Raw genomic sequence first — 202390 nt, 5'->3', positions numbered from 1 at the left:
GCAGCAGAACACCAACGTTCTCACCAGCACGGCCTTCGTCCAGCAGTTTGCGGAACATTTCAACGCCAGTACAGGTAGACTTCGCAGTCTCTTTGATACCAACGATTTCAACTTCTTCACCAACTTTGATGATACCGCGCTCTACACGACCGGTAACAACGGTACCACGACCGGAGATGGAGAATACGTCTTCGATTGGCAGCAGGAATGGCTTGTCAATCGCACGCTCTGGTTCTGGGATGTAAGAATCCAGGTAGCCAGCCAGTTCGATGATTTTCTCTTCCCACTCTGCTNTTTGTTCAGGAACACGATGATGTAAGGAACGCCTACCTGACGACCCAGCAGGATGTGCTCACGAGTCTGAGGCATAGGGCCGTCAGTCGCAGCAACAACCAGGATCGCGCCGTCCATCTGCGCAGCACCGGTGATCATGTTTTTAACATAGTCGGCGTGGCCTGGGCAGTCTACGTGTGCGTAGTGGCGAGTCGGGGTGTCATACTCAACGTGAGAGGTGTTGATGGTGATACCACGAGCTTTTTCTTCTGGTGCGTTATCGATCTGGTCGAAAGCACGAGCAGCACCGCCGTAGGTTTTAGCCAGTACGGTGGTGATTGCAGCAGTCAGGGTAGTTTTACCATGGTCAACGTGGCCGATAGTACCAACGTTGACGTGCGGTTTTGTACGTTCAAATTTTTCTTTAGACACGGCTATATTCCTTACTATAGTGCTCTCCCCTTCGGAGAGAGCACGGGACTTAGGTTTTAATCCTGTGGATTACTTACCACGGGCTTCGATAACGGCCTGAGCAACGTTGTTCGGCGCATCATCATACTTCAGGAATTCCATAGTGTATGATGCACGACCTTTGGTCAGAGAACGCAGCTGAGTTGCATATCCGAACATTTCAGACAGCGGAACTTCAGCGTGGATCTTAACGCCAGTTACTTCGGATTCCTGACCACGCAGCATACCGCGACGACGGCTCAAGTCACCGATAACGTCACCGGTGTTCTCTTCAGGAGTTTCTACTTCAACCTTCATGATCGGCTCAAGCAGAACTGGTTTTGCTTTCTTAAAGCCTTCTTTAAAGGCAATAGACGCAGCCAGTTTAAACGCCAGTTCAGAGGAGTCAACGTCGTGGTAAGAACCGAAGTGCAGACGAACACCCATGTCTACAACCGGGTAACCAGCCAGAGGACCAGCTTTCAGCTGCTCCTGGATGCCTTTATCAACGGCAGGGATGTATTCGCCAGGAATTACACCACCTTTGATGTCGTTGATGAACTCGTAACCTTTAGGGTTAGAGCCCGGCTCCAGTGGGTACATGTCGATCACAACGTGACCGTACTGACCGCGACCACCAGACTGCTTAGCGTGTTTACCTTCAACATCGGTAACTTTCGCGCGAATCGCTTCGCGGTAAGCAACCTGAGGTTTACCCACGTTCGCTTCAACGTTGAATTCACGCTTCATACGGTCAACGATGATGTCCAGGTGCAGTTCACCCATACCAGCGATGATGGTCTGGTTAGATTCTTCATCAGTCCATACGCGGAATGATGGGTCTTCTTTCGCCAGACGGCCCAGAGCCAGACCCATTTTTTCCTGGTCAGCTTTGGTTTTTGGTTCAACTGCGATGGAGATTACCGGCTCAGGGAATTCCATACGCTCCAGAATGATCGGGTGATCCGGGTCACACAGGGTGTCACCAGTGGTCACGTCTTTCAGACCGATAGCAGCAGCGATGTCGCCCGCACGAACTTCTTTGATCTCTTCACGTTTGTTAGCGTGCATCTGTACGATACGGCCAAAACGTTCACGCGCCGCTTTCACGGAGTTCAGGATGGTGTCACCGGAGTTAACCACACCAGAGTAAACGCGGAAGAAGGTCAGGTTACCCACGAATGGGTCGGTAGCAATTTTGAACGCCAGTGCAGAGAACGGCTCGTCATCACTTGCGTGACGCTCAGCCGGAGTATCTTTACCGTCGTCCAGGATGCCGTTGATCGCAGGAACGTCAACCGGGGATGGCAGGTAGTCAACTACCGCATCCAGCATCGCCTGAACACCTTTGTTCTTGAACGCAGAACCACAGGTTACCAGGATGATTTCGTTGTTCAGAACGCGCTGACGCAGAGCAGATTTGATCTCTTGCTCAGACAGTTCTTCACCACCCAGGTATTTCTCCATCAGCTCTTCAGAAGCTTCTGCTGCGGATTCGATCAGGTTCTGGTGCCATTCGTCAGCCAGGTCCTGCATCTCTGCCGGGATATCTTCGTATTCGAAGGTAACGCCCGCATCTGCTTCGTTCCAGTTGATGGCTTTCATTTTCACCAGGTCGATAACGCCGGTGAAACCTTCTTCAGCACCAATTGCCAGCTGAAGCGGAACAGGGTTCGCGCCCAGACGGGTTTTGATCTGGCCAACAACTTTCAGGAAGTTAGCACCCATACGGTCCATTTTGTTAACGAACGCGATGCGTGGAACTTTATATTTGTTTGCCTGACGCCATACGGTTTCAGACTGTGGCTGAACACCACCAACTGCGCAATAAACCATTACCGCGCCGTCAAGAACACGCATGGAACGTTCTACTTCGATGGTGAAGTCAACGTGCCCTGGGGTGTCGATGATGTTTACGCGATGCGGTTCGTACTGCTTAGCCATACCTGACCAGAATGCAGTAGTCGCTGCGGAGGTGATAGTAATACCACGCTCCTGCTCCTGTTCCATCCAGTCCATGGTGGCTGCGCCGTCATGAACTTCACCGATTTTATGGTTTACACCGGTGTAGAACAGAATACGTTCGGTAGTAGTGGTTTTACCGGCGTCGATGTGCGCACTGATACCGATGTTACGGTAGCGTGCGATGGGTGTTGTACGAGCCATTTGATTCCTCGTTTATATCTTTAGGCGTTCAGTTAAGTTACCCAGAGCGGGCGGCTTCTCTGAAGCGCCCGCCTGGTGACTACGACTCCGAAGGGATTACCAACGGTAGTGTGCGAACGCCTTGTTGGCTTCTGCCATACGGTGAACGTCTTCACGTTTCTTAACTGCGGTACCTTTGTTTTCCGCAGCATCAGAAAGTTCGTTCGCCAGACGCAGAGCCATGGATTTATCACCGCGTTTACGAGCAGCTTCAACGATCCAACGCATTGCCAGAGCATTACGACGAACCGGACGAACTTCAACTGGAACCTGATAAGTAGAACCACCAACGCGGCGAGACTTAACTTCTACAGTCGGGCGCACGTTGTCGAGAGCGACTTCGAAGGCTTCCAGTTCATTTTTACCAGAACGCTGAGCCAGGGTCTCCAGCGCGCTGTATACGATTGCTTCTGCGGTAGATTTTTTACCATCTACCATCAGGATATTTACAAATTTTGCCAGCAGTTCTGATCCGAATTTCGGATCTGGAAGAATTTTACGCTGACCAATGACGCGACGACGTGGCATGGGATTACTCCGTTGTTAATTCAGGATTGTCCAAAACTCTACGAGTTTAGTTTGACATTAAGATAAATCAGTTTGGCCTTACTTAACGGAGAACCATTAAGCCTTAGGACGCTTCACGCCGTACTTGGAGCGAGCCTGCTTACGGTCTTTAACACCTGAGCAGTCCAGCGCACCACGAACAGTGTGGTAACGAACACCCGGAAGGTCTTTAACACGACCGCCACGGATCAGGATCACGGAGTGCTCCTGAAGGTTGTGACCTTCACCACCGATGTAGGAAGTCACTTCGAAACCGTTAGTCAAACGCACACGGCATACTTTACGCAGTGCGGAGTTTGGTTTTTTAGGAGTGGTGGTATATACACGAGTACATACGCCACGTTTCTGCGGGCAGGCTTCCAGCGCAGGCACGTTGCTTTTTGCAACTTTGCGTGCACGTGGTTTGCGTACCAGCTGGTTAACTGTTGCCATTAAATAGCTCCTGGTTTTAGCTTTTGCTTCGTAAACACGTAATAAAACGACCTCATACAATATGAGGACGCGAAATTTTAGGGCTACGTCGAAAAGGTGTCAAGAAATATACAGCGATCTCAAATCACCAGTTCATTTGACTGGCGTGCGTCACAGTAAGATTGACGAAATCAGTATAGCCAACCACGTCAATTTTGGCTGAAATTTGACCAGAAAGACCCCGCGCATCCAGATCCTCTTTCAGCGCAGAGACTGTTATGGGGGCATTAGCGAGGATTTCAACAAAACGGCTGCCTTCAAGCGCCGCAAGCACGCCATCCTGAATCAGCAGCAGATCATCACCTTCGCGCAGCATGCTCAGTAACGTGTCGATATCGCATTGCCACGGTGAACGGCTCAGGGTATGGAGCATGACAGCCTCAGAAAGTCAGAACGGTATCGTAGTGAGAGAGTTGTTCGCGCAGCGCAGCAGATGTCAGGATCGTCACGTCCAGCACGAACGGTGTTTTCTCGTTTAACCCACGCGCGGCCAGCGAGTCGGCGCACACATAGAAGGTTTCAATGTCATAGAGCGGCAGAACTTTAAAGGTCGCAATGTAGTCGCGCGCAAGAATGGCCTGCGGTTGTTGGCCTGCCAGAAGCTGGAATACGCCATCGCCTAAAAAGAAGACGCCGATATCTTCGGTTAAAGCCGATGTCGCGAGCAATGCATCCAGCCCTTCCCGGCCTGAAGCGCTGCCATGCGGCGCAGAAGTAAAAACAAACGCTACGCGCTTCATCAAAATTGCACCACTCTGTCGCAGGTCAACGCCGCCTGTGCCAGGGCACCCAGTCCGCTGAGCGAAAAGCCCGGTTGCAGGTTAGCCCCCGCCAGACCAAGGCGTTCGGCTTCGGTCACATCCGTCACGCCGCGACGCAGTGCCGCCGCGACGCAGATATGCAGGTCAACGCCCTGCGTTTCGTTTAATTTTTGCCAGGCGCGCACGAGGTCAAACTCATCGCTCGCCGGAGACGTAAACTGGTTCGCGTTATATACGCCTTCGCGATAAAAGAAGACGCTTGCCAGTTCATGACCGGCATCAAGCAGCGCATGGGCAAACTGTAGCGCGCTGCTGGCCTGCTGGGTACCGTACGCCGGGCCCGTCACCATTAACGCAAAACGCATTACTTGTCTTGTCCCAGGAAGTCGCCGCTTTTGAACTGGCGAATATAGAGGTAAACCGTGTGTTTGGAGATATTCAGGCGATCGGCCACCTGGTTGATGGCATCTTTGATATCAAAAATCCCTTTCTCATAGAGGTTCAGGACGATCTGACGATTCTTGGCGTTGTTGGATACGTTGCGATCGGCATTCACCTCTTCAATGGTGAACTCCAGCGTCTGGGTCACGAGATCCTCAACCGAAGAAGCAAAGTTCACCGATGAGCCCACGTCCGGCGTTTCGGGCGGGATGAAGGTGCTCATGATTTGCGAGAATGGCACATCAAGGTTCATGTTGATGCACAGCAAACCGATTACCCGGTGTTCGCGATTTCGAATCGCGATCGTTTCTGATTTCATCAGCACGCCACTTTTGGCGCGGGTGAAATAGCATTTTGAGACGCTGCTGTCCGCGCCGGTCATGTCATGCAACATACGCAATGCAAGGTCGGTGATTGGCGAGCCAATTTTACGGCCAGTGTGCTCGCCATTCGCAATGCGGATAGCGGAACACTTAAGATCTTGCAGGGAATGCAATACGATTTCGCAGTGGGAACCAATGAGCATCGCTAACCCGTCCACTACCGCTTCATAGGATTTCAGAATATCGAAGTCGGTCTGGTCAAATGGACGTTGATCCAGCAAATCAAGTTCACTGGTTTCGTTGGTTAAAAGCGACCTGGACATGAAAAAAACACTCCTTTTCAGGAGCCTGTCGTTAGGTTTTCAGGGCAGGCTCATTATCTACACGGACAACTAAATTAATACAGCGTGTATAACGCTTTCCAGTGTTAATTATATCTGCCCCGCAATAAAAAAACCGCCGCCTGTAAAGGCGGCGGTTTTTTTCAGGATTACTTCTTAGCTGCTGCGGCTTTGTCGTCAGCCGGTGCGTCTGTTTTCGCATCCGCTTTCGGCGCCGGTTTGATGTCCAGCAGTTCTACATCAAATACCAGCGTGGAGTTAGCCGGGATACCCGGAACGCCGGTTTTGCCGTAAGCCAGATCCGGTGGGATGACCAGCTTGATTTTACCGCCTTTCTTGATGTTCTTCAGGCCTTCGGTCCAGCCCGGGATCACACCATCCAGACGGAAGGAGAGAGGCTCACCACGGGTATAAGAGTTATCGAACTCTTTACCGTCGATCAGCGTACCTTTGTAGTTCACCACAACGGTGTCGCTGTCTTTAGGCGCGTCGCCGGTACCTTCTTTCTCAACTTTATAGATCAGGCCAGTAGAAGACGTTTTAACGCCTTTCTCTTTAGCGAACTTGTCGCGGTAGGCTTTGCCTTTCGCTTCGTTATCTTTAGCGTCTGCTTCCATCTTGGTCTGCGCGGCGCCTTTCACGCGCGCTTCAAACGCTTGCAGAGTCTGCTCGATTTCCTGGTCAGACAGTTTGCTCTTGTCTGCGAACGCATCCTGAACCCCTGCGATCAGCTGGTTTTTGTCCAGTTTGACGCCCAGTTTCTCTTGTTCTTTCAGAGAGTTTTCCATGTAACGACCCAGAGACGCGCCAAGTGCGTAGGCGGATTTCTGGTCGTCATTTTTGAATGCCGCTTTGCTGTCTGTAGTCGCAGCAGGCTTCGCAGCAGTATCAGCAGCGAAAGACAGCGGCGCATTGAGCGCTACAGCCATAGTGGTCGCCAGCAGCGTAACTTTAAACAGTGATTTCATCCATATCTCCAGGACCTGAGGTCTCTCACCCCAGTGTTAAACGTAAATGAGTGACGTACTATAAAACGTTGCGGAAGAAATCTACAGACAGACTCCCCCGAATGTCGCTTCTTTTCAGACTATTTTTGTTTAAATAAGTTTCTTGTCAGGGAGATGGATACTGTACTTAAGGAAAAAGTCAGCTAAACTTCGCCGCCGCTGGTCCATTATGGCGAATGAGAGATAAACGAGGTGAATGATGAAGGATACAACGATCGAAGCGAGACTGGCTGAGCTGGAAAGCCGCCTGGCTTTTCAGGACATCACCATCGAAGAACTGAATCAGACCGTGACGGCCCATGAGCTTGAAATGGCAAAACTGCGCGATCACATGCGCCTGCTGACGGAAAAGCTGAAGGCCACGCAGCCGTCAAACATTGCCTCTCAGTCAGAAGAGACGCCACCACCTCATTATTGAGGCGTAAAAAAAGCGGGATTATCCCGCTTTTTTATTTTCCGGAGTACGGAATCAGTGGCAACCGCAGCCGCCGTTACCGCAACCACCTTTACCGTGGCCGTGGTCATGACCATGGTCGTGGCCGTGACCACCACAGCAGCCATCGTGGCCGTGATCGTGGTCATGATCGTGACCGTGCGCACCGTGAACGTGGCCATGAGCCAGCTCTTCTTCGGTCGCTTCACGGATCGCAACAACTTCTACGTTGAACTTCAGGTTCTGACCCGCCAGCATGTGGTTGCCGTCAACCACAACGTGGTCGTCTTCAACTTCAGTGATTTCAACCGGAACCGGACCCTGGTCAGTTTCCGCCAGGAAGCGCATGCCAACCTGCAACTCGTCGACGCCCATGAATACGTCTTTAGGAACGCGCTGAACCAGGTTGTCATCATACTGACCGTAAGCGTCGTTCGCGCCTACAGCAACGTCGAATTTGTCGCCAACTTCATGGCCTTCCAGCGCCGTTTCCAGGCCGGAAATCAGGGAACCGTGACCATGCAGGTAGTCCAGCGGCGCACTCACCGGAGACTCATCAACCAACACACCGTCTTCTGTACGTACCTGATAGGCCAGGCTGACCACCAGGTCTTTTGCTACTTTCATGATATCTCCTGAGCGTGGGAAAATTGCTGGCGCAGATTGTAGCGGAAATCTGCACCCGTGTACCCTTAAGCTTAAAAAAACTCAGAGCATATCGCTAGTCTGGATGAAAAATGCCGATCACTTGCTCTTCTTTGCGAACGTGATCGCGGGCTTCTTTATCGGCCTCACGCATCTGGTGACCGCACTTAACACATTCAACGATATCGATATTATTTTCACGCCACATGGCCAGCGTATCTTGCGCCTGGCAGGATGGGCATTTTGCGCCCGCGATAAAGCGTTTACGTACAGCCATCTTTCGTTACCCTTTATTCAAATTCATCCCAGCCGTCGAGCTGGCGTCGTTCCTGTTGCATCTCACGCTGGAAGATCTCCTCCAGTTCGCGACGCGCTTCCCGAACGCGGGAGATCTGCGCCGTGTCGCTGTGCACGGGCATCAGTTCACGCAGCATTCGCATATCCAGCCGGCGGAAATGCATCTGGGCGCGTTGCGCCTGGTGAGGATGCATACCCAGCGAAACCAGCGCCTTGCGTCCCAGCTCCAGCGCGCTGGAGAAGGTTTCGCGGGAGAAGTGTTTCACACCCGCCTGCAAAAGTTCGTGAGCCTCCACACGTCCACGCGCACGCGCCAGAATATGCAGATGCGGGAAATGCTGCTGGCACAGCTCCACCAGCTTCATCGTGTCTTCCGGATCGTTGCAGGTGATGACGATGGACTCCGCAGCCTCTGCCCCCGCCGAGCGCAACAGCTCAAGCTGCGTCGCATCGCCGTAGTACACCTTATAACCATATTTGCGCATCAGGTTGACGGCGCTGATATCGCGCTCCAGCACCGTAATGCGCATTTTATTCGCCATCAACAGGCGACCAATCACCTGTCCGAAGCGACCAAAGCCCACGACGATCACCTGCGGTTTATCATCTTCCACCCACGGCGCTTCGTCTTCATCGTCTGCGGGATTCAGGCGGCGCGACAGCAGTTTGTCCACCAGCTTCATCAGCAGCGGGGTGGTCATCATCGACAGCGTAACCGTCACCAGCAGCAGCGCCATCTGGTCATCTTTGAACAGCTTCTGAGACGACGCCGTGGAAAACAGCACAAACGCAAATTCTCCACCCTGGCTTAACACGCTGGAAAACTGCATTCTTTCCGAGCTGCGCAGCCCGTAAATCCTCGCGAGGAGATACAGCACCAGCGTTTTGACCGCCACCAGCACGGCGACACTCGCAATAACCCACAGCAGATGGGTATAGAGCACGCCAAGATTAAGCGCCATACCCACCGAGATAAAGAACAGCCCTAACAGCAGCCCCTTAAACGGATCGATGGCGGTCTCCAGCTCGTGGCGGTACTCGCTTTCCGCAAGCAGCACCCCGGCGATAAACGTCCCAAGCGCCATCGACAGCCCCAGCGCATCCATAAACAGCGCTGAGCCAAGCACCAGCAGCAGCGTTGCGGCGGTGAATACCTCGCGCACGCCGGATGCGGCAATAAACCGGAATACCGGACGCAGTAAAAACCGTCCGCCGATCAGCATCCCCGCGAAGGCCAGCACCTTCATGGAGATCTTCATCCAGTCGAAATGATCGTCTCCGGAGCCCGCCAGTAGCGGCACCAGCGCCAGCGCCGGGATCACCGCTAAATCCTGGAACAGCAGCACCGAAAAACCCAACTGCCCCGCCTCGTTGCGGTTCATCCCTTTGTCGCGCATCAGCTGAAGCGCCATCGCCGTCGACGACATCGCAAGACCGATCCCGCCAATCACCGCGGCCTGCCAGGAAAACTGCGTCAACATCAGCAGTCCCGCGAGAATGGCCGCGCTGAGTAACACCTGCGCCGCCCCGACGCCAAAAATAGATTGCCGCAGTTGCCACAGCTTGGCGGGGTTCAGCTCCAGCCCGATGATAAACATCAGGAAGACCACGCCCAGCTCGGAGAAGTGGAGAATTTCATCCACATCGCTGATAAATCCAAGCCCCCAGGGGCCAATGGCGATCCCTGCCAGCAAATAGCCCAGCACCGCGCCAATGCCGAGACGCGCAGCAAGCGGGACCGCGACGACGGCGGCAAACAGAAACAGCACCCCGGCAAGGAGTAAATTCGAACCGTCCATTAGCGTCCTCCCGCCGGAATCGGTGACGCCAGCCATTCGCCATAGGCCCTGGCATGGCTCGCCAGTGCTTTCGGCTCCTGTCGCCGTGCCCAGTAGATAATAATCGGGCTCATCCAGTGCATACGGCACATCGCCGCCGTCAGCTCAAACGGCCGCAGAATGTCGCTCATGGGGTAACGGTTCAGCCCGTCGTGACGGTAAGCGCTTTCCGGCTCACCGGTGGTAATGACACTCCGCCAGTACTTTCCCGCCAGTTGGTTGCCCCCCACCCCGCTGGAGAAGCCCCGGCTCAGCACGCGGTCCAGCCACTCTTTGAGCAGCGCCGGACAGCTGTAGGTATAAAGCGGATGCTGGAACACAATCACGTCGTGCTGACGCAGCAGTTCCTGCTCGTAAGGAATATCGATAAAAAAATCAGGATAGTGCGCGTAGAGATCGTGCACCGTTACGTTACTGAGCTGTGTGGCCGGCTTAAGCAGCACCCGGTTCGCCACCGAGTCCTGTGATTCCGGATGGGCATACAGCAGCAGCACTTTCGCTGTCTGAGACATCACTCCCCTCCCGGTTCTGTTTTTGTGTATTGTTGTCGTTTTGGGCTACCATGGCGGCCCGGTGGGGAAAATGGCCCACACCTTACATTATCATAATGACAAATTAACATAGTCGGAACATACGGCGCTTCTATGATTGTTTTCTCCTCGTTACAAATTCGTCGCGGCGTGCGCGTCCTGCTGGATAACGCGACTGCTACCATCAACCCGGGCCAGAAAGTGGGGCTGGTCGGCAAAAACGGCTGCGGTAAATCCACCCTGCTGGCGCTGCTGAAAAACGAGATAAGCGCGGATGGCGGTAACTTTACCTTCCCGGGCAACTGGCAGCTCGCTTGGGTGAACCAGGAGACGCCCGCGCTGAGCGAACCCGCGCTCGACTATGTTATCGACGGCGATCGTGAATACCGCAAGCTCGAAGCGGAGCTCAACGCCGCCAACGAACGTAACGACGGCCACGCCATCGCCACCGTCCACGGCAAGCTGGACGCCATCGATGCCTGGACCATTCGCTCCCGTGCCTCCAGCCTGCTGCACGGTCTGGGTTTCAGCAACGAACAGCTTGAACGCCCGGTGAGCGATTTCTCGGGCGGCTGGCGCATGCGCCTTAACCTGGCCCAGGCGCTGATCTGCCGCTCCGACCTTTTGCTGCTCGATGAACCAACCAACCACCTCGATCTTGATGCGGTTATTTGGCTGGAGAAGTGGCTCAAGAGCTATCAGGGCACTCTGATTCTGATCTCTCACGACCGCGACTTCCTCGATCCGGTAGTTGATAAAATCATTCATATCGAACAGCAAAGCATGTTCGAATACACCGGCAACTACAGCTCTTTCGAGCGCCAGCGCGCGACGCGCCTTGCCCAGCAGCAGGCGATGTATGAAAGCCAGCAGCAGCGCGTGGCGCACCTGCAAAGCTTTGTGGATCGCTTCAAGGCCAAGGCGTCAAAAGCCAAGCAGGCGCAGAGCCGCATCAAGATGCTGGAACGCATGGAGATGATCGCCCCGGCGCACGTGGATAACCCGTTCCACTTCAGCTTCCGCGAGCCGGAGAGCCTGCCGAACCCGCTGCTGAAAATGGAAAAAGTGAGCGCGGGCTATGGCGATCGCATTATCCTCGACTCTATCAAGCTCAACCTGGTGCCAGGTTCACGCATTGGTCTGCTGGGACGTAACGGCGCCGGTAAATCGACGCTGATCAAGCTGCTGGCGGGCGAGCTTAACCCGGTCAGCGGCGAAATCGGCCTGGCGAAAGGCATCAAGCTTGGCTACTTCGCCCAGCATCAGCTGGAATTTTTACGCGCGGATGAATCGCCGATCCAGCACCTGGCGCGCCTGGCGCCGCAGGAGATGGAGCAGAAGCTGCGCGACTACCTCGGCGGCTTTGGCTTCCAGGGCGATAAGGTGACTGAAAACACCGAGCGCTTCTCCGGCGGCGAAAAGGCCCGTCTGGTGCTGGCGCTGATCGTCTGGCAGCGTCCAAACCTGCTGCTGCTTGATGAACCGACCAACCACCTCGATCTCGACATGCGCCAGGCGCTGACCGAAGCGCTGATAGAGTTCGAAGGGGCGCTGGTTGTCGTATCGCACGACCGCCACCTGATCCGCTCCACCACCGACGATCTCTACCTGGTGCACGGTGGCAAAGTGGAGCCGTTCGACGGCGATCTGGAAGATTACCAGCAGTGGCTGACGGACGTGCAGAAGCAGGAAAACCAGCCGGAAGAGTCAGCGAAAGACAACGCCAACAGCGCCCAGGCGCGTAAAGACCAGAAGCGCCGTGAAGCGGAACTGCGCACCCAGACGCAGCCGCTGCGTAAAGAGATTGCCCGTCTCGAAAAAGAGATGGAGAAGCTCAACGCCACGCTTGCTGCCGTCGAAGAGAAGCTGGGCGACAGCGAACTGTACGATCAGAGCCGCAAAGCGGAGCTGACGGACTGTCTGCAAACTCAGGCGAAAACCAAATCCAGCCTCGAAGAGTGCGAAATGGCATGGCTGGACGCGCAGGAACAGCTGGAAGCGATGCTGCAAGCCGACTAACACGCCGGGAGGGTTATGGGCTTCGATACCACGAGCGAGATTACATTCCGTAAGCTCAGCATCTTCATGACGTTCATGGAGAAGGGCAATATCGCACGTACCGCCGAAACGCTCGGCCTGAGCGGTGTCAGCGTGCACCGCGCGCTGCATACCCTCGAAGAGAACGTCCGCTGCCCGCTCTTTGCTCACAAAGGGCGTAACCTGATTGCCCTCCCCTCCGCGTGGACGCTGCTGGAGTATTGTCAGGAGGTGATGCAGGTGATGGAGCGCGGGCTGGAAGAGTCGCGCAAGATCGCCGGTATCGGCCAGGGACGGTTGCGCGTCGGCACGCTCTACTCGCTGACGCTGGAAACCGTGCCGCGCCTGATAATGGGCATGAAGCTGCGCCGTCCGGATCTGGAGATGGATCTGACGATGGGCTCGAACGAAACCCTGCTCCATATGCTGGATGAGGGATCGCTGGATGCGATTTTAATCTCTATTTCCGAAAGCGATATCGACCGTAACAGCCTCGAAGTGCTTCCTCTGTTCCATGACGATATTTTCCTTGCCGCACCGGCCTCTGCCACGCTGAATACCAGCGGCCCCGCCGATCTGCGTGATTACAAAGATCAGAAGTTTGTCGCCCTCGCGGAAGGGTTCGCCACTTACGCCGGGTTTCAGGAAGCGTTTCATATCGCCGGTTTCGAGCCGGAGATTGTGACGCGCGTGAACGATATCTTCTCGATGCTGAGTCTGGTGCAGGCGGGGGTCGGGTTTACGCTGATGCCGGGCAGGATGAAGAAAGTGTATGAAAATTCGGTGCAGCTACTGAAGCTGGCGCAGCCGTACCAGATGCAGCAGCTGATCGCGATTGTCTTTGCCCGCAACCGCGAGCAGGATCCGAGCCTGCGGGCATTGGCCGCGGAAGGGCGGATGTATGCGAGAAGTTTGCAGGATAGTGCCTGATGTTATTGCCCGGTGGCGGCTGCGCCTTACCGGGCCTACTCCCGAATTGTAGGCCCGGTAAGCGTAGCGCCACCGGGCTAAAAACTCATGCACGAAGCCGACCCGCCAGATGCACCGCCACGTCCACCCCGCTGCGCTCCAGCGAAATGGATTCGCCTTCCCACGCCGCCTGCCGCGTCAGACAGGTCAGGATGCCCCCTGGCGGCATCTCAATCGCCAGCCGCGCTTCACGCTCGTTAGCGGAAATCACCGCCTCCTGCCAGCGCACGGTTCGCGCCATATTCATCGCCAGATCGTCGGCAATTTTCTCCGGCTGCCAGAGCACGCGTCCGGTACTGCCGCTCAGGTACGCACAGCGCGGACGTGAAAGCGTGACCGAATTAAATGCTGCCACCAGCTTCTGCGCCGGTTCCGCCAGCAGTTCACAGTGCGACGGTACGCTCACCGCCAGCCGCTTAGCCTTGCTCGCGCCTTTTGCCAGGGCGCGCTCCGCCACCTGCGCCATGCCGTCATCGGTTCCGGCAATCACGATCTGCGTTTCGGCGTTCAGGTTAGCAATATAGGTTCCTGTCCCCTGAATCAGGTTTTCCACCTGGGGCAGGGTCAACCCCATAATCGCCGTCAGGCCGTAACCGTGCGGGTAAGCCTGCTCCATCAGATCGCCGCGCAACGCCACCAGCTTCAGCGCGTCCGTAAAGTCCAGCGCACCGGCGATAACCGCCGCAGGATAAGCGCCAATGGACAGCCCGCTGACGATATCCGGCGACACGCCGCGACGTTCCAGCTCGCGCGCCCACGCCACGCCGGCAATCAACAGCGAAAGCTGAACCGCACGGGTGTGGGTTAACGAGCATGCGCTGTCCAGGGTATCGACTTCCGCCCCCAGCACAGCACGGGCCTGCTCCAGCTCCGTTCCCGGCAGGTTTTGCAGCATACCTTCATGCTGTGTGCCCTGCCCCGGAAAGGTAAACAGTATTTTCATTACTCCTCCCTGTGCCATGGATCCGCCACCAGGCGCGGTCCACATTGCGTTTTTAGCAGCGTTTTGCCGTCGCGTAACCATTCCGCCAGCGCGAATCCGCCCTCGGGCGTGTCCACCTGCGTATCCGCCCGGCACAACGCACGGCTGAGCTGAGCCTGCCAGCCAGTAAACGCCTCAGGGGAAACGGCACACGGGGCGCGGATGAGCAGATCGAGATCGCTGTCGGCGTGGATCACCGGAATGCCGGTCGCCAGCGCGTAACCCGTACTGCCGGTTATCCCCCACGTCCACGTCCACGACTGCTGCGCAAGCTGAAGCGCCACCTGAACCGGCGGCTGAGTGATAAACGGCGAACGCAGCAGGTCGGCGGCAACGCTCAAATCTTCGGGCGACACCACGCGCAACACGTTCTCAGGCTTCACCCATCCGCCCGCCCGCTGGTCGCGGCGCAATCCGCGCACGCCAACGGGAATACGGCCTTCATTATCAACATCACGCCGCACCACTACCGGTAGTCCGGTATGCCAGGCCGCGTCCACCCAGGATTCGGTAACCCCTTCCAGGGCGTCGCGCGCGGTAAGCCAGATGAGGTCGTGTGGGCGTAATGTTGTGGTCATGATTACATTCCTGAAGTCAGCGAGATAAACAGCGGCAGCGACAGGATACACAGTACGGAGCTCAACAGCAGCACGGCTTCAGCATCCGGCGACTGCACGCCAAAGCGGTTACCGAACACCACGCCAAAGAAGCCCGCGGACAGCGCAATCATCAGGATGGCGGTGATCGCCACGGAGCCGTGCAGACCGAAGATTAAAACGATACCCCAGGCGATCGCTGGCTGGATCAGCAGCTTGGCGATAGTGGAAGTGATCACCATGGTGTTGATCTGAAGTTTACGCGCGGAGAGGATCACCCCGGTCAGGAACAGCGCCGCAGCGGTCGCAGACAGTCCCAGCGGTTTAATCGCCGCCAGTACCAGCTCCGGCATTTTGATGCCGATAGCGGACAGGATCACACCCAGCAGCGGGCCCATCACGATCGGTTTTTTAATGGAACGCCACATCAGCACCGGCAGCATGGAAAGCGTTGAACCCGAGTTATTGCCTTCGGCGCGGGCTTTCTCACGCTCCAGAATCAGCAGGCAGAACGGGGTCATCAACACTGAACCACAGGCGATGGAGACCGCCACGGACAGTGAGGTTGAAGGGCCTTCGCCCAGCACGCTGCCCAGAATCGGCAGGCCAAGCGCCGCGTAGTTTGGCAGGGCGACGGTAAGCGTCAGCACGGCCGCATCCTGCGGGGATTTTTTAAACACTTTCGTCGCGAGGAAGTAGATGACCGCATAGGTGATCCACATCGCCAGGGTGAGCACCAGGATCAGCGGCGACTGCGCCACGATGCCGGTCCACGGGGTTTGCACGGTGGCGCTGAACAGCGCAGCCGGGAGTGCAAAATCCATCACGAAGATATTCAGCAGGGAAACATTTTTGTTATCGACCATCTTTGCCTTACCGGCCCAGAATCCCAGCAGCATGATGACGAAAATCGGTGCAAGAGCATGAACAATTACGTAAGTCATAAATCACCTGTAGTAAAAAAGTTTAAGCACTGGCGCGATGTTTATTATTTTCAGGATGCAGGTTCCCGCGTGGACGCAACGGGCGCGCCCACGGGGTGATGCATCTGGCAGGTCTCTTTTTACTTACCAGCTGGCTCGCATACGTTCACGTACGAGCGCCGAGCTGCGGCGGTTGTCAGCACCCAGACGTTTTTTCAACGTGGTGTCCTGACGAGCGTCGCTGATGGCCTGTTGCAGGGTGGTTTTCACCCGCGTCAGATCGCTTTCGGTAGGGGCATCCGGATTGCTGATATCCAGCAGGTCGGAAAGCAGCCCCAGCGTGGCGTAGTTGCTGATGTCATACGCCATTGGCGGAATGGTTGCAGCCAGTTTTTCCAGCGCCTCAACGGTACGCAGCGTAATGCGCGCCGCAGACTCTTTGCCCATGGCATGGATCAGCACGCCTTTATCGTTGAAGGCAATCAGACGGTTAGCCTGGTAGCCGTGCGCCAGAAACGCGCCGGACATGGCCTTACCGACGATAAGACCAATCACCGGATGACCCGCCAGCCGCGCATTAGCGTAGGCGGCAGCGGCGCCGGCCAGCGCCTGGTGGATACCAAACGCCTCTTCGCGACGGCCATAGGCCTGGCTTGGGACGTCGATTACCGCCACAATCGGGCGCTTCACGGCTTTGTCTGCGTCGGCGGCGACGGTTTCGCTGACTACTTTTGCCAGCGTCCATCCTTCCAGCAGGCCGACTTCACCCTGCGCCGCGCGCGGGAAGTGGTTGTTGGCGTCCGGCACCACGGCGACAAAACGCACCGTTTCACCGTTTAGCTCGCCGTCTGCGGCCTGCACGGACGGGCATAACCCCTCCAGACGTTTCGCGTTCGGGGCCAGAGTTTCCAGCCAGAGTTCGCCACGGCTAATTGCGTTAGTCATCATTTCACCTCCCGGGCAAAAAGCGCTTTAATCTGTTCGGCATCGGCCTGTTTGCGGGTGTCGAAATTCGTCAGACGGTTCAGGTAATCGTCGTAGTTATCGGTGCGATGTTTCGCCGGTACGCCTTTGGCGATGGCGTCGTTCATCGCGGCTTTCACCGCGTTCACGCCGTCGCCCACCAGCGCGTCCACCAGCCCGCTTTCAAAGCGTACTTCGCCGCCGGTCATGCTCCAGATAAACGGACGGTCGCGGGAGTCATACTCTTCAATGCCCGCTTCCTGCTCGATAACCTGCGGACCGTTGAGGCCGAGCCGCGCTTCGCGGGTCACAATCAGGTAGCTGCACAGCGCCGCGGCGATAGACATCCCACCGAAGCAGCCCACGGTCCCGGCGACAATCCCGACGACCGGGGTATAGCGACGCAGGTCAACGATCGCGGCGTGGATATCGGCAATCGCCGCCAGGCCGAGGTTGGCTTCCTGCAAACGTACGCCGCCGGTTTCGAGGCACAGCACCGCCTGAGTCGGAATGCCGTTGCGGTTATCTTCCGCCGCCAGCTCCAGCGCCGCCGCCATTTTGGCGCCGGACACTTCGCCCATGCTGCCGCCCTGGAAGGTGCCTTCAATCGCCACCACCACCGCAGGCTGGCCGTTGATGGTCCCTTTCGCGACCACCATGCCGTCATCGGCCTGAGGAACAATCCCCTGTGGCCCAAGCCACGGAGAGATAATGCCTTCAAACGGATCCAGCAGTTCGCGGTAGCTGCCGTCGTCGAGCAGCGCCTGCGCACGCTGGCGCGCTTTTAATTCGATAAAGCTGCTGTCATCACGCATGGTTCACCCCTTCAAAAACCTGTTCGATACGAATGCGTGCCACGCCCGGCGTCGCGCCGAAGTCGTGGATGGTCAGCTTACCTGCGGGCAGGCTGCTGACGGTTTGCAGGCGGTTGAACAATGCCTCCCAGCGCCCGCGGCTGTTGTCGACGGAGGTGGTGATATCAATGGTTAAGGTCTGGCCCGGTTCGGCGGTGAAAAGCACCTCCATATCCCCGGAACCGACGACCCCTGCCAGCGCCCTGCCGCTTACTTCGCGGCTGGCGGGCACGGTCAATGTGATTTTTTCCATAACATCCTCTTAATGCTTTGAATAGGGCGTTTCGGCGCGGTCAAGAAACAGCGTGGCGGCAAGCAGGTCTGCGGCTCCGCCCGGCGAGGCGTTAAGCGCCAGCATCTGACGGTCTAACCGCGCCAGCGCCTGCTGCCCCGCGAGGGTTGCGCATCCTCCGGCGTTCAGCACCGCACGGGCGCCGTTCTGCATGGCGTCCAGCCCCTCCATGCCGGCGCGCGACAGCACGCAGGTGTCGGTGAGCGAGGTCATGATCGCCATCAGCGCGTCGAGTCTGGCCTGCGTTTCGCTGCTGCCGTTGAGACGGCTGAGGCGAAGCTGCGGCAGCGCGCGTTGCATGATGTGCGGAAACGCCTGCTGAGCCTCTTCACGCGCGCCCGGCACACGGTAGCGGTGCGTGACGCGTAACCCCTTGCTGAACACTTTCGGCGCCGCGTCATCCGGCAGCTTCGCCAGCTGAGCGGCGGTGTTCGCGACGGTTTGCGCCCTGGCATCGCCGCCCAGCATCGCCACCGCGCTCACCAGCAATCCCAGCGCCCAGATCGCGCCACGGTGCGTGTTCACGCCGTCGGTAGCGGCCATCATCTGCCGTTCACCTTCGCGACCCAGGCGGCCAACGGTTTGCCTGAGGGCAATATCCGCCGGACGCTGCCAGCTCTGCTGCGCCAGCGCCTGAAACGTGGGGGTCAGGCTGTGAGCGGAGCGCTCCATCAGCGCAAGCGATAAATCGTGGTGCGCGCCGTTCCCCCGGCTGTCCACCAGACCGGGCTTCGGGCTTAAACGTGCTTCGTCAATCAGACACTGCGTGGCGGTTCGCGCCAGCCATTCGGCACCGCCTTCAACCTGGATCTGGGGCAGAAGTTTCATTACCAGCTCCGGAATTTCGCAGGTGGGTTGTAAAGACCGCCGGACCATTCCACCAGGTCCGCGACGCTACCGGCCGCCAGCAGCGAACGGGTGGCATCGGTGCGGCGAATGCCCATATCTTCCGGATACACAACCTTGCCGCTCTGGCGCAGTTCCGCCACGCGTTTGGCGTCAACGCCCAGACCGATATCGGTGATACCCGCCACGGCGGCGACCATGGCGCGACGCTCTTCCAGATCTTTCGCCCGGTAGAGGTAAGCAATCCCCTCTTCCGTCAGCACGTGGGTGACGTCATCGCCGTAAATCATGACCGGCGCCAGCGGCATACCAGAGGCTTTCGCGACCTCAACGGCGTCGAGTTTTTCCACGAAGGTTGGCTTCACGCCCGCCTGGAAGGTTTCCACCATCTGCACGACCAGCTTTTTACCGCGCTGCATCGGGTCAGGCTCGGTGATCATGTTCAGCCAGGCCGGTGTGGCGTGGCGACGACCGTGCGGATCGTGGCCCATGTTTGGCGCGCCGCCGAAGCCGGAAAGACGGCCGCGGGTCACGGTTGAGGAGTTAGCGTAACCGTCGACCTGTAGCGTGGAGCCGATAAACATATCGACCGCGTACTGACCTGCCAGCTGACAGAAGGCGCGGTTAGAGCGCATGGAGCCGTCGGCACCGGTAAAGAACACGTCAGGACGGGCGCGGATGTACTCTTCCATTCCCAGCTCGCCGCCGAAGCAGTGGACGCTCTCCACCCAGCCGCTTTCGATGGCCGGGATCAGCGTTGGATGCGGGTTCAGGGTCCAGTGTTTACAGATTTTGCCTTTGAGTCCGAGCTGTTCGCCGTAGGTTGGCAGCAGCAGCTCGATCGCTGCGGTGTTAAAGCCAATCCCGTGGTTCAGGGACTGCACCTGGTGTTCAGCGTAGATGCCTTTAATCGCCATCATCGCCATCAGGATATGTTCCTGTTTGATCAGGCGCGGGTCACGGGTGAAGAGCGGTTCGATAAAGAACGGCTTATCGGCAACCACCACAAAATCAATCCACGAGCCCGGAATATCCACACGCGGCAGGTCGCACTCGTCGTCCACCAGCTCGTTCACCTGCGCGATGACGATGCCGTCATGGAACGCGGCGGCTTCCACCAGCGCCGGAGTATCTTCGGTACTCGCCCCGGTATAAAGGTTGCCTTTGCGGTCCGCTTTAAAACCGGCAATCAGCGCCACGTTTGGCGATAGGTCGACGTATAAACGTGAGTAGAGTTCGATGTAGGTGTGAATCGCCCCGATTTCGAGCTGACCATCCTCCAGCAATTGGGAGATTCGCAGGCTTTGCGTACCGGAGAAGGAGAAGTCCAGCTTGCGGGCGATGCCTTTCTCAAAGATGTCCAGATGTTCGCTGCGGCCCACGCTCGGCATGATCATATGCAGATCGTGCACGATTTGCGGGTTCACTTCCGCCAGTGAACGGGAAAGGAAATCCGCCTGCTTCTGGTTGTTGCCTTCCAGAACGACTTTGTCGCCTGGTGCGATCAGTTTTTCCAGCATGGCGACAAGATCGCCGGTTGGCAGTACCTTGCCCTGCACCGGTACGGACGCCAGACGACGCGCTTTCTCACTGCGTCGGGTGTTCCATTGCCGGGTGGGTGTTTGCCCAGATAACATTATTAACCTCCTGATTCAGCACATCATTCTGATTTGCTTAACGTTGAGTAAAGTGTGCGCTCTGGTGAGAAAGGCATCAATTAAGCGTAGAGCCAAATCATTAGCCTGAGAGTAATAATCAAGGTAAATATTTGTGATCGGGATCAGTTCATGTTTCGGAAAAACGGGCTAAACGGGGTACAATTCGGAAGGTATAGTTAATTTCTGACAAGAATCAGCATCGCCCTTATGACCCAAATCATTCCCTCAGACTTCGACATTGCAGCCGAAGAGAGCGCAGAGTTCGTGCCCATGCGCGGTGTGGCTAACCCTCACCTGCAAACCATGCTGCCGCGCCTGATCCGCCGCAAGGTACAGTTCACCCCGCACTGGCAACGGCTGGATTTGCCGGACGGCGATTTTTTGGATCTCGCCTGGAGCGAAGATCCGGATCGGGCCAGACATAAACCCCGTCTGGTGGTGTTTCACGGTCTGGAAGGCAGCCTGCACAGCCCTTACGCACACGGTCTCATTGAGGCGGCGAAAGCCCGCGGCTGGCTTGGGGTAGTGATGCATTTTCGCGGATGCAGCGGCGAGCCTAATCGTCAGAAACGTATTTATCACTCGGGTGAAACCGAGGACGGTACCTGGTTCCTGCGCTGGCTAAGAGACAATTTCGGCGAGGCGCCAACGGCAGCGGTGGGGTATTCGCTGGGCGGCAATATGCTGGCCTGCCTGCTGGCGAAGGAGAGCGACGCCGTACCGCTGGATGCGGCGGTGATCGTCTCTGCGCCCTTTATGCTGGAGCAGTGCAGCTATCATATGGAAAAGGGGTTTTCGCGAGTGTACCAGCGCTACCTGCTCAACCTGCTGAAAGCCAACGCCGCGCGCAAGCTGAAGGCCTATCCGGATACGCTGCCTGTGACGCTGCAACAGCTCAAACGCGTGAAGCGCCTGCGCGAGTTTGATGATTTGATCACCTCGAAAATTCACGGCTTTGCCGATGCGATTGACTATTACCGTCAGTGCAGCGCCATGCCTTTACTGAACCAAATCACGAAACCTACGCTGATTATCCACGCCAAAGATGATCCGTTTATGGATCATCACTCGATTCCGGCGCCCGATCATCTGCCGGCCAACGTGGAGTATCAGCTCACCCAATTCGGGGGACACGTCGGCTTTGTCGGCGGCACGCTGCGTCGGCCAAAAATGTGGCTTGAGACGCGTATTCCCGACTGGTTAACGGCTTATCTGGACGGTAAATAATGATTATTCCCTGGCAGGATCTCTCTCCCGACACGCTCGATAATCTGATTGAAAGCTTTGTCTTGCGCGAAGGCACCGATTATGGTGAACATGAACGTTCGCTTGAACAAAAGGTCAACGATGTTAAGCGCCAGCTTAAAAGCGGCGACGTGGTGCTGGTATGGTCCGAACTGCATGAGACGGTCAATATCATGCCCCGCAACGCGTTTCACGGCTGATCTTTACACTTTTCCAGTCAGGGAGTTGCTATGTCTGCCAGACATCCGGTTATTGCCGTTACGGGTTCGAGTGGGGCGGGAACCACTACCACCAGCCTCGCCTTCCGCAAGATCTTCGCCCAGCTTAACTTACGGGCGGCAGAGGTAGAAGGCGACAGCTTTCACCGCTACACGCGCCCGGAGATGGATATGGCCATCCGCAAGGCGCGCGATCTGGGTAAACACATCAGCTACTTCGGCCCGGAGGCCAATGACTTCGGCCTGCTGGAGCAAACCTTCCGTGAATACGGGCAAAGCGGTACCGGGCAGTCCCGCAAGTATCTCCACACCTACGATGAAGCCGTGCCCTGGAACCAGGTCCCCGGCACGTTCACGCCCTGGCAGCCGCTGCCGGAACCGACTGACGTGCTGTTTTACGAAGGATTGCACGGCGGCGTGGTGACGCCTCAGCACGACGTGGCGCGCCACGTGGATTTGCTGGTGGGGGTGGTGCCGATTGTTAACCTTGAGTGGATCCAGAAGCTGACGCGTGACATGAGCGAGCGCGGCCATTCGCGAGAGGCGGTCATGGACTCGGTGGTGCGCTCCATGGAAGATTACATCAACTTCCTGACGCCGCAGTTCTCCCGAACCCACATTAACTTCCAGCGCGTCCCCACCGTGGACACCTCTAACCCGTTCGCTGCAAAAAGCATCCCGTCGCTGGACGAGAGCTTTGTGGTGATCCACTTCCGCAACCTGGAAGGCATTGATTATCCCTGGCTGCTGGCGATGCTACAGGGTTCGTTTATTTCGCACATGAATACGTTAGTGGTACCGGGCGGAAAAATGGGGCTGGCAATGGAGCTGATCATGACACCGCTGGTGCAGCGGCTGATGGAAGGAAAGCAGATCGCGTGAATTGTTTTGCCCGGTGGCGCTGCGCTTACCGGGCCTACGGGCGTGCTTTTGTAGGGCGGGTCAGCGAAGCGCCACCCGCCAAAAATTAAGCCGCGATCACTTCATACGAATGGGTGATTTTTACCGCTTTCTCCAGCATTAACGCCACAGAGCAGTATTTTTCCGCAGACAGGTCAACCGCACGCGAGACCGCTGCGTCCTTCAGTTCTTTGCCGGTGACGATAAAGTGCAAATTAATATGCGTGAACAGGCGGGGCGCCTCTTCACGACGTTCCGACGTCAGCTTCACTTCACAATCGGTCACGTCATGACGGCCTTTTTGCAGGATCGACACCACGTCGATCGCACTGCATCCGCCTGCCGCCATCAGCACCATTTCCATTGGGCTTGGCGCTTTATCGCCGGAGTTGCCATCCATCAAAACCTGGTGCCCGGAAGCAGACTCGCCCAGGAACGTTAACCCTTCAACCCATTTCACACGCGCTTGCATATTCACTCACTCCAACGTTGCATTTTTTATGACAGATTACGTGTACGTTACATTTCTCGCAACGGAAGGCGACCTGCGTCATGCTGAAGCGAGACACCAGGAGACACGCGGCGAAAGCTATGCTAAAACACTCTGGATGCTACAGTAATACATTGACGTTACACATGTATGCAGAGGACATCAAACTTTACTGGCTGCGAAACGTTACGACAGCCGACTTCCCAGGTATGGGTAAGAATTCGATTGCAACCCCAGAGTCCGGATGCATCTTATGACTCTGGTGACAGCTTATAACAGAGGATAACAGCGCATGGTGCTTGGCAAACCGCAAACAGACCCGACTCTCGAATGGTTCTTGTCTCATTGCCACATTCATAAGTACCCATCAAAGAGCACGCTGATTCACCAGGGTGAAAAAGCGGAAACGTTGTATTACATCGTTAAAGGCTCGGTGGCCGTGCTGATCAAAGATGAAGAAGGGAAAGAGATGATCCTTTCTTATCTGAACCAGGGCGATTTTATCGGTGAACTGGGCCTGTTTGAAGAAGGCCAGGAACGTAGCGCCTGGGTTCGTGCAAAAACAGCATGTGAAGTGGCTGAAATTTCTTACAAGAAATTCCGTCAGCTGATTCAGGTCAACCCTGACATCCTGATGCGTCTTTCTTCCCAGATGGCACGCCGTCTGCAAGTGACCTCTGAGAAGGTGGGTAACCTCGCCTTCCTGGACGTGACCGGTCGTATCGCGCAGACGCTGTTGAACCTGGCGAAACAGCCAGACGCCATGACCCACCCTGACGGTATGCAAATTAAAATTACCCGTCAGGAAATCGGTCAGATCGTCGGCTGCTCCCGTGAAACAGTGGGCCGTATCCTGAAGATGCTGGAAGACCAGAACCTGATCTCTGCCCACGGTAAAACTATCGTGGTCTACGGAACCCGTTAATTTCGGTCAAACGGCGTGCCGCCGCAGGGTGGCACGCCGTTTTTGTCTCTACTCCTCATGTGGCGCAGGCTGATCTATCACCCGGAAGTTAACTACGCACTACGACAAACGCTGGTGTTGTGTCTTCCCGTGGCCGTGGGCCTGATCCTCGGACATCTTCAGCAAGGCCTGCTGTTTTCCCTCGTGCCCGCCTGCTGCAACATTGCCGGTCTGGATACACCGCATAAACGCTTTTTTAAACGTCTGATTATTGGCGGCTGCCTGTTTGCTGGCTGTAGCCTTGCCGTACAACTCTTACTGGCCCGCGACATTCCTCTGCCGTTGATCCTGACCGTGCTGGCGATGACGCTCGGCGTCACCGCCGAAATCAGCTCGCTGCACGCCCGCCTGCTTCCCGCGTCGCTGATTGCCGCCATCTTCACCTTAAGCCTTGCGGGCAATATGCCGGTGTGGGAGCCATTGCTGATCTACGCCCTCGGCACGCTGTGGTACGGGCTGTTTAACTGGTTCTGGTTCTGGCTGTGGCGGGAACAGCCGCTGCGCGAATCCCTGAGCCTGCTCTACGTGCAGCTTGCTGAATACTGCGAAGCAAAATACACCCTGCTCACTCAACATACCGACCCGGAAAAATCCCTGCCGCCGCTGCTGGCGCGCCAGCAAAAAGTGGTGGATCTGATCAGCCAGTGCTATCAGCAGTTGCACATGCTTGCCGCCAACAAAAATCATGAATACAAGCGGCTGCTGCGAACCTTCCAGGTCGGGCTGGATTTGCAGGAGCATATCTCCGTCAGCCTTCATAATCCGGAAGAGGTGCAAAAGCTGGTGGAGCGCAGCCATGCGGAAGCGGTGATCCGCTGGAACGCGCAGACCGTCGCGGCGCGCCTGCGGGTGCTGGCTGACGATATCCTCTATCACCGCTATCCGACGCGCTTTAACATGGACAAACAGCTCGGCGCGCTGGAAAAGATTGCGCGTCAGCACGCGGATAACCCGGTCGGGCAATTTGCTGCCTGGCATTTCAGCCGCATCGCCCGGGTGTTACGCACCCAGCGCCCGCTTTATGCCCGGGACCTGATGGCCGATAAGCAAAAACGGCTGCCGCTGCTGCCCGCGCTCAAAAGCTATCTATCACTGAAATCTTCCGCCCTGCGCAATGCCGCGCGGATCAGTGTGATGCTGAGCATCGCCAGCCTGATGGGAATGGCCCTGCACCTGCCGAAACCCTACTGGATCTTAATGACCGTGCTGTTTGTCACCCAGAACGGCTATGGCGCCACGCGGGTGCGCATTCTGCATCGGGCGGGCGGTACGATGGCGGGGCTGATTATCGCGGGCGTGACGCTGCACTTTCACGTGCCGGAAGGCTATACCCTGGCCGGTATGCTGGCGATCACGCTGGTGAGCTACCTGATCATCCGCAAAAACTACGGCTGGGCGATGGTGGGCTTTACGGTCACGGCGGTGTATACCCTGCAACTGCTCACGCTTAACGGGGAACAGTTTATTATTGCCCGGCTGGTCGATACGCTAATTGGCTGCCTGATCGCCTTTGGCGGCATGGTCTGGTTGTGGCCGCAGTGGCAAAGCGGGTTGCTGAGGCAGAACGCCCACGACGCGCTCGAAGCCGATCAGCAGGCCATTCGTCTTATTCTGAGCGATGACCCGCAGCCCTCTCCGCTGGCCTACGAGCGCATGAAGGTCAACCAGGCGCATAACGCCCTGTTCAACTCCCTTAACCAGGCCATGCAGGAGCCGGGCTTTAACGCGCACTATCTGGCTGACATGAAGCTGTGGGTCACGCACAGCCAGTTTATCGTCGAGCATATTAATGCCATGACCACGCTGGCGCGCGAACACACGATGCTGACGCCAGACCTGGCGCAGCGCTATTTGCAGTCGTGTGAAATTGCGTTGCAGCGCTGTCAGCAGCGTCTGGAGTATGACGCGCCGGGTGAGTCAGGGGATTCGAATATTCTGGAAGCGCCGGAGACGCTGACCCACGGGCCGATGAGCACCCTTGAGCAGCATTTACAGCGCGTTCTCGGGCACCTGAACACCATGCACACCATTTCGTCGGTGGCATGGCGTCAGCGCCCGCATCACGGGATTTGGTTAACGCGCCGGTTAAAACGAACCGCGTATTAGCCGCTGACGATCTTCGCGACCGCCGCGGCAAAACGGGTTAATCCGTCTTCGATGTCTTTGTCTTCCACCACCAGCGATGGCGCAAAGCGCATCACGTCCGGCCCGGCGTTGAGCACCATGACGCCTTCGTGCGCGGCGGCGTGCAGGAAATCGCGCGCGCGGCCTTTGTACTGCGGCTTCAGTTCGGCGCCGATCAGCAGCCCCATCCCGCGGATGTCGCTGAAGACATCAAACTGTTCGTCAATCTGCTGAAGATGTTTCACAAACAGGTCGCGTTTCGCATTCACGCCATTCAGGACGTCCGGCGTATTAATGATGTCGAACGCCGCACCCGCCACGGCGCACGCCAGCGGATTACCGCCGTAGGTGGAGCCGTGTGAGCCCACATGAAATGCGGAAGCGATATCCTGGGTGGTGAGCACCGCACTGACCGGGAAACCGCCGCCGAGCGCTTTCGCGCTGGTCAAAATATCCGGCGTTACGCCGTAGTGCATATAAGCAAACAGGTCTCCGGTACGCCCCATCCCACACTGCACTTCATCAAACACCAGCAGCGCCTGGTGCTCGTCGCACAGCTCGCGCAGCCCTTGCAGAAATTCCGGGGTGGCCGCCGTGACGCCGCCTTCCCCCTGAATGGGCTCGACCACCACGGCACAGGTGTGATCGTCCATCACCGCTTTAACGGCGTGGAGATCGTTAAACGGCACGTGGATGATATCCGCAGGTTTCGGACCAAAGCCGTCGGAATACTTCGGCTGGCCGCCAACGGAAACGGTAAAGAAGGAGCGACCGTGGAAGGCGTTATGGAAGGCGATGATTTTGGTTTTGTACGGGCTATGACGCGTGGTTGCGTAGTAGCGCGCCAGCTTAAAGGCGGTTTCGTTGGCTTCGGTGCCGGAGTTCATAAACAGCACGCGTTCGGCGAAGGTGGCATCGATGATCTTACGCCCCAGACGCAGCGCCGGTTCGTTGGTGAACACGTTGCTCGTGTGCCACAGCGTTTCGCCCTGCGTTTTCAGCGCGTCCACCAGCGCAGGATGGCAATGGCCCAGCGCCGTCACCGCAATACCGCCTGCGAAATCAACATACTCGTTGCCCTGCTGATCCCAGACGCGGCTGCCTCTCCCTTTCACCGGGATAAACTCAGCCGGTGCATAAATCGGCAGGATCACTTCATCGAATGTCGCGCGGGTAATTGCTGGTTGTTCAGTTGCCATGTCATGACCATCCATTTTTATGTCACATTGATTGTGAAAATATAATCACAAAATATGCATAAAAAATCACAACAAGGCAACAGATATTCAGCGATTAAGGAAATTGGCCAGCAGCGCGTGCCCCTGTTCGCTGAGAATGCTTTCCGGGTGGAACTGCACGCCTTCCAGATCGTACTCACGGTGACGAATGCCCATGATCTCCTGCGTCTCGCTCCAGGCGGTGACCTCAAAGCAGGCCGGCAGGGTCGGCGGATCAATGATCAGAGAATGGTAGCGCGTCACGGTTAACGGATTGTTTAGCCCCAGAAATACGCCGGTACCGGTGTGCGTGACCGGAGAGGTTTTGCCGTGCATGACTTTCGCGGCACGGACAATGGTGGCGCCAAAGACCTGCGCAATGGCCTGATGACCCAGGCAGACGCCCAGAATCGGCAGTTTGCCCGCATAATGGCGGATCGCCTCCAGCGAGATACCGGACTCCGAAGGGGTACACGGCCCCGGCGAAATCACGATTTTCTGGGGTGCCAGCGCGTCAATGTCAGCCAGCGCGATCTCATCGTTACGGCGGACAACCACCTCTGCCCCCAGCTCACAAAAATACTGGTAAAGGTTCCAGGTAAAGGAATCGTAGTTATCAATCAGCAGAATCATGGCGGCTCCTGAAAAAATGGCCGCCCTATTTTACGCAGATTCCCGCGCTTCGCTCACAACTTTGGCAAAGATGGCGTTCAGGGCTGTCAAATCCCCCATTGCCCCGCTCTGATTGGCGGCTGCCCAGTCGTTCGGGTCGATCCCCTGCCAGTTCAGCACATAGCCCGCATGAATAGCCAGTTGTTCAAAGAAGATCCGCTGGGCCACGCCATTACCGCTCATAAACGGATGTAGCATGTTGATTTCACAGTAGTAATGACTGATTCTGTCTGTAAACTCTTCTTTCTGAAGGCCCACCAGATATTTATCACTTTCCAGCGAAGCCATCAGCTCATTACCCACTTTCTCGATGTACTCGAAATGGCAAAAAGGAATGTCGCCCTTAGAAATATCGGCGGTGCGCAGCTCGCCCGCGCCTTTCATTTCGTTGCGGAATAAATGGCGGTGAATAAGACACAGATGGGGTAAACCCGGTGCGGAAGGCCCCAGTTCCAGCGTCTCGATATCAGGTTCAGCGGGACCCTTACCTTTTTCAAGGAGGCAGCTGGCCTGAAAATTGACCTTACGTTGTTGCTCCCAGAGACGGGATTTTTGCTTGTCGGTGAGTTTTTTCACTACGCCTCCCTGAATAGTCCGTTTGCCACAAGTATAAGCAGCAAAACGCGCTTTCGCAGGGAGGGCGGAAAGACACGGGCAGGATATGCCCGTGTGGAAGAACGATTATGGCAACACTTTCGCGGAGAGAATGACGACAGGCTTAGTCGGCACATTCTGGTATGGACCGACATCGTGAGTCTGAACCTGAGAGATCTTATCCGCAACGTCCATGCCTTTCACCACTTTGCCAAACACCGCGTAGCCAAAGTCGCGCTGACCGTGGTCCAGGAAGGCGTTATCAGCCACGTTGAGGAAGAACTGGCTGGTGGCGCTGTCTTTGTCCGCCGTACGCGCCATGGAGATGGTGCCGCGCTTGTTCAGCAGGCCGTTGTCTGCTTCATTTTTGATGGGCGGGTTGGGCTGTTTCTGCTGCATCTGCTCGTTAAAACCGCCACCCTGAATCATAAAGCCCGGGATCACGCGGTGGAACGTGGTGTTGTTATAAAAACCACTGTTCACGTAGTCGAGGAAGTTTTTCACCGAAACAGGGGCTTTCTGGCTATCCAGCTCCAGCTCAATATTCCCCGCAGAGGTAGTCAGCAGGACGTGGGGGTCTCCTTTGGCTGCCAGCGCAGCAGGGGAAACGGCAGAAAGAGCAAACACAGCTGCGACAGCCGCCAGTGTTGATTTGAGCATGAGAATTCCTTAACAAAGCGCAGTATAAAAAGCGAATGGCTTGATTCTAAAGAGCAGTATGAACCCAGACCAGTCTTTTACCTAATTTTACCAAATTGAAACAATTATTACCGCGCAAACGATTGCTCACCCCGCAACGTAATGTGATCTGCATCACGTTAAAACCTGCAATTGTGCTCAAAATTTTCTGAAAAGATTTAATTAGATCACTTTCGCGACTAAAATCTGCCCGCTCAAACGCAGTCATTGCGTTTTTCTTTACTTTTAACAGGCCAGACATGACTAACAGCAATCGCATCAAGCTCACATGGATCAGCTTCTTCTCTTACGCCCTGACCGGCGCGTTGGTGATCGTCACCGGGATGGTGATGGGAAATATCGCAGACTACTTCCAGCTGCCCGTTTCCAGCATGAGTAATACCTTCACCTTCCTGAACGCGGGGATCCTGATCTCTATTTTCCTTAATGCCTGGCTGATGGAAATCGTGCCGCTGAAAACGCAGCTGCGTTTCGGCTTCGTGCTGATGGTTGCCGCCGTGGCGGGCCTGATGCTGAGCCACAGCATCGCCCTCTTCTCTGCCGCCATGTTCGTGCTGGGTCTGGTGAGCGGGATCACCATGTCGATCGGTACATTCCTGATTACGCATATGTATGAAGGCCGCCAGCGCGGCGCGCGTCTGCTGTTCACCGACTCCTTCTTCAGCATGGCCGGGATGATTTTCCCGATGGTCGCCGCGTATCTTCTGGCGCGCAGCATTGAGTGGTACTGGGTGTACGCCTGCATTGGTCTGGTTTATGTCGCGATCTTTGTTCTCACCTTCGGCTGCGAGTTCCCGGTGCTGGGCAAAAAAGCGCAGACTACGTCCGAGCCGGTTGCGAAAGAAAAATGGGGTATCGGCGTACTGTTCCTCTCCATCGCCGCGCTGTGTTACATCCTCGGCCAGCTGGGCTTTATCTCCTGGGTTCCTGAATACGCGAAAGGTCTGGGCATGAGCCTGAACGACGCGGGTAAACTGGTGAGCGATTTCTGGATGTCTTACATGTTCGGCATGTGGGCGTTTAGCTTTATCCTGCGCTTCTTCGACCTGCAACGGATCCTGACCGTTCTGGCGGGTCTGGCAACCGTGCTGATGTATCTGTTCATCAACGGTTCCCCGGAGCATATGCCGTGGTTCATCCTGACCCTGGGCTTCTTCTCCAGCGCGATTTATACCTCGATCATCACCCTTGGCTCTCTTCAGACCAAAGTGGCCTCGCCAAAGCTGGTGAACTTCGTGCTGACCTGCGGCACCATCGGCACCATGCTGACCTTCGTGGTCACGGGCCCGATTGTTGCGCACAGCGGCCCGCTGGCGGCGCTGCATACCGCTAACGGTCTGTATGCAGTGGTATTCATCATGTGCTTCGTGCTGGGCTTTGTGACCCGTCACCGTCAACACAACCCGGCAACAGCTACCCACTAATCGCCGTAACCCCTTTGCGTACTGCAAAGGGGTTTTCCCCTGCTCACCCGCCCTTCCCGCCGATGGGTAAAAACCCCACTAAATTTGTGCGAAAAACGAGCAAGCACAAAAATCAAACAATATCCGTCACTTATAAAAATCCTGACAAATCATAGATATACCCACTAAGGGGTAGGTGAAGGCGTATTTGATTTGCATCAATAAGTGCCCCTGCTGAATCGTTAAGGTAGGCAGTAATAGAAAAGAAATCGAGGCAAAAATGAGCAAAGTCAGACTCGCTATCATCGGTAACGGCATGGTCGGCCACCGCTTTATTGAGGATCTTCTCGATAAAGCCGATGCTGAGCAGTTCGATATTACCGTGTTCTGTGAAGAACCCCGCAAGGCGTACGACCGTGTGCACTTGTCTTCCTACTTCTCTCACCATACCGCCGAAGAGCTCTCTCTGGTGCGTGAAGGGTTCTACGAGAAGCATGGCGTAAAAGTGCTGGTGGGCGAACGCGCTATCACCATCAACCGTCAGGAGAAAGTGATCCACTCCAGCGCCGGACGTACGGTTTTTTACGATAAGCTGATCATGGCGACGGGCTCGTATCCGTGGATCCCGCCTATTAAAGGGTCGGAAACCCAGGATTGCTTCGTTTACCGTACTATTGAAGACCTCAACGCCATTGAATCCTGCGCACGTCGAAGCAAACGCGGCGCGGTTGTCGGCGGTGGTCTGCTGGGTCTGGAAGCGGCAGGCGCGCTGAAAAACCTCGGCGTTGAAACCCACGTCATCGAATTTGCCCCGATGCTGATGGCGGAACAGCTGGACCATATGGGTGGCGACCAGCTACGCCGTAAAATCGAAAGCATGGGCGTGAAGGTTCACACCAGCAAGAACACCAAAGAGATCGTGCAGGAAGGCACCGAAGCGCGTAAAACCATGCGCTTTGCCGACGGCAGCGAGCTGGAAGTGGATTTCATCGTCTTCTCCACCGGTATTCGCCCGCGCGACAAGCTGGCCACCCAGTGCGGTCTGGCCGTTGCGCAGCGCGGCGGGATCATGATCAACGATACCTGCCAGACCTCCGATCCGGATATCTACGCCATCGGCGAATGCGCCAGCTGGAATAACCGCGTATACGGCCTGGTTGCACCAGGGTACAAAATGGCGCAGGTCGCCGTTGACCATATCCTCGGCAGCGAAAACGCCTTCACCGGCGCAGACATGAGCGCCAAGCTGAAACTGCTGGGCGTGGACGTGGGCGGTATTGGTGATGCGCATGGCCGCACCCCGAACTCCCGCAGCTATGTTTATCTGGACGAAAGCAAAGAAGTCTACAAACGTCTCATCGTCAGCCAGGACAACAAAACCCTGCTCGGGGCGGTGCTGGTGGGTGATACCAGCGACTTCGGTAACCTGCTCCAGCTGGTGCTGAACGCCATTGAGCTGCCGGAGAACCCGGACGCGCTAATCCTCCCGGCGCACGCCTCCAGCGGTAAGCCGTCCATCGGCGTGGATAAATTGCCGGACAGCGCGCAAATCTGTTCCTGCTTCGACGTGACCAAAGGCATGCTGATCTCCGCCATTAACAAAGGCTGCCACACTGTTGCGGCGCTGAAGGCGGAAACCAAAGCCGGGACCGGCTGCGGCGGCTGTATTCCTCTGGTCACTCAGGTGCTGAACGCCGAGCTGGCAAAACAGGGCATTGAAGTGAACAACAACCTGTGCGAGCACTTCGCTTACTCTCGCCAGGAGCTGTATCACCTAATCCGCGTGGAAGGCATTAAGTCCTTCGACGAACTGCTGGAGAAACACGGCCAGGGCTATGGCTGTGAAGTATGTAAGCCTACCGTCGGTTCCCTGCTGGCGTCCTGCTGGAACGAATATGTGCTCAAACCAGAACACACTCCGCTTCAGGACACCAACGATAACTTCCTGGCCAATATTCAGAAAGACGGGACTTACTCGGTGATCCCGCGTTCTGCCGGAGGGGAGATTACCCCGGAAGGGCTGGTCGCCGTGGGCCGTATCGCCCGTGAGTTTAACCTGTACACCAAAATCACCGGCTCCCAGCGTATCGGCCTGTTCGGTGCGCAGAAAGATGACCTGCCGGAAATCTGGCGTCAGCTGATTGAAGCGGGCTTTGAAACCGGTCACGCGTACGCCAAGGCGCTGCGCATGGCGAAAACCTGCGTCGGCAGCACCTGGTGCCGCTACGGCGTGGGCGACAGCGTGGGCTTCGGCGTAGAGCTGGAAAACCGCTACAAAGGCATCCGTACGCCGCACAAAATGAAGTTCGGCGTGTCAGGATGTACCCGTGAATGTGCGGAAGCCCAGGGGAAAGACGTGGGTATCATCGCCACCGAGAAAGGCTGGAACCTGTACGTGTGCGGTAACGGCGGGATGAAACCTCGCCACGCGGATCTGCTGGCCGCCGATCTCGATCGCGATACGCTGATCAAATACCTCGACCGCTTCATGATGTTCTACATTCGTACCGCCGATAAGCTGACCCGTACCGCGTCCTGGCTGGATAATCTCGAAGGCGGCATCGACTACCTGAAGTCGGTCATTATCGACGACAAGCTGGGTCTGAATGAACAGCTGGAATCCGAGATGACTCGCCTGCGCGAGGCGGTGATCTGCGAGTGGACCGAAACCGTGAACACGCCAGCGGCGCAGACGCGCTTCAAACACTTTATCAACAGCACCCAGCGCGACCCGAACGTGCAGGTGGTGCCGGAGCGCGAACAGCACCGTCCAGCGACCCCGTATGAACGTATTCCGGTGATGCTGGTGGAGGAAAACGCATGAGCCAGTGGGTAAACATCTGCAACATTAACGACATTCTGCCAGCAACCGGCGTCTGTGCCCTGCTGGGCAACGAGCAGGTGGCGATTTTCCGCCCTCGCCACGATGAACAGGTCTATGCCATCAGCAATATCGACCCGTTCTTCGAGGCCAGCGTGCTCTCCCGCGGTCTGATTGCGGAGCACCAGGGCGAGCTGTGGGTTGCCAGCCCGCTGAAAAAGCAGCGCTTCCGCTTAACCGACGGACTCTGCATGGAAGATGAAAGCTTCTCGGTCAAACACTACGACGTCCGCGTAAAGGACGGCGAGGTGCAGCTGAAAGCGTAACCTCTCGCCTTTTCAATAGGAAAGGCTTATGACCCCTTATGGGTAACGGCAGGAAAAACCGTATGTTCTGTACGATTCCTGCTGTTATCCTGACGTCAATTCTTCCCCCGCCATGAATGCTGTGAGGTAACGTCGTGGATCACCTGCCGATTTTTTGTCAATTACGCAACCGCGACTGCCTGCTCGTGGGCGGCGGCGATGTGGCTGAACGCAAGGCGCGCCTGCTGTTAGAGGCGGGCGCCCGACTGACCGTCAACGCCCTCACCTTCGCCCCTCAGTTTGACGTCTGGGCGCAGGAAGGGATGCTCACCCAGGTGCAGGGCGAATTTGATGAATCCCTGCTGGATACCTGCTGGCTGACCATCGCCGCAACGGATAACGATGATGTTAACCAGCGCGTCAGCGACGCCTGCGAAGCGCGCCGCATCTTCTGTAACGTGGTGGATGCGCCGAAAGAGGCGAGCTTTATCATGCCGTCGATTATTGACCGTTCACCGCTGATGATTGCGGTGTCGTCCGGCGGGCGCTCGCCCGTTCTTGCCCGTCTGCTGCGGGAAAAACTGGAAGCCGTGCTGCCGCAGCATCTTGGTCAGATTGCCCAATACGCCGGAGAGCTGCGCTCCCGCGTGAAGCAAACCTTCGCAACCGTGGGCGAACGCCGTCGCTTCTGGGAGAAGTTCTTTGTCAACGACAGGCTGGCGCAGTCCCTTGCCAATCAGGACACCAAAGCCGTTGAAGAGACGACCGAACAGCTCCTGAGCGAGCCGCTGGACCATCGCGGTGAAGTGGTGCTGGTGGGCGCAGGTCCCGGCGATGCGGGCCTGCTGACGCTGAAGGGTCTCCAGCAGATCCAGCAGGCGGACATCGTGGTGTATGACCGTCTGGTCTCTGATGACATCATGAATCTGGTGCGCCGCGATGCTGACCGCGTGTTCGTCGGCAAACGGGCAGGTTATCACTGCGTACCGCAGGAGGAGATCAACCAGACCCTGCTGCGGGAAGCGCAAAAAGGTAAGCGCGTGGTGCGCCTGAAGGGTGGCGATCCGTTTATCTTTGGTCGTGGCGGCGAAGAGCTGGAAACCCTGTGCAACGCGGGTATTCCGTTCTCCGTGGTGCCGGGCATTACGGCGGCGTCCGGCTGTTCTGCCTATTCCGGCATTCCGTTAACCCATCGCGACTATGCCCAGAGCGTGCGCCTGGTGACGGGCCACCTGAAAACCGGCAGCGAACTGGACTGGCATAATCTGGCCGCTGAAAAGCAGACGCTGGTGTTCTATATGGGGCTAAATCAGGCAGCCACGATCCAGGCGAAACTGCTGGAGCACGGCATGGAAGCAGATATGCCGGTCGCACTGGTGGAAAACGGCACCGCCATTACGCAGCGCGTGGTCGATGGCGTGCTGACGCAGCTGGGCGAGCTGGCGCAGCAGGTTGAAAGCCCGGCGCTGATCGTGGTGGGTCGCGTGGTTGCCCTGCGCGAAAAACTGAACTGGTTCTCCAGCCACTAACGCATAATCTCTCCCGGGAGTAGTCTTTAAGCGGACTACTCCCTTCTTACCTCAGTCGATAACATACCGCCCGCATAATGGAACTTTTCCATTTATTCCCTCGTGTTACATCCAATTTTCGATTTATTGACAAGGAATGCGTATGTTCAAACTGGCAAAAGCTGCCGTTCTGGTCGGCCTGTTATCAACTCTGACGGCCTGCACCGGTCACGTTCAAAATACTAAAAATAATTGCAGCTACGATTACCTGCTTCACCCGGCGATCTCCATTTCGAAGATCATCGGCGGTTGCGGCCCGGCGGCACAGCAGTAAGCGTTTTTCAGGCGTAAAAAAACCGGGGATGTCCCGGTTTTTTTGTTTCGTCAGTTTTGTCGGGTGGCGGCTCCGCCTTACCCGACCTGCACGGTCCCGTAGGCCGGGTAAGCGTAAGCGCCACCCGGCAAAGCGGCTTAAGGTTTCGCCACAAACCCAATCGCGTCGTACACCGCTTTCAGGGTTTCGGAGGCGCGCGCGCTGGCTTTTTCCGCGCCCTCTTTCATCACTTTTTGCAGGAAAGCTTCGTCGTTACGGTAACGGTGATAGCGCTCCTGCAACTCGGTCAGCATGCCGGAAACGGCGTCTGCCACTTCGCCTTTCAGGTGGCCGTACATCTTGCCTTCAAAGTGTTTTTCCAGCTCAGGGATGCTCTGTCCGGTCACACCGGAGAGAATGTCCAGCAGGTTAGACACGCCCGCTTTGTTCTGCACGTCGTAGCGCACCACTGGCGGCTCGTCGGAGTCGGTCACCGCACGCTTGAGCTTTTTCACCACCGATTTCGGATCTTCCAGCAGGCCGATAACGTTGTTGCGGTTATCGTCAGACTTGGACATCTTTTTGGTCGGCTCCAGCAGCGACATCACGCGCGCGCCGGATTTCGGAATAAACGGCTCAGGCACTTTGAACACGTCACCGTAAAGCGCATTGAAGCGCTGGGCAATATCGCGGCTCAGCTCCAGGTGCTGCTTCTGGTCTTCACCCACCGGCACCTGGTTGGTCTGGTACAGCAGAATGTCGGCCGCCATCAGCACCGGATAGTCAAACAGACCGGCGTTGATGTTTTCAGAGTAGCGGGCAGACTTATCCTTGAACTGGGTCATGCGGCTCAGCTCGCCGAAATAGGTGTAGCAGTTCAGCGCCCAGCCCAGCTGCGCGTGCTCTGGCACGTGAGACTGAACGAAAATGGTGCTCTTCTCTGGATCGATACCGCACGCCAGGTACAGCGCCAGCGTATCAAGTGTTGCTTTGCGCAGCTTCTCGGGATCCTGACGCGCGGTGATAGCATGCAAATCCACGATGCAGTAAATGCAGTGGTAGTCATCCTGCATGCTCACCCACTGACGTAACGCACCCATGTAGTTACCAATGGTCAGTTCACCTGAAGGCTGTGCGCCACTAAAAACGATGGGCTTAGTCATTATTCAATTCCTGATGTTCACTGTGCGAGAGCCCGAGTGCGGGCAACAAATCTTTGAAGTGGTCGAACACAACGTCCGGCTCACTCAACGTAATGGCTTCACCGTAGTTGTAGCCGTAGGTCAACCCAACCGACGGGCAACCTGCCGCTCTGGCAGCCAGAATATCATTGCGGGAATCCCCGACAAAGAGCAGCTCCGCAGGCGCTAAGGATAATTTTCCTGCCACCAGCAATAGCGGTTCCGGATGCGGCTTTTTATTCTGCACGTCATCGCCGCCCACAATTACGGAGAAGTATTTCGCGATATCCAGCGCTTCCAGCAGAGGCGCAACGAACGGTGTCGGCTTGTTAGTCACCAGTCCCAGCGGGATGCCTTTGGCATGTAGCGCGCTCAGCGTTTCAGCGACATCCGGGAACAGGAAGCTACCCTCTTCGACGGTCTCTTCGTAGAAACGGTCGAACAGTTTGCGCAGAATACGCTGCTGCTCATCCTGGGGAATATCCGCGTGGTCAACACTCGGTTTACCTTGCGCGGAACGCTGAGAGGCACGCTCCTGACGAGCCCAGGTCAGCGCGCGCTCCATCAGCACGTCTGCACCGTTACCAATCCACGTCACGACGCGCTCTTCGCCTGCAACGGGGAGTTCAAGGGCATACAGCGCCTGATCGACGGCGCGGGTTAATCCTGGCGCGCTGTCGACCAGCGTGCCGTCGAGGTCAAATGCTACACCCCGAATAGCCTGCAATTTATCCATGACTTACCTTCGCCAGTTCACGGCGCATTTCATCAATGACTTTTTTGTAATCCGGTTGATCGAAGATGGCGGAGCCTGCGACGAACATATCCGCCCCTGCCGCCGCAATCTCACCAATGTTATTGACCTTCACGCCGCCGTCCACTTCCAGACGAATATCATAGCCAGACTCATCGATACGGCGGCGCACTTCACGCAGTTTGTCGAGGGTCTGAGGGATAAATGACTGACCACCAAAGCCCGGGTTAACGGACATCAGCAGGATCACGTCCAGCTTGTCCATCACGTAGTCGAGATAGCTCAGCGGGGTCGCCGGGTTAAAGACCAGTCCCGCCTTACAGCCGTTCTCTTTGATCAGCTGTAGCGTGCGGTCAACGTGTTCGGAGGCTTCCGGGTGGAAAGTGATGATACTGGCACCCGCCGCGGCGAAATCAGGCACGATGCGGTCAACCGGTTTCACCATCAGATGCACGTCAATGGGCGCGGTGATCCCGTAGTTACGCAGTGCTTTAAGCACCATCGGACCGATGGTCAGGTTGGGAACGTAGTGGTTATCCATAACGTCGAAATGGACGACATCCGCGCCAGCCGCGAGAGCTTTGGCAGTGTCTTCACCCAGGCGGGCAAAATCGGCCGACAGAATTGAGGGGGCAATCAAAAACTGTTTCATCCGCATCTCCTTGAAATGTGTTTACCGGCGGGCAAAGGCTCAGGGTCGATAAAGCGCCAGAAGTTCGTCCACCTTTTTACGTGTGCCGCCGTTGCTGCTAATGCTACGCCGCACTTTTACCTGAAAATGCTTCGCGGCTTTGTACCATTCGCGCGTATCAGGCGTGTCGTGATTCGAAATTAACACCGGAATTCTTTTGCTGACCAGCTTTTCCGCCATCTCAGCCAGACGAGCCTGCTCGGCCGGGCTGAAGCTATTGGTGTGGTAGGCGGTGAAATTTGCCGTGGCAGACAGCGGCGCGTAAGGCGGGTCGCAGTAGACCACCGAGTTTACGCCCGCCAGATCCATGCACTCTTCATAGGAGAGACAGTAGAACTCGGCATTCTGCGCTTTTTCAGCAAAGTGATACAGCTCGTCCTGTGGGAAGTAGGGACGCTTATAGCGGCCAAACGGCACGTTAAACTCGCCACGCAGATTATACCGGCACAGACCGTTGTAACCATGGCGGTTGAGATAAAGAAACAACAGCGCGCGACGGAACGGATCCTGGCTTTGATTAAACTCAGCGCGGAACTGATAGTAGACGTCCGGGTTGTTGTTCTCTGGCGTAAACAGCTTCCGCGCCTCTTCCACATACTCATCGGTACGCAGTTTGACGATGTTATAGAGGCTGATAAGGTCGCTGTTGATATCCGCCAGGATATAACGAGAAAAATCGGTATTCAGGAACACCGATCCAGCACCCACGAAGGGCTCGATAAGACACTCGCCTTTCGGCAGGTGCTTTTTAATATCGTCGAGCAGGGGGTATTTCCCCCCTGCCCATTTCAGAAAAGCGCGATTTTTTTTCATGCTGACTAACTGATTACACCTTCTCCGGCTGTGGAGAAAGCTCCGACAGCATCCTGCGCTTTAAACATTACTTCAGATCGGCCTGCACCTGATGAATCGGCTTCGCCCACGGGTTTTTCGCCTGCACGTCGGCTGGCAGCGTGGAAACGGCACGTTTTGCTTCATCTTTGGAAGCATAAATACCACTCACCAGCACATACCACGGTTGACCGTTACGGGTCGTCTGATAAACCACGTAGTTTTTCAGATTCGATTTCTTCGCCCAGGCGTTGAGGTTGTCATAGTTAGACGAACTGCTCAGCTGAAGGGTGTAGTTGCTGGAAGAGGCCGACTGCAAAGAACCCACGTTGCCCGTCGTTTTACCTGATGCAGCGCCCGTTTTGGCTGCGGGAGCCGCAGGTGTTGTTGCAGAAGGTGTTGTTGCAGCAGGCGCGGTTGTGGTCGCCGTTGCTTTCGGTGCAGGCGTTGGCGCTTTAACCGGCTGGCTCACAGCAGGTTTGGTCTGCGCTGGCGCTTTCGTTTCTGGCGCTTTTGCCACGGTTTGCGGTTTCGTCTCACGCTTCGGCTCAATCACAGCCTGCTTACGCTCCTGGCGTGGCGCAGTCTGCGTCTGGCGCGGTTTGGTTTCCGTTGTCGCCGTTTGCTGCTGGGCATTGCTGCCATGAACTGGCGCAACGGTGGCTGGTTCAGTTGGCAGCGTGGAGTTCACCACGGCAGCGTTAACCTGCTCCTGATTCTGCGGCTGCATCAGCGCGTTATTCAGATCGCCCTGAACTTCAACACGCTGCTGGCCTTCAGGCGTCGCAGGCGCCTGGCCCTGAGTCGGGGTCGCAGAGACAGGCGGCAGAGAGATATCCTGGCCAGCGCTGGTGTTACCTGCGGTCTGCTCTGCGGAAGTGGTGCCCGGCGCAGGCTGAGCGCCATTCGCCTGGTTGCTCGCATCGTTACCAGACAGGTCGATGCTCTTCTCGGCAGACGCCGTCTGCTCGGTAGAATTGGTAGAAGGTGCTTTTAGCGCGGACCCAATGCCGACAATCAGCAAGACCAGCACCAGAACGCCAAGGCCCATCATGATGTACTGACGGGAGGCCGGTTTTGCCGCTACCGCTTTTTTACGTTTGCGCGGACGACGTTCAACAGGCTGTTCATCCATTAACTCTTCTTCGGATTCATACTCCTCGTCTTCACGCTCATTTCGCGCGTTACGGCTACGCGAAGGGCGACGATCGTCTGCATCCAGTTCGACATCGTCAAAGTTGATCTGCGGCTCGTTATCACGTTCTGAAGATTGACGAGAACGACCAGTACGACGATCGCTGGGATCGGGTTTCAGCTCGTCTTCTGGTTTGAATTCATCCATTTAACACCCCACTCAAAGGCTTCTGCCAACGACTCTGCATTTACCTGAAGCTAAAACGACCACCTGTTACAGCGGTCTGACCTTTCTAGTTGTTACGCCTGCTGACAATCAGCAATAGCGCCAAGTACGACTTCGTGCGGCACTCCGCCGCGCACTTCACTTTTCCCTATTGCAAGCGGGAGTACCAGACGCATCTCACCTGCCAATACTTTTTTATCGCGCATCATGTGGGGAAGGTACGCCTGCGCAGACATTTCCTGCGGACCACTCACCGGCAAGCCAGCACGTTTAAGCAACGCGATGATACGTGCTGTCTCTTCCGGCCTGAACTGCCCCAGACGTTCAGAGGCTCGCGCCGCCATAACCATTCCGGCAGCGACAGCTTCACCGTGAAGCCAGTTACCGTAGCCCATTTCGGCTTCGATCGCATGACCAAACGTATGCCCCAGATTCAGTAAAGCACGTAAGCCGGTTTCACGCTCATCTGCGGCAACGACTTCTGCTTTCAGCTCACAACAACGGCGAATACAGTAGGCCATTGCCTGCCCGTCGAGGCGCAGCAGCGCATCCATATTCTCTTCCAGCCAGGTGAAGAATTCCCCGTCAAGAATAATGCCGTATTTGATCACTTCTGCAAGGCCGGACGCCAGTTCGCGCGCTGGCAAGGTTTTCAGACAGTCGAGATCCACCACCACCGAGGCAGGCTGGTAGAACGCGCCAATCATGTTTTTGCCGAGCGGATGGTTAACCGCCGTTTTACCGCCCACAGAAGAATCGACCTGTGAGAGCAACGTGGTTGGAATTTGAATAAAGCGCACGCCGCGCTGATAGCTGGCGGCTGCAAAACCGGTCAGATCGCCCACAACGCCGCCGCCCAGGGCAAGCAGTGTTGTATCACGACCGTGCGGTTTTTGCAGAAGTGCGGTAAAGACGGTATCCAGTACCGTCAGGCTTTTGTACTGCTCGCCATCGGGCAGAATCACACTGTCGACCTTCACGCCCGCCTGCTCAAGCAGGTGACGTACACGGTCGAGATAAAGCGGAGCCAGCGTCTCGTTGGTGACCAGCATCGCCTGATCACCCGCTTTCAGTGGTAAGAAGGAAGCTGGGTCGTTAAACAAACCAGCCGCGATGGTGATAGGGTAACTACGTTCCCCGAGAGTAACTGTAATCCTCTCCATGACGCGACATCCACCTTAAATGCTTTTACCCGCAGGCGAGTGTATATAAAGCCAGAATCAGTTGCTTTCCAGCATATGAATAATCTGGTTTGCAACCACTTTAGCGCTTTGATCGTCAGTACGAATGGTCACATCAGCAATCTCTTCGTACAGAGGATTGCGTTCATCGGCCAAAGCTTCCAGAACTTCACGTGGCGGTGTTTCAACCTGCAACAACGGGCGCTTTTTATCACGCTGCGTGCGTGCCAGCTGTTTTTCGATGGTCGTCTCAAGATAGACCACTACGCCACGGGCGGAGAGACGGTTGCGGGTTTCGCGAGATTTTACAGAGCCGCCGCCAGTTGCCAGCACAATGCCCTGTTTTTCCGTGAGTTCGTTGATCACTTTTTCTTCTCGGTCACGGAAACCTTCTTCGCCTTCTACGTCGAAGACCCAGCCCACATCCGCTCCGGTTCGTTTCTCAATCTCTTGATCAGAATCGTAAAATTCCATATTGAGTTGTTGAGCTAACTGACGCCCAATAGTGCTTTTGCCGGCACCCATAGGCCCAACCAGAAAGATATTGCGTTTCTCTGCCATTTTTTCGGTACTACTAAGACTATTCGTTAATGGTAATCCCCGCTGCGCAGACACCCGGCGTAGCAGGACATGAACTGAAACCTCATTTGCAATAGAGCGAGAGTCAGACGAAAAATTATCTCAATACTCCGGCTTGTTTGGCAACTGATTAAATCACCGTTCCCGGCGCATAAGGAAATAAGACGTAAGTCCAACTCAAATCGGTACTCCTTGTATGCTAATTCATGCCCCACGTCAAACATCTGCAACAAACTGAATGCAAAATCATTGCGGGGATCGTTACCCATTAATGAATACTGACCAGACGTGGCGTGATAAACACCACTAACTCGCGCCGTTCGTTATCTTTTCCGTCATGGCGGAACAGCTGACCCAGCCACGGAATGTTGCCCAGCACGGGCACGCTGTCGCGTCCGGTTTTATTCTTTTGCGAAAAGATCCCGCCCAGCGCGAGCGTTTCCCCACTTTTTACCTCTACCTGCGTTTCGATCTCCTGCTTATCGATCGCCAGCGTTTCGCCGTCTGCCTGTTGCAGCACCTGGCCGGGCATATTTTCACTGATATGCAGTTTCAGGCGCACGCGACCGCCCGGCAGGACCACCGGCGTGACCTCCATGCCTAATACCGCCTCTTTAAATTCAACGGACGTCGCCCCGCTCTCGCCGCTGGAAACCTGATACGGAATTTCGCTGCCCTGCTTGATGCTGGCCGGCTGCATGTGCGATGCCAGCAGCCGCGGGCTGGCGATGATATCCACCTGCTGCTTTTGCTCAAGCGCCGACAACTCAAGATCCAGCATCCTGCCGTTGATGCGCCCGATGTTAAACCCTGCGTGGGTGGTTGCACTGGCCACCGACAGGTCCGCCCCCAGCGTCGTGACCTGACCCACCTTACCGGCCTCCGTTGCGTCAGCGAGGTTCCATTTCACCCCCAGTTCACGCAGGCTTTTTTCACTGATGGTCACAATCTGCGCCGCCAGTTCCACCTGCTCGACGGGCAGATCCATCTGCACAGCCCAGCGCTGGAGCATATCCACCACCGTCTGGTTATCCCTGACCAGGAAACGGTTGGTGCGCTTGTCGACGGAGAGACTGCCTTTCGGGCTTAAGAGCTTTTCTGCCGCTTTTTGCAATTCGGCTGCATCCGCATAAGCAAACGGAATGCTGTGAGAGTGCAGCGGGGCGTCAAGCAGACGCTGGGCCCGCTCCTGCTCTTTACGCGTCTGTTGCTCCCGTTGCCAGGCCGCCGTATGCACATAAAAAATGCCGCCCTCTTCCCGCAATACCAGCCCGGCGCTGTTCACTACTGTCTGAAGCGCCTGTCTCCAGGGCACCCGCGTTAAATTCAGCGAAAGCGAACCGCTGACATCCGGCGACACCACCAGATTGCGATCCTCCTGCGCCACCAGCGCCTGTAATATCTGCACCACCGGGACATCATCCACCAGCAGGGTGACCGGTTTTGGCGTCGCGGCCCACAGGGGCTGGCTGAGTGCCGCCAGTAACAGCCCTATCCTTATCTTCACTTTTTTTCGTTCCTTCTCGTTGCCATGTCCATCGCTTCGGCTCGCACATGTCGCCGACATCAACGGTCAGTTGTTGTTTATCTATCGCGCTCACCCGCCAGCCTGTCGGTAACCGCACCTGCGTTTTTACCCGGTACCAACGCTTCTGCCCGTCCTGCATAAGGCCGATATCCCTGCTGCCGCTGACTATCCCCTGATACCGCCACTGGCTGAGCTGCCCGGCTGCGCAACGCTCTTCCGGCACAGAGAAGGGATCCCGCATCCCGGTCAGGAAAAGCGGAGAAAGCAGGATCAGCAAACGGGCTTTACTGCGCATGACCGATCTCCAGTTGCAGGCTGAGGCGTAACTGTTTGCCCTGTGGGGTGATGGAAAACGCGCTCACCCGCGCGTTCTCAAGCGCCAGCCGGGAAAAGAGCGCCGGGACCGCGCCCCAGGAGGCATCCAGCGCCAGCTCTCCCCCACTCTGCTGCGGCTTCCAGTACACCAGCCTTGCGCCCTCACGCTGAAAAGCCAGGGGAGAAAAGGGCTGCGAGGGCGTCACTTGCGTAACCACTGCTCGCCGTCCGGCCTCTGGCCACAGCGAGGCGTTGATTCGCTTCGCACTGATGGCCTGCGCCTGAATATCGGTGTAGCGCAGAGCTGCGGGCCTGAGCAGCAGTCCCCAAATTGCCCACGCAACAAGCCCCGATGCGATCAACCAGCAAAGGACGCGCCGGGAAGGACGTGCATCAGTCCAGCGTTGATACCAGATACCCACGGGCTACCTCCGGCTATGCAGTTGAAAAGAGAACATCCATCGCCCCTGGCTATCCTGTTGCATTTCGCCTGCCGGTCCGGGGTTAAATCCCGTCACCCTTTTCAGGGCATCGGTCATGGCGGTGAGCGCTGGCAGTGAGGTGGTATAGCCGGTCAGGGTCAGCGAGGGTGGCTGATAACGCAGCGCCGTTAGCCACGCCTGCCGGGGCATTGCGCTGGCAAGGGACTCCAGCGCAGGTTGCCAGGCCGGATCAAACGGCAGCGAAGGGGTTTTCTGCCCCGCTGACTGCGGCTGACGGGCTCTCAATACTTTCTGTACCGCACGTGTCCCCGCCAGTTCGCTCTGCAACGCCTGCAATGCGAGAGTCTGCGTCGCCCGCAGGCTGATACTCCCCGCCAGCATCACCAGCCATGAGCCAGCAAACAGCAGCCCCCAGAAACGCAGGCGCTGATTACGTTGCTGCCGACGCCAGGGTAAAAGATTGGGCATGCTCATTACGGCGCCTCGCTCATGGCCAGCGCCAGGGCGACGGTGTAATCAGCACCGCATTCCGGCAGCGGCGGCTGGCACAGCGTCACCGCTTCCCAGGGATCGCGGGCAGCATCAAACACGGCGATATCAGAAGGAGAAAGCGCAAGCAGCGCCGCCAGTTCATTCACCGTCGCCGCTTCTGTGGTGTAGCGCCGCCCCCACTGGTGACGCATCGCCCATAGCCACTGGTGTTGATCTCTCCAGGCGACGCACCGGGCGGGGGCAACAGCAGAGAGAAGATTAGCCAGCGCGCCGGCATCCGGGGCGATTGCTGCCAGACGCAAACGCAGCGCGTTCGCCAGCGTCAACAGGGTATCGACCTCTCTGTTTTGCGCTGCGGTAACCTGAAAAGTGTTGCTGAACGTATCCTGCGCGTAGTCAAAACAGAGCGTATCGGCGGGCATCTCCAGCTCACGTGCTAATGCGGCGCCTACCCAGGTGAGCTGTTCGCTGTCACGCAAGGTAACGGATGGACGGGGCAACGCGCGTTGCAGAACGCGCGTCGCCGGAAATGAGAGAAATACCCGATGCGAGTGCGGCAATGTTTTCCGCCAGCCACGTAATGCGTTAACCAGCTGTTCTGGCTTAAGTATTTTGCCTTCCCCGATAACGCCGTCCGACAGCGGCACCGCCCACCAGCGCCGTAAACGCCAGCCGGCCCGCTCTCTGGTCAGCGCTACCGCAACCACCTTATCCTGTTGAATATGAACGCCTGTTTGCCACGTTTTAAAAGCCATGCTTCACGATCTCCTTATCGCCCGTCGGAGTGACGGCTATATCAATGAATCAGGCTTGCCTTTATACTACCGCGCGATTGTTTAGAAACTGCCCAGGCTAAACCAAATGGGAAATCTCCGGTGAAGTTCGTAAAGTATTTATTGATCCTTGCAGTCTGTTGCATTCTGCTGGGAGCAGGCTCGATTATTGGTTTGTACAAATATGTCGAGCCGCAACTCCCTGATGTCGCCACGCTTCGTGATGTGCGGCTTCAGATCCCTATGCAGGTCTATAGCGCCGATGGTGAACTGATGGCGCAATACGGCGAGAAACGTCGTATCCCTCTGACCTTAAATCAAATTCCACCCGTGATGGTGAAGGCTTTTATCGCCACCGAGGACAGCCGTTTTTACGAGCACCACGGTGTCGATCCGGTCGGTATTTTCCGTGCGGCAAGCGTGGCGCTGTTCTCCGGTCATGCCTCTCAGGGGGCAAGTACCATTACCCAGCAGCTGGCGCGTAACTTCTTCCTCAGCCCGGAAAAGACGCTGATGCGTAAGATCAAAGAGGTGTTCCTCGCGATCCGCATTGAGCAACTGCTGAGCAAAGACGAGATCCTTGAGCTTTACCTCAACAAGATCTATCTGGGCTACCGCGCCTATGGCGTAGGGGCTGCGGCTCAGGTCTATTTTGGTAAGCCGATCGATCAGCTCACGCTGAGCGAAATGGCGACTATTGCCGGCCTGCCAAAAGCGCCATCCACGTTTAACCCGCTCTACTCGCTGGACCGCGCCACCGCGCGCCGTAACGTGGTGCTGTCGCGTATGTTGAGCGAAGGCTATATCAGCCAGTCTGAGTACGATAAGGCGCGCAGCGACGTTATTGACGCCAATTACCATGCGCCGGAAATTGCTTTCTCTGCACCGTATCTCACTGAAATGGTTCGCCAGGAGATGGTGAGTCGCTACGGTGATAAAGCGTATGAAGATGGTTATCGCGTCTATACCACCGTGACCCGCAAGGTGCAGCAGGCTGCCCAGCAGGCGGTGCGTAATAACGTGATGGATTACGATATGCGTCACGGCTATCGCGGCCCGTCCAACGTGCTGTGGAAAGTGGGTGAAGGCGCATGGGACAGTAAAAAAATCACGGATTCCCTGAAAGCGCTGCCGACCTATGGCCCGCTGCGTCCGGCGGTCGTCACCCAGGCCGATCCACAGGAAGCAGTGGCGATGATGGCCGATGGCACATCCGTTTCGCTGCGCATGGAGGGTGTCCGCTGGGCGCGTCCATACCGTTCTGACACCCTTCAGGGGCCTACGCCACGTAAAGTGACCGATGTCGTACAAACCGGACAACAAATCTGGGTGCGTCAGGTCGGTGATGCCTGGTGGCTGGCGCAGGTGCCGGACGTAAACTCTGCGCTGGTCTCCATCAATCCGCAGAACGGCGCCGTGATGGCGCTGGTTGGCGGGTTCGATTTCAACCAGAGCAAATTTAACCGCGCGACCCAGGCGCTGCGTCAGGTTGGTTCGAACATCAAACCGTTCCTGTATACCGCGGCGATGGATAAGGGGCTGACTCTCGCCAGCATTCTCAACGACGTGCCAATTTCCCGCTGGGATGCCGGTGCGGGCTCTGACTGGCAGCCGAAGAACTCTCCGGCGCAATACGCTGGCCCTATCCGTCTGCGCCAGGGCCTTGGCCAGTCGAAGAACGTGGTCATGGTTCGCGCGATGCGTGCGATGGGCGTGGATTATGCGGCAGAGTATCTGCAACGCTTTGGCTTCCCGGCGCAAAACATCGTTCATACTGAATCTCTGGCGCTCGGCTCCGCGTCCTTTACGCCGCTCCAGGTTGCGCGTGGCTACTCGGTGATGGCGAACGGCGGCTTCCTGGTCGATCCGTATTTCATCAGCAAAATAGAGAACGATCAGGGCGGCGTACTGTTTGAAGCGAAACCGAAAATTGCCTGCCCTGAATGCGATATTCCGGTGATTTACGGCGACACGCCAAAATCCAATGTCCTGGAAAACAAGGATATGGAAGATGTGGCGATCTCTCAGGAACGTCAGAATCTGGCGGTGCCGCAGCCCCAGCTGGAACAGGCCAATCAGGCGCTGGTCGCCCAGAGTGGCGCGCAGGAGTATGCCCCGCACGTGATCAGCACGCCGCTGTCGTTCCTGATTAAGAGCGCACTGAACACCAACATCTTTGGTGAACCGGGCTGGCAAGGCACCGGCTGGCGAGCGGGCCGCGATTTGCAGCGCCACGACATCGGCGGCAAAACCGGGACAACCAACAGTTCAAAAGATGCCTGGTTCTCAGGTTATGGCCCGGGGGTTGTCACCTCCGTCTGGATTGGTTTTGACGATCACCGCCGCGATCTGGGGCGCACGACCGCCTCTGGCGCGATTAAAGATCAGATTTCCGGTTACGAAGGCGGCGCGAAGAGTGCGCAACCTGCCTGGGATGCATACATGAAGGCCGTTCTCGAGGGCGTACCAGAGCAGCCGCTAACGCCTCCACCGGGCGTGGTGACGGTGAATATCGACCGCAGTACCGGACAGCTCGCGAATGGCGGTAACAGCCGTGCCGAGTATTTCATCGAGGGCACTCAGCCAACCACGCAGGCAGTGCATGAGGTGGGTACGGAATTGATTGATAACGGCGAAACGCACGAGCTGTTCTGACGCCAACAAAAAAGCCGGGTGGCGACTACGCCTGACCCGGCCTACAACGTCAATGCAAAACGGCAACCTTCGGTTGCCGTTTTTAATGGTGGCGCTACAAACGTCCCTGTCCCTTCAGCCACTCCCGCACCAGGAACAGTGCGCTCACGTTGCGCGCCTCGTTAAAGTCAGGATCTTCCAGCAAATCCATCAGATGAGCCAGCGGCCAGCGAACCTGCGGTAGCGGTTCCGGCTCGTCTCCTTCCAGCGATTCAGGATAGAGATCTTCCGCGACAACGATGTTCATTTTGCTGGAGAAATAGGACGGTGCCATGCTCAGCTTTTTCAGGAACGTCAGCTCTTTCGCGCCAAAACCGACCTCTTCTTTCAGCTCCCGGTTTGCCGCTTCAAACACCGTTTCGCCCGGATCGATCAGTCCTTTGGAGAAACCCAGCTCGTAGGATTCTGTGCCCACGGCGTATTCACGAATGAGGATCAGGTGCTCGTCGACGATGGGCACAATCATCACCGCTTCACGCGAGGAGGGGCGCATACGCTCATAAACACGACGCACACCGTTGCTGAACTCCAGATCCACGCTTTCGACATTAAACAGACGCGATTTCGCGACGGTTTCAACATTCAGAATGGTGGGCTTTTGTAAGGGTTTGGTCATCTTGACGGGTCTTTGCTGGGTGAACTGGCTTTATTGTGCGATACGCCGCACGGTTTCGGCAATGTCAATTGCTCTTTATTTACATTTATGCAACGTAACTGTAGGCGATTCTCATTTCAAAACAAATGTCAAGAGGTTGAAATGTTTCCAGGAATTTGCTGATATCGCGCCGGAACAGGCTTTGTTATCATTACCGGTCACTGGGATGCGCGTCAACATGCTCAAGTTAGACTCCATACTTGCCGATAGCCGACCACAGAATCTCATTCATTGTACAAAAGGTGCGACTGACAACACCTGTAAGAAGATAAGTAAGATGGGGAAAGCATGAGCACCATTTTGATTTTTCTCGCTGCTGTGCTGGCCTGCGCGTCGATTGCGGTGTGGGTATTCAGGCGCCGCGTACATCGCCGTTATCGGCTGCCCTTTTTGAACGCGTTTGCCGGGGCAAACACGCGCAAGCTTTCGCCAGAGGAACGCAGCACCGTTGAGCAGTATCTCGACACGCTGAATCGATCCCGGCTTTCGCCTGGCCCTACCGGCGCCAGCGCCGCCCCCGTATCGCTCAACCTGAACGCCCAAAGTGACACCGTTCTGTGCGTAACGCGCTCCATTACCCGCTACGGCATTACAACCGACGATCCCAACAAGTGGCGTTACTATCTCGACTCTGTTGAAGTGCACCTGCCTCCCTTCTGGGAGCAGTATATTAACGACGAAAACAGCGTCGAGCTCATCCATACCGATACGCTGCCGCTGGTTATCTCCCTCAATGGTCATACTCTGAGCGAATATGTTCAGGAAGCGCCACGCTTTGCGCTGGAACGCGCAAGCGGAACGCAGGCCTCTATTCGCGGTGAAGAGACTGAGCAGATCGAACTGCTGAACATCCGCCAGGAGACGCATGAAGAGTACGTCCTGAGCCGCCCGGATGGCATTCGCGAAGCGGTGCTGATTGTCGCCTCGTTCCTGCTCTTTTTCATCTGCCTGCTGACGCCGGACGTGTTTGTTCCGTGGCTCGCGGGTGGCGCAGTACTGCTTCTGGCCGCCGGGCTGTGGGGCATATTTGCTCCGCCGGCAAAAACGTCATTACGCGAAATTCACTGCCTGCGCGGAACCCCAAAACGCTGGGGACTGTTCGGTGAGAACGATCAGGAACATATCAACAATATCTCGCTCGGGATCATCGATCTTATCTATCCGCGCCACTGGCAGCCGTGGATTGCGCAGGACCTTGGCCACAAAACGGATATTGATATCTATCTCGACCGCCACGTTGTACGCCAGGGGCGCTACTTATCCCTGCACGACGAAGTGAAAAACTTCCCGCTTCAGCACTGGCTCCGCAGCGCGGTGATTGCCGGTGGTGCCGCGTTAATCTTCGTCATGCTGCTGCTCTTCGTGCCGCTGGATATGCCGATTAAATTTACCCTGTCGTGGATCAAAGGGGCGCAAACTGTGGAAGCCACCAGCGTACAGCAGCTCGAAGAAGCGGGTGTACGCGTGGGAGATACGTTGCGCCTCAAAGGCACCGGGATGTGTAATATCCACACGCCGGGCGCCTGGAACACGCGCCAGAACTCGCCGTTCGCGCCGTTCGACTGCTCTCAGATCATCTGGAATGACGCCTCTCCGCTGCCGCTGCCGGAATCGGATGTGGTCAACAAGGCCACTGCGCTCACCCAGACGATTAATCGCCAGCTCCATCCAAAACCGGATGATGATTCTCGCGTCAGCCCTGCCCTGCGTTCGGCTATTCAGAAGTCGGGCATGGTACTGCTGGATGACTTTGGCGAAATCGTCCTGAAAACAGAGGATCTCTGTTCCGCCCAGGATGACTGTATCCGGCTCAAGAACGCGCTGGTCAACCTCGGCAACAGCAAAGACTGGGACGCGCTGGTGAAACGCGCCGAAGCGGGACGCCTGGACGGTGTGAACGTGCTTCTGCGTCCGGTCAGCGCCGAGTCGCTGGATAACCTGGTGGCGACCTCTACCGCCCCCTTCGTGATGCGTGAAACCACCCGTGCCGCCCAGGCGCTTAACAGCCCGGCGCCCGGCGGTTTTGTGATTGCCAGCGATGAAGGCAGCGACCTGGTGGATCAACCTTATCCACAGGTTTCGCTGTATGACTATCCTGCCCAGGAGCAGTGGAGCGAATTCCAGCGTCTGGCGCAGATGCTGATGCAGACGCCATTCAGCGCGGAAGGGATCGTCACCACCCTCTTTACCGACGCCAACGGCACGCGTCATATTGGCCTGCACCGTATGCCGGATAGCGCTGGCCTGTGGCGCTATATAGGGACATCCCTGCTGCTGATTGCAATGCTGGCGTGCATTGTCTGGAACGGTTATCAGGCCGTACGCCGCTATCAGCGTTCCCGCACGCGGCTGGCAGAAATCCAGGCCTACTACGAAAATTGCCTGAACCCGAAACTGATCTCCTCTTCCGAGAGCCTGATCGGATAACGTCCCTGCGCGACAAGTTGTGCTACCCTGTCGCGCACGTTTCTTCTGGCTGGAGTTCCCCCTTATGCATCTTAATATCGACTGGCAGGCGGTCGATACCGTCCTGCTTGATATGGACGGCACGCTGCTTGATCTCGCCTTTGATAACTATTTCTGGCAAAAGCTGGTCCCGGAAACATACGGTGAACAGCAGGGGATCTCCCCGGCGGAAGCGCAGGAATTCATTCGTTCGCAATATAGCGCGGTGCAGCATACGCTAAACTGGTACTGTCTTGACTACTGGAGCGAGCGACTCGGTTTGGATATTTGTGCCATGACCACCGCCCAGGGCGCACGCGCTGTACTGCGTGACGATACGGTCCCGTTCCTGGATGCGCTGAAAGCCTGCGGTAAGCGCCGCATTTTGCTGACGAATGCGCATCCCCATAATCTGGCCGTGAAGCTGGAACATACCGGTCTTGCTTCACACCTTGATTTATTGCTTTCCACCCACACATTTGGTTATCCGAAAGAGGATCAGCGGTTGTGGCATGCCGTGGTGGAAGAGACCGGTTTACAGCCGGAACGCACGCTGTTTATTGACGACAGCGAGCCGATTCTGGATTCTGCGGCCGCTTTTGGCATTCGCTATTGTCTGGGCGTGACCAATCCGGATTCCGGCCTGGCTGAAAAAAGCTATCTGCGACATCCGGGGCTGAACGACTATCGCCGGATGATCCCCTCACTCACCGTGAAGGAGACGCCATGAAAGAAAAACCCTCTGATGGGGTAAGACTGGATAAATGGCTGTGGGCCGCCCGTTTTTACAAAACGCGCGCCCTTGCCCGTGAAATGGTTGATGGCGGAAAGGTGCATTACAACGGTCAGCGCAGCAAACCGAGTAAGCTGGTTGAACTGAATGCCACGCTAACGCTTCGCCAGGGCAACGATGAGAAAACGGTGGTGGTGAAAGCCATTACCGAGCAGCGGCGGCCCGCAACCGAAGCCGTTTTGCTGTATGAAGAGACGGCCGAAAGCATAGAGAAGCGCGAGAAAACCGCGCTGGCGCGCAAAATGAATGCGCTGACCATGCCTCACCCGGACCGGCGACCGGATAAAAAAGAGCGCCGCGATCTGATGAAATTTAAACACGGTGAGAGCGAGTAACCCTCACCTGCACGAGAGATGAAAATGGCCCAACACGACCAATTACACCGCTATCTGTTTGAACAATTCGCCGTGCGCGGCGAGCTGGTCACCGTATCCGAAACCTGGAAACAGATTCTGGAAAACCACAACTACCCGCTGCCGGTGAAAACCCTGTTGGGCGAACTGCTGGTTGCCACCAGCCTGCTGACCGCCACGCTGAAGTTCGCTGGCGATATTACCGTTCAGTTGCAGGGTGATGGCCCGATGTCGCTGGCGGTGATCAACGGCAATAACCAACAGCAGATGCGCGGCGTGGCGCGCGTTCAGGGCGATATTCCTGAAAATGCGGATCTGAAAACGCTGGTCGGAAATGGCTACCTGGTTATCACGATCTCGCCTGAAGAGGGTGAGCGCTATCAGGGCGTTGTCGGTCTGGAAGGCGACACGCTTGCCGCCTGCCTGGAAGATTACTTCATGCGTTCCGAACAGCTGCCAACCCGCCTGTTCATCCGCACCGGTGAAGTGGATGGTCAGCCTGCTGCCGGTGGTATGCTGCTTCAGGTTCTGCCTGCGCAGGATGCGCAGACCAATGATTTCGAGCATCTGGCAACGCTGACGGAAACCATCAAAGCGGAAGAGCTGTTCACCCTGTCGGCGACCGACGTGCTGTGGCGTCTGTACCACGAAGAAGAAGTGACGGTTTACGATCCGCAGGATGTGGAATTTAAGTGCACCTGCTCTCGCGAGCGTTGTGCTGGCGCCCTGAAAACGCTGCCGGATGAAGAGATCGACAGCATCATGGCGGAAGACGGTGAGATCGATATGCACTGTGATTACTGCGGTACGCACTACGTGTTCAATTCCATGGATATCGCGGAGATCCGCAATAACGCCTCTCCAGCGGACCCGCAGGTTCACTAAACCTCTTTCCCCTCACCCTAACCCTCTCCCCAACGGGGAGAGGGAACTTGAACACCCTCACCCCTTTGGGTGAGAGGTAAAAAACGCCACCCAAGCTGAATCGTTTTCCCAATGTAACCCTTACGTAATTTTCTTACATGTATGCGATTACATTCACATTCTTCTGGATAAATTCACCAGAGATTAACCTTTTAAGAACATTTTCCCCATCCAAAAAGCGATTCCTGCGATAATCTGCCCGCCCTGTGACTGGAGTCGCAGCGTTTTCCGTTAGTAAGGGTTTTGACCAGATACGTAAATCTATGAGCCCCGTCGCGGTTAACATCCCCAGAAAAACCCTACAATTTTAGGCAGTACATATTGGCTAAGGAGCAGTGATATGCGTGTTAATGGTTTAACCCCGCAAGATCTCAAGGCTTATGGTATTCACGACGTCCAGGAAGTGGTCTACAACCCCGATTACGATACGCTGTATCAGGAAGAGCTCAATCCGGCACTGGAAGGATACGAGCGTGGTGTGTTGACGAACCTGGGTGCTATCGCCGTCGATACGGGTATTTTTACCGGTCGTTCGCCTAAAGATAAGTATATCGTCCGAGACGACACCACCCGCGATACGCTGTGGTGGGCTGATAAGGGCAAAGGGAAGAACGATAACAAACCGCTCTCCCCGGAAACCTGGCAGCATCTGAAAGGACTTGTCACCCATCAGCTTTCCGGCAAGCGTCTGTTTATTATTGATGCGTTCTGCGGCGCTAACGCCGACACCCGTCTCTCCGTACGGTTCATTACTGAAGTGGCCTGGCAGGCGCATTTCGTGAAGAACATGTTCATTCGTCCGACCGATGAAGAACTGCAAGACTTCACCCCTGACTTTATCGTGATGAACGGCGCGAAATGCACCAACCCGCAGTGGAAAGAGCAGGGTCTGAACTCCGAAAACTTCATCGCCTTCAACCTGACCGAGCGTATCCAGCTGATCGGCGGTACCTGGTACGGCGGCGAAATGAAGAAAGGGATGTTCTCGGTCATGAACTACCTGCTGCCGCTGCGCGGTATCGCCTCCATGCACTGCTCGGCGAACGTCGGGGAAAAAGGCGATGTAGCAGTGTTCTTCGGCCTTTCCGGCACCGGTAAAACAACGCTGTCCACCGATCCAAAACGTCGTCTGATTGGCGACGATGAACACGGCTGGGATGATGACGGCGTGTTTAACTTTGAAGGCGGCTGCTACGCGAAGACCATTCGCCTGTCGGAAGAGGCAGAGCCGGATATCTACCACGCGATTCGCCGCGATGCGCTGCTGGAAAACGTCACCGTGCGTGCCGATGGTTCTATCGACTTCGACGATGCCTCGAAAACGGAAAACACCCGCGTCTCTTACCCGATCTACCACATCGAGAACATCGTCAAGCCGGTATCGAAGGCGGGTCATGCCACGAAGGTGATTTTCCTGACCGCGGATGCGTTCGGCGTGCTGCCACCGGTTTCCCGCCTGACCGCCAGCCAGACGCAGTACCATTTCCTCTCCGGCTTTACCGCTAAACTGGCGGGTACCGAGCGCGGTGTGACCGAGCCAACCCCAACCTTCTCCGCCTGCTTCGGCGCGGCGTTCCTGTCGCTGCACCCAACGCAGTACGCGGAAGTGCTGGTGAAACGCATGCAGGCATCCGGCGCCCAGGCGTACCTGGTGAACACCGGCTGGAACGGTACGGGCAAACGTATCTCCATCAAAGATACACGCGCCATCATCGACGCGATTCTGGATGGTTCGCTGGATAACGCTGAGACCTTTACGCTGCCGATGTTCGATCTGGCGATCCCAACAGAGCTGCCGGGCGTGGATTCGCGTATCCTGGATCCGCGTAACACCTACGGTTCACCGGAACAGTGGCGTGAGAAGGCTGAATCGCTGGCGAAACTGTTTATCGAAAACTTCGAGAAGTATACCGACACCCCGGCCGGTGCTGCGCTGGTGAGTGCGGGACCAAGGTAAAAGCAAAAAGGCAACGAAAGTTGCCTTTTTTAATGTTTTCTCTCTCTCCCTGTGGGAGAGGGCCGGGGTGAGGGCATCAGGCCCCCCCTTTTTTAACTCTCTTTCACCTGCCCCCGTAAAACCGGCACCGGTAACCACGCACGAATGCTCAAACCGCCCCGCTCGCTGGTGCCAATTTCCAGTAGTCCGTTATGGTTATCAACAATACGCTGCACAATCGCCAGGCCTAAGCCGGTTCCGCTGGTGCTGCGCGCGCTGTCACCGCGCACAAATGGCTGGAACAGGTGCTTACGCTGCTCAGGCTTGATGCCCGGGCCATCGTCTTCCACCTGGAACCAGGCGCGGTTGAGTTCCGTACCGCTGCTGACTTTGATCCAGCCGTTGCCGTAGCGCGCCGCGTTGACCACCATATTCGCCACCGCGCGTTTAATGGAGAGCGGATGCATACGTACCTGAATCTCGCCTGCCTGAAGGTCGGTCGCAATTTCACGTTCGTAGCCGCTTTCGGCGGCAACCACTTCGCCCAGAACCGCATTCAGATCCGCCATCTCCATCGGCATCTCCTGCCCGGTGCGCAGGTAGTCGATAAACTGCTCGATGATGGCGTTACACTCTTCGATATCCTTGTTGATGGACTCTGCAAGATAACCATCCTGCTCGCCCATCATCTCTGTTGCCAGCCGGATACGCGTCAGCGGGGTGCGAAGGTCATGGCTGACCCCGGCCATCAGGAGCGTACGGTCGTCCGCCAGCTGTTTAACGCCTGCCGCCATGTGGTTAAACGCACGCGTTACCGAGCGCACTTCCGATGCGCCATACTCGCGCAGCGGCGGTGGGATAATACCTTTACCGACCTGCAATGCCGCATGCTCCAGATCGACCAGCGGTCGGTTCTGGATACGAATAAACAGCCATGCGCCGCCGATGGCCAGCAGCATGATCGCCAGGGTGTATCGGAACAGCGGCGAGAAGTCGCCCTGATGAATCTCGGTGAGCGGAACGCGCACCCAGATGTTGGGTGACAGCCAGGTTTTCAGCCAGACAACCGGCGAGCTTTTATTGACCTCAACGCGCACTTCCGTCGGGCCGCCAAGCTGCTGCGCCATCTGCTGGCTAAGGAATTCATAGTGCTGCGCCCAGCGCAGGCCGGCATCTTCCGCCGCTTCGTTCGAGTAGAGAGAAATGCCCAGCTCACGGTAGATTTCCCGACGGAACGCCGGGGGAACAACCAACTGCGTGCCGTCCTCCAGTTGCAGTTTGTCGGTCATCAGCATACGCACTTCGTATGCCAGCACCTTATTAAACTGCTGAAGGCTCGGCAGGATTGCAAAGTTCAGCACCACCAGGTAGGTCGTCACCAGACTGACAAACAGCAGGGTGACGATCAATAACAGCGTGCGGGCAAACGAACTTCGCGGCGAGAAGCGCATTCGCCTCATGCTTTAGAGCCGTCCGGGACAAACACGTAGCCCAGACCCCACACGGTCTGAATATAACGAGGATGCGCCGGATCTTCTTCCACCATACGGCGCAGACGAGAGATCTGCACGTCGATAGAACGCTCCATCGCGGAGTATTCACGACCACGCGCCAGGTTCATCAGCTTGTCACGGGAGAGCGGCTCACGCGGGTGACTGACCAGCGCTTTCAGCACCGCGAACTCACCGCTGGTGAGCGGCATTGGCTCATCTTCACGGAACATTTCACGGGTGCCGAGGTTCAGCTTGAACTTACCGAATGCAATGACGGCCTCTTCCTGAGATGGCGCGCCCGGCAGCTCGTTCGCCTGACGACGCAGCACGGCGCGAATACGCGCCAGCAGTTCACGCGGGTTGAACGGCTTTGGAATGTAGTCATCAGCGCCGATCTCAAGGCCGACAATGCGGTCAACTTCTTCACCCTTCGCCGTCACCATGATGATCGGCATCGGGTTGCTCTGGCTGCGCAGACGGCGGCAAATAGAGAGCCCGTCTTCGCCAGGCAGCATCAGGTCCAACACCATCAGGTGGAAAGATTCACGCGTCAGCAGACGATCCATCTGTTCCGCGTTCGCGACGCTACGAACCTGGAAGCCCTGCTCGGTCAGATAACGTTCCAGCAGCGCACGCAGGCGCATGTCGTCATCTACGACCAGAATTTTGTAGTTCTCTTGCATTGTGTGTACTCCCAAAGGTTCGGATAAGCCTGGAACAGCGTATTCTAAAAAAGTGCACGGGTTCGACCAGCAAATTCTGGTATAAATTCTAGACGAAATTGTTACAAAGCATATTTAACAGCAGCTTATCTGTTCATTTCATCACATAAATCATTATTAATCTTGTCTGTTACACTGTGCGCTACGTATTGTGCGCAAAGACAGTTAACCGGCATTAAAGGCTGCACCATGAAAACGCCTCTGATCACCCGTGAAGGGTACGAGAAACTCAAAAAAGAGATGGATTACCTGTGGCGCGAAGAGCGTCCGGAAGTGACCAAAAAAGTCACCTGGGCAGCAAGCCTGGGCGACCGCAGCGAGAATGCGGACTACCAGTACAATAAAAAGCGGCTGCGCGAAATCGATCGCCGGGTACGCTACCTGACGAAGTGCCTCGAGAATCTCAAAATTGTCGATTACTCCCCGCAGCAGGAAGGTAAAGTCTTCTTCGGCGCGTGGGTCGAAATTGAAAACGACAGCGGCGACACCCTGCGTTTTCGTATCGTCGGCTACGATGAAATTTTCGGTCGTAAGGATTACATTTCTATCGACTCACCCATGGCCCGCGCCCTGCTGAAAAAAGAGGTAGGCGATTTAGCCGTTGTCCAGACGCCTGCGGGTGAAGCAAGCTGGTACGTCAATGAAATCGAGTATGTTAAATAGTCCGAGAGCGCCCTCCCCGGCTGGCATTTTTTGGTGTCAGCCCGTATAACTATCCCCCTGATTTTCGATCCACAAGATGAACTGACCATGATGAAAGAGTCGCTCTGCCGCATTATTGCGGGTGAACTTCAGGCCAGAGCCGAACAGGTAGAAGCTGCCGTTCGCCTGCTTGATGAAGGGAACACCGTGCCGTTTATTGCACGTTATCGTAAGGAAGTCACCGGCGGTCTGGATGACACGCAGCTGCGAAACCTGGAGACCCGTCTGGGCTATCTTCGCGAGCTGGAAGACCGACGTCAGGCGATCCTCAAATCTATCGGCGAGCAGGGCAAGCTGACCAGTGACCTGGAAAAAGCCATTAACGGTACCCTGAGTAAAACCGAGCTCGAAGACCTCTATCTGCCGTACAAACCGAAGCGCCGCACGCGCGGGCAGATTGCGATCGAAGCCGGCCTTGAGCCACTGGCCGATCTGCTGTGGAACGAGCCGTCTCACGATCCGGAAACCGAAGCCGCCAAATTTATCGACGCCGATAAAGGCGTAGCGGACACCAAAGCTGCGCTGGACGGCGCGCGCTATATTCTGATGGAGCGCTTCGCCGAAGACGCGGCGCTGCTGGCCAAAGTGCGTGATTACTTGTGGAAGAACGCGCATATCGTCTCCACCGTGGTGTCCGGCAAAGAGGAAGAAGGCGCGAAATTCCGCGACTACTTCGATCACCACGAACCCATTTCTACCGCGCCGTCTCACCGCGCGCTGGCGATGTTCCGCGGCCGTAACGAAGGCGTGCTGCAACTCTCCCTGAATGCCGATCCACAGTTTGACGAGCCGCCAAAAGAGAGCCACTGCGAGCAGATCATTATCGACCATCTGGGCCTGCGCCTGAACAACGCCCCGGCGGACAGCTGGCGCAAAGGCGTGGTGAGCTGGACCTGGCGCATCAAGGTGCTGATGCACCTCGAAACCGAGCTGATGGGCACCGTGCGCGAGCGCGCCGAAGACGAAGCGATCAACGTCTTCGCCCGTAACCTGCACGACCTGCTGATGGCGGCGCCAGCTGGCCTGCGCGCCACCATGGGTCTCGATCCGGGTCTGCGTACCGGCGTGAAGGTGGCCGTGGTTGACGGCACCGGCAAGCTGGTTGCCACCGACACCATTTACCCGCACACCGGTCAGGCAGCGAAAGCGGCTGTCGTCGTCGCCGCGCTGTGCGAGAAGTACAACGTTGAGCTGGTTGCCATCGGTAACGGTACGGCGTCCCGAGAAACTGAACGTTTCTATCTCGACGTGCAGAAGCAGTTCCCGAAAGTGACGGCGCAGAAAGTGATCGTCAGTGAAGCGGGGGCATCTGTCTATTCCGCCTCGGAACTGGCAGCGCAGGAGTTCCCGGATCTGGACGTTTCCCTGCGCGGCGCGGTCTCTATCGCCCGTCGTTTGCAGGATCCGCTGGCGGAGCTGGTGAAGATTGACCCGAAATCCATCGGCGTGGGCCAGTATCAGCACGACGTGAGCCAGACGCAGCTGGCGCGTAAGCTGGATGCGGTAGTGGAAGACTGTGTTAACGCCGTCGGCGTGGACCTGAACACCGCTTCCGTGCCCCTGCTGACCCGCGTGGCGGGCCTGACCCGTATGATGGCGCAGAATATCGTCGCCTGGCGTGATGAAAACGGTCAGTTCCAGAACCGCCAGCAGCTGCTGAAGGTGAGCCGTCTGGGGCCGAAAGCATTTGAGCAGTGCGCGGGCTTCCTGCGCATCAACCACGGCGATAACCCGCTGGATGCCTCTACCGTTCACCCGGAAGCCTATCCAGTTGTCGAGCGTATCCTGGCCGCCACCCGGCAGGCGCTGAAAGACCTGATGGGCGACAGCAGCGCGCTGCGTAACCTGAAAGCGGTGGATTTCACCGACGAACAGTTCGGCGTGCCGACGGTCACCGACATCATCAAAGAGCTGGAAAAACCGGGCCGCGATCCGCGTCCTGAGTTTAAAACCGCGACCTTTGCTGAGGGCGTAGAAACCATGAACGACCTGCTGCCGGGCATGGTGCTGGAGGGGGCGGTAACCAACGTCACCAACTTTGGCGCGTTTGTGGATATCGGCGTACATCAGGATGGTCTGGTGCATATCTCTTCCCTCGCCGACAAGTTCGTTGAAGATCCGCACACCGTGGTCAAAGCGGGCGACATCGTGAAGGTGAAAGTGCTGGAAGTGGATCTCCAGCGCAAGCGTATTGCCCTGACCATGCGTCTGGACGAGCAGCCGGGCGACACTAACGCGCGCCGTGGCGGTAATGGCGGTGGCCGTGAACAGCAGCGTCCGGCAGCGAAAGCCGCGAAGCCACGCGGACGTGACGCACAGCCGGCGGGCAACAGCGCGATGATGGATGCGCTGGCAGCGGCGATGGGTAAGAAACGCTAATGCTGTAAATGCCCGGTGGCGCGACGCTTACCGGGCCTACGGTTTTGTAGGCCGGGCAAACGCAGTGCCGCCCGGCAAGCAGGCCGCAGGGAATTAAAATAAATATGTTGTATCCATATTTAAACCACGAATTATCACCTCATTAACAAATAGCCCTCTTTTTATTTTCACCTCAATTTCGAAAATATTGAGCAAGGTCAAGCAGACCGCAAATTAATACGATTAACAACATCCCGTCACATTTTTATTATTGCTGATAAAAACTATTCTCATTATCATCGCAGTGTAGATTATTTAACCTATCGTGGAATCAGGCGCTATGCAATTCACTCCAGACAGTGCGTGGAAAATTATCGGTTTTACCCGTGAGATAAGCCCGGCCTATCGGCAGAAGCTCCTGTCACTGGGCATGCTACCCGGCTCATCATTCCAGGTTGTGCGCGTTGCACCGTTGGGCGATCCAGTTCATATCGAAACCCGACGCGTTAATCTGGTTCTGCGTAAAAAAGATCTCGCATTAATTGAAATTGAATCTTTATCCCGTTAACAAGCCAGCGGTTTCAGTGAGTCTACTACAATGAAAAAATTAACTATTGGCTTAATTGGCAATCCTAATTCCGGCAAGACAACCTTATTTAATCAGTTAACTGGCGCACGCCAGCGTGTGGGAAATTGGGCAGGCGTGACGGTTGAACGCAAAGAAGGCCAGTTCACCACGACAGATAATCAGGTCACGCTGGTTGATTTACCGGGGACCTATTCCCTCACCACGATTTCATCCCAGACCTCTCTCGATGAGCAAATTGCCTGCCACTATATTCTGAGCGGCGACGCGGATCTGCTTATCAACGTGGTGGATGCCTCTAACCTCGAACGAAATCTGTATCTCACGTTACAGCTGCTGGAGCTGGGTATTCCCTGCATCGTGGCGCTTAACATGCTCGACATCGCGGAGAAGCAAAAGCTGCGCATCGACGTCGATGCCCTCTCCGCCCGTCTGGGCTGCCCGGTGGTTCCGCTGGTTTCCACCCGCGCTCGCGGCATTGACGCCCTGAAGCTGGCGATTGACCGCCACACGGGCAATGCCGACGTCGAACTGGTGCACTACGCCCAGCCGCTGCTGCGCGAAGCCGGGCAGCTGGCGCAGGAGATGGATAACAGCATGCCCGCCAGACAACGTCAGTGGCTTGGCCTGCAAATGCTGGAAGGCGATATCTACAGCCGCGCCTACGCAGGCGATGCGGCGGATAAGCTGGATGTCGCACAGGCTCGCCTTAGCGACGAGCTGGATGACCCGGCCCTGCACATTGCGGATGCGCGCTATCAGGCCATCGCCGCTATCTGTGACGTGGTCAGCAATGCATTAACCGCTGAACCCAGCCGCTTCACCGCCGCCGTGGATAAAATTGTGCTCAACCGCTTCCTCGGTTTACCGATCTTTTTACTGGTGATGTATGTGATGTTCCTGCTCGCCATTAACATCGGCGGTGCATTACAACCTATCTTTGATGGCGGCTCTGTCGCTATCTTCGTGCACGGTATTCAGTGGCTGGGCTACACCCTCCACTTCCCGGAATGGTTGACCATCTTCCTTGCGCAGGGGATCGGCGGCGGGATCAATACCGTCCTGCCGCTGGTGCCGCAGATCGGCATGATGTACCTGTTCCTCTCCTTCCTTGAGGATTCCGGTTACATGGCGCGCGCCGCCTTCGTGATGGACCGCCTGATGCAGGCGCTGGGGCTGCCGGGCAAATCCTTCGTGCCGCTGATTGTCGGCTTTGGCTGTAACGTGCCGTCAGTCATGGGCGCGCGTACGCTGGATGCCCCGCGCGAACGCCTGATGACCATCATGATGGCGCCGTTCATGTCCTGCGGCGCGCGGCTGGCGATCTTCGCGGTCTTTGCCGCGGCGTTCTTTGGTCAGGAAGGAGCGCTGGCCGTCTTCTCCCTGTATGTGCTGGGTATCGTGATGGCTATTCTCACCGGCCTGATGCTGAAGCACACCATCATGCGTGGCGAAGCGTCGCCGTTCGTGATGGAACTGCCGGTTTATCACGTTCCGCATCTGAAAAGCCTGATTATTCAGACATGGCAGCGCCTGAAGGGCTTCGTTCTGCGCGCCGGTAAGGTGATTGTGGTGGTCAGCATTTTCCTGAGCGCCCTGAACAGCTTCACTCTGAGCGGCCAGGCCGCGGACAACATTAATGACTCTGCCCTGGCCTCCGTCAGCCGGATCATTACGCCGGTCTTCAAACCGATTGGCGTTCAGGAAGACAACTGGCAGGCAACCGTGGGCCTGTTCACCGGCGCGATGGCAAAAGAGGTGGTTGTCGGCACCCTGAACACGCTTTACACCGCGGAAAACATCCAGGAAGAGGAGTTTAATCCGGCAGCGTTCAACCTCGGCGATGAACTGCTTGGCGCGGTGGAAGAAACCTGGCAGAGCCTGAAAGACACCTTCAGCCTGAGCGTACTGGCGAACCCGATTGAAGCCAGCAAAGGCGACGGCGAAATGGCGACCGGAGCAATGGGCGTGATGGGTCAGAAATTTGGCAGCGCGTCGGCGGCCTACAGCTACCTGATCTTCGTCCTGCTCTATATTCCGTGCATCTCGGTCATGGGCGCCATTGCCCGTGAGTCCAGCCGCGGCTGGATGGGCTTCTCCATTCTGTGGGGGCTGAACATTGCCTACTCGCTGGCGACCGTGTTTTATCAGGCCGTCAATTACAGCCAGCATCCGCGCTACAGCCTGGTCTGTGTCCTCGCGGTGATCCTGTTTAACGTGATGGTGATTGGCCTGCTGCGCCGGGCGCGTAGCCGCGTTGACGTTAACCTGCTGGCAACGCGCAAAACCCCGACGACCTGCTGTAGCAGCCCTGCGGGCGACTGTCACTAAGGGGAAGAAAGATGGCATCGTTGATTCAGGTTCGTGACTTACTGGCGTTACAGGGGCGAATGGAGGCGAAGCAGCTCAGCCTCAGCCTGCATACGCCGCAGCCGATGATCGATGCCATGCTGGAAAGGCTGGAGGCCATGGGGAAAGCCGTGCGCATTCAGGAAGAGCCGGACGGTTGTCTGTCCGGCAGTTGTAAGAGTTGTCCTGAAGGTAAAGCCTGTCTCAGGGAGTGGTGGACGCTTCGCTGATAAAACCGGACAGCGCCGAACAAAACTCAGCAGGATGAGAGATGAACGGCGCATGTGCCGCTTTGGCAACCACCATTGATTTACTCTCCGGCCACAGCGCATCCAGCAGCGGAACCACCTTGCGCGGAACCAGTCCATCCAGATAGCCATAAATACGCAGATGCGGCACCGTTAACGACGCCAGCGGCTCGCGCAGATCGGCCGTTTTCAGGATCTCCAGCCCTCCGTTCAGCACCTCAACCTCCGGCATCGGCAGAGAAAGCACCGTCTGCTTCAGCGTCCGCGCATCCTGACGGGCGGTTTCTGTTCCCATCGTCTGTAATGCCAGGAAACGCTCCACCGTCCGCTGGAAGTCTTCGCTCAGTTGATGCTGGAACCCGGCCAGCACCTCAGGTTTGATGCCCGGCCACGCCTCGCGAGCGCTGAAACAGGGTGATGAGGCAACGGTGATCAACGCCTGGACCCGTTCAGGATGGCGCAGCGCAATCTGGCTTGCCACCAGCCCGCCCAGGCTCCAGCCGAGCCAGACGGCTTTTTGCGGCGCCGCTTCCAGAACCTGCTCCGCCATGTCGTCGAGCGTCATCGCGCCGTAGCCGCGGCTGCGGCCATAGCCCGGTAGATCCACCAGGTGTACCGTGAATTGCGAGGCCAGTTCCTCACTTATGCAACGCCACACTTCGGCGTTCAGTCCCCATCCGTGCAGCAGCACAAGATGACAATTTCCCGTCCCAACGGTCTGCCACCACAGCGTCTTCATCAGTTAACGTTCTCTTTTTTCACATGGAGGTTGCGTATGCTAACAGTGCCCGGCTTGTGCTGGCTATGCCGAATGCCACTTGCGATGAGCGCGTGGGGCGTCTGTTCCGTTTGCACGCGAGCGCTGGGTTACCTGAAGGGCTGTCCGCAATGCGGCTTGCCTGCCGTAAGCCAGACGCTCCCCTGCGGCCGTTGCCTGAAAAAAGCGCCGCCGTGGAGCGCGCTGGTGGCGGTGGATGATTACGTTTTGCCGCTGAGTCGTCTGGTTCAGACGTTTAAGTTTTCCAGCCAGACTGCACTGGCGCAGCCCCTGGCACGCCTGTTGTTACTGGCGGTATTACAGGCGCGAAGAACGCGCGGGCTGCCGCCGGTCGACACGCTTGTGAACGTGCCACTGTTTCAGCGTCGGCACTGGCGGCGGGGATACAATCAGAGCGACCTGCTGTGCCGTCCGCTCGCCCACTGGCTGGGTTGCCGGTACCCAGCCTCTGCGCTGAAACGTACTCATGCCACTGCCGTTCAGCACCGGCTCAACGCCCGGTCGCGCAAAAGGAACCTGAAAAACGCCTTTCGCCTTGAATTGCCGGTCAACGGCCTCCATATCGCGATTGTGGATGATGTCGTCACCACGGGCAGTACCGTGGCTGAACTTTCCCGACTGCTTTTGCAAAGCGGCGCCGCGTCAGTTCAGGTATGGTGTCTGTGCCGTACCTTGTAGCCCTTCTTCAATGGGCGTATGATTATACCCAGGTAATTTAGTCAACTATTAGGCCAAAGCTATGATCCGTATTTCCGATTCTGCACAAGCGCACTTTGCCAAACTGCTGGCAAATCAGGAAGAAGGGACGCAGATCCGCGTGTTTGTGATCAATCCAGGCACTCCGAATGCAGAATGTGGTGTCTCTTATTGTCCTCCGGATGCTGTGGAAGCAACTGACACTGCCCTTAAATTTGAACAGCTCACCGCGTACGTTGATGAGCTGAGCGCGCCGTATCTTGAAGATGCGGAGATTGATTTCGTCACTGACCAGCTGGGTTCTCAGCTGACGCTGAAGGCGCCAAACGCGAAGATGCGTAAAGTCTCTGACGATGCCCCGCTGATGGAGCGTGTGGAATATCTGCTGCAATCGCAGATCAACCCGCAGCTGGCCGGCCACGGGGGACGTGTTTCCCTGATGGAAATCACCGAAGATGGTCTGGCGATCCTGCAATTCGGCGGCGGCTGTAACGGCTGCTCCATGGTTGATGTAACCCTGAAAGAAGGGATCGAGAAGCAGCTGCTGAACGAATTCCCGGAACTGAAAGGCGTGCGCGATCTGACCGAGCACCAGCGCGGCGAGCACTCTTACTACTGATTCAGTCCCCGTCTGTATTGCCCGGTGGCGCTGCGCTTACCGGGCCTACTTTTTCTTGCCTCCCCCTCTGTATGTTGACCTGCGTCTCATAATTCAAATTTTGCCTCCCTGGGTGATTCTCAATCACCGCATGTTACCCGTATCATTCTCGTGGGCACTCAACACCCTTATAACAGCCGACTAAACTTAACGTTTTCGCAGGCATCAGTATGAGTGCCGTTAACACTCTGTTCCCAGTTGGGACAACCGGAATTTGTCGTTGAAAGAATGACGTTACCCATAACAATTCAAAGGCCAGGTCAATCATGCCATTAGTCATCGTCGCTATCGGTGTTGTGTTATTACTGCTCTTGATGATCCGCTTCAAAATGAACGGATTTATCGCTCTGGTTCTGGTGGCACTTGCAGTCGGTCTGATGCAGGGAATGCCGCTGGTTAAAGTTATCAGCTCCATTAAAGCCGGTGTCGGCGGTACGCTCGGCAGCCTGGCGCTGATCATGGGCTTCGGCGCCATGCTCGGTAAAATGCTCGCGGACTGCGGTGGCGCACAGCGTATTGCCACCACGCTGATCGACAAATTTGGTAAGAAGAACATTCAATGGGCGGTGGTGTTAACCGGTTTTACCGTCGGTTTCGCGCTGTTCTATGAAGTGGGCTTCGTGCTGATGCTGCCGCTGGTGTTCACCATCGCCGCTGCCGCCAACATCCCGCTGCTGTTCGTGGGTGTGCCGATGGCTGCGGCGCTGTCCGTCACCCACGGTTTCCTGCCGCCGCACCCGGGCCCAACGGCTATCGCCACCATCTTCCATGCCGATATGGGTAAAACCCTGCTGTTTGGTACGATTCTGGCGATCCCGACGGTGATTCTGGCAGGCCCGGTGTATGCGCGCTTCCTGAAAGGCATTGATAAGCCTATCCCGGAAGGGCTGTACAGCGCCAAAACCTTTACTGAAGAAGAGATGCCAGGCTTTGGCGTCAGCGTCTGGACCTCACTGGTACCGGTGATCCTGATGGCGATGCGTGCCATAGCAGAGATGGTTCTGCCGAAAGGTCACGCGTTCCTGTCCGTTGCGGAGTTCCTGGGCGACCCGGTGATGGCGACGCTGATTGCGGTCCTGATCGCCATGTTCACCTTCGGTCTTAACCGTGGCCGTTCCATGGATCAGATCAACGACACGCTGACTTCTTCCATCAAAATCATTGCCATGATGCTGCTGATCATCGGCGGTGGCGGCGCGTTCAAGCAGGTGCTGGTCGACAGCGGCGTGGATAAATACATCGCGGCCATGATGCATGAAACCAACGTCTCCCCGCTGCTGATGGCATGGTCTATCGCCGCGGTGTTGCGTATCGCGCTGGGCTCTGCGACCGTTGCGGCGATTACCGCGGGCGGTATCGTTGCGCCGCTGATTGCGACCACGGGCGTAAGCCCTGAGCTGATGGTTATCGCGGTTGGTTCCGGGAGCGTGATTTTCTCCCACGTGAACGATCCGGGCTTCTGGCTGTTCAAGGAGTACTTCAACCTGACCATCGGTGAAACCATCAAGTCCTGGTCCGCGCTGGAAACCATTATTTCGGTGTGCGGTCTGGTCGGGGTGCTGCTGTTGAATATGGTGGTTTGATGTATTAAGTCGGGTGGCGGCTATGCCTTACCCGACCTACTGAATGCACGTAGGCCCGGTAAGCGTTAGCGCCACCGGGCAATAAAAAACCCGCCAGAGGCGGGTTTTTTATCACTTCTTCGCGGCTGCTTTTCGCCGTTTATCCAAATCCTTAATCAACCTGTTCACCCCGTCATCGGCAAACATCGCTTCAAGCGTTGTGGACAGCTTGCGACGCCAGTTTTTGTACTGATAGCTGGTGCCGGGGATGTTTACCGGCTCCGCCATATCAATCCAGTCTTCCGGTTGCAGACCGAGCAACGCGCTGTTGCTGTCGGCAATATAGCGCTGTAAGCCACGGTTAAGCGTTGGCGTCATCGACATCAGCGACGCCTTATGCCCGGCGCGCTTCGGCAGACAGCCATGCTTATGCAGCGCATCCAGCAGCCCCTGCTTCGCCAGCTCGCGATCCTGATACAGCCCACGCAGAACCTCTTCATCCGGGTAGAGACCCAGCGTTTTGCCGAGCGTCAGGTCGCCGCTTTCCCAGTAGCCTCTGAGCGTAGGAAGATCATGCGTCGTCGCGACTGCCATTGACTGTTCAGGGTACGCTTTCGGCGCGCGGAAGGTTTTCTCATGGTCGTTTTCAAAATAGAGCACTTTGTAGGAGTAAACCCCGCTGTCGCGGAGCTTGCTGACAATTTCCACCGGCACGGTACCGAGATCTTCGCCAATCACCATGCACTGATGACGTTTACTCTCCAGCGCGAGGATTGAGAGCAGATCGTCCACCGGATACTGCACGTACGCCCCGTGGTCAGCCGTTTCACCGTACGGGATCCACCACAGGCGCAGCACGGACATCACGTGGTCGATACGCAACGCACCGCAGTTCTTCATGTTAGCGCGCAGCAGGTCGATAAACGGCTCGTAGGCACGCGCCGCCATCACGTGCGGATCCATCGGCGGTAAGCCCCAGTTCTGACCAAGCGGGCCCAGAATATCCGGCGGCGCCCCCACAGAAGCTTTCAGGCAGTAAAGTTCACGGTCACACCAGGTTTCCGCCCCGCCTTCCGCCACGCCGACAGCCAGATCGCGATACAACCCGATCGGCATGTTATAGCCCTGGCTCACCTGCCAGCAGGCGGCAAACTGGCTGTACGCCAGCCACTGCAACCAGAGATAGAAATCCACCTCGTCGGCATGCGTCTCACAGAATGCCTTCACTTCCGGGGTATCAACGGACTGATAGGCTTCCGGCCACACCGGCCAGCCCCAGCGCATCTCGTCCTCCTGAACCTGATACGCATGCAGCGCATCAAACGCTGCCTGCCAGTAAAGGCTCTCACCTTCCTGCATCACAAACTGGCGGAAGGCTGCCATCTGCTCGTCGTCACGCTTCGCAAAGCCCTTCCAGGCCAGACGCAGAGCCGCCATTTTCAGCGCGGTAACGGAGGCGTAATCAACCCAGTCCGCATCGCGGGCCTGTTTCAGCAGCTGTTGCGTGGTCTCAAGCTTCCACCACGCCTGCGCCTCTTTGCTGTTTTTGAAATCGTCTAACGCGTTAACGTCGATGTAAATCACGTTCAGCCAGCGACGGGAAGACGGGCTGTACGGGCTGGCGCTTTCCGGATTCGCCGGATAGAGGGCGTGGATCGGGTTGAGGCCGATGAACGCGCCGCCGCGCTCACCAACAGATGCCAGCATCTTTTTCAGGTCGCCAAAATCGCCAATGCCCCAGTTGCTGTCCGAACGCAGGGTATAGAGCTGCACGCAGGCGCCCCACAGCTTTTTGCCTTCACGCAGCGCCTGCGGCTCATAGCAGCGCTTTGGCGCCACAATCACCCGACAGTGAAAACGCTGGTCGTCCCGGGTCAGCGTAAGCGTGTGGTAGCCCTCCGGCAGCTTCGCCGGAAGGTTGAGGGTTTTGCCGCCGGTGGCATGGCCTTTGTGCTGATGCCCCTCTTCGGTGGTGAGCAGCCAGCTGAACTCGCCGCGCCCTTCCACCGCCAGCGGCATCTTTTTGCCCGCGGTAAAGACCTTGACGTTCGGCACCGGCGCACCCGACGCTTTCGCGTCGGTTTTGTGCATGGCATCCAGCAAACGTCTTTTGGTGTCCGCACCAATAGACTGCGGTTTGCCGTGCGCATTGATGTAACTGAGGCTAATTCCCGCCGCCTGCGCGGCACTGTCCAGACGTTTACTCTCCATCGCGCTTCCTTAGCGTTTTGCCTGCCAGATACGAGCCTGATAATCACGGATTGAGCGGTCAGAGCTGAACATACCGCAGCGCGCGGTGTTCAGGATACACGCGCGGGTCCAGGCATCCTGGTCGCGATACAGCACGTCGACCTGCTTCTGCGCTTCAACGTAAGCCGAGAAGTCAGCCATCACCAGGTACGGGTCGCCGCCCTGTTTGTCCATGCTGTGCAGCATCTGGTCAAACGCGTGCTTGTCGCCGTCGCTGTACTTCCCGCTTTCCAGCTCTTTGAGCACCGCATCCAGCACTTTATCTTTTTTACGCCATTTCACCGGGTCGTACCCTTTGGCTTTGATGGCTTTCACTTCTTCAACAGTATGGCCGAAGATAAAGATGTTCTCTTCGCCGACCTTCTCGGCGATTTCGACGTTCGCACCGTCCAGCGTGCCGACGGTCAGCGCGCCGTTCAGGGCCAGCTTCATGTTGCCGGTACCGGACGCTTCTTTACCGGCGGTAGAGATCTGCTCGGAAATATCCGCCGCCGGGATCAGCATTTCAGCCGCAGAAACGCAGTAGTCCGGCAGGAACACCACCTTCAGCTTGTCGCCCACTTTCGGATCGCTGTTGATCGCCGCCGCCACTTTATTAATGGCAAGGATAATGTTTTTCGCCAGGTAGTAGCCCGGCGCCGCTTTCGCACCGAACAGGAACACGCGCGGGACGCGGTCGGCCTGCGGGTTCTCGCGGATCTCTTTGTACAGCGCCAGAATGTGCAGCAGGTTCAGGTGCTGACGTTTGTACTCGTGCAGTCGTTTGATCTGGATATCGAAAATCGCATTCGGGTTGATCTCAATTCCGGTGCGCATTTTCACAAACTCGGCCAGACGAACCTTGTTCTCCAGCTTAATGGCGCGGTACTGCTCGCGGAACTTCGCGTTGTCGGCCTGTTTTTCCAGGTTGATGAGCTGGTCCAGGTCGTTGGCCCACTCTTTCTTCAGGGTCTTGTCCAGCAGGCCGGCCAGCAGCGGGTTGCACTGCTTAATCCAGCGACGCGGCGTGATGCCGTTGGTCACGTTATGGAACTTAGTCGGCCACAGCTGGTGGTATTCCGGGAAGAGATCTTTCACCACCAGATCCGAGTGCAGCGCGGCAACGCCGTTCACCGCAAAGCCGCTGACCACGCACATGTTCGCCATGCGCACCTGCTTGTCGTGCACAACGGCCAGCTTCGCCCAGACGGCCTTATCGCCCGGCCAGGTTTTCTCCACCAGCGTTTTGAACTGGTCGTTAATCTTGTTGATGATCTGCATATGGCGCGGCAGCAGCGTTTTCACCAGCTTCTCATCCCAGCACTCGAGCGCTTCCGGCATCAGGGTGTGGTTGGTGTAGGCGAAGGTGCGGCTGGTGATGGCCCAGGCGTCGTCCCAGCTCAGCTGATGCTCGTCGATCAGCACGCGCAGCAGCTCCGGGATGGCAATGGTCGGATGCGTGTCGTTAAGCTGAATAACTTCGAAGTCCGGCAGCTGAGCCAGCTTGCGGCCCGCCAGGTGGTGGCGACGCAGAATATCCGCCACGGAGCAGGCGCACTGGAAGTACTGCTGCATCAGACGCAGCTTTTTACCCGCCAGATGATTATCGTTCGGGTAGAGGACTTTGGTCAGCTTCTCGGCGTCGATCCCCTGCTGCTCGGCGCGCAGGAAATCACCGTCGTTGAATTTGGTCAGGTTAAACGGATGCGCGTGCTTCGCCTGCCACAGGCGCAGCGGCTGCGCCACGCCGTTACGGTAGCCGAGTACCGGCAGGTCCCAGGCTTCACCGGTAATGGTGAACGCCGGTTCCCAGAGTCCCTGCTTCGTGACTTTCCCGCCAATCCCGACCTGCACATCCAGCTGCGCGTTGTGGCGGAACCACGGATAGGTATTGCGGTGCCAGTCGTCTGGCGCTTCCATCTGATGGCCGTCGGCAAATGACTGACGAAACAGGCCGTACTGATAGTTCAGGCCATAGCCAATCGCCGACTGGCCCACGGTTGCCATGGAATCCAGGAAGCAGGCTGCCAGACGTCCCAGACCGCCGTTACCCAGCGCCGGATCAATCTCTTCTTCCAGCAGATCGGTCAGGTTGATGTCGTGTTCTTTCAGCACGTCACCGACCTCCTGATACCAGCCAAGATTCAGCAGATTGTTACCCGTCAGACGGCCAATCAGGAACTCCATTGAAATGTAGTTGACGTGACGCTGGCCTTTCACGGGCTTCGTCACAGGCTGAGCGTCCAGCTGCTCTGCGAGCGCCCCGCTCACCGCCTGCCACCACTGGTGAGGCGTCATTTCGTTTGCAGCATGAAGGCCAAAACGCTGCCACTGACGTGTCAGGGCAGCCTGAAATTGAGCTTTGTTGAAAGTAGGCTGTGACATAGGGAATCGGCATCCTGTAGAGAGTAAAAACATTTAACGCTAGTGTGCCTGGCTCATTGCGCCTCTTCCTCCTCCTGTCTGGGATTAGACAGGGAGGAGTAGCGGGGATGAGCATAAAAGTGTGATCGAGGCCACTGTGTGAGTGTGCGCTTCGCGGAAAAAGCGATCCCGGAAGAGCGTCAAAGAAATGAAATGCAGTTTCGGAGGAAATTAATCATCGCTGAAATGATTACTTACGTAGAATAATATTTCCGCGCGTCGGGATTATTCAGCACCCCTATTAAGCCGATGCAACTTTCCCCGAAGTTAATTAACTTCAGCGTCATTATCTCTTTCTGAAACCAGTTTCAGCGCAACCGCGACTTATGCAGACAAGCCAGAAGCAGCGCGGCATCCAGCCATTTACGGAAAGTTCCATCGGTGATGAGAATGTTTTGTGACAGAGTGCAAATTCAGAGCCTCCAAACCCAGACATAACTTGCAATAGTTCCTCTATTGGCCGAACTTATAGATATTAATTACGAAGCGCAAAAAAAATAAATTCTCTCGTTCCCCACAGTGAAGTGAAAACTATGTTGATTCCGTCCAAATTAAGTCGCCCGGTTCGTCTTGACCATACTGTGGTCCGCGAGCGCCTGCTGGCTAAACTTTCCGGTGCGCATAATTTCCGACTGGCGCTGGTTACGAGTCCTGCGGGTTATGGAAAAACAACGCTCATTTCGCAATGGGCGGCAGGTAAATGCGATCTTGGCTGGTACTCCCTGGATGAAGGGGATAACCAGCAGGAGCGTTTTGCCAGCTATTTAATTGCCGCGATTCAGCAGGCAACCAACGGACACTGCGTCACCAGCGAGGTGATGGTGCAAAAGCGCCAGTACGCCAGCCTGTCCTCTCTTTTCTCCCAGCTGTTTATCGAGCTGGCCGAATGGCATCGCCCGCTGTATGTGGTGATTGATGATTATCATCTGATCACCAACCCGGTTATTCACGAGTCCATGCGTTTCTTCCTGCGCCATCAGCCGGAAAACCTGACGCTGGTTGTCCTGTCGCGTAACCTTCCGCAGTTGGGCATTGCCAACCTGCGCGTGCGCGATCAGCTGCTGGAAATCGGCAGTCAGCAGCTGGCCTTTACCCATCAGGAAGCGAAGCAGTTCTTTGACTGCCGCCTGACGTCTCCGATTGAGGCGTCGGAAAGCAGCCGCCTGTGCGATGACGTTGCCGGCTGGGCCACGGCGCTTCAGCTGATTGCCCTCTCCGCGCGGCAAAACAACAGCCCGACGCATCAGTCCGCGCGCCGCCTGGCGGGCATCAACGCCAGCCACCTGTCGGATTATCTGGTGGATGAGGTACTCGACAGCGTTGACCTCTCCACCCGCCATTTCCTGCTGAAAAGCTCCCTGCTGCGTTCCATGAACGATGCGCTGATTGTACGCGTCACCGGCATTGAAAACGGGCAGCTTCAGCTCGAAGAGATTGAACGTCAGGGTCTGTTCCTGACGCGCATGGACGATCCCGGCGAATGGTTTAGCTACCATCCGCTGTTTGGCAGCTTCCTGCGCCAGCGTTGCCAGTGGGAACTGGCCGCAGAGCTGCCTGACATTCACCGCGCCGCCGCCGAAAGCTGGATGGCGCAAGGTTTCCCGAGCGAGGCTATCCACCATGCGCTGGCCGCCGGGGATGCCGGTATGCTGCGCGATATTCTGCTCAACCACGCGTGGGGACTGTTCAACCACAGTGAACTGACGCTGCTGGAAGAGTCGTTAAAAGCGCTGCCGTGGGAAAGCCTGCTGGAAAATCCGCGTCTGGTGCTGCTCCAGGCCTGGCTGATGCAGAGCCAGCATCGCTACAGCGAAGTGAACACCCTGCTGGCGCGCGCCGAGCAGGAGATGGAAAGCGAGATGGATACCACCCTGCATGGCGAATTTAACGCCCTGCGTGCGCAGGTGGCGATTAACGACGGTGACCCTGAGGAAGCCGAACGGCTGGCGATGGTCGCGCTGGATGAGCTGCCGCTGGCGAATTTTTACAGCCGTATTGTGGCCACCTCGGTACACGGCGAAGTGCTGCACTGTAAGGGCGATCTCACGCGTTCGCTTTCACTCATGCAGCAAACCGAACAGATGGCGCGCCGCCACGATGTCTGGCATTACGCCCTCTGGAGCCTGATCCAGCAAAGCGAGATTTTATTTGCTCAGGGATTCCTGCAAGCCGCCTGGGAAAATCAGGAGAAAGCGTTCCAGCTGATCCGTGAACAACATCTGGAACAGCTGCCGATGCACGAGTTCCTGTTGCGTATTCGCGCTCAGCTGCTGTGGGCATGGTCGCGTCTGGATGAAGCAGAAAGCTGTGCCCGCCAGGGTCTGAATGTTCTTTCAAGCTTCCAGCCGCAGCAGCAGCTCCAGTGTCTGGCTCTGCTGGTGCAGTGCTCGCTGGCGCGCGGCGACCTGGATAATGCCCGCAACCATCTTAACCGCCTGGAAAACCTGCTCGGCAACGGGCAGTACCATAGCGACTGGGTATCCAACGCCGATAAGGTCCGGGTGATTTACTGGCAGATGACCGGCGATAAAAAGTCCGCCGCCAACTGGCTGCGTCATACGCCTAAACCGGAATTCGCCAATAACCACTTCCTGCAAAGCCAGTGGCGCAACATCGCTCGCGTGCAGATCCTGCTGGGTGACTTTGAGCCTGCCGAGATTGTGCTGGAAGAGTTAAACGAAAACGCCCGCAGCCTGCGCCTGATGAGCGATTTAAACCGCAACCTGCTGCTGTTAAACCAGCTTTACTGGCAGGCGGGCCGTAAAAACGATGCCCAGCGCGTACTGCTGGAAGCGTTACAGCTGGCGAACCGCACCGGGTTTATCAGCCACTTTGTGATTGAGGGTGAAGTGATGGCCCAGCAGCTGCGCCAGCTGATTCAGCTCAACACGCTGCCGGAACTGGATCAGCATCGCGCCCAGCGCATTCTGCGCGAGATTAACCAGCATTATCGCCACAAGTTTGCGCACTTCGATGAGAACTTTGTTGAACGTCTGCTGAACCATCCAGAAGTGCCGGAGCTTATCCGCACCAGCCCGCTCACCCAGCGTGAATGGCAGGTGCTGGGGCTGATCTACTCAGGCTACAGCAACGAGCAGATTGCCGGTGAGCTGGCGGTGGCGGCGACCACCATCAAAACGCACATTCGCAATCTGTATCAGAAGCTGGGCGTGGCGCACCGACAGGATGCGGTGCAGCATGCGCAGCAGCTGTTGAAGATGATGGGATATGGAGTGTAATTCCTCTGCGGTCTGATGCCCTCACCCCGGCCCTCTCCCACAGGGAGAGGGAGAAAATTTTGTAGGTCGGGTAAGCGCAGCGCCACCCGACACAACCGCTAGCACAATTCCAGCTGCAAATTGTTATCCTTAATTACCTGCATCACGCCCGCCGGTGGCATCACATCAGTATAAACCGCATCCACCATGCTGATGCTGCCCATGTTGACCATCGCGTTACGGCCAAATTTGGAGTGGTCCACCACCAGCATCACGTGACGTGAGTTCTCAATGATCGCGCGCTTGGTGCGCACCTCGTGGTAATCAAACTCCAGCAGCGAGCCGTCGCTGTCGATGCCGCTGATCCCCAGAATGCCGAAGTCGAGACGGAACTGAGAGATAAAATCGAGCGTCGCTTCGCCAATAATTCCGCCGTCGCGGCTGCGCAGTTCGCCGCCCGCGAGGATGATGCGGAAATCGTCTTTCTGCATTAACGTGTTGGCCACGTTCAGGTTGTTGGTCACCACGCGCAGGTTCTCGTGGTTCAGCAGCGCATGGGCGACCGCTTCCGGGGTGGTGCCGATATCAATAAACAGCGTCGCGCCGTTCGGGATCTGGCTCGCCACTTTACGGGCGATACGCTCTTTCTCTGCCGTTTGCGTCGCCTTACGGTCATGCCATGAGGTGTTCACCGAGCTGGACGGCAGTGCGGCGCCGCCGTGGTGACGCAGAATACGGTTCTGATCGGCCAGGTCGTTGAGGTCACGACGGATGGTTTGCGGGCTGACGGCAAACTGCTCCACCAGCTCTTCAGTACTGACGTATCCCTGTTTTTTTACCAGTTCGATAATGGCGTCATGACGTTGTGTTTGTTTCATGAAATATCCCTGGGAATTATGTTCGTTTTCGCGCATGGAGCGTATCGGCCAGCGCCATCGACAGCCCGACCGCCAGGCCGGTAACGTGCGCACCATTGGCGATAGACATACCAAACAGATCAAACCATCCGGCAATAAGCCATATTAACGCAAAGGTTATTAATCCACGTTGTAAATAGATGCCACTATCCGGGTCGCGCTCGCCTCTGAGCCAGGCGTAACCCATCAGGGCGTACACCACGCCGGATAACCCGCCAAACCATGGACCGCTGAATTTGTGCTGCACGTAGCCGCTTAACAGGGCGCTGATAAGGGTGATCACAATCAGCTTGCCGCTGCCGAGCCGCTTCTCCACCGCCCCGCCGAGATACCACCACCACAGCAGGTTAAAGAGGATATGCATCACCGAGAAGTGCATCAGCGCATGCGTGAAGTAGCGCCAGACGTCAAATTGCAGGGAGGGATCGTACGGCCATGCGAGGGCAATCATCACGCTCTGGTCGCCCACCACGCTCATAATAATGAAGACGATGATGCAGGCTGTCATCAAAAGCAGCGTAAACGGCCCTGCGCGCTCGCGCAGGGTGGCGAGAAACGGAAAACGTTGATAGTGCAGGCCACTGCCGGTCTGGCCGGATTGCCAGCTTGCCGCCAGATAACGCGGGTCGCCCGGGTTTTCCAGAAAACGCGCCAGCTCGTCATTCACGCGGCCGGCCTGGCTTTCGTCTGCCAGCCAGACATCCGTCTGTGTATGCTGCTGAATAGTCAGGATAATGCCCTGCGTCGCCATATAGTCGACAAACGCCTGGGCGACGCGCGGGTTGCTAAAAGAGGTGATCATCAACATGGGCAGCGGTCGCTTATTTCCACACAAAAGGGGACAGTATAGCGGGATCAGCGCTCAAACGCGTATTCAACTTCTGCCGGGAAATGACGATGCCAGGCATCGAAGCCGCCATCGACGCTGTACACCGCGTCGTAACCCTGCTGGAGCAGATACTGCGCCGCGCCTTTACTGCTGTTGCCGTGATAGCACATCACCATCACCGGGGTATCGAAGTCGTTATCGCGCATAAACGCGCCCAGCGTGTCGTTGGTGAGATGGAACGCGCCCGGCGTGTGGCCCATCGCAAAGCTCTGCGGATCGCGGATATCCACCAGCACCGCTTGTCCCTGGTGCATCTTCTGATGGGCTTCTTCTACGTTAATACATTCAAACTGATCCATGGTGTTCTCATCTTATATTCAGGTGTGGTGCGGTTTTCCCCTCACCCTACCCTCTCCCGGAGGGAGAGGGAAACGGATCACCCTCTCCCCGTGGGAGAGGGCTGGGGTGAGGGCATCAGACCGCACTATTTTACCCCGTAGTGTACGTCCTGGCGGCGGGTAAACGCCATTATGTTATCCATATCACTCTAAATTGTTTTTTTGATGTTACCAAAAGCGCGTTCCTTTGCTATTATGAGCGATATCGAACATTTTTGAGCTTTAACGAAAGTGCATGAGGGTGTTATGGAAACCAAAGATCTGATTGTGATAGGCGGTGGCATCAACGGTGCCGGTATTGCGGTTGATGCCGCAGGACGCGGTTTATCCGTGCTGATGCTGGAAGCTAACGATCTCGCCTGCGCGACGTCGTCCGCCAGCTCCAAGCTGATCCACGGTGGCCTGCGCTACCTGGAACACTACGAATTCCGCCTGGTCAGCGAAGCGCTGGCTGAACGCGAAGTACTGCTGAAAATGGCTCCGCATCTGGCGATCCCGATGCGTTTCCGTCTGCCTCATCGCCCGCATCTGCGTCCGGCGTGGATGATCCGCATTGGTCTGTTTATGTACGATCATCTGGGTAAACGCACCAGCCTGCCGGGTTCGACAGGTTTGCGTTTTGGCTCAGAGTCGGTTCTTAAACCTGAAATCGTGCGCGGTTTCGAATATTCCGACTGCTGGGTGGACGATGCGCGTCTGGTGCTGGCTAACGCGCAGATGGTCGAGAAGAAAGGCGGCGAGGTGAAAACCCGTACCCGCGCGACCGCCGCACGCCGCGAAAACGGCCTGTGGATTGTGGAAGCGGAAGACGTGGATACCGGTGAGAAGTTTAGCTGGAAAGCGCGCGGCCTGGTGAACGCCACCGGCCCGTGGGTAAAACAGTTCTTCGATGACGGTATGCACCTGCCTTCTCCGTACGGCATCCGCCTGATCAAGGGCAGCCACATTGTGGTGCCGCGCGTGCATACCCAGAAACAGGCTTATATCCTGCAAAATGAAGACAAGCGCATTGTGTTTGTGATCCCGTGGATGGACGAGTTCTCCATCATCGGCACCACCGACGTAGAGTACAAAGGCGATCCGAAAAACGTTGAGATCGACGAGAGTGAAGTCAGCTATCTGTTGAAAGTGTACAACGCGCACTTTAAGAAACAGCTGGCGCGCGATGACGTGGTCTGGACCTACTCCGGCGTGCGTCCGCTGTGTGATGACGAGTCTGACTCACCGCAGGCCATCACCCGTGACTATACGCTTGATATTCATGACGTGAACGGTCAGGCGCCCCTGCTGTCGGTATTTGGCGGTAAGCTCACCACCTACCGTAAACTGGCGGAGCATGCGCTGGAGAAACTGGCGCCGTATTACAAAGGCATCGGCCCGGCGTGGACGAAAGGCGCCGTGCTGCCTGGCGGCGATATCGGCGATAACCGCGACGATTACGCCGCGAAGCTGCGCCGTCGCTTCCCGTTCATTACCGAAGGAATGGCGCGCCACTATGCCCGCACCTACGGCAGCAACACCGAACTGTTCCTCGGCGAGGCGAAAGAGATTGCCGATCTGGGCGAGCATTTTGGCCATGAGCTGTACGAAGCGGAACTGCGCTACCTGGTGGAACACGAGTGGGTGCGCCGTCTGGACGATGCTATCTGGCGTCGTACTAAAGAAGGGATGTGGCTGAATGCCGAGCAGCAGTCTCGCGTGGCGCAATGGTTGCAACAACATGCGGGAAAGCGTGAACTGTCGTTGGCGTCGTAATTGAAAAAAAGCCGGGTGGCGGCTCCGCCTTACCCGGCCTACTCGATCCCGTAGGCCCGGTAAGCGCAGCGCCACCGGGCTTTGTTTTTACAACCGCACCGGATCAATATGCCAGATATTCTCGGCATACTCTTTGATGGTCCTGTCCGACGAGAAGTATCCCATGTTGGCGATGTTATGCATCGCGGCGCTGGTCCACTTCTCCTGCTGACGGTACAGTTCGTCCACCTTATCCTGACAATCCACGTAGCTGCGGTAATCCGCCAGCACCTGATAGTGATCGCCAAAGTTAATCAGCGAGTCCACCAGATCGCGATAGCGTCCGGGCTCCTCAGGGTTAAACACGCCGGTGGCGATTTGCGTCAGCACCTGGCGTAACTCGTCATCCTCTTCATAATACTCACGCGGCGAGTAGCCCTGCTTGCGCAGCGCCTCCACCTCTTCCGCCGTATTCCCGAAAATAAAGATATTCTCCGCGCCCACATGCTCCAGCATTTCGACATTTGCGCCGTCCAGCGTGCCGATAGTCAGCGCGCCGTTCAGGGCAAACTTCATGTTACTGGTGCCGGATGCTTCCGTCCCCGCCGTGGAAATCTGCTCAGAGAGATCCGCCGCCGGAATAATCAGCTGCGCCAGGCTTACGCTGTAGTTCGGGATAAACACGACCTTCAGCTTATCGCCAATGTCCGGATCGTGGTTCACCACCTTCGCCACATCGTTGATGAGATGAATGATGTGCTTCGCCATGTAGTACGCGGACGCCGCCTTACCGGCAAAGATTTTCACGCGCGGCACCCACTCCGCCGTCGGGTCAGCCTTAATGCGGTTGTAGTGGGTAATAACGTGCAGGACATTCATCAGCTGACGCTTGTACTCGTGGATACGTTTGATCTGCACGTCGAACAGCGCTTTCGGGTTCGCCACCACGTTCAGATGCATCGCCAGCCAGACCGCCAGACGCTTCTTGTTCAGCAGCTTGGCTTCCCGTACCGCTTTATTCACCGTCGGGAAATCAATGTGCTGCTCCAGCTCGCTCAACTGGCTCAAATCGGTGCGCCAGGTGCGGCCAATGTTCTCATCCAGAACGTCGGAGAGCGGCTGGTTCGCCAGCGCCAGCCAGCGGCGCGGGGTGACGCCGTTGGTCACGTTGCAGAAACGCGTCGGGAAGATCTTCGCGAAGTCCGCAAACAGCGACTGCACCATCAGGTTCGAGTGCAGCTCTGACACGCCGTTCACCTTGTGGCTGATCACCACCGCCAGCCAGGCCATGCGTACGCGACGCCCGTTGGATTCATCAATGATCGAGGCGCGGCTCAGCAGACCGGTATCGTTCGGGTACTGCTCCTGCAAGGTCTTGAGGAAGTAGTCGTTGATCTCGAAGATGATTTGCAGATGGCGCGGCAGAATTTTGCCGAGCATATCCACCGGCCACGTCTCCAGCGCTTCACTCATCAGCGTATGGTTGGTGTACGAGAACACCTGGCAGGTTACTTCAAACGCGTCATCCCAGCTGAACTTATGCTCGTCAATCAGCAGGCGCATCAGCTCAGGGATCGACAGCACCGGATGGGTATCGTTGAGGTGAATGGCGGTTTTTTCCGCCAGATTCGCATAGGTTTTGTGCAGCTGATAGTGACGGCTAAGGATATCCTGAATCGTTGCCGAGACGAGGAAATACTCCTGACGCAGGCGCAGCTCGCGGCCTGAGTAGGTCGAGTCATCCGGATACAGGACGCGTGACACATTCTCGGAGTGGTTTTTATCTTCCACCGCCGCGAAGTAGTCACCCTGGTTGAATTTACCCAGGTTGATCTCGCTACTGGCCTGCGCGTTCCACAGGCGCAGCGTATTGGTCGCATCGGTGTCGTAGCCGGGGATGATCTGGTCATAGGCCACGGCGAGGATCTCCTCGGTTTCCACCCAGCGGGATTTTTTCCCTTCCTGCTGAATACGCCCGCCAAAACGCACCTTGTAGCGCGTGTTGTGGCGCTTGAACTCCCACGGGTTACCGTACTCCAGCCAGTAGTCTGGAGACTCTTTCTGACGACCATCCACGATGTTCTGCTTGAACATACCGTAGTCGTAGCGAATACCGTAGCCGCGCCCCGGCAGCGCCAGCGTCGCCAGTGAATCGAGGAAACAGGCGGCAAGACGCCCGAGACCACCGTTACCCAGCCCCGGGTCGTTCTCTTCGTCAATCAGCTCTTCTAAATCCAGCCCCATCTCTTCCAGTGCGTTTTTGACGTCGTCATAAATCCCGAGCGATAACAGCGCATTGGAGAGGGTGCGACCAATCAGAAACTCCATCGACAGGTAATACACCTGTCGCGTCTCCTGCGAAAGCTGGGCGCGGTTGGAGCGCAGCCAGCGTTCGACCATACGGTCACGCACCGCAAACAGCGTGGCGTTCAGCCACTCATGTTTGTTGGCAATAACGGGATCTTTCCCAATGGTAAACATCAGCTTATAGGCGATGGAGTGTTTCAACGCCTCAACGCTGAGCGTGGGGGAAGAGTAGCTAAATGGAGCATTCATATCAGTAACTTCGCCTCGTTACATCAAGCGTTGATAAAGGTCGCGGTAGGACTGCGCCGCAACGTGCCAGCCAAAGTCCATGGACATCGCCTGACGTTGTACGTAACGCCACAGGGATGGACGGGACCACAAGACGAAAGCACGCCGGATCGCCCGAAGCAGCGACCAGGCATTACTGTCCTCGAAAACAAACCCGCTGGCGATACCGTCCGCCAGGTTTTCCAGGGAGCTGTCAGACACCGTATCCGCCAGCCCGCCCGTGCGGCGTACCAGCGGCAACGTGCCGTATTTCAGACCATAGAGCTGCGTCAGGCCGCAGGGCTCGAAGCGGCTCGGCACCAGAATCACGTCCGCGCCGCCCATGATGCGGTGCGAGAACGCTTCGTGATAGCCAATCTGCACGCCCACCTGCCCCGGATGTTCCGCCGCGGCCGCAAGGAAACCTTCCTGCAATACCGGGTCGCCCGCGCCGAGCAGCGCCAGCTGGCCGCCCTGCTCCAGTAATCCCGGCAGCGCTTCCAGCACCAGATCCAGCCCTTTCTGGCTGGTCAGGCGGCTGACCACCGCAAACAGCGGCACCTTGTCGTTGACCTTCAGCCCCATCGCAATCTGTAGCTGGCGCTTGTTCTCCGCTTTGTCCTCCACGGAGTCGCGACCATAGCGCGCCGCCAGCAGGAGGTCCGTTTCCGGATTCCAGATCTGTTCATCCACGCCGTTCAGAATGCCCGACAGGCGACCTTCACGGTGGCGCTGTTGCAGCAGCCCTTCCATACCGTAACCGAACTCCGGCTGGGTAATTTCCCGCGCGTAGGTTGGGCTGACCGCCGTGATGTGGTCGGCGTAGTACAGTCCCGCCTTCAGGAACGAAATCTGTCCGTTAAACTCCAGTCCGTGCATGTTAAAGAACGACCATGGCAGATCGATGTCATTCATATGATGCGCGTAATACATGCCCTGATACGCCAGGTTGTGCACCGTAAACACCGATTTGGCCGGGTGCCCCTTCGCCGCCAGATACGCAGGAGCCAGCCCCGCATGCCAGTCATGCGCGTGCACCACGTTCGGACGCCAGAACGGATCCAGTCCGACGGCCATTTCCGCCCCCACCCAGCCGAGCAGGGCAAAGCGCATCACGTTATCGGTATAGGCGTACAGGTTGGTATCGTGATACGGGCTGCCGGGTCGATCGTATAAATGCGGGGCATCAATCAGGTAAATCCCTACGCCATTGTAATGTCCAAACAGCAGGGTGATACGTCCCGCGAAGGTCTCGCGACGGGTAACAACCTTTGCATCGGGAATACCGCGCCGGATATCCGGAAAAGCGGGCAACAACACGCGGGTATCAACCCCTCCGGCGATTTGCGCCGCTGGTAATGCACCAAGAACATCCGCCAGGCCGCCCGTTTTTAACAACGGGAACATCTCAGAACATACGTGTAAAACCTGCATCATCGCTCCTGTTTGATTTGCAGCTTCCGCAACATTTCCCGTGTTACTAACACGATCCCCTCTTCCGAACGGTAGAAACGACGCGTATCTTCTTCCGCGTTTTCCCCAATCACCATCCCTTCGGGAATGATGCAGGCACGATCGATAACGCAGCGACGCAGACGACATGAGCGTCCTACCCAGACATCCGGCAGCAGAACTGCCGAATCGATATTACAGAATGAGTTTATACGCACGCGCGGGAACAGCACGGACTGCACCACCACCGAACCGGAGATAATGCAACCGCCAGAGACCAGCGAGTTGAGCGTCATGCCGTGGCTGCCGGAGCGATCCTGAACGAACTTCGCCGGCGGCAACGATTCCATATGCGTGCGAATCGGCCAGTTCTGGTCGTACATATCCAGCTCAGGCGTGACGGACGCCAGATCGAGGTTGGCTTTCCAGTACGCTTCCAGCGTTCCCACATCGCGCCAGTAAGGCTCCGCATTCGGATCGGACTGCACGCAGGACAGCGGGAAGGGATGTGCATACGCCATGCCAGCTTTGGTAATTTTCGGGATGATGTCTTTACCGAAGTCGTGGCTGGAGTTTTCGTCTTTGTCGTCCTCTTCCAGCAGTTCATAAAGATAATCGGCATCAAAGACATAGATCCCCATGCTGGCGAGCGATTTGGTGTCGTCGCCCGGCATGGTTGGCGGGTTCGCCGGTTTTTCGACAAAGTCGATAATCTTGTCATCGCCATCTACATGCATCACGCCAAACGCGGTTGCTTCCGCAACAGGCACTGGCAGACACGCCACGGTGCAGCGCGCCCCTTTTTCGACGTGGTCGATCAGCATGTGGGAGTAATCTTGCTTGTAGATGTGGTCCCCGGCGAGGATAACGATGTATTCCGCGCTGTAGCGACGAATGATGTCGAGGTTCTGGGTCACGGCATCCGCCGTGCCGCGGTACCAGTTCTCCCCATGAACGCGCTGCTGCGCCGGGAGCAGATCGACAAATTCGTTCATCTCTTCGCTGAAGAATGACCAGCCGCGCTGAATGTGCTGCACCAGCGTGTGCGACTGATACTGGGTAATGACGCCAATACGGCGAATGCCTGAGTTCAGGCAGTTGGAAAGTGCAAAATCGATAATACGGAACTTACCACCAAAGTGAACGGCCGGTTTGGCGCGCTTGATGGTCAAATCTTTCAGACGGGTACCACGCCCGCCCGCGAGTATCAGGGCAACTGTTTTTAATGGTAGCTGGCGCGCCAACATTAACGGATCGTTCTTCTCTAATCTAACCATGACTAACTCCTTTTTTATCATCTTTGGAATACGCACACTCCGTGCGCAGGCCCGTGCCAGACAGCCATAACAACCGGATTATCCGCTCCGGCAAAGGGAGGAATGGCTCGCCATTCCCCGTCAGGTAAAACAATCTCTGCGACGTCATCCGTCGCGTTCAGCGTCACCAGCCACGCATCCGAAAGCAGGATTTGCAGACAGGGTATGCCGTGTTGCCACTCTTGCGCGCTTAACGGTTGCGCGTCTTTATTCAGCCAGCGAACGTTTCCGTCGCCCTCTTCCCACCAGCGGTCGGCGGTGAGCGCGGGGATGCGCTGGCGAAGATGGATCAGCGCCGCGGTGAAATGGGTCAGCCCGCTGTTCGCTTCTCCCCAGTCGAGCCAGGTCAGGGTGTTGTCCTGGCAATAGGCGTTGTTGTTGCCGTGCTGGCTGTGGCCGTGCTCATCGCCCGCCAGCAGCATCGGCGTGCCCTGCGACAACAAAAGCGTCGTCAGCAGCGCATGAACGCTGGCGCGTCGCCGCTCGATCACATCCAGACTTCCGCCTAACCCTTCTATACCATGGTTGAAGCTATGGTTATTGTTAGTCCCATCGCGATTCTCCTCGCCGTTTGCCTCATTGTGTTTCTGATTGAAACAAACGCAGTCGCGCAGCGTAAAACCGTCGTGTGCCGTCAGCAGGTTAATGGTGGCCGACGGACGTTTGCCGTCACGCTTGAAGAGATCGCTGGAGCCGGCAAAGCGACCGGCAAACTCCCCCAGCGACAGATCGCGCGTCAGCCAGAAGCGGCGGATGGCATCGCGGAAGTGGTCGTTCCACTCGGCAAACAGCGGCGGGAAATTCCCCACCTGATAACCGCCCTCTCCGATATCCCAGGGCTCCGCGATCAGCTTAACCTTTGAAAGCACCGGGCAGTTTTTGATGGCCTCAAACAGCGGCGCCTGCTGGCTGAACGCCGGGGTGCGCCCCATCACCGGCGCCAGGTCGAAGCGAAAACCGTCCACGTGGAACGTCTCAACCCAGTATTTCAGGCACTCGTACGCGTAATGCGTAACGGCCGGATGACTGAGGTTGAGGGTGTTACCGCACCCGGTCCAGTTCTCGTAATCGCCGTCGTCCCTGATCCAATAATAGCTACGGTTATCGATTCCGCGCTGTGAGAGCGTCGGGCCGTCAAGATCGCTTTCCGCACTGTGGTTCAGCACCACGTCCAGAATGACCTCGATACCCGCCGCGTGAAGCGCCTTCACCGCATCGCGAAACTCATCCCGTGCCTTCTCCGGCTGCACCGCGTAGCGCGGGTCGAGGGCGAACATCGCCAGCGGGTTGTAGCCCCAGTAGTTGCTTAACCCAAGACGCTGTAGCCGCGGCTCGCTGGCGAAATGCGCCACGGGCAACAGCTCCAGCGCGGTGATCCCTAAGTGCTTCAGGTACGCGACCATCGTCGGATGCCCAAGCGCTTTGTAGGTGCCGCGCATCTCTTTAGGGATTGACGGGTGCAGATATGTCAGCCCTTTAACGTGGGCTTCATAAATAACGGTGTTGCCCCACGGCGTGCGCGGCGGGGCATCCTCTTCCCAGTCGTAGAGATCGTGCACCACCACGCTTTTGGGCGCGACGGGCGCGCTGTCGCGGTGGTCAGGTTCGCCGTAGCCAACGTGGAACAGCGAGTCATCTTTAAACTCACCGTCCACGCGGTGCGCGCACGGGTCAATCAGCAGCTTCGCCGGGTTAAACCAGTGCCCCTGAGAGGGCTCCCAGGGGCCGTGTACGCGAAAACCGTAGTGCATCCCCGGCCGTCCTCCGGCCAGGTAGCCATGCCAGGTATCCCCCGTGCGCGCCGGTAAATCGTAACGGTGCTCGTTACCTTCCCCGTCAAACACACAGAGTTCCACCCGCTCCGCATGGGCGGAAAAGAGCGTGAAGTTCACCCCCTTTCCGTCAAAACTCGCCCCGAGCGGTTCGGGTTTACCTGCCGTAAGCTGCGTCATTCACCCTCCCGCACCAGCCAGATTGTGCCAAGCGGCGGCAGCGTCAGGCTCAGGGAGTTCGGACGGCCGTGGCTTTCAATGGCATCGCTCTGCACCAGGCCACCGTTACCCGCGTTGCTGCCGTGGTAGTGCATGGAGTCGGTATTGAGAATTTCGCGCCATTTACCCGGCTGGTTAATGCCGAAGCGGTAGTGTTCGCGCGGCACCGGCGTGAAGTTGCTGGCGACAATGATCTCGTTACCCGCCTTGTCGCGGCGCACAAAGACAAACACCGAGCGCTCGTGGTCGTCCACCACCAGCCACTCAAAGCCGTACGGATCGAAGTCCAGCTCGTGCAGCGCTTTGTGGTGGCGATAGGTCAGGTTCAGGTCACGGACCAGACGCTGTACGCCGTGGTGCCAGTTGTCCGCGCCTTCCAGCAGATGCCAGTCAAGGCTGGTATCGTGGTTCCATTCGCGCCCCTGCGCAAATTCGTTGCCCATAAACAGCAGTTTTTTGCCCGGGAAAGCAAACAGCCAGCCGTAGTAAGCGCGCAGGTTGGCAAACTTCTGCCACGCGTCCCCCGGCATGCGGTCGAGAATGGATTTCTTGCCGTGCACCACTTCATCGTGCGACAGCGGCAGCATGAAGTTTTCGGTGTAGTTGTAGAGCAGCCCGAAGGTGAGCTTATCGTGGTGATACTGACGATAAACCGGGTCGAGCTTCATGTAGTCGAGCGTGTCGTGCATCCAGCCGAGGTTCCATTTGTACCAGAAGCCCAGACCACCCATTGCCGGTGGACGGGAAACGCCCGGGAAGTCGGTGGACTCTTCTGCCATGGTCACGGCGCCTTCCACCTGCTCGCCGATAATGCGGTTGGTGTTGCGCAGAAACTCAATCGCTTCGAGGTTTTCACGGCCACCATACTCGTTCGGGATCCACTCCCCCTCTTTGCGGCTGTAGTCGCGGTAGATCATCGACGCCACCGCATCCACGCGCAGGGCATCAATGCCGAAGCGCTCGATCCAGTACAGCGCGTTCCCGACCAGGTAGTTCGATACTTCACGGCGACCGTAGTTGTAGATCAGCGTGTTCCAGTCCTGGTGATAGCCTTCGCGCGGGTCGCTGTGCTCGTACAGCTTTGTGCCGTCGAACTCTGCCAGCGCAAAATCATCCGACGGGAAGTGGCCCGGCACCCAGTCGAGGATCACGTTCAGCCCGGCGGCGTGCGCGGCATCGATGAAATAGCGGAAGTCATCGCGCGTGCCGAAGCGGCGCGTGGGCGCATACAGCCCGGTTGGCTGATAGCCCCAGCTGCCGTCAAATGGGTGTTCGTTGATCGGCAGCAGCTCCAGATGGGTAAAGCCCATCCATTTGGCGTACGGCACCAGCTGGTCCGCCAGCTCGCGATAGCTCAGCCAGAAGTTGTTATCGGTGTGGCGACGCCACGAGCCGAGATGCACTTCATAGACGGAGATTGGCGCATCAAAGCGGTTGGCCTGCTTGCGCTCCTCACTCTGGACAACCTTCTCCGGCAGGCCGCAAATCAGCGAGGCGGTATTCGGGCGTAGTTCTGCCTCAAAGGCGTACGGGTCGGATTTAATGCGCAGCTTGCCGTTGGCATCGATCATCTCGAATTTGTAGAGCTGACCGTTGTGCGCGCCGGGGATAAACAGCTCCCAGATGCCGGTTTCCCGGCGCAGGCGCATGGGGTGACGACGACCGTCCCAGTAGTTGAACTGCCCGACGACGGAGACGCGCTGGGCGTTTGGCGCCCATACGGCAAAACGCGTGCCGGTGATACCGTCCATGGTATCCGCATGGGCACCCAGCGTTTCGTAAGGGCGTAAATGGGTCCCTTCGGACAGCAGCCAGGCGTCCATCTCTTTTAAGAGCGGGCCGAAGCTATAGGGATCGTCAATGAGGTTTTGCTGACCGTGCCAGATAACGGCAAGCTGATAACGAAAAGGATTTTTACGGCGGGGCATGACGCCCGAGAAGAAGCCACGCGAGTCGAGGCATTCCAGATTACCCACCTTGCGGCCGGTTTTGGGTTCGATAACCCACACTTCTGTTGCATCCGGTAACAGCGCCCGAACTTCCAGTCCGGCCTCTGTACGGTGCATCCCTAGCACAGAAAAGGGGTCGGCAAAGTGACCCGCAATAAGCGCATTAATCACGTCTCTCGAAATACGATCGGACATGGTGTTCATCCTGTTTTTTTATGTCGCCCTTTTTACGCGCTCCGGGACGACTTTTAATGTGACCTAAACGGTGCAGTTAATCCTCTCTGCTCCGCCCTACCCTCAGGTGAGAAATAAATCTTCCTTAAAGCATAGCCAACGTCGTGGGTCCTCCTGATAAAAAATAAGACATCTGCGTTTTACTCCATGTAGTACGCAAAAAAAGGGGGTGACAATCACCCCCCGTGTTTAACAAATTATTACGCCAGCTGGCGCAGCATACGGCGCAGCGGCTCGGCTGCACCCCACAGCAGCTGATCGCCAACGGTGAACGCGGAGAGGTACTCCGGCCCCATGTTCAACTTGCGCAGACGACCAACCGGGGTGGTCAGCGTGCCGGTAACGGCTGCCGGGGTCAGTTCGCGCATGGTGATATCGCGATCGTTTGGCACCACTTTCGCCCACGGGTTGTGTGCGGCCAGCAGCTCTTCCACGGTCGGAATAGACACATCTTTTTTCAGTTTAATGGTAAAGGCCTGGCTGTGGCAGCGCAGCGCGCCGATACGCACGCACAGACCGTCAACCGGAATGGTGTTCGCGGTGCCGAGGATTTTGTTGGTCTCAGCCTGGCCCTTCCACTCTTCGCGGGTCTGGCCGTTATCCAGCTGTTTGTCGATCCACGGGATCAGGCCACCGGCCAGCGGTACGCCAAAGTTATCCACCGGCAGCTCGCCGCTGCGGGTGAGCTGAGTGACTTTACGCTCGATGTCGAGGATGGCGGACGCCGGGTCTGCCAGCTCGGCAGCGACGCTCTGGTGCAGCTGGCCCATCTGGGTCAGCAGCTCACGCATATGACGCGCGCCGCCGCCGGACGCCGCCTGGTAGGTCGCCACGGAGACCCACTCCACCAGATCCTGTGCGAACAGGCCGCCGAGGGACATCAGCATCAGGCTGACGGTGCAGTTACCGCCAACAAAGGTTTTCACGCCGTTGTTCAGGCCGTCGGTGATGACGCCCTGGTTAACCGGGTCAAGAATAATGATGGCATCGTCTTTCATGCGAAGCGAAGAGGCCGCATCAATCCAGTAGCCCTGCCAGCCGCTTTCACGCAGCTTCGGATAGATTTCGTTGGTATAATCGCCGCCCTGGCAGGTCACAATAATGTCGAGTGCCTTCAGCGCTTCCAGATCGTAAGCATCCTGCAACGTGCCTGTGGTACCCCCAAAGGACGGTGCAGCCTGGCCGAGCTGGGAAGTGGAGAAGAAGACCGGGCGGATGGCGTCGAAATCGCGCTCTTCAACCATGCGTTGCATGAGTACAGAGCCGACCATACCGCGCCAGCCGATAAAACCAACGTTTTTCATAGCATTTTTTTCCTGCAAGGGGTGTGTGCTGATTGTGCAAGCCAGTATTGAACTGGGATATGCTTCACATTACAAAATGCTGCCAAAGTCGCAAGCGAAATTAATCGATGATTGCCCGGCAATCAGAAAAAGTGCTAATCATCGCAATGACCACAATAAGTATCAGGGATAATTTAAGATGAGTGAAATCATTTCCGCAGCGGTTTTATTGATCCTGATTATGGATCCGCTCGGTAATCTGCCGATCTTCATGTCAGTGCTGAAGCATACCGAGCCGAAGCGCCGCCGGGCGATCATGATCCGCGAGCTGCTCATCGCCCTGCTGGTGATGTTTATCTTCCTGTTCGCCGGTGAAAAAATCCTCGCTTTCCTGAACTTACGCGCCGAAACGGTCTCCATTTCCGGCGGGATCATTTTGTTCCTGATTGCTATTAAGATGATTTTCCCGAGCGCGGAGGGCAGCAGCAGCGGCCTGCCTGCGGGTGAAGAGCCGTTTATCGTGCCGCTGGCAATTCCGCTGGTCGCCGGGCCAACGATTCTGGCGACGCTGATGCTGCTGTCGCATCAGTATCCGAATCAGATGAGCCATCTGGTGATTGCCCTGCTGATCGCCTGGGGCGGGACGTTTATTATCCTGTTGCAGTCGTCGCTGTTCCTGCGCCTGCTGGGTGAGAAAGGGGTAAACGCCCTGGAGCGCCTGATGGGGCTAATTCTGGTGATGATGGCAACGCAGATGTTCCTGGACGGGATCCGGGCGTGGATGAAAGGGTGAAGATGTAAAAAAGCCGGGTGGCGCTTGCGCTTACCCGGCCTACGGGACCTGAGTTTTTTGTAGGTCGGGTAAGGCGAAGCCGCCACCCGACAATATACGCCCTCTGCGGCCTAATGCCCTCACCCCAACCCTCTCCCACAGGGAGAGGGAGAAAACAGGGATTAGCTCAGCAGCGTAAACGCAATCATCCCGACAACCGCACCCGTCGTGCCGAGGATGGTTTCCATCAGCGTCCAGGTTTTCAGGGTTTGCGCTTCGGTCGCGCCGGTAAATTTACCGAACAGCCAGAAGCCCGCGTCGTTCACGTGAGAAACCACAATCGAGCCACCCGCGATACAGATAGAGAGCGCCGCCATCTGCGCACCGGAGTAGTTCAGCTGTTCAATCACCGGCATCACCAGACCCACGGCGGTTAAGCACGCTACGGTCGCGGAGCCCTGAATGATACGTACCGCCGCGGCCAGCACGAAACAGGTGACTGCAATCGGCAGCCCCATCCCGGTCAGCGCTTCACCCAGCGCCGGGCCAACGCCGGAATCCACCAGCACCTGCTTAAACACGCCGCCCGCCCCGATCACCAGCAGGATAATCCCCGCCGGTTGCAGCGCGGCACCACAGATCTCCATCACGCGGTCTTTCGGCATGCCCTGACGCATCGCCAGGCCGTAAATTGCTACCAGACACGCCACCAGGATCGCGGTGAACGGATGACCAATAAATTCGAACCATTCGTAAGCGGTTGACCCCACCGGCACAAAGCGCGCAGCGATGGTTTTCAGGCCCACCAGCACCAGCGGGAGCAGGATCAGCGACAGGCTGAAGCCGAAGGACGGCATTTTGCCCTCGCCCAGGTGCGGCTCGGAGATGTCATCCGGAATGTGCAGCTCAACGTAACGGCTGATGAAGTTGCCCCACAGCGGACCGGCGATAATCATCCCCGGAATTGCCGCGCACAGGCCAATCAGGATCATCCAGCCAAAGTCAGCATGCATCTGGGAGGCCAGCAGCATCGGCGCAGGCCCCGGCAGCAGGAACGCCGCCGCAGCCGCCACGCCCGCAAACAGCGGAATGACCAGCTTCACGAGGTTGGTACCAGTATGCCGCGCCATGGAGAACGCCACGCTAATCAGCAGCACCACCGCCACTTCAAAGAACAGCGGCAGCGCGCAAATCAGACCGGCCAGACCAATCGCGTAGTGCGCACGGCTGTGCCCGAAGGATTTCAGCATCTTGACCGCAATCTGATCGACCGCGCCCGTCTCGTGCAAAATCTTGCCAAACATCGCGCCCAGCGCCACCACAATGGCCAGGAAGCCGAGCGTGCCGCCCATCCCTTTTTCCATCGTCGCCGCGATTTTGTCGAGCGGCATGCCGGAAAAGAGACCGGCACCAATAGAAACCACCATCAAAGCCACGAAGGCGTGCATACGAGCCTTCATCACTAAAAACAGCAGCAGCAATACGGAACCCACTGCTGTCAAAACTAGCGTTAATGTACTCAAAACTTACTGCCTTTTATTAATAACCTCGATGGTGCTGGCAACAACACCTTCCAGCGGCTGATCGATATCAACCACTAAGACATCCTGTTCGTCAGCTCCCGGCTCCTGCAACGCTTCGAACTGCGTTACCAGCATCTGGGTTTTGAAGAAGTGGCCTTTACGCGCCTTCAGGCGGCTTTCAATCACCCCGAAATCACCCTTCAGATAGATGAAGGAGAGGTTCGGGTTGCCGTCGCGCAGCAGGTCGCGATAGGTTTTTTTCAGTGCGGAACAGACGATCAGGGAGACTTTATTGGTGCGCTGCATCGCGAACGCGGCGTCATTCAGCGCCTGCAACCATGGTTTGCGGTCGTCGTCGTTCAGCGGCTCGCCGGAAGCCATTTTCATGATGTTGCTGCGCGGATGGAGGAAGTCACCATCAAGAAACGCAGCCTGGAGTTGATGCGCCACTTCGCTCGCCACGGCAGATTTACCGCTACCGGACACGCCCATCAGGACGTAAACGTGGTGATCGTGATTAGTCGTGCTCAAAGGGTGTCCCTCAGTCAATTGTTACGGGTAACAGTTATCGGTAACATTGTCCTGCCGGGGCATAAGAGAAGCAATATCCAAACGTGCGCGAAGTGAATAAGTGTGAGCTACTTCAAATTTGTCGGATTAAATAGATCCACCCGGTGACAAGGTGAAACCTAAATCTAACATTTTCGGGGTAACTGCCTCACCACGAATGCGCGCCAGCAGGCGCTCTGCGCCAATGCGGCCCATGCGTTCACGCGGGGTCAGGACGCTCGCCAGACGCGGCTCCATCACCTGGCCAATGTCGTGGCCGTGGAAGCCGGCAATCGCCATATCATCCGGGATTTTTAAACCCAGACGCTGGCACTCAAACGCGGCGCCGACCGCAAGGTCATCGTTGGTGCAGAAAATACCGTCCAGTTGCGGATACTCGCGTCGCGCCTGACGCATCAGCTCAATACCCGACGTGTAAGAAGAAGATTGCTCCACCATCACGCTGTACGGGGTTAAACCGGCGTCGAGCATCGCCTGCTCGTATCCCTTCTGTTTGATGATAGTACGTTCATCCAGACGCGCACCCAGATAGGCCACATGGCGATGACCGCGGGCGATGATCGCCGCCGTCATCTGACGCGCCGCTTCAAAGTTATCGAACCCCACGGCGATGTCGAGGCACGGCGACTGGCTGTCCATCAGTTCCACCACCGGAATGCCTGCCACTTCAATCATTTTCAGCGTGCGCGGGGTGTGAGTACGTTCCGTTAAAATCAGGCCGTCGATGTTCCAGGAAAGCATCGATTCAAGACGTTCCTCTTCCAGTTCCGGCTTGTATCCGTAGTGGGCGAGCATGGTCTGATAGCCAAACGCATCGGTGACGCTTTCGATGCCACGCAGCACTTCGGCGAATACCTGGTTGGTTAAGGAAGGAAGCAGGACGCCTACCGCACGGCTGGTCGCATTGGAGAGAATATCGGGCGCGCGGTTGGGGATATAACCCAGTTCATCAAGGGCGGCGGCAATCTTGCCACGCAACGCCACGGAAACCTGTTCCGGGTTACGTAAAAAACGGCTGACCGTCATTTTGGTCACACCGACGCGATCGGCGACATCCTGAAGTACGGGGCGTTTCTTTTTCATCGTCCTGAGAAATCTTGAAGTGAGAGATTTGCTCAGTTTATCACGGACAAAGCTCAACCTTCCCCGTTTAAAGGGAAGGTTGAGAAATTATTTAGACTGGCGGCAGGTCAAACAGCAGAATTTCACTTTCGCTGTCGGCATGCACGGAGAGCGCCTGCTCATCCCAGACTGCCAGGCCATCGGCGGTTGTCGCTTTGGTGCCGTTGATGGACACTTCACCTTTCACCACCTGGATCCACACGCGGCGGTTAGCGGCAATCTGGTGTACAGACTGTTCATCTTTCGCCAGCGCCCAGCGGTACAGCTCCATATCCTGATGCACTTTCAGGGAACCTTCACGCGCATCCGGGGACAGCACCAGCTGTTTGCCCTGTTTCGCGTCGAAGCGGCGCTGCTCGTAGCGTGGCGTGATGCCGGTCTCTTCTGGAATGATCCAGATTTGATACAGGTGCAGTTTTTCCGTTTTGCTCGGGTTGTACTCAGAGTGACGCACCCCGGTACCCGCGCTCATAATCTGGAACTCGCCCGCCGGAACCTGCTCTTTGTTGCCCATGCTGTCCTGGTGCTCAACCGCCCCTTCCAGCACATAGGTCAGGATTTCCATGTCTTTGTGCGGGTGGGTACCGAAGCCCTGGCCTGCATCAATCACGTCGTCGTTAATCACGCGCAGTGCGGAGAAGCCCATAAAGTTCGGGTCGTAGTAGTCGGCAAACGAGAATGAATGCCATGAGTCCAGCCAGCCATGATTCGCGTGACCACGTTCGTTTGCTTTGCGTAAGTAGATCATTGTTTTCACCCTCAGTTCGTTTCGATGGAGTAAGTGTGGACGCAAACGCCCTGGGATCATAGAGGGTGAAAATTGACTCCTCTGTTCAAAAATTTAGAACAAGCGCAGAGGAGCCATTTTTGCTTATTTTGCGAGGGTTACCGTGGCAGGAGAAGCCTGCTCAAAGGCCCGTTCAAGGATTTCCAGGTTGGTCAGAACGTCAGATTCCTTGACATAATTCGGCGCGCCGGTGGCGAGGGTGTCATACAGCGCATCGTAGACGCGTCCATAGTCGCCCGTTTCCGGCTTCAGCTCTTCCCTGACCGTCAGGCCCTCGTCGTTCACGTACTCCAGCACGCCCACGGAATCATCTGCCGCAAAGCCCGGTTCACCCGGCATGATATTGGCCTTCAGGCTGGTCTCCTGTTGGTCAATACCGTACTTGATAAAGGAGCCTTTCTTGCCGTGAACGATAAATTTCGGGTAGTCGATTTTCACCAGATGGCTGGTTTTTACGATGGCTTTCAGGTCGCCGTAGAACAGCTGCGCTTCAAAGGTATCGTCCGGGTTGGCCTTATTGCGCAGGCTGCGGATGTCATACGCCACGTGGTCCGGGCGGCCAAACAAGGAGATGATCTGGTCCATGGTGTGCACACCGAGACCGTAGAAAGATCCGTCCTGCGGCAGTCCGGGCTGGGTTTCCGCCACCGGGCGGTAGTAATCGAAGTGGCTTTCGATTTCCACGATCTCGCCGAGTTTGCCGCTTTCAATTGCCTTTTTTGCCGTCAGGAAGCAGCTGTCAAAGCGACGGTTCTGGTACGGCGTGACGGTCAGCCCTTTGCTTTTCGCCAGCGCGAACAGCTCCTTCGCTTCGGCGATGGTCGGGGTGAACGGCTTTTCCACCAGCACGTTTTTACCTGCTTCCAGCGCGCGTTTCGCGTAGTCAAAGTGGCTGTCGGCGTGGGTACAGACCACCACCAGCTTCACCTGCGGGTCGTTAAGCACCTCATCAAGATCGCTGGTGAAATGAATATGGGAATACTGCGGAGACTGCTCTTCTGGCTTCGCGCGGCGGCGATAGATATGGGCCACGTGCCAGGTCTCTTTTCGGTTAAGAACATACGGAAGGTGGTAACGCGTGGTGCTTTTGCCAAATCCAATAAATGCACAATGTAGTGTCATGGCTCAGTCCTTTTGGAAGGTTACTGAGTTTTACCATAGCGCATGTTTTGCCCTCACCCCAGCCCTCTCCCACAGGGAGAGGGAGAAAAAGGGCAAAAAAAAGCCAGCGAGAAGCTGGCTAAAGTAATACTGGAAGCAATGTGAGCAATGTCGTGCTTTCAGGTTCCCGTAGGAGGTCTTCCTGAATGCAGAGCAATAATAATCATTCTCATTCGCACTTGTCCAACACTTTTTGCAAAAAATAGCGATTGACTCAACTTTTAAAGTCACTGATGTTGGAGGGGACTTTTAACTAACTGAGGAACAAGGAATGAGTGAGATAGTGATACGCCACGCTGAACCGAAAGATTACGACGCCATTCGTCAGATCCACGCCCAGCCGGAGGTGTACCACAACACGCTACAGGTTCCTCATCCTTCAATGGAAATGTGGCAAATGCGGCTAGGCGAACAGCCGGGCATTAAACAGCTGGTTGCCTGCATTGATGATATCGTGGTCGGCCACCTCACCATTGATGTCGCCCAGCGACCACGCCGCAGCCACGTTGCAGATTTCGGTATCTGCGTTGGCGCGCAGTGGCATAACCGCGGCGTGGCCAGCGCACTGATTCGCACCATGATCGATATGTGCGACAACTGGCTGCGCGTCGACCGCATCGAGTTAACGGTGTTTGTGGATAACGAACCGGCAATCGCGGTGTACAAAAAGCACGGGTTTGAGATTGAAGGCACCGGCAGGCGCTACGCCCTGCGCAACGGCGAGTATGTGGATGCGTATTATATGGCGCGTATGAAGTAGTTTGTTGCCGGGTGGCGGCTTCGCCTTACCCGGCCTACGTTCGTGCCGTTCCAGGCCCGGTAAGCGCAGCGCCACCGGGCAAAAAAATCAATACCCCGCCGTTAAATCATCCACCGAACGCGGGTCCGATGCGCCAAACAGCGCCCCGTCCGGCCCGACCATAATGCTCTGGGTGCTGCCCATCGCCTCCTTCACCGCCACCTTCTGCCCGCGCAGCTCAAGCAGCTTGAGGGTGTCCGGGCTAAAGCCCTTCTCCACGCGCAGCTCATCCGGTAGCCACTGGTGGTGGAAACGCGGCGCATTGGTCGCTTCGGCGACGTTCATCCCAAAGTCGATGCTGTTCACCACCATTTGCAGCACGGTTGTGATAATCCGGCTCCCGCCAGGGCTGCCGGTCACCAGCCAGGTTTTGCCGTCTTTCACCACGATGGTGGGCGACATGGACGACAGCGGGCGCTTCTTCGGCCCGACCGCATTCGCATCGCCGCCGACCAGGCCGTAGACGTTCGGCACGCCCGGTTTGGCAGAGAAGTCATCCATCTCGTTGTTCAGCAAAATGCCGCTGTTGCCCGCCACAATCCCGGTGCCGAAAGTGGTGTTAAGCGTGTAGGTCACCGCCACCGCGTTACCGTCTTTATCCACCACCGAGAAATGGGTGGTCTGGTTACTTTCATACGGCGCCAGCTTGCCGGGGCGGATCTCGCTCGACGGCTTCGCCTTGTTGATGTCGATCTCGTCGGCAATCGATTTGGCATAGGCTTTGTTGGTCAGCGCCTGCCACGGCACCTTCACGAAGTCCGGATCGCCAAGGTATTCCGAGCGGTCAGCGTAGGCGCGCTTCTCCGCCTCCGCCATCACCTGCAAGGCATCGGCGCTACCGAAGCCGAACTTGTGCATATCGAAGTTTTCCAGAATATTGAGGATCTGCACGATGTGAATGCCCCCGGAGGACGGCGGCGGCATGGAGAAGACCTCGTAGCCGCGATAGCTGCCGCTGATCGGCTCGCGCTCCACCGCCTTATATTCCGCCAGATCCGCTTTGGTGATCAGCCCGCCGTTCTTCTGCATCTCATCGGCAATCTGATCGGCAATCGGCCCCTTATAGAAGGCGTCCGGACCGTTTTCGGCAATCAGTTCGAGACTTTTTGCGAGGTTCTTCTGCACCAGCTTATCGCCCTTTTTCAGCGGCTCGCCGTCTTTCCAGAAGATAGCCTTGCTGTTCTCATGATTGGGAATAACTTCGCTGCCGTAGGTTTTGAGGTCGTCCGCCAGCGCGTCGTTGACGACGAAGCCGTCGCGCGCCAGCTTGATGGCAGGCTGCACCACTTTATTCAGCGGCAGCGTGCCGTATTTTTCCAGCGCCAGCGAGAAGCCCGCAACGGTGCCCGGCGTGCCGGAGGCAAGGTGCGAGGTCAGAGATTTTTTACTGTCCGGATTGCCCTGATCGTCGAGGAACATATCGCGGGAGGCCTGGTTCGGCGCCATCTCACGGAAGTCGATGGCCGTGGTTTTACCGTCTTTGGTGCGCAGCATCATAAACCCGCCGCCGCCCAGGTTCCCCGCCTGTGGATGCGTCACCGCCAGCGCATATCCCACCGCGACCGCCGCATCCACCGCGTTACCGCCCTGCTTAAGAATATCGACGCCCACCTGCGTTGCCAGCGCGTCAACCGAGGCCACCATGCCGTGCGTCGCCCGCACGGGGTGAAAAACATCCTCCTCCACGCCGTAAGAGACCGGTGGAGCGGCGGGCGGGTTGGCCGCTACGGTAAATGTGCCGCCTGCCATCAGCGCAGCGATGGCGACCCAGCGCAAAAAGGTTGGTTTCATCATTATTGTTCTCCAGGTGAAGGGGTCCATATTCCCCGCTTAAGCCTGGTTCACAACTCTTAAAAAATCATCGTTATGCCGGAATCAGGGTAAACTTAAGAGAAGCCTCAAAGGAGGAGATAACCATGAAACGATTACTGATCCTGACCGCGCTGCTTCCGTTCGCCGCGCTCGCACAGCCAATCAACACCCTGAACAACCCGAACCAGCCGGGCTACGTCATTCCGAGCCAGCAGCGTATGCAGACGGAGATGATGAGCCAGCAACAGCAGCAGAAAGGGATGCTCAATCAGCAGTTAAAGACGCAGACCCAGGTGCAGCAGCAGCACCTGCAAAACCAGATGAATACCAACACCCAGCGCGTGCAGCAGGGCCAGATGCGGGAGCAGCCGCTGCCAAACTCAAACGGTGGGATGTTAGGGGGCGGGGTGTCGCAAAGCAGCGGTCAGCAGCACATGCTGCCGACCCAGCAGAACGGCAGTATGCTTAATAAATAAAGTTCGGCCCGATCTGGTCAATCGCATCGGTACAGATGCTGTCCACGCCCCAGCGCAGCAGCTCGGCTGCACGCTGGGGTTTATTGACGGTATACACCAGGATATGCAGACCGGCCTCCTTCAACAGCGTCACGCGCACTTCATCCAGCAGCTTATGGTTGAGGTGGATCGACACGCAGCCTAAGCCAGTCGTCAGCGCGCGCCAGTCTTCTCGCCACTCATCCAGCAGCAGCCCGCGCGGCAACTCCGGTACGGCAGCCTGTGCGGCTTCCAGCGCGTCGATGTCAAACGACGACAACAGCGGCGGGGTCATCCCTTCCCACAGCTCGCGCGCGGCGAGGGCAATCACTTTACCCGTCAGCGGCCCGGTGCCGGTGGTCGGTTTGATTTCGATGTTGGCCATCATGCCGTGTTGACGACAGCGGTCCGCCACTTCCGCCAGCAGCGGCAGCGGTTCGCCTTTAAATTCGCCGCTGTACCAGCTACCGGCATCCACCTTCAGCAGGTCACGCCACGGCAGTTCGCCCGCCACGCCCCAGCCGTTGCTGGTGCGTTCGAGATTGTCGTCGTGCAGCAGGAAAATTTCGCCGTCCTTCGACAGCTTCGCGTCGAACTCGATCATCGTGTGGCCGTAGCGCGCGCCAACGTCAATTGCCGCCAGGGTGTTTTCCGGCGCCAGTTTACCGCCGCCCCGGTGGGCGACGATGTGGGGGTAAGGCCAGTTGCTCATACTCGTTGTCCTGTTTCACCGTCAAATAAGTGCAGGTGATTTTCCGGCATATGCAGCCACAGCGTGCTGCCTGCCTTCGGGCGCTCCTGGTGCGGCAGACGCACCACCAGCTTTTGCTCGCCCCAGCGCCCGTGCGCCAGGTTGTCTGCGCCCAGCATCTCCAGCGTGTCCATCACCAGCGGCACGCCGCCGTCCGCCTGAGACGTCAAACCAATATGCTCCGGGCGGATACCGAGCGTCATCTTACGCCCGGCGTAGCCACGATAGTACCAGTTGATCGGCAACGCCATCCCGCTTTCCAGCTCGAAGTGGGTTCCCGCCGCATTGATCCGCCCGTCCAGCAGGTTCATCGCCGGGCTGCCGATAAAGCTCGCCACAAAACGGCTGGCCGGTTTTTCGTAGACCTCCACCGGGGTGCCAATCTGCTCGGCGATGCCTTTGTTCATCACCATCACGCGCTGGGCGAGGGTCATGGCTTCAACCTGATCGTGAGTCACATAGAGGGACGTGGTTTTCAGGCGGCGATGCAGCTGCTGTAGCTCAAGGCGCATCTGCACGCGCAGTTTGGCGTCGAGGTTTGACAGCGGTTCGTCGAACAGGAATACCGCCGGGTCGCGCACGATGGCGCGCCCCATCGCCACGCGCTGACGCTGGCCACCGGAGAGCTCTCGCGGGCGGCGCTTAAGCAGGCCGTCAAGTTCCAGAATGCGCGCGGCTTCTTTTACGCGCTCGTCGATATGACCTTTGCCCATACCGCGAATTTTCAGCCCCCAGGCCATGTTCTCTTCCACGCTCATGTGCGGATAGAGGGCATAGTTCTGGAACACCATCGCGATGCCGCGATCTTTGGGCTCCATCTCGGTGACGCGCTGGCGGTCAATCCAGATATCTCCGGACGTTACGCGCTCCAGCCCGGCCACCATACGCAGCAGGGTGGATTTTCCGCAGCCGGACGGGCCGACCATCACGATAAATTCCCCGTCCGCCACGTCGAGCGTCAGCGGCTGAATGACCTGGGTTTTACCGTCCCAGCTTTTGGTAACTGCCTGTAATTTTAAACCTGCCATCTTATTTCTCGCTATCGACCAGGCCGCGGACAAACGCGCGCTGCATGGCTAAAACAATGACTACGGGTGGGATAAGGGTGAGCAGCATCGCCGCCATCACCTGGTTCCAGAGGGTGGTGCCTTCGCCGGTGGCGATCATGCCTTTAATGCCTGCCACGGCGGTGCCGAGGTTGACGTCCTGAACGATCAGCAACGGCCACAGGTACTGGTTCCAGCCGTAGATAAAGGTGATCACAAACAGCGCCGCGAGGTTGGTTTTCGACAGCGGCAGCACGATGTCGCGGAAGAAGCGCATCGGCGAGGCCCCGTCGATGCGCGCGGCTTCAATCAACTCATCCGGCAGGGTCATAAAGAACTGGCGGAACAGGAAGGTGGCGGTCGCCGAGGCCATCAGCGGCAGGGTTAAGCCCGCGTAGCTGTCGAGCATCTTCAGGTTGGCGATCACCTCCACCGTCGGGAAGATACGCACCTCTACCGGCAGCATCAGGGTGATGAAAATCATCCAGAAAAACAGGTTACGCAGCGGAAAGCGGAACCAGACGATGGCAAACGCTGAGAGCATCGACACCGTAATTTTGCCGACGGTGATGCCAAACGCCATGATGAAGCTGTTGAGCATCATCAGCCAGAACGGCGCGCTGTTGGCGCCCACGCCCTGGGTCCAGATGGTCTTCATGTTCTCGAAAAGATGCCCGCCTGGGATCAGCGTCATCGGCGTGTCGAACACCGCTTTGGTGTCCAGCGTGGCGGCGACGAAGGCCACGTACAGTGGGAACAGGATGACGATAATCCCTAAAATCAGCATGGTATGGCTGAAAATCGTCAGCCCGCGACGGTTCTCAATCATTGGTAGCGCACCTTACTTTCGACATAGCGGAACTGCACCACCGTGAGGATGATGACGAGGAACATCAGCACCACCGACTGCGCGGCAGAAGCGGAGAGATCCAACCCCGCAAAGCCTTCGCGGTAGATCTTGTAGATCAGCGTCGTTGTCGCCTGCACCGGACCGCCTGCGGTCGCCGCGTCGATCACCGGGAAGGTATCGAAGAAGGCGTACACGAGGTTAACCACCAGCAGGAAGAAACTCACCGGGGCGATCAGCGGCAGCGACAGGCGGAAGAAGCGGCGCACCGGCCCTGCGCCGTCGATGGCGGCGGCCTCCACCAGCGAACGCGGGATAGACTGTAGCGCGGCAAAGAAAAACAGGAAGTTATAGCTGATCTGCTTCCACACCGAGGCGAACACCACCAGGAACATCGCCTGACCGCTATTCTGAGCGTGGTTCCAGTCGTAGCCAAACTCGCCCAGGAAGTGGGTAATCAGCCCGCGCCCTGGGTTAAACAGGAAGATCCACAGCACGGCGGCCACGGCAGGAGCCACGGCGTAGGGCAGCAGCATCAGGGTCTGATACAGACGGCTGCCGCGCACCACGTAATCCACCAGCGCGGCGAAAAACAGCGACGCGACAAGACCGCTCACGGTGACCAGCGCACTGAATTTGATCGTCGTCCAGAAGGAGTCCAGGTAGTAGCTGTCGTGGAACAGCGCGGTAAAGTTGTCCAGCCCGACAAACTGGCTGGAAAGCCCGAACGGATCGACGCTTTGTACCGAGTACCACAGCGCTTCGCCCGCAGGCCAGATAAAGAAGATAACGGTGATGACCAGCTGCGGTGCGACCAACAGGTACGGCAGCCAGCGGGAACGGAACACCGGACGGGATGAGGACATTGAGATTAGGTTCCTGAACAATGCCGGGTGGCGGCTACGCCTTACCCGGCCTACAAATATTTCTCCCTCTCCCCGTGGGAGAGGGTTGGGGTGAGGGCATCAGCCCGCACGATCCCCGTAGGCCTGGATCGCTACGCGTCACCGGGCGAATCACGGATTACGATTTCGTCGACTGCTCAAAGCGGCGCAGCAGCTGATTTCCGCGCTCTACCGCAGCGTCCAGCGCCTGCTGTGGCGTTTTCTTACCGGTCCACACGCTTTCCAGCTCTTCATCCACGATGGTGCGGATCTGCGGCATGTTGCCCAGACGCAGACCCTTGGTGAACGGCAACGGCGGCTTGTTCAGCATCTGGCGCGTCGCGATGTCCGCCCCTGGGTTTTTGCTATAGAAGCCCTGCTCGCGGGTCAGGTCGTACGCGGCTTTGGTGATCGGCAGATAGCCGGTCTTCTGGTGCCACTCGGCGGCGTTTTCCGGCTTCGCCAGGAAGTCGAGGAACTCGGCCACGCCTTTGTAGGTGCCGTTGTCTTTACCCTGCATCACCCACAGGCTCGCCCCGCCGATGATGGCGTTTTGCGGCGCGCCTTTAACGTCAGCGTCGTACGGCATCATGCCCACGCCGTAGTTGAATTTGGCATAGTGACGTATATCCGCCAGCGAGCCGGACGAGGCGGTGGTAATGGCACAGTCGCCGTTGTAGAACTTCTCGGTGGATTCGTCTTTACGCCCGAAGTAGCTGAAGTCGCCCTTCTTGTTGAGTGCTTCCAGCAGCGCGATGTGCTTCACCTGCTCCGGCTTGTTGAACTCCAGCACCGCGTCGGTACCGTCGAAGCCGTTATTTTGGGTGGCAACCGGCAGCCCGTGCCAGGCGCTGAAGTTTTCAATCTGGATCCAGCCCTGCCAGCCGCTGGCGTAGCCGCACTTCATCCCCGCCGCTTTCAGCTTCGCGGTGTACTCCGCCAGATCCTGCCAGGTTTTTGGCGGCTGCTCCGGATCTAAACCGGCTTTTTTGAAGGCGTCTTTGTTGTAGTACAGCACCGGCGTGGAGCTGTTAAACGGCTGGGACAGCAGGTGGCCGGTTCTGGAATCGGTGTAATAACCGGAGACGGTCGGTACGAACTGGGATTCATCGAAGTTAATACCTGCTTCTTTGAACACTTCATACACCGGCTTGATGGCTTTGGAAGCCATCATGGTGGCGGTGCCCACTTCATAAACCTGTAACAGCGCAGGCGCGTTACCGGTACGGAAGGCGGCGATGCCCGCGCTCAGGCTCTGCTCGTAGTTGCCTTTGTACACCGGCACAATTTTGTAATCCGGGTGGGTGTCGTTGAAACGCTGCGCCAGGGAGTCAACCTCTTTACCCAACTCCCCTTCCATGGAATGCCAGAACGGAATGGTGGTCACAGCCATTGCGTTCGTCGCAAAAGCCAGACCCAGTGCCAGACCCAAAGCTGTGTGTCGTAACGATGTCATTGTCATCTCTCTTATTGTGCCGGATGCGCGATATCACGCGTTTTATGCTCGCGAGGTAACATGACATGCTCGAATGACAGAAAAATAACTGTTTGTTTACAGATAAGTGACAGCCAGGCGTCAGGGGGATGATGGTTGTGTGAAGGGGTGTAGTGGTTAAAAAAGCCGGGTGGCGGCTACGCCTTACCCGGCCTGGTCGATCCCTGTAGGCCCGGTAAGCGCAGCGCCACCGGGCAACACAGACGGCTTAGCCTCCGAGGTACGCACTCCGCACCGCCTCGTTCGCCAGCAGCGCGTCACCGGTATCGGAGAGCACCACGCGCCCGTTCTCCAGCACGTAGCCACGGTCGGCGAGCTTCAGCGCCTGGTTGGCGTTCTGCTCGACGAGGAAGATGGTCATCCCCTCTTTACGCAACTGCTCGATGGTGTCGAAGATCTGCTGGATAATGATCGGCGCAAGACCAAGCGACGGCTCGTCCAGCAGCAGCAGGCGCGGCTGGCTCATCAGCGCGCGGCCAATCGCCAGCATCTGCTGCTCGCCGCCGGACATGGTGCCCGCTCGCTGAATACGACGCTCCCACAGGCGCGGGAAGAGTTCGTACACCCACTTGATGCGGGTCTGGAATTCATCCCGATGGGCGAAGAAACCGCCCATCGCCAGGTTCTCTTCCACTGTCATGCGGGAGAATACGCGGCGCCCTTCCGGGACAATCGCCACCGCTTCACGCATGATCTTAGCCGTCTGCCAGTCGGTAATATCTTTGCCGTCAAACACAATCCGCCCGCTGGTGGCGCGCGGGTCGCCGCACAGGGTGCCGAGCAGCGTGGTTTTACCCGCGCCGTTGGCGCCAATCAGGGTGACGATTTCGCCCTGATTGATGTGCAGGCTGACGTCGTGCAGCGCCTGGATCTTGCCGTAGTGCGCGTTGACCTTGTCGAACGTTAACATCGCTTTTTCCATCTTATGCCTCACCAAGGTATGCGCGGATCACGTCCGGGTTGTTGCGGATCTCTTCCGGCGTGCCGTTTGCCAGCGGCGTGCCCTGGTTTACCACGTAGATACGGTCCGAAATGCCCATCACCAGCTTCATGTCATGCTCAATCAGCAGGATGGTGGTGTCGTGATGGTCGCGCAGCTCGGCAATCAGCTCGTCCAGCTCTTTGGTCTCTTTCGGATTGAGACCTGCCGCTGGTTCGTCGAGCATCAGGATCTCCGGCTGGGTCACCATGCAGCGCACGATCTCAAGGCGACGCTGATCCCCGTAAGCGAGGTTGCTCGCCTGACGGTTAGCGTGCTGGAGCAGGCCGATACGGTCGAGCCAGGTCGCGGCGCGGTCGAGCGCCTCCTCCTGCGTGCGGCGAAAGGCCGGGGTTTTCAGCAGGCCGGAGAAGAGGCCGGTTTTCAGCTGCTGATGCTGTGCCACCAGCAGGTTCTCAATCACCGTCATCTCGCGGAACAGACGCACGTGCTGGAAGGTACGCACCACGCCCATGCGGGCAATCTGCTGGCCCGGCAGCCCTTCAAGGTGCTGGTCGCGCAGCATGATGGTGCCGCCCGTCGGCTTGTAGAAGCCGGTCAAACAGTTAAAGACCGTGGTTTTTCCCGCGCCGTTCGGGCCAATCAGGGAGACAATCTCTTTCTTGTGCAGATCCAGATTCACATTGTTGACCGCCAGCAGGCCGCCAAAGCGCATCATCAGGCCGTTAACGGATAATAAAGGCTTCATGCCTGCTCTCCTTTCGCCTGTGTGCGTTTCAGCTTCAGCTGTGGACGGGTCATCGGCAGCAGACCCTGCGGACGCCAGATCATCATCAGCACCATCAAACCACCCAGCATTAACATGCTGTATTCGTTAAAGTCGCGCATCAGCTCGCGGGAGACCACCAGCAGGATAGCCGCGAGGATCACGGCGAACTGCGAGCCCATTCCGCCGAGCACCACAATCGCCAGCACAAAGGCGGATTCGGCAAAGGTGAACGATTCCGGGCTGACGAAGCCCTGACGTGCGGCAAACAGCGTCCCGGCGAAACCGGCAAACGCGGCGCTGATGGTAAATGCGGTCAGCTTGATGCGGGTCGGGTTCAGGCCCAGGGAGCGGCAGGCGATCTCATCTTCGCGCAGCGCTTCCCACGCGCGGCCCAGCGGCATGCGCAGCAGACGGTTGATCACAAACAGGGTAATCACCACCAGCAGCAGCGCCACCAGATAGAGCCAGATCACGCGGTCGGACGGATCGTACTTGATGCCAAAGAAATTGCTGAAGGTATCCCAGCCGCCTTCACGGGCGGTACGGCTGAACTCCAGGCCGAAGAAGGTCGGTTTCGGGATCTGGCTGATGCCGTTCGGACCGCCGGTCACTTCGGTATTGTTGAGCAGCAGAATACGGACGATTTCGCCGAAGCCTAAGGTCACAATCGCCAGATAGTCACCGCGCAGGCGCAGCACCGGGAAGCCGAGCAGGAAGCCCGCCGCGGCAGAGACCAGCCCCGCCAGCGGCAGACAGGTCCAGAAGCCGAGGCCGTAATAGTGGTTCAGCAGCGCGAAGGTGTACGCGCCGATGGCGTAGAACCCGCCGTAGCCCAGCACCAGCAGGCCAGACAGCCCCACCACCACGTTCAGACCGAGCCCCAGAATCACGTAGATCATGGTCAGGGTGGCAATATCCACCGTCCCGCGCGAGACCATAAACGGCCACGCCACGGCAGCCACCAGCAGCGCCACAAGGAACAGCTTCTGTTTCACCGTTGTACCGTCGATCGCCGGCAGGACGAATTTCGGCCCGGAGACGTTTTTCAGCGTCTTCTGGAACAGCGGACGCAACAGCTGGAACAGGAACACCACAGCGGTGCCGATAAACACCCACTGCCAGCGGATGTCGGGAGCGGTATCCACCACCAGCTTCGTGCCGTCCAGTCCTAACTGGACGCCCATAAAGACGCCCGCCAGGACGAAGAACATGGCGGCAGAGAGCAGCGCCATCGCAAAATGCATCGGTTTCATACTTTCTCTACCTCCGGACGGCCCAGAATACCGGTAGGCATTACCAGCAGAACCAGAATCAGCAGGGCAAACGACACCACATCTTTATATTCGGTGCTCAGGTACGCCGAGGAGAGCGCTTCGGCCACGCCCAGGATCAGGCCGCCGATCATCGCGCCGGGAATGCTGCCGATGCCGCCCAGTACCGCCGCGGTGAAGGCTTTCATCCCGGCCATAAAGCCGATGTACGGGTTGATTACGCCGTAGAACTGGCCGAGCAACACGCCAGCCACCGCCGCCATCGCTGCGCCGATCACGAAGGTCAGGGCAATCACGCGGTCGGTGTTAATCCCGAGCAGGCTCGCCATCTTCAGATCTTCCGCGCAGGCGCGGCAGGCGCGTCCCATGCGGGAGTAGCGGATGAACAGGGTCAGGGCCAGCATGGCAATAAAGGTCACAACCCAGATAACCAGCTGCATGGTGGTGATGGTGGCAGAGAAGTTTTCGCTGGCCCCCACAATCCACTGGCCGTTAAACAGGCTTGGCAGCGCCACGTCGCGTGAACCTTCGGTCAGGCTGACGTAGTTTTGCAGGAAAATGGACATACCGATGGCGGAGATCAGCGCGATCAGGCGTTTGGAGCTGCGCACCGGCCGGTAGGCCACCCGTTCAATACTCCAGCCGTAGGCGCTGGCGATCACAATCGCGCCGACAAACCCGGCGGCCACCAGCAGCCAGCTGCTGTCGATGCCCATCATCATCAGCGCGGCGATAATCATAAAGGAGACGTAGCTACCGATCATGTACACCTCGCCGTGGGCGAAGTTGATCATGCCGATAATGCCGTAAACCATCGTGTAGCCGATGGCGATCAGCGCGTAGGTGCTTCCCAGCGTGACGCCGTTAAACATCTGCTGCAAGAAGTAGAGAAACTGCTCGGACATAAGAAAACCTTTTTATACCCGCCCGGTGAGCCGGGCGGTGGGATGATTATTTGGCGACCGAGGAAGACCCGTCGGCGTGCCACTTAAAGACACCAAACTCAAATCCCTTCAGATCGCCTTTCTCATCCCAGTTCAGCGGCCCAATCACGGTGTTCGCCCCGTGTGCTTTTAAATCTTTCACCAGATCCAGCGGCTCTTTACTGCCGGTACGGTCCAGCGCGGTGGCCAGAGACTGCACGGCCGCGTAGGTGATCCAGACGTACGGACCGCTCGGATCTTTCTTCTGCGCCTTGAGCGCATCCACGATAGCCTTATTCGCCGGATCCTGGTCATAGCGTTTTGGCATCGTCACCAGCATGCCTTCGGCAGAATCGCCCGCGATGTTGGACAGGGAGGCATTACCGACGCCCTCTGGCCCCATAAACTGGGTTTTCAGGCCGGTGGCGCGCGCCTGGCGCAGCATCTGCCCCATTTCCGGGTAGTAGCCGCCGTAGTAAACGAAGTCGATATTCTCTTTTTGCAGGCGGGCGATCAGCGCGGAGAAGTCTTTCTCACCAGCGGTAATGCCGTCGAAGAAGACGATGTTTGCGCCGCCTTTTTTCAGGCCATCCTGCACGGAACGCGCCAGGCCTTCGCCGTACTGCTGCTTATCATGGATGATGGCGATACGCTGCGGCTTAACGGTTTCAAGGATGTATTTGGCGGCGGTTGGCCCCTGAGAGGAGTCCAGACCGGCGGTACGCATGATGTGCTGGTAGCCGCGCTGGGTCAGTTCCGGGTTGGTGGCACCCGGGGTGATCATCAGAATGCCTTCGTCTTCGTAGATATCAGACGCTGGCTGCGTGGAGGAGGAACACAGGTGCCCGATGACGTACTGGATACCGTCGTTAACGATTTTGTTGGCGACCGCGACGGCCTGTTTTGGATCGCAGGCGTCGTCATACTCCACGCCTACCAGCTTGTCGCCTTTGATGCCGCCTTTGGCGTTGATATCTTTGATGGCCTGACGCGCGCCGTTGAACTCCATGTCACCCCACTGGGCAACAGGGCCGGACATCGCCCCCACTACCGCAACTTTAATGTCGTCTGCCATAGCGGCATGCGAGATCGACAGTGCGACCATCCCCGCGATTAACGTCTTCGCGTTCCTTTTCATCTCTGAATCCCCATTCGTGATGTCATGTTTATATTTTGTTTTATTATGGTTAAAAAGCATTCTGTACTTTTTATGAACAACGCTATTTTTACCAGTGCCTTTAATGGTTTAGCGCAGTTTTTTGTCAAAAACCAGACTAAAATCTCTATTTTTCAGGCGATTAAGCAAAGATAATATTCTGAAATCAGGCGGAGATAAACAAATAAAAGCGCGGTTTGCAGCATAAAATAACGGTACAAAGCGCCGAATAAATCACTGCCCTTCAGGTTAAAATTCTGCTTATTTTTCGATCCATGTGTTTTCAAACTGCCCATCGCGCTGCCAAAAAACTAATCACCTGGTAAATGGGAAGAAAAAGAGAAAGCGCCTGAGCAAATAAATTGAGTACACTGGCCCTACTCTTTTTGATTTGGACAAGCAGCTAATGAAACTGACTATCGTGCGTCTGGTGACCTTTAGCGACCAGGATCGTATCGACCTGGGCAAGATCTGGCCGGAATATTCCCCTTCATCGCTGGCCGTCGATGAAAACCACCGCATCTATGCCGCGCGTTTTAATGAACGTCTGCTGGCCGCCGTCCGCGTAACGCTGAGCGGCACGGAAGGGGCGCTGGACTCCCTGCGCGTGCGCGACGTGACCCGTCGTCGCGGGGTCGGGCAGTATTTAATTGAAGAGGTGATCCGCGAAAACCCGAGCGTAACCTCCTGGTGGATGGCCGACGTGGGCGTGGAGGATCGCGGCGTGATGGCGGCGTTTATGCAGGCGTTAGGGTTTACGGCGCAGGCGAACGGGTGGGAGAAGCGCTAAAAGAAAGCCGGGTGGCGGCTGCGAGGTGCTCATAGTAGGCCCGGTAAGCGAAGCGCCACCGGGCAAAAGAGGGCTGAGCGGGCTGATGCCCTCACCCCGGCCCTCTCCCACGGGGAGAGGGAGAAAACATTAAAAAAGGCAACTTGCGTTGCCTTTTTGCGTTTATTTTGCGTCAGTCGCCGTGCCGTTGGCATGCCAGTCAAACACGCCGAACTCGAAGCCCTTCAAATCGCCCTTCTCATCCCAGGACAGCGGCCCCATCACGGTTTCCACCGAGTTCGCTTTCAGCCAGGTGGCAATCTCCGCCGGATCGGCTGACTGGTTCAGGCCCGCTTGCAGAGACTGCAACGCTGCGTAGGTGGTCCAGACGAACGCACCACTTGGATCCTGTTTCTTCGCCTTGATGGCATCGACAACAGGTTTGTTCGCAGGCACCTGGTCGTAGTTCTTCGGTTTGGTCACCAGCAGCCCTTCAGCGGATTCACCCGCGATATTAGACAGGGAAACGTTCGCGACACCTTCTGGCCCCATGAACTGCGTCTTCAGACCCGCCGCACGCGCCTGGCGCAGGATCTGCCCCATTTCCGGGTGGTAGCCGCCGTAGTAAACGAAATCGATATTTTCTTTCTTCAGACGCGCGACCAGGGTCGAGAAGTCTTTCTCACCGGCGGTGATACCGTCAAAGAACACCACGTTGGCGTTCGCTTTTTTCAGGTTATCCTGCACCGCACGGGCCAGGCCTTCGCCGTACTGCTGTTTGTCATGAACAATCGCGATGCGCTGCGGCTTCACTTTTTCCACGATATATTTCGCGGCGGTTGGCCCCTGATCGGAGTCCAGACCGGTGGTACGCAGGATCAGCTTATAGCCGCGCGCGGTCAGCTCTGGCGCCGTCGCGGCCGGCGTGATCATCAGAATGCCTTCGTCTTCGTAGATGTCAGACGCGGGCTGGGTGGAAGAGGAGCACAGGTGACCGATAACGTATTTGATCCCGTCGTTTACCACTTTGTTCGCCACCGCGACCGCCTGTTTCGGGTCACAGGCATCGTCATATTTTACGATTTGCAGCTTTTCGCCCTTGATGCCGCCCTTAGCATTAATGTCTGCAACCGCCTGTTCCGCGCCGGTAAATTCCTGGTCGCCGTACTGTGCTACCGGACCGGACATCGCGCCCACCACGGCCACTTTAATATCGGCCTGGGCCATAGTGCTGAATGCCAACGCGATACATCCTGCCAGTAACGCTTTACCCTTCATGTTCATCCTGAGATTCCCCATTATTATGGTTATAACGATTGTTGTGATGTTGTTGTGTAGCGCTTTATTTCAGTTATAGGCGTGCTGTTCGCGCTTTTTCAGCATACTCTGCTAAAACATACCCCATTTTTATGATTTTGGAATAGCTAATTTGAAATGAAAATATGATAAGCCCAACTGTCATTTCAGCCGGGCTTTTGGCTTTATCGTGTCAGCGAGGCGGAAATAATATCCAGCGCTTTACGGAACTGCACTTCGGGGATGGTGAGCGGGTAGAGGAAGCGAATAACGTTGCCGTAAACGCCGCAGCTCAAAAGCAGCAGCCCTTCGTTCAACGCGCGCTCCTGAACCTGACGGGTAAATTCGGGCGACGGCTGTCCGGTTTGCGGATCGGTAAATTCTACCGCCACCATCGAGCCCTGCCCACGGATATCGGCGATATACGGACAGCCATCCTTCGCTTTATTCAGCACCTCGACTAGATGATGCCCGAGATGCGCCGCGCGGGTGCAGAGATCGTCCTCGTCAATCACATCCAGCACCGCATGGGCCGCCGCAATCGCCAGCGGGTTACCCGCGTAGGTTCCGCCCAGCCCGCCCGGGGCGGGCGCATCCATCACCTCCGCCCGGCCAGAGACGGCAGAGAGCGGCATCCCGCCCGCCAGGCTTTTCGCCATGGTGATCAGATCGGGCTTCACGCAGTGGTTTTCCATGGAGAACAGCTTGCCGGTACGGGCGAAGCCGGTTTGCACTTCGTCGGCAATCAGTAAAATCCCGTGGGTATCGCACAGGGCACGCAGCGCCTGCATAAAATCAGCGGGCGCGACGTTGAACCCGCCCTCGCCCTGAACCGGTTCAATAATGATTGCCGCCACCTGATCGGGCGCGATATCGGCTTTGAAGATGCGCTCCAGGCTTTTTAGCGCTTCGGCGGTACTAACCCCGTGCAGGCTGTTGGGGAATTGCGCGTGGTACACCGAGCCGGGGAACGGGCCGAAGCCGAGCTTATAGGGCGCCACTTTGCCGGTCATCGCCATGGTCATAAAGGTACGGCCGTGGAACGCGCCGCCGAAGGTGATAATGCCGGGACGTCTGGTGTACGCGCGGGCGATTTTCACCGCGTTTTCGACCGCTTCCGCCCCCGTTGAGAAGAAGGCGGTTTTGGCTGGCCCCTCTATGGGTACGCGCTGGTTGATGCGCTCGGCAAGCGCCACATAACCTTCATAGGGGACGATTTGATAAGCGGTATGGGTAAAGGCGTGAAGCTGTTTTTCGATGGCGGCGATAACTTTAGGATGGCGATGCCCGGTATTCAGCACGGCGATCCCGGCGGCAAAATCAATATACTCGTTACCTTCCACGTCCCACACCGTGGCGTTTTCGGCTTTATCGGCATAGAAGTTACACATGACGCCGATACCGCGCGGCGTCGCCTGTAAACGCCGGTCGTTCAGTTCGTTATTTTTCACCCTGTCACCCTCTGAAAGTCGCCTGCTTAGCGCATCAGTAAGTGTTTGCCAGGGGGAAGAAATTCGCCAGAGCGGGCGCTAAAAAAACAAAACCCCCGAATTTGCATTCGAGGGTTCTCGGTGTACTTCGCGGAAATTACGCTTCGATAGCGGCGCGAAGTTTTTTCATGGCGTTTTTCTCAAGCTGACGCACACGTTCAGCGGAGACGCCGTAGCGGTCGGCCAGTTCCTGCAACGTGGACTTGTTATCTTCGTCCAGCCAGCGGGCACGAATAATATCCTGGCTACGCTCGTCGAGGCCTTCCATCGCGAAGGTCAGCTTGTTCGCCGCCTGGTCTTCCCAGTTATCCTCTTCAATGCCGTCAGCAAAGTTAGAGGTTTTATCCTGTAGATACAGAACCGGGGCCATCGGCTGGCTGTCGGACGCGTCGTCGTCGGCAGACATATCAAACGTCATGTCCTGCGCGGCCATACGGGATTCCATCTCGCGGACGTCTTTGCTGGAAACGCCCAGCTCGCGCGCCACCATTTCCACTTCATCCTGATTGAACCAGCCCAGACGCTGCTTGGTTTTACGCAGGTTGAAGAACAGTTTGCGCTGCGCTTTCGTCGTGGCGACTTTCACAATACGCCAGTTACGCAGGACGTATTCGTGAATTTCCGCTTTGATCCAGTGCACGGCGAAGGAGACGAGTCGCACACCCACTTCCGGGTTAAAGCGACGTACCGCCTTCATCAGGCCAATGTTACCTTCCTGAATCAGGTCCGCCTGCGGCAGGCCGTAGCCCGCATAATTACGAGCAACGTGAACAACAAAGCGCAGGTGAGACAGGATCAGCGTTTTAGCTGCTTCCAGATCGCCCTGGTAATGCAGCTTTTCAGCAAGCTCCTTTTCTTCCTCAGCCGTTAACATCGGCCAGGTGTTCGCAGCCCGGATGTAAGATTCCAGGTTACCAACAGGGGCTAAAGCTAAAGTTTGCATTTCTTTGGTCATTCATTCCTCTCAATGTTTCTTCTGGTCCAGGTTGTCCCCGTCAGGCAACAACCATGCCAAAGCGTTTGAGCAACGAGATTAGCATTCACTCTTTTATCAGACAGTGATTTTATCCACAAGTTCCAGGTGCAACAGTGAATAAATTACGCACAAAATGTGACATGAAGATGATTACAGGGGAAGAGACAACAGGGACGCTTTCCCTGCAAGCGAACATCTCGGTGCAGGGAAAGATTATATCACGCTTTTATTAGTCGGGAGTAAAGTGGCGTAAATGTTGAACCGTTGCCAGCCATGCCGCCACCCAGCCGATCATGGAGCACACCAGCAGCAACAGCAGGCACTCATCGAACCCTAAGCCACTGATATCAAACTTAGTTCCGAAAACCTGCGCCACTTCAGTCACGGCAGACGACAGCCGCATCACCAAAATTTCTGACAATATCAATGAAAGAAATGCACCAGAAAAACCTAATAACGCGCCGCCGTAAAGGAACGGGCGGAGGATGAAACCATCCGTTGCGCCAATCAGTTTCTGCACGTTGATGGTATCGCGACGGGCGAAGATGCTCAGGCGCACGCTATTACCGATGACGAGGAACACCGCCGCCACCATCAGCACGCCGATCATCGCCGACACGCGTCCTACCAGCCCGGTCAGGGCGGCAAGACGGGCAAACCAGCTGTCGTCCATGCGCACTTCATCAATCCCGTTAATGCGGGTAATGCGGTCGCGCAGGGTGTTGAGCGAATCCGTGCCCTGGAAATCGAGTTTCGGGATCACCACCGCCACGGCGGGCAGCGGGTTCTCTTCAAGCATATCCAGCGCGCCGCCGAATCCGGACCAGTTGCGGAACTCACCCAGCGCTTCATCGCGGGAAAGATAGTTCACCTTCTCCACGCCCTGCTCGGCCTGAATCTGCCCCACCACCTGAGCCGCCGCGTTATCGTCGAGGGCTTTATCCAGATAAACGGTGATCTGCGGCGACGGATAGTACTGGGACGCCGCCTGGTTTACGTTTTTGTAAACCATGTAGCAGACGCTGGGCAGCGTCAGGGAGATGGCAATCACCATCACCGTCAGGAACGTCGCCAGCGGTTTGCTTTTCAGATCCTGCAACGCGCCCTGGAAGGCGTACCGCACCTGCTCGTTAAAGACGTTGGTTTTGCGGGAGTTCGGTTTCGGTGCCGCTTTGGCACGCTTAGGCGCATTGCGATTGCCGTCCCCGCCGCCCTGAGGCTTGCGGAAACGGTCAAACCGGTTGCTGAACTGCCGAATCTGGTTCATTGCATCACGCTTATTCACCGTGGCCTCCGTGCAAATGCCCGTCGCTCAGGGTCAGCATGCGGTACGAACGGCGGGAGATCAGCCCCATGTCGTGCGTCGCCATCAGTACCGTGACCCCCACGCGGTTAAATTCCTCAAACAGACGCAGGATCCCTTCAGAGAGGGCATCGTCCAGGTTACCGGTCGGTTCATCCGCCAGCAAAACGGCAGGCTTGTTCACTACCGCGCGGGCGATACCCACGCGCTGCTGCTCACCGCCGGAGAGCTGGATCGGGAAGTTCTTCGCTTTGTCCAGCAGCCCGACCTTATCCAGCGCCGCCGAAACGCGACGGCGGATATCATCGTAACTGGCGCCGGCAATAATCAGCGGGATCGCGACGTTATCGAAAACCGTGCGATCCATCAGCAGGTGGTGATCCTGGAAAATCATGCCAATCTGACGACGCAGGAACGGCACTTCACGGTTCTTAAGACGGCTAATTTCATGGCCGCTGAACCAGATTTTCCCGGCGCTTGGCCGCTCGATCCCACAGATCAGCTTGAGCAGGGTACTTTTCCCCGCGCCGGAATGGCCGGTCAGGAATGCCATCTCGCCTGGCTGGAGGTGGAATGTCACCCCCTGTAGCGCTTGTCTCCCGCCGAGATAGGCCTTGCTGACGTGTTCAAAGCGAATCATTGTTAGTCCTCTCGGGCAAATAGTGCCTCAATAAAGTCGTCCGCTTTAAACGGACGTAAATCCTCAATACGCTCGCCCACACCGATGTAACGGATAGGAATGCCGAACTGGTCGGCCACGGAGAAGATCACCCCGCCTTTCGCGGTACCGTCCAGCTTGGTCAGCGCGATCCCGGTCAGTCCTACCGCTTCATGGAACAGTTTCGCCTGGCTGATGGCGTTCTGTCCGGTGCTGGCGTCGATAGTCAGCATAATTTCATGCGGTGCATCTTCGTCCAGCTTCTTCATGACGCGAACGATTTTCTTCAGCTCTTCCATCAGGTGCGATTTGTTCTGCAAACGCCCTGCGGTATCCGCAATCAGCACGTCCACGTTACGCGACTTCGCCGCCTGGATGGCATCGAAAATCACGGACGCGGAATCCGCGCCGGTGTGCTGGGCAATGACCGGTATATTGTTGCGCTGGCCCCACACCTGAAGCTGTTCCACCGCTGCCGCACGGAAGGTATCGCCCGCCGCCAGCATCACCGATTTGCCCTGCTGCTCAAACTGGCGCGCCAGCTTGCCGATGGTGGTGGTTTTGCCCACGCCGTTGACGCCAACCATCAGGATAACAAACGGCATTTTGCCTTCAATATTAAGCGGTTCGTCAACTTTTGCGAGAATTTCACCCATCTCGTCTTTCAGCAGGCCGTACAGCGCCTCGGCGTCACGCAGCTGTTTGCGGCTCGCCCCTTCGGTCAGGTTGGCGATGATCTTCCGGGTGGTTTCCACGCCCACGTCCGCAATCAGCAGTTGCTCTTCCAGCTCCTCAAACAGATCGTCGTCGATCTTTTTGCCGCGGAACAGACTGATAAATCCGGAACCTAAGTTTTCTTTGGTTTTGAGCAGGCTGCGCTTCAGGCGCGCGAAGAAACCTTCTTTGGTCGGTTTTTCCTGCTCCTGAACGATCTCTTCTTCGGCCTGCTCTTCCACCGGCACGACGATGATCGCTTCTTCAGCCGCTTCCGCCGCCAGCGCCTGGGCTTCCAGCTCTTCGTCGGTCAACTCTGGCTCAAGGGCCGCTTCTTCTTCCACCGCCTCAACAATTTCAACGGCTTCCGCTTCGGCCTGCCACTCTTCGGCAGAAACCTCTTCAGCTTTCACCTCTTCCGGCAGCGGCAGCTCTTCGTGTTCGATAGTGGCCTGCGGCGCTTCGTTAAGGGTTTCAACGATAACCGGCTCTGGTTTTTCGCTCTCCTGAACCTGTTCAGTAACCTCAACCACCTCTTCGGCAAAGGATTCAATCTCTTCTTTGCTGTGGGCTGGCTCTTCCGCTTCGACAACCGCAGCGGTTTCGACAGGCGTTTCAGGCTGCGACGGCTCTTCTACAACCTGCTGTTCTTCGGTTTTCTGTTCTGTTTCTTGCTCTTTTTCACCGAAACCTAACCAGGAAAAGAAGCCACGTTTTTTTTGTTTTGCCATCTGCGACTACACTCCTCGCGGCGCTATATACAGGGAAGCTAAAAAAATGATGAAATAGTCTAACACTTTACTTAATTGACATCACCGCCCGCAATCGCAGGGCAATGGTTAACAGAGCTTTCCTGAGATGAAGAAACCCACCCGCGCCCCGGCCGGTCAAATTCGCATTATCGGCGGTCAGTGGCGAGGCCGGAAATTACCGGTGCCGGACAGCCCCGGTTTACGCCCCACCACGGACCGCGTTCGCGAGACGCTGTTTAACTGGCTCGCCCCGTCTATGGTAGACGCCAACTGCCTGGACTGCTTCGCCGGAAGCGGTGCATTGGGGCTGGAAGCGCTGTCGCGTTATGCCGCCAGCGCCACGCTGCTGGAGATGGAGCGCGGCGTCGCGCAGACGTTGCAGCAAAATCTGGCTACGCTGAAGGCAACCAACGCGAAAGTGGTGAATACCAACACGCTGAGCTTCCTCGCCCAACAGGGGACGCCGTTCAACGTGGTGTTTGTTGACCCGCCGTTCCGTAAAGGGCTGCTGGAAGAGACATTATCGTTGCTGGAAAAAAATGGCTGGCTGGCAGACGACGCGCTGATTTACGTTGAAAGCGAAGTGGAAAATGGCCTGCCGCCCGTTCCCGTTCACTGGGATCTGCACCGCGAGAAGGTCGCCGGCCAGGTGGCTTATCGTCTATATCACCGTCAGGCACAAGGAGGATCCGATGCCAGTACTGATTAACGTAGGGCGCGTACTGATGCTGGGCGTCTGGGCATTTTTGATTTTGAATCTGGTGCACCCGTTCCCGCGCCCGCTGAATATCTTTATTAACGTGGCGCTGATTTTTACCGCGTTCATGCATGCCTTGCAGATGGTGATGCTGAAAAACGGTCTGCCGAAAGATGGCCCACCGATGACCGGCTGGCAACAGCTGCGGGTGTTTATTTTCGGCGTGTTTGAGCTGCTGGTGTGGATGAAAAAGTTTAAGGCGCAGGTGAAGAAGTAAGGTGCGCTATTGCCCGGTGGCGCGCAGCGAGCCGGGCCTACGAAACACCATCACTGTGACGATACGCCGTCCAGCTGGTCATTCAGTTTTTTGATATCTCTGGCTCTTGTTTTAAGCAAGTATTTTACCTGCGTGCAAATCTCTTCCGTTCTGGTGTAATACGTTCCCGAAAAGGGCCCTGGACGTTCACATAAGACATAGTTGGTTCCCAGGGGATAAAATATGACGATAAACGAGAGAATGTTGCCAATAACAAATCCTGCACCGATAACGTGAAAACCGACGATAATGCCTTTGGCGAAGAAGCTGGGTGGCTCCATGTTTTTCGTAAAAGTCATATAGACAATAACCAAAACGAAACAACAAGCAACCGGGAAAACAAACAACATAATAAAAGAACCCCAAAAAAAATAAATAATGCTTCTGGATTCAATGATATCGGTTATATCTGGTACGCTAGCCCAATAAAAACCCCAAGCAAAAACACCAAAAAAGAAGATACAGAAAAATAAAAAGCACCTTCTTTTAATTTTATTAAGATTAATGTTAACGCTCATATCAGTAATTCTCCCAGTAAAATGAACTACCATTTACTGAGTTTCGAGCGTTCCACTCTGCGATTTTTTGCTGCTCTTTCATACCCTTTTTTATACAATCTATAAGTTTGTTTGATAAATCATACTGTTTGTCCAGCCCATTGAGCGCATTGGCAATAGCTATACCTATTACAACCACACAGACTATTTGCCCCCAAACCGGAACAGCTACACTCGCTATAAATGGTGATATAGCCAACGAGATCCCTTCCCCAACCAATCTCGAAACAAAAACCCCCACAATAACTTTCGCCACATCCATCGTCACATTCCCCAGGAATGCGGCGACGTCATGGTCAGATTTGAAGATCAACTCAACCAACCGCCAGCATGCGGAAAACCAGATGCAGAATCGGGCTCCTGACATAATGCCGTTTTGAAACCCGACGCTACCAATGCCAACCTCAAGCACTTTGGGATGATTAATCCGGTAACGGGTTCCGTTAAGAATGCGTCGCAGAGAAGGGTAGCCCGTAATCTTCACATACATTTTTCCCTGATAAGCATACTGCGTTGCTTTGATCCCAAGACCTTTTAAAGTGAAAACAATCTTTCCGGCCTGCTGATAAGAAAATAGCTTCGACAGATTCTTAGTCGCAGAAACCGTCTCTTTGATGTTACCGGCATAGGTAGTAGAAAAGCCAACAGGCTGACTACCTAACAAATCGTCAATCACACCCTGCGCCTCGTCAGGCGTGAGCAGCATAATGTGGTTGGCATTGTTGCCCAGGCTATTTTTCAGCTGCTTGATTTCATTTTCGAAACGCAAATTACGCTGCCAGTTATTTCCTCTGAGAATATCTTCACGATGATCCCCTATCCAGTCATTATAACCTTCCATCATGGGTCCTTAAAAAATTCGCTCATCCCAGATACTGTAGGCGCTGGTTCCAGCAATACGATGCTCCCAGGCAATAGATTCGTATGACAATTCGATCATTTCTTCTGGCTGACCCGCACTGTCATCAATGGTATGCGGCACCTGTAGATGGAAGCTGGATATTCTGGCATTAATCAGTTTTAGTGAGTAATAGCATTCGTTTAAACCAGTCTGACTGGTGCGATAAAAGCTAAATTCACAGCTTAGCGTTTCATTGTCAGTAATGGCTTTCCCCAACAACGGCGAGGATTTATCCACAGGTTTAATAAACGTCAAACACTGATGATTTACATTTTGCGCCCGACTCATTCCATGATTAATTGCCATGACCATAATCTGATCTCGATGGGCAGGCTGTGATTTATTCCCTATTGAATCTATCGAAGCACATCCAGCAGAAATCATTCCCTGCGATTGTCCCTTCAACGTCAACCACATTGTATTCGCCATCTAAATACCTTATCCATTTGAATTATAAATTTATATATTCATACAATAACAATGATAAGATCATATTAAGAAATGCTGGGTAAGATAGTGATGCAAACGATATTTTAAGTCACTAATGGGAATATAAAACAGAATATTTTTTATAAAACATAAACCACAATTATATTTACTCCACGCTATATATATCTATTGAATTTACGATCGGCACTGGTAAGAAGACTCAGCGCCGATCAACAGATTACTGCTCCGCCATGAACCCTTCAAACCGCGACCCTTTGTAGCTCAGCGTGCCTTTCTCCCCCACCGTCAGCTGGTGGTACTGCTGCGCCTCCAGGCGGAAGGTCATCATCAGCCCGCCGGTTTCCGGCTTAAAGCTCGCTTCATAGCGCATCGTTGTGCCCGCAGGCGTCACCTGCTGCTGGCGGGAGCGGCGGTCGTTAAGCGGCTTCTCACGCTTGTTCGTCACCACCACGCGCTTTTGCATCAGCGGCGCGGCGTCATTGTCGGCCTTCTCACGGCGCTGCTGCACGAAGCGAAACGAGGCGGCAATGATGATAATCGCCACCACGATAATGAAAAACAGCGGCATCTTGCTCATTGAAAAATCCCATCAGATTATGCGGAATTTAGGATACCTCGCCTGCCCCGGCATTGCCAAACGCCCGCTCGCGTCACTACACTGGATCAGGAACTGATCATTCAGCCTCAACAGTTACAGGGAGTTAATATGCTTTGGTCATTTATCGCTGTCTGTTTTTCCGCATGGCTTTACGTCGATGCGTCTTACCGTGGCCCAGCCTGGCAGCGCTGGTTGTTTAAACCCGTCACGCTATTACTCCTGCTGTTGCTTGCCTGGCAGGCCCCGATGTTTAACGCCGTTAGCTATCTTGTCCTCGCGGGGCTGTGTGCTTCCCTGATTGGCGATGCCTTAACCCTGCTGCCGCGCCAGCGCCTGCTGTACGCCGTGGGGGCATTCTTCCTGTCGCATCTGCTCTATACCATCTACTTTGCCAGCCAGATGACGCTCTCCTTCTTCTGGCCGCTGCCGCTGGTGCTGCTGGTGATTGGCGCCCTGCTGATCGCGGTGATCTGGTCGCGTCTGGAAGAGATGCGTCTGCCGGTCTGTACGTTTATCGCCATGACGCTGGTGATGGTGTGGCTGGCGGGCGAGCTGTGGTTCTTCCGTCCGACAGCGCCTGCGATGTCCGCGTTCTTCGGTGCCGCACTGTTGCTGTTGGGTAATATCGTCTGGCTGGGCAGCCACTATCGCCGCCGCTTCCGTGCGGATAATGCGATTTCCGCCGCCTGTTACTTTGCCGGACACTTCCTGATTGTGCGTTCGCTGTATATCTAAATAACGCTTGACTCTGGAGTCGACTCCAGAGTGTATGCTGCGGTTAATGAGAAAATTATCATTACCGGAGACTGCCATGTCGACTCCAGAAATACCTAAAAAAGTTCCCCAATTCTCGGCACTTAAGCTCAGCCCGGTTCCGCCAAAAGAGGACTGCTGCTGCGAGGGCGCGTGCGAAACCCGGACCGAAGCGCTGCCTGAAAACGGCAATCACTACAGCTGGGTGGTCAACGGCATGGACTGCGCGGCCTGCGCCCGCAAAGTGGAAAATGCGGTGAAGCAGGTGCCGGGTGTGAAACACGTTCAGGTGCTGTTCGCTACCGAAAAGCTGCTGGTCAGCGCCGAAAACGACGTCAGCAGACAGGTTGAAGCCGCCGTCAGCAAAGCGGGTTATACCCTGCGCAGCGAAACGGCGCCCGCAGAAAAAACGTCCCCGCTAAAAGAAAATCTGCCGCTCATTACCCTCATCATCATGATGGCCCTGAGCTGGGGGCTGGAGCAAATCAACCACCCGTTCGGCAACCTGGCGTTTATCGCCACCACGCTGGTTGGCCTGTTCCCGATTGCGCGTCAGGCGCTGCGTCTGATGAGAAGCGGCAGCTGGTTTGCCATCGAAACGCTGATGAGCGTGGCGGCTATCGGGGCGCTGTTTATTGGCGCGACGGCCGAAGCGGCGATGGTGCTGCTGCTGTTCTTAATTGGCGAACGCCTTGAGGGCTGGGCGGCGAGCCGGGCGCGTAAAGGGGTGAGCGCGCTGATGGCGCTGAAGCCGGAAACCGCCACGCGGGTTATTCATGGTCAGCGTGAAACGGTCGCCATCAATACCCTGCGCCCGGGCGACGTGATTGAAGTGCCCGCAGGCGGACGTCTGCCAGCCGATGGGGCCCTCATTACCGCCACCGCGAGCTTTGACGAAAGCGCCCTGACCGGGGAATCCATCCCGGTAGCGCGCGCGGCAGGTGAAAAGGTGCCTGCGGGCGCCACCAGCGTCGACCGACTGGTGCAGTTGACGGTCCTTTCCGAACCGGGCTACAGCGCCATCGACCGCATCCTCAGGCTGATAGAAGAAGCCGAGGAGCGCCGCGCGCCGGTAGAACGCTTTATCGATCGCTTCAGCCGGATTTACACCCCCGCCATCATGCTGGTGGCGCTGCTGGTCACCGTCGTCCCGCCGCTGTTCTTCGGCGCGCCGTGGGAGGGCTGGATTTACAAAGGGCTGACGCTGCTGCTGATCGGCTGCCCGTGTGCGCTGGTGATATCCACCCCGGCGGCGATTACCTCAGGGCTGGCGGCGGCGGCGCGGCGCGGGGCGTTGATTAAGGGCGGCGCGGCGCTGGAACAGCTGAGCCAGGTTCAGCACATCGCCTTCGATAAAACCGGCACGCTGACGGTTGGCAAGCCGCAGGTGACCGGCGTGTATCCGCAGGACATCAGTGAAGACGAGTTGCTTATACTGGCCGCCGCCGTTGAACAGGGGTCCACCCACCCTCTGGCGCAGGCGATTGTGCGTGAAGCGAAGGGGCGCGGGCTGACCATCCCTCCGGCAACCGCCCAGCGAGCGCTGGTCGGGTCAGGGATTGAGGCTGTGGTCGAAGGCAAAAAAGTGCTGATCGCCGCGGCAGGCGCGTTCCCGAATCCACAGGTTGAGGCATTAGAGCAGGCCGGGCAGACGGTTGTTGCCGTGATGCAGGACGGTGTGCCGATGGGCATGCTGGCGCTGCGCGACACCCTGCGTGACGATGCGAAAGACGCCGTCGACGCGCTGCACAGGCTGGGGGTACAGGGCGTGATCCTGACCGGTGATAACCCGCGCGCGGCGGCGGCGATTGCTGGCGAGCTGGGGCTGGAGTTTAAGGCCGGATTGTTGCCTGCGGATAAAGTCAGCGCGGTAACCGAGCTGAACGGTCATGCCCCGCTGGCGATGGTCGGGGACGGGATAAACGATGCCCCGGCAATGAAGGCTTCCACCATCGGCATTGCGATGGGCAGCGGCACCGACGTGGCGCTGGAGACCGCCGACGCGGCGCTGACGCACAACCGCCTGACCGGGCTGGCGCAGATGATAGATCTTGCGCGGGCGACGCGGGCCAATATTCGGCAGAACATCGGCATTGCGCTGGGTCTGAAGGGGATTTTCCTGGTCACCACGCTGCTCGGCATGACCGGATTGTGGCTGGCGGTACTGGCGGATACGGGGGCGACGGTGCTGGTTACGGCGAACGCGTTGCGGCTGTTGCGCCGTCGGTAAAAACGCCCGGTGGCGGCTACGCCTTACCGGGCCTACAACATCTCCGAACCGTAACCGTAGGCCGGGTAAGGCGTAGCCGCCACCCGGCATAAAACGGCGTCACTGCATCCCTAGCACCCCCGGCAACCACAATGATATCGCCGGGATGTACGTCACCATCCCCAGCACTACCAGCAACATACCGTAAAACGGCAGCATCGCCCGCACCACGTGCTCGATCTTCTGCTTACTCACCGCGCTCGCCACGAACAGCACCGACCCGACCGGCGGCGTGATCAGCCCAATCCCCAGGTTCACCATCATGATCATTCCGAAATGCACCGGATCGATCCCCAGCGAGTTGGTCACCGGCAGCAGTACCGGGGTCAGGATCAGGATGATCGGCGCCATGTCCATTAGCGTGCCAATCAGCAGCAGCATGACGTTGAGGTACATCAGGATCACGTACTTATTATCGGAGAGCGAGGTGAAGAACTCGGTGATGCGCGTCGGCAGCTGCATATAGGTCATCACTGCGCCAAACGCCGCGGCAAAGCCTATTAAAATCATCACGATAGTGACCGTTTTCACCGTCCGGCACATCAGCTTCGGCAGCTCGCTCCACTTATAATCGCGGTAGATGAACATAGTAACGAAGAACGCCCACAGACAGGCCACGGCGGCGGATTCGGTTGCCGTGAATATCCCGGACAAGATCCCGCCGAGGATAATCACCACCGTCATCAGCCCCCACAGGGCATCGAGTAAAATCTTCACCGCCTGCTTAAACGGAATTTTCTCTCCCTTCGGGTAACCGCGCTTGTGGGCGAATCCGAGACAGAGGATCATCAGGCACAGCCCCAGCAGCAGCCCCGGCAGCACGCCCGCGATAAACAGCGTGGCGATGGAGACCGTTCCCCCTGCCGCCAGGGAATAAATCACCGAGTTGTGGCTGGGCGGGATCAGGATCGCCTGCACCGACCCGCTGGCCGTCACCGCCGCCGCGTATTCGCGCGGATAGCCCTTCTTCTCCATCTCCGGGATCATCACGCTGCCGATAGACGCCGTATCCGCCACCGACGAGCCGGAAATTGCGCCGAAGAACGTTGACGCAACGATATTCACCAGCGACAGCCCGCCGCGAATAAAGCCGACAAACACGTAGGCAAAATTCACCAGCCGTCGGGCGATGCCCCCTTCCGCCATGATCGCCCCGGCGAGGATGAAGAACGGGATCGCCAGCAGGGTAAACTTGTTCACCCCGCTGGTGATCTGGATCATCAGCGCCTCGAGCGGCAAATCAATCCACAGCGCGCCCGCCACGGCGCTTAAGCCCACGGCAAAGGCCACCGGCATACCCAGCGCCAGCAAAATGGCGAGGGTGAATAACAACACGAAAGCATCCATTGTTCACCCCTTAGCTGTGGTTGCCGATGAGCACGACGGGACGGTTTTCCTGCGAGCCAAACAGCAGGCGTTCAATCACAAACAGGATCAGAATGGCCGACCCGACGGGCAGCGGCAGATAGCTTTCGCCGGACGTCAGAAGCGGGAACTCCGCGACGGGCTGTTCCCAGAGGTCGACGCACAGCCAGAGGCTGTACCAGAACATCAGCGCGGAGATCAACAGCATCAGCAGATCGACCACGCGAGCGCAGAGGTTTTTCAGCATGTCGGGAAGACGGTCGGTGAGCATGTTCACCGCGATGTGCGATCCGGCGCGATACCCCACCGCCGCGCCGATAAAGGTAAAGGTCACCATGCAGATAATGGCGATCGGCTCCGGCCAGGATTCCCCGCGGTTAAGCACGTAGCGCGAGAAGATGCCAATCGGGATCGCTATCGTCATGACCAGCAGCGAGACGCCCGCTACGGTCATGGCGAGCAGGTACAGACGGTCCATCCACTTCAGGTAGAGTTCGGACATACGTACTCCGGTTTACTGGACGTCAGCGATGGCTTTCATCAGATCCTGATGCTTGTCGCCATACTGGGCGCGCACCGGCTCCGTAGCCTTGATAAACACCGTTTTGTCGATGTCGTGGAACTGCACCCCGCCCGCTTTCATTTTTGCCAGCGCCTGGTCGTTGTAGGCATTCCACAGCTTACGCTGCTCGAACTGCGCCTCGCGGGCCAGAGTCAGGACCTTTTGCTGCTCGTCGGCGCTGAGCTTGTCCCATTTCACTTTTGAATAGAGGAGCATTTCGGGGGTGATAAAGTGGCCGCTCAGGGTGTAGTTTTTGGCAACCGGCATGTAGTTGTGGGCGATAAAGGTCGGCGGGTTATTCTCCGCGCCGTCAATCACGCCGGTCTGCATGCCGCTGTAAACCTCGCTCACGCCCATCGCCACCGAGTTTGCCCCCATGTCTTTCAGCGTGGCGAGGGCTACCGGGCTACCCTGCACGCGGATTTTCTTCCCTTTCAGATCGTCCGGTTTGACGATTGGCTCTTTGGTGATCAGGTTACGGGTACCGGAATCCATCCAGCCGAGGAAGACCAGACGCGATTTCGGGTTGGCGGTGAGTTTGTCGCCAATCTGCTTGCCGATATCCCCGTCGATCACCTTGTGCATGTGGTCTTCATCGCGGAATACGTAGGGAAGCGTAAACACTTCGATATCCGGCAGGATGGCAGCCACCGGCGCCATAGAGACGCGGATCATGTCGATCGCCCCCATCTGCGCCTGCTCAATCATCTGCTTTTCATCCCCGAGCACGCCGCCGGGGAAGACCTTGATCTCCAGCTTGCCGTCGGTTTGTTGTTTAAGCTTTTCACCCATGTGCTGAACCGCCACCACGTTCGGGTAGCCTTCGGGATGCACATCGGCGGCTTTGATGGTCTGGGCAGTAACGGTGCAGGCAAAAGCAGACAGACACAGCGCGGCCAGTAACGGCTTGAGGGTCGTTTTCATTGAGTCAACTCCAGGGTAGTGAGATAAGCGTTAAAACGATGTTTTAGTTTTTGACGCTTAAAAATTAGACTACGGCTGGAAAAGGGAGGGTGAAGCGCCTCACAAAAAGCGCGAAATTTTGAAACGATGGTTTAGAACGGTTTTCTCCCTCTCCCCGTGGGAGAGGGTTCCCCAGTAATTTGAAAGCAAAAGCGATAACGTTGCCTCAGAATAACTGAGGGCTTTCAGCGATGCCTCGGTCCGGCTGTAAATCGCTGAGGCGTTTCCTGTAGGCCGGGGCGAGGCGCAGGGATGCGCCGAGAGGGCGGGCTTTACAGGGATGTTACCTCCGCCCGTCCCCGATAAGCCGAAGGTACCGCGAAGCGGCGATTTTCCGCCGGGAGCCCGGGTCGCCAGGGTGGTGGCGACTGAGCCACCCTGGCACGTTCACCGGTCATGTCGTGACAGAGTAGCAAGGAACATAACGTGAACGGAATGACCACCAGAGCCGTATGTTCCCCCTCACCCCAGCCCTCTCCCTCAAGGGAGAGGGGGCCGTCTGTGCAGGCATTATTTTGTGGGGAACCCTCAGCCCCGTGGGAGAGGGTCAGGGTGAGGACATCAGGCCGCACTTACCCCTTACGAATCAAATACCGGTACGGCAAGGTCTCGGTTTGCTGCGCCACCAGTTCATGTTCCATAAAGGTACAAAAGCCGGGGATATCACGGGTGGTAGCCGGGTCATCGGCGACGATCAGCAGCGTTTCGCCACTCTGCATGTTACGGACGGTTTTACGCACCATCATTACCGGCTCCGGGCAACGAAGGCCCTGAGCATCAAGCGTGTGGTCTGGGCTGGAAAACAGGTCGGTCATTTTCTTCTCGTTCAGGTAAAAACGGCTGTAGTTTACGCCCCGCTATCGCCAATGCAAACCAGGTTAACGATTGCGTGAAAATTAGCCATTGCAAAGTGTCGTCAAAGCAGTATCATGCGGCGGCTTTATTGGGTTCCCTCACCCCAAATATTAATCAAAAAGGTACAATATGAACTCCTTTACACAATCGCAGCGCGTCAAGGCGTTGTTCTGGCTTTCGCTATTTCATCTGCTGGTGATCATCTCCAGTAACTATCTGGTACAGCTGCCCATCTCCATTTTTGGTTTCCATACCACCTGGGGCGCGTTCAGTTTCCCGTTTATTTTCCTTGCGACGGATTTAACCGTGCGTATTTTTGGCGCACCGCTGGCGCGGCGGATTATTTTTGCGGTGATGATCCCGGCACTGTTTGTCTCCTACGCCATCTCCTCGCTGTTTTACATGGGCAGCTGGCAGGGCTTCGAAGCGCTGACGCACTTCAACCTGTTCGTCGCGCGTATTGCCACCGCCAGCTTTATGGCTTATGCCCTGGGGCAGATCCTCGATGTCCACGTGTTTAACCGCCTGCGTCAAAACCATCGCTGGTGGATGGCACCAACGGCCTCCACGCTGTTCGGTAACGTGAGCGATACGCTGGCCTTCTTCTTCATCGCCTTCTGGCGCAGCCCGGACGCCTTCATGGCAGAACACTGGATGGAAATCGCTCTGGTGGACTACGCCTTTAAGGTGCTTATCAGCCTGGTTTTCTTCCTGCCGATGTACGGCGTGCTGTTGAATATGCTGCTGAAAAGGCTGGCAGATAAATCTGAAATCTCCGCATTGCAGGCAGGTTAAGGGTTCGCTTTATCAGTTGTGATAAGATGAACGAATGAGCCGTTATGGCCGTTTATCGAAAGGAAGAAGTCAATGCGCAATCTGGTTAAATATGTCGGGATTGGCCTGCTGGTTGTTGGCCTTGCAGCCTGTGATAACAGCGACACCAAAACGCCTGCTCAGGGCGCGTCAGCAGAAAGCAACGCCACCGGTCAGCCGGTGAGCCTGATGGATGGCAAACTCAGTTTCTCTCTGCCTGCGGACATGACCGACCAGAGCGGTAAGCTGGGTACCCAGGCGAACAATATGCACGTCTATTCCGATGCCACCGGCCAAAAAGCGGTGATTGTGATCGTCGGTGACGATACCAGCGAAGATCTGGGCGTGCTGGCCAAACGCCTGGAAGATCAGCAGCGCAGCCGCGACCCGCAGCTTCAGGTGGTCACCAACAAGTCTGTTGAACTGAAAGGCCACACGCTGCAACAGCTGGACAGCATCATCTCTGCCAAAGGCCAGACCGCGTACTCCTCCGTGGTGCTCGGTAAGGTGGACAATAAACTGCTGACCATGCAGATCACCCTGCCGGCAGACAATCAGCAGAAAGCGCAGACCGCCGCTGAAAACATCATTAACACCCTTGTGATCCAGTAATCGTTCACCAGGATGCCGTGGCCTCCGTCGCTTGCGCCGGGGGCCATTTTTTTGCCACGACTTTCAGACTAACACGCCAGACGAAGCCCATCCGGCGCACTACAATTAACACGCCCCCCGGAAAAAGGAATTCTTATGACTGCCAGCCCGCCCGACAAAGCCGGACTTCATATTTTATTAAAACTTGCCTGCCTGGTGGTTATCCTTGCGGGTATCCACGCGGCGGCGGATATCATTGTTCAGCTTCTGCTGGCGCTGTTTTTCGCCATTGTGCTCAACCCACTAGTGACATGGTTTTTACGCCGGGGCATCAGCCGCCCGGTCGCGATTACCATCGTGGTGATGGTGATGCTGGTTGTCCTGACGGCGCTGTTCGGCGTGCTCGCCGCCTCGCTGAGCGAATTTTCCACCATGCTGCCGCAGTACAATAAAGAGCTGACGCGCAAGCTGGTCGATCTTCAGCGCACGTTGCCGTTCGTGAATCTGCATATCTCACCGGAACGGATGCTGCGTCGGATGGATTCCGAGAAGGTGATGACCTACGCCACCACGTTGATGACCGGGCTTTCCGGGGCAATGGCCAGCATTCTGCTGCTGGTGATGACGGTGGTGTTTATGCTGTTCGAAGTGCGCCACGTGCCGTATAAACTGCGTTTTGCCCTGAACAATCCTCAGATCCACATTGCCGGCTTGCACCGCGCGCTGAAGGGCGTATCCAAGTATCTGGCGCTGAAAACGCTGTTAAGCCTGTGGACCGGCGTGATCGTCTGGCTGGGGCTGGTACTGCTGGACGTGCAATTCGCGCTGATGTGGGGCGTGCTGGCGTTTTTACTGAACTACGTACCCAATATCGGCGCGGTGCTTTCCGCCGTTCCGCCGATGATCCAGGCGTTCCTGTTTAACGGTTTTTATGAGTGCATGCTGGTAGGAGCGCTGTTCCTTGTCGTGCATATGGTGCTGGGTAACATTCTCGAGCCGCGCATGATGGGCCACCGTCTGGGCATGTCGACGATGGTGGTGTTTTTATCGTTACTGATCTGGGGATGGCTGCTGGGTCCGGTGGGCATGCTGCTCTCCGTGCCGCTCACCAGCGTCTGTAAAATCTGGATGGAAACCACGAAAGGAGGCAGTAAACTCGCCATTCTTCTGGGTCCGGGTCGGCCAAAAAGCCGTTTGCCGGGATAACCGGGTGGAAAGGGTCAAAAGTGACGTTTATTCGCCAGCGCGACGACAACATTGTACGATGTGCGCAGCAAATCGCGCTGGCGAAGAAAAAGTCACAGAAACAGGTTTATCGCGGACGCGCGTAGATGAAATTTACACTTACCCTTATCGACTGGCAGGCAAGAGCGCCAGGACTCAGCGATGCCGACGAATGGCAGGCATGGTCACGCCGGTCTGACGCCATCGATCCCGCTGCACCGCTGGCGAAACTGACCGATCTGCCGATGATGACCGCCCGCCGCCTGAATTCAGGCAGCAGGCTGGCCGTCGATCTTGGCCTGATGATGCTGCGCAAACACCGCATCGATGCCGTCGTCTACAGCAGCCGTCATGGGGAGCTGGAGCGCAATTTCCGTATTCTCCAGGCCCTGGCGGCAGAACAGCCCGTTTCCCCCACCGATTTTGCCATGTCGGTACACAACTCGGCGGTCGGCAATCTCACTATCGCCGCGCGTCAGCCTGTTGTCTCTTCGTCGGTTTCCGCCGGTATGGATACCTTCCAGCAGAGCTTGTGCGACGTGCTGAGCCTGCTGCATGCGGGCTACTCCCGCGTGTTGCTGGTGGATTTCGACGGTCTGCTGCCTGATTTTTATCACGCCGGGCTGCCGCCGCAGATGCCCGTCTGGCCCTACGCGCTGGCGCTGGTGATTGAGGCGGGAAATACGCTCAGCTGTGAAACGCACGTCAACCGCACGCCTGAAGAGCCCGCGCTGCCGCAAAGCCTCCAGTTCCTGCGCCATTACCTGCGGGACGAGCGCCAGTTTACCCTGCCGGGCGAGCGCCTGCTGTGGCAATGGACGCGCCAATGAGAGGGTTACGTTCCCGCCTCGATCGGATATGGCGGATGCTCATGACCGGATTGTGCTTCGTCCTGTTCGGCCTCGGCGGGCTGACGCTGTCGCTGGTGTGGTTTAACCTGCTGCTGATTTTCCAGCGCGACCGCACTCAACGTCGCCGCCTGGCACGCCGCACTATTTCTGCCAGTTTTCGCCTGTTCCTCGCGGTGGTACGCGGTGCAGGGGTACTGGATTACCGTTTCAACAACCTGGACGTTCTGCGCGCCGAGCGGGGCTGTCTGGTGATTGCGAATCATCCCTCGCTGCTGGACTACGTTCTACTGGCGTCGGTGATGAACGAAACCGACTGTCTGGTGAAAAGCGCGTTGCTGCGTAACCCGTTCGTCAGCGGCGTGATCCGCGCGGCTGACTATCTGATTAACAGCGAAGCCGACACGCTGCTTGCCGCAAGCCAGCAGCGTCTGGCCCAGGGCGATACCCTGCTTATCTTCCCTGAAGGCACCCGCACCCGGGTGGGGGAAGCCATGACCCTGCAACGTGGGGCGGCGAATATCGCCGTTCGCTGCAACAGCGCCGTGCGCGTGGTGGTGATCCACTGTAGCGAACGGATGCTTGATAAACAGAGCAGCTGGTATAACGTGCCCCCCAACAAACCTGTTTTCACCGTGGATGTTCGCGAACGCATCAACATTCATGATTTTTATGATGCGAGTCAGCACGAACCCGCGCTGGCAGCAAGGCAGTTAAACCGGTATATGCAGCATCAGTTAACAACCGGTCTTCAATCTTTGTCAGGAACGAAAGATGCAAGCGCTCTATCTTGAAATTAAGAATCTCATTATCTCTACGCTGAATCTGGAAGAACTTACCCCAGAGGATATTGATACAGACGCCGCGCTCTTTGGCGACGGCCTCGGTCTGGACTCAATCGACGCCCTTGAGCTGGGGCTGGCGGTAAAAAATCAGTACGGCGTAGTGCTTTCTGCCGAAAGTGACGAGATGCGTCAGCACTTCTATTCCGTTGCCACGCTCGCGGCTTTTATCCATCAACAACGCGCCTGAGAATGACCGCTATGACAGAACAACAAACGATTTATCAGGAAGTCTCTGCGCTTCTTATTACGCTGTTTGAAATCGCCCCGGAGGATATTACCCCTGAGGCACGTCTTTACGAGGATCTGGACCTCGACAGCATTGATGCCGTCGATATGGTGGTGCACCTGCAAAAGAAAACGGGCCATAAAATCAAGCCCGAAACCTTCAAAGCGGTGCGCACGGTGCAGGACGTCGTGGACGTTGTGGAACAGCTTCAGCGCGACGCGTAACGTGCGTTCGATTCCAGTTCTTCCCGCCCTGACGGGGCTGATGCTGCTGGCATGGCCGTTTTTGATCGGCTTCGGGCTGGCGAATAATAGCCTGCACGGGATACTGCCCGTGATGGCGCTGGTGCTGCTGATGCGCGTCTGCCAGGCCCGTCGGCAGGGCGGCCCCCTGCGTTATCTGTTCGTGAGCGTGGCGCTGGCCGGCATAGCGCTTTGCGCGGCGAGCTACGTCCTGCACGCGCACCAGTGGGTGCTGTTATATCCGGTGGTGGTGAATCTGGTGATGCTGGTGGTGTTTGGCGGTTCGCTGTGGACGTCAATGCCTGTCGTTGAACGGCTGGCGCGCCTGCGTGAACCGGATCTCTCCCCCGTCGGGGTACGTTACACGCGCCGGGTTACCCAGGTCTGGTGCGGCTTTTTTATTATCAGCGGGGCGATCGCGCTGTTTACCGTATTACACGCCGATATCCGTCTGTGGACGCTGTGGAACGGGATGATTGCCTATCTCCTGATGGGCACGCTGATGGCTGGCGAGTGGGTGGTGCGACAACGGGTGATGAAAAACGATGCTTAACCCTCTTCCGCTTAGCCAGTGGCTCAGTGCGCCCCGCCCTGACGACACCCCTGTCGCCTGGCAGGACGACCATCTCTGGACGCTTGGCGATCTGCGCCACGACGTCACTCAGCTGGTCGACACGCTGCGTCGTGAAGATGGCGAGCGCTGGGCGCTGTGCATCGAAAATGGCTATCTGTTTATTGTCGCGCTGCTGGCGACGCTGCATGCGGGTAAAACGCCGGTCCTCCCCGGGCACAGCCGGGCGGCGCAGCTTAACGAACAGCGGGCGCTGTTCAGCGGCGTCCTGAGCGACACCACACTCGATTTTCAGGGGCGACAGCTGCGGGTGGCTTCCGCGCAGCGGGCAGGCCATCCCTTTTCACCGCTGCCTGCCATCGGTGAGATGCGTACGATCGAGCTTTACACCTCCGGCTCGACCGGCACGCCGCAGCGGGTGAGTAAGCCGGTGGTCAGCCTGGATCGTGAGGCTCGTCTGCTGGCGGCGCATTTTGGCGAGCGTCTGGCGGGCTGTCACGTCGTGGCTTCCGTGGTGCTGCACCACCTGTATGGCCTGACGTTTCGTGTCGTCTTACCCATGGCGCTCGGCCTGCCGCTGCATGCCAGCCTGCTCAACTATGCCGAGCAGCTCTCTGCCCTTCCCGACGATAAACGCTACCTTTTCATCAGCAGTCCGGCGTTTCTCAAGCGGCTGGACGCGTCGCTGACGCCGCCCCCCGTCAACCTGCTCGTCTCCGCCGGCGGCGCGCTGCCCTGGCAGGAGGTCGCCGCGGTTCAGGCCTGGCTCAACGTCTGGCCGGATGAAATATACGGCAGCACGGAAACGGGCGTAATGGCCTGGCGCTACCGTCAGGAGGAAAGCACCCGCTGGCAGCCTTTCCCCGGCGTGACGTTTCACGGCGATCGCGTGATCTCGCCGCTGATCCCCGAGGCGGAGGGAATCGTGCTGGATGATATCCTGCACTTCACGGCTGACGGGCAGTTCAGCCTCGTCGGGCGCCGTGGTCGGGTGGTCAAAATTGAAGATAAGCGCATTTCACTCGATGACATTGAGCGCCGCCTGCTGGCGCTGGACGGCATCCGCGAGGCCGCCGCGCTGACGGTGACGCGCGGCGGGCGTCAGGGCATTGGCGCGCTGCTGGTATTAAACGACGCCGCGCGTCAACGGCGGGATGAACAGGGCAAAAAAGCGCAGGAGTTCGCCTGGCGACTCGCCCTTCGCCCCTGGCTTGAACCGGTTGCCGTACCGCGCTACTGGCGGATCGTTGATGAAATCCCGGTCAACAGCATGAACAAGCGCGTGACTACGCAGCTACAGGAGTTGTTTCATGAAGATCCCTGAAATCGGGCGCCTCCAGCCCGATCCACAGCATCTGGAGATAATCCTTTATCTTGATCCTGACCTGCTCTGGTTTAAGGGACATTTCGCCGTACAGCCGCTGCTGCCGGGCGTGGCCCAGCTCGACTGGGTAATGCATTACGCTGCCGCGCTGGCGCCGGGCTACCGTTTTCACAGTATTCAGAACGTGAAGTTCGCCGCCCCGCTGTTGCCGGAGAACACGGTCACGCTGCTCCTTGCCTGGCAGCCTGAACGCCAGTTGCTGACCTTTAGCTACCAGCGCCATGCGGGTAACGAGCGCCACACCGCCAGCAGCGGGAAGATTCGCTTATGTCAGTAACCTTCCGTCCCTGCGTGCTGATCCCCTGCTACAACCACGGGGCGATGATGGCTTCGGTGCTGGCGCGCCTGGCGCCTTTCGAACTGCCCTGTCTGGTGGTGGACGACGGCAGCGATGAAACCACGCGCCGCACGCTTGAAGCGCTGGCGGCGGATCGTCCGCAGGTCACGCTGCTGCGGCTGGCCGAAAACAGCGGCAAAGGCGCGGCGGTGATGCAGGGGCTGAAAGCCTGCGCCGATCGCGGCTTCACCCACGCCGTTCAGGTGGACGCTGACGGCCAGCACGCTATCGAGGACATTCCCAAACTGCTGGCGCTGGCCGGGCGTCATCCCGATGCGCTCATTTCCGGGCAGCCCGTTTACGATGACTCAATCCCCCGTTCGCGCCTGTACGGGCGCTGGATAACGCACGTCTGGGTCTGGATTGAAACCCTCTCCCTGCAACTGAAAGACAGTATGTGCGGGTTTCGCGTTTACCCGATAGCCCCGGTTCTGCGCCTTGCAGCAACCACGCCGCTCGGCAGGCGAATGGATTTTGATACCGAAGTGATGGTGCGCCTCTACTGGCAGGGCAACACCAGCTATTTTCTACCCACCCGCGTGACCTATCCGCCGGACGGGGTATCCCATTTCGATGCCCTGAAAGACAACGTGCGCATCTCGTTGATGCATACCCGTCTGTTTCTTGGCATGCTGCCGCGCATTCCTTCCCTGCTGATGCGTCGCCGCTCGCAGCACTGGGCGCAGCAGCAGGAGGTGAAAGGATTATGGGGCATGCGCCTGATGCTGTGCGTCTGGCAGCTGCTGGGGCGAAAGGCGTTTACCGCCCTGCTGTGGCCAGTTACCGCCGTCTACTGGCTGACCGCCCGCTCTGCGCGTCAGGCGTCGCAGCAGTGGCTGGCGCAGGTTAAAACGGTGATGGCACAGCGGCAAATGCCGCAACCCGCACGGCTTAACAGTTTTTCCCACTTCCTGCGCTTCGGTCATGCCATGCTGAATAAAGTGGCCAGCTGGCGCGGCGAAATGAAACTCCATCGCGATCTGGTCTTTGCGCCAGGCGCGCAGGAGGCGCTGGGGCTCGACGATCCTCAGGGCAAACTGCTGCTCGCGTCGCATCTTGGCGATGTGGAAGCCTGCCGGGCGCTGGCCCAGCGCGAAGGGGCGAAAACCATCAACGCGCTGGTCTTCAGCGACAACGCCAGACGCTTTAAGCAGGTGATGGAGGAGATGGCACCGCAGGCGGGCATTCACCTGATGCCGGTCACCGACATTGGCCCGGAGACTGCGATCCTCATTAAAGAGAAGCTGGATCGCGGCGAATGGGTGGCGATCGTGGGCGATCGCATCGCCGTCACCCCGCAGCGCGGCGGTAGCTGGCGGGTGATATGGAGCGAATTTATGGGCCAGCCCGCGCCGTTCCCGCAGGGGCCGTTTATCCTGGCGTCCATTTTGCGCTGCCCGGTGGTGCTGATTTTTGCCCTCTGTCAGCAGGGAAAGCTGACCCTGCACTGCGAGCCGTTTGCCGACCCGCTGCTGCTGCCGCGCGGCGAACGCCAGCAGGCGCTACAGCAGACCGTCGACCGCTATGCGCAGCGGCTGGAGCATTACGCGCTCTTGTCGCCGCTCGACTGGTTTAATTTTTTCGATTTCTGGCAGCTGCCAGAGGTCAACGAGAAGGAGTAAAGGGTGCTGACCGATCCCCGCTTTACGGCTGAAGTTGAAATCACCGTTCCGTTCCACGACGTCGATATGATGGGCGTGGTGTGGCACGGCAACTACTTCCGCTACTTTGAGATTGCCCGCGAAGCGCTGCTCAACCAGTTTGATTACGGCTATCGCCAGATGAAAGCGTCCGGCTACGTCTGGCCGGTGGTGGATACCCGGGTGAAATACCGCGACGCGGTGACCTTCGAGCAGCGCATTCGCGTCCGCGCCCACATTGAAGAGGTTGAAAACCGTCTGCGCATCGCCTATCAAATCTTCGACGCGCAAACCGGGAAACGCACCACCACCGGCTACACCATTCAGGTGGCGGTGGAAGAAGCAAGCCGGGAGATGTGCTTTGTCAGCCCGGCCATTCTGTTCGAACGCATGGGGATCGCGCCATGAAATGGATAACGCTACTCGCGCTGCTGGTAAGCCCGCTGGTGAACGCGATCACGCTGGATGAACTGCAACAGCGGTTTGCGGAGCAACCGGTGGTGCGCGCGCACTTCGAACAGACCCGCACGATCAAGGATATGCCTCAGCCCCTGCGCTCGCAGGGGGAGATGCTAATCGCCCGTGACAATGGCCTGCTGTGGGATCAAAAAGCGCCGTTCCCGATGACGCTGCTGCTGGATGACAAACGGATGGTGCAGATCGTCAACGGTCAGTCGCCGCAGACCATTACCGCCGACACTAACCCGCAGATGTTCCAGTTCAACCATCTGCTGCGGGCGCTGTTCCAGGCCGACCGCAAGGTGCTGGAAGAGAACTTCCGCATCGATTTCAAAGATCTGGGTGAAGGCCGCTGGTCGCTGGTGCTGACGCCCGTCACCACGCCGCTGGACAAGATTTTCTCCACCCTTGATTTGAAGGGCGCGATCTATCTGGAATCCATTCGCCTGAACGATAAGCAGGGCGACACGACGGATATCGCCCTCTCCCGCCACCAACTGACGCCCGCCCGCCTGACCGATGCAGAACGCCAGCGCTTTGCCGCACCGTAACGCCCTGCGCCCGGCGCTGCTGTGGGCCGCGGTATGCCTGATCCTGCTGGGCGTGCTGCTGTCGCTGCTGCCCGGCGCGCGGCTGAACAGCAGCGTGCTCGCCATGCTGCCGAAACAGACGCTCGGCGCGATCCCTCCCGCTCTCAACGACGGATTTATGCAGCGCCTCGACCGCCAGCTCATCTGGCTGGTCAGCCCCGGCAAACAGCCGGACCCGCGCGTGGCGCAGCAGTGGTTAACCCTGCTGCAACGCAGCCAGGCGCTGAGTGTCGTAAAAGGTCCGCTGGATGCCGCCGGGCAACAGGCCTGGGGAGATTTCTTCTGGCAACACCGCAATGGCCTGGTCGATCCGGCCACCCGCGCCCGCCTGCAAAACGGCGGTGAAGCGCAGGCCCAGTGGGTCCTGTCCCAGCTCTACTCCGCCTTTTCCGGCGTGAGCGGCAAGGAGCTGCAAAACGATCCGCTGATGCTGATGCGCGGCGCGCAGCTCGCACTGGCGAAAAACAGCCAGAAGATGCAGCTGATGGACGGCTGGCTGGTGACAAAAGACGCGGCCGGGAACTACTGGTATCTGCTGCACGGCGAGCTGGCGGGCTCGTCGTTTGATATGCAGCAAACCCACCAGCTGGTGACCACCCTTAACGCGTTGCAGCAGACGCTGAAAAGCCAGTATCCACAGGCGCAGCTGCTCTCGCGCGGGACGGTGTTCTACAGCGATTACGCCAGCCAGCAGGCTAAAAAAGATATTTCCACGCTTGGCGTCGCCACGGTGCTCGGGGTGATCCTGCTGATTGTGTCGGTGTTTCGCTCCGTGCGTCCGCTGCTGCTGAGCCTGCTCTCCATTGCCATCGGCGCGCTGGCGGGGACGGTCGTGACGCTGCTGCTGTTCGGTGAACTGCACCTGATGACGCTGGTGATGAGCATGAGCATCATCGGCATCTCGGCGGACTATACGATTTACTACCTCACGGAGCGGATGGTGCACGGCGCGGAACACTCGCCCTGGCAAAGCCTGGCGAAAGTACGTAACGCGCTGCTGCTGGCGCTGCTGACCACCGTCGTGGCGTATCTCTTCATGATGCTGGCCCCCTTCCCCGGCATTCGTCAGATGGCGGTGTTCGCCGCCGCAGGGCTGAGCGCCTCGTGCCTGACGGTAATGTTCTGGCATCCGTGGCTGTGCCGGGGCATGCCGGTCCGCCCGGTCCCCCTGAGAGGGATGATGCAGCGCTGGCTGAACGCCTGGCGCGACGGTAAAGCCCTCTCTGTCGGGCTGCCGGTAGCGCTGGCGCTGCTCTCCGCCATCGGGATCGCCAGCCTGCGGGTGGATGACGATATCGCCCGGCTTCAGGCGCTGCCGCAGGACATTCTGGCGCAGGAAAAAACCATCACCGCCCTGACCGGGCAAAATGTCGATCAGAAGTGGTTCGTGGTGTACGGCGCGTCGGCTCAGGAAACGCTGGAGCGGCTGGAGGCGTTTACCCCGGCGCTGGCGCAAGCGCAAAAAGCCGGTGAATTAACCCGCTGGCGCACCCTGCCGCTGAACTCGCTGGCGCGGCAGAACAGCGATCTGCATCTTCTGCGTAACGCCGCGCCGACGGTGATGAAAATGCTGCAAAGCACGGGGCTGAACGCCGTCCCACCGAACCTGAACGCCATGCCTGTCAGCGTGGAAGCGTGGCTCGCCAGCCCGGCCAGCGAGGGCTGGCGTTTGCTGTGGCTGACGCTGCCGGACGGCAAAAGCGGTGTGCTGGTCCCGGTCGATGGCGTCAGAAACAGCGCCGCGCTCGGTGAGCTGGCCGCCCGCCATCCCGGGGTCGTCTGGGTTGACCGTAAGGCCAGCTTCGACAGCCTGTTTGCGCTCTACCGCTCGCTGCTGACGGGGCTGCTGGGCGTGGCGCTGGCGGTGATTGCCTGCGGCGCGATGCTACGCCTCGGCTGGCGAAAAGGGCTGGTGGCGCTGGTGCCGTCCGTGCTGTCGCTGGCCGGTGGGCTGGCGGCGCTGGCCGTGACGGGCCATCCGGTGAACCTGTTTTCCCTGCTGGCGCTTGTGCTGGTCCTCGGCATTGGCATCAACTACACGCTGTTTTTCAGCAACCCGCGCGGCACGCCGCTGACCTCCATGCTGGCGATTACCCTCGCCATGATGACTACCCTGCTGACGCTGGGGATGCTGGTGTTCAGCACCACTCAGGCCATCAGCAGCTTTGGCATTGTGCTGGTGAGCGGTATCTTCACCGCGTTCCTGCTCGCCCCGCTGGCGATGCCGTCTAACAAAGAGAACTTACCATGACCCGTTTCATTCGCCTGGCGGCAGTGATGATGGCCCTGTTGCTGGCGGGGTGTAGCCATACGACGAACCGCGATGACGCGCGCCCTCAGGCCTGGCTCCAGCCCGGCACCCGCGTCACGCTGCCCCCGCCGGGCATCACGCCTGCCATCCGCGCGCAGCAGTTGCTTACCGGCAGTTTTAAAGGCCAGACCCAGTCGCTGCTGGTGATGCTGAACGCCGACGGAGATAAAGTGACGCTTGCCGGCCTCTCCTCCGTCGGGATCCGCCTGTTCCTCGCCACCTACGACGACACCGGGATCCACACCGAGCAGTCGGTTGTGATGCCGCAGCTGCCGCCCGCCAGCCAGGTGCTGGCCGACGTGATGCTGAGCCACTGGCCGCTCAGCGCCTGGCAGCCGCAGTTGCCGAAAGGCTGGACGCTGAACGATACTGACACCAGACGCGAACTGCGCAACCCCGAGGGCAAACTGGTCACGGAAATTGTCTACCTGAACCGTAACGGCAGGCGCGAACCGATTAGCATTGTGCAGCACGCTTTTCACTACCACATCACCATTCAATATCTGGGTGACTGAGATGATTTACCTTTCTGCCGTTGGCATGGTCAACGCGCTCGGCAACTCGGCTGATGAAGTAGCGGCGAACCTGATCGCTGGTGTGGCACCCGGGATGCGCCAGCGTGCGGGCTGGCTACAGGGCTTACCCGAGGCCGTGCTGGGGGGCGTGGAGGGTGAACTTCCCCCTGTCCCCGAGTCTTTTTCTGCGCATCGCAGCCGCAACAACCAGCTGCTGCTGGCGGCGCTGGCGCAAATCCGGCCCGCCGTCGATGCGGCCATTGCGCGCGTAGGGCGCGACCGCGTGGCGGTTGTGCTGGGCACCAGCACCTCCGGGCTGGACGAGGGTGATGAGTACGTGCGCCGCGCGCAGAACGGCGAGAGCAGCCCGCAGTGGCAATATCCGCAGCAGGAGCTGGGCGATCCGTCGCGCTTTCTCGCCCGCTGGCTTGCGCTGGACGGCCCGGCGTATACCATCTCAACCGCCTGCTCCTCCAGCGCGCGGGCGATCGTCAGCGGTCGTCGTCTGATTGACGCCGGGCTGGTGGACGTCGCCATCGTCGGCGGGGCCGACAGCCTGAGCCGCATGCCGGTCAACGGCTTCAACAGCCTGGAGTCCTTCTCCCCGACCCTGTGCGAACCGTTTGGCCGCCACCGTCGGGGGATCACCATTGGCGAAGCGGCGGCACTGATGGTGCTGACCCGCGAGCCGGGCGAGGTTGCGCTCCTGGGCGCGGGGGAATCCAGCGATGCGTACCATATTTCCGCCCCGCATCCGCAGGGCGAAGGGGCGATCCGTGCCATCAACCAGGCGCTGAACGAGGCGGGCATGACGGCGGCGGACGTCGGTTATATCAACCTGCACGGCACCGCCACGCCGCTGAACGATCGCATTGAGGCGCAGGTGATCCATGATCTCTTTGGCGACCGCGTGCCGTGCAGCTCCACGAAACATCTTACCGGCCACACGCTGGGCGCAGCGGGGATCACCGAGGCCGCCCTGAGCTGGCTGATCCTGACCCGAGACCTGCCGCTGCCGCCGCAGGATTTTTCCCGCTACGCGCCAGACGACACCCTGCCCGCCTTCGGCCTGCTGCACCAGAGCGCACCGCTGAATAAACCGGCGATCCTGTCAAACTCCTTCGCGTTTGGCGGCAACAACGCCAGCCTTCTGCTGGGGAGGGTATGATGCGCTACTTACCTCCCGGGGATTATCTTCCTCACGACACGCCGATGCTGCTGCTTGAGAGCGTGGAAAACGTCACCGATGACCGCGCCGTTTGCAGCGTGACGGTGAACGATCGGGGCGTTCTGGCTCCGTTCCTGGACGCGGACGGCAACCTGCCTGGCTGGTTTGCGCTGGAGCTGATGGCCCAGACCGTGGGCGTCTGGTCTGAATGGCACCGGATGCAAAAAGGGCTGCCGCACTGTGCGCTGGGCATGGTGCTGGGCGCGCGCGAGCTGGTGTGCGACGCAGGGCATTTTGCCGCAGGCTGCACGCTGACCATCACCATCGAACGTCTGATGCAGGATGAACGCTTTGGCAGCTTCGAGTGCGCCATTCATGCGGATAATGTCTCCCTCGCCACGGGCCGCGTGAACACCTTCCAGCCGAGCGAGGATGAATTAACCACACTTTTCAACCAGGGAACACCATCATGAGATCCGTACTGGTCACCGGCGCCAGCAAAGGCATTGGCCGCGCTATCGCCCTTCAGCTTGCGGCGGACGGTTTCACCGTCGGCGTGCATTACCATCGTGATGAAGCGGGCGCGCAGGAGACGCTGGAAGCGATTGTCCAGGCAGGCGGCGCGGGCCGTTTACTCACCTTCGACGTGGGCAACCGCGAGCAGTGCCGCACGGTGCTGGAACAGGAGATCGCTGACCACGGCGCGTGGTATGGCGTGGTCAGTAACGCCGGTATTACCCGCGACGGTGCTTTTCCGGCGCTCAGCGACGATGACTGGGACAGCGTGATCCACACCAATCTCGACAGTTTTTATAACGTCATTCATCCCTGCATTATGCCGATGATCGGCACCCGCAAGGGCGGGCGGATCATCACCCTGTCGTCGGTGTCAGGCATTATGGGCAACCGTGGGCAGGTGAACTACAGCGCGGCGAAAGCCGGGATCATCGGCGCCACCAAAGCGCTCGCCACCGAGCTGGCAAAACGCAAAATCACCGTCAACTGCATCGCGCCGGGGCTGATCGATACCGGCATGATCGAGATGGACGAAGCCGCGCTGCACGCGGCGATGTCGATGATCCCGATGCAGCGTATGGGCCAGGCCGAGGAGGTCGCCGGGCTGGCGAGTTACCTGATGTCGGATAAAGCAGGCTATGTGACGCGTCAGGTGATTTCGATTAACGGAGGCATGCTATGACCCGCCGGGTAGTGATTACGGGCATGGGCGGCGTCACCGCGTTCGGCGAGGACTGGCCGACCATCTCGCGCCGTCTGTGCGAGTATGAAAATGCGGTGCGTACCATGACGGAGTGGCAGGCGTATGACGGCCTGCAAACCCTGCTCGCCGCGCCGATTGAAGACTTCACTCTCCCCGCTCACTATACCCGTAAGCGCATTCGCGCCATGGGCCGGGTGTCGCTGCTCTCTACCCGCGCCACCGAGCTGGCGCTGGAGCAGGCGGGACTGATCGACGACGCGGTGCTGACCAACGGTCAGACCGGCATCGCCTACGGCTCGTCGACCGGCAGCACCGGGCCGGTCAGCGAGTTTGCCTCTATGCTCACCGAAAAGCACACCCACAACATCACCGGCACCACCTACGTGCAGATGATGCCGCACACCACGGCGGTGAATACCGGGCTGTTCTTTGGCCTGCGCGGACGGGTGATCCCCACCTCGAGCGCCTGTACCTCTGGCAGCCAGGCGATTGGCTACGCCTGGGAAGCGATTCGTCACGGCTACCAGACGGTGATGGTGGCAGGCGGCGCGGAAGAGCTGTGCCCGTCGGAAGCGGCGGTTTTCGATACCCTGTTTGCCACCAGCCAGCGTAACGACGCGCCAAAAACCACGCCGTCGCCGTTTGACGTTCAGCGCGATGGTCTGGTGATTGGCGAAGGGGCGGGCACGCTGGTGCTGGAAGCGCTGGATCACGCCAGAGCGCGCGGGGCGACAATCTATGGCGAGATCGTGGGCTTTGCCACCAACTGCGATGCGGCGCACATCACCCAGCCCCAGCGTGAAACCATGCAGGTGTGTATGGCGCAGTCGCTGGCGATGGCGGGCCTTGGCCCTCAGGAGATTGGCTACATTTCTGCCCACGGCACGGCAACCGATCGCGGGGACATCGCCGAAAGTCAGGCGACCGCCGCCATTTTCGGCGACAGCGTGCCCATCTCATCCTTAAAGAGTTATTTCGGTCATACCCTGGGCGCCTGCGGCGCGCTGGAAGCCTTGCTGAGTCTGCACATGATGCGGGAGGGCTGGTTCACACCGACGCTCAATTTAAGACAACCGGATGAGCAATGCGGCGCTTTAGATTATATTATGGGGGAAACCCGCCCGATTGATTGCGAATTTATTCAGAGCAATAACTTTGCCTTTGGCGGCATCAATACCTCGATAATCATTAAACGCTGGGCGTAACTATGTACCAGTTTGTACTGGGAAAGATCTCCACCCTTAGCGCGGACCCGCTGGCGTCAACGCTCGCAGACATGGCACCTCAGGGTGCACGACACGCTTCCTGGCTTGCAGGCCGGACGCTGCTCGCCAGAACCTTATCCCCCTCACCGCTTCCCGAGATAATTTACGGCGAGCAGGGAAAACCGGCCTTCGCTAACGGCCATCCTCTGTGGTTTAACCTGAGCCACAGCGGGGACGACATTGCCCTGCTGATGAGCGATGAAGGTGAAGTGGGCTGCGATATCGAAGTGATCCGCCCGCGGGAGAACTGGCAGGCGCTGGCGAATGCCGTTTTCAGCCTCACCGAACATGACGAGCTGGAGCGTGAAGCGCCGGAAGAGCAGCTTTCCGCATTCTGGCGCATCTGGACGCGCAAAGAGGCGATCGTCAAACAGCGTGGCGGCAGCGCGTGGCAGATTGTCAGCATTGACAGCACCGCCCAGTCCCTCCCGGTCAGTCAGCTACGCTTCGGCTCGCTGAGCCTGGCGGTCTGTACCCCTACGCCTTTCACCTTAACGGCGGAAGCGGTTACTTACTCCGGTATCTCTGCGGCATAAAAATGACCAGCACGCCGAGTATAATCAAGCCGATGCCCGCCAGCCCGCGCCAGGAAAAGTGTTCTCCCCAGCCGGGCAGTAAAATTGCAGCACTCCACACCAGGATGTAACTGAGGCTCAGCAAGGCATACGCTTTGCTGAGCGCCATACGATGCAATGCCAGATACCAGCAGCCCATTGAGGCGCAATAGCCTGTCAGCCCCAGCATCAGCGCGCCTGTACCGGGGGCTATATGCCAGAGGGCAGCCCAGAAAGCGTCGCTCATCGGGGGCAGCGTCACCATCGCATGACGCAGCAGCAGCTGCGCCACGCTGACTAACACTACGCTGCATAACGCCCAACACGCACCGTTCACAGGCTTCCTCCCAGCAAAATAACCCCGACGATAATCAACCCGACGCCCAGCCAGTGACGTAGCGGGACAGGCTCATGCCAGACGATTTTTGCCGCCAGCGTTACCCAGACAAAGTTAAGGCTCAGCATGGGGTACGCCACCCCGACGGGCAGATGCTGCAATACCACCAGCCAGGCAACCATCCCGCCCCCCAGCATCAGCAGGGCCAGCCCAAGCCACAGGGCGACCTGCTGACCGCCGCCTGCCCGGGTCGCCTGTTTCTGGCACAGTTGACCTGCGCAGCTCAACAGGCTTGCCAGCACCAGCCAGATCCAGGCCATCACTGCGGCAGATATTGCAGGTAAGCCAGACGCCCCTGAATCGTCAGGTTGTCCGGTTTTGGCAGCCCGGCGCGGGCCAGGTCGTCGTTTTTCGACAGCAGGATCACCAGCGACACCGGTCCCTGCTGACGATGCGCTTCAAGCCAGTGCGCGATATCATCTTTGCTCACAAAACGCCCCTTAGCGTCCGGATAATCCAGGCCGTATTTCAGCTCGCCGCTCTGCCCATACAAAATGATGTCATTACGCTGAAGCTCCCACGCCAGCCCGGAGGCTATACCAACGTTGTTCGCCAGGACGAATTTACTCATCTGTAATGGCTCGCGAACGGAATCCACCAGCGACTGCGGCTGTTTGGAATCCACTACCCGGTCCGGGATCGCAAAACCCACCAGCAGCGCCAGCCCGGCAGGGCAAAGCGCCGCCAGCCACCAGCGCTGCGGATTTTTAAGGGTAAACCAGCCCACCGAGGCCCAGATAAGAAAAGCCACTACCGCACAGAAGAGTTTGTACATCTCGACCGATGTCCACGGCGAGGCCACCAGCGCCGCCAGCGTGCCAAGCACGCCAAACGCGATATTGATCCCACCGTTAATACGTAACGCTTTTTCGGCGACGGTGCAGGCGTAGCGCGCCATCAGGATCGCCAGCGGCGCAAAGCACGGCAGGATATAGGTCGGCAGCTTGCCTTTGGCGATGCTGAAGAACAGCAGCGGCATCACGATCCAGCCCAGCAGATAAAGCCCCGCCCTCTCGTTTTCTCTGTCTCGCCATCCCAGGCGTAGCGCGCCCGGCAGCATCGCCAGCCACGGCAGACTTCCCGCGATGAGGAACGGCAGATAGTACCAGAACGGCGCTTTATGCTGGGCATCGCTCCGGGCAAAGCGCTGGATATGCTCCACCCAGAAGAAGTAACGCCAGAAATCCGGTTCACGCTGAGCGATTGCCAGCCCCCAGGGCAGGACGATAAGTACGCAGCTGAGGATCGCCAGCCAGCCGAAAACCAGCACCTCCTTCCAGCGTTGTTGCGCAATCACCCACGGCAGCACGCCAATCACCGGTACCGCCAGCGCCAGGAAGCCTTTGGTCATGACGCCCATGCCGCAGGCCAGCCCCAGCAGAATGTAGCCCCCCGCTTTTCCGGCTATCGTTTTCGCCTGCGAAGCCAGCCAGAAGCTGCACATAGCCGCCACCAGCCAGAGGGTGATAATGGGATCCAGCACGGCGTAGGTGCCGATGCCATAGACCAGGAACAGGGTTAAGAAGATCAGGCCGGAGAAGATCGCCACCCGCTTATCCTGCCAGAGACGCCAGGCCAGCCAGATCACCAGCAGCGCCGTCAGCCCGGTGCAGAATATCGCCCCCGCGCGAACGGCAAAATTGGTGTGTCCAAATAGCCATTGCCCGATGCTGTTCACCCAGTAACCGGCAATGGGTTTTTCAAAGTAACGCAGCCCGAGGAAATGCGGGACCACCCAATCGCCGGAGGCCAGCATTTCGCGGCTGATTTCCGCATAGCGCGTTTCATCAGGCTGCCATAACAGGCGAAGGTTGACCGGAAGGAGGTAGTAAACGACAAACAGGGCGAGAAGCGTCAGGCCATAGCGGGCTGTTTTCATAGTGCCGGGCTCACGGTTTGTTGATAGCCAAGCCAGCCTTCCCGGCCAGCCATTTCACGACGGACGATTTTTCCCAGGGGCAGCGTGCCAGGATCGTCCGGCAACAGCTGGCTTAACGGGCAGAACTGAATGCCCTCCTGCGCCGCCAGCGCAAGCAACGCGTCAAAATCCTGCTGATACGCAATGCCTTCCACTTCGGCATGGATGGTATAAACCGGCGTACCGGCATCGCGGTGCATCGCATCCAGAATGTAACGGTTAAACCTGTCGGCACTCACCTCGCGCCCGACCACTTCATCCCACGTCGGAAGGGTGACCGGAATCTGCACCGTGCCGGTTCGGTTTTCCCCCAGCAGCGGTAAAAACGGTCCGGTGCCCCGGCAATCGCTGTTGTAGCGAAAGGCAAAGTGTTCTTTGGCCTTCACCACGCGCTGGTCGGCCCGCCATCCCGCCACGGCGGAACAGCGCACAGGCTGGCCGGTAATGGCTTCCAGCTCCAGCACGCCGCGCTCAACCTCACGCGCCAGGCGGGGGATATCCCACACGCCCGCCCAGGCCTGCCAGGCATGGTGATCCCAGGCGTGCAGCCCCACTTCATGATGCTGCGCGGCCTTGCAGATGATCGCTTCATTTTCCGCGCCGATGCGCCTGCCGGGCCATGCGGTTCCGGCCAGCAGGATATCCCAGCCGTAGAGCGATGCCGCGCGCGAGCGCAGCATTTTGTACAGAAAGGCCGGTTTAACCAGGCGCCACAGGTGACGCCCCATATTGTCTGGCCCGACGCTGAAGAAAAGCGTCGCGCGCACGTTGTGTTTGCTCAGCAGTTCCAGCAGCCGCGGCACACCCTCGCGCGTGCCGCGAAAGGTGTCGACGTCAATGCGTAAACCGACCTTTTTCATGATGCCTGTTCCGACAGCTCCACGGTGCGCAGGAAGAAGTCGAGCGTTTCATCAATGGTCTGCTCCATCTTCACCGTCGGCGTCCAGTTCAGGCAGCGCTTCGCATTGCGGATGCTCGGCTTGCGGTGCTCAACGTCCTGATAACCCTTGCCGTAGTAGCTGCTGCTCTCCACTTCGCGGAAACCGGCAAACGGCGGGAACTGGCTGCGCAGCGGGTGACGTTCAAAGCTTGCCAGCAGCATTTCCGCCAGCTCGCGGATGCTCGCTTCGTTGTCCGGGTTACCGATGTTGATGATCTCTCCGTTACAGCGGCCGTCTTTGTTTTCGATGATGCGGAACAGCGCTTCAATACCGTCGCTGATATCGGTGAAGCAACGTTTCTGTTTGCCACCTTCAATCAGCTTAATGGGCGAACCTTCCACCAGGTTGAGGATCAGCTGGGTGATAGCGCGGGAGCTGCCGATACGCGCGGCGTTCAGGTTGTCCAGGCGCGGCCCCATCCAGTTAAACGGGCGGAACAGGGTAAAGCGTAGCCCCTCTTTCTCACCGTATGCCCAGATCACGCGGTCCAGCAGCTGTTTGGAGACGGAGTAGATCCAGCGCTGCTTGTTAATCGGCCCGACCACCAGACTGGAGGTGTCTTCATCGAAGTTATTGTCGGTACACATGCCGTACACTTCCGACGTCGACGGGAAGATGATGCGCTTATCGTATTTCACGCAGTCGCGGATAATCTTCAGGTTCTCTTCGAAATCGAGTTCGAACACGCGCAGCGGGTTACGGGTGTATTCAATCGGGGTGGCAATCGCTACCAGCGGCAGCACCACGTCACATTTTTTGATGTGGTACTCGATCCATTCGGAATGGATGCTGATGTCCCCTTCAACGAAGTGGAAACGGGGATTAGTGAGGAATCGACCGATCGCATCGGATCCGATATCGAGACCGTAGATCTCGTAATTGTCGTCTTCCAGCAGCCGTTCGGTCAGATGGTTACCGATAAACCCGTTCACGCCGAGGATTAAGACGCGCGTGCGGCGTTTGATCGCCACCACCGGCGCGCTGGTGATCAGCGCCCCCGCCACCAGCCCAAGAGACTGCGCCAGCTGCGCCCCCTGCACGTACAGCCCGTTATCCGTTTGTCCGGTGACGATCTCCAGCGCCTGCTCGCCGCAGCTCACAATCAGCGGAGAGACGGAGATGACGGTGCCCGGTTTTGCCGCCGGAATGTCCTCACGCACGCGGGATTTCCAGACGATAAATTTACTGACCCCGGCGAAGCTGTACGCGCCCGGCCACGGGTCGGTCACGGCGCGCACCAGGTTATGCAGCTGACGCGCCGGTTTCGCCCAGTCCAGTCGCCCGTCCTCCGGCGTGCGGCGACCAAAACTGCTTGCCTTGCTTTCGTCCTGCGCGGTTTCGGTAAAAGTCCCCTGACGGATCGTCGGCAGCGCGTCGCGAAGCAGGCTTTGCGCGGCGATGCAGAGCTTGTGGTGCAGCTCCAGCGCCGTTTCATCAGCGCCAATGCCCACTTTCAGCTGTGCCACGATACCGCCCGCATCGGCACGGCGTACCATTTTGTGCAGCGTTACGCCGGTTTCCATTTCACCGTTAACCAGCGCCCAGTTCAGCGGCGCACGGCCACGGTAGGCAGGCAGCAGCGAGCCGTGCAGGTTAAATGCGCCTTTTGTCGCCACGCTCAGGATGTCGTCGCAAAGCAGATTGCGGTAGTAGAAAGAGAAAATCACGTCCGGCGCAAGCTTCTGAATACGATCCACCCACAGCGGATGGTTCACATCGTCCGGGGCGTAAACCGGAATACCGTGTTCAGCCGCAATACGCGCCACCGAGCCGAAGAAGTGGTTTTCCCCGGCAACATCCGGATGGGTGAAGATGGCGGTAATGTCGAAGCCTGCGTCCAGCAAGGCTTGCGTGCCCGTGCAACCCATATCGTGATAGGCAAAGACGACGGTTTTCATGGGTGGTTTTCCTCTTGAGATGCCAGGTGCTCCTGACGGACAACACGTTGAATAAAATAGCGCGGACGCGCGCGAACATCGTTGTAAATACGGCCAATGTACTCACCCAGCAGACCCATACCGATGAACTGGGCGCCAATGAACGTGAACAGCACGGCAAACAGCATAAAGACCCCTTCCGCCGCCCACTGGGGACCAAAGACCAGCCGCAGAACGACCAGCAGAACGGAAAGCGCAAACCCTGCCAGCGCGATAACGCTGCCGAACACGCTCAGCAGGCGCAGCGGCGTGGTGGTCAGGCAGGTGATCAGGTCGTACATCAGGTTGATCAGACGCATAAAGCTGTACTTTGACTCCCCGTGCTCGCGCTCGGCGTGCAGCACCGGGATCTCAGTCGCTTTGCGGGCAAAGGTGTTCGCCAGAATCGGAATGAAGGTGCTGCGTTCGTGGCAGTGCAGCATGGCGTCGACGATGTGGCGGCGATAGGCGCGCAGCATGCAGCCGTAGTCGCCCATCGCTTTACCGGTGGTGCGCTGGATCAGACGGTTGATGGTGCGAGACGCCAGCTTACGGAACAGGCTGTCCTGGCGGTTTTGCCGCACGGTGCCGACCACGTCGTAGCCTTCGTCGGCTTTGGCGACCAGACGCGGGATCTCTTCCGGCGGGTTTTGCAGATCAGCATCCAGGGTAATCACCAGATCGCCCGTCACGTGGCTGAACCCGGCCATGATTGCCGAGTGCTGGCCGTAGTTACGGTTGAGCAGTACGGCAACAATGTGGCTTCCCTCCGCCTGCGCGGCGTCGGTCAGCATCCGCGCGGAGTCGTCGTTGCTGCCGTCGTCCACCAGCAGAATTTCATAAGCTTTGCCGAGCGTCTCGCAGGCGGCAGTCGTGCGGCGGATCAGTTCCGGCAGGCTCTCCTGCTCGTTATAGACCGGGATCACCACGGAAACTTTTTGCACGGGCGGCACGCTGAACATATCAATGCCCTGCAAGCTGATGGAGCGCGGTAATGACGCGGGTTGTGTCGTCATGGGTCATGTCCGGGAAAAGAGGGAGAGAACAAATACGCGCGCTGTTCCATTCCGAGTTCGGAAGCGATACATCAGGGAAACGCTCGCGGTAGTATTTTTGCGTATGTGCCGCACGGAAATGCAGGCCGGTGCCGATGCCCTGCTCTTTCAGCGCGGCCATCAGGGCATCACGCGAGAGGCCGCACCGGGCCTCATCCACGCGAATGATAAACAGGTGCCAGGCGTGCAGATGCGGCCAGGACGGAATGCGCAGCGGCTGGAAAGGGGTATCCGAGAGTTCAAGCAGGTAGCGGTCGGCAATGTCGCGACGGCGCTTATTGGCTTCGCCCAGCTTGCCGAGCTGCACCAGCGCCAGCGCGGCGTTGATATCCGCGAGGTTGTATTTAAAACCCGGGGTGATGACCTCGGCCTGCGGCGCGCGGCCATGGGTCTGGCGGTCATAGGCATCAACGCCCAGACCGTGGAACTTCAGGCTACGGATGTTTTGCGCCAGCTGCTCGTCATCCGTCACCACCAGCCCACCTTCGGCGCAGGTCATGTTTTTGATGGCGTGGAAGGAGAATATTGCGGTGCCCCGCCAGCCTACATGACGGCTGTGGTAGTACGTTCCGGCGGCATGGGCCGCGTCTTCAATGACAGGAATACCGTGACGTTCACCGACGGCGCGGATGGCGTCAATATCGCACGGCGCGCCCGCATAATGCACCGGCACAATGGCTTTGGTGCGAGGCGTAACGGCGGCGTCGACCGCTTCAGGCGTCACCATCAGCGTGTCTCTGTCGACGTCGATCATCACCGGTATGGCACCCAGCAGCACGATCATATTCAGCGTCGATACCCAGGTCAGGGAGGGCGTAATCACCTCATCGCCGGGACCAATCCCCATCGCCATCAGGGTGACGTGCATCCCCGCCGTGGCAGAGGAGACGGCAATCGCATGACGATTTCCCGTCAGCGTACAGAACGCCTCTTCAAGCATCTGATTTTTCGGCCCGGTGGTGATCCAGCCGGAGGTTACTACCTCCTGTACCGCGGCGATTTCCTCCGCGCCCATTGAGGGCCGGGAAAAAGGCAAAAAATCACGCATTATTAATTTCCTTGAGTTATGCATGGCAACTTTTTGATATTAACCAAATGCCGATGCGTTTATTTCAACGAACCATAAACTCATCTCAAGGTAACGTTCATTTCTTAGGGAAAAATTAAGATGGTGATAAAAAGGAGGAATGAATTGATATAAATTTATTATTAAACAATAGGTTAAGTGATTATGAATTATTTATTATGTGATTCCGCTCACCGTATTAAAGTCAATTATCTAAACCAAACATCAACAAATAAAAAAATCCCCGACCATTTCCAATAAATATGAAATGAGTCGGGAACTTTTCTTTTTAGTTAATTGTCGCGCTTATTTTAAATTATCAGGAAAGTTTTTTGGCAACTCGCTGGCCGCGCACGCAATAACGCTGTCGTCATTCGCACCGCAGTCGCGCACGAAGGTGATGGTGGCAAATTCATCAATCACTTCGGTTGGATAAGCTGGCCCGGCATCACGGTAGCTATTCATCAGTGGAATGTGATCGTTCTGGAAGCAGACGGTTTTTTCCGGATTATTCATGACCCAGCGCGGGAAGAAGATGGTGCCGTGGAACAGGCTGTCGCCCAGGTTCACGATCAGGCTCACGTCGGTACCGGTTGGCTCCGTCCAGGAAATTTTATAGATGCTCTCCCCAACACGAACAATGTAGGCCTGCTGATCTTTCACCCAACGGTTGCCCACCAGACCGCTGTGAATACGGTAGTCCAGGGTGTTTTCGTTTTTAACGTAAATTTCGTAGTTCCAGCCATTATCGTAGGTATATACCAGATGTTTGCCGACGAAGCCGCTTAAATCATGTTTATCGAAGGTGCTCATACGATGTCTCCTTTGTTTTGATGAGACGATCGTACCCCTTCAAAAAATGAATGAATAACGCTATGTTTGAATCAAATTCATCCAAAATTTAGATTAATTATGCACAAGACGACGCTCGAACAGTGGGCCTTGCTGGAGAGAGTCATCGAGGCTGGCAGCTTCGCTAAGGCGGCGGAAGAGACCCACCGCAGCCAGTCCTCGGTCAGCTATAACCTGTCGCTGTTGCAGGAGCGGCTGGGCGTGGCGCTCCTGATGACAGAGGGACGGCGTGCCGTGCTGACCCCGGCGGGTGAGCTGTTGCTGAATCAGGTTAAACCGCTGCTGAAAGCCTTCGCCTATGTTGAAACGCGCGCTGCGACCCTGCGCAGCGGGATGCGAACCCGTATCGATTTGATGGTAGACAGTATTTTTCCGCGCAGCCGGCTGTTCGCGATTTTGCGCCAGTTTCAGCAGCTGTACCCGCAAACGCAGGTGCGGCTTACCGAGGTGCTGGAAAACAGCCGCGCAGATGCGCTTAATGATGAAGCCGACGTGATGGTCTTAACCCGCCGCCAGGACATTACCGGCCTGGGCGAATGGCTGATGAATATCGATTTTGTTGCCGTCGCGCATCACGCTCACCCGCTGTTTGCGCTGGATACACCGCTTAACGACGAGATGCTACGACCGTGGCCGCGCATTCAGATCGCAGACAGCCAGCCCACCGCTCACCCCACCGGGGAGTCGTGGACCTTCTCAACCATCGATGCCGCGATCGAAGCGGTGATGTATCAGGTTGGATACGGCTGGTTACCGGAAGAACGCATTCAGACCCCGCTCCAGCAGGGCATCCTTAAAACGCTGCCGCTCAGCCACGGCGTACGTCGCGCCACGCCGCTGCACCTCATCGTCAAACGCTCCCTCAGCCCGCTGGACGAGCAGGTTGAGACGCTGTTGCGCCTTTTTAAACAGGAGCCGTCATCGTCAAGTGCTACGCTTTAAGTTTTGAACCATAAGATGACAAGGAGCGAATGATGAAAATTGATTTAACGGGGAAAGTAGCGCTGGTGACCGCGTCCACCGGCGGTATTGGGTTTGCCATCGCCCGCGGGCTGGCGGAGAGCGGTGCGGAAGTGATCGTGAACGGGCGCAGCGTCGACTCGGTGAACAAAGGCATTCAGGCGCTACAGCAGGTGGTGCCTGGCGTACAGGTCCGTGCCGCCATCGCCGATCTGAGCTCGCAGGAGGGCGTTGACGAACTGCTCAGGGTCGCCTCGCACGTCGATATTCTGGTGAATAACGCCGGGATTTATGGCCAGCAGGATTTTTATTCCACCGACGACGAGACCTGGGAACGCTACTGGCAAACCAACGTGATGTCCGGCGTGCGCCTCTCTCGTGCCCTGCTGCCCGGCATGGTACAAAAGGGCTGGGGTCGGGTAGTGTTTATCTCGTCAGAATCGGCCTGCAATATTCCTGCGGATATGATCCACTATGGCGTGACAAAAACCGCCCAGCTCTCGCTGGCGCGCGGTCTGGCGAAGTTCGTGGCAGGCAGCGGCGTGACGGTGAACAGCGTGCTGCCGGGCCCGACAATGTCGGACGGTTTTGCCGCGATGATGAAAGACGAGATCGAAAGAACCGGTAAATCGCTGGAACAGCTGGCGAAAGAGTTCGTGATGGCGAATCGCCCCAGCTCGGTGATCCAGCGCGCCGCCACGGTGGAAGAAGTGGCGAATATGGTGGTGTATGTCTGTTCCATGCAGGCCTCCGCGACTTCCGGCGCGGCGCTGCGCGTTGACGGCGGCGTGGTGGATGACATTGTTTGACCCGTCAGGCCACAGGTTCAGGAAAAAATGCGACCTGATATAAGGACTGTGAAGGTAAAGCAGGTAAACTAGTGAACAGAATGTGTATTTCAGCTAAGACGTATTTATGACCAATATGATTGCCGACGAAGCCGTGGCGAAGTCCAGCGTGCTCTCTGTCTTTGACTTTGATGGTACGTTGACGCACCACGACAGTTTTATCCCGTTCCTGCGCTTTGCCTTTGGCAAGCGCTACTTTGCTGGCCGACTGGTGCGCATGGCCCTGCCTACGCTGCACTGTGTGCGCCGCAAGCTGACGCGAGATGAGCTGAAAGAGGTGTTGATCAAAACCTTCCTGACGGGGGTGGATGAGCACTGGTTACGTCAGCAGGCGGAAGCCTTCTGTGAAAAATACTGGAACAAGCTGATGCGCCCGGAAGGTGTGCTGGCCGTCGCCAACGAGGTCAATTCCGGTGCGGAAGTGACGATTTGCTCTGCTTCCCCGGCGCTGGTATTGCAGCCGTGGGCCGATAAGCTCGGCATTAAGCTGATTGGCACGCAGCTGGAAGTGAAAGACGGCAAGCTGACCGGGCGGATCACCGGCCACAACTGCCGTTGTGCCCAGAAGGTGGCGAGGCTGGAGAAGGTGTATGGGGATTTGAACGCGTATCACCTGCGCGCCTGGGGCGACACGCGTGGCGACCACGAGTTGCTGGCGGCGGCGCAGGATCCGCACTGGCGGCATTTTCATCATCCGAGCAAGCGCCGAAATTCACCAATTAAGGGTTAGGTGCGGCCCGGTGCCCTCACCCCGGCCCTCTCCCACAGGGAGAGGGAGAAAAGCGGTACATCAGGCCTCACGTTTTCCCGGGAACATCACGCTCGCAATAATCCCCAGCGCCAGTACCCCCAGCACCACAAACAGGCTTGCCGTGGCGCCGATGTTATAACCGTGATGCCAGAAGTGGTCGGTCGCATTCAGCCCCAGCTTGAACGCCACGAAGAACAGCAGTAACACCACCGCTTTCTCCAGATGCACCAGATACTGCTTCAGCGCTTCCAGCACGAAGTAGAGGGTACGCAGGCCGAGGATCGCGAACATCATTGCGCTGTAGATGATCAGCGGCTCACGGCTGACGGCAATGATTGCGGGTACGGAATCGAAGGCGAACATCACGTCGGACAGCTCCACCACCGCGACGCAGAGCAGCAGCGGCGTCGCGTAGCGCTTCGCCTTCTTCACGCGGCCTACCATCACATCCTTGTTTTCAGGTTTCTCCAGTTCGGCATCCACCTCTTTCTGGGTCAGGATAAACGCATGGCTGCTGATTTTTGGCCACACCGGGTAGAAGCGTTTCACCAGGCGGTACGCCAGATGGTTGGAGTAATCTTCTACTTCATCGCTCTCTTCATTGCGTTTCAGCATCATCACCGCCGTCCAGCCGACGACCAGCGCAAAAATGACCTCAACATACGGTCCCAGGCTCAGCAGGCTGGTGCCAATGGCAACAAAAATACCACGGAACACAATCGCCCCGAGCACGCCCCAGTAGAGCACGCGGTGACGATATCTATCCGGCACGCCGAACCAGGCGAAGATCGCCATCATCACAAACAGGTTGTCGACGGAGAGCACCTCTTCCAGCGCATAGCCGGTCAGGAACAGACTGGCCATCTCCGCGCCGTGGTGCACGTATAAGAATCCGGCGAAGGCCATCGCCATCATGACCCAGAAGATGGACCACATGACCGCGCTTTTCAGCGAGATCGGTTTATCGTGACGGTGCATGAAGAGGTCGATAAACATCGCCCCAACGGCCATCACCACGAAGACAACAACGGTTTCCGTCGGGAAACCGAGATGAGCAGCAGACATAGACAACCCTTTTAAGAAGACAAAACACCATGCACACAATAAAAAGCGTGGACCCGATAAGGACGCAGCACGCTAAAAAAATAAATATTAACCGTTCTTTTCAGCGAGTGCCTGCGCGCATGCCCAGGCACTGGCCCACGCCCACTGGAAGTTATACCCGCCGAGCCAGCCGGTCACGTCCATCACTTCACCAATGAAATAAAGACCCGGCACGTTGCGGGCTTCCATCGTGCGGGATGATAGTTCGTTTGTATCCACGCCGCCCAGCGTCACTTCCGCCGTGCGGTAACCTTCGGTGCCGTTTGGCTGTACGCGCCAGTTCGTCAGCGTCTCCACCAGCGTTTCCTGCTCGCGGCTGTTGAGCTGCTTGAGCGCGACATCCGGAATTTGCCCTAACACCTGCAAGCACTCCACGAGACGCTTCGGCAGCTGCATCGCCAGGGTATTTTTCAGGCTTTGATTCGGGTGCGCGGCGCGTTGCTCGTTGAGGAAGGCGTCCAGATCGCAGTCCGGCACCAGGTTTACGGAGACAAACTCCCCCGGCTGCCAGTAGCTGGAGATCTGCAATACCGCCGGGCCCGAGAGTCCGCGATGGGTAAAGAGCAGATTTTCGCGGAACACCGTGCCGTCTTCGGCCGTAATGACCGACGGCACAGACACGCCGGAGAGCGTCTGAAGCTGTTCCAGCAGGGGCTTATGCAGCGTGAACGGTACCAGCCCGGCGCGGGTGGGCAGTACCTTCAGGCCAAACTGCTCGGCGATTTTATAGCCGAACGGTGAGGCGCCCAGACCCGGCATCGAGAGGCCGCCGCTGGCGATCACCAGGTTATCGGCGCTGACGGTTTCACCGTTGAGTTGCAGCGTGTAGCCCTCCTCGTCACGGGCGACGTCCAGCACTTCGGTGCGCAGGCGCATAACTACGCCGCCTTTTTCGCACTCGGCCACCAGCATATCGACAATTTGCTGCGCGGAGTCGTCGCAGAACAGCTGCCCCAGCGTCTTCTCATGCCACGCGATACCGTGTTTACCCACCAGCTCGATAAAATCCCACTGGGTGTAGCGCGCCAGCGCAGATTTGCAAAAATGACGGTTCTGGCTCAAATAGGCCGCAGGCTCGACATAAAGATTAGTAAAGTTGCATCGCCCGCCGCCAGACATCAGGATCTTGCGGCCAGGCTTTTTTCCGTTATCCAGCAGCAGCACGCGACGACCCGCTTGTCCGGCCATCGCCGCACAAAACATACCCGCCGCACCGGCGCCAATTACTACGGCATCAAACCTTTCCACGTCAAAATCCTCTTCGTTAACTGCCGCGGATTGTAAAGTTTCCTCAGTGGTCGCACCAGCGTAAAAAGATATTACAAAGCCATTTCATTGATATTTAAAGATTATCCTTTCAGGCACATTTCTCAAATCAGGTGGTATGTCAAAAAAAGTCTATATTTCACTTTGCCCGTTGCGCATTTGTCCTGGATAATGCGCCGCGTTCATGTCCTCAAAATGGCGTAACGTCCTATGCTACATTTGTTTGCCGGCCTGGATTTACATACCGGGCTTTTATTATTGCTTGCTCTGGTTTTTGTGCTGTTTTACGAAGCGATCAACGGCTTCCACGACACTGCAAACGCAGTAGCAACGGTTATCTACACTCGCGCAATGCGATCGCAGCTTGCGGTCGTTATGGCGGCGGTATTTAACTTTTTTGGTGTCCTCCTGGGCGGACTGAGCGTTGCGTATGCCATTGTGCATATGCTGCCAACGGATCTGCTGCTTAACGTGAGTTCCGGTCATGGCCTGGCCATGGTGTTCTCAATGCTGCTTGCTGCGATTATCTGGAACCTCGGTACCTGGTATTTCGGCCTGCCGGCATCCAGCTCTCACACCCTCATCGGCGCGATTATCGGTATCGGGTTAACCAATGCCCTGATGACCGGGACCTCCGTCGTTGATGCGCTGAACATCCCGAAAGTTATCGGCATTTTCGGCTCTCTGATCATCTCCCCTATCGTCGGTCTGGTGGTGGCGGGTGGCTTGATTTTCATCCTGCGTCGCTACTGGAGCAACACGAAAAAACGTGCGCGTATCCATCTGACGCCAGCAGAGCGTGAGAAGAAAGACGGCAAGAAAAAGCCGCCGTTCTGGACGCGTATCGCGCTGATCATTTCCGCTATCGGCGTCGCCTTCTCTCATGGCGCGAACGATGGTCAGAAAGGTATCGGCCTGGTGATGCTGGTTCTGATTGGCGTCGCACCGGCGGGCTTCGTGGTTAACATGAACGCCTCCGGTTACGAAATCACCCGTACCCGTGATGCGGTGAACAACGTTGAGACTTACTTCCAGCAGCATCCTGATTTGCTGAAGAAAGCGACCGGCGTGGACCAGCTGATTCCTTCTCCGGAGTCAGGCGCAACGACGGCACCGGGCGAGTTCCATTGCCATCCGGCAAACGCGATTAACGCGCTGGAACGTGCGAAAGGCATGCTGGCCGATATCGAAAGCTATGACAAACTGGCTGTTGAACAGCGTGGTCAACTGCGTCGCATCATGCTCTGTATCTCCGACGTGACGGATAAAGTCGCGAAGCTGCCAGAGGTTAATGCTGACGACCAACGTCTGCTGAAGAAACTGAAAGGCGATATGCTCAACACCATTGAGTACGCGCCAATCTGGATCATCATGGCGGTCGCGCTGGCGCTGGGTATCGGTACGATGATTGGCTGGCGTCGTGTGGCGACCACCATCGGTGAGAAGATCGGTAAGAAAGGCATGACCTATGCGCAGGGTATGTCCGCGCAGATGACGGCAGCGGTATCTATCGGTCTGGCGAGCTACACCGGTATGCCAGTCTCCACCACCCACGTACTCTCTTCGTCCGTGGCAGGTACCATGATTGTTGACGGCGGCGGTTTGCAGCGTAAAACCGTGACCAACATTCTGATGGCCTGGGTGTTCACCCTCCCGGCGTCCATCCTGCTGTCTGGCGGTCTGTACTGGATTTCGCTGAAGCTGATTTAATCGGCTGAAGGCGACAAAAAAGCGGGTCAGGAAACTGGCCCGCTTTTTTTATGCTCAGTGCCAAATCATCAGCGCAATCATACTCACCACAACCAGACCACACAGGGCGCTGGTCAAAATGAACTGACGACGCAGGCGCTCGCAGCGACGGATAAACTCTTCATCGTGGTGATCGCGGTAGCGTTGGTAGTAGATATACCCCACCAGACGCATCTGCTTGCTGGGCTGTCCGTGCGAGGTGAAGAACCCTCCACCGTCCACATACTGATAAAGCAACGGATCGCAACCACGAAGTACCACTAACAGCGCACGTAACGATGAGAAGTAGCGCGCCATATTCACTATGCAAACCACGCATAACGCCCAAAACAATGCGACGGTGCTAATCATACATCCTCCCCGGCGTCCGCCCACGAAGCAAGGCTCCTGAGCTACCGCACCCCAATGCCCTGACAGACAGTTCAGTGAAAGAATGACCAAAAGTCGATCCGGTTCGCGTTTTAATATCCGAACGGCTCATTAAATAGTGTAGGAGATCCGTTAATTTTTTTGCCACAAGGTTAATCGTTATCAACACCAAAGCTTGAAAAATATGTTTAACTGGGCCGTAATGAAAGCATCAGACGACGGCTTTCCCATTTAGTCATCGATAACTTAAGGAAGGAGTAACACTATGGCTTACAAACACATTCTCATCGCGGTAGACCTCTCCCCGGAGAGTAAAGTGCTGGTTGATAAAGCAGTATCCATGGCACGTCCCTACAACGCGAAAGTTTCGCTGATTCACGTTGATGTGAATTACTCCGACCTCTACACCGGTCTGATCGACGTGAATCTCGGCGATATGCAGAAACGCATCTCCGAAGAGACTCACCACGCGCTGAGTGAGCTTTCTACCAACGCGGGCTATCCAATCACTGAAACCTTAAGCGGTAGCGGCGATCTGGGCCAGGTGCTGGTTGATGCGATTAAGAAATACGATATGGACCTGGTGGTATGCGGTCATCACCAGGACTTCTGGAGCAAGCTGATGTCTTCCGCGCGCCAGCTGATTAACACCGTACACGTGGATATGCTGATTGTTCCACTGCGTGACGAAGAAGACGAGTAAGTGCAAAAAAGCCCGGTGGCGCTAACGCTTACCGGGCCTACAAGCGGCACTGAATGTAGGCCGGGTAAGGCGAAGCCGCCACCCGGCTTTTTTATTCTGGCGTTCCCGAATAAATATCAAATCGGTGTCCTTTGGTGGTCACCGCGTTAGTGGTCGCAACGTCCGCCAGCGGCGGCGCATAGTCCGGCCGCTTCACCACCACCCGCTTCGTCGCCAGCTGACGAGCCGGCTCCAGCAGGCCATCGGCATCTAAATCTGGCCCCACCAGAGACTGAAACACCCGCATCTCTTTCTTAACCAGCGCGCTTTTCTGCTTATGCGGGAACATGGGGTCGAGATAGACCACCTGCGGGCGCGGGGTGATATCGGTCAGCGCCGTCAGGCTGGAGGCATGAATAAGTTGCAAACGTTCCTGTAACCACGAGCCGATTTCCGGGTCCGCGTAGCCCCGCGTCAGCCCGTCGTCGAGCAGCGCGGCGACAACCGGATTACGCTCCAGCATCCGCACCCGACAGCCGACAGACGCCAGCACAAAGGCATCGCGCCCCAGCCCCGCCGTGGCATCCACCACGTCCGGCAGATAGCTGCCTTTAATGCCGACCGCTTTGGCCACCGCTTCACCGCGACCGCCGCCAAACTTACGCCGGTGCGCCATCGCGCCGCCGACAAAATCGACAAAAATCCCGCCAAGCTTTGGCTCATCGCGCTTACGCAGCTCCAGATGTTCCGGCGTCATCACCAGCGCCATCAGGTTGTCTTCATCATGTTCCAGCCCCCAGCGGGCCGCCAGAACAGATAAGGCGCCGTCCCCGGCGCCTGTTTCATCTACTAAGCAGATCTTCACGTAGCAATCAGCCTTTGATTCCGTAATGCTCCAGCATCGCATCCAGCTGCGGCTCGCGGCCACGGAAGCGTTTGAACAGCTCCATAGGCTCTTCTGAACCGCCGCGCGTCAGGATGTTATCAAGGAACGACTGACCGGTTTCGCGGTTGAAAATCCCCTCTTCTTCGAAGCGCGAGAAGGCATCTGCCGCCAGCACGTCGGCCCACAGGTAGCTGTAGTAGCCTGCGGCGTACCCGCCTGCGAAGATATGGCTGAACGCGTGCGGGAAGCGTCCCCAGGTCGGGCCTGGAATAACCGCGACCTGCTTTTTAATCTCAGCCAGGGTTTCGAGGATTTTCGCCCCCTGCTCCGGGCTGAACTCGGCGTGCAGGCGGAAGTCGAACAGGCCGAACTCCAGCTGACGCAGGATGAACATCGCCGCCTGGTAGTTTTTCGCCGCCAGCATTTTATCCAGCAGTTCTTTCGGCAGCGGTTCGCCCGTTTCGTAATGGCCGGAGATAAATGCCAGCGCGTCCGGCTCCCAGCACCAGTTTTCCATAAACTGGCTTGGCAGCTCGACCGCATCCCATGGCACACCGCTGATACCGGCGACGCCAGCGGTTTCGATGCGGGTCAGCATGTGGTGCAGGCCGTGACCGAACTCGTGGAACAGGGTGATCACTTCATCGTGGGTAAACAGCGCAGGTTTGCCGCTCACCGGGCGGTTGAAGTTACAGGTCAGGTAGGCGACCGGTTTTTGCAGGGAACCATCCGCTTTACGCATCTGGCCCACGCAGTCGTCCATCCACGCCCCGCCACGTTTGTTTTCACGCGCGTAAAGATCCAGATAGAAGCTGCCGCGCAGCTCGTTTTTCTCGTCATACAGCTCGAAGAAGCGCACGTCCGGATGCCAGACGTCGATGTCGGTACGCTCTTTCGCGGTAATGCCGTAGATGCGTTTCACCACCTCGAACAGGCCGTTAACGGCTTTGTTTTCCGGGAAGTACGGACGCAGCTGTTCGTCGCTGATGCTGTAGAGATGCTGTTTCTGTTTTTCGCTGTAGTACGCGATATCCCACGGCTGAAGCTCGTCCACGCCGAACTCCGCTTTCGCAAAGGCGCGCAGCTGAGCCAGTTCTTTTTCACCCTGAGGACGGGCGCGTTTCGCCAGATCGGTCAGGAAGTCGAGCACCTGCTGTGGGTTCTCGGCCATTTTGGTGGCAAGGGATTTATCGGCATAGCTGTCGAAGCCCAGCAGCTGTGCCAGCTCGTGGCGCAGGGCGAGGATCTCCGCCATCACCGGGCTGTTATCCCACTTACCGGCATTCGGCCCCTGATCGGAGGCGCGGGTGCTGTAGGCGCGGTACATCTCTTCGCGCAGGGCCTGGTTGTCGCAGTAGGTCATCACCGGCAGATAGCTTGGGATATCCAGCGTTAACAGGAAGCCTTCCTGCTCTTTCGCTTCGGCCTGGGCTTTTGCCGCCGCCAGCGCGCTTTCCGGCATACCCGCCAGTTCAGATTCATCGGTAATCAGCTTCGTCCAGCCCATGGTGGCGTCGAGGACGTTGTTGCTGTACTGGTTGCCCAGCTCGGACAGGCGCGCGGCGATTTCGCCGTAGCGAACCTGTTTTTCTTTTGGCAGGCCAATCCCGGACAGTTCGAAATCACGCAGGGCGTTATCGACCGATTTTTTCTGCGCCGTGTTCAGTTCGGCATAGTGGTCGCCGTCGCGCAGGTCGCGGTAGGCTTTGTAGAGCCCCTCATGCTGACCGACCCAGGTGCTGTACTCAGAGAGCAGCGGCAGGGTCTGTTCGTAGGCCTCACGCAGCTCCGGGCTGTTTTTCACCGAGTTCAGGTGACTCACCGGGGAGAAGATACGCCCCAGCACGTCGTCCACTTCGGCCAGCGGCTGACACAGATTTTCCCAGGTGTACGGCACGCCCTGCGCGACCACGTTTTCTACCGCCGCACGGCAGTTGTTCAGCGACTGGGTAACGGCCGGAACCACATGCTCAGGGAGGATTTTAGAAAACGGTGGCAACGAAAAAGGCGTCAGTAATGGATTGGTCATAAACGCTGTCCTGTTGAAATAGATGAATGAAGCGCGCATCCGGCGCTGTGCATATTGTTTTCAGTAATGGGGTTAAGTGTAGAGGATTTCAATGCCGAAGGTTGTCGAAAAACGCCCGGTGGCGCTGCGCTTACCGGGCCTGCGGGTAATCTGTGCCGTTCTGCTGTAAACTGTGGCAAATCGTCAATTCAGCGGAATATCATTACCCATGCTCAGTTATCGCCACAGCTTCCACGCAGGCAACCACGCCGACGTCCTCAAACATACCGTTCAGAGCCTGATCATCGAATCGCTTAAAGAAAAGGATAAACCGTTCCTTTATATGGACACCCACGCGGGCGCGGGCCGTTATCAGCTGAGCGGCGAGCATGCCGAGCGTACTGGTGAATATCTGGAAGGGATTGCGCGTATCTGGCAGCAGGACGATCTGCCTGCCGAGCTGGAGCCGTACATTGGCGTGGTGAATCACTTCAACCGCAACGGCCAGCTGCGTTACTACCCGGGTTCACCACTGATTGCCCGCCAGCTGCTGCGCGAGCAGGACAGCCTTCAGCTGACAGAGCTGCACCCGAGCGACTTCCCGCTGCTGCGTTCTGAGTTTCAGAAAGATAACCGCGCCCGCGTGGACAAAGCCGATGGCTACCAGCAGCTGAAAGCCAAACTGCCGCCGGTTTCCCGTCGCGGCCTGGTGCTGATCGACCCGCCGTACGAAATCAAAACCGACTATCAGGCGGTGGTGACCGGCATTAACGAAGGTTACAAACGCTTTGCGACCGGCACCTATGCCCTGTGGTATCCGGTAGTGCTGCGCGCGCAAATTAAACGCATGATCAAAGACCTCGAAGCGACCGGCATTCGTAAAATCCTGCAAATTGAGCTGGCGGTGCGCCCTGACAGCGACCAGCGCGGCATGACCGCGTCCGGCATGATCGTCATTAACCCGCCGTGGAAGCTCGAAGCACAGATGAACAACGTGCTGCCGTGGCTGCACAAAACGCTGGTGCCAGCCGGTACGGGTCACGCCACCGTGAGCTGGATCGTGCCGGAGTAATCGCAGCCATCGGTGGAAACTATTGATTTCAGGTATACAATCGCGGCAATTCACGATTAAGGACAACGCTATGACTAAGCATTATGACTACATCGCAATCGGCGGCGGCAGCGGCGGCATCGCCTCCATCAACCGTGCAGCCATGTACGGCCAGAAGTGTGCGCTGATTGAAGCCAAAGAACTCGGCGGCACCTGCGTGAACGTGGGTTGTGTACCGAAGAAAGTGATGTGGCATGCCGCGCAAATCCGTGAAGCTATCCATATGTATGGCCCGGACTACGGCTTTGACACCACCATCAACCACTTCGACTGGGATAAACTGATCGCCAGCCGTACCGCCTACATCGACCGTATTCACACCTCGTACGATAACGTACTGGGCAAGAATAACGTCGACGTGATCCGCGGCTTCGCCCGTTTCGTGGATGCGAAGACGATCGAAGTGAACGGCGAGACGATCACCGCCGATCACATCCTGATCGCCACCGGCGGCCGTCCGAGCCACCCGAACATTCCGGGCGCGGAATACGGTATCGACTCCGACGGTTTCTTCGAGCTGCCTGCTCTGCCAGAACGCGTGGCCATTGTGGGCGCAGGTTACATCGCGGTTGAGCTGGCCGGCGTGATTAACGGCCTGGGAGCGGAAGCGCACCTGTTCGTGCGTAAACACGCGCCGCTGCGCAGCTTTGACCCGCTGATCGTCGACACGCTGGTCGAGGTGATGAACGCCGAAGGCCCAACCCTGCACACCAACGCCGTGCCAAAAGCGGTGGTGAAAAATGCGGACGGTAGCCTGACTCTGGAGCTGGAAGATGGCCGCAGCCAGACCGTTGATTGCCTGATCTGGGCGATTGGTCGTGAACCGGCCACCGACAACTTCAACCTGGCCGCAACCGGGGTGAAAACCAATGAAAAAGGCTACATTGTCGTTGATAAGTTCCAGAACACCAGCGTACCGGGCATTTATGCCGTCGGTGATAACACCGGCGCCGTAGAGCTGACGCCGGTTGCCGTGGCGGCGGGACGTCGTCTTTCCGAGCGTCTGTTTAATAACAAGCCGGACGAACATCTGGACTACAGCAACATCCCGACCGTGGTCTTCAGCCACCCGCCAATCGGTACCGTCGGCTTAACCGAGCCGCAGGCGCGTGAGCAGTACGGCGATGACCAGGTGAAAGTGTATAAATCGGCGTTTACCGCGATGTATACCGCGGTCACCTCGCACCGTCAGCCATGCCGCATGAAGCTGGTGTGCGTGGGCCCGGAGGAGAAGATCGTCGGCATCCACGGCATTGGTTTCGGCATGGACGAGATCCTGCAAGGCTTCGCGGTGGCGCTGAAGATGGGCGCAACGAAGAAAGACTTCGATAACACCGTGGCGATCCACCCGACTGCGGCGGAAGAGTTTGTGACCATGCGCTGATCCGTCTGATCCGCAACAAAACCGGCCAGCTGGCCGGTTTTTTTATGCCCAGGGCAGGTAAACCCAACGGCTGTACAAACGGTAACAAAATAACCCGCCACCCGGGGTGGAATTAACTAATCTTAGAAAGCGCTACGCGTTCGCCTGTTACTACGGAAAAAGATTAGAGATATGAAAATGCACGTAAAGATCACCGCAAAACTGATGGCCAAAATGCACCTTGTTCTCGCGCTGGTATGGGCGATACTGACTATTCCTACCCTGCTGTGGTGGAAAAACAGCATTCTGTGGGTGTCGTTAATGAGCATTTACGCCATCGTGATTTCCCATCTGGCTGCGTACAGCGCCGCCCATGCGGAAAAAGCGGCCAGCAAAGCGATGGATAAAAGCGAAGGCGCCAGCCAGAAAGCCAATCAAACCGCCAACAGCCTTCAGGGCGATGCGCGTCAGGCACATTAATCTGTGCGTATATGCAGAATACCGAATGCTCTGAATTTTACTCCTGCTCTGTTTCCAAAGATTCTGATTTAATAATTTCATAATCAAAGGGATATCTGATTTTCAGCGTGTTTAAATCCAATTTGAAAGCGTGATCTACCGCACACTTCGCACCGCATTAACCGAAGCGAATGTCTACGCTTAAAAGATAGCCGGGAAAAACCCGTATTGGTTACGACAAAAACCGGAGGTCCTGAACACCATGTTCAACCAGAAACTACAGACTGCCGAGGATATCGAGTTCGAGATTGCAGAAGAGCTGCGCTACGAAACCGATCCCTGTGAGTTAAAACTGGATGAGATGATCGAGGCAGAGCCGGAACCGGAAATGATTGAAGGGCTGCCGGCGTCCGATGCCCTTACGCCCGCAGACCGCTACCTTGAACTGTTTGAACACGTCCAGTCGTCGCGGCTGTTTGCGGACAGCAAAACCTTTCCCGACTGCGCGCCGAAGATGGATCCGCTGGATATTTTGATCCGCTATCGCAAGGTGCGTCGTCACCGTGATTTTGACTTGGCGCGCTTTGTGGAGAATCACTTCTGGCTGCCGGAGGACTACAGCAAAGAGTACGTCTCTGACCCCGGCCTGTCCCTGAAAGAACATATTGATAATCTGTGGCCGGTGCTGACGCGCGAGCCGCAGGATCACATCCCGTGGTCGTCGCTGCTGGCGCTGCCGCAGGCCTATATTGTGCCCGGCGGGCGATTCAGTGAGACCTACTACTGGGACTCTTACTTCTCCATGCTGGGGCTTGCTGAAAGCGGTCGTAACGATCTGCTGAAATGTATGGCCGATAACTTCGCCTGGCTGATTGAGCGCTACGGCCATATCCCGAACGGCAACCGTACCTACTATCTCAGCCGCTCCCAGCCGCCCGTTTTTGCCCTGATGGTGGAGCTGTTTGAAGAGGACGGCGTGCGAGGGGCGAAGCGCTATCTTGAGCATCTTAAGATGGAGTACGCCTTCTGGATGGACGGGGCGGAATCGCTGCTGCTCAATCAGGCCTATCGCAGTGCGGTACGCATGCCGGATGGCTCATTGCTCAACCGCTACTGGGACGATCGCGACACGCCGCGAGATGAATCGTGGATTGAGGACGTGGAAACCGCCCGTCATTCCGGTCGTCCGCCGAACGAGGTGTATCGCGACCTGCGCGCCGGGGCAGCCTCAGGATGGGATTACTCATCCCGCTGGCTGCGCGATCCTGCGCGGCTGGCCAGCATCCGCACGACTCAATTTATCCCCATCGATTTGAACGCATTCCTGTTCAAACTGGAGAGCGCTATCGCCAATATCTCCGCGTCGAAAGGGGATAAAGAGACGGCTGATCTGTTCCGCCAGAAAGCCAGCGACCGGCGCGCGGCGGTGAACCGCTATCTGTGGGACGAAGAGAACGGCTGTTATCGTGATTACGACTGGCGGCGTGAAGCCCTGGCGCTGTTCTCTGCGGCCAGCATTGTGCCGCTGTATGTGGGCATGGCGACGCATGAGCAGGCTGAACGGCTGTCCGATGCCGTTAAAGCCCGTCTGCTCACGCCGGGCGGTATTCTCGCCACCGAATATGAAACCGGGGAGCAGTGGGATAAGCCGAACGGCTGGGCGCCGCTCCAGTGGATGGCGATCCAGGGGTTCAAGCAGTACGGCAACGACTCGCTGGGAGATGAGATCGCCTGGAGCTGGCTGCACACGGTGAACCATTACTACAAAACCCATCATAAGCTGATTGAGAAGTACCACATCGCCAGCAGCACGCCACGCGAAGGTGGCGGGGGTGAGTATCCGTTGCAGGATGGCTTCGGCTGGACGAATGGCGTGGTGCGGCGGTTGATTGGGCTGTATGGGGAGCCCTGAGCCTCACCCCTCACCCTGCCCCTCTCCCCTGAGGGGCAGGGTGAGGGGGAAAAATAATCAGCGGATCACCTCATAAATGGCAGTCTGGATGGACTGCCATTTTTTTGTGCTGGCATCGGGCTGCGTCTTCGCGCGGCGCGTTGCCATATCGGCGTCGTGCTGCTGGCGTTTCACCACCGCGGGAACGGTACAGAATGCTTCCAGGTACTGCTTACGCATAGGCGTCAGCGATTCGCCGTTCGCCATCGCATGGCTAAGCGTATTAATAAAGCGTCGGCAGGGCTTTTGCTCTGTCATTTGCAGGCGGTAGCGCAACATTACTTCCAGTACATCGTCGTAGCCTGCCGACAACGCCTCCTCCGTCCATGACATTTTCCAGTCCATCCCGCCCTGCAAAAACAGGAGCGCCACGCGGGTGTCATTGCGATTGATGGCCGAGCGGAAATTATTCTCATCCCAGGTAACACCCATGCGGGTTAACGTCTCGCGTGAGGAAGGCGTTTCGCGCATCTCCTGCACCTGCGCGGGAGATACCGTACTGGCCACAGCCGGCTGCGGTTTACTGCTGGTCACCAGCCAGAATCCCCCCACGACAATCGCGATAACCATCACGCCAACCGCTCCCCACAGCACGCCGGAAATCAGCTGTTCGCGCTGCTCTGGCGTACGCGCGGCGCGCTGAGTCGGTTTTTCTATGCTGTCGCGCACTTCAAAAAGATCGCCGCCTGTGGTGCGGTCTATTTTTTGCGCCTTTTCCCAGAACGCGTGCAGCTCGCTTTCGTCCACCGCCATCAGCGCCGCCGGGTTAACGCGTGTCCGCCCTTCCTCAAACGCGCGCTGAACGGAGCGGGTGATCTGCGTGTAATAGCAGTCGAGCAGCTGGATTTGCGCCCTGCTTAACGGCTGCTGCACGGTGATGCTGTTGCGGATTTGTCGAATATCTTCGAGGAAGGTTTGCAGGGTTTTGCGGGGCTCTACCAGCAGCGTCAGCATGTCCGGAGCGTTAAACAGCGGCGCGTAGTAGCGGCTAAATTCTTTTTTATCCACCAGCAGCTGGGCCAGCTCGCTGAACAACATGCCGCTCAGAACATCATTAATCTCACCGTTTTTCAGCCAGCGACGCACGCGTTCAGCGTTAAACAAGGTCTTAAGATGATTATTCAGCCGCACCGGATCGGGCCACGCCTGCTGTATCAGTCCTTTAATCATCAGCTCAATGGCACGCACCTGTTTCTGCGCCTGAAGCTGGCTCTCCTTCTCTGGCACCCTCCCGGTTTCGTAGGTCAGGAGGGGCTGTTGCAGACGCAGATATTCAAGGGAGGTGACGAAGCGCATCGCCGCAATCAGCTGATTTTCGCTGACATCCTGCCCGCTTTCATACTGGGGAACACGCTGCTGAAGCAAGCGTAATTGCAGCGTAAAGGCCGTCATTTCCGCATCATTCAGATTCAGCTTCCTGGCTACGGCGCCCCACCCGCCCAGCCCCAGGCGGGCGCTATCCAGTTGCTCCAGAAACCAGCGTGGATCTTTTCCTTCAGAAACATGTACATTCAACAGAAGTAAAATTTCAACAGACGCCTGACGGATCGCTGCCAGACAGTGTTCAAACTGTTCGCGGGTATGATGCGATGAGCTAATCATCATTGTTTTCCTTGAGAGACAATGAGTACCGCTAAAGCGGCATTAAAAGTCGTTTTTCTTTTTATTTATATGAGGTTAAACATACCTGACTTTCTGTTGAAATAAAGTGACAACCTTATAATCATTTGCAATGCCTCCGGAGGATCGTCATGCCCGCCTTAACCACCGCGCGTCTCACCTGCTCGCCGCTGCAAGAGCAAGACTGGCCCTTTTTTCTGTCGCTACAGCAAAATCCTGAGGTGATGCGTTTTGTCGCCCCTGCGCGTAGCGAGGCGGACATTCGGGAAGCCTTTGAGTCTCGTCTGTTGCCGTGGACGCCGGGCAGCTCGCACTGGCTCTGCCTTGTGGTGCGTGAGACGGCCAGCCAGACGCCGCTGGGCGTAACCGGCTATGTGCACCGGGAAGCAGATTGTGCTGAAGTCGGTTTTCTCTTTGCGCCCTCTGCGCAGGGGAAAGGTTACGGCTTTGAATCTCTGCGGGCTGTGTGTGATTTCGCGCTGACTCAGGGTAATATCCGTCGGCTCACCGCCACCGTGACGGCGGGAAATATCGCCTCAAGGCGACTGCTGGAAAAAACAGGTTTTCAACTGGAAGGTGAGTTGCGTGAGAGTTATTTCCTTTCAGGGCAATGGCATAACGACTGGCTATTCGGTTTACTGAAAAAGGAATTCCCGTTCAGTTAAACCTGATCAACAGCCATTTGGCGGATATTTCCCCGGCGGCGTTTCCTCTATAGTCGCGCCACTAAGAGGAAACGCTTATGACGGGTTATGCAATGCAGATATCTTCTGCTGCAATCGCATTAATTAAAAAACAACAGGGTCTTTCCCTGGAGAAATACCGTGACGAAAAGGGTATATGGGTTATTGGTTATGGTCACGTGATTCGCCAGTGGGAAAAATTTAACAGTCTCATCACGCCGATTGAGGCGGAGAATTTGCTTTTTAATGATATTCAATTATGTGAGGCGCTGCTGCGGGAAATGAACAAACGCCCATTAACCCAACAGCAGCATGACGCCCTGATATTAACCCTCTTCAGTTTTGGGGAAGAGTCCCCTCTGCCTGAGAAGATCCTTCAGGCCGTCGCCCGGGTGTAGTACATCGCGGCCTGCGTCCGGTTTTTGACATCAAGACGCCGGAAAAGCGTCTCAAGATGGGCTTTTACCGTTGCCGCACTGATATTGAGATTACGACCAATCTCTTTATTGGACTCTCCGGCCGCCAGTAACTTCAATACCTCACGCTGGCGCTCGCTTAACACTGCCAGTTCATCCTGAGAGGAGTGCTGCTTCAGCCACTCGCCGGGAAAACAGACCATTCCACGCGATACGGAATCCAGCACTGCGGAAAAGCGTTCGGGATTCGCATTGCGGGGAACTATCGCCACCACGTTGCGCTGAAACATTTGCTCAACCCAACGTCGCTCTTTTTTCGTTAACACCAACACCACGCGCGACGCTGGAAAACGATCCATAATCTCTTCCAGTAAAGCCACACCATTATCACGAATTAAATACCCATCTATCATGATGATAGCGGAGGGTGACGCGGATAATTGCGCCCATAATTCATCAGTCTGACGAGCCCCTGTCATCTCTATTTTCGGAATTAACTTCTGCAAACTGTACATCGCTCCATGAATAAATAATGACTGCCTGTCAAACATGATTACTCGCATCGTTTTACTCCTCTGAGAATAGCGAAGGGGGATTCTACAGAGGCATTTTTTAAGAAAAAACTCAATGAATGGAGAGGTTACAAATCACCCAGCTCTCTTTATATCTTCCAGCATTTAGACATACCTGTTTTAAGGATTTCCTTAAGAGGGTTCCCTCCCCCTTAAGACTGAACATTACAGGAACATACCGCCTGAAACTTCAATACGTTGCGCATTCATCCAGCCCAGTTTGTCACTGAGCAACGCCGCAATGGCGTCACCAATATCATCGGGCAGGCCCACGCGTCCCAGCGCTGTCTGCGAGGCCAGCAGCTGGTTAAGCTCCGCATTATCCCGCACGCGTCCGCCCCCAAAGTCGGTTTCAATCGCGCCGGGCGCGATGATATTGACGGAAATTCCGCGCGCACCAAGCTCTTTTGCCTGATAGCGGGTCAGCACTTCCATCGCCCCTTTCATTGCCGCGTAGGTGCCTGAACCGGGCTGAGTAAAACGGGCCAGTCCGCTGGAGACGTTCAGGATCCGCCCTCCGTCTTTTATGAGCGGCAGCAGCTGTTGCGTGAGGAAAAACGGCCCTTTGAAGTGAATGTTCAGCGCATCATCAAACTGCGCCTCGGTCGTCTCGGTATAGGGTGCGTATAACCCTGTACCTGCGTTGTTCACTAAATAGTCAAAGGTGTCACGTTGCCAGACGTGTTTGAGGGTATCCTTCACCTGCTGAGCAAAGCGCGAAAAGCTTACCGTATCGCCGACGTTAAGCTGCAATGCTGCCGCTTTTCCACCTGTTCCCTCGATTTCGCGCACAACTTCCTGCGCCTCCTGCTGGCTGTTGTTCCAGGTCAGGATGATGCCTGTCCCTTCCGCGGCCAGCTTCAAAACGGCATTTTTCCCCAGGCCGCGGCTACCGCCCGTCACTAAAGCAATACGTTCACTCATAATTCACCTCGTTTCGGCTGTGATGAAGATTGAGAAAGAGCTTATTAGATGGTAGAAAATCAATAAATAGTGCCGTCAGCGCTTCACTGTTTCATTCATAACAACAATGACCAACATCTATGGATAAAATACACGCAATGCAGCTATTCCTTCGGGTCGCGGAACTGGAAAGTTTTTCCCGCGCGGCGGAGACGTTAAGCCTGCCGAAGGGGAGCGTATCGCGACAGATCCAGGCACTGGAAAACGCACTCGGCACGCAGCTGCTGCACCGTACTACCCGCCGCGTCAGCCTGACGCAGGACGGCATGGTTTATTACGAGCGCGCTAAAGATCTGCTGATGAATCTGGACGAACTGGACGGCATGTTCCTGCACGACCCTTCAACCATCAGCGGTCGGCTACGTGTGGATATGCCCGTTGCCATTGCGCGAAATGTAGTCATTCCGAAACTGCCTGCATTTTTACAACAGTTTCCCGGCATTGAGCTGGAGCTGAGTAGCAGCGATCGTCTGGTCGATGTCATCCGCGAAGGATTTGACTGTGTGGTTCGCGTGGGAAACTTAAAGGACTCCGGGCTTATCGCCCGCCCGCTTGGGAAACTCTCGGTGATTAACTGCGCCAGCCCGGATTATCTGACGCGATTCGGCTACCCTGAGACGCTGGACGATTTGGCTTCGCATGCCCTCATCCACTACTCCGCCACGCTGGGCACGCGTCCGCAGGGTTTTGAGTATTACAACGGCAGCGCGACCCAGTGGGTAAAAACGGGAGGCGTATTGACGGTTAACAGCACTGAAACCTACCAGGCCGCCTGTATCGCCGGGCTTGGCATTATTCAGGTTCCGCGCGTCGGGGTACGTGATGCCCTGCGCACGAAAAAACTCGTTGAGATCCTGCCGCAATACCGGGCTGAACCGATGCCCGTCTCCCTCATTTATCCCCACCGCCGTAACCTCTCCCGCCGGGTGCATGTGTTTATGGAGTGGCTTACCGAACTCACAAAAGGTTACGTCGACTAGTCACAAGCTATAATTCAGTAACATCCAGCTCAACGAAAAGGAAAATGCGCGTGACGCCGGAAAATAACCCGCAACGACCGACTCAACATTTAGATTATGAACCCATCAAAAAGATGGATAACGAACCTGAAGCGCCGAAAGAGCCTGGAACGGCCAGCAAAGCGCTGGGCACCGTGACCGGCATAGCCGAAAAAATTCAGCAGATACCCGCGATTGCTCACCTTATACGCGCCGCTGAGCGCTTTAACGACCGCATGGGAAATCAGTTTGGCGCGGCGATTACCTATTTCTCGTTCCTGTCGATGATCCCCATCCTGATGGTGTCATTTGCCGCCGCCGGTTTTGTGCTGGCGTCTCACCCGACGCTGTTGCAGGACATCTTCAATAAGATCCTGACCAACGTCAGCGACCAGACGCTCGCCGCAACGCTCAAAAGCACCATCAACACCGCCGTGCAGCAGCGTACCACCGTGGGTATCGTCGGGTTGCTGATTGCGCTCTATTCCGGGGTGAACTGGATGGGCAACCTGCGTGAGGCTATTCGCGCCCAGTCGCGTGACGTCTGGGAGCGTAGACCGCAGGATCAGGAGAAGATATGGGTGAAGTATCTGCGCGACTTTATTTCGCTGATTGGGCTGCTGGTGGCGCTGGTCATTACGCTCTCCATCACCTCGGTCGCCGGTTCCGCGCAGCAGATGATTATCTCCGCGCTGTACCTGGATTACATTGAATGGCTGAAACCTGCCTGGCGCGGCATTGGGCTGGCCATTTCTATCTTTGCTAACTACCTTCTGTTCTTCTGGATCTTCTGGCGTTTGCCCCGCCATCGTCCGCGCAAGAAGGCGCTGATGCGCGGGACATTGATTGCCGCCATTGGTTTTGAGGTGATCAAGATTGTGATGACCTATACGCTGCCGTCACTGGTGAAGTCTCCCTCCGGCGCGGCCTTTGGTTCGGTGCTGGGGCTGATGGCTTTCTTCTATTTCTTCGCTCGCCTGACGCTGTTCTGCGCCGCGTGGATCGCCACGGCAGAGTATAAAGATGACCCGCGCATGCCGGGTAAAACCCACCGCTGATATCATGTCGGGCTGATATTTCAGCCCGATTCGCCATTTCAGCATATAAATCCAGGCCGTAACTTTTATTTAACGCAAAACCAGTTTTAATGACTGATATTTAAAAAGTGTGAAGCATTTCATAGAAGTGTTTTCGCTGGTCTGAAAATTATCCGCTTTTTGTTGCTTTTATGACCACACCACGCCTTTGTTACAGATTGAAATGTCGCTTTTGCTATGCCTAATATGGCCCTTCGTTCGTCCAAAAATAAGAAAATATTATGCAAGCAACAGCCACCACACTTAACGAAGGGGCGGAACACGTTCCGGTCAACTCGCGCAATAAAGTCGTCGTCGCATCGCTGATTGGCACCGCCATTGAGTTCTTCGACTTTTATATTTACGCCACCGCTGCGGTCATTGTCTTTCCGCATATTTTCTTCCCTCAGGGCGACCCGACGGCAGCCACGCTACAGTCTTTAGCCACCTTTGCTATCGCCTTCGTTGCGCGTCCGATTGGTTCAGCTGTCTTTGGGCATTTTGGCGATCGCGTCGGCCGTAAAGTGACGCTGGTTGCCTCGCTGCTGACGATGGGGATCTCCACCGTCGCCATCGGCCTGCTGCCGACCTATGAAACTATTGGCATTCTGGCGCCTGTGCTGCTGGCGCTGGCGCGCTTTGGGCAGGGTCTGGGGCTGGGCGGGGAATGGGGCGGCGCGGCACTGCTGGCGACCGAAAACGCCCCGGCGCGCAAACGTGCCCTGTATGGCTCTTTCCCGCAGCTGGGCGCACCGATTGGGTTCTTCTTTGCTAACGGCACCTTCCTGCTCCTCTCCTGGCTGCTGACTGATGAACAGTTCATGAACTGGGGCTGGCGTATTCCATTCGTCTTCTCTGCCGTGCTGGTGCTGATTGGCCTGTACGTTCGCGTGTCGCTGCACGAGACGCCGGTCTTCGCTAAAGTCGCCGCGGCGAAAAAGCAGGTTAAAGTTCCGCTGGGGACGCTGCTGACCAAACACCTCCGCGTGACCGTGCTGGGCACGTTCATCATGCTGGCGACCTACACGCTGTTCTACATCATGACCGTTTACTCCATGACCTTCAGTACCGCCGCCGCGCCGGTCGGCCTGGGCCTGCCGCGTAACGAAGTGCTGTGGATGCTGATGATGGCGGTCATCGGATTTGGCGTGATGGTGCCCATCGCGGGCCTGCTGGCGGATAAATTTGGCCGTCGTTCAAGCATGATCGTCATCACCTCGCTGATTATTCTGTTCGCGCTGTTTGTCTTCCCGCCGCTGCTGGGTTCAGGTAGCCCTGCGCTGGTGATGGCGTATCTGCTGATTGGCCTGAGCCTGATGGGGCTGACTTTTGGCCCAATGGGCGCGCTGCTGCCGGAGCTGTTCCCGACTGAAGTGCGTTACACCGGCGCGTCGTTCTCCTATAACGTTTCGTCGATTCTGGGCGCCTCGGTGGCTCCGTATATCGCCACATGGCTTCAGGCGAACTATGGCCTGTTCTATGTGGGTGTCTATCTGGCGGCAATGGCAGCGCTGACGCTGATTGCGCTGCTGCTGACGCACGAGACGAAGCATCAGGCGCTGTAAGTGAATGCCGGGTGGCGGCTACGCCTTACCCGGCCTACAATTTAGCCCTCTCCCGCAAGGGAGAGGGAGAAACGGGACTACTTCTTCATCTGCGACAAAATCGTCCGACACTGATTCGCTTCGCCTTCCGACGGCGAAATCAACGCCAGCAGCGCCGCCGCAGGAGTGACCAGCGTAGCGAGCGCGGCGGCGACCGCACCACGCGCAATCAACGGCCCGGCCTTCACGCCCGCCTGCGGATCTTTGAAGGTCCCGCGAACGTACAGCGGCGAGCGCAGGGTGATGATACGAATACCTTTACTTTCCGGATCGATGGTTAAATCCAGCTGCTCGGACGCCATGCTGGCGGTACCGGTGACGTTGATAACCGCGTTTTCCGTGTCGAAAGCGAAGATCTGCGGACGCGCCACGCCGTTGACCAGATCCAGATTTGCCGCCGCGCAGTTAACGCGTACTTCGTCGTCACCGAAGATTTGCCCGATGATAAAGTTCCCGACGTTCAGCCCCAGGATCTCCATCAGGTTACGGCTCACCAGCCCGTCGTTCATCAGCAGCTTCAGGTTGCCGTTTCCGCTACCCAGCAGCGCCGCTACCGAGTTACCCGTGCCGCGAATATCCGCGTCGCCGTTCATCTCACCGAGGGTTTTCTGCATCAGCTCCACGTCCGGCATCAGCTCTTTCAGCTTCAGCCGACGCGCGTGGATCTCCGCCCTTCCCTGCATTGGCTTTTTATCCCCCTCCAGGTGGATATTCGATGAGATGGTTCCCCCGGCCATGCCAAACTTCAGCGGTTGCAGGCGCAGGTCGGCGTTTTTCAGGATGATATGGGTCGAGAGGTTGCTCAGCGGCAGCGTGCTGCCATGCTCAATTTTACGTCCTTTGAAGCGTACATCCGCATCCATCACGTCCCATTTGTCGGTTTCGAAGCGGTCATAGGGCAGCACTTTACCCGCAGGCTGAACGTCCTTTTTAACCTCTTTAGACTTCGTGCCTTTGCCCGAATCTACGCCAATCAGCGGACCAAGATCGGCCAGACGCAGCTGGCGGGATTCAACGTCCCCCTCCAGTTTCGGGCGCGGTTTACCGGTGGTGTAGGTCAGCGTGCCGTGGATATCGCTGTCGCCGATGCGCCCGTTAAAATTCCGGTAGTCAAAGACGGACGATTTTTCGGTGTTGATTTTGGCAACCAGGCGCCCGTCCGTTTCAAACGGCGGGGTATCCGGCAGCAGCACGCCGGTCAAATCGTACAGTTCACCCAGCGAATCCCCGGCAAACTTAAGCTGGAGGTCGACGCCGCCCATGTTCATCGGGTCGTTAACCGTGCCCACGAACGCCACGCGGGTGTTGCCCGAGCGGAAATCCGCCTGCACCGGGAACGGCGTGCCCTCACTCCTGAGCGCCAGCATGCCGCCGATTTTGCCTTTACCGGTCAGCGGCTGGCCGTTGTAGCGCCCTTTCGCCGTCAGGCCGAAGACGTAATCGCCCGCTTTGCTGTCATCGCCTTTGGCTTTACTGCCCGTCACTTCGCTAAACGGCAGCGGCTTGCCCAGCGGATCGACGAGGATCTCCACGTCAGCCTTACTCACCTTATCGTCAATGGCGATCCTCCCCCGATCGAACAGAATATTGTCGAGGCGGAAAGACCACGAAGAGGGCTGCGCATTCTGATCTTTATCGCCGCTGCTGGCGAGATCGAACGTCCAGTTGTTGTTTTTCTCTGACAGGCGAATCAGCCGCGCGTCGGGCTGCTGAAGTTTGATCCACGGCAGATACACCGTTTTGGTTAACAGGGCTAACGGCGCCAGCGTGGCTTCCACGCGCGGCAGGTGGATCATGGTCACTTCGGGGATGTCCGGCGGGTTGCCGAGAATGATGTCGTCGGCGTGAACGTGCGGCCATGGCACCCAGCTTCGCCAGCCGGTTTCCTCTTTCTGGCGCTCCCACACGACACCCAAATCGCCACGTATTGCGAAGGGGCGGTTTAGCTCGGTTGAGACTTTCTGGTTGATGGTCGGTTTGAGCCGGTTCCAGTCAAACGTGGCGATAATGATGATTAAGACCACGATCAGCAACAAGAAAATCCCTGCTGTCCAGGAAATCACCCTGGTTGTTTTTGTCATTGTTGTCCCCTTTCCTGATGAACTTGCCTCTAAAACTATAGTTCAGACAAAGGGAAGCGGGCAGATCAGAGGGTGGTTATCACCTTTTCCAGGGTATCCATGGGGACAGGACGAGAGAGGAAATAACCCTGTGCCGCCGCTGCCGGGGAATTTTGCACGTCGCGCCACTCCTCCAGCGTCTCTACGCCTTCCACAATGACGCCCTGGCAATAGCGGTTCATCAGTTGCAGGAGCATCGTAAACAGGTTCCGTCCCTCCGGCGTCTGGCGCAGCATGATAAACAGATCGCGGGCCACTTTGATGTAGTCATAACGCACTTCGCTCAGGGCGGAGAAGTTGGCCATACCGGTACCGAAATCATCCAGCCACAGCGGGCCAAACTCACACATCGAGGCAAACGAGGAGTCCTGTGGCAGCTGAACATGTTCCACCAGCTCGAAGCGCATCCACGGCAAGGTGGCAATCAGCGCCTGCAATGTCGCGTTCTGACGTAACGCCATCAGGGTTGGGCCATCCACGTTCACCGACGCCAGAATACCGTGCTGCTCGAAGAACGCCTGCTTCGTCGCCAGCATTCTTAACTGCTCTTCCAGCACGTCGATACGCTGACGCACGGCAACCTCCGCAAAATAGCGGTCCGGTGCAATACGCTGTGAAGGATTCGATGGATGAGTGACGACCGTTAACACCTCAATCGCCATTAACCGACCGTCGGTACGGTAGATGGGCTGATAGGTGTACGCTCGCTCACATTGCAGCCAGTAGCGATGCTCCTGCAAGTTCTCAATACTTGCCTCAGGCGTAGTGCTCAGCCGCTGGATAACCTGCTCTGACTTCATTTCGGATGTCCTGTTGTATGGGATAGCCTTTCTGGACTCGTCACTGAGTTATCGGCCCGCCAGGTGAGAACTTTATGTTCAATTCACCGGGAAAATGAAATTAAGATGACAGAAATATGCCGGAATACGCGCTGGCTCAAAAAAAATAATGGAACGTCGTTTTAATATAGTTGACCATAAAAAACACACAGCGCACACTACCCTTAATTACTTTGTTCAGGTTCACGACTATGTCTAAAAAAATTGCCGTGATTGGCGAATGCATGATTGAGCTGTCCCAGAAAGGCGCGGAAGTCAGCCGCGGTTTTGGTGGCGATACATTGAACACCTCCGTTTACATTGCCCGTCAGGTCGCCCCCGACGCGCTGAGCGTGAGCTACGTTACCGCGCTGGGAACGGACAGCTTCAGCCAGCAGATGCTGGAAGCCTGGCAGGGTGAAAACGTTGGGACCTCGCTGATCCAGCGAATGGAAAACCGCCTGCCGGGTTTGTACTACATCGAAACCGACAGCACCGGCGAGCGCACCTTCTATTACTGGCGTAATGAAGCGGCCGCCAAATTCTGGCTGGAAAGCGAGGCCGCCGCTGCCATTTGCGAAGAACTGGCGACCTTCGATTATCTCTACCTGAGCGGGATCAGCCTGGCGATCCTGAGCCAGGAGAGCCGTGAAAAGCTGCTGTCACTGCTGCGCGAATGCCGTGCCAATGGCGGTAAGGTGATTTTCGATAACAACTACCGTCCGCGTTTGTGGGCCAGCCGTGAAGAGACGCAGCAGGTCTACCAGCAGATGCTCGAATGCACCGATATCGCCTTCCTGACGCTGGATGATGAAGATGCTCTGTGGGGCGAAAAACCGGTTGATGAGGTCATTGCCCGGACGCAGGCTGCCGGGGTCAGCGAAGTGGTGATCAAGCGCGGGGCGGAGTCTTGCCTGGTGGCGGTTGCAGGTGAAGCCGTGACAGAGGTGCCGGCGGTGAAGCTGGCGAAAGAGAAGGTCATCGATACCACGGCGGCGGGAGATTCTTTCAGCGCGGGGTATCTGGCGGTACGTCTGACGGGGGGAACGCCGGAAGCGGCGGCGCAGCGCGGTCACTTGACGGCCAGCACGGTGATTCAGTATCGCGGAGCGATTATTCCGCGCGAGGCGATGCCTGCTTAAGGACTGTGCGGGCTGATGCCCGCACCCTAACCCTCTCCCTCAGGGCTGAGGGAACGCAGAGCTTACTGGCCCTGCGGAATATCGCTCGCATCCTGGTGTAAATCATCGGCTGCCGTTTGCGCTGGCTGCGGCGGCGTCGCCATGATGGCGTTCCAGGTGGCCTTCAACTCTTTCATGTCATATTCCGGCTCACCTTTCGGCTGCAACAGAATCAACGCCATATCCTGCGACAGCTGCTGACGCAGATCCTGATTCAGCATCTCCACGGTCAGACCGTTCAGGAAGTCCTGACGGAGTTTCTGATACTGCTCCGGCGCGATATCCACCACCTGATTCTGCAAGGAGCGAATGCGCTGGCTGATTAAGATATCGGTATCGGCGCGGGCATAGGTGGCGAACAGTTTCTGCAATTCGAGGGATTTCTGCGCCACCAGCGCGTTAAACTCCTCTTCAGACAGGCCCTCTTTCCGCACTTTAGCCAACTCTTTCGCCACCACGCCGAGATTGGCATTCAGCTTATCACCCGGCGATTCCACGTTAATGGCGCACTGGGCGCGCTGGAACAGCACACGGCAGTCAAATCCCAGGCCAATATCTTTCACGTTGTTCTTGCTGAGCGTCTGCTGAACGTGCCAGAACAGCGCTTCACGCGCGAGATCCGCACGCCAGTAACGCAACAGCGCAGAAGACTCGCGGATCGGCTGCCAGGCCGTATCCCACATCATTGAAAGACGATCCTGACGCACGGTATCCGTCATGATGCTGACCGTCTCAGGACGCAGCGGGGACAAGGTAGGAACAGGGGCGGGCGTTTCACGCTTCCCTTTCAGATCGCCAAATGCTTTGTTGATCTGTTCTATCACCGCACGGCTGTCCACGTTGCCCACCACAATCAGGGTCATGGCATCCGGGGTGTACCACTGCTGGTAGAAAGATTTCACCTGCGCGGCATCAACCGGCTGTTTCAGCGGCTCTGCCGGGTCGTGGCCAAGCAGCGTTGACCCTTTCAGGCGGTAGCGCCACCAGCCTTCTTTGGTATCCGTCGGCCAGGTCGCCACCATGTCGCTGTTGCTCAACGCATAGTTAACGGTCTCAGGCGTAATCGCCAGTTTGCCGGTGGCATCCGAAAGATAGGTCAGTGCTTCTTTAAGCAGATCGTTACGGTTGTTGGGCAGGCTCAGGTTAAACATGGTGTAGTCATAGGAGACCACAGCCGGGGGCAGCGGGCGTTTCGGATCGATGGCCTGTTGCCATAAAGAACGCACCTGAACCGCCTGCAAACTGCCGCTCTGGGTGAGCGCCAGTCGAGGAATAAAGTGGCTTAAGCCGGTCTGCTGGGTGCTTTCAGTGAGGGAGCCGGTATTCACAGAAAGACGGATTTCAATGCGATCGCTCGGACGTTGCGGAGTGGATAATACCTGCCACTGGAAACCGTTCGCCAGTGTTCCTTGTTGCCAGGCCGGGTCTGGCTGGAGCGCATCTGCCTGCACATAACTGGCTGCTGCCATCATCAGCAAACCGCCGGTTAAGAGTCGAATTTTTGTGCCCTGCATGTGAACCCCTGATCAACATTCCTGGTTAAAGAGAGTGTCTCGCGACGTGAGCACTCAAAGATGACGATGAAAACCTTCCGATTAGACAGCGTGTTCGGCTAAACGTCACGGGCGGAAGTGAAATATACCCAAAAAAAACCTTGTCGAATTATGACAGGTATGAACGGTTATTATGCGCAGGTGCCCGCATCCCCACAAGGGAATACGGGCATTTATGAGGGATTAAGAGGATAAACCGGGGGTTTTGTCCTCAGATGTGCGGTTATTCAGCGTATCGTTAAGCTTCTTGTGATCCAGCTCTTTCACCCACTTCGCCACCACAATCGTCGCCACGCCATTGCCGACCAGGTTGGTTAACGCACGGGCTTCAGACATAAAGCGGTCAATACCGAGGATCAGGGCCAGGCCCGCCACCGGCAGATGGCCCACCGCCGAAATGGTGGCCGCCAGCACGATAAATCCGCTGCCCGTTACGCCCGCCGCCCCTTTTGAAGAGAGCAGAAGCACCACCAGCAGCGTAATCTGATGGAAGATATCCATGTGGCTGTTAGTGGCCTGGGCAATAAAGACCGCCGCCATCGTCAGGTATATCGAGGTGCCGTCCAGGTTAAAGGAGTAGCCCGTAGGAATAACCAGCCCCACCACTGACTTACGGCAGCCCAGCTTTTCCATTTTATCGAGCATACGCGGCAGCGCGGACTCCGAAGAGGATGTGCCGAGGACAATCAGCAGCTCTTCACGAATGTAACGGATAAATTTGAAGATGCTGAAGCCGGTCGCACGGGCGATGGAGCCGAGCACCACCACCACAAACAGAATACAGGTGATGTAGAAACAGACGATCAGCTGGCCAAGCTGTACCAGCGTGCCGACGCCATATTTCCCGATGGTGAAGGCCATCGCGCCAAAGGCGCCAATCGGGGCCAGACGCATGATCATGTTGATGATGCCGAAGATCACCTGCGAGAAGCTTTCAATGACGTTAAAAATCAGCTGGCCTTTGCTGCCAAGACGGTGCAGGGCAAAGCCAAACAGCACGGCAAACAGCAGCACCTGGAGGATGTTTCCGCTGGCGAACGCGCCGATCACGCTGCTCGGGATCACGTCCAGCAGGAAGGCAACAATCCCCTGATCTTTCGCCTGTTCAGCGTAAACCGCCACCGCTTTCGCATCCAGCGTGGCCGGGTCAACGTTCATGCCCGCGCCAGGCTGTACCACGTTGACAATTATCAGGCCGATAATCAGCGCGATGGTACTGACAATCTCGAAGTACAGCAGGGCAACTGCCCCCGTACGCCCGACCGCCTTCATGCTTTCCATGCCAGCAATACCGGTCACCACGGTACAGAAAATGACCGGCGCGATGATCATTTTGATGAGCTTAACGAACGCGTCGCCAAGCGGTTTCATCTGCGCGCCCAGCTCCGGGTAGTAGTGACCAAGCAGAATACCGATGGCGATGGCTGTCAGGACCTGGAAGTAAAGACTTTTGAAGAGTGAGGTTTTCATAGGGTGTCCCTGGAAAGAAAAACTACAGGCTTTGTAAGGTTATGGTTAACCTGCGGCTTTAAAATAACACCCACATAACAGGACAGAAATAAACGGGGTTCAAATTTGAAACACAAATGTTAAGAACTTTGAGCTGGCTCGCACAAGCCAGCAACAAAATTACACTTTTGCGTTATTGCCAGCGTCGGCGAGATAGCGTTGCTCAAAGATATCCGTCGGCACGGCGCGATCAAACAGGAAGCCTTGTCCACTCTCCACGCCCGCCGCAGCCAGCCACTCACGCTGGGCGTCGGTTTCAATTCCCTCGGCAATTACGTGCAGATTCAGGCTGTGCGCCATCTGAATAATGGCCTGTACCAGGCTGCAATCCTCCGGCAGCCCATCCACAAAGGTTTTGTCGATTTTGAGGACGTCCACCGGCAACGTTTTCATGTGCTGGAGCTGACGCAGGCCGGAATACCCCATACCAAAATCGTCCAGCGCAATGCGGATCCCGGCATTACGCAGCGGTTTCAGAATGGCGACAGCGTCGTCAGGATTGTCGATACAACGGCTCTCGGTGACTTCCAGGATCAACGTGTGGGGCTGGATGCGGTAGCGGTGGATCAACTCGAGCATCTCCGGCACCATGGTCGGGTGCATCAGCTGTAGCGCAGAGAGATTCACCGACAGCGGCAGCGTGATGCCCCGTTGTTGCCAGGCCGCAAGCTGGCGGCAAGACTCTTCCAGCACCCAGTAGCCGACGGTGACCATCAGGCCGCAGGACTCGATACGTTCGATCATCCCCTCAGGCAGCTCCCACGTGCCGTCCGGCTGTTGCATACGCAGCAACGCTTCGGCGCTGGTCACTTCCCCCGTGCGCAAATTGACCTGCGGCTGTAGCCAGAGCGCAAACTGGCGATTGTCCATCGCCGTCAGAATGTCGCTCTCTTCCGTCAGGCGCTGCTGGGCTTTTTCCATCTGCTCCGGATCAAAGAACTGGATCTGGTTTTTGCCTTTCCGGCGCGCGGTGAACGCGGCCGAGAAGGCCCGACGATAAAGCTGCTCGGCGGTCAGCCCCCCGTAGTACATCGCAATACCGATGCTGGCGCTCGGGCGAAGCTGGATACCCTGAATGGGCAGCCGCTCATTAATGACAGTGAGTACTTGCTGACCTAGCGTAATGGCGTGCCACGGCTCTTTAACACCGTGCGCGATCACCACCAGGTCATAGCCGCTGACCTGGGTGAGCACCATGCGCGGCGCCAGAACAGATTTCACCTTTTCCACCAGCGTCAGCAACAGCATCTCGCGCTGGCTTTCTTTCAGCACGCCCGCCGTGTCCTGCAAGGTTTCGCAGGCAATCACCATTAGCGCGGTGGTCTGCTGGCGGGCGACGGTCTGCTCCAGCAAGGCCATTAAAAACGCTTTGTTTGGCAGATCGGATACCGGAAAACGGGTGGCGTTGCTACTGAGCTCTTCCTGCTGACGCAGTACACGCTGCTGGTTGATATTGTAACTCCGGACCAGCATGCCAATTTCATCGTCGTGATGCAGGCGCGGCAAGGGAAGCTGATGCCCCATGTGCTCCTGTGGAGAGAGGTCGTTCAGCTCCCGGGCTATGCGGCGCAACGGATGCACAATTAACCGGTTGATACACCACGTCAGCGCCACGCTCAGCATTAGTGTCAAAAGTAAGTAAGTAGTCACTAACGTAGCAACCCAACTCATGACGAATTTATACATGCGGTACGAGTCGGCCTGTAGCACCAGGTAGGCCAGCGGCTGCGGGTTAGCCGGTCTTTCCAGGGAATAGAGAGGCAGGGAAATTTGCACCGGCAGTTCAAACAGGCGCATCACCATCATCGGGACGGGACGCTCCGGGATAAAACTCATCCGCAGCGCCTGGAACTGGTTCGGCAGCACGACATCCGCGCGGCTCACGATACCGGCGGGCTGAATGCGCTTCAGGATGGATTCCGCCTCGGGGATATCCCCTTTCAGGATCGAGGCTGACAGGGGTTCCCGCACCGAGCGGGCAATACTTTCCAGTTGCGAAGCCGTGTTATAGCGATTCTGCTGTACGGAGTGAAACAGCAAAATGACGCAGAAGATGAAGACAAACAGCATTGTGACGGCAGACACCATCGCCATCTGTTTGATCGTTAAGGAACGGCTGACACGCAAAATGACTCTCCACAAAACTCGAAGCGCAGGGCGCACCAGGGTGTAAACCTGGTGCGCCCGAGTATACCCGATAGCTGCACTTTTTAGAGAGACTTACAATTAGATTAAGAAAAAATCCGATCACCAGTCTGCATAAGGCACCAGCGGTTCCGGTGGTAAGTCCATATCACCCTGCCAGCCCGCGGCAGAATACCGAACGTAGAGCAGCGCATGGCTCGGGGTATAGTCTTTTGCTTCCTGAATATCGACGCCCAGACCGACAAACCAGTTGGACGTCACGCGGCGTTCAACAATCGCCCTTGCGGTATAACCCGTCCCTGACGAGCTACTTCCGGTTTCCATCACACCTTTATCGGTATAACGGCCTGGCTCATTGTCCGGGATCAGCCCCTGTAACGGATAACGCATCACATCTTTTGTTTTTGAATGAGACCAGGAGACGGAGCCGCCCAGCTCCCATGACCAGTTCTCTGTGCGTTTACGCCAGTTCACCGGTAAGGCGAACGACACATACTCCTGGGGACTGTAGTAACCGCCCTGGCCCAGCGAATAGCCACTTAAATCCTTATCGTAATGCCAGAGCATGTTGGACACGCCCACCGTCAGGCGTTCGTTGTTCTGATTGATGAGCTTGTAGTAATAGCCGGTCATCCAGCGGACGCGCCAGTTATCTTCGACATTCTTCCCGGTGAGGCTGTCGGCACTCAGGCTTGACCAGATCCCGTTAGCTTCGCCTTTGTCGTAGCTCATGCTCACGCCGCCACCGGTGGCACGCACGCCGCCCCAGGTGGTGTCGGTATTGGGATCTTTTTGCCCGGCGAAGGCCAGCACCGAGCTGGAAATCGGACGGCGATGGGCGTTCAGGGTGTAGCCAATCGGCCCTAAATCGTTGCTATAGCTCAGGCTGCCCACCACATCGACCACGTCGAAGCCCATCGGCGTTGTACCGATATCCCACGCCCAGGTTTTGTTCTGCCAGCCGACGGCCACGCTGGCGCCGTTGGCCGACTGGTTTGTGCTACCGCGACATGGCGTTTCGGCGCAGGTACCCCATGTCGGATCGTAGGTTCCGTTATCGGTGGCAAAGGAACCGGCGTTCATATTGACCAGATCGCTACGGAAGAACATACGTCCATCCGACAGCGGCGCATCAACCTGGAGCATGGTGGTGTGCGCTTTCAGGTCGGAATAGCCCCCCGTGCCGCTGGACCCCCAGTAGTCGTGTTGCAGCGTGACGTTCAGATCCTGCTGACGATAAAGATCGCCTGCATCGCTGCGCACGCCGCGCTTCAGCCAGTCATCTTTCTCATCGTTACGCGTGAGCCGCGTAAAGCTGTCGTTATCGGTCGGACGGGTCGTTGTGATGCCCGATGAGACCATCGCATCTTTCCAGGTGTCCAGCGCCTGCTGAGGCTGACCATTTTGTGCCTGGAAACGGGCGGCATCGCGCATCACCAGCGCACTTTCCATCGAAGGCGGCTGCGATTTGGCCTGCGCAAGAATGGCGTTGAAGGTCTTTTCTGCCGCGGCATGATCACCCAGGCCAGCCTGCGCCATGGCAAGCCGGCGCTGCATATTGATGGAGAGCGGTTCGCCGTTCTGTGCCGCGGGCAGTTTCGCCAGCGCCGCGCGCGCCGCGTCCTTGTTGTCCTGGGCAAGATAGACCTCGGTCAGGCCGAGGATCGCGTCTTCGTTCTGCGGTTCGCGTTGCAGGACGGTGTTGTAGGCGGTTTTCGCGGCCTCATGATCGCCACGCTGTTCAGCCCAGTCCGCCAGCGTCAGGTCGATACGGGTGGACGGAGGCTGCTGGCGAAGCAACGTTTCCGCCTCCTGCTCTTTTCCACTGTCGCGCAGGCGGTTGGCGGTTTCCAGCACCTGGTTACTTTGCAGGCGGTCCGCCAGCGCCTGAATGTTGCCGTTCCACTTGTCGCGCGGCAGCGTGTTCAGATGCGCCAGCGCCGCCCGGTCCTGATCGTTACCGGACAGGTACAGCCCGCTGGCGTAAACCTGATCCGGATCGCCCGGTTTCTGGCTTGCCAGCTGACGCATCAGGTTATCCGCCTGGCTGCGCTGACCCGCGCTATACAGATCGCGTGACAGTCGGTAGGTGATCCACACGTCGCCCGGGGAAAGCGCAAGGCGTCGGCGCTGAATTTCTGCGGCCTGCGCATATTTCCCCTCGCTTTCCAGCTGTTCGGCCTGGGCTGACAGCTGCTCGTTCGTCAGGCTACGTTCAATATCATCAATACTGCGGCGCTGGCTGGCAGAGAGCGACTGAATAAACTGCGTCGCCTTCTCCGGAGACTGCGCACGATAAATATTGGCGAGACCGCGTACCGCGTTGCTGTTGCCGCTGTCCATCCGCAACGCCTGGCGGTAATAGCGCTCGGCCGCGTCGTTATCTTTGCGCGCCGCCGCCGCATCACCGAGGCCCAGAACCGCGTAGCTGTCGGTATTGTCGATATTGCGCGCCTGCTGGTAATAGCGTTCGGCCTGGGCCGTATTGTTGGCTTTCAGGGCGTTATCCCCCTGCTGGATCAGCAGCCAGTATCGGTTGACCTTCAGCAGGCTGTCCCATTTGCCCCGGTTATCGCTCTGCGGATCGAGGGCGATCGCCTTTTCAAACTGCGCAACCGCACGCGCGCGATCGCCTTTCTGAGAATAGGCCTGCCCCAGCGCGCCTACGGCTTCACTGTCGGCGTGGTTGGCGCTGACTGCTTTTTGCAACTCCGTTACCGCTTTACTGCCCTGCCCGGCATCCACTGCGGCTAACCCTTCGGCTTTGGCGCGGAACGCCGGATCGGCAAGCTGTTTTTGCTGCGCTTCAAGCTGGGCGCGCGCCGCCGTCACGTTATCGCCATCGCTGAACACGCTCAGGTATTGTTGCAGCGCGGTAACGCTGGCGCTGCTGGCCGGCTGATCTTTGATCTGCTGGTACCACATGTCCGACGCCTGACTGCGGCCATTGTTCGATTTGGCCATCTCCTGTAACACCGCAAACCCTTCATCACGCCGTCCGCTCTGGAACAAAAGCTGTGCCAGCGAGGACTGTAGCGGGACGTTACCCGGACTGCTGGCGTTTATTTTCTTAAGCTGATTAATGGCCTGGTTGCGGCGGGCTGGCTCTTTCGCCACCACGTTCCAGTACTCCGTCGCGATGTCGCCACTGGGCGGCTTACCGACAAACAGTTTGTCATACGCGGCAATGGCTTCCTGGGTGTGCCCGGTGGTGGCAAGCAGGCGAGCCTGCTGGAGGGCCTGGCGACCATCCGGCGTGGAGAGCAGCATGGTAGTACGGGAGGACTGATAGGCACTGGAATCGGGCGCCATTCCTTTCAGGCGATCCAGCTCTTTTTGCGCGCCCGCCGTATCGCCCTGTCGTAACAGGTAGCGGAAGCGCGCGGCAATCACGTCCGGGTTGTTGGGGTCGATCAGCTCAAGGCGATAGAGCGACTGGCGCACTAAATCCTCACGCTGGGTGGATTCCCCCAGACGGACCTGTTCCAGCAGCTGTCTCTGCTGCGGGGAGTTGGCGGCCTGGGCCAGGGGCATTAGCGCCAGGCCAAGCGATAAGGTGAGTAGATTCAGTGTGAACGTGCGCATTCCTGGCCCCAGTCCGGTAGTAATTCACCTTGCACGGTGAAACGAAAACGATGCTGATCCCACCCTTGTCCAAAGAGGGTCAGAACGTAGCTGTAATAAGCATTGTTATCGGGAAAACGATCGGCGACGTGCTGGCGTTGCACCGCTTGCGCGTCCCGGTTTTGTAAAAACGGAAGGAGGGAGGCAGAAAACCCTACCGGCCCATCTCCGGTGCGTTTCCCGGTCGCGACGTCCACTTTCTCCGGCGGCAAGCCTTGTTTGATTGTGGTGGTCGCCATGGGCTTGAAACGCGCCAGTAGCCGGGCTTTCTGCGGATCGTTATCGTTCATCATCCCTACCCACAGATAGACGCGAATCGCATCGTAGCTGCCGATCAGGGATGCATCCTGCGACAGCTGCCAGCCGCCCTTTTTCTGGTATTTCACCCAGTTCGGGGAAAATCCTTTAGGCGCGGTTTCCAGCAGCAGACGCAGGTTGGTTTCACGGAGCGTCGTCCACGGCGCGCCAAAACGGGTGAAATAGCTCGCAAGTTGCGGCGGCAGGTAGCTGGGGTTGAAGCGCCAGACGCTCTCTTCGGCAAAACCGACTTTACCCGGCAGCAGCATAGAACCCAGCCCCGGCACCTTCACCACTTCCTCACTGGCAATGCGCGTCAACAGCGCCTTACCCGTGCGCGTGTAATCGGGATTTTTCCACAGCCGCCCGGCTTCCAGCAGCGACCAGGCAATCCAGATATCGGCATCAGACGCGGAGTTAGGGTCGATAACCGCCCAGGTTTCGTCGTCCTTTTTCCCCCACAGCCAGGCCGGGAGATGTTGGGTTAAATCTCCCTCGGCAAGGTTATCGCGCGTCCATGCCAGCAGCAGATCGAACGCCTTGCGATCGTTTGCCGCGAGGGCAAAGAACAGTCCGTAGCTTTGCCCTTCGGAGGTGGTGATTTTGCGCGCGTCACTGGGATCAATGACGCGTCCACTTTCGCTCATATAATCCTGCTTGAACGTCTCCCAGGCAGGCCAGCGACAGGCGGCGTGAAGATTCGCCGCCGCCAGCATCAACGCTGCGACTACACACCCGCGAAAGATTTTCATCACCGCTTACTCATGGTCCGGGTTAAGACGACGACGGCTGATGATTCGCAGCAGACGCCACAGTACCCACGCCAGCAGTACAACGCTGAGCGCAGCCAGCACGGCCAGCAGCACCGGGTGGTTAGACAGGGCGTACCACAGGCGTTCGAACCACGGCAGATGACCGACGTAGTAGACATCCCCCACGCGCAGGCTGTTTACCCCCGACTCACGGATCACCGAGACGGAACCGAACATTGCCGCCCGTTTACCGCTGTCGTTCATGGCCGTATTGAGTAGCTCATACCCGCGCGGGCTGTCCGCCAGCAGGGCGATAACGCTGCGCTGGTCGTTGTACGGCGACTGGAAGCCGACAATCGCGGCCATCGGACCCGTTGAGCTTACGGTCGTCCTGATATTGGCCTGACGATCGCCGCTGTCCGGCATGATGCTCGGGAACTCGGTCTGACGCAGCGGCGTGTTAACCCACGACTGAGCCGCCTGCACCAGCAGATCGACGCGCTTCTCGTCTTTCAGCTTGTCCGGAATGTTGCCGATGACCATGATATCGGCATCTTTGTTCTGGATCTGGCTCCCGTCATCCGTCACCGTCACGTTGATAGCCGGCAAGCCAGTTTGCGCCCCGACGGTGCCCATGGTGTCCAGCAGCGTAGTAACCTGGCCTTCGTTGGCCGCTTTTGGCATCACGACAATTGATTCGGAGAGGTCTGCCATGCGGCTGAACGGGAAGCTGGCGTTAGCAAAGGCACGCAGATCCGGCATCGCAATAAAGTGGTAATACTTCGAGAAGTCGATCGTGGAGTCGTCACCAATCACCACGTGGTTTTGCACCGGCTGGAAGGTAATGCAGTTTTCCACCGATCCTCCCGGCATGGGGTTCATATACTGGAAGTTAAACCGCAGCTGGTTTACCGCACCAAGCTTCAGCGCCGGAATCGACACATCGGTTTTGCCGTCCAGCAGCCCCTGCAATACAGGCAGACGAAGCATTAACCGGTTTGTCTCCTGGCTGCTGGTCAGGCTGAACGATTGCAGGAACTGGTTGTTGAGGCTGATATCCATGCGCGAGCTGTCTTTGGTTGCCGGCGCGGTGTAACGGTAGTTCAGGTTGATATCAATGCCGTTAGTGCGCAGCAGATAGAGATCCGGCGGCAGGTTCAGCGACAGGCTGACAGGAGAAGGTTCAAGCCCGGTTGACTGCAATTGCTCTTCATAGGTTTTCAGTTCGCCAAAGGTGATGGCCCGGTCGGTACGTACCCAGTTCGGCGCATCATAAGGCTTACGTGCCAGCAGCGGTTTCACCTCGTCCACCACAACGCTGTTACCGCGGAACAGGATATTCCCCTGCGCAATGCCTTTCGCCGCCTGCACCAGATCTTTGTCATCACGGCCGAAGATCACCAACAGCTTCACGTACGGATTGTCCGGATGGCTGATCATCTCGATGGTGGGCGCTTTCACCTCCGGATGGTCACGCAGGAAAGCCGGACGTTTGGTGTTGGTGGCAAACACGATCGCGTTTTTGTCCGGCATTTTGTCGTACATGACCGGGAAACTTTGACCACGCCAGCCGGAGCGGGAACCAAACCAGGATGCCACGATAGAGGCCGCCAGCTGTTCGGTCACATCGGGCGAGCCGGCAAAGACCATCGGCAGGTTCAGCAGACGGTTATCACGCGGGTCGAAGAACGGCACCGGGAAGGCGGAGAGATCGTTTTTCAACGCCAGCGGCTGATAGGTCATCTGAAGCGAAGAGTTACGCCCGACATCCAGCCACAGGGTGCTGCTGGCCGGGTTTTCACAGACATCGCGGTAGTGGCCGACAAACTCCAGACGCACGCGGTTAAAGTCGGTGATAAACAGCGGATTAATCGGCACCTGAGCCAGGGTTTTCTTACCCAGTTGCTCTTTGGTGACGGGCAGGACGTCCATCAGCTCGTCATTCAGATAGACCTTAAGCTGGGACTGCACCGGCAGCAGCGACGGCGATGGGGTGTATTCCAGGTTGAGCATCGCTTTCGACACGACTTCATCGCTGCGCATACCGAATTCGATACCGCCATTTGGGTTGATGCCGCGCAGAACCATGCTGCCCGGAGGAGGCGCGATCTGGGCAAACGTCAGCTTAACGTCACGCGACGGCGTATTTTCGGCAACCACCGGCGCACTGGCTCCCGGCACGCCAGGCATGACCTGCCCAACCACCGGGTTGTCGGCGGGCAGCGTATTCCCCGTCGTCGGCTGATTCGGGACAACGTTCTCCGTCTGCCCCGGCGCGGCCGTCACAACCGGATCGGTCGCTTGCGCGACGACAGGCACCGTTGGCGCGGGCGTGGTCGCTGCGTTATCAGGCGCTGCGTTAGCCACTGTTGCAGGGAGCGCACTCATCCCCATTGCCACTGCACATAACCAGGAAAGTTTTGTTTTCATCGCGTTATCATCATTGTTGAGCCATAACCGGGTCCGCCTGCTTCGCTTCATCTCGCTCAGGTCGACGCGGAATGAACGACACGACCCAGGAAACCAGTGAAGTAAGTGACCGGAAAATTAATTTCACCGACGACGGGGCAAATTCTGCAAGGTGACGATAGCCACGGAACCCCAGCTTAAGAATATCCAGCAGGCTTTCCAGAGGCTTATCCTCAGGGAAGCTGTCCTGCCAGAGAGCCCACGTATCCGCGCGGGCAAACGTACACTGCACAAAATCAATGTGTTGCTTTTTAGTCAGCGGCATCAGTTGCAGACCCACTTCATTTCCTCTCACACGCACCACCTGCGTCGGGAAGACATACTCCTGCTGGCCGCGCTTAAGCAGTAGGTTGACCTTCTGCCCCTCCAGCACCTTCGCCTGACCGTTGATCTTGATACCCAGACCGCCATCCGAAAAGTCATGTACGGTACAGGAGAAGAGATGTCCATCGTCGCGGGCAATGGCCGCTGGCATGCTGATTTCGACGCGATGCGCACGGCGAACCTGTTTGCTCTCCACCGATACCGCCACCGCGCCACCGAGGATAATCAGGTTATAAAACACCCACGCCATACTCACGAAGACCGTCAGAATTTCGTTTTCCGGGCCGTAGAAGTAGCGCCAGATCCCAACAATCACGCCCACAATATTCAGCAGCACCAGGAAGATATAGGGCCGGGAGATCACCCAGTCGACATACTCCTCTTCCACCAGCCCGCCCTTCGCGGTGACGTTGAATTTCCCTTTATGCGGGTTAATCAGCGCCACCATGGTTGGCGGCGCGATGTACCAGGCCAGCACCGTTTCGTAAATTTCACTCCAGAAGGAGTGGCGATATTTCCCCTGAATCTTCGAGTTCGTCAGGCTGGCGTGGATCATGTGCGGCAGAACGAACAGGGCAATCATCAGCGCAGGCGCATAGATGATGTAAGCGTGAAGGAGCAGGAACGCCAGCGGCGCAGTGAGGAAGATAAGCCGTGGAATACCGGACAGGAAGTGGAACATGGCGTTGACGTAGCACAGCCGTTGCGCCAGCTTCAGCCCTTTACCCATCAGCGGGTTATCGAGCCTGAAAATTTGCACCATGCCGCGGGCCCAGCGAATACGCTGGCCGATATGCGCCGACAGGGATTCCGTGGCCAGCCCCGCCGCCTGAGGAATGCGCATGTAGGCGGAGGTATAGCCAAGACGGTGCAGACGCAGCGAGGTGTGCGCATCTTCCGTGACCGTCTCGACGGCGATCCCGCCAATTTCATCCAGCGGTTTCCGGCGGATCACCGCACAGGAGCCGCAGAAGAACGTTGCGTCCCACATGTCGTTCCCGTCCTGCACGAGTCCATAGAACAGCGTGCCCTCGTTCGGGGTTTTACGAAAACGGCCGAGGTTACGTTCAAACGGGTCCGGCGAGAAGAAGTGGTGCGGCGTCTGCATCATCGCCAGCTCTTTCTCCTTCAGGAACCAGCCCATGGTCATTTGCAGGAACGAGCGCGTTGGCACGTGGTCGCAGTCGAAAATAGAGACGAACTCCCCTTTGGCATATTTCAGCGCATTGTTGATGTTACCGGCTTTCGCGTGTTCATGCGTGGTACGGGCGATGTACTCTACCCCCACTTCGTCCGCGAACTGGCGGAACTCGGCACGGCCACCGTCATCGAGGATCCAAATTTTGATTTTATCCTTCGGCCAGTCGATACCCAGCGCGGCGTAAATGGTGTTTTTTACCACCGACAGGTCTTCGTTGTAGGTCGGCACGAAGAGGTCCACCGTAGGCCACTGGGTCGTGTCTTTTGGCAGCGGCACCGGCTGTCTATTTAGCGGCCAGATAACCTGGAAGTAACCCAGCACCAGCACGATCCAGGCGTAAGTCTCAGCAAACAGCAGCACTAAGCCGCACACCAGGCTGACCGGATCGTCCCAGTTCAGCGTTGAGGTATATCGCCACCAGATGTAGCGGCAGGAAACGGTCAGCGATAGCACAATCAGCATCAGGGCAGAAAAACGCCCTGGTATGCGCCGCACCAGCAGCGCCACGCCCCACAGCAGGATCAGGAAGGTGAACTGCGCCAGCGGATTGAAGGGCTGGGTAATACAGACCAGCGCAAGAATCAGCGAGAACACCACAACCACGCCGAGAATAAAACGCCGCAAGCCCGGGTGTAGGTGCCCGAGCTCTTTGTGGTTATCTAAATGACCCGTTTTGTCGCCCACCCGGTCAGGTAGCCGGTCAAGCCACTGGTGGTAGTGTTCACGCAGGTTCTGCACACGATCGAAGCTGCGCCAGCGGGACGTTTTTTTCTCCGCGCCCGTTGAGGTCGTTAGTAGCCAGATGGACTGAATAGCGTAGCGCGCGGGATCCAGCGGACGCGGCTTGTCAGGGTTGATATGCGGATAGAGTTCACCGTGGCGCGCACGAATGCGTTGCCAGCGGGGATGTTCGAGGGGGATGAACATCCACGCCAGAATCATCCACAAACAGCCCAGCGCAGCGCTCAGCGACGAGGCGCCGTGATGACGGTAATGGCGGTAGCGTTCACTTAAGCGCGAACTGACCGGCGGAATGAGCAGCCAGTTAGTCAGGCGGCTCATACTGAACTCCCGGCAGGCTCCGGCCGTTTAGCAAAGTGCAGCAGACACCAGTTTGCCAGCGTCAGGATCTCTTCCGCCGCCAGTGAATCGCTACGGTACTCCCCGAGAGGTTGTTTGGACGCGAGGCACTCCGCCATCGCTTCGTCACGATGGATCACCATCGGCAACAGGCGGCGCTGACTCTGGAGCCAGACCTGGTAGAGATCGTCCTGGATCTGGCTGCCAATGCGCAGATCGTTGATCAGAATATGGGCATTGGCAGGCATCGGCTGCTGATGCAGACGGATATGACAATTCGCATCTACGTTCGCGATGGAGAGCACATGGTCGCACTGCGCCAGCAGCTGGCGGGTCAGCGACGCGGCACCGTGCGGCAGGTCCAGCAGGATCCACTGATAGTGCCCGCTCTCTTTCAGGCTCTGCAATGCGGTGATGAAGCGAGAGAACAGGCGCTGGTACGCGGCTTCATTCCCGCGCTCGGTTTCGGTCAATTGACCAAAGGGAAGCAAATCGAGCTGGGAGGTATAACGCAAACCCGCATCCCGCCAGTCTTTATCGTCCAGAAGCGCGCGTCCCCAGCCGTTTGCATGCGTAAAGTCGACATTGAATGACATGCGCAGCAAATTATCGGAACAGGCATCAATGACCAGTACCGATTCACCTAATACCTGCAATGACCACGCCAGCGCCGCGGTAACGGAAGTTGTACCCACCCCACCACGGACGCCCTGTAATCCTAGTACAGCCATCAATGGCTTCCTTATTGTTGTTGGGCAAACTCAGCTAATAACGGCCAACGTTTAATAGCCGCCGCCAACTGTTCACGCTGGGAAATATCGGTGTAATCTATTTCAGGCAAAGAAAAAGCCTGCGTGAGTGCCAAAAAATCGTTCTGGAATGTGTAACCCAGACTTGAGTCGACTGGGGTTGCGGGTTCGTTATTTTGCATTCTTTTTTCATCCCTTTGAGTAAAATCATAAGATTCAGATGCAGCGAGGCGTCCTGCCCATTAAATTTCATTTACATGCTAAATCTGATGTTCTTTAATTTCAATGTTAGGTTTATTTCTACGCTTTCGCTAGTAAACTGAGAGACATAGAAATTCGACGAAAAGAGGGACACCGTGGACTCCATATTTTCTATTGGCATCCAGTCATTATGGGACGAATTGCGCCACATGCCAGTCGGAGGAGTCTGGTGGGTTAATACGGATCGTAATGAAGATGCCATCAGTCTGGTAAACCAGACGATAGCGGCGCAGGGGAAGGATTCCCGCGTGGCCGTCATTACGATGGGCGAAGAGCCGAAGTCAATCATCAGGCTCGACAGTGACCGTGGGCCCCAGACAGTACGATTATTTTCCATGCCTGCGGAGGCTGACAGTCTATACTTTTTACCCCGCGATATTCAGTGTTCTATTGTTCCTGAGCACTATTTACTGATTCTAAAATGCTCTAATGATGGCCTGCAAAATATACCGTCTGAAAAGCTGCTGAAATGGCTGGGAAGAATCAACAGATGGGCAAAAAATCAAAATTGCACCTTATTGGTTGTTAACCCAGGCAGTAATAATGACAAGCTTTTTTCACTTTTAATGAGTGAATACCGTTCTCTCTATGGCCTGGCCAGTATTCGGGTCCAGACCGACAGCCATCTTTACGACGTGGCTTTCTGGTGCAATGAAAAAGGGGTAAGCTCCCGACAACAACTTACCCTCAAACATGTCGGGGATGAGTGGCATCTTGCTCAACAAGAAGAAACAGTAGTTCAGCCACGCAGTGATGAAAAACGCGTTCTGAGCCATATTGCGGTACTGGAAGGTGCGCCTGCACTGTCTGAGCACTGGTCACTGTTCGATACCAATGAAGCCTTATTTGATGAGGCGCGCACCACGCAGGCGGCGACCATTATCTTCTCGTTGATCCAGAATAACCAAATCGAAACGCTGGCAAGGCACATACACACATTACGTCGCCAGCGCGGCAGTGCGTTAAAAATTGTGGTGCGTGAAAATAATACCAGCCTGCGCGCCACCGATGAGCGCTTATTACTGGGCTGCGGCGCGAATATGGTCATCCCGTGGAATGCTCCCCTGTCGCGCTGTCTGACGCTGATCGAAAGCATCCAGGGCCAGCAGTTTAATCGACATGTTCCGGAAGATATCAGCACCCTGCTTTCAATGACGCAGCCGATGAAACTGCGCGGCTACCAGAAATGGGACACCTTCTGCGATGCGGTGGGCAACATGATGAGCAATACGCTGTTACCGGCAGACGGAAAAGGGGTGATGGTTGCCCTGCGCCCCGTGCCGGGTATTCGCGTTGAGCAGGCGCTCACTCTGTGCCGCCCTAACCGTATCGGGGACATCATGACCATTGGCGATAACCGCCTGGTGCTGTTCCTCTCCTTCTGCCGGGTGAACGATCTGGATACTGCGCTTAACCATATCTTCCCGCTTCCTACCGCGGATATCTTCTCGAACCGCATGGTCTGGTTTGAAGATAACCTGATCGCGGCTGAGCTTGTCCAGATGCGTGCCCTGCCACCTGAAAAGTGGGCCAAACCGTTGCCTGTCACAAGCGGCGCCAAACCGGTTCTGAACGCGAAACATGACGGGCATGTCTGGCGACGGGTACCCGAGCCGCTACGCTTACTGGATGAGAACAAGGAGAGCGCGCCATTATGAATATCAGCGATATCATCCAACTGGTTGTTCTGTGCGCGCTGATTTTTTTGCCGCTTGGCTACTATGCACGCCATTCCCTGCGCCGTATTCGCGATACGGTCAGATTACTGTTCGTCAAACCTCGCTATATTAAACCCGCCGGAACACTGACTCGCGCTCCGAACGTCAAGGCAAACAGAAAACATGACTAATTCTACCTATACCTCTTCGGCGCTATCGCCACTCTGGCAATACTGGCGCGGCCTGTCCGGCTGGAATTTCTACTTTCTGGTGAAGTTTGGTCTGCTGTGGGCAGGCTATCTTAATTTCCACCCTCTGCTTAACCTGGTGTTTATGGCATTCCTGCTGATGCCAATCCCGAACCTCAGGCTGCACCGTATACGTCACTGGGTCGCTATCCCCATCGGTTTCGCCCTGTTCTGGCATGATACCTGGCTGCCCGGCCCTGAAAGCATCATGAGCCAGGGCTCCCAGGTCGCAGGTTTCAGTGCGGACTATATGCTCGATCTGGTTGAGCGCTTTATTAACTGGCAGATGATTGGCGCGGTATTTGTCCTGCTGGTCGCCTGGCTGTTCCTGTCTCAGTGGATCCGGGTGACGGTGTTTGTCGTCGCAATTATGATCTGGCTAAACGTGCTGACGCTGACGGGCCCGAGCTTCTCGCTGTGGCCAGCCGGTCAGCCGACGACAACCGTGACCACCACGGGCGGTTCCGCCGCCGCGACCGTTGCGACAGCAGGGGATACGCCTGTGGTTGGGGATATTCCTGCGCAGACTGCACCGCCGACATCCACTAACCTGAACGCGTGGCTCTCCAGTTTTTACGCTGCGGAAGATAAGCGTCAGACGAAATTCCCGGACGCGCTGCCTGCCGATGCTCAGCCGTTTGAGCTGCTGGTCATTAACATCTGTTCTCTGTCCTGGGCTGACGTTGACGCGGCTGGTTTGATGTCGCACCCGCTGTGGTCGCATTTCGATATTCAGTTTAAGGACTTCAACTCGGCCACGTCGTACAGCGGCCCGGCGGCTATCCGCCTGCTGCGCGCCAGCTGCGGACAGCCTTCGCATAAGAACCTCTACCAGCCGGCAGCTAACCAGTGTTATCTGTTTGATAACCTCGCAAAACTGGGCTTTACCCAGCACCTGATGATGGGCCATAACGGTCAGTTCGGTAACTTCCTGAAAGAAGTGCGTGAACAGGGTGGCATGCAGGCCCCGCTGATGGACCAGAAAGGGCTGCCGGTAACGTTGCTGGGCTTTGATGGCTCGCCGGTGTATGACGATACCGCCGTGCTTCAGCGCTGGTTAGATACCGTCGGCAAAGAGGAAGGGACACGTAGTGCGACGTTCTATAACACGCTGCCGCTGCACGACGGGAACCATTATCCCGGCGTGAGTAAAACGGCCGATTATAAGGCCCGTGCTCAGAAGTTCTTTGACGAGCTGAACGCGTTCTTCAACGAGCTGGAAAAATCAGGTCGCAAAGTGATGGTGGTGGTAGTACCAGAACACGGAGGGGCGCTGAAAGGCGACAGGATGCAGGTGTCTGGTCTGCGCGATATCCCAAGCCCGTCCATCACTAACGTTCCGGCCGGGATTAAGTTCTTTGGCATGGAGGCGCCGCATCAGGGAGCGCCCATTGAAATCACCCAGCCAAGTAGCTATCTGGCTATCTCGGAACTGGTTGCTCGCGCTGTAGACGGTAAGCTGTTTGTGGAAGATAGCGTGAACTGGGATCAGCTCACCAGCGGGCTGCCGCAGACGGCGGAGGTATCGGAAAACGCCAATGCGGTGGTGATCCAGTACCAGAATAAGCCTTATGTCCGACTGAATGCCGGGGATTGGGTGCCGTATCCGCAGTGATGACCTGCTACACCCTCTCCCCTGTGGGGAGAGGGTTACTCCGCACTTCGTAACGAAATTTCACCGCCCACCCAGGGCTTAATCACGCCATCCTGTTCAAGAAGCAACGCGCCCTGCGCGTCAATGCCGCGTGATGTGCCGTAAATCTCTTTATCCCCAATCAGCAGCTTCACCGGTCGGTTAATAAAGTTATCCAGTTTTTCCCAGCGGGACAGGAATGGCGCTAACCCCTCTTGTTCAAAGAGCGTAAGCGAACTACGCAACTCATTGATCATGCGGACGGCAAGCGTATTGCGATCGATGGTGATCCCCGCTTCCTGCAAGTTGGTCCAGGCCTGGTTCACGACATCGTTCTGCACGTTTCGCATCACCATGTTCAGTCCCGCCCCAATGACGATCTGTGCGGCATCGCCTGTTTTTCCCGTCAGTTCAACCAGGATCCCCGCCAGCTTTCGATCGTTGAGATACAGATCGTTGGGCCATTTTACCCGCACCTGATCGGCACCCAGATCGTGCAGCACCTCTGCCATCACAATGCCGATGACCAGGCTCAGCCCGATGGCCGCAGCTGGCCCCTGTTCAAGCCGCCAGTACATGGAAAGGTAGAGGTTGGCGCCAAATGGTGAGAACCACTTACGCCCCCGGCGGCCACGTCCTGCCTGTTGGTACTCGGCAACGCAGGCATCACCGGATTTCAGCTCGCTCAGGCGATCCAGCAGATACTGGTTCGTCGAATCAATGACCGGCAATACCGCGACGTTACCGTGCCCAATCTGGCTGCGGATGACCTCTTCATTCAGTAACTGGATCGGTTCCGGCAGGCTGTAGCCTTTTCCCGGCACCGTAAACACATCCACGCCCCAGTCGCGGAGCGTTTGAATATGCTTATTGATCGCAGCACGGCTCATGCCCAGCTGTTCGCCCAGCTGCTCGCCAGAATGAAACTCGCCATCGGCAAGGATACCGATGAGAGTTAACGGGATAGTATTGTCCTTCACGCAATGGTCTCCACGGCATTCACTTCGCCCGTTCGGCCAATAAAGCGAACTTCAGGCTCCAGCCAGACGTTGAATTTTTCGCCCACGCGCTGGCGAACATGATGCGCCAGGTTGACGATATCCTCACTTGTCGCGTTGGACTGGTTGATCAGTACCAGCGCCTGCTGACGATGAACAGCAGCGCCACCAAGAGTCGTACCTTTTAATTCACACTGATCGATAAGCCAGCCTGCGGCCAGCTTCACGCTACCATCCGCCTGAGGATAATGCGGGGCCGTTGGCCAGCCGGCGAGAAACGCTTTTGCATTTTCGCTGCTGATCACCGGGTTTTTGAAGAAACTACCCGCATTTCCGTTTACTTTCGGGTCCGGGAGCTTGGTCATTCGCATGTGGCATACGGAATCAAATACCTCACGCGGTGTGACGGTAGCCGGGTCGAGACGGGTCAGATCGCCGTATGTCAGAACGGGTTTCCAGGCTTTCGCCAGGCGCAGACCAACGGCCACAATGACGAAACGATCCTGATAGTCGTGCTTGAAAATGCTGTCGCGATAGCCAAAGCGGCACTGCTCTGCGGTCAGGCGCTTCGCCGTTCCGGTCGCGAGTTCGATGCAGTCGACATATTCGCAGACGTGTTTCAGTTCGATGCCGTAGGCACCGATGTTTTGAATAGGAGATGATCCTGCACAGCCCGGGATCAGAGCCAGGTTTTCCAGCCCTGGCATCCCTTTTTCAAGGGTATATTGCACCAGATGGTGCCAGTTCTCGCCAGCACCCACGTGTAAATGCCAGCTGTCAGCGCTCTCTTTACGCTCAATCCCCATGATGCGATTGACGATTACCGTCCCCGCAAAATCATCGAGAAACAGGACATTACTTCCTTCGCCCAGAATAAGTACGGGTTCACCGTTTTCTGTTGCGTTTTGCCATGCATTCAGCAACTGCTGAGCACTGTCGGCACGTACAATTTGATTAGCATTCCGTTGAATACCAAAGGTATTCCAGGGCTTAAGGGAGTGATTCATAGACGCTATCCTGATGCAAAAACCGGGATAGTTTACCGTATATATGGGGGGATAGGTGATTTGTTTATGGAAAGGAAGCAGGTGCAGAAACGCAAAAAGGCCATCCTTCCGGATGGCCTCTTCACTTGTTTGATGCCTGGCAGTTCCCTACTCTCACATGGGGAGACCCCACACTACCATCGGCGCTACGGCGTTTCACTTCTGAGTT

186 protein-coding genes and 1 pseudogene are annotated in these 202390 nt (G+C 57.1%); 75 read left to right on the top strand and 112 right to left on the bottom strand.

Going from position 1 to position 202390, the window contains the following annotated elements; translation table 11 throughout:
* From ACJTMZ_RS18275 to fkpA, 9 genes and pseudogenes are all read right to left on the bottom strand, one after another.
* Positions 1 to 705, bottom strand: a pseudogene (locus tag ACJTMZ_RS18275) (GTP-binding protein); the annotation flags it as partial.
* Positions 706 to 774: 69 nt separating this feature from the next.
* Entirely contained in the window at positions 775 to 2889 is a 2115-nt protein-coding gene (gene fusA / locus ACJTMZ_RS18270; protein WP_006812195.1) for an elongation factor G, read from the bottom strand.
* Between the two features lie 96 nt (positions 2890 to 2985).
* Positions 2986 to 3456, bottom strand: coding sequence for a 30S ribosomal protein S7 (rpsG, locus tag ACJTMZ_RS18265; RefSeq protein WP_003861706.1), 471 nt, complete (start codon positions 3454 to 3456; stop codon positions 2986 to 2988).
* 96 nt (positions 3457 to 3552) lie between these two features.
* On the bottom strand, positions 3553 to 3927 hold the full coding sequence (rpsL, locus tag ACJTMZ_RS18260) for a 30S ribosomal protein S12 (protein WP_000246815.1): 375 nt from the start codon (positions 3925 to 3927) through the stop codon (positions 3553 to 3555).
* A 124-nt stretch (positions 3928 to 4051) separates the two neighbouring features.
* Entirely contained in the window at positions 4052 to 4339 is a 288-nt protein-coding gene (gene tusB, locus ACJTMZ_RS18255; RefSeq protein ID WP_015571409.1) for a sulfurtransferase complex subunit TusB, read from the bottom strand.
* A 7-nt stretch (positions 4340 to 4346) separates the two neighbouring features.
* Positions 4347 to 4706, bottom strand: a complete 360-nt coding sequence (gene tusC / locus ACJTMZ_RS18250; RefSeq protein ID WP_003861700.1) for a sulfurtransferase complex subunit TusC — start codon at positions 4704 to 4706, stop codon at positions 4347 to 4349.
* Positions 4706 to 5092, bottom strand: a complete 387-nt coding sequence (gene tusD, locus ACJTMZ_RS18245; protein ID WP_015571410.1) for a sulfurtransferase complex subunit TusD — start codon at positions 5090 to 5092, stop codon at positions 4706 to 4708. Before tusD ends, tusC begins: the two co-directional genes overlap by 1 nt.
* Positions 5092 to 5814: a transcriptional regulator gene (locus ACJTMZ_RS18240; protein ID WP_003861697.1), complete on the bottom strand. Its 723-nt coding sequence runs from the start codon at positions 5812 to 5814 to the stop codon at positions 5092 to 5094. Before ACJTMZ_RS18240 ends, tusD begins: the two co-directional genes overlap by 1 nt.
* Positions 5815 to 5981: 167 nt before the next feature.
* Positions 5982 to 6800, bottom strand: a complete 819-nt coding sequence (fkpA, locus tag ACJTMZ_RS18235; protein ID WP_015571411.1) for an FKBP-type peptidyl-prolyl cis-trans isomerase — start codon at positions 6798 to 6800, stop codon at positions 5982 to 5984.
* A 238-nt stretch (positions 6801 to 7038) separates the two neighbouring features.
* On the opposite strand from fkpA, the gene ACJTMZ_RS18230 reads away from it, so the two are divergent.
* Positions 7039 to 7257 carry a protein SlyX gene (locus tag ACJTMZ_RS18230; protein ID WP_003861693.1) on the top strand — a complete coding sequence of 73 codons (219 nt, stop codon included), beginning with the start codon at positions 7039 to 7041 and terminating at the stop codon, positions 7255 to 7257.
* Positions 7258 to 7308: 51 nt separating this feature from the next.
* Here the strand turns inward: ACJTMZ_RS18230 and slyD are convergent, their stop codons facing one another.
* The 4 genes from slyD to kefG form a co-directional block, all read right to left on the bottom strand.
* Entirely contained in the window at positions 7309 to 7899 is a 591-nt protein-coding gene (gene slyD / locus ACJTMZ_RS18225) for a peptidylprolyl isomerase (protein ID WP_003861691.1), read from the bottom strand.
* Between the two features lie 94 nt (positions 7900 to 7993).
* Positions 7994 to 8194: a YheV family putative zinc ribbon protein gene (locus ACJTMZ_RS18220; RefSeq protein ID WP_003861689.1), complete on the bottom strand. Its 201-nt coding sequence runs from the start codon at positions 8192 to 8194 to the stop codon at positions 7994 to 7996.
* Positions 8195 to 8207: 13 nt separating this feature from the next.
* Positions 8208 to 10013, bottom strand: a complete 1806-nt coding sequence (kefB, locus tag ACJTMZ_RS18215) for a glutathione-regulated potassium-efflux system protein KefB (RefSeq protein WP_032103994.1) — start codon at positions 10011 to 10013, stop codon at positions 8208 to 8210.
* Positions 10013 to 10564 carry a glutathione-regulated potassium-efflux system ancillary protein KefG gene (kefG, locus tag ACJTMZ_RS18210; RefSeq protein WP_252011017.1) on the bottom strand — a complete coding sequence of 184 codons (552 nt, stop codon included), beginning with the start codon at positions 10562 to 10564 and terminating at the stop codon, positions 10013 to 10015. The genes kefB and kefG overlap by 1 nt, the downstream gene beginning before the upstream one ends.
* A 132-nt stretch (positions 10565 to 10696) precedes the next feature.
* Here kefG and ACJTMZ_RS18205 point away from each other — a divergent pair, with 132 nt between their 5' ends.
* Together ACJTMZ_RS18205 and ACJTMZ_RS18200 are read left to right on the top strand one after the other, a co-directional pair.
* Positions 10697 to 12601, top strand: a complete 1905-nt coding sequence (locus tag ACJTMZ_RS18205; protein ID WP_017693878.1) for an ABC transporter ATP-binding protein — start codon at positions 10697 to 10699, stop codon at positions 12599 to 12601.
* Between the two features lie 15 nt (positions 12602 to 12616).
* Positions 12617 to 13549, top strand: coding sequence for a LysR substrate-binding domain-containing protein (locus ACJTMZ_RS18200; RefSeq protein WP_017384171.1), 933 nt, complete (start codon positions 12617 to 12619; stop codon positions 13547 to 13549).
* 85 nt (positions 13550 to 13634) lie between these two features.
* Here ACJTMZ_RS18200 and mdcH read toward each other — a convergent pair whose 3' ends face one another.
* The 8 genes from mdcH to mdcA all read right to left on the bottom strand — a co-directional run bounded on the left by mdcH (position 13635) and on the right by mdcA (position 20681).
* Positions 13635 to 14531, bottom strand: coding sequence for a malonate decarboxylase subunit epsilon (mdcH, locus tag ACJTMZ_RS18195; RefSeq protein WP_032649703.1), 897 nt, complete (start codon positions 14529 to 14531; stop codon positions 13635 to 13637).
* Positions 14531 to 15148: a malonate decarboxylase holo-ACP synthase gene (locus ACJTMZ_RS18190; protein ID WP_049134977.1), complete on the bottom strand. Its 618-nt coding sequence runs from the start codon at positions 15146 to 15148 to the stop codon at positions 14531 to 14533. The genes mdcH and ACJTMZ_RS18190 overlap by 1 nt, the downstream gene beginning before the upstream one ends.
* Positions 15149 to 15150: 2 nt before the next feature.
* A complete protein-coding gene (locus tag ACJTMZ_RS18185) occupies positions 15151 to 16110 on the bottom strand; it encodes an AEC family transporter (RefSeq protein ID WP_000222846.1) in 960 nt (319 codons plus the stop codon).
* Between the two features lie 123 nt (positions 16111 to 16233).
* Entirely contained in the window at positions 16234 to 17034 is an 801-nt protein-coding gene (mdcE, locus tag ACJTMZ_RS18180; protein WP_134690575.1) for a biotin-independent malonate decarboxylase subunit gamma, read from the bottom strand.
* The gene (locus tag ACJTMZ_RS18175; RefSeq protein WP_032669055.1) at positions 17034 to 17867 is read right to left on the bottom strand and encodes a biotin-independent malonate decarboxylase subunit beta; all 834 of its coding nucleotides are present in this window, start codon (positions 17865 to 17867) and stop codon (positions 17034 to 17036) included. Before ACJTMZ_RS18175 ends, mdcE begins: the two co-directional genes overlap by 1 nt.
* Positions 17860 to 18159: a malonate decarboxylase acyl carrier protein gene (gene mdcC / locus ACJTMZ_RS18170; protein WP_000411786.1), complete on the bottom strand. Its 300-nt coding sequence runs from the start codon at positions 18157 to 18159 to the stop codon at positions 17860 to 17862. Before mdcC ends, ACJTMZ_RS18175 begins: the two co-directional genes overlap by 8 nt.
* Positions 18160 to 18168: 9 nt before the next feature.
* A complete protein-coding gene (locus ACJTMZ_RS18165) occupies positions 18169 to 19026 on the bottom strand; it encodes a triphosphoribosyl-dephospho-CoA synthase (protein WP_017384166.1) in 858 nt (285 codons plus the stop codon).
* Positions 19026 to 20681: a malonate decarboxylase subunit alpha gene (gene mdcA, locus ACJTMZ_RS18160; RefSeq protein WP_015571421.1), complete on the bottom strand. Its 1656-nt coding sequence runs from the start codon at positions 20679 to 20681 to the stop codon at positions 19026 to 19028. The genes ACJTMZ_RS18165 and mdcA overlap by 1 nt, the downstream gene beginning before the upstream one ends.
* 228 nt (positions 20682 to 20909) lie before the next feature.
* Here mdcA and ACJTMZ_RS18155 point away from each other — a divergent pair, with 228 nt between their 5' ends.
* Genes ACJTMZ_RS18155 through ACJTMZ_RS18145 form a run of 3 tightly spaced genes read left to right on the top strand, consistent with a single transcriptional unit; the run spans position 20910 to position 23047 of the window.
* Complete coding sequence (locus ACJTMZ_RS18155; RefSeq protein WP_017693875.1) at positions 20910 to 21929, top strand: hydrolase; 1020 nt, start codon at positions 20910 to 20912, stop codon at positions 21927 to 21929.
* Complete coding sequence (locus ACJTMZ_RS18150; RefSeq protein ID WP_014171926.1) at positions 21929 to 22147, top strand: YheU family protein; 219 nt, start codon at positions 21929 to 21931, stop codon at positions 22145 to 22147. The genes ACJTMZ_RS18155 and ACJTMZ_RS18150 overlap by 1 nt, the downstream gene beginning before the upstream one ends.
* 30 nt (positions 22148 to 22177) lie before the next feature.
* A complete protein-coding gene (locus ACJTMZ_RS18145) occupies positions 22178 to 23047 on the top strand; it encodes a phosphoribulokinase (RefSeq protein ID WP_003861663.1) in 870 nt (289 codons plus the stop codon).
* 85 nt (positions 23048 to 23132) lie between these two features.
* On the opposite strand, the gene ACJTMZ_RS18140 is transcribed toward ACJTMZ_RS18145, so the two are convergent.
* Positions 23133 to 23537 (bottom strand): OsmC family protein, encoded by a 405-nt coding sequence (locus tag ACJTMZ_RS18140; protein WP_015571423.1) that lies wholly within the window; start codon positions 23535 to 23537, stop codon positions 23133 to 23135.
* Between the two features lie 310 nt (positions 23538 to 23847).
* Between ACJTMZ_RS18140 and crp the strand changes: the two genes are divergently transcribed.
* Both crp and ACJTMZ_RS18130 read left to right on the top strand, forming a co-directional pair.
* On the top strand, positions 23848 to 24480 hold the full coding sequence (crp, locus tag ACJTMZ_RS18135) for a cAMP-activated global transcriptional regulator CRP (protein ID WP_000242758.1): 633 nt from the start codon (positions 23848 to 23850) through the stop codon (positions 24478 to 24480).
* 57 nt (positions 24481 to 24537) lie between these two features.
* Positions 24538 to 26625 (top strand): YccS/YhfK family putative transporter, encoded by a 2088-nt coding sequence (locus tag ACJTMZ_RS18130; RefSeq protein WP_006812214.1) that lies wholly within the window; start codon positions 24538 to 24540, stop codon positions 26623 to 26625.
* On the opposite strand, the gene ACJTMZ_RS18125 is transcribed toward ACJTMZ_RS18130, so the two are convergent.
* From ACJTMZ_RS18125 to ppiA, 4 genes are all read right to left on the bottom strand, one after another.
* Positions 26622 to 27842 (bottom strand): aspartate aminotransferase family protein, encoded by a 1221-nt coding sequence (locus tag ACJTMZ_RS18125; protein WP_195765002.1) that lies wholly within the window; start codon positions 27840 to 27842, stop codon positions 26622 to 26624. The genes ACJTMZ_RS18130 and ACJTMZ_RS18125 overlap by 4 nt on opposite strands.
* Before the next feature lie 87 nt (positions 27843 to 27929).
* Positions 27930 to 28493, bottom strand: coding sequence for an aminodeoxychorismate synthase component 2 (gene pabA / locus ACJTMZ_RS18120; protein WP_017384162.1), 564 nt, complete (start codon positions 28491 to 28493; stop codon positions 27930 to 27932).
* A 30-nt stretch (positions 28494 to 28523) separates the two neighbouring features.
* Positions 28524 to 29108, bottom strand: a complete 585-nt coding sequence (locus ACJTMZ_RS18115; protein ID WP_026080671.1) for a putative adenosine monophosphate-protein transferase Fic — start codon at positions 29106 to 29108, stop codon at positions 28524 to 28526.
* Positions 29109 to 29213: 105 nt separating this feature from the next.
* Positions 29214 to 29786, bottom strand: a complete 573-nt coding sequence (ppiA, locus tag ACJTMZ_RS18110) for a peptidylprolyl isomerase A (RefSeq protein WP_003861649.1) — start codon at positions 29784 to 29786, stop codon at positions 29214 to 29216.
* 278 nt (positions 29787 to 30064) lie between these two features.
* On the opposite strand from ppiA, the gene tsgA reads away from it, so the two are divergent.
* From tsgA to ACJTMZ_RS18085, 5 genes are all read left to right on the top strand, one after another.
* Complete coding sequence (gene tsgA / locus ACJTMZ_RS18105) at positions 30065 to 31249, top strand: MFS transporter TsgA (RefSeq protein ID WP_015571426.1); 1185 nt, start codon at positions 30065 to 30067, stop codon at positions 31247 to 31249.
* 259 nt (positions 31250 to 31508) lie between these two features.
* Positions 31509 to 34052 (top strand): nitrite reductase large subunit NirB, encoded by a 2544-nt coding sequence (gene nirB / locus ACJTMZ_RS18100; RefSeq protein ID WP_017384160.1) that lies wholly within the window; start codon positions 31509 to 31511, stop codon positions 34050 to 34052.
* Entirely contained in the window at positions 34049 to 34375 is a 327-nt protein-coding gene (gene nirD / locus ACJTMZ_RS18095) for a nitrite reductase small subunit NirD (protein WP_015571429.1), read from the top strand. Before nirB ends, nirD begins: the two co-directional genes overlap by 4 nt.
* A 134-nt stretch (positions 34376 to 34509) precedes the next feature.
* Entirely contained in the window at positions 34510 to 35883 is a 1374-nt protein-coding gene (gene cysG, locus ACJTMZ_RS18090; protein ID WP_017384159.1) for a siroheme synthase CysG, read from the top strand.
* Between the two features lie 142 nt (positions 35884 to 36025).
* Positions 36026 to 36196, top strand: coding sequence for a YhfL family protein (locus ACJTMZ_RS18085; RefSeq protein WP_008503029.1), 171 nt, complete (start codon positions 36026 to 36028; stop codon positions 36194 to 36196).
* Positions 36197 to 36333: 137 nt separating this feature from the next.
* On the opposite strand, the gene trpS is transcribed toward ACJTMZ_RS18085, so the two are convergent.
* From trpS to pilM, 12 genes are all read right to left on the bottom strand, one after another.
* Positions 36334 to 37338 carry a tryptophan--tRNA ligase gene (trpS, locus tag ACJTMZ_RS18080; protein WP_015571430.1) on the bottom strand — a complete coding sequence of 335 codons (1005 nt, stop codon included), beginning with the start codon at positions 37336 to 37338 and terminating at the stop codon, positions 36334 to 36336.
* Positions 37331 to 38092, bottom strand: a complete 762-nt coding sequence (gene gph, locus ACJTMZ_RS18075; RefSeq protein ID WP_017384158.1) for a phosphoglycolate phosphatase — start codon at positions 38090 to 38092, stop codon at positions 37331 to 37333. Before gph ends, trpS begins: the two co-directional genes overlap by 8 nt.
* Positions 38085 to 38762 carry a ribulose-phosphate 3-epimerase gene (gene rpe / locus ACJTMZ_RS18070; RefSeq protein WP_003861634.1) on the bottom strand — a complete coding sequence of 226 codons (678 nt, stop codon included), beginning with the start codon at positions 38760 to 38762 and terminating at the stop codon, positions 38085 to 38087. The genes gph and rpe overlap by 8 nt, the downstream gene beginning before the upstream one ends.
* Positions 38763 to 38801: 39 nt before the next feature.
* The gene (dam, locus tag ACJTMZ_RS18065; RefSeq protein WP_015571432.1) at positions 38802 to 39614 is read right to left on the bottom strand and encodes an adenine-specific DNA-methyltransferase; all 813 of its coding nucleotides are present in this window, start codon (positions 39612 to 39614) and stop codon (positions 38802 to 38804) included.
* Positions 39615 to 39681: 67 nt separating this feature from the next.
* Positions 39682 to 40974 (bottom strand): cell division protein DamX, encoded by a 1293-nt coding sequence (gene damX, locus ACJTMZ_RS18060; RefSeq protein WP_252011020.1) that lies wholly within the window; start codon positions 40972 to 40974, stop codon positions 39682 to 39684.
* A gap of 92 nt (positions 40975 to 41066) precedes the next feature.
* Positions 41067 to 42155, bottom strand: coding sequence for a 3-dehydroquinate synthase (aroB, locus tag ACJTMZ_RS18055; RefSeq protein WP_003861631.1), 1089 nt, complete (start codon positions 42153 to 42155; stop codon positions 41067 to 41069).
* Positions 42156 to 42212: 57 nt separating this feature from the next.
* Complete coding sequence (gene aroK / locus ACJTMZ_RS18050) at positions 42213 to 42734, bottom strand: shikimate kinase AroK (protein ID WP_003861630.1); 522 nt, start codon at positions 42732 to 42734, stop codon at positions 42213 to 42215.
* 286 nt (positions 42735 to 43020) lie between these two features.
* Positions 43021 to 44259, bottom strand: coding sequence for a DNA uptake porin HofQ (gene hofQ / locus ACJTMZ_RS18045; protein ID WP_032104286.1), 1239 nt, complete (start codon positions 44257 to 44259; stop codon positions 43021 to 43023).
* On the bottom strand, positions 44171 to 44575 hold the full coding sequence (locus ACJTMZ_RS18040) for a HofP DNA utilization family protein (RefSeq protein ID WP_015571434.1): 405 nt from the start codon (positions 44573 to 44575) through the stop codon (positions 44171 to 44173). Before ACJTMZ_RS18040 ends, hofQ begins: the two co-directional genes overlap by 89 nt.
* On the bottom strand, positions 44565 to 44957 hold the full coding sequence (locus ACJTMZ_RS18035; RefSeq protein ID WP_176601538.1) for a DNA utilization protein HofO: 393 nt from the start codon (positions 44955 to 44957) through the stop codon (positions 44565 to 44567). Before ACJTMZ_RS18035 ends, ACJTMZ_RS18040 begins: the two co-directional genes overlap by 11 nt.
* A 63-nt stretch (positions 44958 to 45020) precedes the next feature.
* A complete protein-coding gene (locus ACJTMZ_RS18030; RefSeq protein ID WP_017384154.1) occupies positions 45021 to 45512 on the bottom strand; it encodes a PilN domain-containing protein in 492 nt (163 codons plus the stop codon).
* The gene (gene pilM, locus ACJTMZ_RS18025) at positions 45512 to 46285 is read right to left on the bottom strand and encodes a pilus assembly protein PilM (RefSeq protein WP_017384153.1); all 774 of its coding nucleotides are present in this window, start codon (positions 46283 to 46285) and stop codon (positions 45512 to 45514) included. The genes ACJTMZ_RS18030 and pilM overlap by 1 nt, the downstream gene beginning before the upstream one ends.
* A 120-nt stretch (positions 46286 to 46405) precedes the next feature.
* Here pilM and mrcA point away from each other — a divergent pair, with 120 nt between their 5' ends.
* A complete protein-coding gene (gene mrcA, locus ACJTMZ_RS18020; RefSeq protein WP_017693864.1) occupies positions 46406 to 48958 on the top strand; it encodes a peptidoglycan glycosyltransferase/peptidoglycan DD-transpeptidase MrcA in 2553 nt (850 codons plus the stop codon).
* Between the two features lie 94 nt (positions 48959 to 49052).
* Here the strand turns inward: mrcA and nudE are convergent, their stop codons facing one another.
* Positions 49053 to 49613 (bottom strand): ADP compounds hydrolase NudE, encoded by a 561-nt coding sequence (gene nudE / locus ACJTMZ_RS18015; protein WP_003861622.1) that lies wholly within the window; start codon positions 49611 to 49613, stop codon positions 49053 to 49055.
* 327 nt (positions 49614 to 49940) lie between these two features.
* Here nudE and ACJTMZ_RS18010 point away from each other — a divergent pair, with 327 nt between their 5' ends.
* The 5 genes from ACJTMZ_RS18010 to pckA all read left to right on the top strand — a co-directional run bounded on the left by ACJTMZ_RS18010 (position 49941) and on the right by pckA (position 56124).
* On the top strand, positions 49941 to 52079 hold the full coding sequence (locus ACJTMZ_RS18010) for an intracellular growth attenuator family protein (RefSeq protein ID WP_017384151.1): 2139 nt from the start codon (positions 49941 to 49943) through the stop codon (positions 52077 to 52079).
* 64 nt (positions 52080 to 52143) lie between these two features.
* Positions 52144 to 52827: a GMP/IMP nucleotidase gene (gene yrfG / locus ACJTMZ_RS18005; protein WP_000550486.1), complete on the top strand. Its 684-nt coding sequence runs from the start codon at positions 52144 to 52146 to the stop codon at positions 52825 to 52827.
* Positions 52824 to 53225, top strand: a complete 402-nt coding sequence (hslR, locus tag ACJTMZ_RS18000) for a ribosome-associated heat shock protein Hsp15 (RefSeq protein WP_003861618.1) — start codon at positions 52824 to 52826, stop codon at positions 53223 to 53225. Before yrfG ends, hslR begins: the two co-directional genes overlap by 4 nt.
* 24 nt (positions 53226 to 53249) lie before the next feature.
* Positions 53250 to 54128, top strand: coding sequence for an Hsp33 family molecular chaperone HslO (gene hslO / locus ACJTMZ_RS17995; RefSeq protein WP_023304550.1), 879 nt, complete (start codon positions 53250 to 53252; stop codon positions 54126 to 54128).
* 379 nt (positions 54129 to 54507) lie between these two features.
* On the top strand, positions 54508 to 56124 hold the full coding sequence (gene pckA, locus ACJTMZ_RS17990; protein WP_047740758.1) for a phosphoenolpyruvate carboxykinase (ATP): 1617 nt from the start codon (positions 54508 to 54510) through the stop codon (positions 56122 to 56124).
* 92 nt (positions 56125 to 56216) lie between these two features.
* On the opposite strand, the gene envZ is transcribed toward pckA, so the two are convergent.
* Positions 56217 to 57563, bottom strand: coding sequence for a two-component system sensor histidine kinase EnvZ (envZ, locus tag ACJTMZ_RS17985; RefSeq protein ID WP_003861615.1), 1347 nt, complete (start codon positions 57561 to 57563; stop codon positions 56217 to 56219).
* On the bottom strand, positions 57560 to 58279 hold the full coding sequence (gene ompR / locus ACJTMZ_RS17980) for a two-component system response regulator OmpR (RefSeq protein WP_001157751.1): 720 nt from the start codon (positions 58277 to 58279) through the stop codon (positions 57560 to 57562). Before ompR ends, envZ begins: the two co-directional genes overlap by 4 nt.
* A gap of 228 nt (positions 58280 to 58507) precedes the next feature.
* Between ompR and greB the strand changes: the two genes are divergently transcribed.
* The 5 genes from greB to feoC all read left to right on the top strand — a co-directional run bounded on the left by greB (position 58508) and on the right by feoC (position 64543).
* Entirely contained in the window at positions 58508 to 58981 is a 474-nt protein-coding gene (gene greB / locus ACJTMZ_RS17975; protein ID WP_017384149.1) for a transcription elongation factor GreB, read from the top strand.
* Positions 58982 to 59068: 87 nt separating this feature from the next.
* Positions 59069 to 61399, top strand: coding sequence for a Tex family protein (locus ACJTMZ_RS17970; protein WP_015571440.1), 2331 nt, complete (start codon positions 59069 to 59071; stop codon positions 61397 to 61399).
* A gap of 319 nt (positions 61400 to 61718) precedes the next feature.
* A complete protein-coding gene (gene feoA / locus ACJTMZ_RS17965) occupies positions 61719 to 61946 on the top strand; it encodes a ferrous iron transporter A (RefSeq protein WP_015571441.1) in 228 nt (75 codons plus the stop codon).
* Between the two features lie 30 nt (positions 61947 to 61976).
* On the top strand, positions 61977 to 64295 hold the full coding sequence (gene feoB / locus ACJTMZ_RS17960) for a Fe(2+) transporter permease subunit FeoB (RefSeq protein WP_128772096.1): 2319 nt from the start codon (positions 61977 to 61979) through the stop codon (positions 64293 to 64295).
* An 11-nt stretch (positions 64296 to 64306) separates the two neighbouring features.
* The gene (gene feoC / locus ACJTMZ_RS17955) at positions 64307 to 64543 is read left to right on the top strand and encodes a [Fe-S]-dependent transcriptional repressor FeoC (RefSeq protein WP_017384148.1); all 237 of its coding nucleotides are present in this window, start codon (positions 64307 to 64309) and stop codon (positions 64541 to 64543) included.
* On the opposite strand, the gene bioH is transcribed toward feoC, so the two are convergent.
* Entirely contained in the window at positions 64518 to 65300 is a 783-nt protein-coding gene (gene bioH / locus ACJTMZ_RS17950; protein ID WP_045333858.1) for a pimeloyl-ACP methyl ester esterase BioH, read from the bottom strand. The two genes, feoC and bioH, sit on opposite strands and share 26 nt — an antisense overlap.
* 36 nt (positions 65301 to 65336) lie before the next feature.
* Between bioH and gntX the strand changes: the two genes are divergently transcribed.
* The 3 genes from gntX (at position 65337) to gntT (ending at position 68276) form a co-directional block, all read left to right on the top strand.
* Positions 65337 to 66017 carry a DNA utilization protein GntX gene (gene gntX, locus ACJTMZ_RS17945; protein WP_045348073.1) on the top strand — a complete coding sequence of 227 codons (681 nt, stop codon included), beginning with the start codon at positions 65337 to 65339 and terminating at the stop codon, positions 66015 to 66017.
* 61 nt (positions 66018 to 66078) lie between these two features.
* Entirely contained in the window at positions 66079 to 66654 is a 576-nt protein-coding gene (gene nfuA, locus ACJTMZ_RS17940) for a Fe-S biogenesis protein NfuA (protein ID WP_003861601.1), read from the top strand.
* Between the two features lie 305 nt (positions 66655 to 66959).
* Positions 66960 to 68276 carry a gluconate transporter gene (gene gntT / locus ACJTMZ_RS17935; protein ID WP_017384145.1) on the top strand — a complete coding sequence of 439 codons (1317 nt, stop codon included), beginning with the start codon at positions 66960 to 66962 and terminating at the stop codon, positions 68274 to 68276.
* Positions 68277 to 68387: 111 nt separating this feature from the next.
* Here the strand turns inward: gntT and malQ are convergent, their stop codons facing one another.
* Positions 68388 to 70466 (bottom strand): 4-alpha-glucanotransferase, encoded by a 2079-nt coding sequence (malQ, locus tag ACJTMZ_RS17930; RefSeq protein ID WP_017384144.1) that lies wholly within the window; start codon positions 70464 to 70466, stop codon positions 68388 to 68390.
* A gap of 9 nt (positions 70467 to 70475) precedes the next feature.
* Positions 70476 to 72869 (bottom strand): maltodextrin phosphorylase, encoded by a 2394-nt coding sequence (malP, locus tag ACJTMZ_RS17925; protein ID WP_015571448.1) that lies wholly within the window; start codon positions 72867 to 72869, stop codon positions 70476 to 70478.
* A gap of 572 nt (positions 72870 to 73441) precedes the next feature.
* On the opposite strand from malP, the gene malT reads away from it, so the two are divergent.
* Positions 73442 to 76147 carry an HTH-type transcriptional regulator MalT gene (malT, locus tag ACJTMZ_RS17920; protein ID WP_252011021.1) on the top strand — a complete coding sequence of 902 codons (2706 nt, stop codon included), beginning with the start codon at positions 73442 to 73444 and terminating at the stop codon, positions 76145 to 76147.
* Positions 76148 to 76245: 98 nt separating this feature from the next.
* Here malT and ACJTMZ_RS17915 read toward each other — a convergent pair whose 3' ends face one another.
* The 3 genes from ACJTMZ_RS17915 to glpE are packed head-to-tail and all read right to left on the bottom strand — an operon-like array spanning position 76246 to position 78231.
* Positions 76246 to 77004 (bottom strand): DeoR/GlpR family transcriptional regulator, encoded by a 759-nt coding sequence (locus tag ACJTMZ_RS17915; RefSeq protein ID WP_017384141.1) that lies wholly within the window; start codon positions 77002 to 77004, stop codon positions 76246 to 76248.
* A gap of 16 nt (positions 77005 to 77020) precedes the next feature.
* Complete coding sequence (glpG, locus tag ACJTMZ_RS17910; protein ID WP_063135388.1) at positions 77021 to 77851, bottom strand: rhomboid family intramembrane serine protease GlpG; 831 nt, start codon at positions 77849 to 77851, stop codon at positions 77021 to 77023.
* A gap of 47 nt (positions 77852 to 77898) precedes the next feature.
* Positions 77899 to 78231 (bottom strand): thiosulfate sulfurtransferase GlpE, encoded by a 333-nt coding sequence (gene glpE / locus ACJTMZ_RS17905; RefSeq protein WP_015571452.1) that lies wholly within the window; start codon positions 78229 to 78231, stop codon positions 77899 to 77901.
* A gap of 285 nt (positions 78232 to 78516) precedes the next feature.
* Between glpE and glpD the strand changes: the two genes are divergently transcribed.
* Positions 78517 to 80025 (top strand): glycerol-3-phosphate dehydrogenase, encoded by a 1509-nt coding sequence (gene glpD, locus ACJTMZ_RS17900; protein WP_032649735.1) that lies wholly within the window; start codon positions 78517 to 78519, stop codon positions 80023 to 80025.
* Between the two features lie 87 nt (positions 80026 to 80112).
* Here the strand turns inward: glpD and glgP are convergent, their stop codons facing one another.
* The 6 genes from glgP to asd form a co-directional block, all read right to left on the bottom strand.
* Entirely contained in the window at positions 80113 to 82560 is a 2448-nt protein-coding gene (gene glgP, locus ACJTMZ_RS17895) for a glycogen phosphorylase (protein WP_015571454.1), read from the bottom strand.
* Positions 82561 to 82578: 18 nt separating this feature from the next.
* Positions 82579 to 84012: a glycogen synthase GlgA gene (glgA, locus tag ACJTMZ_RS17890; RefSeq protein ID WP_017384140.1), complete on the bottom strand. Its 1434-nt coding sequence runs from the start codon at positions 84010 to 84012 to the stop codon at positions 82579 to 82581.
* Positions 84012 to 85307: a glucose-1-phosphate adenylyltransferase gene (gene glgC, locus ACJTMZ_RS17885; protein ID WP_047740755.1), complete on the bottom strand. Its 1296-nt coding sequence runs from the start codon at positions 85305 to 85307 to the stop codon at positions 84012 to 84014. Before glgC ends, glgA begins: the two co-directional genes overlap by 1 nt.
* Before the next feature lie 17 nt (positions 85308 to 85324).
* Positions 85325 to 87298, bottom strand: coding sequence for a glycogen debranching protein GlgX (gene glgX, locus ACJTMZ_RS17880; protein WP_047740753.1), 1974 nt, complete (start codon positions 87296 to 87298; stop codon positions 85325 to 85327).
* On the bottom strand, positions 87295 to 89481 hold the full coding sequence (glgB, locus tag ACJTMZ_RS17875; RefSeq protein WP_033488067.1) for a 1,4-alpha-glucan branching enzyme: 2187 nt from the start codon (positions 89479 to 89481) through the stop codon (positions 87295 to 87297). Before glgB ends, glgX begins: the two co-directional genes overlap by 4 nt.
* A 239-nt stretch (positions 89482 to 89720) precedes the next feature.
* Positions 89721 to 90824: an aspartate-semialdehyde dehydrogenase gene (gene asd / locus ACJTMZ_RS17870; protein ID WP_003861575.1), complete on the bottom strand. Its 1104-nt coding sequence runs from the start codon at positions 90822 to 90824 to the stop codon at positions 89721 to 89723.
* Between the two features lie 178 nt (positions 90825 to 91002).
* Between asd and yhgN the strand changes: the two genes are divergently transcribed.
* Positions 91003 to 91596, top strand: coding sequence for an NAAT family transporter YhgN (yhgN, locus tag ACJTMZ_RS17865; protein WP_003861574.1), 594 nt, complete (start codon positions 91003 to 91005; stop codon positions 91594 to 91596).
* A 161-nt stretch (positions 91597 to 91757) separates the two neighbouring features.
* On the opposite strand, the gene gntU is transcribed toward yhgN, so the two are convergent.
* From gntU to ACJTMZ_RS17840, 5 genes are all read right to left on the bottom strand, one after another.
* Complete coding sequence (gene gntU, locus ACJTMZ_RS17860) at positions 91758 to 93098, bottom strand: gluconate transporter (protein WP_017693851.1); 1341 nt, start codon at positions 93096 to 93098, stop codon at positions 91758 to 91760.
* A gap of 3 nt (positions 93099 to 93101) precedes the next feature.
* The gene (gene gntK / locus ACJTMZ_RS17855) at positions 93102 to 93629 is read right to left on the bottom strand and encodes a gluconokinase (RefSeq protein WP_003861569.1); all 528 of its coding nucleotides are present in this window, start codon (positions 93627 to 93629) and stop codon (positions 93102 to 93104) included.
* A 126-nt stretch (positions 93630 to 93755) separates the two neighbouring features.
* Positions 93756 to 94751: a gluconate operon transcriptional repressor GntR gene (gene gntR / locus ACJTMZ_RS17850; RefSeq protein ID WP_003861567.1), complete on the bottom strand. Its 996-nt coding sequence runs from the start codon at positions 94749 to 94751 to the stop codon at positions 93756 to 93758.
* A 91-nt stretch (positions 94752 to 94842) separates the two neighbouring features.
* Positions 94843 to 95538: a pirin family protein gene (locus ACJTMZ_RS17845; protein WP_003861565.1), complete on the bottom strand. Its 696-nt coding sequence runs from the start codon at positions 95536 to 95538 to the stop codon at positions 94843 to 94845.
* Positions 95539 to 95661: 123 nt separating this feature from the next.
* Entirely contained in the window at positions 95662 to 96699 is a 1038-nt protein-coding gene (locus ACJTMZ_RS17840) for an oxidoreductase (RefSeq protein ID WP_045333876.1), read from the bottom strand.
* A gap of 310 nt (positions 96700 to 97009) precedes the next feature.
* Here ACJTMZ_RS17840 and yhhY point away from each other — a divergent pair, with 310 nt between their 5' ends.
* Complete coding sequence (gene yhhY / locus ACJTMZ_RS17835) at positions 97010 to 97498, top strand: N-acetyltransferase (protein ID WP_015571463.1); 489 nt, start codon at positions 97010 to 97012, stop codon at positions 97496 to 97498.
* A gap of 87 nt (positions 97499 to 97585) precedes the next feature.
* Here yhhY and ggt read toward each other — a convergent pair whose 3' ends face one another.
* Complete coding sequence (gene ggt / locus ACJTMZ_RS17830; protein WP_178097713.1) at positions 97586 to 99331, bottom strand: gamma-glutamyltransferase; 1746 nt, start codon at positions 99329 to 99331, stop codon at positions 97586 to 97588.
* Between the two features lie 122 nt (positions 99332 to 99453).
* Between ggt and ACJTMZ_RS17825 the strand changes: the two genes are divergently transcribed.
* Entirely contained in the window at positions 99454 to 99825 is a 372-nt protein-coding gene (locus tag ACJTMZ_RS17825; RefSeq protein ID WP_017384131.1) for a DUF2756 family protein, read from the top strand.
* On the opposite strand, the gene ugpQ is transcribed toward ACJTMZ_RS17825, so the two are convergent.
* The 10 genes from ugpQ to livK form a co-directional block, all read right to left on the bottom strand.
* Complete coding sequence (gene ugpQ / locus ACJTMZ_RS17820) at positions 99815 to 100555, bottom strand: glycerophosphodiester phosphodiesterase (RefSeq protein ID WP_047736907.1); 741 nt, start codon at positions 100553 to 100555, stop codon at positions 99815 to 99817. The two genes, ACJTMZ_RS17825 and ugpQ, sit on opposite strands and share 11 nt — an antisense overlap.
* On the bottom strand, positions 100552 to 101622 hold the full coding sequence (locus ACJTMZ_RS17815; RefSeq protein ID WP_017384129.1) for a sn-glycerol-3-phosphate import ATP-binding protein UgpC: 1071 nt from the start codon (positions 101620 to 101622) through the stop codon (positions 100552 to 100554). Before ACJTMZ_RS17815 ends, ugpQ begins: the two co-directional genes overlap by 4 nt.
* Position 101623: 1 nt before the next feature.
* Entirely contained in the window at positions 101624 to 102469 is an 846-nt protein-coding gene (gene ugpE, locus ACJTMZ_RS17810; protein ID WP_015571468.1) for a sn-glycerol-3-phosphate ABC transporter permease UgpE, read from the bottom strand.
* Positions 102466 to 103353: a sn-glycerol-3-phosphate ABC transporter permease UgpA gene (gene ugpA / locus ACJTMZ_RS17805; protein WP_003861551.1), complete on the bottom strand. Its 888-nt coding sequence runs from the start codon at positions 103351 to 103353 to the stop codon at positions 102466 to 102468. The genes ugpE and ugpA overlap by 4 nt, the downstream gene beginning before the upstream one ends.
* Positions 103354 to 103510: 157 nt before the next feature.
* Entirely contained in the window at positions 103511 to 104827 is a 1317-nt protein-coding gene (ugpB, locus tag ACJTMZ_RS17800; RefSeq protein WP_023304564.1) for a sn-glycerol-3-phosphate ABC transporter substrate-binding protein UgpB, read from the bottom strand.
* Between the two features lie 247 nt (positions 104828 to 105074).
* Positions 105075 to 105788, bottom strand: a complete 714-nt coding sequence (gene livF, locus ACJTMZ_RS17795) for a high-affinity branched-chain amino acid ABC transporter ATP-binding protein LivF (RefSeq protein ID WP_015571469.1) — start codon at positions 105786 to 105788, stop codon at positions 105075 to 105077.
* Between the two features lies 1 nt (position 105789).
* Positions 105790 to 106554 (bottom strand): high-affinity branched-chain amino acid ABC transporter ATP-binding protein LivG, encoded by a 765-nt coding sequence (livG, locus tag ACJTMZ_RS17790; RefSeq protein WP_003861544.1) that lies wholly within the window; start codon positions 106552 to 106554, stop codon positions 105790 to 105792.
* Complete coding sequence (locus ACJTMZ_RS17785) at positions 106551 to 107828, bottom strand: high-affinity branched-chain amino acid ABC transporter permease LivM (RefSeq protein ID WP_003861542.1); 1278 nt, start codon at positions 107826 to 107828, stop codon at positions 106551 to 106553. The genes livG and ACJTMZ_RS17785 overlap by 4 nt, the downstream gene beginning before the upstream one ends.
* Positions 107825 to 108751, bottom strand: coding sequence for a high-affinity branched-chain amino acid ABC transporter permease LivH (livH, locus tag ACJTMZ_RS17780; RefSeq protein ID WP_015571470.1), 927 nt, complete (start codon positions 108749 to 108751; stop codon positions 107825 to 107827). The genes ACJTMZ_RS17785 and livH overlap by 4 nt, the downstream gene beginning before the upstream one ends.
* 46 nt (positions 108752 to 108797) lie before the next feature.
* On the bottom strand, positions 108798 to 109907 hold the full coding sequence (gene livK, locus ACJTMZ_RS17775) for a high-affinity branched-chain amino acid ABC transporter substrate-binding protein LivK (RefSeq protein ID WP_023295547.1): 1110 nt from the start codon (positions 109905 to 109907) through the stop codon (positions 108798 to 108800).
* A 424-nt stretch (positions 109908 to 110331) separates the two neighbouring features.
* Between livK and panM the strand changes: the two genes are divergently transcribed.
* Positions 110332 to 110715: an aspartate 1-decarboxylase autocleavage activator PanM gene (gene panM, locus ACJTMZ_RS17770; RefSeq protein WP_015571473.1), complete on the top strand. Its 384-nt coding sequence runs from the start codon at positions 110332 to 110334 to the stop codon at positions 110713 to 110715.
* Between the two features lie 162 nt (positions 110716 to 110877).
* Here the strand turns inward: panM and livJ are convergent, their stop codons facing one another.
* From livJ to ftsY, 6 genes are all read right to left on the bottom strand, one after another.
* Positions 110878 to 111978, bottom strand: a complete 1101-nt coding sequence (gene livJ / locus ACJTMZ_RS17765) for a branched chain amino acid ABC transporter substrate-binding protein LivJ (RefSeq protein WP_015571474.1) — start codon at positions 111976 to 111978, stop codon at positions 110878 to 110880.
* Between the two features lie 197 nt (positions 111979 to 112175).
* Entirely contained in the window at positions 112176 to 113441 is a 1266-nt protein-coding gene (locus ACJTMZ_RS17760) for a 4-aminobutyrate--2-oxoglutarate transaminase (RefSeq protein ID WP_017693844.1), read from the bottom strand.
* A gap of 136 nt (positions 113442 to 113577) precedes the next feature.
* The gene (rpoH, locus tag ACJTMZ_RS17755) at positions 113578 to 114435 is read right to left on the bottom strand and encodes an RNA polymerase sigma factor RpoH (protein WP_000159624.1); all 858 of its coding nucleotides are present in this window, start codon (positions 114433 to 114435) and stop codon (positions 113578 to 113580) included.
* Between the two features lie 250 nt (positions 114436 to 114685).
* Entirely contained in the window at positions 114686 to 115741 is a 1056-nt protein-coding gene (gene ftsX, locus ACJTMZ_RS17750; protein ID WP_017384126.1) for a permease-like cell division protein FtsX, read from the bottom strand.
* Positions 115734 to 116399: a cell division ATP-binding protein FtsE gene (gene ftsE, locus ACJTMZ_RS17745; protein ID WP_006812284.1), complete on the bottom strand. Its 666-nt coding sequence runs from the start codon at positions 116397 to 116399 to the stop codon at positions 115734 to 115736. The genes ftsX and ftsE overlap by 8 nt, the downstream gene beginning before the upstream one ends.
* A 2-nt stretch (positions 116400 to 116401) precedes the next feature.
* The gene (ftsY, locus tag ACJTMZ_RS17740; RefSeq protein ID WP_252011024.1) at positions 116402 to 117862 is read right to left on the bottom strand and encodes a signal recognition particle-docking protein FtsY; all 1461 of its coding nucleotides are present in this window, start codon (positions 117860 to 117862) and stop codon (positions 116402 to 116404) included.
* 127 nt (positions 117863 to 117989) lie between these two features.
* Between ftsY and rsmD the strand changes: the two genes are divergently transcribed.
* Both rsmD and ACJTMZ_RS17730 read left to right on the top strand, forming a co-directional pair.
* Positions 117990 to 118592, top strand: coding sequence for a 16S rRNA (guanine(966)-N(2))-methyltransferase (rsmD, locus tag ACJTMZ_RS17735; protein ID WP_015571477.1), 603 nt, complete (start codon positions 117990 to 117992; stop codon positions 118590 to 118592).
* A complete protein-coding gene (locus ACJTMZ_RS17730; RefSeq protein WP_015571478.1) occupies positions 118576 to 118857 on the top strand; it encodes a DUF1145 family protein in 282 nt (93 codons plus the stop codon). The genes rsmD and ACJTMZ_RS17730 overlap by 17 nt, the downstream gene beginning before the upstream one ends.
* A 50-nt stretch (positions 118858 to 118907) precedes the next feature.
* On the opposite strand, the gene ACJTMZ_RS17725 is transcribed toward ACJTMZ_RS17730, so the two are convergent.
* From ACJTMZ_RS17725 to ACJTMZ_RS17710, 4 genes are all read right to left on the bottom strand, one after another.
* Positions 118908 to 119414, bottom strand: coding sequence for a DUF1240 domain-containing protein (locus ACJTMZ_RS17725; RefSeq protein ID WP_252011025.1), 507 nt, complete (start codon positions 119412 to 119414; stop codon positions 118908 to 118910).
* Between the two features lies 1 nt (position 119415).
* Positions 119416 to 120297, bottom strand: coding sequence for a hypothetical protein (locus tag ACJTMZ_RS17720; protein WP_227789233.1), 882 nt, complete (start codon positions 120295 to 120297; stop codon positions 119416 to 119418).
* 6 nt (positions 120298 to 120303) lie between these two features.
* Positions 120304 to 120783 (bottom strand): Hcp family type VI secretion system effector, encoded by a 480-nt coding sequence (locus tag ACJTMZ_RS17715; protein WP_045341613.1) that lies wholly within the window; start codon positions 120781 to 120783, stop codon positions 120304 to 120306.
* Positions 120784 to 121021: 238 nt separating this feature from the next.
* Positions 121022 to 121381: a DUF2500 family protein gene (locus ACJTMZ_RS17710; protein WP_252011026.1), complete on the bottom strand. Its 360-nt coding sequence runs from the start codon at positions 121379 to 121381 to the stop codon at positions 121022 to 121024.
* Positions 121382 to 121510: 129 nt separating this feature from the next.
* Here ACJTMZ_RS17710 and ACJTMZ_RS17705 point away from each other — a divergent pair, with 129 nt between their 5' ends.
* Together ACJTMZ_RS17705 and zntA are read left to right on the top strand one after the other, a co-directional pair.
* A complete protein-coding gene (locus ACJTMZ_RS17705; protein ID WP_003861515.1) occupies positions 121511 to 122137 on the top strand; it encodes a lysoplasmalogenase in 627 nt (208 codons plus the stop codon).
* A 76-nt stretch (positions 122138 to 122213) separates the two neighbouring features.
* Entirely contained in the window at positions 122214 to 124385 is a 2172-nt protein-coding gene (zntA, locus tag ACJTMZ_RS17700; protein WP_252011027.1) for a Zn(II)/Cd(II)/Pb(II) translocating P-type ATPase ZntA, read from the top strand.
* Between the two features lie 99 nt (positions 124386 to 124484).
* On the opposite strand, the gene ACJTMZ_RS17695 is transcribed toward zntA, so the two are convergent.
* The 4 genes from ACJTMZ_RS17695 to tusA form a co-directional block, all read right to left on the bottom strand.
* Positions 124485 to 125771: a TRAP transporter large permease subunit gene (locus tag ACJTMZ_RS17695; RefSeq protein WP_252011028.1), complete on the bottom strand. Its 1287-nt coding sequence runs from the start codon at positions 125769 to 125771 to the stop codon at positions 124485 to 124487.
* 10 nt (positions 125772 to 125781) lie between these two features.
* Positions 125782 to 126291, bottom strand: a complete 510-nt coding sequence (locus ACJTMZ_RS17690; RefSeq protein ID WP_047716443.1) for a TRAP transporter small permease — start codon at positions 126289 to 126291, stop codon at positions 125782 to 125784.
* A 12-nt stretch (positions 126292 to 126303) separates the two neighbouring features.
* Complete coding sequence (locus tag ACJTMZ_RS17685; RefSeq protein ID WP_252011030.1) at positions 126304 to 127275, bottom strand: TRAP transporter substrate-binding protein DctP; 972 nt, start codon at positions 127273 to 127275, stop codon at positions 126304 to 126306.
* 611 nt (positions 127276 to 127886) lie between these two features.
* Positions 127887 to 128129: a sulfurtransferase TusA gene (gene tusA / locus ACJTMZ_RS17680; RefSeq protein ID WP_000130627.1), complete on the bottom strand. Its 243-nt coding sequence runs from the start codon at positions 128127 to 128129 to the stop codon at positions 127887 to 127889.
* Between the two features lie 169 nt (positions 128130 to 128298).
* On the opposite strand from tusA, the gene ACJTMZ_RS17675 reads away from it, so the two are divergent.
* The 20 genes from ACJTMZ_RS17675 (at position 128299) to acpT (ending at position 144953) form a co-directional block, all read left to right on the top strand.
* Positions 128299 to 128964 (top strand): 7-cyano-7-deazaguanine/7-aminomethyl-7-deazaguanine transporter, encoded by a 666-nt coding sequence (locus tag ACJTMZ_RS17675; RefSeq protein ID WP_003861274.1) that lies wholly within the window; start codon positions 128299 to 128301, stop codon positions 128962 to 128964.
* A 72-nt stretch (positions 128965 to 129036) separates the two neighbouring features.
* Entirely contained in the window at positions 129037 to 129594 is a 558-nt protein-coding gene (locus ACJTMZ_RS17670; RefSeq protein WP_003861272.1) for a DcrB family lipoprotein, read from the top strand.
* A gap of 135 nt (positions 129595 to 129729) precedes the next feature.
* The gene (locus ACJTMZ_RS17665) at positions 129730 to 130779 is read left to right on the top strand and encodes an AI-2E family transporter (RefSeq protein WP_032655401.1); all 1050 of its coding nucleotides are present in this window, start codon (positions 129730 to 129732) and stop codon (positions 130777 to 130779) included.
* Between the two features lie 125 nt (positions 130780 to 130904).
* On the top strand, positions 130905 to 131627 hold the full coding sequence (locus ACJTMZ_RS17660) for a beta-ketoacyl synthase chain length factor (RefSeq protein ID WP_017384119.1): 723 nt from the start codon (positions 130905 to 130907) through the stop codon (positions 131625 to 131627).
* Positions 131624 to 132439 (top strand): 1-acyl-sn-glycerol-3-phosphate acyltransferase, encoded by an 816-nt coding sequence (locus tag ACJTMZ_RS17655; protein WP_252011031.1) that lies wholly within the window; start codon positions 131624 to 131626, stop codon positions 132437 to 132439. The genes ACJTMZ_RS17660 and ACJTMZ_RS17655 overlap by 4 nt, the downstream gene beginning before the upstream one ends.
* Positions 132420 to 132677, top strand: coding sequence for a phosphopantetheine-binding protein (locus ACJTMZ_RS17650; RefSeq protein WP_003861263.1), 258 nt, complete (start codon positions 132420 to 132422; stop codon positions 132675 to 132677). Before ACJTMZ_RS17655 ends, ACJTMZ_RS17650 begins: the two co-directional genes overlap by 20 nt.
* Before the next feature lie 11 nt (positions 132678 to 132688).
* Positions 132689 to 132940, top strand: a complete 252-nt coding sequence (locus tag ACJTMZ_RS17645; protein WP_003861262.1) for an acyl carrier protein — start codon at positions 132689 to 132691, stop codon at positions 132938 to 132940.
* Positions 132912 to 133511, top strand: a complete 600-nt coding sequence (locus tag ACJTMZ_RS17640) for a hypothetical protein (protein ID WP_252011032.1) — start codon at positions 132912 to 132914, stop codon at positions 133509 to 133511. Before ACJTMZ_RS17645 ends, ACJTMZ_RS17640 begins: the two co-directional genes overlap by 29 nt.
* Positions 133504 to 134853 (top strand): AMP-dependent synthetase, encoded by a 1350-nt coding sequence (locus tag ACJTMZ_RS17635; protein ID WP_408626967.1) that lies wholly within the window; start codon positions 133504 to 133506, stop codon positions 134851 to 134853. The genes ACJTMZ_RS17640 and ACJTMZ_RS17635 overlap by 8 nt, the downstream gene beginning before the upstream one ends.
* A complete protein-coding gene (locus ACJTMZ_RS17630) occupies positions 134840 to 135190 on the top strand; it encodes a hydroxymyristoyl-ACP dehydratase (RefSeq protein ID WP_252011034.1) in 351 nt (116 codons plus the stop codon). The genes ACJTMZ_RS17635 and ACJTMZ_RS17630 overlap by 14 nt, the downstream gene beginning before the upstream one ends.
* Entirely contained in the window at positions 135181 to 136872 is a 1692-nt protein-coding gene (locus tag ACJTMZ_RS17625) for a glycosyltransferase (RefSeq protein WP_252011037.1), read from the top strand. Before ACJTMZ_RS17630 ends, ACJTMZ_RS17625 begins: the two co-directional genes overlap by 10 nt.
* 3 nt (positions 136873 to 136875) lie before the next feature.
* Positions 136876 to 137298 carry a thioesterase family protein gene (locus ACJTMZ_RS17620; RefSeq protein ID WP_006812302.1) on the top strand — a complete coding sequence of 141 codons (423 nt, stop codon included), beginning with the start codon at positions 136876 to 136878 and terminating at the stop codon, positions 137296 to 137298.
* On the top strand, positions 137295 to 137900 hold the full coding sequence (locus ACJTMZ_RS17615) for a LolA-related protein (RefSeq protein ID WP_252011038.1): 606 nt from the start codon (positions 137295 to 137297) through the stop codon (positions 137898 to 137900). The genes ACJTMZ_RS17620 and ACJTMZ_RS17615 overlap by 4 nt, the downstream gene beginning before the upstream one ends.
* Entirely contained in the window at positions 137869 to 140190 is a 2322-nt protein-coding gene (locus ACJTMZ_RS17610; RefSeq protein WP_252011040.1) for an MMPL family transporter, read from the top strand. The genes ACJTMZ_RS17615 and ACJTMZ_RS17610 overlap by 32 nt, the downstream gene beginning before the upstream one ends.
* Complete coding sequence (locus tag ACJTMZ_RS17605) at positions 140187 to 140765, top strand: DUF3261 domain-containing protein (RefSeq protein ID WP_058700997.1); 579 nt, start codon at positions 140187 to 140189, stop codon at positions 140763 to 140765. The genes ACJTMZ_RS17610 and ACJTMZ_RS17605 overlap by 4 nt, the downstream gene beginning before the upstream one ends.
* Before the next feature lies 1 nt (position 140766).
* The gene (locus ACJTMZ_RS17600; RefSeq protein WP_045347714.1) at positions 140767 to 141933 is read left to right on the top strand and encodes a beta-ketoacyl-[acyl-carrier-protein] synthase family protein; all 1167 of its coding nucleotides are present in this window, start codon (positions 140767 to 140769) and stop codon (positions 141931 to 141933) included.
* Complete coding sequence (locus tag ACJTMZ_RS17595) at positions 141930 to 142406, top strand: 3-hydroxy-fatty acyl-ACP dehydratase (RefSeq protein ID WP_094314641.1); 477 nt, start codon at positions 141930 to 141932, stop codon at positions 142404 to 142406. The genes ACJTMZ_RS17600 and ACJTMZ_RS17595 overlap by 4 nt, the downstream gene beginning before the upstream one ends.
* Complete coding sequence (locus tag ACJTMZ_RS17590; RefSeq protein WP_026094333.1) at positions 142400 to 143131, top strand: 3-ketoacyl-ACP reductase FabG2; 732 nt, start codon at positions 142400 to 142402, stop codon at positions 143129 to 143131. The genes ACJTMZ_RS17595 and ACJTMZ_RS17590 overlap by 7 nt, the downstream gene beginning before the upstream one ends.
* Entirely contained in the window at positions 143128 to 144357 is a 1230-nt protein-coding gene (locus tag ACJTMZ_RS17585; protein ID WP_213775002.1) for a beta-ketoacyl-ACP synthase, read from the top strand. Before ACJTMZ_RS17590 ends, ACJTMZ_RS17585 begins: the two co-directional genes overlap by 4 nt.
* A gap of 2 nt (positions 144358 to 144359) precedes the next feature.
* Positions 144360 to 144953 carry a 4'-phosphopantetheinyl transferase AcpT gene (acpT, locus tag ACJTMZ_RS17580; RefSeq protein WP_032649774.1) on the top strand — a complete coding sequence of 198 codons (594 nt, stop codon included), beginning with the start codon at positions 144360 to 144362 and terminating at the stop codon, positions 144951 to 144953.
* Here acpT and arnF read toward each other — a convergent pair.
* The 8 genes from arnF to ACJTMZ_RS17540 all read right to left on the bottom strand — a co-directional run bounded on the left by arnF (position 144925) and on the right by ACJTMZ_RS17540 (position 153077).
* Positions 144925 to 145308 carry a 4-amino-4-deoxy-L-arabinose-phosphoundecaprenol flippase subunit ArnF gene (arnF, locus tag ACJTMZ_RS17575; RefSeq protein WP_252011042.1) on the bottom strand — a complete coding sequence of 128 codons (384 nt, stop codon included), beginning with the start codon at positions 145306 to 145308 and terminating at the stop codon, positions 144925 to 144927. The genes acpT and arnF overlap by 29 nt on opposite strands.
* The gene (arnE, locus tag ACJTMZ_RS17570; RefSeq protein WP_015571497.1) at positions 145305 to 145628 is read right to left on the bottom strand and encodes a 4-amino-4-deoxy-L-arabinose-phosphoundecaprenol flippase subunit ArnE; all 324 of its coding nucleotides are present in this window, start codon (positions 145626 to 145628) and stop codon (positions 145305 to 145307) included. The genes arnF and arnE overlap by 4 nt, the downstream gene beginning before the upstream one ends.
* Positions 145628 to 147247 (bottom strand): lipid IV(A) 4-amino-4-deoxy-L-arabinosyltransferase, encoded by a 1620-nt coding sequence (arnT, locus tag ACJTMZ_RS17565; RefSeq protein WP_252011044.1) that lies wholly within the window; start codon positions 147245 to 147247, stop codon positions 145628 to 145630. The genes arnE and arnT overlap by 1 nt, the downstream gene beginning before the upstream one ends.
* Positions 147244 to 148146, bottom strand: a complete 903-nt coding sequence (gene arnD, locus ACJTMZ_RS17560; RefSeq protein WP_017384103.1) for a 4-deoxy-4-formamido-L-arabinose-phosphoundecaprenol deformylase — start codon at positions 148144 to 148146, stop codon at positions 147244 to 147246. Before arnD ends, arnT begins: the two co-directional genes overlap by 4 nt.
* Positions 148143 to 150125, bottom strand: coding sequence for a bifunctional UDP-4-amino-4-deoxy-L-arabinose formyltransferase/UDP-glucuronic acid oxidase ArnA (gene arnA / locus ACJTMZ_RS17555; protein WP_032669021.1), 1983 nt, complete (start codon positions 150123 to 150125; stop codon positions 148143 to 148145). Before arnA ends, arnD begins: the two co-directional genes overlap by 4 nt.
* Positions 150122 to 151105, bottom strand: coding sequence for an undecaprenyl-phosphate 4-deoxy-4-formamido-L-arabinose transferase (gene arnC, locus ACJTMZ_RS17550; RefSeq protein WP_180260756.1), 984 nt, complete (start codon positions 151103 to 151105; stop codon positions 150122 to 150124). Before arnC ends, arnA begins: the two co-directional genes overlap by 4 nt.
* A 1-nt stretch (position 151106) precedes the next feature.
* Positions 151107 to 152246: a UDP-4-amino-4-deoxy-L-arabinose aminotransferase gene (gene arnB / locus ACJTMZ_RS17545; protein ID WP_058686442.1), complete on the bottom strand. Its 1140-nt coding sequence runs from the start codon at positions 152244 to 152246 to the stop codon at positions 151107 to 151109.
* Between the two features lie 324 nt (positions 152247 to 152570).
* Positions 152571 to 153077: a phenolic acid decarboxylase gene (locus ACJTMZ_RS17540; RefSeq protein WP_017384099.1), complete on the bottom strand. Its 507-nt coding sequence runs from the start codon at positions 153075 to 153077 to the stop codon at positions 152571 to 152573.
* Between the two features lie 99 nt (positions 153078 to 153176).
* Here ACJTMZ_RS17540 and ACJTMZ_RS17535 point away from each other — a divergent pair, with 99 nt between their 5' ends.
* The 3 genes from ACJTMZ_RS17535 to ACJTMZ_RS17525 all read left to right on the top strand — a co-directional run bounded on the left by ACJTMZ_RS17535 (position 153177) and on the right by ACJTMZ_RS17525 (position 155654).
* Positions 153177 to 154058 carry a LysR family transcriptional regulator gene (locus tag ACJTMZ_RS17535; RefSeq protein ID WP_017693822.1) on the top strand — a complete coding sequence of 294 codons (882 nt, stop codon included), beginning with the start codon at positions 153177 to 153179 and terminating at the stop codon, positions 154056 to 154058.
* 32 nt (positions 154059 to 154090) lie between these two features.
* The gene (locus tag ACJTMZ_RS17530; RefSeq protein ID WP_017384097.1) at positions 154091 to 154885 is read left to right on the top strand and encodes an SDR family NAD(P)-dependent oxidoreductase; all 795 of its coding nucleotides are present in this window, start codon (positions 154091 to 154093) and stop codon (positions 154883 to 154885) included.
* Positions 154886 to 154991: 106 nt separating this feature from the next.
* Complete coding sequence (locus ACJTMZ_RS17525) at positions 154992 to 155654, top strand: HAD family hydrolase (protein WP_003861228.1); 663 nt, start codon at positions 154992 to 154994, stop codon at positions 155652 to 155654.
* 60 nt (positions 155655 to 155714) lie between these two features.
* Here ACJTMZ_RS17525 and ACJTMZ_RS17520 read toward each other — a convergent pair whose 3' ends face one another.
* Together ACJTMZ_RS17520 and ACJTMZ_RS17515 are read right to left on the bottom strand one after the other, a co-directional pair.
* Positions 155715 to 156740 carry a TerC/Alx family metal homeostasis membrane protein gene (locus tag ACJTMZ_RS17520; RefSeq protein ID WP_015571505.1) on the bottom strand — a complete coding sequence of 342 codons (1026 nt, stop codon included), beginning with the start codon at positions 156738 to 156740 and terminating at the stop codon, positions 155715 to 155717.
* Between the two features lie 87 nt (positions 156741 to 156827).
* Positions 156828 to 158027 (bottom strand): NAD(P)/FAD-dependent oxidoreductase, encoded by a 1200-nt coding sequence (locus ACJTMZ_RS17515; protein ID WP_017693820.1) that lies wholly within the window; start codon positions 158025 to 158027, stop codon positions 156828 to 156830.
* 228 nt (positions 158028 to 158255) lie between these two features.
* Here ACJTMZ_RS17515 and pitA point away from each other — a divergent pair, with 228 nt between their 5' ends.
* On the top strand, positions 158256 to 159755 hold the full coding sequence (gene pitA / locus ACJTMZ_RS17510; protein WP_017384176.1) for an inorganic phosphate transporter PitA: 1500 nt from the start codon (positions 158256 to 158258) through the stop codon (positions 159753 to 159755).
* A gap of 54 nt (positions 159756 to 159809) precedes the next feature.
* Here pitA and uspB read toward each other — a convergent pair whose 3' ends face one another.
* On the bottom strand, positions 159810 to 160145 hold the full coding sequence (uspB, locus tag ACJTMZ_RS17505) for a universal stress protein UspB (protein WP_003861224.1): 336 nt from the start codon (positions 160143 to 160145) through the stop codon (positions 159810 to 159812).
* A gap of 283 nt (positions 160146 to 160428) precedes the next feature.
* On the opposite strand from uspB, the gene uspA reads away from it, so the two are divergent.
* Positions 160429 to 160866 carry a universal stress protein UspA gene (gene uspA, locus ACJTMZ_RS17500; protein WP_003861223.1) on the top strand — a complete coding sequence of 146 codons (438 nt, stop codon included), beginning with the start codon at positions 160429 to 160431 and terminating at the stop codon, positions 160864 to 160866.
* A gap of 91 nt (positions 160867 to 160957) precedes the next feature.
* Here uspA and rsmJ read toward each other — a convergent pair whose 3' ends face one another.
* Both rsmJ and prlC read right to left on the bottom strand, forming a co-directional pair.
* The gene (rsmJ, locus tag ACJTMZ_RS17495) at positions 160958 to 161710 is read right to left on the bottom strand and encodes a 16S rRNA (guanine(1516)-N(2))-methyltransferase RsmJ (RefSeq protein ID WP_032627969.1); all 753 of its coding nucleotides are present in this window, start codon (positions 161708 to 161710) and stop codon (positions 160958 to 160960) included.
* 7 nt (positions 161711 to 161717) lie between these two features.
* Entirely contained in the window at positions 161718 to 163760 is a 2043-nt protein-coding gene (gene prlC / locus ACJTMZ_RS17490) for an oligopeptidase A (protein ID WP_017693817.1), read from the bottom strand.
* 208 nt (positions 163761 to 163968) lie between these two features.
* On the opposite strand from prlC, the gene ACJTMZ_RS17485 reads away from it, so the two are divergent.
* The 4 genes from ACJTMZ_RS17485 to ACJTMZ_RS17470 all read left to right on the top strand — a co-directional run bounded on the left by ACJTMZ_RS17485 (position 163969) and on the right by ACJTMZ_RS17470 (position 168584).
* Complete coding sequence (locus ACJTMZ_RS17485) at positions 163969 to 164811, top strand: 23S rRNA (adenine(2030)-N(6))-methyltransferase RlmJ (protein WP_252011046.1); 843 nt, start codon at positions 163969 to 163971, stop codon at positions 164809 to 164811.
* A gap of 70 nt (positions 164812 to 164881) precedes the next feature.
* Positions 164882 to 166234, top strand: a complete 1353-nt coding sequence (gene gorA, locus ACJTMZ_RS17480; RefSeq protein ID WP_017384179.1) for a glutathione-disulfide reductase — start codon at positions 164882 to 164884, stop codon at positions 166232 to 166234.
* Positions 166235 to 166405: 171 nt separating this feature from the next.
* A complete protein-coding gene (locus tag ACJTMZ_RS17475; RefSeq protein ID WP_015571509.1) occupies positions 166406 to 166693 on the top strand; it encodes a hypothetical protein in 288 nt (95 codons plus the stop codon).
* 241 nt (positions 166694 to 166934) lie between these two features.
* The gene (locus tag ACJTMZ_RS17470) at positions 166935 to 168584 is read left to right on the top strand and encodes an alpha,alpha-trehalase (RefSeq protein WP_015571511.1); all 1650 of its coding nucleotides are present in this window, start codon (positions 166935 to 166937) and stop codon (positions 168582 to 168584) included.
* 57 nt (positions 168585 to 168641) lie between these two features.
* Here the strand turns inward: ACJTMZ_RS17470 and ACJTMZ_RS17465 are convergent, their stop codons facing one another.
* Positions 168642 to 170228, bottom strand: a complete 1587-nt coding sequence (locus ACJTMZ_RS17465) for an STY4199 family HEPN domain-containing protein (RefSeq protein WP_045142219.1) — start codon at positions 170226 to 170228, stop codon at positions 168642 to 168644.
* A 146-nt stretch (positions 170229 to 170374) separates the two neighbouring features.
* Here ACJTMZ_RS17465 and ACJTMZ_RS17460 point away from each other — a divergent pair, with 146 nt between their 5' ends.
* Entirely contained in the window at positions 170375 to 170908 is a 534-nt protein-coding gene (locus ACJTMZ_RS17460) for a GNAT family N-acetyltransferase (protein WP_017693814.1), read from the top strand.
* Positions 170909 to 170985: 77 nt separating this feature from the next.
* Positions 170986 to 171324 (top strand): lysozyme, encoded by a 339-nt coding sequence (locus ACJTMZ_RS17455; protein ID WP_015571514.1) that lies wholly within the window; start codon positions 170986 to 170988, stop codon positions 171322 to 171324.
* Here ACJTMZ_RS17455 and ACJTMZ_RS17450 read toward each other — a convergent pair.
* On the bottom strand, positions 171303 to 171905 hold the full coding sequence (locus ACJTMZ_RS17450) for a response regulator transcription factor (protein WP_032655463.1): 603 nt from the start codon (positions 171903 to 171905) through the stop codon (positions 171303 to 171305). The two genes, ACJTMZ_RS17455 and ACJTMZ_RS17450, sit on opposite strands and share 22 nt — an antisense overlap.
* Before the next feature lie 174 nt (positions 171906 to 172079).
* Positions 172080 to 172838: an SDR family NAD(P)-dependent oxidoreductase gene (locus ACJTMZ_RS17445; RefSeq protein WP_032104619.1), complete on the bottom strand. Its 759-nt coding sequence runs from the start codon at positions 172836 to 172838 to the stop codon at positions 172080 to 172082.
* A 119-nt stretch (positions 172839 to 172957) separates the two neighbouring features.
* On the opposite strand from ACJTMZ_RS17445, the gene ACJTMZ_RS17440 reads away from it, so the two are divergent.
* The 3 genes from ACJTMZ_RS17440 to ACJTMZ_RS17430 all read left to right on the top strand — a co-directional run bounded on the left by ACJTMZ_RS17440 (position 172958) and on the right by ACJTMZ_RS17430 (position 176516).
* On the top strand, positions 172958 to 173857 hold the full coding sequence (locus ACJTMZ_RS17440; protein ID WP_017384184.1) for a LysR family transcriptional regulator: 900 nt from the start codon (positions 172958 to 172960) through the stop codon (positions 173855 to 173857).
* Between the two features lie 50 nt (positions 173858 to 173907).
* Positions 173908 to 174933 (top strand): inner membrane protein YhjD, encoded by a 1026-nt coding sequence (yhjD, locus tag ACJTMZ_RS17435; RefSeq protein ID WP_023295574.1) that lies wholly within the window; start codon positions 173908 to 173910, stop codon positions 174931 to 174933.
* Positions 174934 to 175193: 260 nt separating this feature from the next.
* Positions 175194 to 176516, top strand: a complete 1323-nt coding sequence (locus ACJTMZ_RS17430) for an MFS transporter (RefSeq protein ID WP_015571519.1) — start codon at positions 175194 to 175196, stop codon at positions 176514 to 176516.
* A gap of 77 nt (positions 176517 to 176593) precedes the next feature.
* On the opposite strand, the gene ACJTMZ_RS17425 is transcribed toward ACJTMZ_RS17430, so the two are convergent.
* Together ACJTMZ_RS17425 and pdeH are read right to left on the bottom strand one after the other, a co-directional pair.
* The gene (locus tag ACJTMZ_RS17425) at positions 176594 to 178636 is read right to left on the bottom strand and encodes an AsmA family protein (protein WP_252011048.1); all 2043 of its coding nucleotides are present in this window, start codon (positions 178634 to 178636) and stop codon (positions 176594 to 176596) included.
* A 65-nt stretch (positions 178637 to 178701) separates the two neighbouring features.
* Positions 178702 to 179475 (bottom strand): cyclic-guanylate-specific phosphodiesterase, encoded by a 774-nt coding sequence (gene pdeH, locus ACJTMZ_RS17420; protein ID WP_015571521.1) that lies wholly within the window; start codon positions 179473 to 179475, stop codon positions 178702 to 178704.
* Between the two features lie 230 nt (positions 179476 to 179705).
* Between pdeH and ACJTMZ_RS17415 the strand changes: the two genes are divergently transcribed.
* Positions 179706 to 180635: a sugar kinase gene (locus tag ACJTMZ_RS17415; protein ID WP_017384186.1), complete on the top strand. Its 930-nt coding sequence runs from the start codon at positions 179706 to 179708 to the stop codon at positions 180633 to 180635.
* Between the two features lie 62 nt (positions 180636 to 180697).
* Here the strand turns inward: ACJTMZ_RS17415 and ACJTMZ_RS17410 are convergent, their stop codons facing one another.
* The 9 genes from ACJTMZ_RS17410 to bcsR form a co-directional block, all read right to left on the bottom strand.
* A complete protein-coding gene (locus tag ACJTMZ_RS17410) occupies positions 180698 to 182188 on the bottom strand; it encodes a pitrilysin family protein (RefSeq protein WP_006808577.1) in 1491 nt (496 codons plus the stop codon).
* Between the two features lie 222 nt (positions 182189 to 182410).
* Positions 182411 to 183697, bottom strand: coding sequence for a C4-dicarboxylate transporter DctC (dctA, locus tag ACJTMZ_RS17405; RefSeq protein ID WP_015571524.1), 1287 nt, complete (start codon positions 183695 to 183697; stop codon positions 182411 to 182413).
* Between the two features lie 159 nt (positions 183698 to 183856).
* Positions 183857 to 185863, bottom strand: a complete 2007-nt coding sequence (hmsP, locus tag ACJTMZ_RS17400) for a biofilm formation regulator HmsP (RefSeq protein WP_039269532.1) — start codon at positions 185861 to 185863, stop codon at positions 183857 to 183859.
* 120 nt (positions 185864 to 185983) lie between these two features.
* A complete protein-coding gene (gene bcsC, locus ACJTMZ_RS17395; protein WP_408626966.1) occupies positions 185984 to 189466 on the bottom strand; it encodes a cellulose synthase complex outer membrane protein BcsC in 3483 nt (1160 codons plus the stop codon).
* Positions 189448 to 190554, bottom strand: coding sequence for a cellulose synthase complex periplasmic endoglucanase BcsZ (bcsZ, locus tag ACJTMZ_RS17390; RefSeq protein WP_017384189.1), 1107 nt, complete (start codon positions 190552 to 190554; stop codon positions 189448 to 189450). Before bcsZ ends, bcsC begins: the two co-directional genes overlap by 19 nt.
* A gap of 6 nt (positions 190555 to 190560) precedes the next feature.
* Positions 190561 to 192984 carry a cellulose biosynthesis cyclic di-GMP-binding regulatory protein BcsB gene (gene bcsB / locus ACJTMZ_RS17385; protein ID WP_126340325.1) on the bottom strand — a complete coding sequence of 808 codons (2424 nt, stop codon included), beginning with the start codon at positions 192982 to 192984 and terminating at the stop codon, positions 190561 to 190563.
* A 10-nt stretch (positions 192985 to 192994) separates the two neighbouring features.
* Positions 192995 to 195610 carry a UDP-forming cellulose synthase catalytic subunit gene (gene bcsA, locus ACJTMZ_RS17380; protein ID WP_023295581.1) on the bottom strand — a complete coding sequence of 872 codons (2616 nt, stop codon included), beginning with the start codon at positions 195608 to 195610 and terminating at the stop codon, positions 192995 to 192997.
* On the bottom strand, positions 195607 to 196359 hold the full coding sequence (gene bcsQ / locus ACJTMZ_RS17375; protein WP_003861177.1) for a cellulose biosynthesis protein BcsQ: 753 nt from the start codon (positions 196357 to 196359) through the stop codon (positions 195607 to 195609). Before bcsQ ends, bcsA begins: the two co-directional genes overlap by 4 nt.
* A gap of 11 nt (positions 196360 to 196370) precedes the next feature.
* The gene (gene bcsR / locus ACJTMZ_RS17370; RefSeq protein ID WP_003861175.1) at positions 196371 to 196559 is read right to left on the bottom strand and encodes a cellulose biosynthesis protein BcsR; all 189 of its coding nucleotides are present in this window, start codon (positions 196557 to 196559) and stop codon (positions 196371 to 196373) included.
* Between the two features lie 174 nt (positions 196560 to 196733).
* Here bcsR and bcsE point away from each other — a divergent pair, with 174 nt between their 5' ends.
* Genes bcsE through bcsG form a run of 3 tightly spaced genes read left to right on the top strand, consistent with a single transcriptional unit; the run spans position 196734 to position 200159 of the window.
* Positions 196734 to 198296 (top strand): cellulose biosynthesis c-di-GMP-binding protein BcsE, encoded by a 1563-nt coding sequence (gene bcsE, locus ACJTMZ_RS17365; protein WP_017384192.1) that lies wholly within the window; start codon positions 196734 to 196736, stop codon positions 198294 to 198296.
* The gene (gene bcsF, locus ACJTMZ_RS17360) at positions 198293 to 198487 is read left to right on the top strand and encodes a cellulose biosynthesis protein BcsF (RefSeq protein ID WP_006808586.1); all 195 of its coding nucleotides are present in this window, start codon (positions 198293 to 198295) and stop codon (positions 198485 to 198487) included. The genes bcsE and bcsF overlap by 4 nt, the downstream gene beginning before the upstream one ends.
* Entirely contained in the window at positions 198480 to 200159 is a 1680-nt protein-coding gene (bcsG, locus tag ACJTMZ_RS17355) for a cellulose biosynthesis protein BcsG (protein ID WP_408626965.1), read from the top strand. Before bcsF ends, bcsG begins: the two co-directional genes overlap by 8 nt.
* 35 nt (positions 200160 to 200194) lie before the next feature.
* Here the strand turns inward: bcsG and birA are convergent, their stop codons facing one another.
* Together birA and murB are read right to left on the bottom strand one after the other, a co-directional pair.
* Positions 200195 to 201157, bottom strand: coding sequence for a bifunctional biotin--[acetyl-CoA-carboxylase] ligase/biotin operon repressor BirA (gene birA, locus ACJTMZ_RS17350; protein ID WP_017384195.1), 963 nt, complete (start codon positions 201155 to 201157; stop codon positions 200195 to 200197).
* Entirely contained in the window at positions 201154 to 202182 is a 1029-nt protein-coding gene (gene murB, locus ACJTMZ_RS17345) for a UDP-N-acetylmuramate dehydrogenase (protein WP_015571532.1), read from the bottom strand. The genes birA and murB overlap by 4 nt, the downstream gene beginning before the upstream one ends.
* Between the last annotated feature and the right edge of the window lie 208 nt (positions 202183 to 202390).

The sequence above is a fragment of the Enterobacter sp. DN genome (assembly GCF_046054285.1).
GTDB lineage: Bacteria > Pseudomonadota > Gammaproteobacteria > Enterobacterales > Enterobacteriaceae > Enterobacter > Enterobacter hormaechei_C.
Note: the sequence above shows the minus strand (reverse complement) of the source record. Positions and strands in the feature narration are given on the sequence as shown.

Coding starts and splice junctions, on each gene's coding strand:
- ACJTMZ_RS17535 (WP_017693822.1), top strand. CDS start 153,177: ATGCACAAGACGACGCTCGAACAGTGGGCCTTGCTGGAGAGAGTCATC.
- damX (WP_252011020.1), bottom strand. CDS start 40,974: ATGGATGAATTCAAACCAGAAGACGAGCTGAAACCCGATCCCAGCGAT.
- glpG (WP_063135388.1), bottom strand. CDS start 77,851: ATGTTGATGATCACCTCTTTTAGCAACCCGCGCGTCGCCCAGGCGTTT.
- aroB (WP_003861631.1), bottom strand. CDS start 42,155: ATGGAGAGGATTACAGTTACTCTCGGGGAACGTAGTTACCCTATCACC.
- yrfG (WP_000550486.1), top strand. CDS start 52,144: ATGCATCTTAATATCGACTGGCAGGCGGTCGATACCGTCCTGCTTGAT.
- ACJTMZ_RS17610 (WP_252011040.1), top strand. CDS start 137,869: ATGCAGAACGCCAGCGCTTTGCCGCACCGTAACGCCCTGCGCCCGGCG.
- ACJTMZ_RS17415 (WP_017384186.1), top strand. CDS start 179,706: ATGTCTAAAAAAATTGCCGTGATTGGCGAATGCATGATTGAGCTGTCC.
- dctA (WP_015571524.1), bottom strand. CDS start 183,697: ATGAAAACCTCACTCTTCAAAAGTCTTTACTTCCAGGTCCTGACAGCC.
- ACJTMZ_RS18125 (WP_195765002.1), bottom strand. CDS start 27,842: ATGGCAACTGAACAACCAGCAATTACCCGCGCGACATTCGATGAAGTG.
- ACJTMZ_RS17455 (WP_015571514.1), top strand. CDS start 170,986: ATGACGGGTTATGCAATGCAGATATCTTCTGCTGCAATCGCATTAATT.
- ACJTMZ_RS17695 (WP_252011028.1), bottom strand. CDS start 125,771: ATGGATGCTTTCGTGTTGTTATTCACCCTCGCCATTTTGCTGGCGCTG.
- nirB (WP_017384160.1), top strand. CDS start 31,509: ATGAGCAAAGTCAGACTCGCTATCATCGGTAACGGCATGGTCGGCCAC.
- fkpA (WP_015571411.1), bottom strand. CDS start 6,800: ATGAAATCACTGTTTAAAGTTACGCTGCTGGCGACCACTATGGCTGTA.
- ACJTMZ_RS17730 (WP_015571478.1), top strand. CDS start 118,576: ATGCCAGTACTGATTAACGTAGGGCGCGTACTGATGCTGGGCGTCTGG.
- ompR (WP_001157751.1), bottom strand. CDS start 58,279: ATGCAAGAGAACTACAAAATTCTGGTCGTAGATGACGACATGCGCCTG.
- ACJTMZ_RS17615 (WP_252011038.1), top strand. CDS start 137,295: ATGAAATGGATAACGCTACTCGCGCTGCTGGTAAGCCCGCTGGTGAAC.
- rpoH (WP_000159624.1), bottom strand. CDS start 114,435: ATGACCAAAGAAATGCAAACTTTAGCTTTAGCCCCTGTTGGTAACCTG.
- ACJTMZ_RS17445 (WP_032104619.1), bottom strand. CDS start 172,838: ATGAGTGAACGTATTGCTTTAGTGACGGGCGGTAGCCGCGGCCTGGGG.
- pilM (WP_017384153.1), bottom strand. CDS start 46,285: ATGGCTTTTAAAACGTGGCAAACAGGCGTTCATATTCAACAGGATAAG.
- ACJTMZ_RS17630 (WP_252011034.1), top strand. CDS start 134,840: ATGAAGATCCCTGAAATCGGGCGCCTCCAGCCCGATCCACAGCATCTG.
- crp (WP_000242758.1), top strand. CDS start 23,848: ATGGTGCTTGGCAAACCGCAAACAGACCCGACTCTCGAATGGTTCTTG.
- malQ (WP_017384144.1), bottom strand. CDS start 70,466: ATGGAGAGTAAACGTCTGGACAGTGCCGCGCAGGCGGCGGGAATTAGC.
- livJ (WP_015571474.1), bottom strand. CDS start 111,978: ATGAACATGAAGGGTAAAGCGTTACTGGCAGGATGTATCGCGTTGGCA.
- glgX (WP_047740753.1), bottom strand. CDS start 87,298: ATGACGCAGCTTACGGCAGGTAAACCCGAACCGCTCGGGGCGAGTTTT.
- ACJTMZ_RS18150 (WP_014171926.1), top strand. CDS start 21,929: ATGATTATTCCCTGGCAGGATCTCTCTCCCGACACGCTCGATAATCTG.
- ACJTMZ_RS17460 (WP_017693814.1), top strand. CDS start 170,375: ATGCCCGCCTTAACCACCGCGCGTCTCACCTGCTCGCCGCTGCAAGAG.
- ACJTMZ_RS18010 (WP_017384151.1), top strand. CDS start 49,941: ATGAGCACCATTTTGATTTTTCTCGCTGCTGTGCTGGCCTGCGCGTCG.
- ugpQ (WP_047736907.1), bottom strand. CDS start 100,555: ATGAGCAACTGGCCTTACCCCCACATCGTCGCCCACCGGGGCGGCGGT.
- ACJTMZ_RS17465 (WP_045142219.1), bottom strand. CDS start 170,228: ATGATGATTAGCTCATCGCATCATACCCGCGAACAGTTTGAACACTGT.
- ACJTMZ_RS17825 (WP_017384131.1), top strand. CDS start 99,454: ATGAAACGATTACTGATCCTGACCGCGCTGCTTCCGTTCGCCGCGCTC.
- ACJTMZ_RS18040 (WP_015571434.1), bottom strand. CDS start 44,575: ATGCGCAGTAAAGCCCGTTTGCTGATCCTGCTTTCTCCGCTTTTCCTG.
- gntX (WP_045348073.1), top strand. CDS start 65,337: ATGCTAACAGTGCCCGGCTTGTGCTGGCTATGCCGAATGCCACTTGCG.
- ACJTMZ_RS17690 (WP_047716443.1), bottom strand. CDS start 126,291: ATGTCCGAACTCTACCTGAAGTGGATGGACCGTCTGTACCTGCTCGCC.
- mdcA (WP_015571421.1), bottom strand. CDS start 20,681: ATGTTATCTGGGCAAACACCCACCCGGCAATGGAACACCCGACGCAGT.
- bcsG (WP_408626965.1), top strand. CDS start 198,480: ATGACTAATTCTACCTATACCTCTTCGGCGCTATCGCCACTCTGGCAA.
- ACJTMZ_RS17450 (WP_032655463.1), bottom strand. CDS start 171,905: ATGCGAGTAATCATGTTTGACAGGCAGTCATTATTTATTCATGGAGCG.
- malT (WP_252011021.1), top strand. CDS start 73,442: ATGTTGATTCCGTCCAAATTAAGTCGCCCGGTTCGTCTTGACCATACT.
- ACJTMZ_RS18205 (WP_017693878.1), top strand. CDS start 10,697: ATGATTGTTTTCTCCTCGTTACAAATTCGTCGCGGCGTGCGCGTCCTG.
- mdcH (WP_032649703.1), bottom strand. CDS start 14,531: ATGAAAATACTGTTTACCTTTCCGGGGCAGGGCACACAGCATGAAGGT.
- ACJTMZ_RS17970 (WP_015571440.1), top strand. CDS start 59,069: ATGATGAAAGAGTCGCTCTGCCGCATTATTGCGGGTGAACTTCAGGCC.
- ACJTMZ_RS18190 (WP_049134977.1), bottom strand. CDS start 15,148: ATGACCACAACATTACGCCCACACGACCTCATCTGGCTTACCGCGCGC.
- slyD (WP_003861691.1), bottom strand. CDS start 7,899: ATGAAAGTAGCAAAAGACCTGGTGGTCAGCCTGGCCTATCAGGTACGT.
- feoC (WP_017384148.1), top strand. CDS start 64,307: ATGGCATCGTTGATTCAGGTTCGTGACTTACTGGCGTTACAGGGGCGA.
- ACJTMZ_RS17410 (WP_006808577.1), bottom strand. CDS start 182,188: ATGCAGGGCACAAAAATTCGACTCTTAACCGGCGGTTTGCTGATGATG.
- ftsY (WP_252011024.1), bottom strand. CDS start 117,862: ATGGCAAAACAAAAAAAACGTGGCTTCTTTTCCTGGTTAGGTTTCGGT.
- arnT (WP_252011044.1), bottom strand. CDS start 147,247: ATGAAAACAGCCCGCTATGGCCTGACGCTTCTCGCCCTGTTTGTCGTT.
- ACJTMZ_RS17485 (WP_252011046.1), top strand. CDS start 163,969: ATGCTCAGTTATCGCCACAGCTTCCACGCAGGCAACCACGCCGACGTC.
- ACJTMZ_RS17635 (WP_408626967.1), top strand. CDS start 133,504: ATGCTTAACCCTCTTCCGCTTAGCCAGTGGCTCAGTGCGCCCCGCCCT.
- tusB (WP_015571409.1), bottom strand. CDS start 4,339: ATGCTCCATACCCTGAGCCGTTCACCGTGGCAATGCGATATCGACACG.
- ACJTMZ_RS18165 (WP_017384166.1), bottom strand. CDS start 19,026: ATGAAACTTCTGCCCCAGATCCAGGTTGAAGGCGGTGCCGAATGGCTG.
- ACJTMZ_RS18240 (WP_003861697.1), bottom strand. CDS start 5,814: ATGTCCAGGTCGCTTTTAACCAACGAAACCAGTGAACTTGATTTGCTG.
- ACJTMZ_RS17660 (WP_017384119.1), top strand. CDS start 130,905: ATGAAATTTACACTTACCCTTATCGACTGGCAGGCAAGAGCGCCAGGA.
- tusA (WP_000130627.1), bottom strand. CDS start 128,129: ATGACCGACCTGTTTTCCAGCCCAGACCACACGCTTGATGCTCAGGGC.
- kefG (WP_252011017.1), bottom strand. CDS start 10,564: ATGTCTCAGACAGCGAAAGTGCTGCTGCTGTATGCCCATCCGGAATCA.
- rpe (WP_003861634.1), bottom strand. CDS start 38,762: ATGAAACAGTTTTTGATTGCCCCCTCAATTCTGTCGGCCGATTTTGCC.
- ugpB (WP_023304564.1), bottom strand. CDS start 104,827: ATGACATCGTTACGACACACAGCTTTGGGTCTGGCACTGGGTCTGGCT.
- ACJTMZ_RS17625 (WP_252011037.1), top strand. CDS start 135,181: ATGTCAGTAACCTTCCGTCCCTGCGTGCTGATCCCCTGCTACAACCAC.
- nirD (WP_015571429.1), top strand. CDS start 34,049: ATGAGCCAGTGGGTAAACATCTGCAACATTAACGACATTCTGCCAGCA.
- pdeH (WP_015571521.1), bottom strand. CDS start 179,475: ATGAAGTCAGAGCAGGTTATCCAGCGGCTGAGCACTACGCCTGAGGCA.
- bcsZ (WP_017384189.1), bottom strand. CDS start 190,554: ATGAAAATCTTTCGCGGGTGTGTAGTCGCAGCGTTGATGCTGGCGGCG.
- malP (WP_015571448.1), bottom strand. CDS start 72,869: ATGTCACAGCCTACTTTCAACAAAGCTCAATTTCAGGCTGCCCTGACA.
- ACJTMZ_RS18200 (WP_017384171.1), top strand. CDS start 12,617: ATGGGCTTCGATACCACGAGCGAGATTACATTCCGTAAGCTCAGCATC.
- aroK (WP_003861630.1), bottom strand. CDS start 42,734: ATGGCAGAGAAACGCAATATCTTTCTGGTTGGGCCTATGGGTGCCGGC.
- ACJTMZ_RS17425 (WP_252011048.1), bottom strand. CDS start 178,636: ATGACAAAAACAACCAGGGTGATTTCCTGGACAGCAGGGATTTTCTTG.
- ftsE (WP_006812284.1), bottom strand. CDS start 116,399: ATGATTCGCTTTGAACACGTCAGCAAGGCCTATCTCGGCGGGAGACAA.
- uspB (WP_003861224.1), bottom strand. CDS start 160,145: ATGATTAGCACCGTCGCATTGTTTTGGGCGTTATGCGTGGTTTGCATA.
- prlC (WP_017693817.1), bottom strand. CDS start 163,760: ATGACCAATCCATTACTGACGCCTTTTTCGTTGCCACCGTTTTCTAAA.
- bcsF (WP_006808586.1), top strand. CDS start 198,293: ATGAATATCAGCGATATCATCCAACTGGTTGTTCTGTGCGCGCTGATT.
- ACJTMZ_RS18030 (WP_017384154.1), bottom strand. CDS start 45,512: ATGAGCATGCCCAATCTTTTACCCTGGCGTCGGCAGCAACGTAATCAG.
- ACJTMZ_RS17720 (WP_227789233.1), bottom strand. CDS start 120,297: ATGATGGAAGGTTATAATGACTGGATAGGGGATCATCGTGAAGATATT.
- ggt (WP_178097713.1), bottom strand. CDS start 99,331: ATGATGAAACCAACCTTTTTGCGCTGGGTCGCCATCGCTGCGCTGATG.
- bcsR (WP_003861175.1), bottom strand. CDS start 196,559: ATGCAAAATAACGAACCCGCAACCCCAGTCGACTCAAGTCTGGGTTAC.
- glgB (WP_033488067.1), bottom strand. CDS start 89,481: ATGTCCGATCGTATTTCGAGAGACGTGATTAATGCGCTTATTGCGGGT.
- hslO (WP_023304550.1), top strand. CDS start 53,250: ATGGCCCAACACGACCAATTACACCGCTATCTGTTTGAACAATTCGCC.
- arnC (WP_180260756.1), bottom strand. CDS start 151,105: ATGTTCAGCGTGCCGCCCGTGCAAAAAGTTTCCGTGGTGATCCCGGTC.
- ACJTMZ_RS18175 (WP_032669055.1), bottom strand. CDS start 17,867: ATGCGTGATGACAGCAGCTTTATCGAATTAAAAGCGCGCCAGCGTGCG.
- ACJTMZ_RS18145 (WP_003861663.1), top strand. CDS start 22,178: ATGTCTGCCAGACATCCGGTTATTGCCGTTACGGGTTCGAGTGGGGCG.
- ugpE (WP_015571468.1), bottom strand. CDS start 102,469: ATGATTGAGAACCGTCGCGGGCTGACGATTTTCAGCCATACCATGCTG.
- ACJTMZ_RS17600 (WP_045347714.1), top strand. CDS start 140,767: ATGATTTACCTTTCTGCCGTTGGCATGGTCAACGCGCTCGGCAACTCG.
- ACJTMZ_RS17595 (WP_094314641.1), top strand. CDS start 141,930: ATGATGCGCTACTTACCTCCCGGGGATTATCTTCCTCACGACACGCCG.
- arnE (WP_015571497.1), bottom strand. CDS start 145,628: ATGGCCTGGATCTGGCTGGTGCTGGCAAGCCTGTTGAGCTGCGCAGGT.
- gph (WP_017384158.1), bottom strand. CDS start 38,092: ATGGATAAATTGCAGGCTATTCGGGGTGTAGCATTTGACCTCGACGGC.
- ACJTMZ_RS18155 (WP_017693875.1), top strand. CDS start 20,910: ATGACCCAAATCATTCCCTCAGACTTCGACATTGCAGCCGAAGAGAGC.
- ACJTMZ_RS17530 (WP_017384097.1), top strand. CDS start 154,091: ATGAAAATTGATTTAACGGGGAAAGTAGCGCTGGTGACCGCGTCCACC.
- glgP (WP_015571454.1), bottom strand. CDS start 82,560: ATGAATGCTCCATTTAGCTACTCTTCCCCCACGCTCAGCGTTGAGGCG.
- feoB (WP_128772096.1), top strand. CDS start 61,977: ATGAAAAAATTAACTATTGGCTTAATTGGCAATCCTAATTCCGGCAAG.
- rpsL (WP_000246815.1), bottom strand. CDS start 3,927: ATGGCAACAGTTAACCAGCTGGTACGCAAACCACGTGCACGCAAAGTT.
- ACJTMZ_RS17725 (WP_252011025.1), bottom strand. CDS start 119,414: ATGAGCGTTAACATTAATCTTAATAAAATTAAAAGAAGGTGCTTTTTA.
- ACJTMZ_RS17430 (WP_015571519.1), top strand. CDS start 175,194: ATGCAAGCAACAGCCACCACACTTAACGAAGGGGCGGAACACGTTCCG.
- ACJTMZ_RS17540 (WP_017384099.1), bottom strand. CDS start 153,077: ATGAGCACCTTCGATAAACATGATTTAAGCGGCTTCGTCGGCAAACAT.
- nfuA (WP_003861601.1), top strand. CDS start 66,079: ATGATCCGTATTTCCGATTCTGCACAAGCGCACTTTGCCAAACTGCTG.
- gntR (WP_003861567.1), bottom strand. CDS start 94,751: ATGAAAAAGAAACGCCCCGTACTTCAGGATGTCGCCGATCGCGTCGGT.
- bcsC (WP_408626966.1), bottom strand. CDS start 189,466: ATGCGCACGTTCACACTGAATCTACTCACCTTATCGCTTGGCCTGGCG.
- gorA (WP_017384179.1), top strand. CDS start 164,882: ATGACTAAGCATTATGACTACATCGCAATCGGCGGCGGCAGCGGCGGC.
- rpsG (WP_003861706.1), bottom strand. CDS start 3,456: ATGCCACGTCGTCGCGTCATTGGTCAGCGTAAAATTCTTCCAGATCCG.
- fusA (WP_006812195.1), bottom strand. CDS start 2,889: ATGGCTCGTACAACACCCATCGCACGCTACCGTAACATCGGTATCAGT.
- hslR (WP_003861618.1), top strand. CDS start 52,824: ATGAAAGAAAAACCCTCTGATGGGGTAAGACTGGATAAATGGCTGTGG.
- ACJTMZ_RS18140 (WP_015571423.1), bottom strand. CDS start 23,537: ATGCAAGCGCGTGTGAAATGGGTTGAAGGGTTAACGTTCCTGGGCGAG.
- rsmD (WP_015571477.1), top strand. CDS start 117,990: ATGAAGAAACCCACCCGCGCCCCGGCCGGTCAAATTCGCATTATCGGC.
- ACJTMZ_RS18085 (WP_008503029.1), top strand. CDS start 36,026: ATGTTCAAACTGGCAAAAGCTGCCGTTCTGGTCGGCCTGTTATCAACT.
- livK (WP_023295547.1), bottom strand. CDS start 109,907: ATGAAAAGGAACGCGAAGACGTTAATCGCGGGGATGGTCGCACTGTCG.
- feoA (WP_015571441.1), top strand. CDS start 61,719: ATGCAATTCACTCCAGACAGTGCGTGGAAAATTATCGGTTTTACCCGT.
- ACJTMZ_RS17845 (WP_003861565.1), bottom strand. CDS start 95,538: ATGATCTACTTACGCAAAGCAAACGAACGTGGTCACGCGAATCATGGC.
- ACJTMZ_RS17915 (WP_017384141.1), bottom strand. CDS start 77,004: ATGAAACAAACACAACGTCATGACGCCATTATCGAACTGGTAAAAAAA.
- arnA (WP_032669021.1), bottom strand. CDS start 150,125: ATGAAAACCGTCGTCTTTGCCTATCACGATATGGGTTGCACGGGCACG.
- ACJTMZ_RS17815 (WP_017384129.1), bottom strand. CDS start 101,622: ATGGCAGGTTTAAAATTACAGGCAGTTACCAAAAGCTGGGACGGTAAA.
- glpE (WP_015571452.1), bottom strand. CDS start 78,231: ATGGATCAGTTTGAATGTATTAACGTAGAAGAAGCCCATCAGAAGATG.
- pckA (WP_047740758.1), top strand. CDS start 54,508: ATGCGTGTTAATGGTTTAACCCCGCAAGATCTCAAGGCTTATGGTATT.
- ACJTMZ_RS17525 (WP_003861228.1), top strand. CDS start 154,992: ATGACCAATATGATTGCCGACGAAGCCGTGGCGAAGTCCAGCGTGCTC.
- panM (WP_015571473.1), top strand. CDS start 110,332: ATGAAACTGACTATCGTGCGTCTGGTGACCTTTAGCGACCAGGATCGT.
- acpT (WP_032649774.1), top strand. CDS start 144,360: ATGTACCAGTTTGTACTGGGAAAGATCTCCACCCTTAGCGCGGACCCG.
- tusC (WP_003861700.1), bottom strand. CDS start 4,706: ATGAAGCGCGTAGCGTTTGTTTTTACTTCTGCGCCGCATGGCAGCGCT.
- bcsB (WP_126340325.1), bottom strand. CDS start 192,984: ATGAAAACAAAACTTTCCTGGTTATGTGCAGTGGCAATGGGGATGAGT.
- ACJTMZ_RS17715 (WP_045341613.1), bottom strand. CDS start 120,783: ATGGCGAATACAATGTGGTTGACGTTGAAGGGACAATCGCAGGGAATG.
- ACJTMZ_RS18130 (WP_006812214.1), top strand. CDS start 24,538: ATGTGGCGCAGGCTGATCTATCACCCGGAAGTTAACTACGCACTACGA.
- livG (WP_003861544.1), bottom strand. CDS start 106,554: ATGAAGCCTTTATTATCCGTTAACGGCCTGATGATGCGCTTTGGCGGC.
- ACJTMZ_RS17440 (WP_017384184.1), top strand. CDS start 172,958: ATGGATAAAATACACGCAATGCAGCTATTCCTTCGGGTCGCGGAACTG.
- ACJTMZ_RS18220 (WP_003861689.1), bottom strand. CDS start 8,194: ATGGCTGTACGTAAACGCTTTATCGCGGGCGCAAAATGCCCATCCTGC.
- ACJTMZ_RS17655 (WP_252011031.1), top strand. CDS start 131,624: ATGAGAGGGTTACGTTCCCGCCTCGATCGGATATGGCGGATGCTCATG.
- glgA (WP_017384140.1), bottom strand. CDS start 84,012: ATGCAGGTTTTACACGTATGTTCTGAGATGTTCCCGTTGTTAAAAACG.
- ACJTMZ_RS17840 (WP_045333876.1), bottom strand. CDS start 96,699: ATGACACTACATTGTGCATTTATTGGATTTGGCAAAAGCACCACGCGT.
- mdcC (WP_000411786.1), bottom strand. CDS start 18,159: ATGGAAAAAATCACATTGACCGTGCCCGCCAGCCGCGAAGTAAGCGGC.
- bcsA (WP_023295581.1), bottom strand. CDS start 195,610: ATGAGCCGCCTGACTAACTGGCTGCTCATTCCGCCGGTCAGTTCGCGC.
- ACJTMZ_RS17710 (WP_252011026.1), bottom strand. CDS start 121,381: ATGAGCAAGATGCCGCTGTTTTTCATTATCGTGGTGGCGATTATCATC.
- tusD (WP_015571410.1), bottom strand. CDS start 5,092: ATGCGTTTTGCGTTAATGGTGACGGGCCCGGCGTACGGTACCCAGCAG.
- ACJTMZ_RS17665 (WP_032655401.1), top strand. CDS start 129,730: ATGACTGCCAGCCCGCCCGACAAAGCCGGACTTCATATTTTATTAAAA.
- pitA (WP_017384176.1), top strand. CDS start 158,256: ATGCTACATTTGTTTGCCGGCCTGGATTTACATACCGGGCTTTTATTA.
- bioH (WP_045333858.1), bottom strand. CDS start 65,300: ATGAAGACGCTGTGGTGGCAGACCGTTGGGACGGGAAATTGTCATCTT.
- ACJTMZ_RS17645 (WP_003861262.1), top strand. CDS start 132,689: ATGACAGAACAACAAACGATTTATCAGGAAGTCTCTGCGCTTCTTATT.
- ppiA (WP_003861649.1), bottom strand. CDS start 29,786: ATGCTCAAATCAACACTGGCGGCTGTCGCAGCTGTGTTTGCTCTTTCT.
- ACJTMZ_RS17670 (WP_003861272.1), top strand. CDS start 129,037: ATGCGCAATCTGGTTAAATATGTCGGGATTGGCCTGCTGGTTGTTGGC.
- bcsQ (WP_003861177.1), bottom strand. CDS start 196,359: ATGGCTGTACTAGGATTACAGGGCGTCCGTGGTGGGGTGGGTACAACT.
- livF (WP_015571469.1), bottom strand. CDS start 105,788: ATGGAAAAAGCGATGTTAACGTTCGACAAGGTCAACGCGCACTACGGC.
- gntT (WP_017384145.1), top strand. CDS start 66,960: ATGCCATTAGTCATCGTCGCTATCGGTGTTGTGTTATTACTGCTCTTG.
- glpD (WP_032649735.1), top strand. CDS start 78,517: ATGGAAACCAAAGATCTGATTGTGATAGGCGGTGGCATCAACGGTGCC.
- greB (WP_017384149.1), top strand. CDS start 58,508: ATGAAAACGCCTCTGATCACCCGTGAAGGGTACGAGAAACTCAAAAAA.
- pabA (WP_017384162.1), bottom strand. CDS start 28,493: ATGATTCTGCTGATTGATAACTACGATTCCTTTACCTGGAACCTTTAC.
- yhhY (WP_015571463.1), top strand. CDS start 97,010: ATGAGTGAGATAGTGATACGCCACGCTGAACCGAAAGATTACGACGCC.
- ACJTMZ_RS18185 (WP_000222846.1), bottom strand. CDS start 16,110: ATGACTTACGTAATTGTTCATGCTCTTGCACCGATTTTCGTCATCATG.
- envZ (WP_003861615.1), bottom strand. CDS start 57,563: ATGAGGCGAATGCGCTTCTCGCCGCGAAGTTCGTTTGCCCGCACGCTG.
- tsgA (WP_015571426.1), top strand. CDS start 30,065: ATGACTAACAGCAATCGCATCAAGCTCACATGGATCAGCTTCTTCTCT.
- trpS (WP_015571430.1), bottom strand. CDS start 37,338: ATGACTAAGCCCATCGTTTTTAGTGGCGCACAGCCTTCAGGTGAACTG.
- ACJTMZ_RS18230 (WP_003861693.1), top strand. CDS start 7,039: ATGAAGGATACAACGATCGAAGCGAGACTGGCTGAGCTGGAAAGCCGC.
- kefB (WP_032103994.1), bottom strand. CDS start 10,013: ATGGACGGTTCGAATTTACTCCTTGCCGGGGTGCTGTTTCTGTTTGCC.
- ACJTMZ_RS17705 (WP_003861515.1), top strand. CDS start 121,511: ATGCTTTGGTCATTTATCGCTGTCTGTTTTTCCGCATGGCTTTACGTC.
- asd (WP_003861575.1), bottom strand. CDS start 90,824: ATGAAAAACGTTGGTTTTATCGGCTGGCGCGGTATGGTCGGCTCTGTA.
- ACJTMZ_RS17605 (WP_058700997.1), top strand. CDS start 140,187: ATGACCCGTTTCATTCGCCTGGCGGCAGTGATGATGGCCCTGTTGCTG.
- glgC (WP_047740755.1), bottom strand. CDS start 85,307: ATGGTTAGATTAGAGAAGAACGATCCGTTAATGTTGGCGCGCCAGCTA.
- ACJTMZ_RS17585 (WP_213775002.1), top strand. CDS start 143,128: ATGACCCGCCGGGTAGTGATTACGGGCATGGGCGGCGTCACCGCGTTC.
- zntA (WP_252011027.1), top strand. CDS start 122,214: ATGTCGACTCCAGAAATACCTAAAAAAGTTCCCCAATTCTCGGCACTT.
- yhgN (WP_003861574.1), top strand. CDS start 91,003: ATGAGTGAAATCATTTCCGCAGCGGTTTTATTGATCCTGATTATGGAT.
- ACJTMZ_RS17470 (WP_015571511.1), top strand. CDS start 166,935: ATGTTCAACCAGAAACTACAGACTGCCGAGGATATCGAGTTCGAGATT.
- ACJTMZ_RS17650 (WP_003861263.1), top strand. CDS start 132,420: ATGCAAGCGCTCTATCTTGAAATTAAGAATCTCATTATCTCTACGCTG.
- nudE (WP_003861622.1), bottom strand. CDS start 49,613: ATGACCAAACCCTTACAAAAGCCCACCATTCTGAATGTTGAAACCGTC.
- dam (WP_015571432.1), bottom strand. CDS start 39,614: ATGAAAAAAAATCGCGCTTTTCTGAAATGGGCAGGGGGGAAATACCCC.
- ACJTMZ_RS17785 (WP_003861542.1), bottom strand. CDS start 107,828: ATGAAACCGATGCATTTTGCGATGGCGCTGCTCTCTGCCGCCATGTTC.
- ugpA (WP_003861551.1), bottom strand. CDS start 103,353: ATGTCCTCATCCCGTCCGGTGTTCCGTTCCCGCTGGCTGCCGTACCTG.
- ACJTMZ_RS17675 (WP_003861274.1), top strand. CDS start 128,299: ATGAACTCCTTTACACAATCGCAGCGCGTCAAGGCGTTGTTCTGGCTT.
- arnD (WP_017384103.1), bottom strand. CDS start 148,146: ATGAAAAAGGTCGGTTTACGCATTGACGTCGACACCTTTCGCGGCACG.
- ACJTMZ_RS17520 (WP_015571505.1), bottom strand. CDS start 156,740: ATGTCTGCTGCTCATCTCGGTTTCCCGACGGAAACCGTTGTTGTCTTC.
- ACJTMZ_RS17685 (WP_252011030.1), bottom strand. CDS start 127,275: ATGAAAACGACCCTCAAGCCGTTACTGGCCGCGCTGTGTCTGTCTGCT.
- arnB (WP_058686442.1), bottom strand. CDS start 152,246: ATGCGTGATTTTTTGCCTTTTTCCCGGCCCTCAATGGGCGCGGAGGAA.
- uspA (WP_003861223.1), top strand. CDS start 160,429: ATGGCTTACAAACACATTCTCATCGCGGTAGACCTCTCCCCGGAGAGT.
- murB (WP_015571532.1), bottom strand. CDS start 202,182: ATGAATCACTCCCTTAAGCCCTGGAATACCTTTGGTATTCAACGGAAT.
- ACJTMZ_RS17475 (WP_015571509.1), top strand. CDS start 166,406: ATGAAAATGCACGTAAAGATCACCGCAAAACTGATGGCCAAAATGCAC.
- mdcE (WP_134690575.1), bottom strand. CDS start 17,034: ATGACTAACGCAATTAGCCGTGGCGAACTCTGGCTGGAAACTCTGGCC.
- livH (WP_015571470.1), bottom strand. CDS start 108,751: ATGTCCGAGCAGTTTCTCTACTTCTTGCAGCAGATGTTTAACGGCGTC.